Source organism: Niveispirillum sp. GW835-FHT14G11, from assembly GCF_058793615.1.
Map to the genome: position 1 here is coordinate 263,343 of NZ_JBXAFZ010000004.1, position 164,616 is coordinate 427,958.

163 protein-coding genes and 4 tRNA genes are annotated in these 164,616 nt (G+C 63.6%); 73 read left to right on the forward strand and 94 right to left on the reverse strand.

Annotation, left to right across the window (positions count from 1 at the left end; all coding sequences use genetic code 11):
• Position 1 precedes the first annotated feature (1 nt).
• Together AC1Q7F_RS09780 and AC1Q7F_RS09785 are read right to left on the reverse strand one after the other, a co-directional pair.
• A tRNA-Asn gene (locus tag AC1Q7F_RS09780) sits at positions 2-73 on the reverse strand.
• A gap of 97 nt (positions 74-170) precedes the next feature.
• Positions 171-245 (reverse strand) — tRNA-Asn (locus AC1Q7F_RS09785).
• A 178-nt stretch (positions 246-423) separates the two neighbouring features.
• Between AC1Q7F_RS09785 and AC1Q7F_RS09790 the strand changes: the two genes are divergently transcribed.
• Genes AC1Q7F_RS09790 through AC1Q7F_RS09800 form a run of 3 tightly spaced genes read left to right on the forward strand, consistent with a single transcriptional unit; the run spans position 424 to position 1,732 of the window.
• Complete coding sequence (locus AC1Q7F_RS09790; RefSeq protein WP_492506178.1) at positions 424-1,032, forward strand: NUDIX domain-containing protein; 609 nt, start codon at positions 424-426, stop codon at positions 1,030-1,032.
• A gap of 49 nt (positions 1,033-1,081) precedes the next feature.
• On the forward strand, positions 1,082-1,420 hold the full coding sequence (locus tag AC1Q7F_RS09795) for a type II toxin-antitoxin system RelE/ParE family toxin (protein ID WP_492506180.1): 339 nt from the start codon (positions 1,082-1,084) through the stop codon (positions 1,418-1,420).
• Positions 1,421-1,423: 3 nt separating this feature from the next.
• Positions 1,424-1,732, forward strand: coding sequence for a helix-turn-helix domain-containing protein (locus AC1Q7F_RS09800; RefSeq protein WP_492506182.1), 309 nt, complete (start codon positions 1,424-1,426; stop codon positions 1,730-1,732).
• A gap of 46 nt (positions 1,733-1,778) precedes the next feature.
• Here the strand turns inward: AC1Q7F_RS09800 and AC1Q7F_RS09805 are convergent.
• Positions 1,779-1,852: transfer RNA gene (locus AC1Q7F_RS09805), tRNA-Cys, on the reverse strand.
• Positions 1,853-2,081: 229 nt separating this feature from the next.
• Here AC1Q7F_RS09805 and AC1Q7F_RS09810 point away from each other — a divergent pair.
• From AC1Q7F_RS09810 to AC1Q7F_RS09835, 6 genes are all read left to right on the forward strand, one after another.
• Positions 2,082-2,747: a protein-L-isoaspartate O-methyltransferase family protein gene (locus AC1Q7F_RS09810; protein ID WP_492506184.1), complete on the forward strand. Its 666-nt coding sequence runs from the start codon at positions 2,082-2,084 to the stop codon at positions 2,745-2,747.
• Between the two features lie 51 nt (positions 2,748-2,798).
• Positions 2,799-3,101: a rhodanese-like domain-containing protein gene (locus tag AC1Q7F_RS09815; RefSeq protein ID WP_492506186.1), complete on the forward strand. Its 303-nt coding sequence runs from the start codon at positions 2,799-2,801 to the stop codon at positions 3,099-3,101.
• Positions 3,102-3,103: 2 nt separating this feature from the next.
• Positions 3,104-4,495 carry a TolC family outer membrane protein gene (locus AC1Q7F_RS09820; RefSeq protein ID WP_492506187.1) on the forward strand — a complete coding sequence of 464 codons (1,392 nt, stop codon included), beginning with the start codon at positions 3,104-3,106 and terminating at the stop codon, positions 4,493-4,495.
• Positions 4,496-4,874: 379 nt separating this feature from the next.
• Entirely contained in the window at positions 4,875-5,273 is a 399-nt protein-coding gene (locus tag AC1Q7F_RS09825) for a DUF2497 domain-containing protein (protein WP_492506189.1), read from the forward strand.
• Positions 5,274-5,378: 105 nt separating this feature from the next.
• On the forward strand, positions 5,379-8,063 hold the full coding sequence (locus AC1Q7F_RS09830) for a valine--tRNA ligase (protein ID WP_492506191.1): 2,685 nt from the start codon (positions 5,379-5,381) through the stop codon (positions 8,061-8,063).
• 96 nt (positions 8,064-8,159) lie between these two features.
• Entirely contained in the window at positions 8,160-8,573 is a 414-nt protein-coding gene (locus AC1Q7F_RS09835; RefSeq protein ID WP_492506193.1) for a hypothetical protein, read from the forward strand.
• 34 nt (positions 8,574-8,607) lie between these two features.
• On the opposite strand, the gene AC1Q7F_RS09840 is transcribed toward AC1Q7F_RS09835, so the two are convergent.
• Together AC1Q7F_RS09840 and AC1Q7F_RS09845 are read right to left on the reverse strand one after the other, a co-directional pair.
• Positions 8,608-9,444 (reverse strand): prohibitin family protein, encoded by an 837-nt coding sequence (locus tag AC1Q7F_RS09840; protein WP_492506499.1) that lies wholly within the window; start codon positions 9,442-9,444, stop codon positions 8,608-8,610.
• 82 nt (positions 9,445-9,526) lie between these two features.
• Positions 9,527-10,057: an invasion associated locus B family protein gene (locus AC1Q7F_RS09845; protein WP_492506195.1), complete on the reverse strand. Its 531-nt coding sequence runs from the start codon at positions 10,055-10,057 to the stop codon at positions 9,527-9,529.
• A gap of 292 nt (positions 10,058-10,349) precedes the next feature.
• On the opposite strand from AC1Q7F_RS09845, the gene AC1Q7F_RS09850 reads away from it, so the two are divergent.
• On the forward strand, positions 10,350-11,939 hold the full coding sequence (locus tag AC1Q7F_RS09850; protein WP_492506197.1) for a peptide MFS transporter: 1,590 nt from the start codon (positions 10,350-10,352) through the stop codon (positions 11,937-11,939).
• A 155-nt stretch (positions 11,940-12,094) separates the two neighbouring features.
• Here AC1Q7F_RS09850 and AC1Q7F_RS09855 read toward each other — a convergent pair whose 3' ends face one another.
• Complete coding sequence (locus AC1Q7F_RS09855) at positions 12,095-12,952, reverse strand: ATP-binding protein (protein WP_492506198.1); 858 nt, start codon at positions 12,950-12,952, stop codon at positions 12,095-12,097.
• Between the two features lie 211 nt (positions 12,953-13,163).
• Between AC1Q7F_RS09855 and yajC the strand changes: the two genes are divergently transcribed.
• On the forward strand, positions 13,164-13,508 hold the full coding sequence (gene yajC, locus AC1Q7F_RS09860; protein WP_492506200.1) for a preprotein translocase subunit YajC: 345 nt from the start codon (positions 13,164-13,166) through the stop codon (positions 13,506-13,508).
• Between the two features lie 150 nt (positions 13,509-13,658).
• On the opposite strand, the gene AC1Q7F_RS09865 is transcribed toward yajC, so the two are convergent.
• The 5 genes from AC1Q7F_RS09865 to AC1Q7F_RS09885 form a co-directional block, all read right to left on the reverse strand.
• Positions 13,659-16,685: a TonB-dependent receptor plug domain-containing protein gene (locus tag AC1Q7F_RS09865; protein ID WP_492506203.1), complete on the reverse strand. Its 3,027-nt coding sequence runs from the start codon at positions 16,683-16,685 to the stop codon at positions 13,659-13,661.
• Positions 16,686-17,048: 363 nt separating this feature from the next.
• On the reverse strand, positions 17,049-18,380 hold the full coding sequence (gene mgtE / locus AC1Q7F_RS09870) for a magnesium transporter (RefSeq protein ID WP_492506205.1): 1,332 nt from the start codon (positions 18,378-18,380) through the stop codon (positions 17,049-17,051).
• A 60-nt stretch (positions 18,381-18,440) separates the two neighbouring features.
• On the reverse strand, positions 18,441-19,049 hold the full coding sequence (locus tag AC1Q7F_RS09875) for a class I SAM-dependent methyltransferase (RefSeq protein WP_492506207.1): 609 nt from the start codon (positions 19,047-19,049) through the stop codon (positions 18,441-18,443).
• A 72-nt stretch (positions 19,050-19,121) separates the two neighbouring features.
• The gene (locus AC1Q7F_RS09880; RefSeq protein WP_492506208.1) at positions 19,122-21,413 is read right to left on the reverse strand and encodes an NADP-dependent malic enzyme; all 2,292 of its coding nucleotides are present in this window, start codon (positions 21,411-21,413) and stop codon (positions 19,122-19,124) included.
• 251 nt (positions 21,414-21,664) lie between these two features.
• A complete protein-coding gene (locus tag AC1Q7F_RS09885) occupies positions 21,665-22,027 on the reverse strand; it encodes a hypothetical protein (protein ID WP_492506209.1) in 363 nt (120 codons plus the stop codon).
• On the opposite strand from AC1Q7F_RS09885, the gene AC1Q7F_RS09890 reads away from it, so the two are divergent.
• Together AC1Q7F_RS09890 and AC1Q7F_RS09895 are read left to right on the forward strand one after the other, a co-directional pair.
• Entirely contained in the window at positions 22,016-22,645 is a 630-nt protein-coding gene (locus AC1Q7F_RS09890; RefSeq protein ID WP_492506211.1) for an FkbM family methyltransferase, read from the forward strand. The two genes, AC1Q7F_RS09885 and AC1Q7F_RS09890, sit on opposite strands and share 12 nt — an antisense overlap.
• A gap of 297 nt (positions 22,646-22,942) precedes the next feature.
• Positions 22,943-23,734: a class I SAM-dependent methyltransferase gene (locus tag AC1Q7F_RS09895; RefSeq protein ID WP_492506213.1), complete on the forward strand. Its 792-nt coding sequence runs from the start codon at positions 22,943-22,945 to the stop codon at positions 23,732-23,734.
• Between the two features lie 11 nt (positions 23,735-23,745).
• On the opposite strand, the gene AC1Q7F_RS09900 is transcribed toward AC1Q7F_RS09895, so the two are convergent.
• Positions 23,746-24,150, reverse strand: coding sequence for a tautomerase family protein (locus tag AC1Q7F_RS09900; protein ID WP_492506215.1), 405 nt, complete (start codon positions 24,148-24,150; stop codon positions 23,746-23,748).
• Positions 24,151-24,249: 99 nt separating this feature from the next.
• On the opposite strand from AC1Q7F_RS09900, the gene AC1Q7F_RS09905 reads away from it, so the two are divergent.
• Positions 24,250-25,089, forward strand: a complete 840-nt coding sequence (locus AC1Q7F_RS09905; RefSeq protein WP_492506217.1) for a LysR family transcriptional regulator — start codon at positions 24,250-24,252, stop codon at positions 25,087-25,089.
• Positions 25,090-25,137: 48 nt separating this feature from the next.
• On the opposite strand, the gene AC1Q7F_RS09910 is transcribed toward AC1Q7F_RS09905, so the two are convergent.
• Positions 25,138-25,222, reverse strand: a tRNA-Leu gene (locus tag AC1Q7F_RS09910).
• Positions 25,223-25,397: 175 nt separating this feature from the next.
• Between AC1Q7F_RS09910 and AC1Q7F_RS09915 the strand changes: the two genes are divergently transcribed.
• The 3 genes from AC1Q7F_RS09915 (at position 25,398) to AC1Q7F_RS09925 (ending at position 27,711) form a co-directional block, all read left to right on the forward strand.
• Entirely contained in the window at positions 25,398-26,507 is a 1,110-nt protein-coding gene (locus AC1Q7F_RS09915) for a branched-chain amino acid ABC transporter substrate-binding protein (RefSeq protein WP_492506219.1), read from the forward strand.
• Between the two features lie 216 nt (positions 26,508-26,723).
• The gene (locus tag AC1Q7F_RS09920; RefSeq protein WP_492506221.1) at positions 26,724-27,134 is read left to right on the forward strand and encodes a response regulator; all 411 of its coding nucleotides are present in this window, start codon (positions 26,724-26,726) and stop codon (positions 27,132-27,134) included.
• Positions 27,135-27,456: 322 nt separating this feature from the next.
• Positions 27,457-27,711, forward strand: a complete 255-nt coding sequence (locus AC1Q7F_RS09925; protein WP_492506223.1) for a hypothetical protein — start codon at positions 27,457-27,459, stop codon at positions 27,709-27,711.
• Positions 27,712-27,781: 70 nt separating this feature from the next.
• Here the strand turns inward: AC1Q7F_RS09925 and AC1Q7F_RS09930 are convergent, their stop codons facing one another.
• From AC1Q7F_RS09930 to serS, 4 genes are read right to left on the reverse strand one after another with little or no spacing between them, the layout of a single operon-like run.
• Positions 27,782-29,035: a LysM peptidoglycan-binding domain-containing protein gene (locus AC1Q7F_RS09930; RefSeq protein WP_492506225.1), complete on the reverse strand. Its 1,254-nt coding sequence runs from the start codon at positions 29,033-29,035 to the stop codon at positions 27,782-27,784.
• Entirely contained in the window at positions 29,032-29,688 is a 657-nt protein-coding gene (locus tag AC1Q7F_RS09935; protein WP_492506227.1) for a protein-L-isoaspartate(D-aspartate) O-methyltransferase, read from the reverse strand. The genes AC1Q7F_RS09930 and AC1Q7F_RS09935 overlap by 4 nt, the downstream gene beginning before the upstream one ends.
• Positions 29,685-30,461, reverse strand: a complete 777-nt coding sequence (gene surE, locus AC1Q7F_RS09940) for a 5'/3'-nucleotidase SurE (RefSeq protein WP_492506229.1) — start codon at positions 30,459-30,461, stop codon at positions 29,685-29,687. The genes AC1Q7F_RS09935 and surE overlap by 4 nt, the downstream gene beginning before the upstream one ends.
• Positions 30,454-31,728 carry a serine--tRNA ligase gene (serS, locus tag AC1Q7F_RS09945; RefSeq protein WP_492506231.1) on the reverse strand — a complete coding sequence of 425 codons (1,275 nt, stop codon included), beginning with the start codon at positions 31,726-31,728 and terminating at the stop codon, positions 30,454-30,456. The genes surE and serS overlap by 8 nt, the downstream gene beginning before the upstream one ends.
• A gap of 198 nt (positions 31,729-31,926) precedes the next feature.
• Between serS and AC1Q7F_RS09950 the strand changes: the two genes are divergently transcribed.
• Complete coding sequence (locus AC1Q7F_RS09950; protein ID WP_492506233.1) at positions 31,927-32,595, forward strand: MarR family winged helix-turn-helix transcriptional regulator; 669 nt, start codon at positions 31,927-31,929, stop codon at positions 32,593-32,595.
• Entirely contained in the window at positions 32,592-33,278 is a 687-nt protein-coding gene (locus AC1Q7F_RS09955; RefSeq protein ID WP_492506235.1) for an MOSC domain-containing protein, read from the forward strand. The genes AC1Q7F_RS09950 and AC1Q7F_RS09955 overlap by 4 nt, the downstream gene beginning before the upstream one ends.
• Here the strand turns inward: AC1Q7F_RS09955 and AC1Q7F_RS09960 are convergent.
• The gene (locus AC1Q7F_RS09960) at positions 33,275-33,682 is read right to left on the reverse strand and encodes an acyl-CoA thioesterase (protein WP_492506237.1); all 408 of its coding nucleotides are present in this window, start codon (positions 33,680-33,682) and stop codon (positions 33,275-33,277) included. The genes AC1Q7F_RS09955 and AC1Q7F_RS09960 overlap by 4 nt on opposite strands.
• Positions 33,683-33,780: 98 nt before the next feature.
• On the opposite strand from AC1Q7F_RS09960, the gene parE reads away from it, so the two are divergent.
• Together parE and AC1Q7F_RS09970 are read left to right on the forward strand one after the other, a co-directional pair.
• The gene (gene parE, locus AC1Q7F_RS09965) at positions 33,781-35,772 is read left to right on the forward strand and encodes a DNA topoisomerase IV subunit B (RefSeq protein WP_492506239.1); all 1,992 of its coding nucleotides are present in this window, start codon (positions 33,781-33,783) and stop codon (positions 35,770-35,772) included.
• 66 nt (positions 35,773-35,838) lie between these two features.
• Entirely contained in the window at positions 35,839-36,687 is an 849-nt protein-coding gene (locus tag AC1Q7F_RS09970) for a DUF2971 domain-containing protein (RefSeq protein ID WP_492506241.1), read from the forward strand.
• A 349-nt stretch (positions 36,688-37,036) separates the two neighbouring features.
• Here the strand turns inward: AC1Q7F_RS09970 and AC1Q7F_RS09975 are convergent, their stop codons facing one another.
• The 4 genes from AC1Q7F_RS09975 to AC1Q7F_RS09990 form a co-directional block, all read right to left on the reverse strand.
• Complete coding sequence (locus AC1Q7F_RS09975; RefSeq protein WP_492506243.1) at positions 37,037-37,462, reverse strand: type II toxin-antitoxin system VapC family toxin; 426 nt, start codon at positions 37,460-37,462, stop codon at positions 37,037-37,039.
• Positions 37,462-37,704, reverse strand: a complete 243-nt coding sequence (locus tag AC1Q7F_RS09980; protein WP_492506245.1) for a type II toxin-antitoxin system Phd/YefM family antitoxin — start codon at positions 37,702-37,704, stop codon at positions 37,462-37,464. Before AC1Q7F_RS09980 ends, AC1Q7F_RS09975 begins: the two co-directional genes overlap by 1 nt.
• Before the next feature lie 161 nt (positions 37,705-37,865).
• Positions 37,866-38,066, reverse strand: a complete 201-nt coding sequence (locus AC1Q7F_RS09985) for a hypothetical protein (protein ID WP_492506247.1) — start codon at positions 38,064-38,066, stop codon at positions 37,866-37,868.
• Between the two features lie 106 nt (positions 38,067-38,172).
• Positions 38,173-38,631 carry a hypothetical protein gene (locus AC1Q7F_RS09990; RefSeq protein ID WP_492506249.1) on the reverse strand — a complete coding sequence of 153 codons (459 nt, stop codon included), beginning with the start codon at positions 38,629-38,631 and terminating at the stop codon, positions 38,173-38,175.
• 123 nt (positions 38,632-38,754) lie between these two features.
• Between AC1Q7F_RS09990 and AC1Q7F_RS09995 the strand changes: the two genes are divergently transcribed.
• Positions 38,755-39,006 carry a helix-turn-helix domain-containing protein gene (locus tag AC1Q7F_RS09995; RefSeq protein ID WP_492506251.1) on the forward strand — a complete coding sequence of 84 codons (252 nt, stop codon included), beginning with the start codon at positions 38,755-38,757 and terminating at the stop codon, positions 39,004-39,006.
• A gap of 100 nt (positions 39,007-39,106) precedes the next feature.
• Positions 39,107-40,339 carry a hypothetical protein gene (locus AC1Q7F_RS10000; protein WP_492506253.1) on the forward strand — a complete coding sequence of 411 codons (1,233 nt, stop codon included), beginning with the start codon at positions 39,107-39,109 and terminating at the stop codon, positions 40,337-40,339.
• Positions 40,340-40,365: 26 nt separating this feature from the next.
• Here AC1Q7F_RS10000 and AC1Q7F_RS10005 read toward each other — a convergent pair whose 3' ends face one another.
• Entirely contained in the window at positions 40,366-41,358 is a 993-nt protein-coding gene (locus AC1Q7F_RS10005; protein ID WP_492506255.1) for an alpha/beta fold hydrolase, read from the reverse strand.
• Between the two features lie 137 nt (positions 41,359-41,495).
• On the opposite strand from AC1Q7F_RS10005, the gene mnmA reads away from it, so the two are divergent.
• Entirely contained in the window at positions 41,496-42,629 is a 1,134-nt protein-coding gene (gene mnmA / locus AC1Q7F_RS10010; RefSeq protein ID WP_492506257.1) for a tRNA 2-thiouridine(34) synthase MnmA, read from the forward strand.
• A 339-nt stretch (positions 42,630-42,968) separates the two neighbouring features.
• Here mnmA and mfd read toward each other — a convergent pair whose 3' ends face one another.
• Together mfd and AC1Q7F_RS10020 are read right to left on the reverse strand one after the other, a co-directional pair.
• Complete coding sequence (gene mfd / locus AC1Q7F_RS10015) at positions 42,969-46,589, reverse strand: transcription-repair coupling factor (RefSeq protein WP_492506259.1); 3,621 nt, start codon at positions 46,587-46,589, stop codon at positions 42,969-42,971.
• 87 nt (positions 46,590-46,676) lie between these two features.
• Positions 46,677-46,952 (reverse strand): succinate dehydrogenase assembly factor 2, encoded by a 276-nt coding sequence (locus tag AC1Q7F_RS10020; protein WP_492506261.1) that lies wholly within the window; start codon positions 46,950-46,952, stop codon positions 46,677-46,679.
• Positions 46,953-47,049: 97 nt separating this feature from the next.
• Here AC1Q7F_RS10020 and recG point away from each other — a divergent pair, with 97 nt between their 5' ends.
• On the forward strand, positions 47,050-49,131 hold the full coding sequence (recG, locus tag AC1Q7F_RS10025; RefSeq protein WP_492506263.1) for an ATP-dependent DNA helicase RecG: 2,082 nt from the start codon (positions 47,050-47,052) through the stop codon (positions 49,129-49,131).
• 463 nt (positions 49,132-49,594) lie between these two features.
• Here the strand turns inward: recG and AC1Q7F_RS10030 are convergent, their stop codons facing one another.
• Both AC1Q7F_RS10030 and AC1Q7F_RS10035 read right to left on the reverse strand, forming a co-directional pair.
• The gene (locus AC1Q7F_RS10030) at positions 49,595-50,032 is read right to left on the reverse strand and encodes a hypothetical protein (protein WP_492506265.1); all 438 of its coding nucleotides are present in this window, start codon (positions 50,030-50,032) and stop codon (positions 49,595-49,597) included.
• 124 nt (positions 50,033-50,156) lie between these two features.
• Positions 50,157-52,175 carry a PAS domain-containing protein gene (locus tag AC1Q7F_RS10035; RefSeq protein ID WP_492506267.1) on the reverse strand — a complete coding sequence of 673 codons (2,019 nt, stop codon included), beginning with the start codon at positions 52,173-52,175 and terminating at the stop codon, positions 50,157-50,159.
• A 211-nt stretch (positions 52,176-52,386) separates the two neighbouring features.
• Between AC1Q7F_RS10035 and AC1Q7F_RS10040 the strand changes: the two genes are divergently transcribed.
• Positions 52,387-53,655 carry an NAD(P)/FAD-dependent oxidoreductase gene (locus AC1Q7F_RS10040; protein WP_492506269.1) on the forward strand — a complete coding sequence of 423 codons (1,269 nt, stop codon included), beginning with the start codon at positions 52,387-52,389 and terminating at the stop codon, positions 53,653-53,655.
• Between the two features lie 12 nt (positions 53,656-53,667).
• Here AC1Q7F_RS10040 and AC1Q7F_RS10045 read toward each other — a convergent pair whose 3' ends face one another.
• Together AC1Q7F_RS10045 and AC1Q7F_RS10050 are read right to left on the reverse strand one after the other, a co-directional pair.
• Positions 53,668-53,946 (reverse strand): hypothetical protein, encoded by a 279-nt coding sequence (locus AC1Q7F_RS10045; protein ID WP_492506271.1) that lies wholly within the window; start codon positions 53,944-53,946, stop codon positions 53,668-53,670.
• 21 nt (positions 53,947-53,967) lie between these two features.
• On the reverse strand, positions 53,968-54,615 hold the full coding sequence (locus tag AC1Q7F_RS10050; RefSeq protein ID WP_492506273.1) for a pyridoxamine 5'-phosphate oxidase family protein: 648 nt from the start codon (positions 54,613-54,615) through the stop codon (positions 53,968-53,970).
• 111 nt (positions 54,616-54,726) lie between these two features.
• On the opposite strand from AC1Q7F_RS10050, the gene mscL reads away from it, so the two are divergent.
• Positions 54,727-55,137 (forward strand): large conductance mechanosensitive channel protein MscL, encoded by a 411-nt coding sequence (gene mscL, locus AC1Q7F_RS10055; protein WP_492506275.1) that lies wholly within the window; start codon positions 54,727-54,729, stop codon positions 55,135-55,137.
• 19 nt (positions 55,138-55,156) lie between these two features.
• Here mscL and AC1Q7F_RS10060 read toward each other — a convergent pair whose 3' ends face one another.
• The 5 genes from AC1Q7F_RS10060 to AC1Q7F_RS10080 all read right to left on the reverse strand — a co-directional run bounded on the left by AC1Q7F_RS10060 (position 55,157) and on the right by AC1Q7F_RS10080 (position 59,201).
• Positions 55,157-55,966: an inositol monophosphatase family protein gene (locus tag AC1Q7F_RS10060; RefSeq protein WP_492506277.1), complete on the reverse strand. Its 810-nt coding sequence runs from the start codon at positions 55,964-55,966 to the stop codon at positions 55,157-55,159.
• Complete coding sequence (hflX, locus tag AC1Q7F_RS10065) at positions 55,963-57,282, reverse strand: GTPase HflX (protein WP_492506278.1); 1,320 nt, start codon at positions 57,280-57,282, stop codon at positions 55,963-55,965. Before hflX ends, AC1Q7F_RS10060 begins: the two co-directional genes overlap by 4 nt.
• Position 57,283: 1 nt before the next feature.
• Positions 57,284-57,535 carry an RNA chaperone Hfq gene (gene hfq / locus AC1Q7F_RS10070; protein WP_054167448.1) on the reverse strand — a complete coding sequence of 84 codons (252 nt, stop codon included), beginning with the start codon at positions 57,533-57,535 and terminating at the stop codon, positions 57,284-57,286.
• 86 nt (positions 57,536-57,621) lie between these two features.
• Positions 57,622-58,335, reverse strand: a complete 714-nt coding sequence (locus AC1Q7F_RS10075; protein ID WP_492506280.1) for an HAD family hydrolase — start codon at positions 58,333-58,335, stop codon at positions 57,622-57,624.
• Positions 58,332-59,201, reverse strand: coding sequence for a D-amino-acid transaminase (locus AC1Q7F_RS10080; RefSeq protein WP_492506282.1), 870 nt, complete (start codon positions 59,199-59,201; stop codon positions 58,332-58,334). The genes AC1Q7F_RS10075 and AC1Q7F_RS10080 overlap by 4 nt, the downstream gene beginning before the upstream one ends.
• A 149-nt stretch (positions 59,202-59,350) precedes the next feature.
• On the opposite strand from AC1Q7F_RS10080, the gene AC1Q7F_RS10085 reads away from it, so the two are divergent.
• Positions 59,351-59,890, forward strand: a complete 540-nt coding sequence (locus AC1Q7F_RS10085) for an RBBP9/YdeN family alpha/beta hydrolase (protein ID WP_492506284.1) — start codon at positions 59,351-59,353, stop codon at positions 59,888-59,890.
• A gap of 66 nt (positions 59,891-59,956) precedes the next feature.
• On the opposite strand, the gene AC1Q7F_RS10090 is transcribed toward AC1Q7F_RS10085, so the two are convergent.
• The 10 genes from AC1Q7F_RS10090 to AC1Q7F_RS10135 all read right to left on the reverse strand — a co-directional run bounded on the left by AC1Q7F_RS10090 (position 59,957) and on the right by AC1Q7F_RS10135 (position 71,596).
• Positions 59,957-61,108: a reverse transcriptase family protein gene (locus AC1Q7F_RS10090; RefSeq protein WP_492506286.1), complete on the reverse strand. Its 1,152-nt coding sequence runs from the start codon at positions 61,106-61,108 to the stop codon at positions 59,957-59,959.
• 181 nt (positions 61,109-61,289) lie between these two features.
• Positions 61,290-62,438: a phosphoribosyltransferase-like protein gene (locus AC1Q7F_RS10095; protein ID WP_492506288.1), complete on the reverse strand. Its 1,149-nt coding sequence runs from the start codon at positions 62,436-62,438 to the stop codon at positions 61,290-61,292.
• Positions 62,439-62,572: 134 nt separating this feature from the next.
• Positions 62,573-63,949, reverse strand: coding sequence for a Trk system potassium transporter TrkA (gene trkA / locus AC1Q7F_RS10100; protein ID WP_492506290.1), 1,377 nt, complete (start codon positions 63,947-63,949; stop codon positions 62,573-62,575).
• A gap of 13 nt (positions 63,950-63,962) precedes the next feature.
• On the reverse strand, positions 63,963-64,175 hold the full coding sequence (locus AC1Q7F_RS10105; protein ID WP_492506292.1) for a type II toxin-antitoxin system HicB family antitoxin: 213 nt from the start codon (positions 64,173-64,175) through the stop codon (positions 63,963-63,965).
• Complete coding sequence (locus AC1Q7F_RS10110; RefSeq protein WP_492506294.1) at positions 64,172-64,414, reverse strand: type II toxin-antitoxin system HicA family toxin; 243 nt, start codon at positions 64,412-64,414, stop codon at positions 64,172-64,174. Before AC1Q7F_RS10110 ends, AC1Q7F_RS10105 begins: the two co-directional genes overlap by 4 nt.
• 27 nt (positions 64,415-64,441) lie before the next feature.
• Complete coding sequence (gene ntrX, locus AC1Q7F_RS10115) at positions 64,442-65,845, reverse strand: nitrogen assimilation response regulator NtrX (RefSeq protein ID WP_492506296.1); 1,404 nt, start codon at positions 65,843-65,845, stop codon at positions 64,442-64,444.
• A gap of 6 nt (positions 65,846-65,851) precedes the next feature.
• The gene (locus AC1Q7F_RS10120; protein ID WP_492506298.1) at positions 65,852-68,140 is read right to left on the reverse strand and encodes a sensor histidine kinase NtrY-like; all 2,289 of its coding nucleotides are present in this window, start codon (positions 68,138-68,140) and stop codon (positions 65,852-65,854) included.
• Positions 68,141-68,310: 170 nt separating this feature from the next.
• On the reverse strand, positions 68,311-70,395 hold the full coding sequence (locus tag AC1Q7F_RS10125) for a DEAD/DEAH box helicase (RefSeq protein WP_492506300.1): 2,085 nt from the start codon (positions 70,393-70,395) through the stop codon (positions 68,311-68,313).
• Positions 70,392-71,243 (reverse strand): HamA C-terminal domain-containing protein, encoded by an 852-nt coding sequence (locus tag AC1Q7F_RS10130; RefSeq protein WP_492506302.1) that lies wholly within the window; start codon positions 71,241-71,243, stop codon positions 70,392-70,394. Before AC1Q7F_RS10130 ends, AC1Q7F_RS10125 begins: the two co-directional genes overlap by 4 nt.
• Before the next feature lie 110 nt (positions 71,244-71,353).
• Positions 71,354-71,596, reverse strand: coding sequence for a hypothetical protein (locus tag AC1Q7F_RS10135; RefSeq protein WP_492506304.1), 243 nt, complete (start codon positions 71,594-71,596; stop codon positions 71,354-71,356).
• A 177-nt stretch (positions 71,597-71,773) separates the two neighbouring features.
• Here AC1Q7F_RS10135 and AC1Q7F_RS10140 point away from each other — a divergent pair, with 177 nt between their 5' ends.
• Positions 71,774-72,004, forward strand: coding sequence for a helix-turn-helix domain-containing protein (locus tag AC1Q7F_RS10140; protein WP_492506306.1), 231 nt, complete (start codon positions 71,774-71,776; stop codon positions 72,002-72,004).
• A 121-nt stretch (positions 72,005-72,125) separates the two neighbouring features.
• On the opposite strand, the gene ntrC is transcribed toward AC1Q7F_RS10140, so the two are convergent.
• Genes ntrC through dusB form a run of 3 tightly spaced genes read right to left on the reverse strand, consistent with a single transcriptional unit; the run spans position 72,126 to position 75,712 of the window.
• Entirely contained in the window at positions 72,126-73,574 is a 1,449-nt protein-coding gene (gene ntrC, locus AC1Q7F_RS10145) for a nitrogen regulation protein NR(I) (protein WP_492506308.1), read from the reverse strand.
• A gap of 3 nt (positions 73,575-73,577) precedes the next feature.
• Positions 73,578-74,696, reverse strand: a complete 1,119-nt coding sequence (locus tag AC1Q7F_RS10150) for a two-component system sensor histidine kinase NtrB (protein ID WP_492506310.1) — start codon at positions 74,694-74,696, stop codon at positions 73,578-73,580.
• Positions 74,696-75,712 (reverse strand): tRNA dihydrouridine synthase DusB, encoded by a 1,017-nt coding sequence (dusB, locus tag AC1Q7F_RS10155; protein WP_492506312.1) that lies wholly within the window; start codon positions 75,710-75,712, stop codon positions 74,696-74,698. The genes AC1Q7F_RS10150 and dusB overlap by 1 nt, the downstream gene beginning before the upstream one ends.
• A gap of 294 nt (positions 75,713-76,006) precedes the next feature.
• Between dusB and AC1Q7F_RS10160 the strand changes: the two genes are divergently transcribed.
• The 3 genes from AC1Q7F_RS10160 to AC1Q7F_RS10170 are packed head-to-tail and all read left to right on the forward strand — an operon-like array spanning position 76,007 to position 78,415.
• Positions 76,007-77,182, forward strand: a complete 1,176-nt coding sequence (locus AC1Q7F_RS10160) for a bifunctional 2-C-methyl-D-erythritol 4-phosphate cytidylyltransferase/2-C-methyl-D-erythritol 2,4-cyclodiphosphate synthase (RefSeq protein ID WP_492506314.1) — start codon at positions 76,007-76,009, stop codon at positions 77,180-77,182.
• A 4-nt stretch (positions 77,183-77,186) separates the two neighbouring features.
• Positions 77,187-77,675, forward strand: a complete 489-nt coding sequence (locus AC1Q7F_RS10165; RefSeq protein WP_492506316.1) for a CinA family protein — start codon at positions 77,187-77,189, stop codon at positions 77,673-77,675.
• A complete protein-coding gene (locus tag AC1Q7F_RS10170) occupies positions 77,672-78,415 on the forward strand; it encodes a nucleotidyltransferase domain-containing protein (RefSeq protein ID WP_492506318.1) in 744 nt (247 codons plus the stop codon). Before AC1Q7F_RS10165 ends, AC1Q7F_RS10170 begins: the two co-directional genes overlap by 4 nt.
• Positions 78,416-78,418: 3 nt before the next feature.
• On the opposite strand, the gene scpB is transcribed toward AC1Q7F_RS10170, so the two are convergent.
• Genes scpB through argS form a run of 6 tightly spaced genes read right to left on the reverse strand, consistent with a single transcriptional unit; the run spans position 78,419 to position 84,490 of the window.
• Complete coding sequence (gene scpB / locus AC1Q7F_RS10175) at positions 78,419-79,000, reverse strand: SMC-Scp complex subunit ScpB (RefSeq protein WP_492506320.1); 582 nt, start codon at positions 78,998-79,000, stop codon at positions 78,419-78,421.
• Entirely contained in the window at positions 78,997-79,818 is an 822-nt protein-coding gene (locus AC1Q7F_RS10180) for a segregation and condensation protein A (protein WP_492506322.1), read from the reverse strand. Before AC1Q7F_RS10180 ends, scpB begins: the two co-directional genes overlap by 4 nt.
• On the reverse strand, positions 79,779-80,462 hold the full coding sequence (locus tag AC1Q7F_RS10185) for a site-2 protease family protein (protein WP_492506324.1): 684 nt from the start codon (positions 80,460-80,462) through the stop codon (positions 79,779-79,781). The genes AC1Q7F_RS10180 and AC1Q7F_RS10185 overlap by 40 nt, the downstream gene beginning before the upstream one ends.
• Positions 80,463-80,466: 4 nt before the next feature.
• Positions 80,467-81,474 (reverse strand): beta-N-acetylhexosaminidase, encoded by a 1,008-nt coding sequence (gene nagZ, locus AC1Q7F_RS10190; RefSeq protein ID WP_492506326.1) that lies wholly within the window; start codon positions 81,472-81,474, stop codon positions 80,467-80,469.
• Positions 81,464-82,732, reverse strand: a complete 1,269-nt coding sequence (locus AC1Q7F_RS10195) for an SPOR domain-containing protein (protein WP_492506328.1) — start codon at positions 82,730-82,732, stop codon at positions 81,464-81,466. The genes nagZ and AC1Q7F_RS10195 overlap by 11 nt, the downstream gene beginning before the upstream one ends.
• Positions 82,733-82,744: 12 nt before the next feature.
• Complete coding sequence (gene argS / locus AC1Q7F_RS10200) at positions 82,745-84,490, reverse strand: arginine--tRNA ligase (RefSeq protein ID WP_492506330.1); 1,746 nt, start codon at positions 84,488-84,490, stop codon at positions 82,745-82,747.
• Positions 84,491-84,757: 267 nt separating this feature from the next.
• Here argS and AC1Q7F_RS10205 point away from each other — a divergent pair, with 267 nt between their 5' ends.
• The 7 genes from AC1Q7F_RS10205 to AC1Q7F_RS10235 all read left to right on the forward strand — a co-directional run bounded on the left by AC1Q7F_RS10205 (position 84,758) and on the right by AC1Q7F_RS10235 (position 94,329).
• A complete protein-coding gene (locus tag AC1Q7F_RS10205) occupies positions 84,758-88,078 on the forward strand; it encodes a transglutaminase family protein (RefSeq protein ID WP_492506332.1) in 3,321 nt (1,106 codons plus the stop codon).
• 46 nt (positions 88,079-88,124) lie between these two features.
• The gene (locus AC1Q7F_RS10210) at positions 88,125-90,575 is read left to right on the forward strand and encodes a circularly permuted type 2 ATP-grasp protein (RefSeq protein WP_492506334.1); all 2,451 of its coding nucleotides are present in this window, start codon (positions 88,125-88,127) and stop codon (positions 90,573-90,575) included.
• Positions 90,553-91,527, forward strand: coding sequence for a transglutaminase family protein (locus AC1Q7F_RS10215; RefSeq protein ID WP_492506336.1), 975 nt, complete (start codon positions 90,553-90,555; stop codon positions 91,525-91,527). The genes AC1Q7F_RS10210 and AC1Q7F_RS10215 overlap by 23 nt, the downstream gene beginning before the upstream one ends.
• A 38-nt stretch (positions 91,528-91,565) precedes the next feature.
• Positions 91,566-91,991 (forward strand): hypothetical protein, encoded by a 426-nt coding sequence (locus tag AC1Q7F_RS10220; RefSeq protein WP_492506338.1) that lies wholly within the window; start codon positions 91,566-91,568, stop codon positions 91,989-91,991.
• A 99-nt stretch (positions 91,992-92,090) separates the two neighbouring features.
• Positions 92,091-93,629, forward strand: coding sequence for a helicase HerA domain-containing protein (locus AC1Q7F_RS10225; RefSeq protein WP_492506340.1), 1,539 nt, complete (start codon positions 92,091-92,093; stop codon positions 93,627-93,629).
• Positions 93,630-93,701: 72 nt separating this feature from the next.
• Entirely contained in the window at positions 93,702-93,908 is a 207-nt protein-coding gene (locus AC1Q7F_RS10230) for a cold-shock protein (RefSeq protein WP_492506341.1), read from the forward strand.
• A 154-nt stretch (positions 93,909-94,062) separates the two neighbouring features.
• The gene (locus AC1Q7F_RS10235) at positions 94,063-94,329 is read left to right on the forward strand and encodes a hypothetical protein (RefSeq protein ID WP_492506343.1); all 267 of its coding nucleotides are present in this window, start codon (positions 94,063-94,065) and stop codon (positions 94,327-94,329) included.
• A gap of 90 nt (positions 94,330-94,419) precedes the next feature.
• Here AC1Q7F_RS10235 and AC1Q7F_RS10240 read toward each other — a convergent pair whose 3' ends face one another.
• Positions 94,420-95,100, reverse strand: a complete 681-nt coding sequence (locus AC1Q7F_RS10240; RefSeq protein WP_492506345.1) for a nuclease-related domain-containing protein — start codon at positions 95,098-95,100, stop codon at positions 94,420-94,422.
• A 183-nt stretch (positions 95,101-95,283) separates the two neighbouring features.
• On the opposite strand from AC1Q7F_RS10240, the gene AC1Q7F_RS10245 reads away from it, so the two are divergent.
• Positions 95,284-96,486 carry a pyridoxal phosphate-dependent aminotransferase gene (locus AC1Q7F_RS10245; protein ID WP_492506347.1) on the forward strand — a complete coding sequence of 401 codons (1,203 nt, stop codon included), beginning with the start codon at positions 95,284-95,286 and terminating at the stop codon, positions 96,484-96,486.
• Positions 96,487-96,610: 124 nt separating this feature from the next.
• Positions 96,611-97,165 (forward strand): NMCC_0638 family (lipo)protein, encoded by a 555-nt coding sequence (locus tag AC1Q7F_RS10250; protein ID WP_492506349.1) that lies wholly within the window; start codon positions 96,611-96,613, stop codon positions 97,163-97,165.
• Between the two features lie 26 nt (positions 97,166-97,191).
• Here the strand turns inward: AC1Q7F_RS10250 and AC1Q7F_RS10255 are convergent, their stop codons facing one another.
• Positions 97,192-97,425, reverse strand: a complete 234-nt coding sequence (locus tag AC1Q7F_RS10255) for a hypothetical protein (RefSeq protein ID WP_492506351.1) — start codon at positions 97,423-97,425, stop codon at positions 97,192-97,194.
• A gap of 98 nt (positions 97,426-97,523) precedes the next feature.
• Between AC1Q7F_RS10255 and AC1Q7F_RS10260 the strand changes: the two genes are divergently transcribed.
• The 4 genes from AC1Q7F_RS10260 (at position 97,524) to rlmH (ending at position 100,367) form a co-directional block, all read left to right on the forward strand.
• On the forward strand, positions 97,524-98,798 hold the full coding sequence (locus AC1Q7F_RS10260; RefSeq protein ID WP_492506353.1) for a glutamate-5-semialdehyde dehydrogenase: 1,275 nt from the start codon (positions 97,524-97,526) through the stop codon (positions 98,796-98,798).
• Positions 98,799-98,886: 88 nt separating this feature from the next.
• On the forward strand, positions 98,887-99,456 hold the full coding sequence (locus tag AC1Q7F_RS10265) for a nicotinate-nucleotide adenylyltransferase (RefSeq protein ID WP_492506354.1): 570 nt from the start codon (positions 98,887-98,889) through the stop codon (positions 99,454-99,456).
• Positions 99,457-99,492: 36 nt separating this feature from the next.
• Complete coding sequence (gene rsfS, locus AC1Q7F_RS10270; RefSeq protein WP_492506356.1) at positions 99,493-99,909, forward strand: ribosome silencing factor; 417 nt, start codon at positions 99,493-99,495, stop codon at positions 99,907-99,909.
• Positions 99,909-100,367 (forward strand): 23S rRNA (pseudouridine(1915)-N(3))-methyltransferase RlmH, encoded by a 459-nt coding sequence (gene rlmH / locus AC1Q7F_RS10275; RefSeq protein ID WP_492506358.1) that lies wholly within the window; start codon positions 99,909-99,911, stop codon positions 100,365-100,367. Before rsfS ends, rlmH begins: the two co-directional genes overlap by 1 nt.
• Positions 100,368-100,393: 26 nt before the next feature.
• On the opposite strand, the gene AC1Q7F_RS10280 is transcribed toward rlmH, so the two are convergent.
• From AC1Q7F_RS10280 to AC1Q7F_RS10295, 4 genes are all read right to left on the reverse strand, one after another.
• On the reverse strand, positions 100,394-101,221 hold the full coding sequence (locus AC1Q7F_RS10280) for a hypothetical protein (protein WP_492506360.1): 828 nt from the start codon (positions 101,219-101,221) through the stop codon (positions 100,394-100,396).
• A gap of 90 nt (positions 101,222-101,311) precedes the next feature.
• Positions 101,312-102,070: an ABC transporter ATP-binding protein gene (locus AC1Q7F_RS10285; protein ID WP_492506362.1), complete on the reverse strand. Its 759-nt coding sequence runs from the start codon at positions 102,068-102,070 to the stop codon at positions 101,312-101,314.
• Positions 102,067-102,825, reverse strand: a complete 759-nt coding sequence (locus tag AC1Q7F_RS10290) for an ABC transporter permease (protein WP_492506364.1) — start codon at positions 102,823-102,825, stop codon at positions 102,067-102,069. The genes AC1Q7F_RS10285 and AC1Q7F_RS10290 overlap by 4 nt, the downstream gene beginning before the upstream one ends.
• A gap of 159 nt (positions 102,826-102,984) precedes the next feature.
• Positions 102,985-103,998, reverse strand: coding sequence for an ABC transporter substrate-binding protein (locus AC1Q7F_RS10295; protein ID WP_492506366.1), 1,014 nt, complete (start codon positions 103,996-103,998; stop codon positions 102,985-102,987).
• Positions 103,999-104,488: 490 nt separating this feature from the next.
• Between AC1Q7F_RS10295 and AC1Q7F_RS10300 the strand changes: the two genes are divergently transcribed.
• Positions 104,489-104,743 carry a hypothetical protein gene (locus AC1Q7F_RS10300; RefSeq protein WP_492506368.1) on the forward strand — a complete coding sequence of 85 codons (255 nt, stop codon included), beginning with the start codon at positions 104,489-104,491 and terminating at the stop codon, positions 104,741-104,743.
• Between the two features lie 10 nt (positions 104,744-104,753).
• On the opposite strand, the gene AC1Q7F_RS10305 is transcribed toward AC1Q7F_RS10300, so the two are convergent.
• Positions 104,754-105,548, reverse strand: coding sequence for an RNA methyltransferase (locus tag AC1Q7F_RS10305; protein ID WP_492506370.1), 795 nt, complete (start codon positions 105,546-105,548; stop codon positions 104,754-104,756).
• 42 nt (positions 105,549-105,590) lie between these two features.
• The gene (gene cimA / locus AC1Q7F_RS10310; protein WP_492506372.1) at positions 105,591-107,216 is read right to left on the reverse strand and encodes a citramalate synthase; all 1,626 of its coding nucleotides are present in this window, start codon (positions 107,214-107,216) and stop codon (positions 105,591-105,593) included.
• A gap of 160 nt (positions 107,217-107,376) precedes the next feature.
• Here cimA and lipB point away from each other — a divergent pair, with 160 nt between their 5' ends.
• Positions 107,377-108,060 (forward strand): lipoyl(octanoyl) transferase LipB, encoded by a 684-nt coding sequence (gene lipB / locus AC1Q7F_RS10315; RefSeq protein WP_492506374.1) that lies wholly within the window; start codon positions 107,377-107,379, stop codon positions 108,058-108,060.
• 3 nt (positions 108,061-108,063) lie between these two features.
• Positions 108,064-108,273 carry a hypothetical protein gene (locus AC1Q7F_RS10320; protein ID WP_492506376.1) on the forward strand — a complete coding sequence of 70 codons (210 nt, stop codon included), beginning with the start codon at positions 108,064-108,066 and terminating at the stop codon, positions 108,271-108,273.
• Here the strand turns inward: AC1Q7F_RS10320 and AC1Q7F_RS10325 are convergent, their stop codons facing one another.
• The gene (locus AC1Q7F_RS10325; protein WP_492506377.1) at positions 108,274-108,723 is read right to left on the reverse strand and encodes an RrF2 family transcriptional regulator; all 450 of its coding nucleotides are present in this window, start codon (positions 108,721-108,723) and stop codon (positions 108,274-108,276) included.
• A 196-nt stretch (positions 108,724-108,919) separates the two neighbouring features.
• On the opposite strand from AC1Q7F_RS10325, the gene hmpA reads away from it, so the two are divergent.
• Positions 108,920-110,137, forward strand: a complete 1,218-nt coding sequence (hmpA, locus tag AC1Q7F_RS10330; protein ID WP_492506379.1) for an NO-inducible flavohemoprotein — start codon at positions 108,920-108,922, stop codon at positions 110,135-110,137.
• A gap of 216 nt (positions 110,138-110,353) precedes the next feature.
• Complete coding sequence (locus AC1Q7F_RS10335) at positions 110,354-112,780, forward strand: TonB-dependent receptor (RefSeq protein WP_492506381.1); 2,427 nt, start codon at positions 110,354-110,356, stop codon at positions 112,778-112,780.
• 113 nt (positions 112,781-112,893) lie between these two features.
• Here the strand turns inward: AC1Q7F_RS10335 and AC1Q7F_RS10340 are convergent, their stop codons facing one another.
• The 6 genes from AC1Q7F_RS10340 to AC1Q7F_RS10365 all read right to left on the reverse strand — a co-directional run bounded on the left by AC1Q7F_RS10340 (position 112,894) and on the right by AC1Q7F_RS10365 (position 117,232).
• Positions 112,894-113,160 carry a hypothetical protein gene (locus AC1Q7F_RS10340; RefSeq protein ID WP_492506383.1) on the reverse strand — a complete coding sequence of 89 codons (267 nt, stop codon included), beginning with the start codon at positions 113,158-113,160 and terminating at the stop codon, positions 112,894-112,896.
• Positions 113,161-113,226: 66 nt separating this feature from the next.
• Positions 113,227-113,601, reverse strand: coding sequence for a PRC-barrel domain-containing protein (locus AC1Q7F_RS10345; protein ID WP_492506385.1), 375 nt, complete (start codon positions 113,599-113,601; stop codon positions 113,227-113,229).
• A gap of 114 nt (positions 113,602-113,715) precedes the next feature.
• Positions 113,716-114,558 (reverse strand): ABC transporter permease subunit, encoded by an 843-nt coding sequence (locus tag AC1Q7F_RS10350; protein WP_492506387.1) that lies wholly within the window; start codon positions 114,556-114,558, stop codon positions 113,716-113,718.
• Complete coding sequence (locus AC1Q7F_RS10355) at positions 114,558-115,502, reverse strand: ABC transporter permease subunit (protein WP_492506389.1); 945 nt, start codon at positions 115,500-115,502, stop codon at positions 114,558-114,560. Before AC1Q7F_RS10355 ends, AC1Q7F_RS10350 begins: the two co-directional genes overlap by 1 nt.
• Positions 115,503-115,519: 17 nt before the next feature.
• Complete coding sequence (locus tag AC1Q7F_RS10360) at positions 115,520-116,674, reverse strand: ABC transporter ATP-binding protein (RefSeq protein WP_492506391.1); 1,155 nt, start codon at positions 116,672-116,674, stop codon at positions 115,520-115,522.
• Between the two features lie 159 nt (positions 116,675-116,833).
• Positions 116,834-117,232 (reverse strand): rhodanese-like domain-containing protein, encoded by a 399-nt coding sequence (locus tag AC1Q7F_RS10365; protein ID WP_492506393.1) that lies wholly within the window; start codon positions 117,230-117,232, stop codon positions 116,834-116,836.
• An 87-nt stretch (positions 117,233-117,319) separates the two neighbouring features.
• Between AC1Q7F_RS10365 and ftrA the strand changes: the two genes are divergently transcribed.
• Complete coding sequence (ftrA, locus tag AC1Q7F_RS10370) at positions 117,320-118,324, forward strand: transcriptional regulator FtrA (protein WP_492506395.1); 1,005 nt, start codon at positions 117,320-117,322, stop codon at positions 118,322-118,324.
• Here the strand turns inward: ftrA and AC1Q7F_RS10375 are convergent.
• From AC1Q7F_RS10375 to AC1Q7F_RS10385, 3 genes are all read right to left on the reverse strand, one after another.
• The gene (locus tag AC1Q7F_RS10375; protein ID WP_492506397.1) at positions 118,288-119,811 is read right to left on the reverse strand and encodes a DUF3857 domain-containing protein; all 1,524 of its coding nucleotides are present in this window, start codon (positions 119,809-119,811) and stop codon (positions 118,288-118,290) included. The genes ftrA and AC1Q7F_RS10375 overlap by 37 nt on opposite strands.
• A gap of 12 nt (positions 119,812-119,823) precedes the next feature.
• On the reverse strand, positions 119,824-120,159 hold the full coding sequence (locus AC1Q7F_RS10380) for a hypothetical protein (protein WP_492506399.1): 336 nt from the start codon (positions 120,157-120,159) through the stop codon (positions 119,824-119,826).
• 152 nt (positions 120,160-120,311) lie between these two features.
• Positions 120,312-121,406 (reverse strand): polyamine ABC transporter substrate-binding protein, encoded by a 1,095-nt coding sequence (locus tag AC1Q7F_RS10385; protein WP_492506401.1) that lies wholly within the window; start codon positions 121,404-121,406, stop codon positions 120,312-120,314.
• Between the two features lie 222 nt (positions 121,407-121,628).
• On the opposite strand from AC1Q7F_RS10385, the gene AC1Q7F_RS10390 reads away from it, so the two are divergent.
• Complete coding sequence (locus tag AC1Q7F_RS10390; RefSeq protein ID WP_492506403.1) at positions 121,629-122,450, forward strand: FkbM family methyltransferase; 822 nt, start codon at positions 121,629-121,631, stop codon at positions 122,448-122,450.
• 44 nt (positions 122,451-122,494) lie between these two features.
• Here the strand turns inward: AC1Q7F_RS10390 and AC1Q7F_RS10395 are convergent, their stop codons facing one another.
• From AC1Q7F_RS10395 to dapA, 3 genes are all read right to left on the reverse strand, one after another.
• Positions 122,495-124,924, reverse strand: a complete 2,430-nt coding sequence (locus AC1Q7F_RS10395) for a TonB-dependent receptor plug domain-containing protein (protein ID WP_492506405.1) — start codon at positions 124,922-124,924, stop codon at positions 122,495-122,497.
• Positions 124,925-125,087: 163 nt separating this feature from the next.
• On the reverse strand, positions 125,088-125,561 hold the full coding sequence (gene smpB / locus AC1Q7F_RS10400) for an SsrA-binding protein SmpB (protein WP_492506407.1): 474 nt from the start codon (positions 125,559-125,561) through the stop codon (positions 125,088-125,090).
• 75 nt (positions 125,562-125,636) lie between these two features.
• Positions 125,637-126,512: a 4-hydroxy-tetrahydrodipicolinate synthase gene (gene dapA / locus AC1Q7F_RS10405; protein WP_492506409.1), complete on the reverse strand. Its 876-nt coding sequence runs from the start codon at positions 126,510-126,512 to the stop codon at positions 125,637-125,639.
• Positions 126,513-126,563: 51 nt separating this feature from the next.
• On the opposite strand from dapA, the gene AC1Q7F_RS10410 reads away from it, so the two are divergent.
• From AC1Q7F_RS10410 to AC1Q7F_RS10420, 3 genes are all read left to right on the forward strand, one after another.
• On the forward strand, positions 126,564-128,654 hold the full coding sequence (locus tag AC1Q7F_RS10410) for a lytic transglycosylase domain-containing protein (protein WP_492506411.1): 2,091 nt from the start codon (positions 126,564-126,566) through the stop codon (positions 128,652-128,654).
• A gap of 99 nt (positions 128,655-128,753) precedes the next feature.
• On the forward strand, positions 128,754-128,975 hold the full coding sequence (locus AC1Q7F_RS10415) for a hypothetical protein (RefSeq protein WP_492506413.1): 222 nt from the start codon (positions 128,754-128,756) through the stop codon (positions 128,973-128,975).
• A gap of 558 nt (positions 128,976-129,533) precedes the next feature.
• The gene (locus tag AC1Q7F_RS10420) at positions 129,534-130,199 is read left to right on the forward strand and encodes a helix-turn-helix domain-containing protein (RefSeq protein WP_492506415.1); all 666 of its coding nucleotides are present in this window, start codon (positions 129,534-129,536) and stop codon (positions 130,197-130,199) included.
• Between the two features lie 63 nt (positions 130,200-130,262).
• Here the strand turns inward: AC1Q7F_RS10420 and AC1Q7F_RS10425 are convergent, their stop codons facing one another.
• Positions 130,263-131,585 (reverse strand): tetratricopeptide repeat protein, encoded by a 1,323-nt coding sequence (locus AC1Q7F_RS10425; RefSeq protein WP_492506417.1) that lies wholly within the window; start codon positions 131,583-131,585, stop codon positions 130,263-130,265.
• Positions 131,586-131,640: 55 nt separating this feature from the next.
• Here AC1Q7F_RS10425 and AC1Q7F_RS10430 point away from each other — a divergent pair, with 55 nt between their 5' ends.
• On the forward strand, positions 131,641-131,940 hold the full coding sequence (locus AC1Q7F_RS10430) for a 2TM domain-containing protein (RefSeq protein WP_492506419.1): 300 nt from the start codon (positions 131,641-131,643) through the stop codon (positions 131,938-131,940).
• 118 nt (positions 131,941-132,058) lie between these two features.
• Here AC1Q7F_RS10430 and purD read toward each other — a convergent pair whose 3' ends face one another.
• A complete protein-coding gene (purD, locus tag AC1Q7F_RS10435; RefSeq protein WP_492506421.1) occupies positions 132,059-133,354 on the reverse strand; it encodes a phosphoribosylamine--glycine ligase in 1,296 nt (431 codons plus the stop codon).
• 241 nt (positions 133,355-133,595) lie between these two features.
• Here purD and AC1Q7F_RS10440 point away from each other — a divergent pair, with 241 nt between their 5' ends.
• Complete coding sequence (locus AC1Q7F_RS10440) at positions 133,596-134,702, forward strand: extracellular catalytic domain type 2 short-chain-length polyhydroxyalkanoate depolymerase (protein WP_492506423.1); 1,107 nt, start codon at positions 133,596-133,598, stop codon at positions 134,700-134,702.
• On the opposite strand, the gene AC1Q7F_RS10445 is transcribed toward AC1Q7F_RS10440, so the two are convergent.
• The gene (locus tag AC1Q7F_RS10445; protein WP_492506425.1) at positions 134,699-135,790 is read right to left on the reverse strand and encodes a threonine aldolase family protein; all 1,092 of its coding nucleotides are present in this window, start codon (positions 135,788-135,790) and stop codon (positions 134,699-134,701) included. The genes AC1Q7F_RS10440 and AC1Q7F_RS10445 overlap by 4 nt on opposite strands.
• A gap of 205 nt (positions 135,791-135,995) precedes the next feature.
• On the opposite strand from AC1Q7F_RS10445, the gene AC1Q7F_RS10450 reads away from it, so the two are divergent.
• A complete protein-coding gene (locus AC1Q7F_RS10450) occupies positions 135,996-136,346 on the forward strand; it encodes an Xre family toxin-antitoxin system antitoxin (protein ID WP_492506427.1) in 351 nt (116 codons plus the stop codon).
• Positions 136,343-136,777, forward strand: a complete 435-nt coding sequence (locus AC1Q7F_RS10455; RefSeq protein ID WP_492506429.1) for an RES family NAD+ phosphorylase — start codon at positions 136,343-136,345, stop codon at positions 136,775-136,777. The genes AC1Q7F_RS10450 and AC1Q7F_RS10455 overlap by 4 nt, the downstream gene beginning before the upstream one ends.
• 4 nt (positions 136,778-136,781) lie before the next feature.
• Here the strand turns inward: AC1Q7F_RS10455 and cobT are convergent, their stop codons facing one another.
• Positions 136,782-137,861 carry a nicotinate-nucleotide--dimethylbenzimidazole phosphoribosyltransferase gene (gene cobT, locus AC1Q7F_RS10460; RefSeq protein ID WP_492506431.1) on the reverse strand — a complete coding sequence of 360 codons (1,080 nt, stop codon included), beginning with the start codon at positions 137,859-137,861 and terminating at the stop codon, positions 136,782-136,784.
• A gap of 151 nt (positions 137,862-138,012) precedes the next feature.
• Here cobT and cobS point away from each other — a divergent pair, with 151 nt between their 5' ends.
• The 3 genes from cobS to AC1Q7F_RS10475 all read left to right on the forward strand — a co-directional run bounded on the left by cobS (position 138,013) and on the right by AC1Q7F_RS10475 (position 140,139).
• Positions 138,013-138,771 carry an adenosylcobinamide-GDP ribazoletransferase gene (gene cobS / locus AC1Q7F_RS10465; RefSeq protein ID WP_492506433.1) on the forward strand — a complete coding sequence of 253 codons (759 nt, stop codon included), beginning with the start codon at positions 138,013-138,015 and terminating at the stop codon, positions 138,769-138,771.
• A complete protein-coding gene (locus AC1Q7F_RS10470; protein ID WP_492506434.1) occupies positions 138,768-139,385 on the forward strand; it encodes a histidine phosphatase family protein in 618 nt (205 codons plus the stop codon). Before cobS ends, AC1Q7F_RS10470 begins: the two co-directional genes overlap by 4 nt.
• Before the next feature lie 79 nt (positions 139,386-139,464).
• Positions 139,465-140,139, forward strand: a complete 675-nt coding sequence (locus tag AC1Q7F_RS10475; RefSeq protein WP_492506436.1) for a lipid-binding SYLF domain-containing protein — start codon at positions 139,465-139,467, stop codon at positions 140,137-140,139.
• A gap of 2 nt (positions 140,140-140,141) precedes the next feature.
• On the opposite strand, the gene AC1Q7F_RS10480 is transcribed toward AC1Q7F_RS10475, so the two are convergent.
• Positions 140,142-140,876, reverse strand: a complete 735-nt coding sequence (locus AC1Q7F_RS10480) for a hypothetical protein (RefSeq protein ID WP_492506438.1) — start codon at positions 140,874-140,876, stop codon at positions 140,142-140,144.
• Between the two features lie 155 nt (positions 140,877-141,031).
• On the opposite strand from AC1Q7F_RS10480, the gene AC1Q7F_RS10485 reads away from it, so the two are divergent.
• Entirely contained in the window at positions 141,032-141,667 is a 636-nt protein-coding gene (locus tag AC1Q7F_RS10485) for a DsbA family oxidoreductase (RefSeq protein WP_492506439.1), read from the forward strand.
• Positions 141,668-141,874: 207 nt separating this feature from the next.
• On the opposite strand, the gene AC1Q7F_RS10490 is transcribed toward AC1Q7F_RS10485, so the two are convergent.
• Positions 141,875-144,196 (reverse strand): ATP-dependent helicase, encoded by a 2,322-nt coding sequence (locus AC1Q7F_RS10490; protein WP_492506441.1) that lies wholly within the window; start codon positions 144,194-144,196, stop codon positions 141,875-141,877.
• A 345-nt stretch (positions 144,197-144,541) separates the two neighbouring features.
• Complete coding sequence (gene tyrS, locus AC1Q7F_RS10495) at positions 144,542-145,813, reverse strand: tyrosine--tRNA ligase (RefSeq protein ID WP_492506443.1); 1,272 nt, start codon at positions 145,811-145,813, stop codon at positions 144,542-144,544.
• Positions 145,814-145,897: 84 nt separating this feature from the next.
• Between tyrS and AC1Q7F_RS10500 the strand changes: the two genes are divergently transcribed.
• A complete protein-coding gene (locus AC1Q7F_RS10500) occupies positions 145,898-146,980 on the forward strand; it encodes an anhydro-N-acetylmuramic acid kinase (RefSeq protein ID WP_492506445.1) in 1,083 nt (360 codons plus the stop codon).
• Here AC1Q7F_RS10500 and AC1Q7F_RS10505 read toward each other — a convergent pair.
• The gene (locus tag AC1Q7F_RS10505) at positions 146,964-148,214 is read right to left on the reverse strand and encodes an MFS transporter (protein ID WP_492506446.1); all 1,251 of its coding nucleotides are present in this window, start codon (positions 148,212-148,214) and stop codon (positions 146,964-146,966) included. The genes AC1Q7F_RS10500 and AC1Q7F_RS10505 overlap by 17 nt on opposite strands.
• Positions 148,215-148,340: 126 nt before the next feature.
• Between AC1Q7F_RS10505 and AC1Q7F_RS10510 the strand changes: the two genes are divergently transcribed.
• From AC1Q7F_RS10510 to AC1Q7F_RS10525, 4 genes are all read left to right on the forward strand, one after another.
• A complete protein-coding gene (locus tag AC1Q7F_RS10510; RefSeq protein ID WP_492506448.1) occupies positions 148,341-148,997 on the forward strand; it encodes an AraC family transcriptional regulator in 657 nt (218 codons plus the stop codon).
• Between the two features lie 5 nt (positions 148,998-149,002).
• A complete protein-coding gene (locus AC1Q7F_RS10515) occupies positions 149,003-149,095 on the forward strand; it encodes a helix-turn-helix domain-containing protein (RefSeq protein ID WP_492506450.1) in 93 nt (30 codons plus the stop codon).
• A gap of 153 nt (positions 149,096-149,248) precedes the next feature.
• The gene (locus AC1Q7F_RS10520; RefSeq protein WP_492506452.1) at positions 149,249-151,360 is read left to right on the forward strand and encodes a prolyl oligopeptidase family serine peptidase; all 2,112 of its coding nucleotides are present in this window, start codon (positions 149,249-149,251) and stop codon (positions 151,358-151,360) included.
• A 130-nt stretch (positions 151,361-151,490) separates the two neighbouring features.
• Positions 151,491-151,955, forward strand: coding sequence for a hypothetical protein (locus tag AC1Q7F_RS10525; protein ID WP_492506453.1), 465 nt, complete (start codon positions 151,491-151,493; stop codon positions 151,953-151,955).
• A gap of 9 nt (positions 151,956-151,964) precedes the next feature.
• Here the strand turns inward: AC1Q7F_RS10525 and AC1Q7F_RS10530 are convergent, their stop codons facing one another.
• The 11 genes from AC1Q7F_RS10530 to AC1Q7F_RS10580 form a co-directional block, all read right to left on the reverse strand.
• Entirely contained in the window at positions 151,965-152,504 is a 540-nt protein-coding gene (locus tag AC1Q7F_RS10530) for a thioesterase family protein (protein ID WP_492506455.1), read from the reverse strand.
• A gap of 137 nt (positions 152,505-152,641) precedes the next feature.
• On the reverse strand, positions 152,642-154,264 hold the full coding sequence (locus tag AC1Q7F_RS10535; RefSeq protein WP_492506457.1) for a tetratricopeptide repeat protein: 1,623 nt from the start codon (positions 154,262-154,264) through the stop codon (positions 152,642-152,644).
• A gap of 263 nt (positions 154,265-154,527) precedes the next feature.
• Positions 154,528-155,706, reverse strand: a complete 1,179-nt coding sequence (locus AC1Q7F_RS10540) for a GNAT family N-acetyltransferase (protein ID WP_492506459.1) — start codon at positions 155,704-155,706, stop codon at positions 154,528-154,530.
• A gap of 143 nt (positions 155,707-155,849) precedes the next feature.
• Entirely contained in the window at positions 155,850-157,028 is a 1,179-nt protein-coding gene (locus AC1Q7F_RS10545; RefSeq protein WP_492506461.1) for a GNAT family N-acetyltransferase, read from the reverse strand.
• A gap of 151 nt (positions 157,029-157,179) precedes the next feature.
• On the reverse strand, positions 157,180-157,647 hold the full coding sequence (locus AC1Q7F_RS10550) for a RidA family protein (protein WP_492506462.1): 468 nt from the start codon (positions 157,645-157,647) through the stop codon (positions 157,180-157,182).
• 80 nt (positions 157,648-157,727) lie between these two features.
• Positions 157,728-159,365, reverse strand: coding sequence for an ArnT family glycosyltransferase (locus AC1Q7F_RS10555; RefSeq protein WP_492506464.1), 1,638 nt, complete (start codon positions 159,363-159,365; stop codon positions 157,728-157,730).
• Complete coding sequence (locus AC1Q7F_RS10560) at positions 159,362-159,673, reverse strand: lipid-A-disaccharide synthase N-terminal domain-containing protein (protein ID WP_492506466.1); 312 nt, start codon at positions 159,671-159,673, stop codon at positions 159,362-159,364. Before AC1Q7F_RS10560 ends, AC1Q7F_RS10555 begins: the two co-directional genes overlap by 4 nt.
• A complete protein-coding gene (locus AC1Q7F_RS10565) occupies positions 159,670-160,392 on the reverse strand; it encodes a glycosyltransferase family 2 protein (protein ID WP_492506468.1) in 723 nt (240 codons plus the stop codon). The genes AC1Q7F_RS10560 and AC1Q7F_RS10565 overlap by 4 nt, the downstream gene beginning before the upstream one ends.
• 73 nt (positions 160,393-160,465) lie before the next feature.
• Positions 160,466-161,101, reverse strand: coding sequence for a bifunctional nicotinamidase/pyrazinamidase (gene pncA, locus AC1Q7F_RS10570; RefSeq protein ID WP_492506470.1), 636 nt, complete (start codon positions 161,099-161,101; stop codon positions 160,466-160,468).
• A 20-nt stretch (positions 161,102-161,121) separates the two neighbouring features.
• On the reverse strand, positions 161,122-161,598 hold the full coding sequence (locus AC1Q7F_RS10575) for a nucleoside deaminase (protein ID WP_492506472.1): 477 nt from the start codon (positions 161,596-161,598) through the stop codon (positions 161,122-161,124).
• 70 nt (positions 161,599-161,668) lie between these two features.
• Positions 161,669-161,821: a DUF3309 family protein gene (locus AC1Q7F_RS10580; protein WP_492506474.1), complete on the reverse strand. Its 153-nt coding sequence runs from the start codon at positions 161,819-161,821 to the stop codon at positions 161,669-161,671.
• Between the two features lie 176 nt (positions 161,822-161,997).
• Between AC1Q7F_RS10580 and AC1Q7F_RS10585 the strand changes: the two genes are divergently transcribed.
• The gene (locus AC1Q7F_RS10585; protein ID WP_492506476.1) at positions 161,998-162,399 is read left to right on the forward strand and encodes a GreA/GreB family elongation factor; all 402 of its coding nucleotides are present in this window, start codon (positions 161,998-162,000) and stop codon (positions 162,397-162,399) included.
• A 37-nt stretch (positions 162,400-162,436) separates the two neighbouring features.
• On the opposite strand, the gene AC1Q7F_RS10590 is transcribed toward AC1Q7F_RS10585, so the two are convergent.
• The gene (locus AC1Q7F_RS10590) at positions 162,437-162,970 is read right to left on the reverse strand and encodes a hypothetical protein (protein ID WP_492506478.1); all 534 of its coding nucleotides are present in this window, start codon (positions 162,968-162,970) and stop codon (positions 162,437-162,439) included.
• Positions 162,971-163,095: 125 nt separating this feature from the next.
• Here AC1Q7F_RS10590 and AC1Q7F_RS10595 point away from each other — a divergent pair, with 125 nt between their 5' ends.
• From AC1Q7F_RS10595 to AC1Q7F_RS10610, 4 genes are all read left to right on the forward strand, one after another.
• On the forward strand, positions 163,096-163,332 hold the full coding sequence (locus tag AC1Q7F_RS10595; RefSeq protein WP_492506480.1) for a hypothetical protein: 237 nt from the start codon (positions 163,096-163,098) through the stop codon (positions 163,330-163,332).
• A 119-nt stretch (positions 163,333-163,451) separates the two neighbouring features.
• A complete protein-coding gene (locus AC1Q7F_RS10600) occupies positions 163,452-163,733 on the forward strand; it encodes a hypothetical protein (protein WP_492506482.1) in 282 nt (93 codons plus the stop codon).
• Between the two features lie 78 nt (positions 163,734-163,811).
• Positions 163,812-164,057, forward strand: a complete 246-nt coding sequence (locus tag AC1Q7F_RS10605) for a toxin-antitoxin system HicB family antitoxin (RefSeq protein ID WP_492506484.1) — start codon at positions 163,812-163,814, stop codon at positions 164,055-164,057.
• 257 nt (positions 164,058-164,314) lie between these two features.
• Positions 164,315-164,584, forward strand: a complete 270-nt coding sequence (locus AC1Q7F_RS10610) for a hypothetical protein (RefSeq protein ID WP_492506486.1) — start codon at positions 164,315-164,317, stop codon at positions 164,582-164,584.
• Positions 164,585-164,616 lie beyond the last annotated feature (32 nt).

Below are 164,616 nucleotides of genomic sequence, written 5' to 3' on the forward strand. Positions count from 1 at the left end.
GCTCCCAGGGAGGGATTCGAACCCCCGACCGGGCGGTTAACAGCCGCCTGCTCTACCACTGAGCTACCTGGGATCAGGCCATCGTCAACGTCGGAACAACAATCATACGCGTGCCAATCGCGACCCTGAACGAACAGGGCCGGACGCTTTGGGCATCCGGCCCTGCCGATTGGCTCCCAGGGAGGGATTCGAACCCCCGACCGGGCGGTTAACAGCCGCCTGCTCTACCACTGAGCTACCTGGGATCAGTGCTCACGACACAGCACCCGTTTGGGGCGCCGCATCGTGCGGTGGGCGGGCTTATAGCCAACCCTGTCCTTGTTTGTAAACCCCTGTTTCGCATTTTCGGACAATTTATTCAACAGACTGGAAAATCCCTGCGATTCCAGTAGCCTGCACCCATGTCTGACAAGGGGGACACGCATGCGCGACCATGACCCGGACACCAATCCCTGGCGCACCCTGACCCGCCGCGCGGTCTATGGCAATCCCTGGATCGACGTGGCCCATCACGAGGTGTTGAAGCCCAATGGCGATCCGGGCATCTATGGGCTGGTGCATTTCCGCAACCATGCTGTTGGCGTCGTGCCTGTGGATGGCGATGGCGACACCTGGCTGGTGGGACAGTACCGCTATCCCCTGAACCGCTACAGCTGGGAAATCCCGGAGGGCGGCGTGCCGGCGGGCGAGGATCCGGCCGCCGGTGCGGCCCGCGAATTGCGGGAGGAAACCGGCCTGACCGCGCGCCACATGCTCCCCATCATCGCGCGCGTCGCCCTGTCCAACAGCGTGTCGGACGAGGAAGGCACGCTCTACGTCGCCTGGGACCTGACCCAGGGACAGGCGGAACCCGACGATACCGAACAGCTGCGCCTGCGCCGGCTTCCCCTGCGCGACGCCCTGGCCATGGCTTTGTCGGGGGAGATCACCGACAGCCTGTCCCTGCTGGCCCTGCTGCGCCTGCCCCTGCTGCGCGACGCCCCCGACACGCCGCCGGACCTGCGGGCGGCGCTGGCGAAGGGGTTTGGGTAAGGCAGCATTGCCATTGCCGAAGATAGCCCATTGGGCTATCATCCATTTCATGCCCCTGCATACCGTCATCGAAACGGCACCCTATCTTCGCGATGCCGCACGATGCATGTCAGAGGCGGAACGCAAAGCCGTTATCGACTTGATTGCCGCACGGCCTCTAGCTGGCGACCTGATCCCCGATGGCGGCGGAATCCGAAAGCTGCGCGTGCCGCTGGAAGGACGGGGTAAGCGCGGTGGGGCGCGGGTGATCTACTATTATCACTCCTTGCGTTACCCATTGTTCCTGCTTGCCTGTTTCGCGAAGAACGAGCGGGCGGACCTCACCATGGCCGAACGCCGGGCCTTGGCGGTTGCGGTGAAGAAGCTGGCGGAAACCTATGGAGCCTGAAATATGTCCAAGCCCGCCTTCAACCGCATCATGGAAGGGGTCGAATCCGCTATTGCCATCGCGCAGGGCGGCGCTGATCCGCAGAGCTATCAGGTCCATGTGCCCACGCGTATTGATGTCACCCGCATCCGCCGCAATCTAGACCTCACCCAAGCCGAATTCGCGGCCCGTTTCGGCATCAGCCTGCACACGCTGCGCAAATGGGAACAGGAAGGGCGGGAGCCGGAAGGTCCGGCACGGGCCTATCTGACCGTGATCGAACGCGATCCGGCAGCAGTGGAAAGGGCGTTGCGTCAGCCGCCAAAAGTCTGAAGCAAAAAGGCCCGCTCCACATCGTGGAACGGGCCTTTTTGAATTCTGGAGGCACGGCCGGGAATCGAACCCGGATTCACGGATTTGCAGTCCGTTGCATCACCATTCTGCCACCGCGCCATCGGTGTCCCAATCAGGGCCCCGGTTGCGTTGCCGTCCGGGGTGGGGCCGGTATATAGACGGGTGACGGCTCCCCGGTCAAGGGGCAGGCACAAGAAATCCGCCGTATCCTTGCGTGGTGCAGCCGCAACATTGTGTTCCCTGTCGGGGACGGATATATAGCAGCGTGGTTCCGTCCTTGCGCGGGACCGCCGAACCCTTCCTCATCCCCAGCGTGACAGACCCGTCCATGATGGCCACCCCCGAATATAGCGCCGCCCGTCTGAACATGGTCGATTGCCAGATCCGGCCAAACAAGGTGACGGACCAGCGCGTTGTCGATGCCTTCCTGGCGATTGCCCGCGACCAGTTCGTGCCGGTCGGCCTGCGTGGCGTGGCCTATGTCGACAAAAGCATCCCGATCGGCAATGGCCGCTTCCTGCTGGAACCGATGGTCCTGGCCCGCCTCCTGAACGAGGCGAAGGTGGAAGCGTCCGATATCGTCCTGGATGTGGGCACCGGCACCGGCTATTCCGCCGCCATCATCGGTCGTCTGGCCGCCACCGTCGTGGCGGTGGAATCGGATGCCGATCTGGCCGCACAGGCCAACCAGGCCATGCAGACCCATGGCATCGACAATGCCGCCATCATGCAGGGGCCGCTGGCTGCCGGCTGGGCCAAGCAGGGTCCCTACAATGTAGTCGTCGTGCAGGGTGCCGTGGCCACGGTCCCGCCGGCACTGCTGGACCAGTTGGCCGAAGGCGGTCGTCTGGTGGCTGTGGTCCTGCCGGAAAGCGGTCAGGGTGTTGCCCGCCTCTATCAGAAAACCGGTGGCCAGGTGTCCAGCCGCATCCTGTTCGATGCCTCGGCCGCGCTGCTGCCGGGCCTGGAAGCCAAGCCGGATTTCCAGTTCTGATCAGTATACCCGGAGCCTCCTGTGCGCCCCATCACAGACAATGAACTGACGGTGGAGGATTTGGCGGACAGGCTCCGGGCGGATGACGGGGTGGTCGTGCTGGATGTACGCGAACCCTGGGAAGTGGAACTTTGCGATATTGCGCCAAGCATCCACATTCCGCTTGGGCAATTGCCGTCGGCCGTGGCGGCATTGCCAAAGGATCGTGATATCGCGGTCCTTTGCCACCACGGCATGAGAAGTGCGTATGCCACGCAATGGCTGCGCAGCCAGGGTTTCGACCGGGCCATCAATCTTGCGGGCGGAATCGACGCTTGGGCCCGGCGTATCGATCCGACCATGAAGGTGTATTGACCATGGACGCCAACCGTCTGACGCAGTCCCCGACCAGCCTGATCCTGCGCCGCGTGGCGCGCGCCGCCCTGCCGGCCATGGCGCTCGCCTTCGGGTTGGGCCTGTCCCCCGCCCAGGCCCAGTCGCTGGAGGATGCGCTGGCCCAGGCCTATCAGTCCAACCCCACCCTGGATGCCGCCCGCGCCCAGCTGCGCGCCACTGACGAACTGGTGCCGCAGGCCCGTTCCGGCTTCCTGCCCACGATCTCCGCCACTGGCGATGTCAGCCGCAATCTGCAGAAGAACGGCCCGTCGGAAACCTATTGGACCGAGAAGTCGGTGGGGGCTGAAGTTGTGCAGCCGATCTTTCGCGGCGGCCGTACCGTCGCGGCGATGAGCCGGGCCGAGGCTCTGGTGCAGTCGCAGCGTGCCGCCCTGCTCTCCACCGAGCAGAGCCTGCTGCTGGCCGCTGCCCAGGCCTATTGCGACGTGGTCCGCGACGAGGCGGTGCTGCAACTCACCGTTAATAACGAGACGGTGCTGAAGCGTCAGCTGGAAGCGTCGAACGACCGGTTCCGCGTGGGTGAGATCACCCGCACCGATGTCAGCCAGTCGGAGTCGCGCCTGGCCCTGTCGACCTCCAACCGCATCGCGGCCGAGGGCGCCCTGAATGCCAGTCGCGCCACCTTCGCCCGCCTGATCGGCGCCGTGCCGCAGGGGCTGAAGCAGCCGGCCCCGCTGACCGGCCTGCCCGCCTCGCTGGACGCCACCCTGGCGCTGGCCGACCAGAACAATCCGCAGATTGTGTCGGCCCGGTTCGCGGAGCGTGCGGCCGACGCCGCCGTCGATCAGACGGCCGGTGAACTGCTGCCCACCGTGTCGCTGGTCGGTTCCTACAGCCGCACCTGGGACCGTCCCGGCTCGCTGGGCGACCTGGACAGTGGCGCCATCATGGCCCGCGTCTCGATCCCCATCTATGAAGCCGGCAACACCACCGCCCGCGTCCGCGAGGCCAAGCAGACCGCCTCGCAGCGTCGCATCCAGATCGACGAGGCGGCGCGCAATGTCCGCGAGACGGGCATCCGCGCCTGGGAAGCGCTGAGCACGTCGCGTGCTTCCATCAAGTCGCGCAACGAGCAGGTGCGCGCCGCCAATATCGCCCTGGAAGGCGTGCGCCAGGAAGCCACGGTGGGTTCGCGCACCGTGCTGGACACCCTGGACGCCGAGCAGGAACTGCTGAACGCCCAGGTCGAATTGGTTCGCGCCCAGCGCGACGAGGTCGTCGCCAGCTTCCAGGTGAAGGCCGCCACCGGCCAGCTCACCGTCAGCAGCCTGGGCCTGCCCGTCCAGGTCTATGATGTGGAGCAGCATTACAACAGCGCTTCCAGCAAGATCTGGGGTCTGTCGGCGGATTGATTCGCCGGCATTTCAAGCAAATGCATGCCCGCAAGGGGAGGCCGAAAGGCCTCCCCTTCGCTTTTAGGCGGTCCGGGGGGCCAATTCTTCAATCCTGTTAACAAGTTCGTGGAAATTTCACGCGTTCTGCCCTAGGCTTGCGGTCGAATTCGTAGAAGGTCAGGTTACGCGCGAAATGGCCGACAAAGGGTCCTCACAAGAACCATCGATGGAAGAGATCCTCGCTTCCATTCGCAGGATCATTTCCGAAGATGGCGAGACGGCGGAGGAGGCTGCGCCGCCGCCGCCTCCCCCCCCGCCACCGCCGCCGCCCCCTCCGCCCCCCCCACCGCCGCCGCCCCCTCCGCCACCGCCTCCGCCGCCGCCCCCCATGATGATGATGAGGGAGCCGGAGCCCGAGCCGGAGCCTGATTACGGGCCGATGGAGGAGGAGCCGCTCGAACTGACCCAGATGGTTCAGGAAGAGCCGGAGCAATATTATTCCCCGCCTCCCCCGCCGCGGCGCGCGCCGCCGATGGATGATGGCGGCCTGATCTCCGACTTTGCCGCCGATGCCGCGGGCCGGGCCTTTGCCAGCGGTCTCGCCGGTTTCCGCCGGGGCGGCCCCAGCCTGACGGGCGACGGCCCGGTCGGCCGTGGCGACGTCACGCTGGAACAGATCGTTTATGAGATCGTGCGGCCGATGATCCGTGAATGGCTGGATGACAATCTGCCCACCATGGTGGAGCGGATGGTCAAGCGCGAGATCGAGCGGGTGGTAAGGCGCGGCCTCGACTGACGCGCCTGCCTGCATTGTCATGAACAAAAGGGGCGGCGCCTTGCTGGTGCCGCCCCTTTTCATTTATCTAACCCGATCACCTTTTACCCGGAAGGCCCGGCCATCATGTTGGAAAAGACGTTCTCCCCCGCGCAAGTGGAAGCCAGCCATTATCAGCGTTGGGAGGCGACGGGTGCGTTCGCCGCACATGTCGATTCGAACCAGACGCCCTATACCATCATGATGCCGCCGCCCAACGTGACGGGCAGCCTGCATATGGGCCACGCCCTCACCTTCACCCTGCAGGACATCCTGATCCGGTATCAGCGCATGCGCGGCAAGGATGCGCTGTGGCAGCCGGGCACCGACCATGCCGGCATCGCCACCCAGATGGTGGTGGAGCGTAATCTGGCCAAGGAAGGCATCAGCCGGCAGGATCTGGGCCGCGAGAAGTTCCTGGAAAAGGTCTGGCAGTGGAAGGCGGAGTCCGGCGGCACCATCACCACGCAGTTGCGCCGCCTGGGCGCGTCGACCGACTGGGCGCGGGAGCGTTTCACCATGGATGAGGGCCTGAACAAGGCCGTGCACAAGGTGTTCGTGGAGCTGCACCGCCAGGGCCTGATCTATCGCGACAAGCGTCTGGTCAACTGGGACCCCAAGCTGCACACCGCCATCTCCGACCTGGAGGTGGAACAGAAGGAGGTGAACGGGAACCTGTGGCACTTCCGCTATCCGATCGACGGGCAGGAAGGCCGCTATATCGTCGTCGCCACCACCCGGCCGGAAACCATGCTGGCCGACACCGCCGTCGCCGTTCATCCCGAGGATGAGCGCTACAAGGACCTGATCGGCAAGTTCGTGCGCCTGCCCCTGGTCGGCCGCCTGATCCCCATCGTCGCCGACGAGTATGCCGATCCGGAGACGGGTTCCGGTGCCGTGAAGATCACGCCGGCCCATGACTTCAACGATTTCGAGGTCGGCAAGCGCCACAAGCTGCCGCTGATCAACCTGCTGGACCGCGACGCCCGCATCGTCCAGGAATTCGAAGGCTACAAGCCCGGCCCCGATGGTCGCCTGGAAGCCTTTACCGAGACCATGCCCGAGGCCTATCGCGGCCTGGACCGGTACGAGGCGCGCAAGAAGGTCGTGGCCGAGCTTGAGGCGCTGGACCTGCTGGAACAGATCGTCCCGCACAAGATGACCCAGCCGCATGGCGACCGGTCCGGCGTGGTGATCGAACCCTGGCTGACCGACCAATGGTATTGCGACGCCGCCACCCTGGCCAAGCCGGCCATCGAGGCGGTGGAGACCGGCAAGACCGTGTTTGTCCCGAAGAACTGGGAAAACACCTATTTCGAATGGATGCGCAACATCCAGCCCTGGTGCATCTCGCGTCAGCTCTGGTGGGGCCACCAGATCCCCGCCTGGTATGATGCCGACGGCAATGTCTTCGTGGCGGAGACGGCGGAAGAGGCCCAGGCCCAGGCCGGTGCCGGCGTGGCGCTGACCCGCGACAGCGATGTGCTGGACACCTGGTTCTCGTCGGCCCTGTGGCCGTTCAGCACGCTGGGCTGGCCGGAACAGGTGCCGGAGCTGGATCGCTATTATCCCGGCGACGTGCTGGTCACCGGCTTCGACATCATCTTCTTCTGGGTTGCCCGCATGATGATGATGGGCATCCATTTCATGGGCGATGTCCCCTTCAAGACGGTCTATATCCACGCCCTGGTCCGTGACGAGAAGGGCCAGAAAATGTCGAAGTCGAAGGGCAATGTCATCGACCCGCTGGAAGTGATCGACCAGTATGGCTGTGACGCCCTGCGCTTCACCCTGACTGCCATGGCGGCGCAGGGCCGCGACATCAAGCTGGCCGTCAACCGCGTCGAAGGCTACCGCAACTTCGCCACCAAGCTGTGGAACGCCGCCCGCTATGCGGAGATGAACCAGGTCGCCACCATCCCCGGCTTCGACCCGGCCGGCGTGAAGCTGACCGTCAATAAATGGATCGTGGGCGCGGTGCAGCAGGCCGCATCCCGCGTCACCGACGCCCTGGACGCCTACAAGTTCAACGAGGCGGCGAACAGCATCTATCAGTTCGCCTGGAACAGCTTCTGCGACTGGTATCTGGAATTCACCAAGCCCATCCTGAATGGCGAGGATGAAGCCGCCAAGGCCGAAACCCGCGCCACCACGGCCTGGGTGCTGGACCGTATCCTGCACCTGCTGCACCCGGTCATGCCCTTCATTACCGAAGAGCTGAACGAGAAACTGGGCGGCAGCGGCCAGACCCTGATCTCCGCCCCCTGGCCCGTGGCCCAGGCGGCCCTGATCGATGCCGCGGCGGGTGACGAGATGGAATGGGTGGTGCGCCTGATCTCCGCCATCCGCACCGTGCGCTCGGAAATGAACGTGCCCCCCTCGGCTCAGCTGCCCCTGCTGTTGAAGGGCGCCACGGACATCACCCGCCAGCGCCTGGCCACCCACCGCGACCTGATCCTGCGCCTGGCCCGCCTGTCCGGCGTGGACGCCACCAGTGACGAGGCGCCCAAGGGTTCCGCCCAGGCCGTCCTGGACGAAGCCACCCTGATCCTGCCGCTGGCCGACTTCATCGATGTCGAGAAGGAAAAGGCGCGTCTGGCCAAGGAGATCGGCAAGCTGGAAGGCGAGATCACCAAGATCGACGCCAAACTGTCGAACAAGAACTTCGTCGACAAGGCGCCGGAAGAGGTGATCGAGGAACAGCGCGACCGCCGGGCCGACGCGGACACCACCCGCGCCAAACTGGCCGAGGCGTTGACGCGGCTGGGGTAATATCCACCGCTTTGAAGTAGGATGGGGGCACAGCGTTCAGACGCTGTGCCCCTCTTTCGTTTCAGGAACGATAAAGTCGAACGGAGACCCACCTTGGTGAGAACGGACGACGAAGCCCCCGACTGGACATTGGAAGAACATCTCGCTGCCGGACCCAGGGCCCTTGAAATCATCGCAGCAGACACGGTCCATACCAATCTGGAACCAGTGTGCCACCATTTCTCCGAACTCTGCCCGGTCGACCCGGAGGCAGTGAGTGTCGAAGACACCTATCAGCACCTGATCCCACAATTCTCGGCGCTTGGCGTGGATTTCCTCGCGGATCGACTGGAGGCCTGGGAAAGGTTGCGACCGGACAATGATTGGCTTCAAGTCCGTATTCCGGCCCTGTTTCAGGCTGCTGCTGCTTGTGGGTTACGTTATGAAGGCTGGACCTGGGAACCGCGGAACCGTCAGCCCGTTGGGACATGCCGGTTCCGGGTGATCAACAATAGGACGCCCGTGCCGTAAGAAGTGGCACCGTCACGGGTCAGGCAAGCCGCTGTCACTTCACGGGAACGAACGGCAATGCCCCGTTCGGCACCATGGTTGTCGGCAACTTGCCGTCCCATTTCTCCGCGGCCGTCAATGCCACCAGCGAGGGATTGTCCCGCAGCGCGCGCCCCCGCGCGTCGATCGCGGCCGCTTCGGCCTCGCCCTTCACCCGGGTCGCATAGGCTTCGGCGTCCGCCGCGGCCCGGGTCGCGGCTGCCTGCGCCTCCGCATGATTCACCTTCTGCTGCGCTTCCTGCTCCACGCGCATCAGATTGTTGCGGGCGGTTTCCACATCGGCCTTGGCCTTGGCCGCCGCTTCAACAGCGTCCTCATAAGTATCTGAGAAGTCGATATTTTCAAGCTGTACACTGTCCACGACCAGACCAGTGCTGACCATGGCCTGGGTGATGGATGCCTGGATTTCGTCGTTCAGCCTTGCACGCTGCTGGATGGCATCCAGGGCCGTATATTGTCCGAATACCACCTTGGTCTGCTCATTCACACGCGGATCGAGAATGCGGGTAACGGCACCCTCCAACCCCCCGTAATTCTCATAGATGGCCGCCACGGATGCCGTGTCCACCCGAATATTCACCGACAGACGAAGGGTCGCCGTCTGTTGATCCTTGGAATAGGCCATGAGGGTATCATAGGTTCTTTTATTCGTACGGATATCGATATCGACCGCCGTCTGCACCAGAGGCAATTTGAAACTGAGCCCGGGTTCCGAAATGGCGGTAATCTTTCCATTTGTGAGGATGATCGTCCGCTCGCCCTGATCGACCGTGTACCAGCTGCCGGCGAAGATGGTTACTGCGACTATTCCGATGCCGACGGCAAAAAACACTGCCAAGGGCTGTCCTGGGATTCATCAAACGCTCCGTTTATCGTCGGATCAAGAGCGCAAAGTGCATGTTTCCGCGGAGCCATCATGGCTTCGCCTGAAGCATTCCGCAGGCTTCCCTGAAGCGGGCGAGCCCCTCCTGAAACCCCTTCAGCGGGAAAGATGCCTTCATATCATTGACCTTGAACTGGATAGACTTGCCCCTCATCTGGCTGATGAAGCCGTCGGCGGAATCAAGACTGATGTGGAAGCCCGCGGGGATGAGCATTCCATGCCAGTTCGAAGCAATCGTCTTGCCATCGACCGTTACCTTGATGGAGGTGATGCCGCCTGCCAGTTCCTTGATACTAAGCGACTGTGACCGCCCATGGGGGCCAATCACGGACATGTCCGGCGCCTGACCGGCCTTGCAACTGACCACCGCCCCATTCAGGGCATCCCGCTTCGCCGTAGCTAAGGCGACAACAACCTCTGCATTTGGAAATTCCAGCGTTCTTACAACCCATTCATCAAATGGTTCCTCGCTCTTTACGGCGGCGCTAGCCTTCATGGCGCCCAGAACGGTCGTCGCGAGGAGCGTCATTCCGACCAACAAATTCCATTGGAATTTTGCCATAGTGTGCACCTTTTTTGGGGAATCCCCGCAAATGCCTATCGGGTGTGCAACCATATCAACCATCATGGAAGATACGAAGGGTCAGAGTTGTCCACCGCAATTGTCAGGGACAGTGTGCCCATCACAACACCATGCAATCGCATGTTGTGACGATAAACGACGCTGGCACTGAACAGATCGTGTTCATCGCCCCCTGTGACGCCCGTCACAGGCCGATACAGTTGCCCCCTATGTCGGCGATGCCAAACATGCTATAGGGCGCGATCCTCAGCATCCAACACAACAGGCAGCAATGGCTTGGATATCAAACGACCCCGAACGGGGTTTTTTCGGGCATCCGCGTGGTCTGGCACCGCTGTTCTTCGCCGAGATGTGGGAGCGTTTCTCCTTCTACGGCATGCGGGCCCTCCTGACCCTCTATCTGGTCAAGCATTTCCTCTATAGCGACGGTGCGGCCGGCTTCATCTATGCCAGCTACGCGTCGCTGAACTATGCGATGCCGGTGATCGGCGGCCTGATCGCCGACCGCTATCTGGGCAGCCGCAAGGCGGTGATGCTGGGGGCCATCCTTCTGGTCTGCGGCCATATCGGCATGGCCTTTGAAGGCGCGCCGTCCCAGGTGATCGACGGTGTCGTGGTACGCCAGTCGCCCTATGACCAGATCATGTTCCTGTCGCTGGCCTTCATCATCACCGGCGTCGGTTTCCTGAAGTCGAACATCTCGACCATGGTCGGCAAGCTGTATAACAGCAAGGATGATCCCCGCCGTGACCCCGGCTACACCATCTTCTACATGGGCGTGAATCTGGGTTCGTTCTTCTCCACCATCGCCTGCGGTTATCTGGGCGAGACCTATGGCTGGAAATACGGCTTCGGTCTGGCCGGCATCGGCATGGTGTTCGGCCTGATCGTGTTCGCGCGCGGCACCCAATGGTATCGCAATTCCGAAGCACCCGACCCGGTGAAGCTGGCCAAGCCGATGGCTTTCGGCCTGTCGCTGGAATGGCTGATCTATATCGCCGCCATCGTCGGTGTGATCGTCAACTGGCAGCTGGTGCAGAACCACCATGTCGTCGGCACCCTGCTGCTGGCCGTGGTCACCCTGGTCGTCATCGGCCTGGTCTGGTTCTCCCTGACCCAGTGCACGAAGATCGAGCGTGAACGCCTGATCGCCATGATCATCATGATCTCGCTGTCAGTGGTGTTCTGGACCCTGTTCGAACAGGCCGGCACCTCGCTGACCCTGTTCGCCGACCGCAATTCCGACCGCCTGCTGTTCGGCATGGTCGTTCCGGCGTCGGTGGTGCAGGTGTTCAACCCGATGTTCATCGTGCTGCTGGGCCCGCTGTTCAGCTGGGGCTGGGTGGCGCTGGCCCGGAAGGGGCTGGAACCCTCCACGCCGATGAAGTTCGGTCTGGCCATCATCCAGGTGGCCCTGGGCTTCGGCGCCCTGGTCATCGGGGCCTCGGTGGCGGGTGCGGATGCCCAGACCGGCATCATCTGGCTGGTCCTGGCCTATCTGCTGCACACGACCGGCGAGCTGTGCCTGTCGCCCGTCGGCCTGTCGATGATCAGCCGCCTGTCGGTGGCCCGCATCACCGCCATGATGATGGGCGTGTGGTTCCTGTCCTCGTCGGGCGCGCACTACCTGGCAGGCTTCATCGCCTCCATGGCCAGCGCTTCGGCCGAAGGCGGCGCCGTCCTGTCGCCGCAGGAAAGCCTCCAGGTCTATGCAGGGGTCTTCAAGGACCTGCTGATCTGGGCCGGCGGCATCGGCGTCCTGGTCTGCGTGACCTCGCCGCTGGTCAAGAAGCTGATGCACATGGGTGCGGCCGACATGCACGCCGAAATCCCGCCGGAAGACGTGCGCAAGTCCGCCTGACATTCGGCATCCGCTGAATGAGAAAGGGCCGTCCGGATCGCTCCGGGCGGCCCCTTTGTTTGTGAAGGCCGGCGACTGCCGGCCCGCCGCCCATGCGGCGTGAGCCAAGCCGCCGGATGGCGGCGCCCGGCGCTTGAGGGAACACAATAAAGAGATTATCCCAGCTTCTTGCCCGCCGCCCCGGCTAGGTCCTGGATCAGCTGCCAGGCCACCCGGCCCGAGCGGTTGCCGCGCGTCACAGACCATTCCACGGCCGCCGCATGCAGCTGTTCCACGCTCAGATCCAGCCCATGGGCGGCGGCATAGCCTTCGACCATGGCGAAATAGCTGTCCTGATCGCAGGCATGGAAACCCAGCCACAGGCCGAACCGGTCGGACAGGCTGACCTTCTCCTCCACCGCTTCCGCCGGATTGATGGCGGTGGACCGCTCATTCTCGATCATGTCGCGCGGCATCAGGTGCCGGCGGTTGGAGGTGGCGTAGAGCACGACATTGTCGGGCCGCCCCTCGATCCCGCCCTCCAGCAGCGCCTTCAGCGATTTGTAGTCGCCGTCATCGGTGCTGAACGATAGATCGTCGCAGAACAGCACGCAGCGCCGGTCGCTGCCGCGCAGCACCTCCAGCAGCCTTCCCAGCGTCGGGATATCGTCGCGGTGGATTTCCACCAGCGCCAGGGCACCGGCCGCATCGCGGTTCACACGGGCATGCACGGCCTTGACGATGGAGCTTTTGCCCATGCCGCGCGCACCCCAGAGCAGGGCATTGTTGGCCGGCAGGCCACGGGCGAAGCGGGCGGTATTCTCCAGCAGCTGCGCCTTCTGCCGGTCGATACCTTTCAGCAGGTCGTAATCGACATGGGCGACCCGGGCCACCGGCGTCAGCGACAGGGTATCGGCATGCCAGACAAAGGCATCGGCGGCCGACAGATCGCCCGTGGGCCGGGCCGGCGGCGCCAGTCGGTCCAGGGCATCGGCGATGCGCGACAGAAGGGGGAGAATATCCTGTTCGGCCATGGTCAAGGTCGCTCGAAATATCGGTGGCGCCCCTTGCGCGGGAATGCCAGCGGGGCCAGATGAGGAGCCGCACGCTATCATGGGGCCGGCATGCGCCCGAAGCCCGCTTGCCGCATGGCAGCGTGGCCGGTTTCGGTTGCAACGGCCTTGGCGGCTTGTATAGTCCCCGCATCCGGCGCCGCCGGGATGTAAAAGAATTGAGGAGCAGTTGATGTTCATTTCCACGGCCTATGCCCAGGCCGCTGCCGGTGCGCCGGGCGGTGGTGGCATGGAATCCCTGATGTCGCTGGCCCCGCTGGTGCTGATCTTCGTCGTCTTCTATTTCCTGCTGATCCGTCCGCAGCAAAAGAAGCTGAAGGAGCACAAGTCGATGCTGGACGCACTGCGCCGGGGTGACAAGGTCGTGACGGGCGGCGGCATCGTCGGCTCCGTCGTCAAGGTCGCCGATGACGAAGTGACGGTGGAGATCGCCACCGGTGTGCAGGTCCGCGTCCTGCGCCCCACCATCACCACCATCCTGTCCAAGACCGAGCCGGCCAAGACGGACGAGAAGTAAACCTTCCCTCAGGGTGGGCGATATAAAAAGCCCCGATCCCGGACAGCCTGGGATCGGGGCTTTTCTTTTGTGGTCTTTCATTGGGGACTGATGCCCCGGCCAGGAAGCGGACTGCCGCATCCGCAACCGGATGCGGCAGTCCATTCCCGATCAGAACGATTTGGTCACGTTGACAAACACGCGACGGCCGGTGAAGTCATAGCCACTATAGATCGGCGAATTGCCGATAAGGGAGTAGCTGGCCTTGGCGCCGGTCAGGCCGGAGGAAACCTTCGGCGGCTCCTTGTCCATCAGGTTACGGACACCGACAGTAACACCCCAGTCCTCAGCCTTGTACTGGGCCGACAGGTGATGCAGCTCGTAGGACGGCACGTTGGCAATCCTGGGATCAGTGGCCTTGTTGATGCCCAGGATGTCGTAGCTGTCCATCTTGGCCACCCACTCGTAACCGTAGCGGAAGCTCCAGCCCTCGATGCTATAGATCAGCTCGCCGTTGAACGTGTATTCCGGCGCGCGCAGGGTGCCGTTGTATTCATCCCACGGATCTTCCGGAAAAGTCTTCTGCTTCTGCTGGAAGAACTGGGTCAGCGTGCCGTTGATGGTCGCGTCGCCGCCGCCGATATCCATCGTATACCGGACATTGTAGTCGATGCCTTCGGTGATGCTCGACGAGATGTTCGTGTAGCCGTTGATGACGGTCAGGGCGTTCGAGCCGGCCGTGCGCGCCGAAACCAGACGGCACAGCGGGCTGCCACTCCGGAATTCCTGGCTGTCATAGCAACGGCTCAGAATGTCGATGGTCGGGATCTGGTCAATGGCGTTGTCGATCTTGATGTCGAAGTAATCCACGGCAATCGACAGACTACCATACTGATCGTCGAACTCCGGCTTCAGCACACCGCCGACGGTGAAGTTCTTGGATGTCTCTGCTTTCACGCCAGCCGCCCGGCCGCCAACAGACCGGGTAGTGATGCTGGAGGTGGCATTGAAGTCCTGCGGCAACCCTTCGGTGGCGCAATTGGCCTTGATATTGGCGCTGACGTTCGGTGCCCCGTAATTGTTGCAAGGGTCGTTCGCCTGGCTGAGGAAGCCGGAGGTTTCGCCCTGGAACTGCTCGAAAAGCGCTGGTGCACGGAACGACGTTCCGTAGGTTGACCGGATAGCCAGCCAGCCGGTCGGCCGGTAGTGGCCACCGACCTTGTAGGTCCAGTCGGAACCATAGCTGTCATATTCGGTGTAGCGACCGGAACCGTTGATCGTCAGTTCCTCGGCCAGCGGCATGTCCGCCAGCAGCGGAACCTCCAACTCGCCGAACACCTCCACGACGCTGTCTTTGCCGATGGTGGGCTGGGCGCTTGTCAGGCCCAGCAGGTTGGAGTTGACGGAATGGATCGACGGCGTGTCGTTGATCTCTGACCGGCGATATTCGAGGCCCAACGCCGCTTGGACTTTGCCGGCCGGCAACTCGAACACCGGACCGTCGATGTTGAGGGCGGCCTGTTTCTCTTCATAGGTGGTATTGCCAACGATCGGACGGAAGACATAATCCACCCAGTCCTGGGGCAACCGCCCGGCGATGGTCTGGCTGTTCAGCACAGGCGCCGGAATACAGCCTTCGGCCGGGTTCGTCACGGAGATGGCGCAGACTACGCCCGCTCCATTGGCCCCGGGACGCACCAATGCCGAGCTGATGCCGGCGGGGGCGGCAACCACATTGACCGAGTTGCTCATCTTGTCGACGAGGAAGGATTGCTGCGCGTAGCTGCCCTTGGACTTGGAATAGGTGCCGTTCAGATCATAGCGCCATTCCGGCAGGAACGGGATGTCGCCACGCAGGCCGGCGGTGGACTTGTAGAAATCAATCTCCTGCTCGCTCTTGTCATTGCCGAAGCCGATGAAAGCGCGCAGACCGGGGCCGGTATGAAGAAGCGAGCCGAAAGCCGTGCCGCGGCCTTGCAGGCCGGTCGGCACCAGAGCGGACATGTGCGGATAGTCGAGCGAAAGCTGGCGGAAGCCGGTCTGGGACGATTCACGCCGGTTATACAGGAACTCGGCATAGAATTCGGCCGCCCCCTCCTCGTCCAGTTCATAGGAACCTTGAGCGAAGGCGTTGTAGGTCTTCACGGGCGAGAGTATCTCGCGGTTCAAGGTGCGCGGATCGAACGTGTCGCGGACATTAATGTTGTTGGTACCGCCGCCAACGCCTTCATAACCGGCAAGCCCCGTGGTGATGGCGGAATTCGGCCGCCAGCGATTGAAGGATGAACTGGTGCCGGGGCTGGCGGAACCAGCGGCACCGATGCCGGCGATGCTGGCCGTACCCAACGTGTTGATGGTGACACCGTTGGAGCCCGTGCTCGTGATCGGATAGCATTTCGCCTTGCCGGTGAGCGGGTCGATGAAGTCGGTCGTGACCCCCGTGACCCGGTTGAACCGGTAATCCAGGTTGCATTGGGTCCAGTCGCGATCAGCAAGCGCTAGGGACTTTTTCTCGAAATATTCCAGCGAACCTGCAACCCGCCAACGATCGCCCTTGGTACCACCGACAATGGAAGCCCGCGCTTCCTCACCGCCCTCGTCGAACGGACGGGTGAACTTGCCCTCAACCGTCACGCCATCCAGGTCCGTCTCGGTGACGACATTGACGACACCGGCAATTGCGTCGGAGCCATAGATGGACGAGGCACCGTCACGAAGGATCTCCACACGCTCAACAATGGCGCTGGGCAGGACGTTCAGGTCGGCCGCCTCCAGCGCGCCGCGGGTGCCCGAGGGCGTGACACGACGGCCATTGATCAGCACCAGCGTGCGACCGGCCCCCAGGCCACGCAGGGACACCGTGTTGGTGCCCGAACCACCGTTCACCACGAAGCCGCCGAACGCATTGTTCAGCTGGGACGAGCCGCTGGTCACACCGCTGCCCTGCAGCAGTTCTCCAGTTGTGGTCAGGCCGGCCAGGACGCTTTCCTCGCGGTTGATCACCTGGATCGGCGATGCGGAATTGAAAATATCGCGGCGGATACGCGATCCGACCACGACGATTTCCTTGATCTCCTCCGCCGAGGAACCGGGATTGGATTGCGCCGAGGCCGGCATGGCGGTCAGGATCATCGCCGCCGCACCCGTCAATAAGGCGGCACGCAAGGTGCCAGACTTGGAAACCCGATAGTTCGTCATCTCTCAGCATTCCTTTTTGATTATCGACAAGCCTACAGGCCCATGCGGGTCAAGTCGCAGGGTCCGACACCCCAGCCTGTCGTTATGACAGTTAAGTGTCGTGCCCGACTGTCGGACAAGCCTGCTTGCGATGACGATACGTCTTTCGCCAAAAGTGTTGCATTATTGCACTTGATGGGGGTATTTATGCCGCAAATATTTCAAAAGGCTTATGTGTTCCGTAATTTTTGAACGGCCAAAAATACCACAGGCCCTGACTGTTTCAACTATGCAACGGAATATCAAACTGGTTGCAGTATCTCTGAACGATATATCGATGGCAATCCCATCGGATTCTCCCGACGCGGGCGCATACACCCGGCTTCAGAGCAAAATCAGCGTCGCCAAGCCCAGGAAGGCCAGGAAGCCGACCACGTCGGTGACCATGGTCAGGAACACCCCCGACGCCACGGCCGGATCGATCTTCATTCGGTCCAGCACGAAGGGGATCAGGGCGCCGCACAGACCGGCACAGATCAGGTTGATGACCATGGCCCCGGCGATGATCAGGCCCATCAGCGAATGACCGAACCAGAAAAAGGTGATGCCGCCCACGATACTGGCCAGCGCCAACCCGTTGAGCAGACCGACAAGCACCTCCTTGCCGATGACGCGGGCGGCATTGGATGTCGTCAGTTCCTTGGTGGCCAGGGCGCGCACCGCCACCGTCAGGGCCTGGGTGCCGGCATTGCCGCCCATGCTGGCTACGATGGGCATCAGCGCTGCCAGCGCCACGACATGGGCGATGGTGTCGGTGAACTGGTTGATGACGGTGGCGGAGATCAGGGCCGTGACCACGTTGAAGGCCAGCCAGCGGAAGCGGGAGCGGGCGGTCGACAGCACGGCGCGGTAAAGATCGTCCTCGCCCACCCCACCCATGGCCAGAAGGTCGGCCTCGGCCTCCTCCTCAATCACGTCGACCACGTCATCGACGGTGATGACGCCGACCAGCCGCCCCCCCTTGTCCACCACGGGGGCGGAGACCAGGCCATAATTACGGAACAGGCGGGCCACCTCCTCCTGGTCCATGGTGATGGGGATGCGGTGGATATCCTTGTGCAGGATGTCGGCCAGTTTCACACCACGTTTGGCGCGCAGCACGCGGGAGAGCGGCACGCTGCCCACGACCCGGTGCATGGGATCAACGACGAAGATGTCGTAGAATTGCTCCGGCAGGTCGCTGTCGTCGGTGGTGGCGGCGGCGCGCAGATAATCCAGCAGCCCGCCCACGGTCCAGAATTCCGGCACCGACACGAACTGCCGGCCCATCAGGCGGCCCGCCGAATATTCTGGGTAGGTCAGGCCTTCCTCAACCAGCGCCCGCGCCTCGGGCGGCAGGTTGGAGAGGATGGCAAGCTGGGCATCGTCATCCAGGTCCTGGATGACATCGACGGCATCATCGGTATCCAGTTCCGCCACGGCGGCGGCCAGGGCCTTGGGCTCCAGCCGCTCCACCACCTCGTCGCGCAGATCGACGGAAAGATAGGCCAGGATCTCGGCATCGAATTGCGGGCGCAGCAGCGCGATCAGCAATTCGCGCCTGTCTTCGTCCGCCTGTTCCAGCAGGTCGGCAATGTCCGATGGATGCAGATCGGCCAGCGCCGTAGCGGCGCTTTGCGCGTCACCGGCGTCCAGGAAATCCGAGATTGAATGCATCTGCGCCCTTTCAGGCTCCTGCATCGTCAAGACCAGACCTCAATCGCGTACGCACCAGGCCTACCGCTCGTCTGGGAAATGCGCCTGCGCCAAGGCACGCAATTCTCCATCCGACAGCAGCGCGTTGGAAGCGGCCATCCACAGGTCATAGAATGGGTATCCGCGTGAGATGCCGGCCACCGCCTTGAAGCCGGCAGTCTGAAGCGCCGCCGCCAGACTGTCGCGGGTGAAGCCGGTGCGATGCTCCATGAAGCGGTTTCCCGCCGCCATCGCCGGCCGATAGCCATAAAGCACATCGATGGCGGCGATCGGGCCGGCGGGGGAGACGGCGAACGGCTCCATCAACCGGCCTTTCGCCACCAGCGAAGCCAGCCCCTGCAGATCGGGACAGATAATGATCATGAACCCGTCGGGTTTCAAAACCCGACGGCATTCGGCCAGGGCGGTCGGCACATCGTGGGGATACTGGTGCTCGATACTATGGCTGGAGAAGACGGCATCCATGCTTGCGGATGCGACAAGGTCCATCTTCACCATGGATCCGACGATGTCCGCCCCGACACCTGGATCGATGTCATAGCGCGTCTCATGCCAGCCCTCGCCGGCAAAAGTCTTCGTCGTGTTCTGTCGCCGTTTCTCGCCACAACCGACATGAAGGAAGCGCTTCAACTCCATCATCCCACCCTGTCCCAAACATACATGTTGATCGGACCGCGGGCTGCACGGCCCAGCGGTTTGGCATCAGCGCTCCTGCACGCTGGCTGGATTGTGCATCTGTGCATCAATGACCGCCAGAGCCGACATGTTGACGATGCCGCGCACGGTGACCGACGGGGTCAGGATATGCGCCGGCTTGGCCGTGCCCAGCAGCACCGGCCCCACCGTCAGGCCATCACCCAGAACCTTCAGCAGGTTGAAGGAGACATTGGCACTGTCGCGATCGGGCATGACCAGCAGGTTGGCGGAACCGTTCAGGCGGCTGTTGGGGAAGATGCGGCTGCGGATTTCCGGGCTGATGGCCGCGTCCGCATGCATCTCGCCTTCCACCTCCAGGTCGCCGCAGCGGGCACGGATGGCCTGCAGCGCCTCGCGCATCTTGATCGCCGCGGCATCATTATGGCTGCCGAAGCTGGAATGGGACAGCAGCGCCACCTTGGGCGCCAGGCCGAAGCGCCGCACCTCCTCAGCCGCCAGATCCGTGATTTCGGCCAGGTCCGACGCCGTCGGGTTGGCATTCACATAGGTGTCGGTCAGGAAGAAGGTGCCGCGATTCAGGATCAGCACGGAAAGCGCTGCCATGACGCGTGCGCCCTTTTTCCGGCCGATCACATCGTTCACATGCTTCAGGTGCCAGTCGTAAAGGCCGACCGTACCGCAGATCAGGGCATCGGCCTCCCCCTTGTCCACCATCAGCGCCCCGATAACGGTGCTGTTGGTGCGCACCACCTGACGGGCACGGTCGGGCGAAACACCACCGCGCTCCATGATGCGGTGATAGGTCTGCCAATAATCGTTATAGGCCTTGTCGTTTTGCGGGTCGATCAGGCGGACATTCTCGTCCAGGCGCAGGCGCAGGCCCAGTTTCTCGATACGCCGCGCCACCACCTCGCGCCGGCCGATCAGGATGGGCTGGGCCAGGCCATCCTCCAGCACCTGCTGGGCGGCGCGCAGCACCCGCTCCTCCTCGCCCTCGGCATAGGCGATGCGGCGGGGATCGGCCTTGGCCTTGGCGAAGACGGGCTTCATCAGCAGGCCGGAGCGGAAGACGAACTGGCCCAGCTGTTCCAGATACGCATCGAAATCCAGGATGGGGCGGGTGGCCACGCCGCTATCCATGGCGGCCTTGGCCACGGCGGGGGCGATCTCCAGGATCAGGCGCGGGTCGAAGGGCCGCGGGATCAGATAATCGGGACCGAAGCTGGGCGGCGCCTCGCCATAGGCCATGGCGACCACGTCATGCACCTCCGCCTGGGCGAGATTGGCGATGGCCTTGACGGCGGCGATCTTCATCGCCTCGTTGATGGTCGTGGCGCCGACATCCAGCGCGCCGCGAAAGATGAAGGGGAAGCACAGGACATTGTTGACCTGGTTGGGGAAATCCGACCGGCCGGTGCCCACGATGGCTTCCGGGCGCACGGCCTTCACCTCGTCCGGCATGATTTCAGGTGTCGGGTTGGCCAGGGCCATGACGATGGGCTTCTCCCCCATCTTCTTCACCATGTCCTGGGTCAGGACGCGCGGTGCCGACAGTCCCAGAAAGATATCAGCACCACCGATAATGTCGTCCAGGGTCCGGGCATTGGTCGCCTTGGCGTAGCGCGACTTGCGCGGGTCCATCAGCTCGGTGCGGCCCTGATAGACCACACCCTTGATGTCGCTGACCCAGACATTCTCCACCGGCAGGCCCATATCGACCAGCAGGTCCAGGCAGGCCAATGCGGCCGCACCGGCACCGGAACAGACCAGCTTGACCGACGCGAAGTCGCGGCCCGTCAGTTTCAGCGCGTTGGTGATGGCGGCGGCCACGATGATGGCCGTGCCGTGCTGGTCGTCATGGAAGACCGGGATCTTCATGCGTTCGCGCAGCTTCTGTTCGACATAGAAGCATTCCGGCGCCTTGATATCCTCCAGATTGATGCCGCCAAAGGTCGGCTCCAGCGCCGCGATGACATCGACCAGCTTCTCGGGATCCTTCTCGCTGATCTCGATGTCGAACACATCGATGCCGGCGAACTTCTTGAACAACACGCCCTTGCCTTCCATCACCGGCTTGGACGCCAGCGGGCCGATATCGCCCAGGCCCAGCACGGCGGTGCCGTTGGTGATCACGGCCACGAGATTGCCGCGGCTGGTATATTTGGCGGCGTTGGCCTCATCCTCGACAATGGCCTCGCACGCGTGCGCGACGCCCGGCGAATAGGCCAGCGCCAGATCGCGCTGCGTCGCCAGTGGCTTGGTGGGCGTTACGGCGATCTTGCCGGGAACGGGAAGGCGATGATAGTCGAGCGCCGCGTCGCGGAAGGCATCGGTCATTTCAGGGTGAACTCCCAACGAACCTGAACGGATTTTTATTGGTCCCTAGTTAGGCCCGGAGCATCGCCGCTGTCCAGCCATAGGACAATGCCCAGGGCGGGAAGCAGCCCCGTGCCGCCGGACACGCCGGCGACAGGGCCGGACAAGGCCCAACCCTATCGCCAAAATGGTTCAAGCCACTGCGATAAATGAAGTTTCCAGAACCAATCATCCATCCATGCCGGGCCGTCACCTTGACATATCCACAATTTTCAGACCAATTCCGCCGCAAGAATGGCATGCTGTCCCGTGTGGATCAGGATATGTCCGGAACGTTCCGGAACGCCGCCATGCGGCTCAAGGCAGGTTTCATCATGACGGCCTCCGAATACAGAATAGACTATTCCCCCGAAGAGACCCGAAACCATATCGATATCATGCGGATCAGGATGGGGGTGCGGAATATCGAATTCCAGCCCCGGCCATCCCGCGCGCTCTATGCACAGCTCAGCGCCAATCCCGATCAATGCACGGTCCGCACCCGTTGCGACTATTCCATAACGCCAACCGTCCTGGTCAACCACCATTGGGAAGTTGAGCATCTGCTGTTCACACGCAAGGCGATGGAACAGCATCTGGCCGTCACCGTTGTCGATGTGGGGGCCAATATCGGCCTGTTCTCCCGTCAGGTTCTGGGTTGGCTGAACAATATCCGCCACCTTTACGCCTATGAGCCGGAGCCGGAGAATTTCGACTGTCTTCTACACAATCTCGGCTGCTTTACGCATTTCACGGCGGAGATGGCGGGGCTGGCGGATCGCGACGGTTCGACCGTTCTGCACATGGACATGCGCAATTGCGGCAATAACAGCCTGGTCTCCGATGAGTTGGCCGGCGCCTGGCAGAAATCGTCGATCGAGGTCAAAATCCGGGACATCGCAACGGAAAGCCGCCGCTGGCTGGAACATGGCTATCCTATCTTCTACAAGTCCGATACGCAGGGCTATGACGAGTTGCTGGCCTCCTTGATGCCCGATGATGTCCGCGCCCGCCTTATCGGCGGCATCATCGAGATCGAGCAGATCGAGAAGCCGCCCTTTTCCATCGACCGGTTCGGAAGCTTCCTCGACCTTTTCGCACATAAGTTCATTCTCCAGCCGGACGCCCAACAGATCCCGATCACGACGCCGCAGATACTGGACCTGTTGAACAGCAAGGCCGAAGTCGGCGCCAATATCGGCTTCCGGCTTTGATCGGACATGCGATCCCCGCAGCTGCGCCATCCTGATGGAATCCCATAAGCATATGTTTTCGATCATAAATTATGACGATGGGCTTCTTTTTGAGAGCCGATGGCCATCCGGAAATCACTGGATCGACCCCCATGCCGGTGATAGGCTCGCCCCGTTCGCTTTACCGCTGAACTATTCGATTGAATTCCGTCCCGGCGGGACCGCAAGGTTCCGCTTTGACGGCACTGCTATTTGGACGGGTGTCATGATGGAGCACCGGAATTGCCGTCCACGATCCCGGTGACAGGAAGGTCGAAGATGGGCATCCCCACAAATATCGTGCTGCGCCTGTTCGACATCTACAAGCGACAGGATTTTCAGATCACTTCCGAGCTGGAGAGCAGGCTCATCCATTCAGACAGTTATACCTTCACCCGGATATACCAGGACAACAGGAGCCAGACGCATCATTTGGGTATCGCCATGCGCGAGGTTCACTTTCTGCAATCGCTCTGCTCCCTGCGTGATGTTCGCAACATTTTCATTATCGGCAACAGCTTTGCGTTCAGCACCATCGCCCTGGCGCTCATCAACCCGCAGGCCAAGGTGGTGGCGATCGAGATCGGGGATGAGGATTTCACGGCCGAATGGATCGACCGGACCAACCAGATCGCCCAGGATGAGGGGCTGAACATCAAGGTGATCAAGGGTTCATCCCCTGACAACAACGCGGACATCATCAACCAGGAATTCGATGGCCGTATCGACCTCGCTTTTGTCGACGGTCTGCATACAATAGAAGCTGTCGAAGCCGATTTCGAAAGTCTGCTTCCGTTCGGGCACGACGAAACCATGTTCGTCTTCCACGATATCGTGAGCTTCGCCCTGACCGAGGGTCTGTCCCGCGTCGTCAGCCGCCATCCGATGGATGGCCGGGTCTTCTTCGCCACCCCTTCCGGCATGGCGGTCATGATGAAGAGCCCGCCGCCCCATTACGACACGTTCAGCGAGGCTTATGGCTGCAGCGGCCTGGTGCAAATGATCGTCAGTGCCTACCTTGCCGTGAAGCTGGAGGAAGAGGCGAAGAAGAAGGACGCGCTGCCGGCCTGATCCGGCGCATGTCAGCCAGGATTGGCCGCGGCCCAGCGGCCTTCCTGTGTGCGCCCGCCATAGCCATAGGCATGGCCATCCACGGCATGGACCAGGACATAGCTCTCGGCATGGGTTGGCCCCAGCAAGGTTGCCATCCCCTCGAAGACGGCATGCACGAAACGCGTTGTCTCGGCCTTCACATTGGTGCCCGCCGTGATCTTGACATCGATCCAGAAGGCGGACAGCCCATCATCCACGGGACGCCGTCCGGCGATCCACCAGTGGCCGCCGGACGCCGGCTCCACCAGAACCGCCGTCACGCCCGGATCCTTGCCAAGATGTTCGGCCGTCCAGCCGGAAATGGCGGCAGCGATGCGCTCTTCCAGTACGGGTAACGGGTTGGGCGTGACATAGCGAACAATGATCATGGGCATTTGAAGCCTCCATCCAAAGGGCGATGGTTTCAATCTGGCATCAAGGATGCCACCCATGTAATCATATGGTTCATATGAATATCATAGTGAATTTTAATGATGCTGGACCTGGAATCCATCCGCCTCTTCGTCCTGACTGCCGATATGGGCAATCTGACACGCGCTGCGGAGGCGGCGGGTACGGTACAGCCCGTGGTCAGCCAGCGGCTGCGCGCGCTGGAGGAACGGCTGGGCTGCCGGTTGCTGGACCGCAATGCCCGTCGCGCCGTGCCGACGGCGGAGGGGGCAGCCTTTCTGGAGCGGGCACGCCGGCTGCTGTCGGCCCATGACGCGGCTTTGGGCTTTCGTGACGAAGGCGATGACATGGACCTTCGGCTGGGCATCAGCGACCATGCCCTGGGTCAGGGTGCAGGGCCGCTGTTTCAGCGCCTGCAGGCCACCCTGCCCGCGCGCTGCCGGCTGGAGGTGCGGGTGGGCCTGTCGCAAAGCCTGCGCGGCGCCTTCGATGCTGGCGCCCTGGACGCCGTGATCATCCGCCGGGAGGCGGGTGGACAGGAGGGGGAGAGCCTGGGGATCGACCCGCTGGGCTGGCGCGGTCTGGCATCGGCATATGTGCCGGGGCAGCCCCTGCGTCTGGCCACGCTGGGCGCGCCATGCGGCGTAAGGGCCCAGGCCATCCGGGCATTGGAACAGGCCGGCATCCCCTGGCGGGAAAGCCTGGTGGCCGGCAGCTGCGCCATGCTGGCCGAGGGCGTGCGGGCGGGCCTGGGCATCGCACCGATGGGCAAGCTTGCCGGCGGTGACCTGCCCGAACTCGGCCATGGGCTTCAGCTGCCCGCATTGAAGCCGTCGGAGATTGTGCTGCTGGGCCGGCAACAGGATGCGGCCATGGCGGCGGCACTGCGCGTGCTGGCGGCGGGTGTACGGGCGGCCCTTTGACGCACGAAGCCCCGGAACATTGCTGTTCCGGGGCTTATCGCAAAATCATGGTGCGGCCGAAAAGACTCGAACTTTCACGGGTTGCCCCACAGCGACCTCAACGCTGCGCGTCTACCAATTCCGCCACGGCCGCAAGCACATGTTCGGAAACCAGACGGGGTCGCCGTCTGGTGGAGCGCTGGATAGCAAATCGCGAACGGCCGTTCAAGCTTCAAATCCGGGACCCCGACCACGCTACCGATTTGACGGGCCGGTCACGCATGATAGCTTCTGCACCACGTTCCACGCCCGATGGGAGACCGGTGACAATGAACCTGAAGAAAACCCTGACCGCGGCGCTGACGGCCGCGACCATGCTGACCGCGATGCCGGCTCTGGCCGATACGGTGGTTGGGCTGGTGGCGCCGCTGACTGGCCCTAATGCGGTTTTCGGCGAGCAGATGCGGCGCGGGGCCGAAATGGCCGTGGCCGACATCAATGCCAAGGGCGGCCTGCTGGGCGAAAAGCTGGTACTGGTCAATCTCGACGATGCCTCGAACCCCAGCCAGGGCGTGGCCATCGCCAATAAACTGGCAACCCAGGGCGGCGTGGCCGCCTTCGGCAACTTCAATTCCGCCGTTTCGATTCCCTCTTCAAAGGTGTTCGCGGATGAGGGGATTGTGATGATCAGCCCCGCCTCCACCAACCCGCAGCTGACCGAACAGGGTCTCACCACCGTCTTCCGCACCTGTGGGCGGGACGACCAGCAGGGCGACGTGGCCGCCGCCTGGCTGATCAAGAACCATAAGGACGGCAAAATCGCCGTCATCCATGATCAGACCACCTATGGCCGTGGTCTGGCGGAAGCCACCCGCAGCGCCCTGAACAAGAGCGGCAAGAAGGAGGCCATGTTCGACGCGGTGAATGTCGGCGACCGCGACATGTCGGCCCTGGTCACCAAGATGAAGGATGCCGGCATCGGCATCGTCTATTTCGGCGGCTTGCACACGGAAGCCGGGCTTCTGGTCCGCCAGATGGCGGATGCCGGACTGAAGGCCGTGTTCATGTCGGGCGACGGCGTCGTGAACCAGGAATTCTGGAACATCGCCGGTACGTCCGCCGAAGGGGCGCTGGTCACGTTCGGTAATGAATACCGTGACAAGCCGGAGGCGGTGGACGTGGTGAAGCGTTTCCGCGCAGGCGGATTCGAACCTGAAGCCTATACGCTCTACACCTATGCCGCCGTTCAGGTCTGGGCCGGGGCTGCGGTGAAGGCCAAGTCGGCAGACGCCGACAAGGTGGCGGCAAGCATCCGTGACGGCGTGTACAGCACCGTGATCGGCCCGCTGTCCTTCGATGCCAAAGGCGACCGCAAGGTCACCGACTATGTCGTCTACCGCTGGTCCAACGGCAAGTACACGCCGATTCCCGGCCAGTAAGCCCGATCGGGGACCGCCCCCGGACCACACCCGGTCCGGGGGCATTTCCTTTCCGAAACTACGACTTTCAGCCATATAGATTCTTTAGGCATATGAAATTGGACGAGTGGCCGGGTTGCCGGACCTTTTCCCTTGGCGTAATCAACATAGGATCGGCACCGCCTGCACCGCTCAGCGTGCACATCCAGCGTTCTTTCCCAGGTTGAAGGAAAAATAGTGACCGAAATCCCCGCCCCAGCCGCAGCCTTGCGGGTGATGATCGTCGAAGATGACGCGCTGGTCGCGTTGGGCGTCAGGCTGACGGTCAGCGAACTGGGCCATGACGTTGTGGGCATCGCCGCCTCGGAGCATGAGGCGCTGGCCCTGGCGCAGGTGGAAAGGCCGCAACTGGCCCTGATGGATATCCGGCTGCGGGGCACCAGCGACGGGGTGCAGGTGGCCCAACGGCTTTGGCAGGAACTGCGCGTACGCTGCATCTTCCTGTCCGCCTATGCCGACGAACACACAATGGAACGGGTCGCCCAAACCCGGCCGCTGGGCTTTGTCCAGAAGCCCTATTCGGCGATGCAGCTGAAGGCCGCGCTGGAGCAGGCGGGGCGGCGGCTGAACGAAGCGGAAAGCCGGTAGGCTGGTTTCCAGATGACGGGACCGGATCTGACCCTTTTGGAAAACGAAAAGCTGGAGCGTGTTTCCGGTCAGCGGAAACACGCTCTAAGCCCCTGAAATTCCCCATCCAAGGCACGGGTTTGCCGCAATTGAGTGTGATATTGCCTATCAAGGCAGCGGTGTTTTGAGCGGGTTGCCGGGAAAATACGCATTTCCTGGGGAAAACTGCATCGACGCTGTTGTCAACGAACACTCAAGGCTTCAAGGTTGGAGCGTTGAAGCGTATCTGGTTACGGGGGGATGGGCCCCCGTCACCGGCCACAATAATGCGAAGGAGCGAACAATGCGCGTGCTTCCCCTGGTTTTCGCCGGCCTGATGGTTGTTGGCCTGGCCGCCTGCGGCAAAAAGGAAGAGGCTGCCGCCCCGGCGCCAGCCCCGGCGGCTGAGACCCCTGCTCCGGCTCCTGCTGAGCCGGCACCGGCCCCGGCGGAAGCCCCGCCCGCTCCGGCTGAAGGCACCACGCCCCCGGCTGACGGCATGACCCCGCCGACCACCCCGCCGGCCGAAGGCACCACGCCGCCGGAAGGCAACAAGTAAGATCATCCACGGGTGATTGCAGGGGGCCGGGCACCGTCGGGGTGCCCGGCCCTTTTCATTTGGACCCCGTTTACCTTTCCAGCTGATCCACCGGGTTGAGAACCTGTTCGCCCTTGCGGACCGCGAAGTGCAGTTGGGACGAGCGGACATTGCCGGTCTGACCGACCGTGCCGATCCCCTGCCCGCGCGTCACGCGCTGGCCCTGTTCCACCGCAATCACATCCAGATGGGCATAAACGGTGACCCAGCCGCCATCATGGCGGATCAGCACCAGATTTCCGAAGGATTTCAGCTGATTACCGGCATAGGCCACGATGCCGTTCTCCGCCGCGGCCACGGCCGTGCCCTTGGGCGCGCCGATATTGATGCCATCATTGCGCAGGCCACCCGGCTTGTCGCCGAAGGTCGACAGGATGGGGCCGCGGACAGGCCAGAGGAAACGGTTGCCGGCTCGGGCCGGCGGCACATCATCCTTGGGCGGGGCCGGCGGTGGAGCGACAGCGGCGACCTGGGCCGGCGGCGTTTCCACGATGGGCGCCGGCTGCAAGGCGGGGGCCGGGCGGCGGTCGGGTGTGACCGCCGGCGGGGCGGATGATGGCGGCGGCAGGGTTTCCGTCTCCACCGACTTGCGGCCAGCGGCCGAAGCACCAGAAGGCACGGTGATGGAGGGGCCCGTGGCGACGGTGCCCCCGACGGTGGCGGCCGGTGCGGTGGCGGGCGGTGCGGTGGCGGGAGCCGGCGGCGGCAGGGTCGCCACCTCGATCGCCGGGCGCTGGCTGCGCTCCATCGGGCTGGAACTGGCGGCGGGCGGCAGGTCGGGCTTGCGGCCCGGTGCGGGCATGGCGGGCTTGGCCGCGGGCACCGGCATGGCGGCCGGTGGGGCGGCGGCGATGGCGGTACCGGCAACCGGGCTCTGCCCCGGCAGGCGCAGGGTCTGGCCGGTCTTCAAACTGTATGGCTGCTGCAGGCCGTTGAGGCGGACCAGTTCCGCCATGTCCACCTGGTACTGGCGCGACAGGCCATAAAGCGTGTCGCCGGGCCGGACGGTGTAGACCTTGGGCGTGGGCAGCGTCAGACGCTGGCCGGGCTGCAGGATATAGGGGGCAACCAGGCCGTTGGCCTCGATCAGGTCGCGGACGGGGACGTTATACTGCTGGGCCAGCTTATAGAGCGTATCCCCGCGTGAGACGAAGATGCTGTTGGGCGCCGCCGCCGGTGCGCGGGCGGCCGGGCTGGGCAGGTCGCCTTCGGTGGAGCAGCCGGCCAGGGCCAGTCCTGCCAGCAAAGCCAGCATCAGGCGCGCAGGGCGAGCGGGCGCCCTCATGCCGGCACGCTGTCCGGGGCGACGTCCGGCAACAGGGGAACGAACCTGACGGGCCACAATATCTCTCGCTTCAATCCATCCATGTCCCGCCGGATGCGTACCACATTCAGCGCCCGGTGATCGGGTCCCAGCGGGATCACCATGATACCACCAACCGCCAGTTGGTCCATCAGCTCCGGCGGTGGGTTTCCGATGCAACCTGCGGTGACAAGTATCCGCTCGAAGGGTGCCGCCTCCGGCCAGCCTTTGATCCCATCCCCCACCCGCGCCGTCATATTATGCAGGCGGAGCGCCGAAAAGCGTTGCTCAGCCTCCAGCGCCAGCGGGCGATGTCGCTCGATCGTATAGACCCTGCGGGCGATCTTGGCCAGAATGGCGGCCTGATAGCCGCTGCCCGTCCCGATCTCCAGCACCTTGTGGCGGTCACTCAGTTCCAGGGCCTGGGTCATCAACCCCACCACCTGCGGCTGGCTGATCGTCTGGCCATGGCCGATGGGCAGGGCCGTATCCTCATAGGCCTGGTCGCGGAACGGGCGCGGCACGAACAGCTCCCGCGGGATCAGCTCGATCGCGCGCAGCACATTGACATCCGTCACCCCCTGGCGGCGCAGCAGCATCAGCAACCTGATCTTGCGCGCCGCCCCACTGGTCATGCCAAGACCCCTTTCAGGTTCTCCAGACAGCCATAATGGGTCAGGTCCAGATAGATGGGCGTGACCGCGACGCCGCCATGATTGACGACATGCACGTCGGTATCGGCGGGCACATCCTCGTCCCCGCGCGCCGCCCCGATCCAGAAATAGCGCCGGCCTCTAGGGTCGATCCGCTCGTCCAGCTCATCCCCGATCTTGCGGTTGCCGTGGCGGACCACATGCACGCCGGTGACGTCGCCCACGGCCACGTCGGGGTAATTCACATTCATCAGCACCAGTTTCGGCCAGTCGGCGGCCATCACCTTGCGCACCACCTGCGCGCCCATCGCCTCCGGCACCACCCAGTTGGGCGGGCCGCCCTGGGGCAGGCGCTGGCTCATGGCGATGGCCCGCACGCCCAGCAAGGTTGCTTCCATGGCGCAGGCGATGGTGCCGGAATAGGTGACATCCTCGCCCAGATTGCTGCCATGGTTGATGCCGGACAGCACCAGGGTCGGCCGCTTGTCCGCCATCAGATGGTTGATGGCCAGCAGCACGCAGTCGGTGGGCGTGCCGTCGACCGCAAAGCGCTTGGGCCCCAGTTCCCGCACGCGCAAGGGCCGGTGCATGGTCAGGCTGTGGCTGGCGCCGGACTGTTCCAGCTCCGGCGCCACCACCCAGACATCGTCGGTCAGCTGCCGCGCGATCGTCTCCAACACAGCCAGACCTGCAGCATTGATGCCATCGTCGTTGCTGACCAGGATGCGGGCGTCGGTAAAGTCGAACTCAGCCATTTGCGGCAATCCGGTCCACGCCGCCCATATAGGGGATCAGCGCCTCGGGGATCAGGATGCTTCCGTCGGGCTGCTGGTAATTTTCCAGCACGGCGATCAGGCAACGGCCCACGGCCACGCCCGACCCGTTCAGCGTATGGACGAACTGCGTGGCCTTGTCGCCCTTGGCGCGGAAGCGGGCCTTCATGCGCCGTGCCTGGAAATCCCCGCAGTTGGAACAGCTGGAGATTTCGCGATACGCCCCCTGCCCCGGCAGCCAGACCTCGATATCATAGGTCTTCTGGGCGGTGAAACCCATGTCGCCGGTGCACAGCGTGACGGTGCGGAACGGCAGACCCAGGCGCTTCAGCACCGTTTCGGCGGCATCCGTCATCCGCTCATGCTCGGCGGCCGACTGGTCCGGGGCGGTGATGGACACCATCTCCACCTTGTAGAACTGGTGCTGGCGGATCATGCCGCGCGTGTCGCGACCGGCCGACCCGGCCTCGGACCGGAAGCAGGGGGTGCGGGCGGTCAGGCGCAGCGGCAGTTCCTCGGCATCCAGGATGGCGTCATTGACCAGATTGGTCAGCGGCACTTCCGCCGTGGGGATCAGCCAGAAGCCGTTGGTGGTCTGGAACAGGTCTTCGGTGAATTTCGGCAGCTGGCCCGTGCCAAAGGCGGCGTCATCCTTGACCAGCAGCGGCGGCGACACTTCCTCGAACCCGAATTCGGTCGTGTGGATGTCCAGCATGAAATCGCCCAGCGCACGTTCCAGGCGGGCCAGCTTGCCGCGCAGCACGGTGAAGCGCGCCCCCGACAGCTTGGCCGCCAGGTCGAAGCTCATCAGGCCCAGGGCCTCACCCAGCTCGAAATGCTGCTTGGCATTGTCGATGATAGCCGGCGTGCCGACGCGGCGGATCTCGACATTGTCATGTTCATCCTTGCCATCGGGCGCGTCGGCGGCGGGCAGGTTGGGATATGACGCCAGGATACGGTCCAGCTCCATCCCCAGTTCCTTCTCCCGTTCCTCGATCTGCGGCATGCGCTCCTTGATGGATGCCACCTCGTCCAGCAGGGGCTGGGCGTCCCGGCCTTCCTTCTTATAGGTGCCGATCAGCTTCGATGCCTCGTTCCGGCGGGCCTGCAGCTCCTGCGACTGGGTCTGGCAGGCGCGCCGCTCCTGGTCCAGTTCCAGGATGCGGGCGGACAGCGGTTCCACACCGCGCCGGGCCAGGCCGGCATCAAAGGCAGCGGGATTGTCGCGGATGGAACGGATGTCGTGCATGGAAACCAGATGCATAAGGGTCAATCGGTGCCCCGTTTATAGGGGCGGAGGGGGGATGCCGTCCAGCGCCCACAGGTCGCGGGGGCTTAACCGGTGTGAAACATCCTATGCCCCCTCCGCCTCGGCTCGTCGCTTGGTCCTTGCCATATTATCGGACTCCGAATATAAATCCGCCTGCAACCACAGGCTGGAAACGCCATGATCGAAGACATGTTCGACCGGTTGAGCGAGCCTGCGTCCAACCGGCTGGCCGACGGGTTCGTGCGGGTGGCGGCGGCGTTGAAGGCCAATGACTGGAAGGATGCCACGCCGCACGGGCTGACGGCAACGCAGGCCCGCATCCTGGGCCTGCTGCGCGACAATCCCGATGGCTTGCGGCCCGTCACCATCGCTGCGCGCATCGGGGTGAAGGCACCCACGGCCAGCGAGGCCACCACCACCCTGATCCAGAAGGGGCTGGTCCTGCGTGTGGCGGCGCCGGATGACGGGCGCGGCAGTCTGGTCCTGGCCACGCCGGCGGGGCTGGCGCTGGCCGACCGGTTCGGCGGCGGGCCGCTGTTCCTGATCGACGCGCTGGGCGACATGCCGGCAACGGACCAGCTGTCGCTGCTGCGCCTGATGCTGCGGCTGGTGCGCACGCTGCAACGCGCTGGGCATGTGCCCGTCAGCCGAATGTGCCTGGATTGCAAGTACTTCCAGCCGAACGTGAATCCAGGCACTGACCTGCCGCACCATTGCCATTTCGTGGGAGCCCCCCTGGGCGACCGGCATCTGCGCCTGGATTGCCCCGAACAATCACCGGCCCCCATCCCTGTCGCCGACGAGGTCTGGGCCGGGTTCCTGAATGCCAGCGGAGAAGCACGATGATTTTGGACCACCTGCTGGTGGGTACACCCCGGCCCCTGGGCGACAAACAGGTGCCCAGTTCCATCGCCAGCCGGCAGCCCGCCTTGGGCCCTGTGCGGGCCGAGACTCTGGGGCTGACCGGCGACGCGGTGGGCGACACCAAGGTGCATGGCGGGCCGGACAAGGCCATCCATCTCTATCCCCACGACCATTACGCCGCCTGGGCGGCGGAACATCCGGAAATGATCCCGGTGCTGGCCCTGCCCGGCGCATTCGGGGAGAATTTTTCCGTCTCCGGCATTACGGAGGCCGATGTCTGCCTGGGCGACGTGGTGGCGGTGGGCGGCGCCGTACTGCAGGTCGCGCAGGCCCGCCAGCCCTGCTGGAAGCTGGGCGTGCGGTTCGGCCTGCCCGTCCTGCCGCGCCTGTTGCAGAAGACCGGGCGCACCGGCTGGTATTACCGCGTGCTGGCGGAAGGCGACGTGCAGGCCGGCGACGCGCTGCGCCTGATCGAGCGGCCGAACCCGGCCTGGACGCTGGCCCGCACCCTGCGCACCCTCTATGTCGACATGCTGGACCGCGACGCGCTGGGCGAACTGGCCGACCTGCCGGGCGCCAGCGCCGGGCTGAAGCGGCTGGCCGCCAACCGGCTGGCCAATGCGGCGGTGGAGGATTGGGAGAGGCGGCTGGCGGGGGTGCCCTAAACCATCGTGCCCGCTGCCGGCACCACCGGACGCGGACGGCCGCCCTCCCCCAAGGCCACATAGGTGAACACGCCTTCCGTCACCTTATAGGCCGTGCCGTCATAGCGCCGCACCCAGACATCCACACGGACCCGGATGGACGTGGTGCCGATACGCTCCACCTCCGTATAGCAGTTGACCTCGTCACCGACGGCCACCGGGCGGTGGAACTTCATCGCCTCCACGCCCACGGTCGCCACCGGCCCGCGCGCCACACGGACGGCGGGGGCCGCCCCGGCTAGGTCCATCTGTGACATCACCCAGCCGCCGAACACCTGGCCATTGCCGTTCAGGTCGGCGGGCATGGCGAAGGTGCGCATCGACGGCGCGTCGCGGTCGAAATCGGGCATCCGGTCCTGGCTCATCACCTGTCGCTCCGTTTTCATCAAAATGTAGGGGTCTATGTCGTCGGGAGATACCGCATCTCCTTGAACAACGGACCGGCTCCTTCCTATAATGGGGCATGAGCGACCTCTTCCAGAACACCGCCGCCAAGCAGGACAGCTATTCCGCCCAGGACATCGAGGTTCTGGAGGGGCTGGAGCCTGTCCGCCGCCGCCCCGGCATGTATATCGGCGGCGTGGATGACCGCGCCCTGCACCATCTGGTGGCGGAGATCCTCGACAATGCCATGGACGAGGCGGTGGCCGGCCATGCCAGCCGTATCGACCTGGACCTGTCGGCTGACGGCACCGTGACGGTGCGCGACAATGGCCGCGGCATCCCCACCGACGAGCATCCCAAATATCCCGGCAAATCGGCGCTGGAGGTGATTTTCACCACCCTGCATTCCGGCGGCAAATTCTCCGGCAAGGTCTATGCGACCTCGGGCGGCCTGCATGGCGTCGGCTCGGCCGTGGTCAACGCCCTGTCCGACCGGCTGCATGTGGAGGTGGCGCGCGACCGCCAGCTTTATACCCAGACCTTCTCGCGCGGGCTGGCCCTGGGACCGCTGACCCCGGCCGGCCCGGTACAGAACCGGCGCGGCACCACCGTCAGCTTCCATCCCGATGCCGAGATTTTCGGACATGAGGCGCATTTCAAGCCGGAACGGCTGTATCGCCTGTGCCGGTCCAAGGCCTATCTCTATCGCGGCGTGGAAATCCGCTGGTCTTGCGACACCGCCCTGATCACCGCCGACAGCGGCGTGCCGGCGGCGGAGGTGCTGCATTTCCCCAACGGCCTGCTGGATTACCTGAACGGCACGCTGCGATCCCGCGCCACCGTCACCCCCCTGCCCTTTGCCGGTCAGGCGGATTTTCCCGGCGATGCCGGCCGCGTGGAATGGGCCATCGCCTGGCCGGAGGATGATGAGGGCTTCAGCCACACCTACTGCAACACCATCCCCACGCCCCAGGGTGGCACGCATGAGGTGGGGCTGCGCGGCGCCCTGACCCGCGCCATCAAATCCTATGGCGAGATGTCGGGCAACAAGCGGGCGGCCAGCATCACGGCCGAGGATGTGATGGAGGGGGCCACCATCCTGCTCTCCGTCTTCATCCGCGACCCGCATTTCCAGGGCCAGACCAAGGAACGGCTGGTCAGCGCCGATGCCCAGAAGCTGACCGAGAATGCCATCAAGGACCGGTTCGACCATTGGCTGTCGGGATCGCCCGATGCCGCCAAGGCCCTGATCGAACGGTTGATCGAGAAGGCCGACGAACGCGCCCGCAAAAAGGCGCAGAAGGAGATGGCGCGCAAGACGCCGACCCGGCGCCTGCGCCTGCCCGGCAAGCTGGCCGATTGTTCGCGCCAGAGTGCGGATGATACCGAGATCTTCATTGTGGAGGGCGATTCGGCCGGCGGGTCGGCCAAGCAGGCCCGAATGCGCGACACCCAGGCCATCCTGCCGCTGCGCGGCAAGATCCTGAACGTGGCCTCGGCCAGCGTGGACAAGCTGCGCGGCAACCAGGAACTGGCCGATCTGGCCCAGGCGCTGGGCTGCGGCACCGGCAAGGAATTCAGCCTCGACAAGCTGCGGTACGAGCGCGTCATCATCATGACCGACGCCGACGTGGACGGCGCCCACATCGCCTCGCTGCTGATGACCTTCTTCTATCGCGAGATGCCGGCCCTGATCCAGCATGGCCATCTCTATCTGGCACTGCCGCCCTTGTACCGGCTGGCCGGTGGCGGGCACACCCGCTATGCCCGCGACGACGCGCACAAGGACGAGTTGATGAAGACCGTGTTCAAGTCGGTCAAGGGCAAGGTGGAAATCAGCCGCTTCAAGGGCCTGGGCGAAATGCCGTCCGCGCAATTGAAGGAAACCACCATGGACCCCAAGAAGCGCGCGCTGCTGCGCGTCGTGGTCCCGGATCAGCGCGACCCCGACCAGCAGGACGATGTCGAGGAAACCAGGGCGCTGGTGGAAAGCCTGATGGGCCGCAAGCCGGAACTGCGGTTCAAGTTCATCACCGAGAATGCGAAGTTTGCGCAGGATTTGGATGTGTGAGGACGTTAAAGATTAGTCACGCCATGTTTATACACAATGAATGCCACAAATGAAGAAGGTGGCAAGATGGAAAATATTCTGTATAAATACAGGGCATTTTCGACATCTTTAATTAAAAATATCGTTGATGATTGTTTATATTTCTCGTCTCCGAGTAATTTTAACGATCCTTTCGATTGCAAGCCCACAGTTATAATTGACACCAGCCTCGAAGAAGCTAAAAATTTACTACGCAGATATATTTGCGTAAATTCTCTCGGCACCTCATCCTTTACAAATTCTCAGAATGATGCTGACAAGAAAATAGAAGAGATCGAAAAGTTAGCGACCTTTCTGGGAAGGAAGAGCAGTCATAAGGACATGTTATCTATATTATTATGTGAGGCACTAAAAGAGGAAATAGAAAAGCGTTTTAAAATAGGAATTTTATGTTTAAGCGAAACATATAGCTCACCACTGATGTGGAGTCATTACGCCGATCAACATCGTGGAATTTGCCTGGGATATATTCTGGCCAATTCTAACATTGGCCCCCTTAGGAAGGTAATTTATGGCGAAGATAGAACAATCTCTGTTTCAGAATTGATTACATCATGCCTCGATCTCTCAAAATTCTCAGAGCTTTTCTATGAAAAAGCATATTTACGAAAAGCACCGCAATGGGAATACGAACAGGAGTTGCGAATTTTTGGCAACGAAAATAGATGCCAAAGCGGATTCAAATTAAAGGAAGTGATATTTGGAATGCGATGCGAGGATTCTGTCATCAAGAGTATTCTCTTAATTCTTGCGGATAAAATAGAAGAAATTGATTTTTATAGAATTATTGACATTTCTGGTGATTTTAACATCACAAAGACTAAATTGACACCATCGAAGTTTTTGAAATCATATCTCCCGCATCATCATAGATGATCTGCTCTCACTGAACTATAATGGCGAACAATACTCATCGCAGCCGACATATTGGCCGAATGCAGCCAGCCGAGCCTACTCCACGCTCATCCAGCGCGACCCGGAAATGGTGGCGAAGATTCTGGCGGCGTGACCCTCACCTCAGTTGGTACAATGAGAGGCTCATCCGCTGATGCAGGATACGCAGCACTTCCGTTATACCGGGAGCCCTGACCTTTGACACATGTAGGTCGCGGGTGAGCGCCAGCGAACCCCGACAACCGACGGCCGCCCTGTCTGTCGATCCTGCCCCCTCCCCCCCGGTGCTAACCGGGACGATGGCAGGTGGAATGGGAGGGCGGGCCTTGGATCATCCCATCAACTGCGTCGGCACCCCCAGTAGGGGGCCAGCGCTGGCCAGCCGCTGGTCGAGCGTATGGACCGTGGCGCCATGCTCCGACGCCGTCGCGAGGTGGAGCGCGTCGCCGGCACGGAGCCCAAGCCCATGCTGGTCGGCGAATTTGGCGGCGGCCCGGAAGTGCCCGCCCGTCACCGGCAGGATGGTGAAGCTCTCCGCGACGAGCCGGTTGAACATGGCCAGCGCGGCTGCGCGCTGTGCCAAGTCGATCTGCCCGGTCCGCAGCTTGATGGACAGGGCGGAGGACATCTCTGTGACGGTCCAGTCGCTGATGACGAGCAGTGCTGGGTCCTGGTCCGCCAGCCACCCCTGGATACGGGGCGTCGTGGCTTCGTTTGAAAGGGCGGCGACGATCAGCGAGGTGTCGAGGTAGAGCATCAGTAGCGGTCGCCATCCCGCATCGACCGGACCAGATCGGCGGCATCCTGGGCCTGCGGGGGCATGGCCGCCGTCAGGGACCGCAGCATGCCAAGGTCGACCGGCTTGCGCGGCCTGGCCACGGCGGTGAGCTGCGCGACCGGCTTGCCGCGCCGGGTGATGTCGATCGAAGCGCCCGCCTCGACCCGGTCGACGAGTTCGCTCAGGTGGGCCTTGGCATCCGCGAGGTTGACCGTATCCATTCCATGCTCCTGACCATATAGGTAGTCATATAGCGCATGGGCTGATGGAATTCCAGCGGGGGAAGTTTATTATCGACTTATTGCTGGGGTTCTGGTCAGACAGGTAAAATATAGCTGAGAAGGTCTCTGGCAGCAGGTTCGGTCAGCCGCCATGACACCGGTCAATTGCCTTTGGCAGCCGGCTGTCTGGCGCGGGCGATGCCGATCTCAAATATCTCATCCATGGACAGCGTCGTGAAGTTGCCGGCATCCGCAGCCGCCGCCCCCTCCAGGATGGCCGCACGGATGGCTTCCTTCTCCACCCGGACCAGTTCCGCGTCCAGCGCCTCACCCAGGATCGACACAGCACTGCGCCCGGTCATGGTTTGAAGCCTTGCCAGCGTTTCAGCAATGTTGTCGTCAAGGTCGATATGCCCAGCCATGAAAAGAGTATGGGAAACGACACTGCCGCTGTCCAGCGCCCCTCCCCTAAACCCGCGTCCCGAACACCCCGCCCCCCATCACTCCCCCGGCCAGGGGCAGGCAGACCAGATCGAGGTCCCCGATCAGCGCCACCCGCGCGCCCGGCCCCGCCATGCAAGCCTGTTCGCGCAGCCAGTCGCGGGCTGGCGTGCCCGGCGGCAGGGAGGTGGCGCCGCCCAGGCTGTCCGACAGCCAGGGCAGGCCCAGCAGATAGGCCGCCAGGGGACAGAGCAGCCGGAATTGCGGCGGGTCGGGCCACAGGCAATAGAGATGGGGAAGATAGCCGGCCAGCCAGAGTTGCTCCTGCAGGCTGTTCCAGTCCGGCAATCCATCCATCGCCTGCGTCAAACCGTACCAGCGGCCGACAAGGTCGCGGGCCTGCCGGACGCGCAGCATGGTCAAGGATGGATCGGCCACACAGGCGAGGCCGTAATGGGCGGCGGGGGAAAGGCTTGATTCGTTCATATGGGTGCGTCTTTATACCCCTGAGCGGTCATATAACTGCTCGTTCTGATGTATTTTACATCAGATACGCATAATTAACACCTATAAATGGACCAGCCCGGCCCAACGAGGTGGGCTATCAGCATGGCTGGAATTTCTCCTCGTCAGATACGGGCGGCACGTTCGCTCCTGGGCTGGACCCAACAGGAACTCGCGGACAAGGCCGTTGTCTCGGGCAACACCGTGCAGCGCGCCGAGCGCGGTGTGTCCGTGCGCGTCGATGTCTATCTGAAACTCTGGCGGACGCTGGAAACGGCGGGGATAGAGTTTACGCCTGCGACGGCGGATAAGGGCGAAGGGGTACGGCTGGCACGGCCGGACATGCCGGCCGCCTGATCGTCCAAACGCGGGAACTTCCCTGCCGGCACCCGATTATAGAATATTTTCCTATGGCGTGATAGGATCGTGGTCTCCCCCTGCACACCGGAGCCCCGCCATGTCCCCTGCCTCCCTCGCCGGCCTCAGCCTGAAACAGCGTCAGGAAGCCATCCGCCGTGCTGCCGCCGGTGCCGCTGCCGATCCCTCGACGGTGAAGCCCTTCTCCGACCCCCAGCCCTATCAGGGACGGCTGCTGGAAGGATATCATTCCCGAAAGCTGGATGAGATCACCTGGGCGAAGATCGCCTTCCATCTGGCGGCCGGCGTGCCGATCATCAAGATCGCGGAGCATTACAAGCTGTCGCGCTCCACCATCTGGCGGGCCCTGTCGCAATCCCACAATCTGCGCCGCCGCGTGGCGGAGGAACGGGCCCTGATGCGGCGGGAGGCCGACAGCCGGTTCGTGGCCATGCGCGAGCTGGTGGTGGACACGCTCTACCGCGCTGTGGCCGACGGCAATATGCGCGCCACGATCTGGGCCGCCGAACGGCTGGGCATGGGCATGGGCCTGTTGCAGCAGGCCGAAAAACCGCCCAAGCCCGGCTATGCCCGCGTCCCCGCCGGCTGGTTCCCCACCCCGGAGAAGGCGACCGCCATCATGGCCGACCTGGATGCCCCGCCGGGCACCCCGGTGCCGCTGCCCGTGCCCGAAGAAAGCCCCGCCGAAGCACCCCGCCGGCGTCGCCGTCGCGTACCCCTGCACCCGCACGGGTTCGAACCGCCGCCCCCCACCCGGACCAGACAGGCGGACGCCCACGCCGTGGCGGGTGCCATGCCTCTGGATGCCGCTGTGACCAACGCTGTGACAGCCGGCGCCACGACGACGGATGCCATGATGACGGATTCCCCGCCCCCGGACGATCTCCACGCTCCCACCCACCCACAACCGCCTTCCCGGCGAACGCCGGGACCCAGGGGCCAGGCGCCCGACCTCACCACCCAAGACAGCGATGCAACCCCACCCATTGCGGCCTGTGGCCCCTGGGCCCCGGCCTTCGCCGGGGAGGCGATAGAGCAAGGCGAGGCATCAGCGCCCCCAACTCCCCGCCGCAGGGTCAGCACCAGTTGCCCGCCGCTGCCCAGAAACCAAGTCTCAAGCCGCCTCACCGACGGGCTGCGCCATGCTCGCCCGCGTGCGGCCATCCGCCTGCTGGCCTGGTTTCTCCATAATTGCCGGCCAGCGGCCGGTGGCATCGACGGCGCCCCCGGCCTGTCCGCCGCGCACCAGGATGCCCGCTCCCGCTGGCTATCCTGGGGGGATGGGACCATGGACCTGTGCGACAGGAACTGAAAAACGTCGCATGATGTTTCACAGGGTTAACGACGCCCGCGCCGCGACATCCGGTCCGGCCCGTCGATCCCGGCCAGAAACCCCAGCAACGCCGCGTTCACCGCGTCCGGCGCCTCCTGCTGCACCCAATGCCCGGCACCGTCCACCAGGGTCGTGCCGCGGAAATCGGTGCAGGTCGTGCCGTCCATGGCGCGCAGCGCCTTGTCCATGCCCGGCATGCGCAGCACGGCGTCCAGCGTGCCGGCGATGAAGCAGGCGGGCACAGTGATGGCCGCACCATGCCAGGGGGCGGTCAGGGCCCAGTTGCGGTCCAGGTTGCGGTACCAGTTCAACCCGCCGCGATAGCCGGTGCGGGCATAGGTGCTGGCATAGGTTTGCAGATCGTCCTCGCTCAGCCAGTCGGGCAGCACGTCCACGGGCGGGCAGGTTTCCACCAGCCCCTGACCCTCGGGGATCATCAGGGGCCAGCCCTTGCCGCTGGCGGCGGCGGCACCCGACGCGCCGACCAGGAGGCGGCGATGGGTCTCATAGGGGTCGGCACCCAGATCGGCCTCCGCCACGCCCGGCTCCTGGAAATACACCATATAGAACCGGTGCAGCCCCTGGGCGCGGGCCATGCCAACCAGGCTGCCATGGGGGCCGCGCGGCGACCAGGGCACGGCCAGCCCGGCCACGGCGCAAAACCGGTCGGGCCGCATCAGCGCGGCATGCCAGGCGACGGGCGCACCCCAATCATGGCCGATGATGGTGCAGGTCTCGATGGTCAGCGCGTCCAGCAGGCCGACCATATCGCCCACCAGATGCAGGATCGTGTAATCCTCCACCGCATCGGGCGCCTCGGTCCCGCCAAAACCGCGCATGTCGGGCACGATCACCCGGTATCCGGCATCGACCAGCGCCGGCACCTGATGGCGCCAGCTATGCCCCAGTTCCGGCCAGCCATGGCAGAGCAGCAAGGCCGGCCCCTGCCCTTCATCGCGATAGGCGATATGGATGCCGTTGGCCTTCACGATGGGCATGGCGCTTCTCCCCGATATCTTGTTCTTTCAAACAAGTGTTTACAGAAGTGGGTAAGGCGGTGCCAGTGGCTTGGCGAATAGCCGCCCCGCAAGGCTTGCGCGATTGTCGCGGCGCGGTTTGCGGCTATATATCGCCCATGAACTCGCTTGGCATCGATAAGGCCCCGGCCGATACCCGTGTCGTCGTCGCCATGTCCGGCGGCGTCGACAGTTCCGTGGCCGCGGCCATGCTGCGGCGTGAAGGCTATGACGTCGTCGGCATCACGCTGCAGCTCTATGATTACGGCATGACGGTCGGCAAGAAGGGCGCCTGCTGCGCCGGCCAGGACATCTATGATGCCCGCCGCGTCGCCGACCAGATCGACATCCCGCACTATGTTCTGGATTATGAAAGCCGGTTCAAGAACTCGGTGATGGATGATTTCGTCGACACCTATCTGAAGGGGGAGACGCCGATCCCCTGTGTCCGCTGCAATCAGACGGTCAAGTTCAAGGATCTGCTGGACCAGGCGCGCGAACTGGGGGCAGATTGCATGGCCACCGGCCATTATGCGCGCCGCGAGATGGTGGATGGCCGTGCCGCGATGCTGCGCGGGGCTGACCATAGTCGCGACCAGTCCTATTTCCTGTTCGCCACCACGCAGCCTCAGCTGGATTTCCTGCGCTTCCCGCTGGGGGACAAACCGAAGACGGAAACCCGCGCCATCGCCGACGCGCTGGGCCTGGCCGTGGCCGACAAGCCCGACAGCCAGGATATCTGCTTCGTGCCCACCGGCGGCTACGCCAAGGTGGTGGAAAAGCTGCGGCCGGGGGCCGTGCGGCCGGGGGAGATCGTGCATGTCGATGGCACGATCATGGGCCGGCATGACGGCGTGATCCATTATACGGTGGGCCAGCGCAAGGGCCTGGGCATCGGCGGGCGCAAGACCGACGCCGGCGACGATGTCGACCCGCTCTATGTCGTGCGCGTCGATCCGGTGGCCAACCAGGTGGTGGTGGGGCCGCGCGCAGCATTGGCGCGGGACAGGGTGACGGTGCGGGAACTGAACTGGCTGGGCAAGCCGGCAGTGGGCGTGCCCATGCCGGTGTCGGTGAAGCTGCGCTCCGCCCAACACCCGGCGGCGGCAACGCTGGTGCTGCATGGGGATGGCAATGCGGTGGTGGAGCTGGATGCCGCCCAGTACGGGATTTCACCGGGTCAGGCGGCCGTGTTCTATGATGGCGAGCGCATGCTGGGCGGCGGGTGGATCAGCGGGACCGGGGTGCGGTAGGGCGGATTAGGGTCTGTAAGGTTTAAGTGGAATCGCACCTTTATCCGCCTTCCCGGCGAAGGCCGGGACCCAGGAGCCAAGCGCCCCACCTCTCGGCAGCTTTGCTGGACGCTGCGTAGAGGTCTGTTCCTGTGGCCCCTGGGTCCCGGCCTTCGCCGGGAAGGCGGGATTAGAGATCCTATCTAAACCAGACAGACTCTAGGGTCTGTCTGGTTCGATCGCCGTAGGTCGGGTCGAGGGCAAAGCCCGAGCCCCGACATTCAATGCACCGTCGCTTGTCGGGGCTCGCCTGCGGCTCGACCCGACTACGGCTGACAAGGGGGTGCTGCGCTTTCCCCCTCACCACCGCCGCTTCGCTGCCCCGAACGGGGGCCGCTTCACCAGCGGCTTGGGGGGCGGTGGAGGGGGTGGAGGTGGGGGCGGCGGAGGCAGATCCGCCGTTACCTTCTGCCCGGCCGCCATCTGGGCCAGTGCCTGCATCAGGGTGCGGGCACCGGCCATGCGGGTTTCGTCACTTTCCCAGGGACGCAGGAAGACCAGCTTGTGGTCGGTGGGGCGCAACTTGGCAGTGCCGGCCTGTTTTTGAATGAATTCAACGAGCTTGGCCGGGTTCTTGAAGCTGTTATTGCGGAAGCCGACCGTGGCGCCCTTGGGTCCGGCATCCAAGTTGGACACCCCGGCCTCCCGGCACAGGCGCTTGATCTCCATCAGGCGCAGCAGATTGTCCACCTCCGGCGGCAGCTTGCCGAACCGGTCGATCAGCTCCACGCCGAACGCCTCCACCTCGTCCTTGCCGGCCAGGTCCGACAGGCGGCGATAGAGGGTCAGGCGCACGCCCAGGTCGGGTACATAATGGTCGGGGATCAGGACCGGCATACCCAGAGCGATCTGCGGCGACCAGGCATCTTCGGCCACCTGGGCGTCGGACAGGCCGCCGCGCGCAGCCTCCACTGCTTCCTCCAGCATCTGCTGGTAAAGCTCCACGCCGACCTCGCGGATCTGGCCGGATTGTTCCTCACCCAGCAGGTTGCCGGCACCGCGGATATCCATGTCGTGGCTGGCCAGCTGGAACCCCGCGCCCAGGCTGTCCAGCGTTTCCAGCACGTGCAGGCGCTGCTGCGCCGTGGCGGACAGGACCGTCTTGGGCTGATAGGTCAGGTAGGCATATCCCCGCACCTTGGACCGGCCGACGCGGCCGCGGATCTGGTAAAGCTGGGCCAGGCCGAACAGGTCGGCGCGGTGGACGATCATGGTGTTGGCGCGGGGGATGTCCAAACCGGATTCGATGATGTTGGTGGCCAGCAGCACGTCGTACTTGCCGTCATCGAAGGCCGTCATCACGTCCTCCAGCTCCGTCGCCGCCATCTGGCCATGGGCGGTGATCAGCTTCACCTCCGGCACCAGTTCCTCCAGCCGGACGCGGACCTTGTCCAGATCCTCCACGCGCGGACAGACATAGAAGCTCTGCCCGCCCCGGTGATGCTCGCGCAGGATGGCCTCGCGGATCACCACGGGATCAAACGGCAGGACGAAGGTGCGCACGGCCAGCCGGTCCACCGGCGGCGTGGCGATCACCGACAGTTCGCGCACGCCCGACAGGGCCAGTTGCAAGGTGCGGGGGATGGGCGTGGCCGACAGGGTCAGCACATGCACATCGGCGCGCAGCTCCTTCAGCCGCTCCTTCTGCTTCACGCCGAAATGCTGTTCCTCGTCGACGATGACCAGGCCCAGGCGCTTGAAATCCACACCCTTGCCCAGCAGCGCGTGGGTGCCGATGACGATGTCGATGGTGCCGTCGGCCACGCCCTGCTTGGTCTGGCTGGTTTCCTTGGCCGTCACCATGCGCGACAATTGGCCGATCTGGACGGGCAGTCCGGCAAAACGGGTGCTGAAGGTGCGGGCATGCTGGCGGGCCAGCAGGGTGGTGGGGACGACGACCGCGACCTGCTTGCCGGCCATCACGGCCAGGAAGGCGGCGCGCAAGGCCACCTCCGTCTTGCCGAAGCCGACATCGCCGCAGATCAGCCGGTCCATGGGCTTGCCGGAGCCCAGATCCTCGATCACGTCATCGATGGCCCGCAACTGGTCGTCCGTCTCCGCATAGGGGAAGCGGGCGCAGAACTCGTCCCAGGCGCCATCGGGGATGGGCACGGATTCCGCCCGGCGGAGCGCGCGTTCGGCGGCGATGCGCAGCAGGGCGTCGGCCATGTCCTTCAGCCGGCGCTTGACCCGCGCCTTTCGCGACTGCCAGCCGGCACCGCCCAGCTTGTCCAGCGTGGCACCCGCCTCCTCGCTGGCATAGCGCGACAGGACCTCGATATTCTCCACCGGCACATAGAGCTTGTCCCCGCCCTCATAGATCAGGCGCAGGCAATCATGCGGGGCACCGCCGACGGTCAGGGTCTCCAGACCATCATATTTGCCGATGCCATGGTCGATATGGACGACGAAGTCGCCCGGGTTCAGCGACGCCGCCTCGGCAATGAAATTGGCGTTGCGGCGCTTCTTCTTCGATCCCGCGCGGACCAGGCGATCGCCCAGGATATCCTGTTCAGTGATGACGGCCAGACCGGGGGCGGTGAAGCCATGGTCCAGCGGCAGCACGATCAGGGCCGTGGTGCCCTTGGGCAGGTCCTTCAGGTCGGCCCAGGCATCCACCGCCTTCAGTTTGGTCAGGCCATGTTCCTTCAGCACCGACAGCAGCCGGTCGCGGGAACCGGTGGTGTAGCCGGCGATGATGGTGGTGCGGCCATCGCGGTTCAGCGCCTCGATATGCTCACGCAGCACGTCATAGACATTCACACCGGACTGGACGCGGGCATCGGCGAAATCGCGGCCCTTGCGACCGCCGCCATCGGCCATGTCCTTGTTCGAGGTCTCGCCCTCGATGGCGGCAAAGGGCGAGAGCTGAGCCACGGCGCGCACAGCCAGATGGCGGTCGAACGTATCGCCATCCAGGAACAGCAGCGAAGGCGGAATGGGCTTGTAGGCGGGGTTGCCGGACTTCTTCTCCGCCTCCACCATGGCGCGCCGCGCGGAATAGAAATCCTGGACCTGTTCCAGGCGTTCATCGCGGGCCTGTTCGACATTGGCGTCCAGCGTGACAGACGCGTCGGGCAGATAGTCGAACAGCGTTTCCAGCGAGCTGTGGAACAGGGGCAGCCAATGTTCCATGCCGGCATGCTTGCGCGCCGCGCTGACCGCCTCATAGAGCGGGTCGTCATCGGTGACGGCGCCGAAATGCTCGCGATAGCCGGTGCGGAAGCGCTGGATCGACATTTCGTCCAGGAACACTTCCGACATCGGCGTCAGCAGGAAGGTGTCGCGCTTGTCCACCGTCAGCTGCGTCATCGGATCGAAACTGCGTACCCCGTCCAGATCGTCGCCGAACAGGTCCAGGCGCAGCGCCTCCGCACTGCCGGGCGGGAACAGGTCGATGATGCCGCCGCGCACGGCGAATTCACCCGGCTCCCGCACCGTCTGCGCCCGCATATAGCCGTTCTGGGTCAGGAAGCGCTGAAGCTCCGCCACATTGATGCGCGCCCCCACCTTGGCGGCAAAGCTGGCATTGCGGAAGGCCAGACGGGGCGGCAGCTTCTGTACCAGGGCGTTGACGGTGGTGATCACCAGGAACGGCTTGCCGGCGGGGCGCAGCAGGCGGGTCAGGGTGGTGATGCGCTGGGCCACGATCTCCCCGTTGGGCGAGACGCGGTCATAGGGCAGGCAGTCCCAGGCCGGGAAGCCCAGCACCTCGATGGACGGGTCGAAGAACGACACCGCCTCGGCCAGCCGGGCGGCGCGGGCATCGTCGCTGGCCACATGCAGCAGGCCGGCATTGCCGCCGCGCCGGGCCAGTGCCGCCAGCAGGCGCGCATCCTGCCCGTCCGGCGCGCCCGCCAGCAACATGCGGCGGGGATGGCCCAGGTTCAGCGCGAGGTCGGGCGTGGGGATCAGGCTCATGGGACGGGCTTTGCTGCTGCGGCGACGGGGCGGGTATAGCAGGGATCGCGGCGGAGGGGAACAAAACGGGGACGTATTCCTGCCCCCTCACCGATATCGATGCACCCGCAGCATGTCCATCAGCGGCCCTTCCCATTCCGCCGGGGTCGGCTCCTGGCCGGTGATCCAGTTATAGAGGTCGGGGTCGGACAGTTCCAACAGCACCTCGAACCGGTCGACCAGGACCTCGTCCATCGTGGCGATGTGCTTGCGGGCGAAACTGCCCAGCAGCAGATCCATCTCCTTGGTGCCGCGATGGTCGCTGCGGAAGATCAGGCGCTTGCGGCGGGGGTCGAGTTGGGTATCGGGAAGATCGATCATCATCAGGGTTCCGGTTTGAAGCTGGGCTTTGATATAGAACCTGGGGGGGCCGGCTGTCAGCCGTCCCCTGCCCCGCCGCCGACAGATTGGGTCCCTGCCCTTGCGTCCCGCCATCCTGTTTCCGCTGTTTGCACCCGTGACCAGCCTGCCCGGCCTGGGCCCGCGCCTGGGCAAGCTGGCTGAGAAGCTGGCCGGCCCGCATGTCGTCGACCTGCTCTGGCACAAGCCGGTGGGCGTGGTGGACCGTATCCTGGTGCCCAGCATTGCGGAGGTGCCGGACGGGCGGCATGTGCTGCTGACCGTCCGGGTGGACGGGCATGCCCCGCCCATGGCCCATAATAGGCCCTATCGCATCCGCTGCACCGACCATAGCGGATCGATGGATCTGGTCTATTTCCATATCAAGGGCGACTGGCTGGAAAAAAAGCTGCCGGTGGGCACGAAGATCATCGTGGCCGGCAAGGCGGAATATTATAACAACCATCTTCAGATCGCCCACCCCGAACACGCCGCCCCCGCCGATGAGGGGGCGCCGCCGGCCGCGACGGAGCCGACATATCCGCTGACCGGCGGCCTGAACCCCAAACCGCTGCGCACCGCCATCCAGGCGGCGTTGAGCCGGGCCGAGGCGCTGCCGGAATGGCAGGATGCGGCCTGGCTGAAGAAGCGGGACTGGCCGGATTGGCACAGCGCCCTGACACGCCTGCACAATCCGGTGGACGAGGCGGATATCAACCCGCTGGGGCCGGTGCGGCAAAGGCTGGCGTTCGACGAGTTGCTGGCCAACCAGTTGGCCCTGGTCCTGGTCCGCGCGCAGCAGCGCAAGCTGAGCGGGCGGGAGACGGCGGGGGACGGGAGGCTGCGTGCCGCCGTGGCCGGTGCCCTGCCCTATCGCCTGACCCATGCGCAGGAACGCTCGCTGAACGAGATCTATGCCGACATGGCGGACCCGGCCCGCATGCTGCGGCTGTTGCAGGGCGATGTCGGCAGCGGCAAGACCATCGTGGCGCTGATGGCCATGCTGAACGCCGTGGAGACGGGTGCGCAGGCGGCCCTGATGGCGCCCACGGAGATTTTGGCGAGGCAGCATATGGAGACGCTGGCGCCGCTATGCGAGGCGGCCGGTGTGAAACTCGCCGTGCTGACGGGCCGCGACAAGGGCAAGGCGCGGGCCGCCCTGCTGGAAAGCCTGGCGGCGGGGGAGATCGACATCCTGGTCGGCACCCACGCCCTGTTCCAGGACGAGGTGGCCTTCGCCGACCTGGCCATAGCGGTCATCGATGAACAGCACAAGTTCGGCGTGCATCAGCGCCTGCAACTGGCGGCCAAGGGGCGCGGGGTGGACACGCTGGTGATGACCGCCACGCCCATCCCCCGCACCCTGACCCTGACCGTCTATGGCGACATGGATGTCTCCCGCCTGGACGAAAAGCCGCCGGGGCGCCAGCCGGTGAAGACGGTGGTCATGCATGCCGAAAGGCTGGAGGAGGTGGCGGGCGGCCTGCACCGGGCCATCGCGTCGGGCCAGCGCATCTATTGGGTCTGCCCCCTGGTGGAGGAGAGTGAGCAGGTGGATCTGGCCGCCGCCACCCACCGGCACGCGGCCCTGGTGGAGCGGCTGGGTACTCGCGTGGGTCTGATCCATGGCAAGATGAAGGGGCCGGACAAGGACAAGGTCATGGCCGACTTTGCCGAAGGCCGCCTGGACGTGCTGGTCGCCACCACGGTGATTGAGGTCGGCGTGAACGTGCCGGAAGCCACGATCATGGTCATCGAACATGCCGAACGGTTCGGCCTGGCCCAGTTGCACCAGTTGCGCGGCCGGGTGGGGCGCGGCACCGGCGCCAGCACCTGCCTGCTGCTCTATTACCAGCCGCTGGGCGAGGTGGCGCGCCAGCGGCTGGGCGTGATGAAGGATACCGAGGACGGGTTCCTGATCGCCGAAAAGGACCTGGAACTGCGCGGCGCGGGGGAGATGCTGGGCACCAAACAATCGGGCATCCCGGAATTCCGGCTGGCCGATCTGGCGGTACATGGGGACCTGCTGGCCGTGGCGCGCGATGATGCGCGGCTGATCGTGGAGCGCGACCCGGAACTGGTGACGGAACGGGGCAAGGCGCTGCGGACGCTGCTGTATTTGTTTGAACGGGATGGGGCGGTGAAGTATCTGCGGTCGGGGTAATCTGTTTAATAAATACGGCATCAATACAATAAAATTACAATACAATTGCACAAAATTATATTTTAATTATATTTTATACTGCAAATAATTAATATTATAATTAATATAAGGTCAAATTAGAGATAAATTTGGTGAATGGTTTTATATAGAAACTTATCCATTACTTATATCATTTACCTAAATTTACTCAAGCCCACAGATTAACTTATGGCCACGTTGGATTTAAATTAAAACTATATATTCGCCGCCGCATCTGCCAACAATCTGGCGAATTCCCTTAAATTCCATACGAACCCACGAAACATATTGCGATCTATAGATATTTCATCCCCAACATTCCACCTAGGTGGATTTCCTCCAGCATTCTGAACTCTATTAAAGCTTGACTGAGAAAATGTAGACAACCCATGGGCAGCCATGTTTCTTACACAAAATACTTCAATTATAGAAAACTGCTGACAATTTAATCCACCCCAATTGCGGCCGGACAACGCCAAGCATCTCCCCCCCAAACCTCGACACTATTATGTTTAATATATTTCTCGGCAGCTTCATCAGCCGGCAGGACAATATCCATACCGGGAAAATGATTTCTTGATACGTTTTTTTCTGATATAGCATACTCTATCGTATTTCGCGCATGTTCCTCAACAAGGCCTGTATAAGATAACAACAACATAGAGTAAAGTCGGTTGCTGTCAGAAAGCGCCTCCATAAAATCAGGGAAACTACACTTGAAATCCGTAATTTCAGTGGGGTCCTTAATGATTACACCAGTCAGGTCCAAAGCAGGCAAATTGCCCCAACGACCAAGCTCAGATGAAATAGCTATCTCACTTGCCACCCAGAACCGGGTCAAGTCGCCCCATTTGTCCCAAATAGGAAATCTTACCCAAGGCATTTATTCCTCCATTGCGATTTTAGCGTATGACTATATCAAAAAATAAACCCAATAAATATCTCCCAATCCAAAACGGACCGCAAAAAACTTTACGAGAATTAGATTTCTAATATACTAGAGAATATCACCCCCGCGTCACCAAATCCCCCACCTTCCGGGCGAAGCTCTCCATCTGGAAGGGCTTCGTCATCACATGCATGCCCGGCTCCAGGTGCCCGTGGTTCAGCACGGCGTTTTCGGCGTAGCCGGTGATGAACAGCACCTCCAGCCCCGGCCGCAGTTCCCGTGCGGCGTCGGCCAGTTGGCGGCCGTTCATGCCGCCGGGCAGGCCGACATCGGTGACCAGCAGGCTGATGGGATGGGGGCCGTTGAGCAGGCGCAGGGCAGAGGCGGCGTCCTCGGCCTCCAGCACGGCATAGCCGCATTCCTCCAGCTGTTCCACGGCCAGCATGCGCACCAGGGGTTCGTCATCGACGACCAGGATGGTGTCGCGGCCGTCGGCGGGGGCGGTGGCTGTGGCCAGGCCGGGCAGGTCGGGTTCATCCTCCCCCAGCGCGTCGCCCAAGTGGCGGGGCAGGTAGATGCAGATCATCGTGCCCTTGCCCACCTCTGAATAGATGCGGGCGGAGCCGCCGGACTGGCCGGCGAAGCCATAGACCATGGACAGGCCCAGACCCGTGCCCTGGCCGATGGGCTTGGTGGTGAAGAACGGGTCGAAGGCGCGGGCCACCACGTCGGGCGGCATGCCGGTGCCCGTGTCGGAGACGCAGAGCGAGACATACTGGCCCGGCTCCAGTCCGCGCATGCGGGCCCCGCGCTCATCCATCCAGCGGTTGCAGGTCTCGATGGTCAGACGGCCGCCATCGGGCATGGCGTCGCGGGCGTTCAGGCACAGGTTCAGCAGCGCGTTTTCCAGCTGACCGGCATCGGCACAGGTGGTCCACAGGCCGGCCGCCCCCACCGTCTCCACCGCGATCTCCGGCCCCACGGAACGGCCGATCAGGTCCAGCATGCCGTTGGTCAGGCTGTTGAGGTTGAGTGGCTTGGGGTCCAGGGTCTGGCGGCGGGAGAAGGCCAGCAGGCGCTGGGTCAGACCGGCGGCGCGGCGCGACGCGCCCATGGCGCCATTGATGAACCGGTCCAGGTCGCCCACCCGCCCCTGCGCCAGACGGGCCTGCATCATCTCCAGGCTGCCCATGATGCCGGCCAGGATATTGTTGAAATCATGGGCCAGCCCGCCCGTCAGCTGTCCCACCGCCTCCATCTTCTGGCTCTGGCGCAGGGCGTCTTCGGCCGCCATCAGCTCTGCCGTGCGGGCCTGCACCTGGCTTTCCAGGGTGGCGGCCAGGGTGGCCAAATCCTGTTCGGCCCGGCGGCGGTCGGTGATGTCCTGGAACAGCACGGCCACCTGCCGGCGGCTGGCCGGTTCCACCCGCACAGCCGTCAGGTCCAGCCAGCGGCCCGTGGCCACCAGTTCCTGCTGAAACCGGATGGGCCGGCCGGTGCGCAGCACCTCGCCATAGCGGGCCGCCCAGGCATCCGCCTCCTCCCCCACCAACTGGCGCAACTTCCGCCCCACCACGTCGGGGATACCGGCATGGCGGGTGTACGCGGCGTTGGCCTGGACATGGATATAGTCGCTGTCGGGCCCATGGGGACCGTCTAGGAACTCGATGATGCAGAACCCCTCGTCGATGGCGTCAAACAGGTTCTTGTACAGCGCCTCGCTCTCCTGCTTGTCCCTGGCCGCCAGGGTGCGGGCGGTAACGTCGGAACCTTCCACGAAGATGCCCGTCACCTGCCCTTCCGCATTGCGCAGCGGCTGATAGACGAAATCCAGATAGAATTCCTCCACCGGGCCGTCCGGGGTTGCCTGCATGGAGAACCGCATGCCGGTGCCGCGATAGGGCACGCCCGTGCGGTAGACCTGATCCAGAATGGCAACGAAGCCCTGGGCGGCGACGTCGGGCAACGCCTCGGCCATTGGCCGGCCCAGCACGTCACGGCCGCCCACCAGCCGCTGATAGGCAGGGTTGGTCAGTTCGAAACGGTGTTCGGGCCCGCGCAGCAACGCCATGAAGGTTGGCGTCTGCTCGAACATCTGGGTCAGCAAGGGGCCGACATTATTGACAAGGGTCTGCACGTCGTCGTTTCCCCGTGAGCCGGCAAGGGATCAAAGGTTGCGGCTGGCGGCCATCGGCGCCCCTGTTGCCGATGATTTCCATTGCATGTCACAGCCGGTATTTCCAGCAGGAATTCACCAAGGCGGGCAATAAAGCGCCATGGCTTGCTCAGCCTTGCCTAGATGGGCCAGAATGGGCGCCAATTATCTCCAGATGTGTCGAGTTTGTTCCATGTCCCATGCGCCCTCCTGGTATGCCGATACCGCCCATTCGACACCGGCCCGCCCGATGCTGATTGGCGATGTGTCCGCCGATGTCTGCATCGTCGGCGGCGGTTACACCGGGCTGGTCACGGCGATCGAGCTGGCATCCAAAGGGCTGTCGGTGGTGGTGCTGGAGGCGGAAAGCGTCGGCTGGGGTGCGTCGGGGCGCAATGGCGGGCAGATCGTCACCGGCTTCAACAAGGGGATCGGGGAGATCGAAGGCTGGGTGGGCAAGGACGATGCCCGCCATCTGTGGAACCTGTCGGAAGAAGCCAAAGCCATGCTGTCCGACCTGGTCGAGCGCCACGCCATTGATTGTGACCTGACATGGGGATATCTGCTGGCAGCATTGAAGCCCCGGCACATGACCGGGCTGGCAGAGCACAAGGCGGAGCTGGAGGGGCTGGGCTATGCCCGGACGCGGATGGTGGGGCGGGAGGAGATCCGGTCCATGGTGGCCACCGACGCCTACCTGGGCGGCTTGCTCGACGCGGGCAGCGGGCAGCTGCACCCGTTGAACTATGCGCTGGGGCTGGCGCGGGCGGCCGAAGGGCTGGGCGTGCGCATCCATGAGGGTAGTCGCGTGGTGCGCATCGATACGGGCGACAGGCCGCTGGCCGCCACCGCCACGGGCACGGTGTCGGCGAAATTCCTGGTGCTGGCGGGCAATGCCTATCTGGGTGGCGTCTGCCCATCCATCCGCGGCAAGGTGATGCCGGCCGGTACCTATATCATCGGGACCGAAACGATGGACGCGGCGCGGGCGGCGGCCCTGATCCCATCCGGCATCGCCGTGGCGGATGTGAATTTCGTGCTGAATTACTATCGGCGCAGCAAGGATAACCGGCTGCTGTTTGGCGGCGGGGTCAGCTATTCCGGGTTCGACCGGCCCGACCTGAAGCAATCGCTGCGCCGGACCATGCTGAAATATTTCCCGCAGCTGGATGATCTGGCCATCGATTATTGCTGGGGCGGGCATGTGGCCATCACCATGAACCGCATGCCGCATCTGGGTCGGGTATCGCCGACGACATATTTCGCGCAAGGCTATAGCGGGCATGGCGTCGCCCTGACCGCCATCGCCGGCCGCGTGATGGCCGAAGCCATCGCCGGACAGGCCGGCCGCTTCGACATCTTCGCCCGCGTGCCGCACCGGGCCTTTCCGGGACCGCCGGGGCTGCGGATGCCGGCCCTGGTGCTGGGGATGCTGTGGTACCGGCTGCAGGACTGGCTGTGAGGGGGCGGACCGTCACGCCGTCCGTTTACGCCACAGCCAGCGCACGGCCAGAATCACGATAGTGATCAACACCGCCTGGGTCAGCAGGGTGGCCAGCTGGAACAAGGGCTGCTGATCATAGTGGTGGAAATATTGCCACCAGAAGGCATTGACCGGCGTGCGCAAGGGCGCCAGCAAACCGTCCCAGGCATTGAACAGCGGGTCCGGGATTGCATCGCGCAACGCCATGGGCAGGACCAGGAACAGCAGAACGCCGATCAGCACGGCGATGAAACGCAACAGGCTCCACATCGTATCCTCACCACACAAGACTTACCAGAGCGTCCGGCGCTGGCGTTCGGGAAGGGCGGCGTCATAGGCGGGGCCGCCTTCGGCCCCATGGCTGGCCTCGTCCGTCATCTGGCCCGCCGTGGGGATGCCCGGCGGGCGGCCCTTGGCACCCTGGGCCCAGAGGTCAGCGCGGATCAGAGCGCGGGCGCATTGGAAGTAGACCTCGTCGATATCGATCCACAGGACGCAGCGCGGAAGCTGGCCCTGCATGGCCAGGCCGTCGCACAGGTCGGGATCGATGCTGATGGCGGCGCGGCCATTGATGCGCAGGCATTCATTGACGCCGGGGATCAGGAACATGCAGGCCACGCGCGGATCGGCCACGATGTTGCGCAGACTATCGATGCGGTTATTGCCGCGGCGGTCTGGGACCAGCAGGGTACGGTCGTCGCGGATGGTGACGGCCGTGCCGGCATCCCCGCGCGGCGAGACGTCCAGGCCGGCCGGACCGACGCTACCCAGCGCGAAGAAGGGGGATGCGGCGATCCAGGCACGGTAGCTGCCGGTCAGATGGTCCGTCACCTTGGCCAGCGATGGCGCGCCGGGCGGGCCGTACAAAGCTTCCAGGACTGCGATGTCGGTGACCAGACCGGGTGGGGACGGGCGGACAAGGGGCATGGACGACGGCATCGATTGTTCCTTTCCATTCATGCCACGATGGAAGATGCTGCTTTTCCAGGCAAGGGCCATGGGGGCCGCTTGGTTTGTCGTGCGATCGCACTTTATGGGAACGGGGAACCCATGCTGAACGAATTCAAGACTTTCATCAGCCGCGGCAATGTCGTCGATCTGGCTGTCGGTATCATCATCGGCGCCGCGTTCACGGCCATCGTCACCTCGCTGGTCAACGATATCCTGATGCCACCCATCGGCTATCTCATGGGCGGCATCGATTTTTCCGACTATTTCATCAGCCTGTCGGGCGGGGAATACGCGACCTTGAAGGCCGCCAAGGACGCGGGCGCCACGACCCTGAATTATGGCCTGTTCATCAATGCCATCATCAAGTTCTTCATCGTGGCCTGGGCCGTGTTCATCCTGGTCAAGCAGGTGAACCGCTTCAAGAAGAAGGAAGATGCCAAGCCGGTGGAGCCGACAAAGAGCGAATTGCTGTTGACCGAGATCCGCGACCTGTTGAAGGCGAAGGGGTGAGCAGGAGCCGAAGCCCCCTTCACATCTGCGGAAACAGCAACCGCCGCAAATCCGTCCACGTCTCCTCGTCGCCGGCCAGCAGGATGCCGCCGGTGATGTCGCCGGGGCCGTAAGCGCTGCCATCCAGCTTGGCGACCACGCCGCCGGCCTCCGCATAGGCCAGGGCGCCGGCGGCGTGGTCCCAGGGCATTGTGCGGTTGTAAAGGGCGAACTGGCCCTGGCCGGTCAGCAGGTTCAGATATTCGTGCGCGGCGCAGAACAGGCGATAGGTGGAGGCGAAGTGCGGGCGCAACGTCTCCAGCCGCTTCTTCTCATCCGCACCGAAGAACTTAGTGGAGAGCGAGCCGCGCAGCCCCGGCAGCGGACCACCGGGCCGGGCCGTCAGGCGCTCACCCGCCATCCAGGCACCCTGCCCGCGTTCGGCGATGGCCATGCGGTTGCCGATCGGATCATAGATCCAACCGGCCACCGTCTGACCGCCCACGGCCAGGGCCAGCAGCACCGCGAAGATGGGGCGGCCATTGGCGAAATTGGCGGTGCCGTCCACGGGATCGATGATCCAGACGGGATCGGTGCCCGCCGTGATGCGTGACAGGATCGCTGGATCGGCGGCACACGCCTCCTCTCCCACCACCAACGATCCGGGCAGCAGATGGGCGAGGCGGGCCGTCAGGACGCGTTCGGCCGCCTCATCCGCGATGGTGACGAAATCGCCGGGCGATTTCTCGCGGATGTCGCCTTTGGCCAGGGCACGGAAGCGCGGCACGATCTCCGTCGCCGCCACGTCACGGACGATGGCGGCGACCGTTTCCGGATCGGGCAGGCTCATGACGCGAAGGCGTGTTCGCGCACGCGATAGGGAAAGCGGTCCTGGAAACGCGCCAGATCGGCCGGATCCAGACCCACACGCAGATGCGCCTGCCTCTCGTCATCCTCGCGCGCCAGCACCTCCCCCTTGCCATAGAGCCACGCAATGGCGGCACCATCGGTGACGTCGATATCGACCTCCACCACCTCCCGCCCCGCCACCATGCGGCGGTCGATGGCATCGAACAGGGTGTCGAGCCCGTCACCGGTCAGGGCGGAGATGGCGATACCGCCATTGCGCCGCGCCTGGCGCAGCAGGGTCTGCTGATCCTCCTCGCCCAGCCGGTCCAGCTTGTTCAGGACCTCCATCACCCGCTCGTCACTGTCGATCTCGATGCCCAGGCCCTTCAGAACCGACTCCACGTCGGCCTTCTGCGCCTCGGTATCGGGGTGGGAGACGTCGCGAACATGCAGGATGATGTCGGCGGCCATCACCTCTTCCAACGTGGCGCGGAACGCCTCCACCAGGCCGTGCGGCAGGTCGGAGATGAAGCCCACCGTGTCGGACAGAATGATCTTGCGGTTGGACGGCAGCATGATCGACCGCATGGTCGGGTCCAACGTCGCGAACAGCAGATCCTTGGCGAAGACATCCGCCCCGGCCATGCGGTTGAACAAGGTGGACTTGCCGGCATTGGTGTAGCCGACCAGGGCCACCACGGGATAAGGCACCTTCTCGCGTGCCTTGCGGTGCAGGCCACGGGTGCGGCGCACCTCCTCCAGTTCACCCTTCAGCTTGACGATGCGGTCGCTGATCAGCCGGCGATCCATTTCGATCTGGCTTTCGCCGGGACCACCCAGGAAGCCGAAGCCGCCGCGCTGCCGTTCCAGGTGGGTCCAGGACCGGACGAGGCGGGAGCGCTGATAGGTCAGGGCCGCCAGTTCCACCTGCAGCTGGCCTTCGCGCGTGCGGGCGCGCTTGCCGAAGATTTCCAGAATCAGGCCGGTACGGTCGATGACCTTGGCCTTCCAGTCGCGTTCCAGGTTGCGCTGCTGAATGGGGGTCAGCGGCTGGTCGACGATGACCAGACCGATTTCCGCCTCCTTCAGCAGGACAGCCACCTCCTCCACCGCGCCGGTCCCCAAAAGGGTGGCGGGGCGCGGGCGGGCGACGCGGATGGCGCGGGCATAGACGACGTCAAGCTCGATGGCGGCAGCCAGACCCACCGCCTCTTCAAGGCGGCTTTCCGGGTCGCGGGCGTCGTTCCGGTCCTCAGGCAGGACCGGATGCAGGACGAGGGCGCGGGTGGGTGACCCGCGTCCCTCGTTATTACTCAACTCAGTCGTGGTCGGTCTCCTTGGCCGGCGGGTCGAACAGCTGGATCGGATGCGCCGGCATCACGGTCGAAATGGCGTGCTTGTAGACGAGCTGCGAATGCGCGTCGCGGCGCAGCAGCACGGAGAAATTGTCGAACCAGGTGATGATGCCCTGCAGCTTCACACCGTTGACCAGGAACACGGTCACCGGGGTCTTGCTCTTGCGGACATGATTCAGGAACACATCCTGAACATTCTGGGATTTTTCTGACATTGGAGCAGCCTCGCTTATGCTCAGGTTATTGGGGCACCCATCCAACGGGGGCCCAAGTTTGCGTAAGATATCCGACAATCAGCCTTTCAGCCAACAGTGCGGATATCCGTCGATATGGTAGCAGCAATCCTGGCCGCCAAGGATGAAATCGCCGCACACCCCTCTAGACATAGCGCGGGGGGAAAACGGCCTAGGCCATCGCCGACATGCGGCGTGTCACCGACCAGGATGGGGGTCAGGCCGGTGCGATGCGCGATTTCCATATCCACATCCGCATCGCCCACGAACCAGATATCCGGGCCGGGCTCGAACCCCATGGGCCTCAGCGCCAGATGCACGGGTGCGGGGTCGGGCTTGTCCGCCACCGCATCGGTGGCGCCCACAAGCGCGTCGAACAACGGCGCCCAGCCCAGCATCTCTGCCTCGGCACGCAGAAAGCGGCCGGTCTTGTTGGAGACGACCCCCAGCCGGATGCCAGAGCCATGCAGGGTGCGCAGCATCTCCTCCGCACCGGCCAGCACGTCGGTGTGGGTCAGGTGATTGGCTTCGAAATGCCCATAGAAGATGTCGCGGGCCTGGGGCCATTCATCCCCGAAAATCTCCGGAAAGCTGTCGCGTAGGGACTTGCGGATGCGGCCATAGCTTTCCTCCAGCGTCCATTCCGGCTTGCCAAAGGCGCGCAGCGCCGCGTTGACGGAGGCATGGACGCAGCGCCAGTTGCTGATCAGGGTATTATCCCAGTCGAACAGCACGGCGCGGGGCAGACGGTCGAAGGGCGGCTTCAGGATATCGATTGTCACGTGATGCTCACGGGGTCCGGGGTGCCGATATGGTCCATGTAGGCCTGACGCAGGCGGCCGGCCAGCGGGCCGGGCATGCCATCACCGATGGCATGCCCGTCGATACGCGTCACGGCCAAGGCGAAGGTGCTGGCGCTGGAGATGAAGGCCTCGCGCCCTGCCAGAGCCTCGGCCACCGTGAAGGGCCGTTCCTCAAACGCGATTCCCAGGTCTCGGGCACAGTCCAGCAGCGACAGGCGGGTGATGCCGTTCAGAATGTCGTGGCTGGGCTGACGGGTGACCAGGGTACCGTCAGCCGTGACGATCCAGGCGTTGGACGAACAGCCCTCCGTCACATAGCCATCGGGATCGACCATCCAGCCCTCAAAAGCCCCGGCCTCGAACGCCTTCTGCTTGCCCAGGACCTGTGGCAGCAGGGAGACGGATTTGATGTCGCGGCGCAGCCAGCGGATGTCGGGCATGGTGATCACGGCCACGCCCTTTTCCAACAGCGATGCCGGCTGGAACGCGGTACGGCGGCAGGTCAGGACCAGCGAGGGGGCGGGTTCCTTGGGAAAGCGGAAATCGCGCGGTGCCACGCCGCGCGTGATCTGGATATAGAGCAGGGCATTGCCGGCGCAGTTGCGGCGCACGACCTCACGCATAATGAAGCGCAGGGTCGCCGGCTTCACGGGCCAGGGGATCGACAATTCCTGCATCGACCGCGCCAGACGGGCCAGGTGCCCGTCAGTATCCGCCAGCTTACCGCCGACCACTGTCACCACCTCATAGACACCGTCGGCGAACTGGAAACCGCGATCCTCGATATGGATCGAGGCGTCACCATGGGGAAGGTAGCGGCCATTGACATAGGCGATGCGGGGCATGGGATCGTTCCGCCGGTGGAAGCTGGGCCAAAGGTGTCGCGCGGGGCGCCATGCGCGGTCAAGGGGCGGAATTGCACCCATTGCGCTTGTGCTTGAACGGACACGGCCTTTTGCTGGGGACGTGATGTCGCAGGGGCGGGAGTGGGGATATGCGGGGGCTGGCCATCATTCCGGGTATCGGCAATTCCGGGGAGGTGCATTGGCAGACGCGGTGGGAACGGACGCTGCCGGCTGCCCGGCGGTTGGAAGTGCCCGACTGGGACCGGCCAGATCTGGGCGACTGGATCGCGGGGCTGGACCGGCTGGTGGCCGGGTTCGGGGCACCACCGCTCCTGGTGGCGCATAGTTTGGGTTGCCTGCTGGTGGCGCACTGGGCCGGTCGGGCACCCGTCGCCGGCGCCCTGCTGGTCGCCCCGCCCGACCCGGCGGCACCGGCCTTTCCGGTGGAGGCAGCGGGGTTTGGGCCGATACCCCGGCGCCCCCTGCCCTTTCCCGCCATCATGGTGGCCAGCAGCGACGATCCCTATGGCGGCATGGCGCATGCCAAAGGATTGGCGGCGGCCTGGGGCGCGGAACTGGTCGTGGCCGGTGCGCTGGGGCACATCAACGGGGCCAGCGGGTTGGGTGACTGGGAATGGGGGCGGCAGGTGCTGAGGCGCATCAACGAAGCGGCACGCGCTATAATATGACATGATATACGATGTAATCGTCGGCAGCCAAACATCGCGCCTCGCCCAGACACCAGCCGGCGACCGTCAGGTCGTCAGCGACCATTTCTCCTTCGCCAAGGCAGCTTCGAACCGAGTACGAAGGGGATCAGCGAAGGCAGGCTCAATGTATTGGGCAAACCGGATCAAGCCACCAATGTGATGGATCATCCCCGTTGTCGCATCGAAGCCTCGCGTCTCAGCATGACGCGCGATTCCAAACTTTTCGATCCCACGAACATGGTCTGCGATCCGCGAGCGGAGGTCAGGCGGCAACCTAGGCATTGCCCTATCAACGAGCAGACCAAGAACAACCTTTCGTCCACCAGGGGGTACAATGGAGATCTTTCTCTCGTGGAGCCGAAAACGGTGTTGCGCGAGAATATCTCTAACCCGATTTACCAACGCCTCGGCCTTCGCGCGGCGAAACGTATTCGACGGCCCTGAGAAAGTTAGATCATCGGAGTATCGTGTAAAGACAAGGCCCTCAGATCGAGCAAGGTCCGTTAGCGCTAAGTCAAGCCTTTTACAGACGAGATTGGAGAGCATAGGGCTGGTCGGTGCGCCCTGCGGCAGATAACCAGTCAACCGCCGACGATACGTATCGACCCCTCGAGTTTGAGAATTAGGGACTGACCGCTCATTCGTCTTATTGGCGGGAGGATTGAGCCACGGCCGAGTGCAGAGCCTTGCAAGTTCGAATGAGACCAGAGGCTGATAGCCTATCTCTCGAAACACTCGATAGACACTTCGTTCAGGGATACTCTCAAAGAAATCGTGTATATCAAGCTTCAGCAGCCAGCCCGCACCGGCGTGTTGTTCCGCGCATTTAAGGATTGAACTATGCGGCGCATACGCATAGCTACTACTGTGAACCGGCTGACGCTTTAATATCTCACGAACAATCCATCGTTGAATAGCCATCAAGCGATGCTCTGGAACCGCAATTCTACGGCCGCCACCACTACGCTTTGAAATTCGGAATTCGCGGTAATGTTCGCCGCCCTGGCTAGCAATGAGGCTGCGAAGATAAGTGTATTTCTCATCTATCCGATGAGCCAAATGTTTCAAAGTCAAGATAGCCGGAGCGTTATTCCGCTCCGGCGGTAGGGCTTGGGTCAACGCATTGTCGATAACTGCATCAGGCAAACCACGTGAACGCGCTTCTTGCCTGTACTTGTGGGGCGAGACAATAATCATCCACTTTGACTCGAAGATGGGCCGTGGCGGAACGAAGCTGCCCAGTCCTCGTCGGAAGCTGGCTTCGTTTCGCCAAGGCCGATCAATGCGATGGCTATTCCCAGGCGAAGCGCAACGCGCCAGCCCGCCCCGAGAACCCCGAGGCTTGGACCGACCTTACGGCCGGCAGGAAGCTGGGTGATCATCGCCCCGCCCTCAAGTGCTGAGGATAGTACGGATTCTGGCTATTAGGCAACACACGGATTGCTTGCTCAGCACGCCAATGACGTAATTCCACTAAGCCGCGATCGGTCAGCTTGAGCTGAGCACTTGCAATCCCCAGATCTTGAGCTAGTTTTAATAAAGATGCTACCTCAGCTAGGCTGAGATCAAGGGCTTCTGCGATAACGTCTGTCTTACGTACACGGTGACCGAGTAAGTTAATGACTGCGCCGAGGCGGCGTGCGCCTTCGCTGCCGGCCATAGGCTCGCGTGGCGGTGTTGGTGCCATTGTGAACAAACGCAACAGGTCACTCGGTACCGCCTTGCCCTCGAAGAGGCTATTCCACTCACCACCGGCTCTCCAGAACACATAGGGCAGATTGTTCGGAGCAGTTTGCTCGAAGGCGATTAAAGCCCGACTCTGCCGAAAGCCCAGTGCCATACTCTTTCGACTACCGGGTGCATAGGTTTCGCAGAGTGCTTCTACATCAGCAAGTTGCTCAGGCGACCATGCCTGAGTCGCGAACGTCGGGCAAGGACGCACAATGTGAACGTGGTCAGCACCGAAGCGACGCCTCAGAAGTGTCGCTGCGCGGGCAGTCGCGGAATAGAGCGCCACGTGGAACCGAATTTTACCCGACGAAGCCCAACTGCGAATGGTCGAGTGGCGACGGAGTGCGCTGTCGAAATCCAGCAAGCGTTTCCCGGAGCCGGAAAAATCATCGACCAACAAGATTGAACGCACCTTATGCTCACGGAGCATGGCTAGATCAAAACGGTCAACCATCAGGTTCCCAACTGACGGAAGACGTTTGACGCCAGTAATTATATTACCGACCACAGCTTCGCTGCCCGGCAAGGAATGATCAAATAGGGGATATATGCCATCGCGTCCCGCTTCATGTGCGGACTCATCTTCGGGCACTTCGCGCGATGGAAAAGCTGCAATGGGATTAGGCAATTTTTCGACTAGACCCTTCACCAACTCGCCCAGTTCACGACGAAGATCAGTCGAACTAACTAGTTTTAAACTGTTTACAAGCAACGCGGCTGTGTCTCTCTCTGGCTCGGGAAAGTTCGATAGCCACGTCGCGACACGGGGATGGGAAATACGCCCAATTGCACTCATTGGCACAAAGCTCCCGAAACTCTACACAATCCATATTGATATAGTAGTAATTTGATGAATCAACTATCATTTGCCGGTAGGAAAACTGTCATGATGCCGCTATAGTGACCATTTGATGATCGGCGTCACAAGCATCAGAAGAATTCCAGCCGCACGGCGAACATCTTCTCCACTTTCTTCACCTGCCCCACCTCGGCCAGGATGATGACCCGGTCGTTGGGTTTGATCACCGTACTGGGGCGCGGAATGATCACCTTGCCGGCGCGCACGATAGCGCCGACGATGATGCCGGCAGGCAGGCGGATATCCTTCAGCGGCGTGTTGATCAGGGTGGAGGTTTCCAGGGCTTCTGCCTCGATCACCTCGGCGAAATTCTCGCGAAGCGAGTGCACGGCCTTAATGCGGCCGCGGCGCACATGCTGAAGGATGGAGGACACGGTGATGGAGCGCGGGCTGACCACCGCGTCGATGCCCAGCGGCAGGACCAGCGGCTGGTATGTGGTCTTGTTGATCAGGGTGATGGCGCGTTTGCAGCCATTGCGTTTGGCCAGAAGGCTGGCCAGGATATTGCCCTCGTCGCTGTTCGATACCGCCACCACGGTTTCAGAGGCGCCGACATTGGCCTCCTCCAGGATGGCGGGGTCCAGGGCGTCGCCATGCAGGACCATGGTGCGTTTCAGCTTCTGCGCCACATGGGTGGCGCGGCGGCGGTCGACCTCGATAATGCGGGCCGACACGCCGGGCTGGTTCTGCTCGATCTCCTCCGCCAGGCACAGGCCAATATTGCCGCCACCGACGATGATCACACGCCGCGCCTGCCGCTCCTCATGCCCGAAGGCGGCCATGGCGCGGGCAACATGGTTCGTATCGGCAACGAAATAAACCTCGTCACCGGGCAGCATCTGGTCATTGCCGCCGGGGATGAACTGCCGGTCGCCGCGGATGATGGCCACCACCTCGATCGCCAGATCGGGGAACAGGCCCGTCAGCTGGCGCAGCGGCGTGTTGATGATGGGGCAGTTCTGGGAACAGACGACGCCGATCACCTTCACCAGCCCGTCGGCCAGCGGGATCATGTCGAAGGCGCCCGGCACCTCCAGCCGTCGCGAAACGGCCCGCGCCACCTCGATCTCCGGCGAGATGATGACGTCGATGGGCAGGTGCTCTCGGCTGAACAGGTCACGCCAGATGGGCTGCAGGTAGGATTGGTGGCGTACCCGGGCGATCTTGGTCGGCACGCTGAACAGGCTGGCCGCCACCTGGCAGGCCACCATGTTCACCTCATCCGCCAGGGTCACGGCGATCAGCATGTCGGCATCCGCCGCCCCCGCCGCCTCCAGCACATTGGGGTGGGAGGCGAAGCCGACCATGGCCTGGACGTCCAGCGTGTCGCTGATCTTCTGGATCAGTTCGGGCGACTGGTCGATGACGGTGACATGGTTGCCCTCCGACGCCAGATATTTGGCGATGTTCGACCCAACCTGGCCCGCGCCGCAGACGATGACTTTCATGAATCTTACCCTGTCAGGCGGCGGATTGAGGGCGGTAGGTGGGTGCGGGAATGGGGCGGTTACGTTCCGTGGCGACTTCCAGCCAAAGGTCCACGGCGGTCTGCACTTCCCTCACCGCTTCTTCCGGCGTCGAGCCATGGGCCGAGCAAAAGCGCAGGTCAGGGACATCGGCGATCCAACAAGCGTCTTCGTCAGACCAGAACACATTGATGTGATAGTGATTCATCGCCGAATTTCCTTCCCCAGATCATACTCACGCACAACCTGAGCAACTTGCCTGGCCTGATAAGCCTTGGCTTGCCCACTATGGTCCGGCTGCAGGTTTAGTTCCTGACCGATGCCGGGATGGTCCAGCATATGATGAGAACCACCAATGCGCACTAGTTCGAATCCCATGCATTCGAGCATATGGATCAGGTCGCGGAGGGAAATATTGGCCATCTCACCACTCAAGATGCGGCTCAACAGCTTTTCCGGCCTGACCATCCCGCTTCACTCCACCAGCTTCAGCCCGTTCTTGTCCGAGCCATGCACGCCCAGCGATTTCAGCTTGCGGTGCAGGGCCGAGCGTTCCATGCCCACGAAGCTGGCGGTGCGGGAGATGTTACCGCCGAAGCGGGTGACCTGGGCCAGCAGGTACTCGCGCTCGAACACCTCGCGCGCCTCGCGGAGCGGCAGGCCCATGATCTCTCCGCCCTTCTCCCATTTCAGGACCGTCGGCGTGATGGCGCCGATCTCCGGCGGCAGCATGTCGGCGCGGATGGCCTCGGTCGGGTCGCCGGCCACCATGATCAGCAACCATTCCACCGTGTTGCGCAGCTGGCGGATATTGCCGGGCCAGTCATAGGCCTGCAACGCCGCCATCGCATCCTCCCCGAAGATGCGTATGGGCAATCCTGCGGTTTCCGCCGTGCGCTGCATGAAATGGCGGGCCAACATGGGAATGTCCTCCCGCCGTTCCCTGAGCGGCGGCATCTTCAGCGGCACCACCGACAGGCGGTAGAACAGATCCTGGCGGAAACGGCCCAGCTCGATCTCCGCCGTCAGGTCGCGGTTGGTGGACGCGATGACACGCACATCCACCTCCACGCGCGAGGTGCCGCCCACCCGCTCGAACGTCTGTTCCTGCAGCACGCGCACGATCTTGCCCTGGGTTTCCAGCGGCATGTCCGCCACTTCGTCCAGGAACAGGGTGCCGCCATGGGCCTGTTCAAAGGTGCCGACCTTGCGGCCACCACCCTCGAACCCATGTTCGGTGCCGAACAGTTCCACCTCCAGCCGGTCCGGCCGCATGGTGGCGCAGTTCAGGGCCACGAACGGGCCGTCATGGCGGCGCGACTTGGCGTGCAGCATGCGGGCCACCACCTCCTTGCCGCTGCCGGGCGGGCCGGAGATCAGGACGCGGCTGCCGGTGGGGGCCACCTTCTCCACCGAATGGCGCAGCTGGTTCACGGGCAGCGACCGGCCGATCAGGTCGAAATCGGCGCCCACCCGCACCCGCAGCTCGCGGTTCTCGCGCCGCAGCCGTGCCGCCTCGATGGCGCGTTCGACCAGCAGCAGCAGGCGGTCGGCCTTGAACGGCTTTTCGATGAAGTCATAGGCGCCGGCCTTGATGGCGGCCACCGCCGTCTCGATATTGCCATGGCCGGAAATCATCACCACCGGCACATCGGGGTGGTCGCGCTTCAGCTCGGCCAGCACCTGCAGCCCGTCCAGCCGGCTGCCCTGCAGCCAGATATCCTGGATGACCAGGCTGGGCCGTCGGGCGGCCACGGCGGCCAGGGCCTGGTCGCTATCCGCCGCCTCCCGCGTCTTCATGCCCTCATCCTCCAGGATGCCGGCAATCAGCATGCGGATATCCGCCTCGTCATCGACGATCAGAATGTCGTGCGCCATGTCTTCTCAACCCCTCCGCGCGTCGGCGGTGTTCATATCCGGAATGACCGCGGCCGTGGGCGCGATGTTGCGCGGCAGGACCAGTGTGACACGGGCGCCACCGCCCGGCCGGTCCTCCAGCAGCAGCGCGCCGCCATGGTCTTCCATGATCTTCTTCACGATGGCGAGGCCAAGGCCCGTGCCCTTGGCCCGCGTGGTCACATAGGGCTCGGTCAGCCGGTCACGTTCCTCCGTGGTCGGCAGTCCCTTGCCATTATCCTCAACCGCCAGCAGCACCCGTTCATCCTCTACCCGGATGCGGGCCGTGATTTCTCCGGGCACTTTTTGCGTGCCTTCGGGCATATCCTCCAACCGGCCTTCGATGGATTCGCCGGCATTTTTCAACAGATTGGTCAGCGCCTGCCCGATCTGCCGGCTGTCGCAGGTCAGCACCAGGGGGGCATCCGGTATGTCGCACTGGAACCGGATGGATGGATAGGCACTGGCCTGGAGCAGCACCGATTGCCGCGTCAAATCCTGCATGGCCGTCGGTTTCATCACCGGCTGCGGCATGCGGGCGAAGGCGGAGAATTCATCCACCATGCGGCCGATATCATCGACATGGCGCACGATCGTATCGGTCATGGCCTTGAACGTGTCGGGATCGCTGGTGATTTCCTTCAGATATTTGCGGCGCAGCCGTTCCGCCGACAGTTGGATGGGCGTCAGCGGGTTCTTGATCTCATGCGCGATGCGCCGGGCCACATCGGCCCAGGCCGCCTTGCGCTGTGCCGACAGCAGTTCCGACACATCGTCGAAGGTGACGACATAGCCCTTGACCTCGCCCGCCACCATTTCGGCGGCCACGCGCACCAGCAGGGTCTTCTGCTGGCCGCCGCGGCGGATCTGCACCTGGCCTTCCATCTGCCGCCCGGCACGCCGGCGGATATTGCCCATCAACTCGTCCAGCTCCGGCACCACCTCCAGCAGGTCGCGCCCGATCAGCGAGGACGGGTCGCCCACCGACAGCAGGTTGGCGGCCGACAGGTTGGGCAGGTTGATCACCCCGTTCTGGTCCAGGCCCAGCACCCCGGCCGACACGCCGGTCAGCACCGCCTCCGTAAACCGCCGCCGCAGGTCCAGCTGACGGTTGGCCTCCACCAGTTCAGAGCGCTGGCTTTCCAACTGGCTGGTCATGCGGTTGAAGGCACGCGACAGGGTGACCAGCTCATCCTCCGGCTCCAGCCCGCTATCGGGCACACGGGCCGTCAGATCGCCGGCGCGGATACGCTCGGCCGCCGCGATCAGGGAGGAGATGGGGGCCACCAGATATGTCGCGAAATTCAGGCCCAGCCAGATGGCGGCCAGCAGCAGCAGCACGGCCACGCCCACGAAGATCACCGCCATGCGGGTCTGCAGCGCAAACCGCTGCTCCTCCATATGGCGATATTCCTGCACCGCACTCTGCGTCACATCCATATGTTCCAGCACCCGGCTTTCCACGGGCCGGCCGATGAACAGGAACCGGTCGAAATCCTGATCCAGCAGGACGATGGCGTTCACGCGGTTGCCGCCCTCGCTGACGATCAGCACCACGTCGCCCTTGCGGGCCCGCTCCAGATCCTCGGCATGGACGGTGGTGAAGTCGAAGGCGAAACCCAGGCCGAACACGGCCGTCACCTGCCCCGTGCCGTCGAAGATCACCGCCTCCGTCACATTGCGCATCAGCGCCTGGGACTGGAAATACTGACGGAAGCGCGGCGGGTCCCAATAGATGTTGAGCGGCAGGCGGGCCAGATCGTTGCGCATCACCTCCGCATCGCGCGACAGGGTCTGCTGATGTTCCTTCAGATAGCCTTCGGCCACCGCCAGGCTTTCATCCACCACCAGCCGCACACGGTCGGAAAACCAGCTCTGCAGGCCGACATAGAAGAACAGGGCAGAGAAGATGGCCATGATGATGGCCGGCGCCACCGCCAGGATGGAGAACACGGCCACCAGCCGCATATGCAGGCGCGACGCCGCCAACCCCTGGCGCCGTTCCACCCACAAAGCAACGATCCGCCGCGCCACCACCGCCCCCAACAGCAGCAGCAGCACGCCATCCAGCGTCAGCAGCAGCATCAGGGTGTTCTGATCAACGGCGACGGGCAGCGTCTCCGTCAGGGCCGCATAGGTGGCAGCCCCGGCGGCGATGGCCGCGATGATCAGCAGCACACCGGCCATGGTGGACAGATGCCGCCCCCGCGACCAGCGCACGATGCGCCGCCAGAGCCCGTCGGTGCGGGGCGTGATGCCGGGTGCCGTTGCCGTCATGCGGGGCCACCGGCGAAGAGGAATGTGTCTGACGATCCGGAACGGGGCAAAGCGGCTGCCTTGGGCTGACGGGGCCTGTGAGGCGATACTGTTACCAGAAAGCTACACAGGACGCCAGCCCGCAACGTGATAAAGCTGCAACAGGGTGTGGTTGGGGAATGCAAAGGCATTTATGGAAGCGCGTCTTTTATCCACTGACGCTCCATGGGAGTAAGCGGTGCCTTGTCGTTCATTGCTGCGAACCTAAGCTTATCCTCCAATGACATCACGGTATCTTCCGTTTTAAAAAACCTTTCAGAAATTTGAATTGGAACCCCTCGCTCCTCAACTATCTTGAGCGGTTCAGGGCGAAACCACCGCGGCATTTCTGCCAATAATAGTGAATAGTCAACCTGATACTCCGGCCGAAATTGCTTGACGAACACCTCCAAAATGGCAAAATATTCTACTAAACTAAACTCCAAACTACGTAAAAATTTGAAAATATTATCAATTATTTGTTCATCACCTAGGTATGTTCCGGAATACCATTTATAGAAACCCTTCATTGTTTTACTTCTGCGCAAACGATTGATAAAATGAGCCATTTGTTTTGGCGACTTACATCCAAACGATTGAACGTTCTTAACGCTACATATAACCCTACAACCCGCCCAGATGTTCTCATAGGAAGGCATAGCACTCCAGAGCAAGGAATCATTTGTACGCAATGCCTCCTTAACAGTGCTTCTCAACGATATCAGGTTGCTGATACCTAGTGTCGAAAAACGTCTTAAGGTTTCGGCCTCCAAACCAACCCGATCCGCTATTTGGAATATTCTTTCATTGACAGATTCTGTCACGTCGTCAGTGTCCATATGAACTACGAACTCGTCCGGCGCGCTATCTGGATCACTGAACAGGGGAGCACTTACCTCGACGTCCTTTTGATCTGGAGGCTCGTGGAACAGGTAGACTTGCCCAACATGATGCTGACCAAGTCGCCCAGCACGACCCTTGATGTTCGAATAAGTAAAGAAATCATATGGACGACTTCTAATTGATTTATCATATATTAAAACTGATTTTGCAGCCGTATTTACTCCTTCAATAAGAGTGGACGTGCATATCAAAAGAGGAATTTTTCTTTGATTGAATAATGTCACAAATCTAGAAGCTAATGCGCGTGGTATTTTGCCATGATGAACTCCTATACCCACAGCTACCGCTTTGCTTAATGCCCATTGCCTGCCATAGTTTTCCGCCATCCACTGGGATAACAGTGAACCATTCGCAAGCCTCACGCCTCCTTCAACCATATCTCGGGCCATCTGATTCGCACGGTCGGGAGCCGAAACAAAAACTAACGCTGGCCAGTTTGACCTTCTAGCAACCTCTTGAAATAATCGCATATCTTTATCTTCTACGTCTTTCAGGTCAATAGTATCAACGGCAACAGTTGAAAATCTTGTCTTCAGAAACTTGAAATCCCATCGACTATCTTGTGCTGATATGACTTTATCGATATTTGGCCCGAGAAAAAAGAACTGGCGAGCAACATTCAGCAATTTATAAACGGCAGCATTAAGGGTCGCCGACCTGTCATCTTGCCTATTTGGATCAAGCTTATAAAACTCATCAACAACTACTAAATCTAAAACCCCTAGGTCCTTACGATTTATAAGTCGCTCTTGAGTACCAAGAAATACTATGCGATCTTTGGCGGATTTTTCCGAATGATGCATCAATATATCAAATCTGTCACCAAATCTCTTGACAAGCCTCCGGCGAAACTCATCAAGTAGAGCTATAGTTGGAAGAACAATGGCGACGCGACGAAATCTATCATTCAATAAAAGAGCATCAATTAAAATACTCTTCCCGAAACTAGTCGGTGCACTTAATATCAAATTTCTTCCATCTACCAAAGCTTTTAATGCAATAATTTGTTCTTTATGCAAAGTGATTCCCAAGTTAGGAATTGTTGCCCTCTCAGCAGCAATCTCTTCACTAGCAGAAGCATATGATCGATTGATATAGTTCAATAGACCAACTGATCTAGCAAGAGCGCTGAATATTTCACGAAAGGAGCTTAACTCTGCGCGTTTTGACATTAAATCTGCAAGCCTAGGAACAACAGAAAGGAGAATAGGATCATCATGCTCGGCGCCCTGAATTCGCAAAGAGGCCTGCTGAATAATTGAGAAAACCTCTCCTTTGAGATGAAATTCATCCCTCAAAGAAAGTTCAGTCCAATTTATATTTTCCAATATCATTGAAAACCCTTTAATCTTCTATCAAATTCCTGCACTAAAGATTTTTTACTCAAGAGCGGAACATATATAAGAAGGAATTTAATATCTGCCTTCAATCCGCTTTTTTCCAACCTAGCTTTAATCATATCAATTTCTCCCATACATCCTTTAGTATACGCTTCAGTGTGCTCCTTGGATTCCTTGACTGCCTTGCTGTCCGAGAAAATACCAATAACAAAAACAGCACTTTTTAGCAAGGTGTCGAGACTTTCCTGAGAACTGAATATCTTCGCAATCTCATCATATCTCGGCGTAGTCTTCGGTATCTGTGGCCCCAATAAAGCTTTCTGGTTGATAAGAAAACCAGCTTCAATATGTGCCATTACAGATTTAATAGCATCACCAATCGCTGCCTGGCTTGACCGGTATAATTTTGACTCCCCCAACCAAATTTGAATAGCACCATCCCGTTTAAAATGGGCATGCACCATATCAAACGCCTTAACTACATCATTTGATGATGATTTATAAAATACACGTGAAGACAATGGTATTGTTGAAAAAAAATCCCTACATATGGCGTGAAGTGCAATCTCCCCCACCTCGCCTCTAGATTCATATTTTGGACTAGTATATACTCTAATAGCAGCTTGATTTAATTTTTCAAGAATGTTTCCGTGATCAACTCTTAATTCTTCTTCTGGGAGAGCATAATCTGGCAGCCACTCCGCTAGATGATAAGCAAAACGGTCATTACGCCACACTCCGAGTTCAAAGCCGGCGCAGTATATCCGCCCCGCGATGTTCTGTTTTACGTCCTCATGAAGCTTGGTAAGAAAGCGTTTGGGTTTGATGTCATAAACACTCAATTTTTTTCCTCCTTGCTCCCCGACAAGGTAGGCATAAGTTGGTCGAGTTGGCCACGAATTCTGTTCAGAAAATAACCTACTGCACACAATCCTAAAGCGTTGCACCCCTCCTATCTCTTCTCCACCATTCCATCTCTCACACTCTCGGCCAGCATATAGGTCGTGACCGCGAAGTTATTATTGATGTTCAGATCAGCGCGCAGTCGGGCGCAAAGGGTCGTCAGTTTGGCGGCGATGTCTGCTTGGGTCAGGCTGGGTTCCCTGGCCAAGCGGCGAATGAGGCTTTCGCGCTGGTCCAGAAGTTCACCGAACGCCTGTTCCCCTGGCTTGTCTTCGGGGCGGTCAGGGTGCAACTGATGGTCACGTCCAGCAGTGAATTCAGCAGGCCACGGATCACAGGGGAGTAGTCGTCCATGGAATTCCTCCAAGGGCGTTGGATTGATGGTGTAGTTTGGTACGAATTGGGCAAAATATGACGGATAGACGGGCTGCCGTCAACGACTTTTAGTAAAAAATTTGGCCAAAAGAAAATGAACATCGATCAATGTCGGGCAGCCCGTGCCCTGCTCAATATCTCCCAGGACGAACTGGCGAAGCGAAGCAACGTGTCCATTGGCACGATCAAGGATTGGGAGCGCGGGAAGCGCACCCCGATGCAACGAACGTTGGACGATCTGAAGCGGACGCTGGAGGAGATGGGGATCGTGTTTGCCCAGGACGAGGCCGGGTATGGCGTATGGCGTCCAGCGCCAAAGCCGTAGGTCAGGTCGAGGCGTGAGCCGAGCCCTGACGGACAAGGCTTTCAATCCAATGCTGTCAGGGCTCGCCTTCGGCTCGACCTGACCTACGGGTGGCTTGGCTGGCGGGGGATGATGGGGGCTGTTACTTCAACCCCCGCACCACCTGTATATCCAAATCCCTGATCTTCTTGCGCAGCGTATTGCGGTTCAGCCCCAGCATATGCGCCGCCTTGATCTGGTTGCCGCGTGTCGCTGTGAGCGACAGCGACAGCAGGGGCCGTTCGACCTCCCGCAAAATCCGGTCATAGAGCCCCGCCGCCGGGATGCCGTCCTTGTGGGCGGCGAAATATTCGCGCAGGTGGCGTTCGACCGCCGCCGACAGGCCTTCGTTCACCGGTTCCTGCACGGGGGCTGCGGCCGGGTTGGCTTCGGCCAGTTCGGTGTCGATGACGTCGAGGCTGATCACCTCCTGCGAGTACAGCGCCGCCAGACGCTGGACCATGTTTTCCAGCTCGCGCACGTTGCCGGGCCAGCGGTAGCGCTTCAGCCGGTCCATGGCAGCATTGTCCACCGTCTTGGCGGGCAATCCCTGCTGGGCGGCCTGGTTCAGGAAATGGCGGACCAGGGCCGGCACATCCTCCGTGCGCTCCCGAAGGGGCGGCAGGCGGATGGGCACGACGTTGAGGCGGTAGAACAGATCCTCGCGGAACAGGCCCTGACGGATCAGGGTGCGCAGGTCGCGGTGGGTGGCGGCGACGATGCGCACGTCGGTCTTGATGGGCGTGCGCCCGCCGACGGTCGTGTATTCGCCCTCCTGCAACACACGCAGCAGGCGGGTCTGCGCCTCCAGCGGCATATCGCCGATTTCGTCCAGGAACAGGGTGCCGCCCTGCGCCTGCTCAAACCGGCCCGTTGAGCGCATGGTGGCACCGGTGAAGGCGCCCTTCTCATGGCCGAACAGCTCGGACTCGATGAGTTCGCGCGGGATGGCCGCCATGTTGATGGCCACGAACGGGCCGCCCCGGCGCTTGCCGTAATCGTGCAGGGCGCGGGCCACCAGTTCCTTGCCCGTCCCGCTCTCGCCCGTGATCATCACGGTCAGGTCGGTGCCCATCAGGCGGGCCAGGACGCGGTAGATTTCCTGCATTGCCGGGGAGCGGCCGATCAGGGGCAGCGCCTCCTCCTCCGCATCCTCGACGGGCGCGGGGGTGGCGGGGGACGAGGTGGCGGGAACCGACAGGGCCTTCTGCACGATGGCCATCAGGTCCTTCAGGTCGAAGGGCTTGGGCAGATAGTCGAACGCCCCCCGCTCCGCCGCCTTCACCGCCGTCAGCAGGGTGTTCTGCGCGCTCATCACGATGATGCGCAGGTCCGGCCGCAGCTTCTTGATGCGCGGTACCAGATCAAGCCCGTTCTCGTCCGGCATCACTACATCGGTGATGACCAGATCGCCCTCCCCCTCCTGCACCCACCGCCACAGGGTGGCGGCATTGCCGGTGGTCTTCACCTCATGTCCCAGGCGGGCCAGGGCCTGGGTCAACACCGTCCGAATGGCCCTGTCATCATCCGCAACAAGAATAGTTGCGCCCATTTTTTAGGCACCCTCTCCGTGGCCATGCTGATCGGTAACCGGCAGGGAAACCTTGAAGATCGTGCGCCGCGGCACGGACTCAAAGTCGATGACCCCACCATGATCACCGATGATCTTGGCCACCAATGCAAGACCCAGGCCGGTTCCGTTCATCTTCGTCGTGACGAACGGATCGAACAGGTTGGCGCGGATATCCTCCGGGATGCCCGGCCCGTTATCGCCCACGCAGACCAGCAGCGGCAGCTGCATGCGGCTGTCCGATCCGGACACCGCCAGGCGCACGCCATGCTGATAGGATGTGGTCAGCAGGATTTCCCCACCCTGTTCCGGACAGGCTTCCGCCGCGTTCTTCACCAGGTTCAAGAACACCTGCACCAACTGGTCGCGGCTGCCCAGCACGGGCGGCAGGGAGGGGTCGTACTTCTCGACAAAGCGGATATGGCGGGCAAAGCCGGTCTGGGCGATGCGGCGCACATGTTCCAGCACCGCATGGATGTTCACCGCCTGCCGTTCCAGCGGCCGGCCATCGGTGAACACTTCCATCCGGTCAACGAGCGCCACGATACGGTCCGCCTCGTCACAGATCAGGCGGGTCAGGATCTGGTCATCCTCGCTGGCATTCTCCTCCAGCAGCTGCGCGGCGCCGCGGATGCCCGATAGCGGGTTCTTCACCTCATGCGCCAGCATGGCGGCCATGGCGACCACGGAGCGGGCGGCCCCGCGATGGTTCAACTGCTTGTCGATGCGGCGCGCGATGGAACGTTCATGGATGGTCAGCACCACAAAATCCGGCGGGTCGCCCAGGGGGGCCGCCTGCATGGTCACCGAATGCGGGCCGATGCGGGCGGTTTCCACCGAGACACCATACTCGCATACCGTGGCATGGGTGGCGCGGGCCTGGTCCAGCAGCGCCAGGACGGGGCTGTCTTCCGGGATCAGCTCCGTCAGTTTCGTGCCCAGCACACGGGTGGCCGAAACGTCGAAGAATTCCTGGGCTTCCAGGTTGATGAAACGGATCAGCCCCTCGCCATCGACCACCATCACGGGGTCGGGCAAGGCGGCCAGGATGGAGGTCGGGTCGATGTCCGCGCCGATGCGGCGGGCCGGGGGCATCCGCGCCATCAGGCGGCGATCCGCTCGGTGGTGCCACGGTCCAGTGCCGCGGAATAGAAGGCGACAATCTGCTGCTTCATCTGTTCCGGGTCCTCACTGGTCATGATCTGATTGCGGTAGTCGGCCGACCCGTTCATGCCCTTGGAATACCAGGCGACATGCTTGCGGGCGATCTTGAGGCCGGCATCCACGCCGTAATGGGCCAGGATGGCGTCGTAATGTTCCAGCACCGTCTGCATCTGCTCGGCCAGCGGCGGGTCGGGCAGCTTCACGCCCGTGCGCAGGTAATGCATGACCTGGGCGATGAACCAGGGGCGGCCATAGGTGCCGCGCCCGATCATGATGCCGTCGGCGCCGGATTCCTCCAGGCAGCGCACGGCATCCTCGAAACTGTTGATGTCGCCATTGGCGATGACGGGGATGTTCACGGCCTCCTTCACCTCACGGATGAATTTCCAATCGGCGGTGCCGTTATACATCTGGCAACGGGTGCGGCCATGCACGGTCAGCATCTTGATGCCGCATTCTTCCGCGATGCGGGCCATGTTGGGGGCGTTCAGGTTGTTGGCGTCCCAGCCCTTGCGCATCTTCATCGTCACCGGAAGGGAAACGGCCTTCACCGTCGCCTCCATGATGCGGCCGGCCAGCAGCTCGTCCTTCATCAGGGCGGAACCGGCGAAGCCATTCACCACCTTTTTCACCGGGCAGCCGAAATTGATGTCGATGATATGGGCGCCGCGATCGGCGTTCAGTTTCGCCGCCTCCCCCATCACCTCGGGCTCACACCCCGCCAGCTGCATGGAAATCGGCGCCTCGTCCAGGTGCCATTCGGTCTTCAGCAGGCTTTCGCGGGTGGCGCGGATCATGGCCTGGCTGGCGATCATTTCGGACACGACCAGCCCCGCCCCCGTGCGCTTCACCAGCCGGCGATAGGGCATGTCGGTGACGCCGGACAGCGGTGCCAGGATCACCGGATCATCGATACGCACAGAACCAATGTGAAGGGGGGCAAGCGGCTTGACCATGGGGACTGGAACCTTGAACCTGGGTCCGGAATTTGCACATTAAGAAGGCAATTTCAACGGATGCATCAAATTTAGGCACTGAGCTTAACACAGGCCGGGAAAAACACAATATTCTCCACCGCATGGCGGTTTTCGCCTGAAGGCAGAGCCGTCGACCTGAACCGAAGGCGGAGCCGTGGGCTTGGGTGGAGCGGGTTCCGCCAGCATGGCTTGCCTGCCGAGCAGACCATTGGCGCGCGCGGCCTTCCGCGCTAGGGTCGGCGCCGGTTGTTCACGACATGAGATTGCGTGCCAATGCCCACCTGTACCGCCCTGATCGTCGCCGCCGGCCGTGGCCTGCGCTTCGGGGGCGACATGCCCAAGCAATATCTGCATCTGGCCGGACAGCCCATCCTGCGCCGCACGGTGGAGGCGTTCCTGCGCCATCCGCAGATCACGTCGGTGCGCGTCGTCATCGATCCCGCCTTCAGTGACCTTTACGAGAAGGCTGTGGAAGGGCTGGACCTGCCGCCACCCATCGCCGGCGGGCCGACGCGCCAGGACAGCGTGCTGAACGGGCTGGAGGCGCTGGGCGGCCATGCGCCGGATCTGGTGCTGATCCATGATGCGGCCCGGCCGCTGGTCGATGGCCAGGCCATCAGCGATGTGATCGACGCACTGGAGAATGCCCCCGCCGCCATCGCCGCCACGCCGCTGGCCGACACGCTGAAGCGCGGCACGGTGAAGGCCGGCACCATCGTCAGTGCCGGTACCGTGGACCGCACAGCGCTGTGGCGGGCGCTGACGCCGCAGGGCTTCCGCTTTGCCGACATTTTGCCGGCCCATCGCCGTGCTGCCGGCCTGAACCTGACCGATGATGCCGCCGTGGCGGAGGAAGCCGACCTTCCCGTCACCCTTGTTCCCTGCGACCAGGATAATCTGAAAGTGACCAACCAGGATGATCTGGCGCGTGCAGAAAAGCTGTTCCTGGCCCGGCTGGGCGATATCCGCCTGGGCACCGGGTACGATGTGCACAAGTTCGGCCCCGGCGACCAGGTCTGGCTGTGCGGTGTGTCCGTGCCGCACGATGCCGGCCTGGAGGGGCATTCCGATGCCGATGTGGCACTGCACGCCCTGACCGACGCCATCCTGGGCGCCATCGGCGCCGGCGATATCGGCCTGCATTTCCCCCCCAGCGACCCGCAATGGAAGGGTGCCAACAGCGCCCAGTTCCTGAAGCATGCCGCCGACTTGGTGGCGGCCCGGGGCGGGATCATCGCGCATGTGGATATCACCATCATCTGCGAACGGCCCAAGGTCGGCCCGCATCGCGAGGCGATGGTGACGCGGGTGGCCGACATCCTGGGCCTGTCGCCCACCCGCGTGTCGGTGAAGGCCACGACGACAGAAGGGCTGGGCTTCACCGGCCGGCGGGAGGGCATTGCCGCCCAGGCCGCCGCCACCGTGCGCCTGCCCCTGGTGCTGGAGTAGGCCGATGTTCCCGCCCGACCTGATCCGGATGGCCGAGAATATCCGCGATGCCTATAGGGCGCGCGGCCTATGGCTGGCCACGGCCGAGAGCTGCACGGGCGGGTTGATCGCGGGATGCCTGACGTCGGTGTCCGGATCATCATCGGTCGTGGATCGGGGCTTCGTCACCTATACCAACGAAGCCAAGACGGAGATGCTGGGCGTGCCGGCCGACCTGATCGCCGACCTGGGTGCCGTCAGCGGGCCGGTGGCCGAGGCGATGGCGCAAGGGGCCGTGACCCATAGCAGGGCCGATATAGCCGTGGCGGTGACGGGCATCGCCGGGCCCACGGGCGGGAGTGCGACCAAGCCGGTGGGGCTGGTCTTCATCGCGCGGTCGCGCAAGGGCGGGGATACTTTCGTGGAACGCCATGTCTTTCCCGGCGACCGCGACGCGGTGCGGCTGGCCACGGTGACGCGCGCACTGGAACTGCTGCAGGATGGCGTGGCATGACCGCCATCACCCCGACCATCGATCTGGCCGACGCCATCCTGCGCGAATGGACGGACCAGCCGGACATCATCGCCGCCTTTCTGGCTGGATCGGTGGCCAAGGGCAATGCCGGGCCGGGATCGGACATCGACGCCGTGTTGATCCACCATCAATTGCCGTGCGCCGTGCGCGAGACGCATGAACGCCAGGGCGTAACGGTGGAACTGTTCCTGCACGACCCGGACACGCTGGCCTATTTCTGGGATGCCGACCGCAAGCTGGGCAAGCCGTCGCTGGCCCGCATGGTGGCCAACGGCCTGCCCATCGCCGGCGACCCAGGCCTGATCGAAGAACTGAAGCGCCAGGCGCAAGCCGTGCTGGATGGCGGGCCGCCGGCCCTGTCGCAGGAGGAGTTGCGCACGCGGCGCTATTCCATCTCCGATCTGGCCGCCGATCTGGCACAGCCGCGCAGCGGGTCGGAACAGTTGGCCATCGGCGCCCGGCTTTATATCGAGCTGGCGGATTTCACCGTGCGTGCGGCCGGGGCCTGGACGGGCACCGGCAAGGGGCTGGCCAAAGCGCTGCTGCGCCTGGACCCGATGCTGGCCAGCGCCTTCGAACATGCGTTCGGGGAGCTGTTCGCCGACAAGGATGCGGGCGAAGTGCTGGCGCTGGTCGATCTGTGCCTGGCGCCCTATGGCGGGCGGTTCATGGCGGGCGACCGAAGGCCGGCGCCGGAGGATTGGCGGCTGGGGGATTGAGCCTCAGTCCCCCGTCGGCTCCAGCCCCGGCAGGCCCGGCAGCGAGGCCGACTTGTCCAGCAGGCCGGCGGCGCGCAGATCATCGACGCCGGGGAGGTCGCGCAGCGTTTCCAGGCCGAAATGATCCAGGAAATGCGGGGTGGTGATCCAGGTCAGGGGGCGGCCCGGCGTTTCGCGGCGCCGGCCGGGGCGGATCCATCCGGCCTCCATGAGGATGTCCAGCGTGCCCTTTGAGGTGGCGACACCGCGGATCGCCTCGATCTCCGCCCTGGTCACGGGCTGATGATAGGCGACGATGGCCAGGGTCTCCACGGCGGCACGCGACAGCTTGGCCGTCACCTCTACCTCTGTGCGCAGTTGGTCGCCCAGGTCCGGCGCGGTGCGGAAGGCCCAGCGGCCGCCGGATGCCACCAGGTTCACACCGCGATGGCGATAGAGATTTTCCAGTTGCAGCAACAGCGGCCGCACGGGCACGGGCCCGATGCGTGATTGCAGCGCCTCCTCCGTCACCGGTTCGGCGGATGCGAACAGAATGGCCTCCAGCAGGCGCACCAGTTGGGCATCGGCGTTGAAAAGGTCACTCATGTCCCCTCCCCCTCCCGGCGGGCGCGCAGCTGGATGGGGGCATAGGACCCATCCTGGCGCAGCTCCAGCTTGCCGACCTTGGCTAATTCCAGTATCGCAACGAAATTGCTGGCCAGCATCGACCGCGCCTTCACCCCCTGCCCACGCCAGCCGGCGGGCAGCAGCGTGGAAAGATAGGACCAGTCGGGAATACGGCCCAGCATCGCCTCCAGCCGGGCCACGGCCTGTTCGATCGAGTATAATTCCGTTACCGGAATGGTAAAGGGCGCCTGCCGCGATTGCCGGCCCGAGATGTCGCCGTAGGCCTTGAGCAGGTCATAGAGCGACAGATCATGGCGATGCTTGGCGAAAATCGGCAGATCCTCCGGCTGTCCCCGCGCGAACCGGTCGCGGCCCAGGCGCGGCTGGGCCAGCAGCCGGGCGGATGCGGCCTGCATCGCCTCCAGCCGTTGCAGGCGCAGGGTCAATGCTGCGGCCAGCAGTTCGGCCGAGGGCTCGTCGGGCTGCGGATCGGGCAGCAGCAGGCGGGATTTCAGATAGGCCAGCCAGGCGGCCATCACCAGATAGTCGGCCGCCAGTTCCAGGCGCAGGCGACGCGCCGCGGCCACGAAGGACAGGAACTGTTCGGCCAGTTGCAGAATGGAGATGCGGGTCAGGTCGACCTTCTGGTCGCGCGCCAGGGTCAATAGCAGGTCGATGGGTCCCTCGAACCCGTCGATATCCAGCAGCAGCGCTTCGCCAGTGGCGCCATCATCGGCGGGGGCGTCGAACCCGTCGGTCACAGCCCGGCCAAGATGGCGATATTGCTGACCACCCATTCGGTGGCGGGGCCCAGCACCATGTAGAGCGGGTTGAAATCAAATCCGGCATGGCCGGCCGCAAACGGGATCAGGAAGACCAGCAGCATCATGATGCCGATGCCATAGGGTTCCAGCCGCGCCACGGCATGGGCCGGACCATTGGGCAGGATGCCGACCAGCACCCGCCCGCCATCCAGCGGCGGCAGCGGGATCAGGTTGAACAGGGCCAGCAACACGTTGAACTGCAAGGAGACGACCAGATTGTTCACCAGCCAGTCGGACATGAATTCCGGGGCCAGTGGTGCTACATGCAGCAGCAGGGCCGAAATGAAGGCCAGCAGGAAATTCATACCCGGCCCGGCGGCGGCCACCCAGATCATGTCGCGCTTGGGATTGCGCAGATTGCGGAAATCCACGGGCACGGGCTTGGCCCAGCCAAACATGAAGCCGGTGAAGACGAACATGGTCATGGGCAGCAGCACCGTGCCCACCGGATCGACATGGCGCAGCGGGTTCAGGCTGAGCCTTCCCAGCATCTGCGCCGTGCGGTCGCCGAATTTCAGCGCAGCCCAGCCGTGCGCCACTTCATGCAAGGTAATGGCGAACAGGGCCGGCAGGGCCATGATCGACAGCTTGAACAGGATTTCCTGGAAATCAGGCATCGCCTCACCCCGCCAGCAGCCGGTCGAATTCGGTCCGCAAGCAATTGATATCGGTAGGATGTGCCGCCGCCACAAGTGTGGATGCGGTCGACCAGCGGCGCATGCCAGCCTCGTCCAAGGCACGCGCATGCGCCGCCACGTCCAGCATCTCCGCCATCTGGCCGTTGCAGTGCAGGGCCACGTCGCAGCCGGCGGCCAGCACCGCTGCCGTGCGCTGCCCCAGCGTGCCCGACAAGGCCTGCATGGACAGATCGTCGGAGAATAGCAGACCATCGAAGCCGATATGCCCGCGGATGATGTCGGCGATCACCGTGGGTGAGATGCTGGCCGGCAGGGTGAGGTCGATGTCGGTATAGACGACATGGGCCACCATGGCGGCGGGCAGGTGTGACAGGTGCTTGAACGGCACGAAGTCCCACGCCGCCAGTTCCGCCCGCTTGGTCTGCACGACGGGCAGTTCCTTGTGGCTGTCGGCGAAGGCCCGGCCATGGCCGGGCACATGCTTGACGATCGGCAGCACCCCGCCCGCCAGCAGGCCGGCGGCCTGGGCCCCGGCCAGACGGGCCACGCGGGCCGGATCCATGGCGAAGGCGCGGTCGCCGATCACGTCATGGGCACCGGGCACGGGCACGTCAGCCACGGGGGCGCAATCCACATCGATGCTCAGATCGGCCAGCATGGCAGCCAGCAGGCGGCCATGCAGCCAAGCGGCCCGACCGGCCACCTCCGGGTCGGCAATGCCGCCGACCGCGCGGGCCGGCGGCAGTTCCGGCCAATGGGGGCCGCGCAAACGGGCCACACGCCCGCCTTCCTGATCGATCAGGATGGGGGCATGGCGGCCGACGCTGGCCCGCAAATCCGCCACCAGGGCGCGGACCTGATCGGGGCTATCCACATTGCGGCGGAACAGGATGAAGCCCAGCGGGTTGGCATCGCGGAAGAAATCCCGTTCCGCCGGCAGCAGGGCCGTGCCCGCGCATCCCAGGACCAGGGCGGCGATGTCAGCGGACAATGCTGCACCCCGCACCCTGTGCGGCCATGGCGGCACAGATCTGCTTGGCCCGCGCCTCGTCCACCGGGCCGCCCTGGATGCGGTAGAAGATGCCCTTGGGCAGCTCCGCGCGCACCGTGCGCATGGGCAGGCCGCCCAACTCCGCCGCGAACTTGCGCTGCAGGCGCTGCCATTCGGCCGCCGCCTTGCCCTCGCTGTCCACGGCGGCCACCTGCACGCGCACGGACGGGCCGCCGGTAGCAGGCTTGGGCGGAGCGACGGCGGGCGGCGGGGCCACCAGAGCCTGGGTCACCGGCTTGGGCGCGGCCGGGGCCGGTTGCTGCTGTTGCGGCAGAAGCTGCTGCGGCTGCTGGGTCGGGGCCGGGTTGGTGCGGGTTGGCTGCTGCTGCGGGGCCACAGGGGGCGCGTAGCTGGGCACCGGCTGGGGGGCTGGCTGCTGATAGGCGGGTTCGGGCGGGGCTTCACGCAAGGTGGAGACCTGGCCTTCGCCTTCCTCCGCCATAGGCATATCCTCGGGCGGTTCCACGGCTTCGGCCCGCGGGCGTTCCATCGGCGTCTCGGGCGGAGGCAGCAGACGCTCCACCTCGCCCGGCGGGGCGTTGCTGTTGGGGTTCAAGCGGTCATAGACCAGTTTGTCCTGGTGCGGCACCTCCAGCCCGCCCGGCTGATCCGGGCGGATCTTGGTGGGGCTGGTATCGGCACGCAGGATGGGCGCCACGCTTTCGGTGCCGGCGCGCATGCCCTGGTTATAGGCATAGAAGATGATGCCACCGAACACCAATACGGCACCGGCAATGATACCGATATTCAGCAGGTTGCGGCGCCGCGCCGGCGGAGCCTGATAATAGCCCTGATGCTGCTGCTCGTAATCCTGGTAATAGGCGTCCTGGGCCTGTTGTGCCGCCGGGCCCTGCTGATAGCCATATTGCGGATCATAGCCGTCCTGGGCCGGCGCCTGGGTGCGATAGCCGGCGGCGGCTGGATCCGCATGGGGTTCCGGGTCCGGCACGGGCGACTGGGGCGGCGGCGGCGGGGCGGCATGGCGCTGCGGCTGCACATAATCATCCATCGGGTGCGGTTCGGCCGGCGGATGCGGGGGCTGCTGCGCATACGGGTTATGCGGCGCCTGCGGCGGCTGATAGCCGGCACGCGGGCTGAAACTCGGATCGGCGCGGAAATCGCCGCGCGGGGGCTGGCGACCCGCCGGGGGCGGCGGGGTCTGCTGGCCGTTATCGTCCTCGTCGTCGTGATAGGTCATGGGACCGGCACCTCAACGCATTTCCTTGACGGGCTCCACGCCCAGAATGTCCAGGCCGCAGGCGATGACCTGGGCCACGGCAGTGACCAACGCCAGGCGCGCGCGGGTCAGTTCAACATCCCCCTCGATCAGGAAGCGCATGGACGCGTCGTCCTTGCCCTTGTTCCACAGACCATGGAAGGAGGACGCCAGATCATAGAGATAGAAGGCAACGCGGTGCGGCTCATGAGCTTCGGCCGCAGCTTCCACCATGCGGGGGAAGGACAGCATCTGCTTGACGATAGCCACCTCCTCCGCTGCCGACAGGCGCTGCAGGTCGGCAGCGGCCAGCGATGCTGCCGACAGGTCGGCACCGGCATCCGCCGCATGGCGCAGGACGGAATGGCAGCGTGCATGCGCGTACTGCACATAGAAAACCGGGTTTTCCTTGGACTGCTCCGTAACCTTGGCCACGTCGAAATCGAGCGTCTGGTCGTTGCGCCGGGTCAGCATGATGAAGCGGACGACGCCGGCCCCGACCTCATCCACGATATCGCGCAGGGTGACGAAACGGCCGGCGCGCTTGGACATCTTCACCGGCTGGCCGTCATCCATCAGGTTGACCAGTTGGCAGATCTTGACGTCCAAGGCACCCTTGCCGCCCGTGATGGCGGTGACGGCGGCCTGCATGCGCTTCACATAGCCGCCATGGTCGGCACCCAGCACGTCGATCAGGTCACCACCGCCCCGGCGGAACTTGTCATAGTGATAAGCGATATCGTTGGCGAAATAGGTGTAGGAACCGTCCGACTTCTTCAGCGGCCGATCAACATCGTCGCCGAACTGGCTGGCGCAGAACAGGGTCTGGGGGCGCGGCTCCCAATCGTCGGGCTTCTTGCCCTTTGGCGGCTCCAGCACGCCGGTATAGATCAGTCCCTGATCCTCCAGCGCCTTCAAGGCCAGCTCGACGGCACCGGCATCGACGATGGCGCGTTCGGACGAGAAGACATCATGCTTCACACCCATCTGCGCCAGGTCCTCTTTGATGCGAACCATCATCTGCGCCACGGCGAATTCCCGGAACAGCGGCAGCCAGACGGACTCTTCGACCGTCAGGTACTTGTCGCCGTACATATCCTTCAGCGCCTGGCCCACCGGGACCAGATAGTCGCCGGGATAGAGGCCGGCCGGGATATCGATCGCCTCCCCGAACGCCTCGCGGTAGCGCAGGTGGGCGGAGCGGGCCAGGACATCGACCTGGGCCCCAGCATCATTGATGTAATATTCTTGTGTGACGTCGAAGCCAGCCTTGATCAGCAGACGGGCCAGCGCGTCGCCAACCACCGCGCCGCGCGTGTGGCCGACATGCATGGGGCCGGTCGGGTTGGCCGACACATATTCCACATTGATCGGCCGGCCGGCACCCAGGGTGCTGGCGCCGAAGGCCGGGCCTTCATTCAGCACGTCGGCCAGGCGCGACAGCCAAAGGCCGGTATCGATGCGCAGGTTCACGAAGCCGGGGCCGGCGACCGACGCGTCGGTCACGTTGGCCGCGCCCTTCAGCCGGGCGACCAGGGCGTCGGCGATGACGCGCGGCGGCTTGCCCGCCGGCTTGGCCAGGATCATGGCGGCGTTGGTGGAGACATCGCCATGCGACGCATCGCGCGGCGGCTCCACCGTGATTCGCGAGAGGTCCAGCCCGGACGGCAAGTCGCCAGCACTGATCAACTGGTTCAGCGCATCATGGATCGTGGCTTCGAAGTCTTTGAAAACGTTCATTTTTCCAAACTTGATCGATTATATCCGGGCATGACCGCGCTTTCACGGAATCGGTTGATCCGCGAAGGCTCCCGGCACCCTACACCGAACCCCCGCCAACGCACAGCATGCAGAAATGAAGGGCGGGAATGTGGCGGACCGCAAAGGGCCGCAACCCTTGGGCGGCGCAACAATTGCTGCAACGCAGCTTAACCCTCCTGCCGATTGGTGGTACCGTCATCCAGCCGTCATTGGGCGGGCAAGAGCACAGGTGGGGGGCAGGAGCGAATGGGTATTCATGTCGCGTTGAACCACAAGACCGTCTACCGCTACGACCGGCCGGTCAATCTAGGCCCGCAGATCGTGCGGTTGCGTCCAGCGCCGCATTGCCGCACGCCGATCCTGTCCTATTCGCTGAAGGTCACGCCCAAGAAGCAGTTCCTGAACTGGCAGCAGGACCCGCAATCCAACTGGCTGGCCCGTTTCGTGTTTCCGGAGAAGACCACGGAATTCACGCTGGAGGTCGATCTGGTGGCCGACATGGCCTCCATCAACCCGTTCGACTTCTTCCTGGAACCGGCGGCGGAGAAATTCCCCTTCTCCTATGACCCGTTGCTGGCCAAGGATCTGAAGCCGTTCCTGGAGACCGAGCCGGCGGGACCGCTGCTGTCCGTTTTCCTGTCGGAGGTGGACCGGTCGGAACAGGCGACGGTCAATTTCCTGATGGGCCTGAACTCAAAGCTGCAGCAGGCCATCGGCTATGTCATCCGGCTGGAGCCGGGGGTACAGAGCTGCGAGGAGACGCTGGAGAAGGGTACCGGGTCGTGCCGCGACAGCGCCTGGCTGATGGTGCAGGCCCTGCGCCATCTGGGCCTGGCGGCGCGTTTCGCATCGGGCTACCTGATCCAGCTGGTCGCCGACCAGAAGCCGCTGGAGGGGCCGGAAGGACCGACGGCGGATTTCACCGACCTGCACGCCTGGTGCGAAGTGTATCTGCCCGGTGCCGGCTGGATCGGGCTGGACCCGACCTCCGGCCTGATGGCCGGTGAGGGACATATCCCCGTCGCCTGCACGCCCGATCCGTTCAGCGCCGCCCCGGTCACCGGCGGGCTGGATGAGTGCGAGGTGTCGTTCGAACATGCGATGTCGGTCACCCGCATCCGTGAGCAGCCGCGCACCACCAAGCCCTATTGGCCCGACCAGTGGGCCGCCATCGACGCGCTGGGCAAACAGGTCGATCGCGAGATCGTGGCCGGCGATATCCGCCTGACCATGGGGGGCGAGCCCACCTTCATCTCCATCGACGACATGGACGGGGCGGAGTGGAACACGGCTGCGTTGGGGCCCACCAAGCGCCTGCTGTCGGGCGAGCTGATCCGCCGGCTGCGGCGGCGCTTTGCGCCGGGCGGGCTGCTGCATTTCGGCCAGGGCAAATGGTATCCCGGCGAAAGCCTGCCGCGCTGGGCCTTGCAGCTTTATTGGCGCAAGGATGGCGATGCGCTGTGGACGCATGAGGAATATCAGGCGGACGAGAGCCGGGACTACGGTTTCAAGGCCGAACATGCCGAGCAGTATATCCAGACCCTGGCGGTAAAGCTGGGCATTCCCCCCGACTATGCCCTGCCAGCGTTCGAGGATCCCTGGCACTATATCCAGAAGGAACGCAAGCTGCCGGTGAATGTCGATCCGTTCGACAGCAAGCTGGAGAATGAGGAAGAGCGCACCCGGCTGGCCAAGGTGTTCGAGCGCGGTCTGGACCAGCCTATCGGCTTCGCCCTGCCGCTCAACCGCCGGCACGAGGCGATGGGGCCGGTCTGGCTGTCGTCCGCCTGGGCGACGCGGTCGGAGAAGCTGCTGCTGGCGCCGGGCGACAGCCCGGTGGGGTTCCGTCTGCCGCTGGGCAGCCTGCCCTGGGTGGCGCCGGCGCAATATCCTTACCATTACGAACAGGACCCGTTCGATCCGCGCACACCCCTGCCGGCGTACGAGGATATCAGCCAGCAGATGTCGGTGAACAAGGGCAATACGGAGCCGCGCGAACTGCGCAACCGTATGGCCGATGTGCGCGAGGCTGTGCCCGACCGGGGCCAGTCGGCCTGGTGGGTGGTGCGCACCGCACTCTGCGTGGAGCCGCGCAACGGCCGCCTCTATATCTTCATGCCGCCCACCTCATATCTTGAGGATTGGGTGGAGTTGGTCGCGGCCATTGAGGCGACCTGTGTCGAGCTGGACATGCCCGTGGTGCTGGAAGGCTATGGCCCGCCCAAGGACCCGCGTCTGGCCAGCGTCGCCGTCACCCCCGACCCCGGCGTGATCGAGGTGAACATCCATCCGGTGTCAAGCTGGGACGAGCTGGTGCGCAACACCAACGACCTCTATGAGGATGCCCGGCAGACAAGGCTGGCAACGGAGAAATTTGCGCTGGACGGCCGTCACGTCGGAACCGGCGGTGGCAATCACATCGTGGTCGGCGGGCCGACGCCGGCCGACAGCCCGTTCCTGCGTCGGCCGGATGTGCTGCGTTCCCTGCTGACCTATTGGCAGAACCATCCCGCCCTGTCGTTCCTGTTCTCCGGCACCTTTATCGGCCCGACCAGCCAGCATCCGCGCGTGGATGAGGCGCGCCATGACAGCCTTTACGAGTTGGAGATCGCCTTCAAGGTGCTGGACGAGGCCGGTTCCAACTGCCCGCCCTGGCTGGTGGACCGGGCTTTGCGCCACCTGCTGGTCGATGTACAGGGCAATACCCATCGCAGCGAATTCTGCATCGACAAGCTGTTCAGTCCCGACAGTTCCACGGGCCGACTGGGACTGGTGGAACTGCGCAGCTTCGAGATGCCGCCGCATGCGCAGATGAGCCTGGTGCAGCAGCTTCTGCTGCGTACTCTGATCGCCTGGTTCTGGAAGCAGCCCTATCGCGGCCGGTTGGTCCGCTGGGGCACCAAGCTGCATGAGCGCTTCATGCTGCCGCATTTCGTGCAGCAGGATATCCAGGACGTGGTGAACGACCTGCGCGGCGCTGGGTACGCGTTCGACGAGGCCTGGTTCAAACCGCATATCAATTTCCGATTCCCCACCCTGGGCCATGTCAGCCAGCGCGACCTGACGCTGGAACTGCGCACCGCGCTGGAGCCCTGGCATGTGCTGGGGGAGGAGCCGGGCGGCGGCGGCACGGTCCGTTTCGTAGACAGCAGTCTGGAGCGGGTGCAGGTATTATTGTCCGGGGCACTGGAAGATCGGTTCATCGTCACCTGCAACGGGCGCAAGGTGCCGCTGCACCCGACCGGGACAGGCGGGGAGTTCGTGGCGGGCGTGCGATACCGCGCCTGGCAGCCACCTAACTGTTTGCACCCAACGATCCCCGTGCATACACCGTTGATCTTCGATATCGTGGACAGCTGGACGGGTCGCTCGATCGGTGGCTGCACCTACCACGTGGCACATCCGGGCGGGCGGAACTTCACCACCTTCCCGGTCAATGCCAACGAGGCGGAGGGGCGGCGGCTGGCCAGGTTCTTCCCGTTCGGACACACCCCGGGACCTATGGCGGCCCCGATCGAGATCAGAAACCCCGAATTCCCGTTGACCCTTGACCTACGCCTTGGCTGAAATTCCGCGCAACGGCGCGGGCGCATCTGCGGAACCCTGGGACGAGATGGTCACGGGTGACGGACATGTGCGCGCGCACTGGCAATCCTTCATCTCATCGGGTGCTGCCGACAGCGCATCGATGGAGGAACGCTGGGACGCAGGCCGGCGGTTGCTGTTTCAGAACGGCGTGACCTATCACGCCTATGCCGATCCGCAGGGGGTGGACCGGCCGTGGCCGCTGGACCCGATCCCGCTGCTGATGCCGCAGTCGGAATGGCAGATGATCGCCGAAGGGCTGCGCCAGCGGGCCCGGTTGCTGGACCGGGTGCTGGGCGACCTTTACGGACCGCAGACCCTGCTCCGCGATGGCGTGCTGCCGCCGGCCCTGGTGCTGGGCGATCCGGGCTTCCTGCGCGCCTGCCACGGCATGGAACTGCCGCCGGGATCGCGCCTGACCCTGGTGGCCACCGACATGGTGCGCGACCGTGACGGCATCTGGCGTGTGCTGGCCAGCCGCACGCAGGCGCCCACCGGTTCCGGCTATACGCTGGAAAACCGGGTGGTGATGAGCCAGACGCTGGCCGAATCGTTCCGTGGCTGCAATGTCGAACGGCTGTCGCCCTTCTTCGAACAGCTGCGCCAGACCCTGATCAGCCTGGCCCCCCGCCGATCGGGGCCGGATGGCTGCCCGCGCCTGGTGCTGCTGACGCCAGGCCCGCTGAACGAAGCCTATTTCGAACATGCATTCATGGCCCGGCATCTGGGACTGACCCTGGTGGAAGGGGCTGACCTGACGGTGCGCGACCAGGCCGTGTACCTGAAGACGCTGGGCGGGCTGGAGCGGATCGACGTCATCCTGCGCCGCGTCGATGATGATTTCTGCGACCCGCTGGAACTGCGCCCCGACAGCGCCCTGGGCGTGGCCGGGCTGGTGGAGGCCGTGCGGGCCGGCAATGTCGCGGTCTGCAACAGCCTGGGCAGCGGCCTGACCGACAGTGTCGCCCTGATGCCCTGGATGGGCACGCTGACCCGGCACCTGCTGGGCGAAGCGCCGCTGCTGGCCGATGTGCCCAGCTATTGGGGCGGGGATGCGCGGCAGCGGGCGGAGATGGTGGCCGGGCTGGACCGGCTGGTGTTCCGGCCCGCCTATTCCTCCATGGGACACAAGACCACCTTCGGCCCGGAACTGGCTGCCACCGCACGGGCGGAACTGGCGGCCAGCCTGCGCCGCCGGCCGCAGGATTGGGTGGCGCAGGAGCCTGTCGTGCCGTCGACCGCCCCCGTCTGGCGCGATGGCAGGAAGGTGGCGCGACCCTTGGTGCTGCGCGCCTTCGCCTGTGCCACGCCGGATGGCGACTGGATGGTGATGCCGGGCGGTCTGGCCCGCATTTCCGCCGACGAGCGCTTCGCATCCGTGACATTGCAGACCGGTGCCGGGGCCAAGGATGTATGGATCGTGGGCGCCAGCATCGGCCAGCCGCAGCGGCGCCGGGGTACAACCGCCCTGATGCCGGATGGTGCAGGCGATGCCGGCCCCCGCGCCGGCGACCTGCCGTCACGCGCCGCCGACCATCTTTTCTGGGTCGGCCGCTATGCCGAACGTGCCGACGCCGCCGTGCGCACCCTGCGCGCCGCCGCGCGCCGCCTGTCCGACGATGCCCATCCGGGCGCGGAGGAGGAACTGGTGCCGTTGCTGCGCCTGATGGGATATGGCGGCATGATCCCGCAGGAGATTGCGGGCCTGCCGCAGGCCGATGCCGTACGCGGCATGCGCCAGGCGCTGGAGATCGTGGCCGATCCGGCCAATCCAGGCGGCATGCGCGCCACCATGGAACGGCTGCGCCGCGCCGCCGCCGGCGTGCGTGACCGGCTGCCGGGCGAGTTCAGCCGCGTGCTGACCGTGCTGGGCAATGTCGCCGCCAAGCCGATGAAGACCGACCCGGCCGGCATGCACCTGCATCTGGACGAGTTGTCGCGGCTGCTGGCCAGTCTGATCGGGCTGGAACTGGACGGCATGTCGCGCGGGCCAGCCTGGCGCTTCCTGGTGCTGGGACGGCGGCTGGAACGCGCCATCGGCATCGTCGGCGCCTTCAATGGCAGCGGGCTGGGGTCCGGCACGGCGGGAACGGTGGCGTCATTGTCCGTGCTGCTGGAACTGGCGGCGGCCGGCGCGGCCTATCGCGACCGCCACCCGGTGGGCATTCGGCGCGAACCGGTGCTGTCCTTGCTGCTGGCCGATGATGATCATCCGCGCTCCCTGGCCTTCCAGATCAAGACGGTACAGCGCCAGCTGCGCAGCCTGCCGCCCATCGGTGGCGACCTGCTGGAGGTCAGCCCCACCAAGCTGGCCCAGGATCTGCTGGAAACCGCCGCCCAAATGGTGGCCGACCCGCAACCCGCCCGCGACCCGACGGCACTGGCCGACCTGACCGACCGGCTGGGCCGGCTGCTTCCCGAAATCTCCAATCTGCTTTCCCAGGCCTATTTCAGCCATGTCTTTGCCCGCACGACGTAATGATAAGGTGGCCGAGGTGACGGCGGCGGCGATTGAAACGCCGAGCGGTCCCGTGCGCTATCATTGCCGGCACGTCACCCGGTACAGCTATGGCGATACCGTGACCAGCGCCCATATGCTGGCCCATCTGGCCCCCCGTGCCCATCCGCGCCAGACCAGCCACATGGCCACGCTTTCCATCCTGCCCTGGCCTGGCGTGGTGACGGAGCGGCATGACTGGTTCGGCAATCCCGCCACCTATGCCGCCCTGCACACACCCCACCGCGAGCTGGTGGTGACGGCGGAGATCGAACTGACAGTGGAGCCGCCGCCGCCCTTCACCCCCGCCGCCACGCCCCCCTGGGAGGAAGTGGCGGCCCTGGCCGCCACACAGGCTGAGACCGCGGAATTCGTGCGCCCGTCGGCGCGGGTGCCGCTGGCGGACACCTCCCTGACTCTGTTCGGCGCCACCTTCTTCCCCGGCGGACGGCCCGTGGGCGAAGGGGCCATGGACCTGACGAAGCGCATCCATGCCGATTTCAGCTTCGATCCCACGGCCACGACGATCAGCACGCCCATTTCGGAAGTGCTGACCAAGCGGCGCGGCGTCTGTCAGGATTTCGCGCATCTGATGATCGGCGCGCTGCGGGCCGTGGGCCTGCCGGCCCGCTATGTCTCCGGATATCTGCGCACCCGGCCGCCGCCGGGCAAGGAGAAACTGAAGGGTGCGGATGCCAGCCATGCCTGGGTCCAGGTCTGGTGCGGGCCGGATGAAGGCTGGATCGATCTGGATCCCACCAACGGGCGCCAGTGCGACACCGATCACCTGACGCTGGCCTGGGGCCGCGACTATGACGATGTCTGCCCGTTGCGCGGGGTCATCCTGGGCGGCGGCAGCCATGGGGTGCTGGTCGCCGTGGATGTGGAGCCGATGGACGACGGGAATGCACTTGCCAACCCGCAGTTGATATAATCTCCTGTCAGGGTCCCGTTTTCAGGAAGGACGCGACCATGCGAACGGCAGATTCGGCCATGTGGCTGATGGCATCGGTCTTTGCAGCCATCCTTCTCTGCGGGCCGGCCGGTGCCCAGCCATCAACCGCACCGGTGGACATGCTCGGCAAGATGCTGATGATCTCCAATGATGACGGCACCTCCGAACAGCGGTTCAAGGCCGACGGCTCCTACCTGTTGCAGCCCGTTGGCACGCTGGCGGTGCAGCGTCCCGGCGAGATCCGCAAGGGACGCTGGCGCATGGTGGCTGGTAACCTGCTATGTACACGACAGACGGAGCCCGCGCCGGCGGAAGAAAGCTGCCTGAACCTCTCCGGCCGCCGCGTGGGCGAAAGCTGGAGCTTCCTGGCCGTTCGCGGCGGGTTGACGCAGATGACCATCCTGGATGCGGATGGCGACAAGCCGGCGGATGCCGAGTCATGAGGCGTTGACCGCGGGCTGGTATAATCCGCAGGCGGGTTCCCTCCCCGCCCCAGCTGCGCTATAGAGCCGCTTCACGTCATTCAGCAGGATCGGTTCAGGATGCAGGTCGGCATCGATATGGGTTTGACGGCGGAAGGTCGCGCCGCCACGATGGACCTGGAGGAACTGCTGGCCACCCGCCTGCTGGTGCAGGGCAATTCCGGGTCGGGCAAATCCCATCTGCTGCGCCGCCTGCTGGAACAGTCCGCCCCCTGGGTGCAACAATGCGTCATTGATCCGGAGGGGGATTTCGTGACGCTGGCCGACAAGTTCGGCCATGTCGTCGTCGATGCCGCCCAGCATACCGAACAGAGCCTGCAGAAGGTGGCCGCCCGTGTGCGCCAGCACCGCGTCTCTGTGGTGTTGAGCCTGGAGGGGGCCGATATCGAAGGCCAGATGCGTCTGGCCGCCGCCTTCCTGGGCGGGCTGTTCGATGCGGAACGCGACCATTGGTACCCGATGCTGGTAGTGGTGGATGAGGCGCAGCTGTTCGCACCCGCCGCCGCAGGGGAGGTGTCGGACGAGGCGCGCAAGGCCAGCCTGGGCGCGATGACCAACCTGATGTGCCGGGGTCGCAAGCGCGGCCTGGCCGGCATCATCGCCACCCAGCGCCTGGCCAAGCTGGCCAAGAATGTGGCCGCCGAGGCCAGCAACTTCCTGATGGGCCGCACCTTCCTGGATATCGACATGGCGCGCGCATCCGACCTGCTGGGCATGGAGCGGCGGCAGGCGGAGATGTTCCGCGATCTGCAGCGCGGGCATTTCGTGGCCTTGGGCCCGGCATTGTCGCGCCGGCCCCTGCCCATCAAGGTGGGGGCGGTGGAGACGGCGGGACGCGGTGGCAGCCCCAAACTGATGCCCCTGCCCGATCAGGCGCCGGTCGATGCCCGCGACCTGATCCTGACACCATCGGCCGACGAGCTGTCGGCCCCTGCGCCCCTGCGCCGCGCCCCACCCCCGCCGCCGGCCGACATCAACGCCGCCTTGCGCCTGGCCGGGCAGCGACAGGCGGAGATGGCGGCCACTGCCGCGCTGAACCCCGAACCGTCGCTGTTCGAGGCGGCGGAGAATGACGAAAAGCTGGACGATGTGCTGCGCCAGGTCCTGTCCGATCCGGACGCAGCCTTTCGCACCGATGCCGTGCTGTACCAGGATTTCCTGGTCCGCTGCCGCATCCACCGGCTGCGCGGGGAGACGCTGGACATGCCGGCCTTCCGGCGCCGCCTGTCGGTGATCCGCGCCGGCGTGGATGCCGAGGGGGCCGACGATCCCGCCTGGACAGAGGCAGAAAAGGCCGCCAAGACCCTGCCGGAGGATATGCAGGGCGTGTTCCTGCTGCTGGCCCGGGCCGCCCTGGCCAAGGCGCCCTGTCCTTCGGACGCCGACGTGGCACGGGCCTGCGGCAGCCGCTCGCCCGGCCGGGCGCGCCGCCTGCTCACCTATATGGAACAGCGCGGGGTCATTGTGCAGCGGACCCTGATCGGGGGATTGCGGTCGATCAGCGTGCCGCATCTGGGCCAGGAGACGGCGGCGGGCGATCCCAATGCGCCGGACCCGCTGGACAATGCCGAGGGCGACCTGCTGGCGGGGGCGGGTTAAGGTCCCTTGCATTCGGGGGCGCGAATGGCCATGTTCGCGGCCAGCAATATGACAGCGCCAGGGAGAGCGTCCATGCCCGCGGGCAACGTCAAATGGTTCAACAGCGCCAAGGGCTATGGCTTCATCACGCCCGAGGATGGCGGCGAGGATGTGTTCGTCCATATCAACGCCGTCCAATATGCCGGCCTGTCCACCCTGAAGGAGGGGCAGTGGCTGCAATATGAGGTCGAGATCAACCGCAAGACCCGCAAGCCGCAGGCCATCAATCTGCGCAATTGAGCGGTTGTGCCGACCGGATGGGCCGGGCAAGCTGGACAGCACTGATGCCGGTGCCGACAAGCAAAAGCTTGCGCCGCCGCCATTCGATGGTATGAAGCGGCCAGTTGCAGGGGGTAGCACCCCGAAATCCCAAGTCATTTTAAGGAACGGACCCATGTCCACACTTCACAAGCAGGCAATGGAAGCCGTCCTGAAGGCCGCCGAGATGGATATTCTCGGCACCCTGGAAGAGCAGGACATCAAGGACCGGTACAGCGAGGAAGGCGATCAGACCGCCCTGGACGTCGCCATCCTGCACGGCTACCGCGTCTTCATGCGCATCTGCGAGGCCAACGGCCTGCAGGCCGACGCCGAACTGTTCGCGGAAATGGCCGGCGAACTGGCCGATGACATCGCCCAGGATGGCGGCGAGACGGAGTGAGGCGGGGTATCGCTTCACAACAGGGGCATTGGAAATTGCCCCCTTCCCCGTCACCCGGCTTGCCAGCGGGACGACGGGGAAAGGGGTTCCTCACCCCGCCCGGCGCTTGCCTTCATTGCTGTTGCTTCCCGATGCCCCATTGCCCTGGCGCAGCGCCACGGACAGGCTTTCCCAGGCGGCGTCCATGGCCTGCTGGGGGGTGCCGTCCTCCGCCGCCATCTCGCGGATCATCTTCACCAGATCGTCGGGCAGACAGGCGGTCTTCACCGCCCTTCCACCGAAATCCGCCTGACGCGGAAACACACACAGCACGCGCACCCGGATCAGTGGGAAGCGGCTGCGCACGGCGCTGATCAGCGGGTGGAGTTGGAGCACCGGATTGATGAAGGTACCCACCGTATGGTCGGCCTTCACATATTTCCACTGTCCGGCATTCTGGTTGCACCGCACCTGGCCCGCCACATCGGGTGGGGCGGAATTGATCAGCAGGATGCTGGCCGGCAGTCGCATGACATGATCGATGCGGATGGTGCCCGCCTTGCCGCCGCCCATCTTGATATCGTTCAGCATGGGGTATGAGAGTTCCTCAAGCTCGATCCGGCGCTTGAACAACTCGGCATTATATTGTTTCAGGGTGGGGGCCTTCAGTCGCTTCGGCTTCACCGAAAGCGCGAAGGTAATCACCAGCGTGATCACCACAAGGGTGATCGCCGCAAAGGTGATCAGGTCGACGACCGCGACCCCCAGCCATGTGGCAAGTTCCGTCAGCATGGTTGGGAAATAACCCAATATGGTCCCGATGTCACCCGTGCGCAGATTGTGATTGCGCCCGCCAGGCTGCCGCCACCCCTGCCCAAAACGCGGTTGTCCTATAACAATCCCGAACTTGGCGACAATGATCGGCCGCTTTAAGGTCCCGCTCGGTCACAATGCATCCCAACCAGGGGAAAATAGATGTCGTTCCTTGCCGACCGCCTGTCCCGCATCAAGCCGTCGCCCACCATCGCGGTGACGAGCAAGGCCCGCGCGCTGAAAGCCGCCGGCCGCGATGTGATCGGCCTGGGTGCTGGCGAACCCGATTTTGATACGCCGGAAAATATCCGCGCCGCCGGCATCCGCGCCATCGAGACCGGCCAGACCCGTTACACCGACGTGGACGGCACGCCCGACCTGAAGAAGGCGATCTGCGCCAAGTTCGCGCGTGAGAACGGCCTGACCTATACCCCGGACCAGGTGACGGTCGGCGTGGGCGGCAAGCAGGTGCTGTACAATGCCCTGATGGCCACCCTGAATGCGGGCGACGAGGTGATCATCCCGGCCCCCTACTGGGTCTCCTATCCCGACATGGTGCTGCTGGCTGAGGGTACTCCCGTTTCCGTGGCCTGCCCGGCGGAAAACGGCTTCAAGCTGCTGCCGGCCGACCTGGAGGCCGCCATCACGCCCAAGACCAAGTGGCTGATCCTGAACAGCCCCTCCAACCCGACGGGGGCGGCCTATACGGGTGAGGAGCTGAAGGCGCTGGGTGCGGTGCTGCTGCGCCACCCGCAGGTCTTCGTCATGACCGACGACATGTATGAACATCTCGTCTTCGATGATTTCACCTTCACCACCATAGCCCAGGTCGTGCCGGAACTCTATGACCGCACCCTGACGGTCAATGGTGTGTCCAAGTCCTATTCGATGACCGGCTGGCGCATCGGCTACGCGGCGGGGCCGAAGGCCCTGATCAAGGCCATGGGCATCATCCAGAGCCAGTCGACCAGCAACCCGACCAGCATTTCCCAGGCCGCCGCCGTGGAGGCGCTGAACGGTCCGCAGGACTTCATCAAGGAGCGGGCATCCGTGTTCCAGGGCCGCCGCGATCTGGTGGTCTCCATGCTGAACCAGGCGGCCGGCCTGCATTGCCCGAACCCGGAAGGCGCCTTCTACGTCTACCCGTCCTGCGCCGGCACCATCGGCAAGACCGCCCCCACGGGCAAGGTCATCGAGACGGACGAGGATTTTGCGTCGGAGCTGCTGGAAGCGGAAGGCGTGGCGGTGGTGCATGGCGCCGCCTTCGGCCTATCGCCCTTCTTCCGCATCTCCTATGCCACCAGCAATGACGTGCTGGAAGAAGCCTGCACGCGCATCCAGCGGTTCTGCGGTAGTTTGAAGTAAGCATCCATAGCAAAAAAAGAGAATACCAAATAATAACTACCAGCCTGCTTGCCAAGTGTTGGCAGGCAGGCTATTTTTATATCAAATTCATAGGCACTTTAACCTAATAGACAGGAATTATATCATGAAATCACGATTTTCTCAATTAGTTCTGTGTATACTTCTTCTTCTATCAAACACAAGCCACGCGATTGACATAGATCAGCGTGCCACAGACGCCGCCGATGTGTTTAATGGCCTATGCATCCAAACTTTTATGAAAATAGAGGGAGACATCGACCCCAGGCGGTTTGCTATCGCTCGCATGGGGCCGAATGAAATTGCCAAGTGGCGTCCAACATTGCAGATGAAAACCGCGACGTGGATTGCTGGGTTTGGGAACGATGGCGAAATGATACTTTACTACGATCAGAAGGGTATATGCGCCGTTGAGGTTAAGCGCGCTGACCAGATGTCAATGGAGCAATCATTTGAAAGCAGGCTGAATGAATTTGCTGAAAAAAACAAATACATGGTAGAAAAGAAAAACACAGAGACAAAAAACATAAACGGCAACGATGTAAAATCAATATCATGGAACATAAATACACCTGAAGGTCTAGCACTTATAATGCTTACAACCAGTGCGTTGCAAAATGTTAGAGTTCAGCACTTCATCACAATTTCACTTCTCAGGTAAATTATATAAGCAAATATTGTTACCAGTCAAATCAACACATCCAGCAACCGCTGGAAATTCTGCTGGTCGGCCTTCATCACCGAGGCGCTGATGGTGGCTGTCACCTCAGCCTGTTTCACGTCCATGATCACGGCCGGATCAGCGTTGCCGCTGGCCACGACGGCGGCGGCGACAGCCAAGGCATCCTGCGCATCCTGGAAGCCTTCAAGGCCGGCGCGGGTCAGGTCGGGCGGGGTGCTGGGGATGGAACTGATCGACATGGGCGCCAGCATAGCATGGCCGGCATCAATCCGTCAGGGATGAAACCCCCGACCGGACGATGTAGGCTGCGTCCGCATTCGTAATGGGACAATCCGCCATGGACAGCATCGACCGCCAGGATATCGCCGAGATCATGGACGCGCTGGGCCGACGGGCCCGCACCGCCTCCGCGATTGTCGCCACGGCGCCAGCGGACGCGCGCAACAAGGCGCTGCGCGTGGCGGCATCCGCCCTGCGCGCCCGTATGGCCGATCTGCTGGCCGCTAATGCCATGGATATGGATGCGGCCACGCAGAAGGGCCTGTCGCCATCCATGCTGGATCGGCTGATGCTGAATCCAGCGCGGGTGGAGGCGATGGCCAAGGGGCTCGAGGACATCGCCGACCGTCCCGATCCGCTAGGGGCCGTGCTGGAACGCTGGGAACGGCCGAACGGCCTGATGTTCGCCAAGGTGCGCGTGCCGCTGGGCGTCATCGCCATCATCTTCGAAAGCCGGCCCAACGTGACGGCCGACGCCGGCGGCCTGTGCCTGAAATCCGGCAATGCCGCCATCCTGCGCGGCGGCTCGGAGAGCTTTCATTCCGCCCGTTGCATCCTGGCGGCCCTGCATGAAGGTCTGGACGCGGCCAGCCTGCCGCGTGATGCCATCCAGATGCCACCCACCACTGACCGTGCCGCCGTGGGCGAAATGCTGACCATGACGCGCTGGATCGACGTGGTTATCCCGCGCGGTGGCAAGTCGCTGACGGGCCGCGTGGCGGCGGAGAGCCGGGTGCCAGTGATCTATCACCTGGACGGCATCTGCCATGTCTATCTGGACAAGGCGGCCGATGCGGGCAAGGCGCGCAAAATCGTGCTGAACGCCAAGATGCGGCGCACGGGCATCTGCGGGGCGGCGGAAACGCTGCTGGTGCACAAGGATATCGTGGCGGCACAACTGCCCGCGATCCTGGACGATCTGATCCAGGCCGGGTGCGAAATCCGCGGCGACGCCACCGTGCAGGCGCTGGATGCACGGGTGAAGCCGGCCACGGATGAGGATTGGGACACCGAATATCTGGACGCCATCCTGTCGGTGAAGGTGGTTGATGACGTGGATGCGGCCATCGACCATATCGGCCGGCATGGCAGCCACCATACCGACAGTATCGTGACCGAGGACGCCGTGACCGCCGAGCGGTTCCTGGCCCGCGTCGACAGCGGCATCGTGCTGCTGAACGCCTCGACCCAGTTCGCCGATGGCGGGGAGTTCGGATTCGGTGCGGAGATCGGGATTTCCACGGGCAAGCTGCATGCGCGCGGGCCGGTGGGGGCCGAACAGCTGACCAGCTATAAGTACGTGGTGCGGGGCGATGGGCATACGCGGCCCTGACCGCCCCCCTGCCCTGCCCGCCGCGCATGGCGGCCGCTGTCCCACCCCGCCGAAGCCGGGGGCCGGGACCCTTTGGCGGGGGTTGCGCGTGGGCCTGCTGGGTGGGTCGTTCAACCCCGCGCATGAGGGCCACCGGCACATGTCGGAAATGGCGCTGCGCACCTTGAACCTGGATCAGGTCTGGTGGCTGGTCAGCCCGCAGAACCCGCTCAAGTCCTTGGACGGCATGGGGAAACTGGCAGACCGGCTGGCGGCTGCGCGCAGGGTCGCCAACCATCCGCGCATCGTGGTCAGTGATATCGAGACGCGGCTGGGAACCCGCTATACGGTGGATACGCTGGCGGCGTTGAAAGGGCGTTTTCCGCGGACGAAATTCGTCTGGCTGATGGGGGCGGACAATCTGGAACAGGTGTCGCGCTGGCGCCACTGGACGCGGATATTCGACAGCGTGCCGGTTGCGATCTTCCCCAGACATCCCTATTCTACGCTTGCGCTGGGCGGCAAGGCTTCCCGGCGTTTTGCCATTGCGCGTGTGGATACGCGGCAAGCGGGCGGCCTGGCCGACCTGAAGCCGCCGGTCTGGGTCTTCCTGGACGTGCCCCTGCACCCCGCTTCGGCGACGGCGATCCGGCAGGGGCTGGGTGCCACAGGTCCTTGAGGAATGAAGTCGGTGAACCAGATCGTGAGTGCAGAGATGACCCCCCAACCGGCCGACGGCGTGATCGCCGTGAACGATATGCCGGAGCGCACCCTTGAACTGATCCTGTCCGTGCTGGAAGAGGATCTGGCCGAGGACACGATCACCATCGACCTGCGCGGCAAGACCAGCATGGCAGATTACCTGGTCATCACCACGGGCAAGTCGGCCCGCCAGGTGGGCGCCATGGCCGACCACGTGACCCGTCGCCTGCGTGACCTGGGCATCCATGCCGGCAATCCGGAAGGCTATCCGCAATGCGACTGGGTGCTGGTCGATAGCGGCGACGTCATCATCCACCTGTTCCGCCCGGAAGTGCGCGCCTTCTATTGCCTGGAGAAGATGTGGGGCATGGAGCCGCCGGCGTCGCTGAAGGCCCTGACAGCCGGGTTCGATGGCGGGCCCGCGCAGTAATGCGCGTCTGGCTGGCCGCCGTCGGCAAGGCCAAGCCCGGGCCGGCGCGCGACCTGTTCGAGGAATACAAGGCCCGCCTCACCTGGCCGTTCCAGCTGCGCGAGGTTGAGACCAAGAAGCGGCTGGAAGGCGAGGAGTTGAAGCGTGCGGAGGCTGAGCTGCTGCTGGCCGCTATCCCGCTGGGGGCGACCATCGTGGCGCTGGATGAACGTGGCCGCATGATGGGGTCGGAGGATTTCGCTGCCCGCATGGGCCAGTGGCGCGACGCCGCCGTGGGCGACCTCGCCTTCATCATCGGTGGCGCCGACGGGCTGGATGCATCGGTGCGGCAGAAGGCGGCCCTGGTCCTGGCCTTCAGCCCCATGACCTGGCCGCACATGATGGTACGCGGCATGCTGGCCGAGCAGGTGTACCGCGCCCAGCAGATCCTGGCGGGTCATCCCTATCATCGGGTGTGAGGGGACTTCCGCCCCCTCATCATCCTCTATCCGAAATATCCCGTATCCACATCGGCGATCAGGCCGATCAGGCCGTAATCCAGGACCTGATCGTGGAAGTTCTGCAGGCTGTAGGTCGCCACATCACCCTGCAAATCGGTGATGGTCACCACACGCGTATCCACGTCGATCACCACGGTGCTGTCCACGGCCACACCGTCGGCGGTCGTGCCCTCCACCGTCAGGGTCTGGGTATCGCCATCGCGGATCAGCGAATAATCCAGCGTGCCGGTGTCGCCATCGGCCTGGACCAGGGTGAACTGGCCGGTCAGCCCATCTTCACCCCGTGCCTGCACGAAGGTGGAATGGTCGCCGTCGGCCGCCACCGTGTCCACCGTGCGGGTGCCGGTATCCAGGTCGATAGTGGTCGTGGTGGTGCCCTTGTCGCTGGTCACCACGGTCTGAATGCTGGTGTCGTCCAGATGCGTGACCTGCGTCGTCACCACCGACACGGTTCCGTCGGCGGCGGTGCGGGTGGTGGTCGTGGTCTGGCTGTCCTCACCGCGCACCCGGTCCACCACCAGGCTGGACCCGTCATCGAAGCTGATGGTCGTGGTGGCGCCACTGTCGGTGCGCACCGTTTCGCTGCTGGTGATGGCGGGGCGATCGGTGCTGGGGGCCTCCCCCTCCGCGGCCTCGCCCGATGCCTCGTCGGCCAGCAGGTCGAGAAGGTTGAGGCGGTCGATACCTTCGGCCAAGGGCTGGTGCAGACCGATATGGCCCAGCGCGATGGTCTGGACCGTGCCGGGGCCCTGCTGCTGACGAGCGGTGGAAGAAAGGACGGTGCTGCCGACTGGGGAGGGTCGGAACGCCATGGTAACCTCCGTAGAAGAGCGTGACAGGACGCCATGGGGCGGCGCCTCTCCCTTCCACGGAAAGTTAAGCGACTTGCTGTCGCGTGACTATTAAATACCCTCGCCCGCCTCCACGACACCGGACAAGCGGTCACGGATGGCATTGGCGGTGGTCCGGGCAGCCACATCGTCGCGCCGGCGCGGGCGGGTGGCGTCGATACAATCGGTGGAGCGCACGCCGGCCGGGCTGCCAGCCAGCAGGATGACGCGGTCCGCCAGATACACCGCCTCGTCAATATCGTGAGTGACGAACAGGATGGTCTTGCCCGTGCGCTGCCACAGATCCACCAGCTCGTCCTGCAAACCCTGGCGGGTGATGGCGTCAAGCGCGCCGAACGGCTCATCCATCATCAGCAGGTCGGGATCGACGGCCAACGCGCGGGCGATGGCGACGCGCTGGCGCTGCCCGCCCGACAATTGGTGCGGCCAGCGGTCGGCCTTGTCGCCCAGCCCCACCAGATCCAGCGCGTCGAGCGCACGGCGGCGCTTGTCGGCCTTGGACAGGCCCAACCCCTCCAGCCCGAATTCCACATTCTTCACAACCCGGCGCCAGGGCAGCAGGCGCGCATCCTGGAACACCAGGGCATAGGGGCGGCGGCCCGGCGTTTCAGGATTGTCGCGGGTCACCGCGCCGGAGGTCGGTTTCACCAGGCCGGCGATGACGCGCAGCAAGGTGGACTTGCCCACGCCGGACGCACCCACGACGGCCACGAACTCCCCATCCGCGATGTCGAGATGGAAATCCTTCAGGACGATGGTGCGGCCGCGGTCGCTGTCGAAAGACAGCGTCAGGTCCTTGATCGAGATCATGCTTTCCACGCCAGCAAACGGTCACGCAGGGCCACGAAGCCCGCATCCACCACGCCATAGAGCAACGCCATGGTGATCATGTAGACGACGACGATATCGGTGGCCAGCAGCGACGATGCCTGCATCATGCGCTGCCCCAACCCGGCCACGCCGAACAGTTCCGCCGCCACCACCGCCATCCAGGCCTGCCCCAGGCCGGTGCGCAGGCCCGCCATGATCGGCTGTACCGAGGCCGGCAGGATCACCTTGAACAGTTTGGCCACAGGCGATCGGTGACCGAAAGCGTCAGCCAGTTCGATCAGGTCGCGATCAACGGCCTGCACGGCGCTCAGCGCGGAAAAGTAATTGATCCAGAAGACACCGACAATGATGATGAAATTGGCGGCCATGGGCGACACCCCGAACCAGATGATGGCGAACGGCACCCAGGCCAGGCCCGGAATGGGGCGCAGCAGGCGCACGACCCAGTTCGTCATATCCTCCAGCGTGCGTGACATGCCGGTCACCACGCCCAGCGCCACGCCCAGGGCCGAGCCCAGCACCAGACCCGACACGTAATGCCGCAGGCTCTGCAGCACCGCGTCGCCCCAGGCGCCCGACTTCAGTTCCTGCCAGAAGCTGGCGGGGATCTCGCTGGGGGCCGGCAGCAGCATGGGTTTGACGATGCCCAGACGCGGCAGCGCCTCCCAAACGGCGAAGAACAGGATGACGCCGGCCAATGACAGGGACAGGCGGAGGGTACGCGAACGCGCCATGGGGATTGACCGGTGATTTGCACGAAGGCGCCAGGGGCGCGGAGGTGAATTCCACACAAAATGCGAACGGACGGCAAGGTTGATTTACGCAACCGTGCCGTCCGATGCGGGGGCTTGAAACCCCGGGTCAAGCCTGGGGCCTCAGCCTGGACCAGCCTGTTACTTCAGCTTCTGATAGTAGGACAGGTCGAAAATCTGCTCCACCGGCACCGCTTCCTTCACCGTGCCCAGCTTCACCTGATAATCCTGCACCAGGCCCGTCTCCTTCATGATCTTGGCCGGATCGGTGTTGAACTTCACGGCGGGTGATGCCAGTGCCTGCTCAATGATGGCGGTGGGGACCAGACCCTTGCCGATTGCTGATTCGATGGCGGCCACGGCCACCTTCTTGTCCTTGCGCAGGGTTTCGGTGGCCTTGGCGGTCAGTTCGACCAGCTTCTGGGCGATGTCGGGATGCTTGGCGGTGAAGTCGTCGGTCAGGGCGATGACGTTGCCGGGCTGGTTCTTCAGGATGTCCTGGCCATAGGCCAGCACCTTCACATCCTTGTTGCGGCCGGTGATGATGGTCAGCGCCGGCTCACGGATGATGGCGCCGTCAACGGCACCGGCCAGCAGGGCCTGCTGCGTGGCGTCGATACCCTGGGGCACCAGTTCCACATACTGCTTGTCGACCTTGGCCACTTCCCACAGCCAATATTGCAGGAAGGTGTTGGGGACCGAACCGGCGGGCTGCGTCGCCAGCTTCAGCGGGCGACCCAGCTTCTTGGACAGGGCCTCGATGGCCTGGGCGGGGGAACCCGGCGTCTTCGCCAGATCGCCACCGGCGGCGACCACCAGTTCCTCAATCGCGGTGGCGGCCACGACCTTGATGCCCACGCCCTTGCCACGCGCCACGATGACGGGAGCAACACCAGCGATATAGGCATCCAGCGTGCCCGACGCGACGGCCTGGATGGCGTTGGGGCCGCTGTCGAACTGCTTCAGCTGCAGATCGAAGCCGTTCTGAAGGTCCCAGCCCTGGTTATCGATGACGAAGGCCTGCGCCGCACCCAGCACGGGGATATAGCCGGCACGGACCACGACGGGATCGGCAGCCTGGGCGGAACCTGCGAAGGCCAGGCCCGTTAGGATGGTCGCGGCGGCAAGGCGGGTGGCAAAACGCTTAAGCGACATGGTGGACGGACTCCTTCGGGGCGTTGGTTCGGCATGTGCTGCCGTCAGGTGCAGGGTTTTACATCCAGAGCTTTTCGTCAATTGGAATTGTGGATTTCATGAAACAACATAAAACATGCGTGATATGTGGAATTGATCATGTTTCAATTCACGCAAAATGCCGCTTGACAGTGGCGGCCGGATCACCAAATCTGGCCCCAGGCCACATGGTCTGGCCTGACCCACCCCAGGGTCCGCGGGAATTTGACGAACAGCAGCTTGCGCCGCGTCATCAAACGCTAAAGCGCCACGAAGTCCCTTCGTGGTTTGGTTCAAACCATTGTAAAGGAAGGGCGAAATGGGCATTCATACCCTATCGGTAAAACACCGGACATCCCCCTGCGGCGGCTTGATGCGGCGCTGTTGACGCGGGCTTTTCCGCTGCAACCACCCTTCAGACGGACATTATACAGAGCGGCAATGTCATTTGCCGCGACGGGAGTGATTTGACATGACGAACCAGGCATTCAGCATCGAAACCAGCCGGCACGCCGCCGGCATCGCCGTGACCGATGGCCAGGGCTTCCGCTTCTTCTCCGCCCATCCGCTGTTCGCCGCCCTGGACGGGCGGCATTACAACAGTGTCGCTGCCGTGGAAAAAGCCGCCCGGCGACGCGAGAACGAGGCGCGGCCTGTCGACCGCCGCCAGGATAGCCGCGGGCAGATGTTCCGGTCCTGGGGATTGAAGGCCGATGCGGTGCTGTAAGGACGCGCCCTCACCCTTCCCCTTTATTGCGCTGCTTCTTGCGTCCCGCCAGTGCGGCGATGATGCCGTGGAAAGTCCGAACCTCCTGTTCCGTCATGGCACAGCGCTGCAGCGTATTGCGCACATTGCGGATCATGGAAGGGCGCTTGTCCGGATGGGTGTAGAACCCGGTCTGAGCCAATTCCCCTTCCAGATGGTCGAACAGGTTCTGCATGTCCGACTTGGTGGCGGGCTCCGACGCGCCGGTATGCAGATAGCGTTCCTCCGCCTCAAGCCCCGTCACCCACCATTCATAGGCGACCAGCAGCACCGCCTGACCCAAATTAAGCGACGAGAACCCAGGGTTCAGCGGCACGGAGATCAGCGTGTCGGACAGGGTGATGTCGTCATTGACCAGGCCCGTGCGCTCCGGCCCGAACATCAGGCCGATCTTGCGCCCGGCCGACCAATGGCCGCGCATCTCGTTGGCGGCCTCGCGCGCCGTGACCACGGGTTTCACCATGTCGCGCACGCGGGCGGCGGTGGAGAACACCTTGTGCAGGTCGGCGATGGCGGCTTCGGTACTGTCGAACACGCGGGCCTTGTCCAGCACCAGGGTGGCACCGGCCGACGCCGATACCGCCTTCTCGTTGGGCCAGCCGTCGCGGGGGGAAACAAGGCGCAGATCGGTCAGGCCGCAATTCAGCATGGCCCGCGCGCAGGCGCCGATATTCTCCCCCATCTGGGGCTGGATCAGAATGACGGCGGGGCCGTCCCCGTCCGCCTGCATCTTGGCCAGTTCGCGCTTGTTCGTCCCGCTCGACATCGTTGCCTGAATTCTCGAAATCCGACCTGAACGGCCTGGATATCAGGCCGCCCTTGTGCTGTCGATAGCGGCACCGGACCGGTAGAGGCAATAGGTGATGCTGTCGGACAGGGCGTTGAAGCTGGCATCGATGACGTTGGCCGAAACCCCGACGGTGGCCCAGCGATTGCCATGGCGGTCGGCAGTTTCGATCATGACGCGGGTCACCGCCTTGGTGCCGTCCTGGGCGTTCAGGATGCGGACCTTGTAATCGACCAGCCGCATGCCATCGAGCGCCGGATAGACGGGGATCAGGGCCTTGCGCAGGGCCTGGTCCAGGGCATTCACCGGGCCGTTGCCTTCGGCCACCGTCATCACTGTTTCGCCGTTGCCAGCGCCCGGCACCTCCACCTTGGTGGTGGCTTCCGACAGGGTCACCAGCTCGCCCTTGGCGTTCCAGCGGCGTTCGTCCAGCACGCGGAAGGCCGCCAGGCGAAAATAGTCCGGCACTTCCCCCAACGCCCGCCGCGCCAGCAGTTCGAAGCTGGCTTCCGCGCCATCGAAGGCGAAGCCTTCGAATTCCTTCTGTTTCACCAGATCGACCAGCAGGCCGACACGGTCATCCTTGGCATCAACCGCCACGCCGACTTCACGCAGGCGGGCCAGGATGTTGGACCGGCCGGCCTGGTCGGAGACCAGCACATGCCGGCGATTGCCGACCAACGACGGGTCGACATGCTCGTAACTGGTCGGATCCTTCTCCACGGCCGAAACATGAAGCCCGCCCTTGTGGGCAAACGCACTTTCGCCGACATAGGCCGCGTGGCGGTTGGAGGTGCGGTTCAGCCGCTCGTCCAGCATGCGGCTGATATGGACCAGCCTTGCCATGCCATCGCGGGAGATGCCGACATCGAAGCCCATCTTCACCGACAGCGTGGGGATCAGGGACAGCAGGTTGGCATTGCCGCAGCGTTCGCCCAGCCCGTTCAGCGTGCCCTGCACCAGCCGCACGCCGGCCCGCACGGCGGCGATGGAATTGGAGACGGCGTTTTCCGTATCATTATGGGTGTGGATGCCCAGATGGCTGCCGGGGATGCGCTTGGCCACTTCGCCGACGATGGCTTCCACCTCATGCGGCAGAGTGCCGCCATTGGTGTCGCACAGCACCACCCAGCGTGCTCCCGCCTCATACGCCGCCTGGGCACAGGAGAGCGCGTATTCCGGATTGGCCTTGTACCCATCAAAGAAATGTTCGGCGTCAAACAGCGGCTCCCGGCCGCGCGCCTTGATCTCCTTGATGCTGTCGGCGATCAGCGACAGGTTTTCGTCGCGCGGGATGCCGAGCGCGATATCGACATGGAAATCCCAGCTCTTTCCGACAATGCAGACGGCCTTGGCCGGGCTGTCCAGCAGGGCCGACAGACCCGGGTCGTTCGACGCGCTGCGGCCGGGCCGGCGGGTCATGCCGAAGGCGGTGAAGATCGCCTTGGGCAGGGTCGGCGGATCGGCGAAGAACGCGTCGTCGGTGGGGTTGGCACCGGGCCAGCCGCCTTCGACATAATCGATGCCCAGCGCGTCCAGCTCCTGCGCGATGGCGATCTTGTCCGCCACGGTGAAATCAACGCCGGAGGTCTGCGCCCCGTCGCGCAGCGTGGTGTCGTAGAGATAGACGCGGTTCGTTTCGTTCATAATCCAGGGCCAGATCGCAATGTCGTTGCCGAATGTGGCGCATCGAGGCCGGCGGATCAATGGTCATGCGCGCATGGGGCAACTGTCCTTGCTTTTCATCCCATTGGTCTTGACTGCGTTCTGCCCTAAATAGGGTCACCCTCAGCTTTCAGGTTAGATGATGATCGAGTGGCGGATCAGCGACCAGACTGTCGAATATCCCGACGCGCTTGCCTTCATGGAAGGGCGCGTCGCCGACATCCGTACCGGCACGGCGCCGGAGACGGTATGGCTGCTGGAACATCCCCCACTCTATACCGCCGGCACGTCGGCCAAGGAAACGGACCTGCTGGTGCCGATGCAGTTCCCCGTATTCCAGGCGGGACGCGGCGGGCAGTACACCTATCACGGGCCGGGGCAACGCATCGGCTATACCATGCTGGACGTGCAGGCCCGTGGTGGCGACCTGCATGATTTCGTCTGGCGGCTGGAGGAATGGCTGATCCGCACCCTGGCACAGTTCGCCGTGAAGGGGGAGCGCCGGTGCGGCCGCGTCGGCGTCTGGGTCGATATGGCGCCATTCGGGCAGCCGGGTGTGGAGAACAAGATCGCCGCCATCGGCGTGCGGGTGCGGCGCGGCGTGTCCTTTCACGGTGTATCGCTGAACGTGGAACCGGACCTGACGCATTTCGGTGGTATCGTGCCCTGCGGCATCCGCGAGCATGGGGTGACGTCGCTGGCCGCCTTGGGCCATATCGTCACCATGCCGGAGGTGGACATGGCCCTGCAGGCGGCGTTCGAGGATGTGTTCGGGAACGATGCCGTGCCGCGCCAGCCCGGTGTCTGCGCCGCGGCGGAGGGCTGAGCCATGGACAAACGGCGCAGCATCACGGCCCTGGTGCTTTATTTCGTGGGCGCGGCGGCGGTGATCGTTTCAGCCTTCATGCTGATCGACCCGTCACCGGAAAGCTATGGCCCGGCCCTGGTCGGGCTGCTGCTGGGCGTGCTGATTCTGGGCGTGGGCCGGGCCTGTCAGCATCTGGCGCGAATCCGCGATCTGATGGAAGGCCGGGGGTAATCAGGGCACCGCCGCCTCTTCCAGCCCCAGCATCTGCATCATGCCGGCCGGCCGGACCAGAAGATCGGCCAGCGTCACCTCGTCCAGCACCGCCATGAAGGCCAGCAGCGCCTTGCCTAGCACCTTCTGAAGCCGGCAATCGCTGGTGATAGGACAGGTATTGCCCGTCTCGAAACATTCCACCAGCGACATGTCGGCCTCCAACTGCCGGACCAGCGTGCCCAGGTTGATCTCCGCCGGTTCCCGCCCCAGGGCCAGGCCGCCATTGCGGCCGCGCAAGGTGCGGATATGGCCCAGCCGGCCCAGCTCATTGACGATCTTGGTCAGGTGGTTTTCAGAGATGCCATAGCGGGCCGCGATCTCCGGCACCGTGGCCAGCCCCTCGCGCTTCATGCCCAGATAGAGCATTACGCGCAGGCCGTAATCGGTATAGCGGGTCAGCCGCATCATCCATTCCTTCCCGGATCAACCCCTTCCCATGCCATCCACGCCCCCAACGGGGCAAGCGATGCGGGGTGCGGGCAGACATGCCCTCGCCTGAAACAAAAGATACATTCAAAATATTGCTTTTCGTTCTTCTGCGCAATAAGGTTCATTTTAAATACCTCTTTAAGTTCCCTATCCATTGACAGAGCGAGAAGGTCCGATGCTGTCCCCCCAAACCATCGCCACCGTGAAGGCCACCGCCCCCGTCATGCAGGAGCATGGCGAGACCATCACAAGGCACATGTATGCCAAGCTGCTGCGCGACCCAGCCATCCGCGCCATCTTCGACCCCACCCATCAGCGCAACGGCACCCAGGCCAAGGCCCTGGCGGGTGCGGTCGCCGCCTATGCCGCCAATATCGACAATCTGGCCGTGCTGGGCCCGGCGGTGGAGCGCATCGCGGAACGGCATGTGTCGTTGCAGGTGCAGCCCTATCATTACGATATCGTCGGCACCAACCTGCTGGGCTCCGTCGCGGATGTGCTGGGCAATGCCGCAACGCCGGCCATCATCCACGCCTGGACGGAGGCCTGGATGGCGCTGCGCGACATTTTCGTGGGCGTGGAGCAGGCCAAGTATAGTGACAACCAGGGGGCGCCCGGCGGTTGGTATGGCTGGCGCCGGTTCAAGGTGGCCTGCGCGGAGAATGAGTCCAGCGTCATCCGCAGCCTGTATCTGGAGCCCGAGGATGGCGGCGCCATCCTGTCCTTCCGGCCGGGCCAGTACCTGACCTTGCGCTTGACCGTCCCCGACCATGGGCCGCTGCTGCGCCATTACAGCCTGTCGGGTGCCTCCAACGGCAGCTCATACCGCATCTCCGTGAAGCGGGAGGCGGCACCGCTGGCGGGGGTGCCGGACGGGCTGAGTTCCACCTTCCTGCACCGGCATCTGTCGGTGGGCGATGTGGTTGATGTGGCACCGCCAGCCGGCAGCTTCACCGCACCCGACGGCAATGCCCCGCTGTTCCTGCTGGCCGGCGGCGTGGGTATCACGCCGATGATGGCGGTGGTGGAAACCGAACTGGCCGCCGGGTCCACCCGTCCGCTGCACCTGTTCCATGCCGTCCGCGACCGGTCGCACCAGGCCTTCGGCCCCGCCCTGCGCGCCCTGGCCGCCCGCCATACCAACCTGTCGGTCAGCATCTTTTATGAGCAGGCGGATGCCGGCGATCTGTTGGGCATCCATCACGACCGGGTGGGCCGCATCGACCCGGCGACCCTGGCCACTCTGCCCCAGGCCGCCGATGCCCATTTCATGGTTTGCGGCCCCAAAGGCTTCATGGCCAGCATGATCAGGGGTTTACGCACCGCTGGGGTGCCGGCCGACCGGATTCGCTATGAATTCTTCGGCTCACATGAAGAGGAACTGCTTGACTGAGGCGGTTTCGCCGCAAATTCACGCGTGCTGAAAAGCATAAAACCGCGGTTTTCCTTTGCCCACGGCGTCAGCAGATGCCGTGGGCATTTTTTATTCACGCGCCTGCATTTGAGGCATATTGCCGGCGTCAACGGGTTATGACAGCGTTAAGGTACGGTTAAAGCGCAACACCAAAGCTGCGCCCCGATAAGAAGAACGCGTGGGAGGAGTTACCCGATGTTCAGCAATACCAACGGACGCATCGCGTCCGGCCGCCACCCCTTTGCCTTGTCCCTGCTGATGTGCGGGGCCGCCGCCGTGGCCCTGCCCGCCCTGGCGCAGCAGCCGGCCCAACCTTCCGGCCCGATGCTGGAGGAGATTATCGTCACCGCCCGCAAGCGTGACGAGACCCTGAAGGATGTCCCCTTCTCCATCAACGCCATGAGTGCCGACAGCATGCGGGCGGCCGGGGCGGAGAATATCGAGGACGTGTCGCGCAACATTGTCGGCCTGTCGATCCAGAATCTGGGTCCCGGCCAGAGCCAGGTGGCCATCCGCGGCATCTCCGCCGGCCAGATCGTGCGTGATCAGCCCGGCGTGAAGGAACAGGTCGGCGTCTATCTGGACGAGTCGGTGATTTCCCTGTCGCTGTTCACGCCCGACCTGGACCTTTATGACCTGAACCGCGTGGAAGTGCTGCGCGGGCCGCAGGGTACGCTGTACGGCTCCGGCTCGCTGTCGGGCACCATCCGCTATATCACCAACAAACCCGAACAGGGCGCCCAGGAAAGCACCACCGAACTGTCGGTGGAACAGATCGATGGCGGCAGCACGGGGTACAGCGCCAAGGCCATGGTCAATGTGCCCCTGACCGACACGCTGGCCCTGCGCGCCGTCGGCTATGGCACCCGCTATGCCGGCTTCATCGACGCGATACAGCCCGATGGCAGCGTCAAGAAGGACGTCAATGACGGGTTCCGCACGGGCGTGCGCCTGTCGCTGGGCTGGCAGCCCACGGAGAATATCACCATCACGCCGCGCCTGATCTATCAGGAGATCGAGGCCAACGGCTTCAACCGCGAGGATGATTTCAACATCATCGCCAACGAGCTGGTGACCACCGGCAGCCGTCTGTTCGACTTCAAGAAGCGCCAGCAATTCACCCAGCTGGAAGAGAAGTTCGAAGACCAATTCATGCTGGCCGACCTCACCATCGAGGCTGATCTGGGTGCGGTAACAGCTACCTCCATCACCTCGGTCACCGACCGCGACCTGCTGGTCTATCGCGACGCCACGCAGCTGACCGGTTCCATCACCGGCCAGCCGGGCGTGCTGTCGCCCACCGGCCTGTCGCGGCAGGTCTATACGCTGGACGCGCCCCTTTCGGATGAGACCAGCGTCAAGGTCTTCACGCAGGAGGCGCGCCTGGCCTCCAACGATGACGGGCCGTTCCAGTGGGTGGCCGGCGCCTTCTATTCCAAGATCGACCGCAAATATGCCCAGACCCTGAATGTCGATGGGTTTGAAAGCATCACCGGTATCGACAGCAATGGGCCCACGGCGCAGAACGGGCTGGACGAGCTGTATTGGTCCCGCATCCCCTATGATTTCAAGCAGATCGCCTTGTTCGGCGAAGGGTCCTACGACCTGACCGAACAGCTGTCGGCTACGGTCGGTCTGCGCTATTTCGATTTCAAGGAGAAGCGCACGCTGAATTTCGACGGCATCTTCGCCGACCGCGCCCAGGGTGTGAAGGGCGAGACCAGCAGCGACGGCTTCTCGCCCCGCGCCATCCTGTCCTATGACGCCACTGAAGACGTGACGATCAATGCACAGGTGTCGAAGGGCTTCCGCCTGGGCGGCATCAACGATCCGCTGAACGTGCCGCTCTGTTCCGCCGCCGACCGCACCACCTTCGGCGGGCGTGACAGTTTCGACAATGAACAGGTCTGGAACTATGAGATGGGGGCCAAGATCAGCTTCGCCGGCGGCCGCGGCGCCCTGAACATCGCCGGCTATTATACCGACATCTCCAACCTTCAGGTGACGCTGGATGCCGGTACTTGTTCGTCGCGCATCGTGTTCAATGCCGATGCCCGCACGCGGGGCACGGAAGCCGAATTCAGCTATCAGCTGACCGACGCGCTGAACCTGTCGCTGTCCGGTTCGTTCAATGACAGCGAATTCACGGAAACCGTGACCTCGCAGGGGGCGACCGGCGGGGCCGTGCTGGTGGGCGGTATCAAGAAGGGCAACCGTCTGCCCACCGTGCCGCGTTTCCAGTTCAGCGCCCAGAGCAAGTGGGAGGATGAGATCAGTGCCGACCTGTTGGGCTTCGTCGTCGCCACCTATCAGTTCGTGGGCTCCCGCTACACCCAGTCGGTGGACCAGGATTCCGCATCGGTGGGCACCTTCACCCGCATCCCGATCGGGTCGCAGCCGGGCACGGCCTACAGCTTCGATCCCAAGCTGCCTTCCTACAGCAACGTCAACCTGCGCATGGGCGTGAAGAAGGACGAGTGGGAGATCGCCACCTACGTCAACAACCTGTTCGACGAGAATGCCAGGCTGTCGCTGGACCGCGAACGCGGCTTCCGTGCCCGTGTGGCCTATCAGGTGGCCAAGCCCCGCACCTTCGGCGCCCAGGTCAGCACGCGTTTCTGAGTTTTCTCCATGGTCACCACATGAAGAAAACCCCGGCGGAAGTGATTCCGCCGGGGGTTGGTCATTGGACCCAAGTTGAACGCGGGACACAGATGAAGGGAGGATGCAGAAAATCAGTGATGACGCCCGGGGTCGGACTCGTCGCGCTTGTTCTGCCGGGCCTGGGCCTTCTGCTCATCTGTCGGCGCCGTCAGCACGCCGTGGCCCTGGCCCTTGCCTTCAGCCTGCGGTGGTGGCTTGGCCGTCACCCGCTGCTGGGCCGCGACCGGGTCGCTGGCGGGGAAGGTATCGTCAAGGTCGCTGTCCAGGTCATGCTCCGTCCGCCGGGGCGGGGGATTGGCCCTGGACGCGGGGGGATGCTTGTCATCGGGGCGCGGCATCGTTTCCTCCTGGCGGCCGCAGGGGCCGCCTTGCCTATCGTTTCGGATATGCGTGGGAAAGGGACGTCACATCCAATAGGGCGGGACGTTGTAATAGGTCGACACGGGCTCGCGCCAGCGGCGATCATCGGGGCCCAGTTCCTGCTCGGAATAGGACGGGGCATTTTCCAGACGGGACTTGTCCAGCGGCACGACATAGCCTTCCTTGTCGGTGTCGTATTTCAGCACCGACCAGGGCAGCGGGTGATAGCGCTCGCCGATCCCCAGAAAGCCGCCGAAGGCCATGATGGCATAGGCGACGTTGCCGGTGCGCTTGTTCAGCATCACGTCCTCGACGTGGCCGATCTTGTCGCCGGTCTGGCTATAGACATCGGTGCCGTTCACCTTGTCGGCGCTGATGCAGGTCGTGGTCTCGTTCAGGGCAACATTGCTGGTGGCCATGATACTGGTCCTTCCTGTCGTGGAGGTTACGTGTAGATAACCCCTGGGACAGGCACCGGTTCCATCAAGGTCACAGAAAAGGCGCGGTTCAACCGTGGCAAAGACCGGGGTGGTTCACCCCTGCTGCGCCATCTGCTCATCGCGCTGCCGGGCCTTCTCAGCCCGTGCATTGTAGATGCCGGCGCAGATGATGCCGATGGCAACGATGGTGACCACGATGGTGGCCAGCGCATTCACCTTGGGCGACAGGCCCAGGCGCACCGACGAGAACACGATCTGCGGCAGGGTGGTGGAACCGGGACCCGACACGAAGCTGGTGATCACCAGATCGTCCAGCGAAAGCGTGAAGGCCAGCAGCCAGCCCGACACGATGGCCGGCGCGATCAGCGGCAGGGTGATGACGAAGAACACCTTGGCCGGCCGCGCGCCCAGATCCATCGCCGCCTCCTCCAGGCTGGCATCCATGGAAACCAGCCGCGACTGCACCACCACGGTCACAAAGGCCATGGTGAAGGTGATGTGGGCCAGAACGATGGTCAGCATGCCGCGTCCGATCGACCAATCGAATATCGGTTCGATGATCTGATCGATGCTGACGAACAGCAGCAGCAGCGACAGGCCCATGATCACTTCCGGCATGACCAGCGGTGCCGACACCATGCCGGAGAACAGGGCCCGCCCCTTGAACGGGCCGAACCGCGCCAGCATCATCCCTGCCATGGTGCCCAGCACCACGGCAAAGCTGGCGGAGATGAAGGCGACGCGCACCGACAGCCAGGCGGCCGACAAGAGCTGGTCGTCGCGCATCAGTTCGCCGTACCAGCGGAAGGAGAACTCGCTCCACACTGACACCGACCGGTTGTCGTTGAAGGACAGCACGATCAGCAGAACGATGGGCAGATAGAGGAACAGCAGGCCGGTGACGAGGCCCAAGCGCAGGAACCAGGATTTCGGCATTACGGGTGCCCCCCCTGTTTGCCCTGCACATTCTGGAACAGCATGATCGGCACCACCAGGAACAGCAGCAAAGCCACGGCCACGGCCGATGCCAGCGGCCAGTCGCGGTTATTGAAAAACTCCGTCCACAGCGTTCGCCCGATCATCAGCGTGTCCGGGCCGCCCAGCAGTTCGGGGATCACGAACTCACCCATGGCCGGGATGAACACCAGCAGCGCACCCGCCACCATCCCGGGGATCGACAGCGGCAGGGTGATGGCCAGGAACGCCTTCCAGGGCGGGCATCCCAGATCGGCTGCCGCCTCCAGCAACGTATTGTCCAGCTTTTCCAGCGTCGAATAGAGCGGCAGGATCATGAAGGGCAGATAGGAATAGGTGATGCCGATATAGGTGGCCACCGGCGTGTAGAGGATCTGCAGGGGCTCATTGATGATGCCCAGCCACATCAGCACATTGTTCAGCACGCCATTGTTGGACAGGATGCCGATCCAGGCATAGACGCGGATCAGGAAGCTGGTCCAGAAGGGCAGGATGATCAGCATCAGAAGCGGCGCCCGCCATTTCGGATCGGCCTTGGCAATGGCATAGGCCACCGGATATCCGAGCAACAGGCAGCAGATGGTGGAGATGAAGGCGATCTTCACGCTGTTCAGATAGGCGACGATGTAGAGATCATCCGTCAGCATGTAGTGGAAATTATAGAAGGTGACGGTGATCTGGTATTTCAGTTCCTCCACATTCTCGATCAGCGCGGTGAAGGGCGGGATCGCCATCTGGCTTTCGGCCAGCGCGATCTTCAGCACGATCAGGAACGGGACCAGGAAGAACAGCAGCAACCAGGCATAGGGCACCGCGATGACCAGCGCCCGGCCCGACAATCCGATGCGCTGCAACAGGCCCAGGAAGCCTGTATGCCGCATTTCACTATTCGCTGTCTCGGCCATGGGTCAGCCCCTTCCCGTCAGTTGGTCAGGACGCTGCCGGCGAACGGCCGCCAGGACAGGTGGACGCGGTCTTCCCAGGTGATGGGCATTTCCGTGCGCCGCGTCACCATCGGCGCCGTCACCCGCACCCGCTTGCCGGTATCCAGCAGGATTTCATAGATCGAAACGTCGCCCAGATAGGCGATCTCCTTCACGATGCCCGAGGCCCGGTTGCGGCCATCGCCATCGGCCGGCGCATCCTTGGAGATGCTGACCTTCTCCGGCCGCACCGCGACCCAGCATTCGGTGCCCGGCGCCAGATGGCCGGGATGGGAGACATAGAGGTCGCAATCCGCCTCGTCCGACCGGATCAGGGAATGATCGGGCTCGCTCTCCAGAATACGGCCATGGAACATATTGACCGACCCAATGAATTCCGCCGTCATCCGGCTGTTGGGATATTCATAGATCTCAGTTGGTGTGCCGACCTGGGCGATATAGCCGCGGTTCATGACGGCGATGCGCGACGACATGGTCATCGCCTCTTCCTGGTCATGGGTCACGACCACGAAGGTGATCCCCACCTTTTCCTGAATGTTCACCAACTCGAACTGCGTCTGTTCGCGCAGTTTCTTGTCGAGCGCGCCCAGCGGTTCATCCAGCAGCAGCAGCTTTGGCTTCTTCACCAGGGCGCGGGCCAGAGCCACACGCTGGCGCTGGCCGCCCGACAGCTGGTGCGGGCGGCGCTTGCCGAACTGGCTCAGCTGCACAAGGTTGAGGGCTTCGGCCACGCGCTCCTGGATCTCCGCCTTGCCCACCTTGTCCTGGTGCAGGCCGAAGGCGATGTTGGCCTCCACACTCATGTGCGGAAACAGGGCGTAGGACTGGAACATCATGTTCACGGGCCGCTCATAGGGCGGCACGTTGGACATATCGACGCCGTCAATGAAGATCTTGCCCTCGGTCGGCCGCTCAAACCCCGCCAGCATGCGCAGCAGCGTCGTCTTGCCCGAGCCCGACCCGCCCAGCAGGGAGAAGAATTCTCCCCGGTAGATCGACAGGGAAACATCATCGACGGCGGTGAAATCACCGAACTTCTTGGTCACCTTCTCGATACGGACATAGGGCTTCTCATTCGGGTCCCGCCAAGGTTCCAACTTGGTCTGGGTCCGCGAGGGCTGCGCATTGGCCATGTCCGTATCTGTCCCTGTCCGGTTGGCAATATCGGTAGGTGGCGTGGCGTTTCACGCACCGCACAATTCTACACGCGTCGATGGCCGGACGGATAGGGGGAGCATTGATGGGACGGACAATTTTCACGGAAGTTGGTTAAATGCTCCCCCGGCTTCGGCTCAGTTGCCCTCCGCGAAACTGTATCCCTCATCCGCCCAGCCTGTCATGCCGCCGATCATCAGCTTCACGGGCCGGCCCAGCTGGGCCAGGCGCAAGGCACCCTTGTCGGCGCCGTTGCAATGCGGGCCGGCGCAATAGGTGACGAACAAAGTGTCGGCCGGATAGTCGGCCAGCCGCTTTTCCGTCAGGTCCATGACGGGGATGTTGACGGCGCCGGGCACATGGGCGGTCGCATAGGCCTTGCGGCCGCGCACATCCAGCAGCACGAATCCGGGATTGCCCGACGCAAAGGCGGCGAAGACGTCGGCGCAGTCGGTTTCCAGCGACAGGCGGCGTTCGACATGGGCGATCATCTCGGCGGCGGGGGCGGCGTGGATGCGGGTGACTTCGTTCGACATCGGATCATCTCCTGTTTGGCTGATGCCCCAGAATGGCCGGGACACCCCCTTCGCAAAACACCGCGCCTGCCATAAAATGTCGAAATCATGCCAAAGCGATCCCCCACCATCCGCACCCCGAACCGCACCGTCGCCATCCTGGCCTATGATGGTTTATGCACCTTCGAATTCGGCATCGCGGTGGAGGTGTTCGGCCTGCCGCGACCGGAAATGGGGCCGGACTGGTACCGGGCCAAAGTGGTAGCGGTGGAGCCGGGGCCGCTGTCGGCCATGGGCGGCATCACGGTGGCGGCCGATGGCGACCTGTCGCTGCTGGCGGATGCCGGCACCATCATCGTGCCGGGCTGGCGGGCGGCGGGCGCCCAGGTGCCCGACGATCTGTGTCTGGCCCTGCGCGCAGCACACGAAGGCGGAAGCCGGCTGGTGTCGATCTGTTCGGGTGCCTTCGTGCTGGCGGCGGCCGGTCTGCTGTCAGGCCGCGACGCCACCACCCATTGGCGGTACGAGGCCATCCTGGCCGAACGCCATCCCGACATCCGCTACCGCCCCGGCCTGCTCTATGTCGATCATGGCGACGTGCTGACCTCGGCCGGGTCGGCTGCCGGTCTGGACCTGTGCCTGCATATCGTGCGCAAGGATTTCGGCGGCGCCATCGCCAATCAGGTGGCACAAAGGCTGGTCCTGTCCTCCCACCGCGACGGGGCCCAGAAACAGGTGCTGCCAAGACCCGTCCCCACCGAGCATGAGGGACGGCGCCTGTCGCCGCTGCTGGACCGGCTGCGTCAGGAACTGGACCGCGACCATGCGCTGCGTGACCTGGCCGACAGCGTCGGCATGAGCCTGCGCACCTTCATCCGCCGCTTCCAGGACCTGACGGGCCTGTCACCGGGCGAATGGCTGCTGCGGGAACGGGTGGCGCGGGCCGAGCAGTTGCTGGCGGAGACGGGGGCCAGCGTGGAGGATGTGGCGACGGCCTGCGGCTTCCCCACCGCCGCCGCCCTTCGCTATCATTTCCGCAACCGGCTGGGCGTGGCGCCCAGCCGGTATCGCCGGCGTCAGGGGGCGGGTGCCAGCGAGATGGAAGTGCGATAGTCCGATCGTATCGCCTCCTGCAGCTTGGCAACCTCAGCCCGGACGGGACCTTCACAGAGTGGCCCCTTGATCTTGCTGACGAATTCACGCCGCACCGTGACCTTGTCGCCCTTTTGCGTCCAGCGCACGGAATATTCGGTACCGGCACCAGACAGGGTTTTCTCTTTAGGCAGGCTGACCAGTTGTCGGCCCGGTGGAAGGGTAAGCGACAGCACGCTGACCTGACGACCTGGCAAACAGATGGTCGGCTCCTCCGGCGGTGTATTGCCATAAAGGGCACCGTTCAGCAGATCACCCGGCCGCGGCAGCACGGCATGACCGGCGGGCGGGCTGAACGATTCCCCCTCCAGAATCTCCGGTCGCGCCTCTAGGGTGAAACGGCCCGAGATGCGATATGTGGGTGTCAGAAGATGCGGGTCGTCCGGCTTGTCAAACACACCCTCGCCCCGTTGGCTCAGGTTCGACAGGGATTGCGACGCGCCACGTTCCAGCCCGAGAGACAGGATGCCACTGCCGCTGCGGCGCAACAGGTCGGCAAACATGCCATTGGCCTCAACAACAGAGCTACCCGTCATGCTGCCATCCGGCAACAATTTGGCCTCCGTCGTAAGGGTCGTGTTGCCACCATCCAGCGGCGGAACCGGCGTCATGGCCGGGGCCGACCCCTTCTGCGTCAGGTGCAGCACCGGCTTGCCATAATCGCCCATAGGCAGGTTGCCGAACCGTACCGTGCCGGACGTCGTATCCAGATAAAGGTCCAGTGAGGGAATGTAGGTGATCATATGGTTGAATGCGTCTAGCGTCGGCACGCTGGGCAGGCGGTAGCCGTTGGTGCCGTTGATCACCACCAGCTCACTGTCAATGCCGCGTGCCTTCAGCAATGCACTGAACAGAACCGCCTTGTCCTTACAATCGCCATAGCGGTTGGTCAGGATCTGCCCCGACTCATGCGGTTCGATGCCACCCATGCCCAGGAACAGGGCGACATACCGCACCTCGGTCGCCACCCAGTTATAAAGCCGTTCCGCCTCCTCCCGCTTGGAGGTGGCGCCCTTGGTGATCTCGTCCGCCTTGGCTTGGATTTCCGGCTTCACCTGCACCTTGGGCATGGCCATGGCGGCATAGGTGCGGGAAAGGGTCTGCCAGTCCGGGAAGGTGGATACCAGCACGCGGTCATAGCGATCCAGCGGCGCCAGCGTGCCACGATCTTCCTTGATCGGCTTGACATTGGCATAGGTCCATTCCAGGACCTGATCCTTGCCCGCCACCTTCTTCATGACCGCCACGCCATAGTTCTCAAGGCGGATGTCGGCCTTGCCGGGCAGGCGGACCGTCTGTTCCGAACGTTCGACAAAAACCACGGGGGAATAGAAGATCTGGGAGGTAAAATAACCGGGGAAATAGGGTTTTACCCGCGTACGCTTTACCTTGTAGGAGATGGTGTCGCCCGCCGCCACGTCGGGGAAGATGATAACCTTCCGCCGCATGTCATTGAACATCTAGAAGTTACCGGCACCCGGCAGCAGCTCGGTCCGGATCGCCTCTGTCTGCACATCAAGCACCTGACCGGATGCCTTTATGTTCCTGGCATGCAGAATGTCGATCTTGTCGAGGCTTTCTGAATAAATCAGCGGCACCTGCCCGATCTGACGGGCCGCCACATCATTCGCGGCGGTGATCTCAATCGACTGAACATAGACCTCTTCACCGGATGGCATCAGCTCAGAATCGATGCGGCTGGATTTTACCTTTATCGGACTTTCGACTTGGTCTTGAGCCCGGCAAGGGAAAACAACGGCCAATAAAGAAAGCATACAAACAAATGACTTTATCACTTTGCCTCCTCATAAAAATATGACATCCAATTTTCAGTAAACCTACTTTAACAATTTTTTAAGTTCATGCACCATCTTTGAATATTGACAAAAAAAGGGCCAGAGACACTGTCTCTGGCCCTTTTCCGACTTTAGCAGTGATCAGAACGGGATCAGCGACCCGTCTTGATCTTCGTCCAGGAACGGGTGCGCTCGCGCTCCGCCTTCTGGCTGATCTGCTTGACGGTGAACATCTTGGCCATCGTCTCCTTCGACGGGAAGATGGCCGGGTTCTTGGCCACTTCCTGGTTCATCAGCGGCCAGGAGGCGGGCACGGCGTTGGCATAGGCGACGAAGTCGCTGATGCCGGCCATGACCTTGGGTTCCAGCAGATAATTGATGAAGGCGCTGGCGTTGGCGACATTGGCGCCGGCCGGGATGGTGGCCATGTCGAACCAGACCTGGGCCCCTTCCTTGGGGATCGAATATTCAATCGTGTAGGTGGCCTTGGCCTCTGCGGCGCGGGCGGCGGCCTGGAACACGTCGCCCGAATAGCCGACGGCGACGCAGGCGTCACCCGTGGCCAGCGGATCGATCACCGAGGGCACAAAGGTCTTGATATGCGGGCGGATGGCCAGCATCGCGGCTTCGGCCTTCTTGGTGTCTTCCGGGCTTTCGGAATTGGGGTCCAGTCCCTGCGACTTGAACACCGACGGCAGGATGTCCGTCTGGCTGTCCAGGAAGACGATGCCGCAGGCCGCCAGCTTCTTGGCATTCTCCGGGTTGAAGACCAGTTCCCAGCTGTCGGTGGGGGCATTGGGAAGGATGGCCTTCACCTTCTCGACATTATAGCCGATGCCGATCGTGCCCCACTGATAGATGACGCCATATTCGTTGCCCGGATCGGTCGATTCGACCAGCTTGGTCAGCGACGGGTCCAGGTTCTTCAGATTGGGGATCTTGGACTTGTCCAGCTTCTGGATGGCCTTGGCCTGGATCAGCTTGCGCATGGTCGGCTCCGCCGACGGCACGGCGACGTCATAGCCGGAATTGCCCACCAGCAGTTTCGATTCCAGGGTTTCCAGATCGGTGAAGACGTCGTACTGCGTCTTGATGCCGGTGGCCTTGGTGAAATCGTCCAGCGTCGTCTCGCCGATATAATCGGCCCAGTTATAGACGTTGACCTTCTTTTCCTGGGCCATGGCCGTGTGGCCAAGGGCGATGGCGGCGACCATGCCGACGGCGCCGATCACGTGCTTCATCTTCATCAAGGACCCCCAATCAGATCGGACGCCCGTTCCCACGGGACCGCCCCAGGATGATGGGTGCCGCAGTCCCGCGCGCACCCTGGACGGCAGGCATTCCACATAGGCGCCGGGGCCTTGTCAATGACGATGGATTTGCGTTGCGGCATAAGGGGATGCGGCATCCCATCCCTTATGTCATAAGCATGCCTTGCTCACCCCTACGACGCCGCCGGAGTACAGGTTTTGCGCAACGCACAAGAGCCCCCCTTCGGCACCCATGCCCCGGGTACATTGCCCCGGCTGCTGACCGATCTGTGCCAGGGGCTGCCGGTCACGCCGGTGGGGCGGCGGCTGGCGCTGTGGCTGCGCAAGGTGGCGATGCTGATGCAGGGGCCGGTGTTCGACGTGGCGGTGCGTGGCATCCATCTGCGTCTCCATCCCGGCGACAATGTCGGCGAGCGCAAGTTCCTGTTCATGCCGCAATTCTTCGATCCCGAAGAGATGGGCCTGCTGGCCGAACGGCTGCCGCGCGACGGCACCTTCGTCGATATCGGGGCCAATGTCGGGCTCTACACCCTGAACGCCGCCCGCCTGCTGGGGCCGGGCGGGCGCATCCTGGCGGTGGAGCCGGGGCCGGAGGCGGCACGCCGCCTGCGCTTCAACCTGTCGCTCAACCGCACGGATGCCGCCATCACCCACGCCGACTGCGCCATCGGCGCCCAGGAAGGAGTGATGGGGCTGTATCTGGATGCCAGCAACCTGGGCGGATCGTCGCTGGTCCGCGACCATGGCGGCACCAGCACGCCGGTGCGCGTGCGCCCGCTGGTCGATGTGCTGGAGGAGGCGGGGATCACCCGGATCGATGTGTTGAAGATCGATATCGAGGGGGCGGAGGACAAGGCCCTGCTGCCCTTCTTCGATCAGGCACCCGAAAGCCTGTGGCCGCGCGTGATCATCATCGAACGGTCACAGGAAAGCTGGGCCGGTGACCTGCTGGGCCGGTTCGCGGCGGCGGGATATCGGAGCTTCGGCAACAGCAAGATGAACTGGCTGTTTGAGCGGTAAAACCAGTCCCGGCGGCGGGATTTTCCGCCGCCGGGGGGGCGGAATTACCAGGTCACCTTGACCTTGGCGTAGTAGAAGCCGCCGTTGAAACCGAACGGCGAGAAGTTGGAATACTGGGCAAAGCCGTTCGGGTTGGCGCCGGGGATGACCAGATCGGTGTAATTGTCGAACACATTGTTGACGCCGGCAGAGATGGACAGGTTCTCCGTCAGGTCATAACCAACATCGAGATCGACCACCCATTCGGCCCCGAAAGTCTGATCCAGGGCGGCATTGGCATTGCGCGAAGTGAACTTGCCATAGCGCGTGCCACGCAGGGTCAGATTGAGGTCTTCATACTGCCAAGAGGCGGACAGGTTGATCTTGTTCTCAGGCTGGGCTTCCTCAAACCGCCCCTCCTCCAGGCGGGAGAAGCGGGTCAGTTGCAGGCCCACCGTGCTCAGCGTAGACGGGTTGGGCTTCACGTTCAGGGTCTTGGTGTCGTTGAAATTGACGCCCGCGGTGAGGTTCAGGACGCCAGCCGCATCCAGATCGGCGCGGTAGGTGCCGACAATATCGACGCCGCGCGTGCGGGTATCGATGGCGTTGGTGAAGAAGCGCCCGCCGGTCACCCCGATGAAGCCGCGCGCCGTCAGGAAATTCTGCACCGCCGTGCCCGTCAGGTTCTCCGACAGCACGATCCGGTCATTGATGCGGATCTGATAGGCATCGACCGTCAGGCTGGCGCCGTCAAAGGGCGTCGAGGTGAAGCCCAGGCTGTAATTGATCGACTTTTCCGGCTTCAGATCTTCGGCACCCAGCGCCTGCGCCGCCGGGTCATCAACGCGGAAGGTCCGAATCTCAAACGGCACGCCACCGATGAAGTTGGTGGCGGTGGAGGAGAAATAGCTCTGCTGCAGTGACGGCGCGCGGAAGCCGTTGGACACCGCACCACGCAGGCCGAAGGCGTCGGTGAAATCGTACTTGAAGGCGAACTTGCCCGACCCGGTCCAGCCGAAATCGGAATAATGTTCGACACGGCCGGCGACACTGACCAGCAGCGCGTCGGACAGCTTGGTTTCCAGGTCGAGATAGGCGGCATAGCTGTGGCGGTCGACATCGACCTCATCGCTGGGCCGGAAGCCGGGGAAGCCCTGGGCGCCGGGGGCCGGCTGGGCGCCGATGGCACTGGTGGAGCCGCTGTCCAGCACCTTTACGCCGCCATCATTCCAGCTGTCCTCGTCCCCTGCCCCCAGTTCATAGCCTTCGGTGCGGTATTCCAGACCGGCCGAGACACTGAGGGCCGACGGCAAGCCGACATCGACATCGCGCGAGGCGTCGGCGTTGATCACGCCCTGGGTATAGAGCAGATCGCCGGCATAGAAGCTGCGGCGGCTGTTGGTGCCATAGGTGGCGTTCAGGGTGTTTTCCACGCTGAAGGGGAAGTCGTTGCGGCCATAGGTGCCGGAAATGTCATAGCGGGTTTCGCCGGCATCGCCCTTCACACCGACCGCCACCGACATGTCGTCGATGTCGGACGTGATGAACGGCAGGAAGCCGTCGGGATAGATGGAGCGCACATTGTTGGGGTCGCGTGGACGGCGCCAGGTGGCCCCCGCCTTGCCTTCGCGCTTGTTGTAATTGCCGAAGGAGTAGAGCTCGGCACCCCCCAGCGGCAGGCCCAGATTATAGACGACATTATAGTCGGTGACGTCACTGTCGCCGTACCAGAAATTGTCGGTGCGATTGATCGTCGCCTCACGCGGGTCGGCGGCGCCACCGGTCAGGTTATTATATTGCTGACGGATATCGGCGGCCTGGCGGTTGGTGTGGGCGCGGTCACGATATTCGGCCGTCAGGTTCAGATAGCCGCCATCGCCGATGGTCACCCCGGCATTGGAGGCGAAGTGATAGACGTCGCCGTCCCCTTCATAGGTCTGGCCATAGGAGCCGAAGGCCGACCCGCCCTCGTTATTGTCGCGCAGGATGATGTTGATCACGCCGGCGATGGCATCGGACCCGTACTGTGCGGCCGCCCCGTCGCGCAGCACTTCGATCCGGCGGATGGCCGAGGCGGGAATGGAATTCAGATCGGCGCCCGTGGAACCGCGCCCCACGGAACCGTTCAGGTTCAGCAACGCCGTATTGTGACGCCGCTTGCCATTGATCAGCACCAGCGTGTGGTCGGGTGACAGGCCGCGCAGGGTGGCCGGGCGGATATGGTCGGTACCATCGGTGATGGTCGGCTGCGGAAAGTTGAAGGAGGGCACAAGGGCATTCAACACCTTGTTGACCTCCCCCAGGCCCGACCGCTCCAGCTCACCCGCCGAAATCACGTCCACCGGCACCGGCGATTCCGCCAGGGTCCGGTCGGCGCGGCGCGTGCCGGTGACGACGATTTCCTCGACATCGGCGGGCTGCTGAGCCTGGGCGCCCCCCGCCACGGTCAGGAACCCGGCCAATGCCGTACCAACCTTAAGCCACTGCTTCCCCATTTACTTCCCTCCGACCTCATTCAGTCGCCGTTCCGCCCCGGAACGATCAAACCACCGGGGAACGATATCGCATCCGGGCGGCTTGGGAAGGCAAGGTGGTTAAATTGCAATTAAAATTGCAGTTGTGTGACGCAATAGGCGCACCAATCGCAGTCCGATCCTGTCACCCGCGTGCCCGCATCAACCGCGCCTTGTCGCGCTGCCAGTCGCGCGCCTTTTCCGTTTCGCGCTTATCGCCCTGCTTCTTGCCCTTGGCGATGCCGATCTCGACCTTGGCCATGCCGCGGTCGTTGAAATAGATGGACATGGGCACCAGGGTCATGCCCTGACGCTGGATGGCGGCAAACATCTTCACCATCTCGCGCTTGCGGACCAGCAGCTTGCGCGGGCGCTTGGGGTCGTGCTGCAGCCAGGCGCCGGCCTGGCCATATTCGGGGATGTAGGAATTGACCAGGAACAGCTCCCCGCCGACATCGCCGGCATAGCTTTCCAGGATGGAGGCCTTGCCGCCACGCAGCGACTTGACCTCTGTGCCGGTCAGCATGATGCCGGCCTCCACCGTGTCCTCGATAAAGTAATCGAAGCGGGCCCGGCGGTTCTGTGCCGCGTATTTGCGCTCGGGCGCGTTGTTAGCCATCGCTCAGGCAATCCGATTCAGAAATGAAAAACGTCCCCCCTGTTATGGGGGGACGTTCCGCAGAGTTCAATGTATTCAGCCGATCAAGCCGGCCTTGCGCATCGCCTCTTCCACGGCGACGCGGCCCTCCGCACTGCACGCCACCAGCGGCAGGCGCACCTCGGGGCTGGACTTGCCCAGCAGGCTGGCGGCATATTTCACCGGCGCCGGGCTGGTCTCCACGAACATCGCATGATGCAGGGGCATCAGGATGTCGCGGATGCGGGCCATCTCGACCAGGTCGCCGGCAGCCCAAGCATTCTGCATCTGGGCGCAGAGCGCCGGTGCGACATTGGCCGTGACGGAGATACAACCCACCCCACCCTGGGCCAGGAATGCCGTGGCGGTGGCATCCTCGCCGGAAAGCTGGCAGAAGTCGGGCCCGATCTCCACGCGGGTGCGCAGGGGGCGGACCAGATCGGCCGTGGCATCCTTCACACCGATGATGTTGGGCAGCTTCGCCAGACGGGCCATGGTTGCGACAGACATGTCGATGACGCTGCGGCCAGGGATATTGTAGATGATGATGGGTATATCGACGGCGTCATGGATGGCCTTGTAATGCTGATAAAGACCTTCCTGCGACGGCTTGTTGTAATAAGGTGTCACCACAAGCGCGGCGTCGGCACCGATCTGCTTGGCGTGACGGGTCAACTGGATGGCCTCTTCCGTCGAGTTGGAACCGGTGCCGGCGATCACGGGAACGCGGCCCTTGGCCACCTCAACAGCCTGGGAGATGACCAGACGATGCTCCTCATGGCTCAGCGTCGGCGATTCGCCGGTCGTGCCGACCGGAACCACGCCGTGCGTCCCCTGTTTGATCTGCCAGTCCACGAAGTCCTGGAACGCGACCTCATCCACCTTCCCATCGCGGAACGGCGTGATCAGTGCGACGATGGAACCCTTGAACATGGCAAGCTACTCCGGTCAGAACGAATGAAGGCGCGAACCTTAAACAGCCCCATGGTCCGAAACAAGGCGGCAGGCCGTGCCCTGGCGGCGATGCTGGTCTGCCTGGGAATGGGGCTTGGCCTGACCGGATTGGCACAGGCCGCCGGCGGCAGCTCGGCCACCAGCGAGATCGCCGTCTACAAGCAGGCGTTGCGCGCCGCCGACCAGGGCAAGATGGACGAGGCCCAGCGCCTGGTCCGCCGCGCCCCGGACGAACTGGCCTCACAGCTGCTGCTATGGATGGAATTGACGCAGGGCGGCGCCGATGCGAGCTGGGAATCCCTCACCGCCTTCATGAAGCGTCACCCCGACTGGCCCAACCAGACGGCGCTGCGCCGCAATGCCGAAAGCGTGATGCCGTCGGACATGCCCTACCGAGAGATGCGGGAATGGTTCGAGAAGAACCCGCCTTTGACGCTGGTGGGCCTGGGCCGCTATGGCGACGCACTGATGGAGACCGGGGCGTCGGACAAAGCCATCACCCTGATCCGCGACCGCTATATCAATGGCAGCTTCGGCACGCAGGAGGAGCGGGATTTCCGCCAACGCTATGTCGGGTTGCTGCGCCCAGCCGACCATGCCGCACGCCTGGACCAGCTGCTGTGGGCGGAAAAGGTCGATGAAGCGCGCCGCGTCATGCCGCTGGTCGATCCGGGCCGTCAGGCCGTGGCCGAGGCGCGCATCGCCCTGGCCGCCCAGTCGCCCGGCGTGGATGGCGCGCTGCGCCGCGTCCCGGCTGAGTTGCAGAATGATCCCGGTCTGCTGTACGACCGCACCCGCTGGCGCCGCCGCAAGGACATGGATGCCGGCGCCATGGAGGCCTTCGCCGTCAAGCCGGCGCAGGAGGAGGCGCACGGCGCCGACTGGTGGGTGGAACGCCATATCCTGGCCCGCCGGCTGATGGAAACGGAACAGTATGCCCGCGCCTATGAACTGGTCTCCGCCCATGGCGCCCGGGACGGCCTGGCCTTCGCCCAGGCGGAATTCCTGGCCGGATGGCTGGCATTGCGCAAGCTGAACAAGCCCGATGAGGCGCTGAGGCATTTCGAGACGCTGTTCCGTGGCACCGCCTCCCCCGTTAGCCGCTCACGCGGCGCCTATTGGGCCGGCCGCGCGCTGGACGCGCTGGGTGACAAGGAGCGGGCCGCCACCTGGTTCGATACGGCCACCACCTATGGCGGTACCTTCTATGGCTTGCTGGCCGCCGACCGGCTGGACCGCCCGCCCGGCAGCGCCATGCCGGTGGAACCGGTGCCGACGGAAGAGCAGCAGAAGGCGTTCAAGAAGCGCGAGATGGTGCGGATCGTGCAGCTGCTGGCCCGCATCGAGGGGGCGGACGGCGATCGCACCACCCTGTTCCTGCGCAAGCTGACCGCCGACGCCAAGACGGGGGAGGAATATCAGCTGGTGGGAGAACTGGCCCTGTCATTGAAACGCAAGGATCTGGCCGTCACAACCTCTCGCGCCGCCTGGCAGGATGGGTTCGTACTGCGCCAAGCGGGATTCCCGCTGCTTGACATGCGCGCCCCTGCCCGGCCGGAGGCCGCCCTGATCCATGGCATCATCCGTCAGGAAAGCAATTTCGTCGCCGACGCCGTCAGCTCCGCCGGGGCCCGCGGCCTGATGCAGGTGATGCCGACCACGGCCGCCGGGGTGAACAGGACGTCGGCCAAGCCGGCTGCGAAACCGGCCACCACCACCCAGGCCAAGAGCAAGAAGAAGGACACCAAGCAGAAGAAGCCGCCCGCCAAGAGTAGTACCAGCGCCACCGCCACCCGGCTGACCGCCGATCCGCGATATAATGTGGAGACGGGATCGACATATCTGGCCGATCTTGTGGATCGGTTCGGCGGGTCCTACGTGCTGGCCATCGCATCCTACAATGCCGGTCCAGGCCGGGTGGCGGGATGGGTGCGCGATTATGGCGACCCCAGGGGCAACGGAGTCGACGTCATCGACTGGATCGAAACCATGCCGATCTACGAGACCCGCAACTATGTCCAGCGCGTGCTGGAGAATGTTCATCTCTACCGCGCCCGCTTGGGCCAGCCATCATTGCGGATGACGCTGGATCTGGGCCGGGGCGCCGCCACCAACGGCTGATTGCAAAGGAGCTACCTCCTATTTCCGCGCGCAAAATGGGCGTTCTCGGGCGATTATGGTCACAACATTGCCACGCCTTCCTGTCCGGAGCGCCCCTGAATGCCGGCCCAACCTATCGCACTGCATATCCGCGAGGCCGCGATCGTCCACGCCCGACTGCTCGACAGGCTGATCATCGAAACGGAGATTGAGATCGAGAGTGCCAAAGACCCGTTCGTACAGGAGAGCCTGCGCGAGTGGTTGGGTGTTCTTCGCGCTGAAAGACAGGTTTATGGTCTGGCCGCGACCCTGCTTGTGACAAAAATTGAAAATGCTGCTTGACGGAACGATAGGATTCCGGAATTTCATCGTGAAAAATCGGAACGGAAAGCCGGTCCTGGTCGATAGCCAATGTCGGTATCCCCGAGTCCAAGGTTTATCGACAAGTCTGGGGGATGTGGTAGTATAATTGTCACGCAATACCCGCATGGGCGGAAACGCCCACGATCAGATAGATCGAATTTTACTTTATTGCGGTAGATAGTTGCTCACTTGGCAGTCGAAGACAACCAAAGGGAGGCTGCACCAGCAAAATTGGCCAATCTTTCTCGATTTCTTGGTGTGGAGCTTCCACTGCGATGGTCAATTCGGCCCAAAGACATACAAGTTATGGACAGTTGGGTCAGAATCGCAGATATTGCCATACCATAGCATGACGGAACGTTGAGCTGCGTACTTGCTAGTATCGGCTCTAAGGTTAATATGCCGGCGAAAGCCTGAGTGCTATTCCGGCGCAATGCTGCGCCGGAATCATGAGAACAGTGGCAATCGTGGACCACGGAACTTTGCGTGGTCCACGACGTTGCCATAGGAACGCGGAATAGGGGGCAATAGAGTTCGATGCCGAGACGGAGCAAAAATGCAGCTGTCGCTGCCCTTGAGACCGTAATTGAAAACCATGTGGCTGGTCGTATCAGACTTCGTCGAGGCCTTCTGGGCATGAGCCAGTCGGATTTGGCCAAGGCTTTGGGAATTACTTTCCAGCAGGTTCAGAAGTACGAGCGCGGATCCAATCGTGTTTCCGTGGGAAAACTCTATCGTCTAGCCGATATTCTGGATGTGCCGCTGACATTCTTCTTCGATGGGCTGGATGTGCCGGACATGCGCCGTCCGCCGGAAAGCTTCGCCGCCACGGCCGAAGGTTCCTCGCCCATCCTGTCGCGTCGTGAACTGGACCTGTTGCGGGCCTGGAAGTCGGCGCCGGATGAGATCGCGGATGCTGTCGGATCGCTGCTGCGTGCCATTTCGCCCAATGCCGGCTATGACGAGGAAGCCGCCGCCGCCGCCGCCGCCAACCGCCAGTACAGCACGCCGGTGCTCAGCACGGCCCCAGCCGATATCATTGAGGCGCCGCGCCGCCGTGGCCCCGTACCGGGAAGCAAGCGCCAGCCCAAGGCCGCGACCGCAGCAGCACCTGCCGCTGCAACCCCAGGGGGCCGACGCCGCAGGGGTGCCATCTGGGATCCGGCGGACATCCGGGATTACACCGAAACCGAAAGCGAATAGGCTTTCGCGCTCGGCAATGAAGTCCCCGGTGACGATGGTCGCCGGGGATTTTTTCTTTTTGAGCTATTTGCGGAAGCTCAGCCAGACATTGAAGCCGTCATGATGCGCATCAAGAGCCAGCGGCTGGCCCCGTTTCACGTCCATCGGACGGTCAGGCAGATAGAATCCGGGCTGCCAACCACTGGCCGGACTGTCGATGAAGGGACTGTTCTCGAAGCTGACGCCACCGCCAAAATCAAGCCAGACCCATTGCGCCAGAGCGACACAGCGCCCGTCGGCCGTGGCAGGCAGGGTGAAGCGTACATGTTCGTTGCCCGGAATCGGCCCACCGGTGAAATCGAAGCTGAACGGATCGACGGGCGCTGACAGGGCCAGCGGCTGCACCAACCGGGCGTCGTAACGCACCGAGCGCGGATACAGCCGGTTGAAGGCCGACAGGTCGAAGCCGTTCGTCGGGCCGGTGAACAGGTGCTTTTCCAACAGTTCGCCCCCTGCCAGCGCACAGCGCACACCCCCACGCGCCGGCAGGATGCGGGCCTCCTGGGTCAGCAGCCGGGCACGCGCATCGGCCACAGCGGGGATGATGCGTTCGGACAGGAAATCGCTGGCCACGATCTCCGACAGCAGCACATCGGCCCGGCGCGGCAGCACAGCTCCCACCTCCAGCGCTGTGGAGAGGGTATTGACCACGGTGATGCGGTCGGACAGGCCGTTGGCCGCGATCACGGCCCGCGCCGTCTGTGCAATCCAGGGCACCGCCTCGCACGTCACCACCTTTGCGCCAGCCTTGGCGGCCATCATGGCCAGCAGGCCAGAGCCCGTGCCGATCTCCAGCACGAGGTCGCCCGGCTTCACCTGCGCCTGGATGGCCGCCGCATAGGCATCATTGCGGGGGGCGTCATTGACCATGGGCACGTGCCAGAGCGGCAACATCCCTGTGCGCAACTTTGATTGAAGTAGTTGCGCCTCCACGAAATCGGGCTGCAAGGCCAGGGCCGCATCCACCTGTGCCAGGGCCGCCTCCAGCTTCTCCTGATCGCGATAGGCGGCAGCCAGATTGAAGCGGCCCACAGGATCCTGCGGTTCCACCGCCACCGACTTCTCAAAGGCCGCCGCCGCCTCTTCCTTGAGGTTCAGTTTCTGCAGGCAGAGCCCGATATTGAAGTTGAGACCTCGGAAGCCGGGATCGGCCTTGCCTGCCCGTTCGAAAGCGGCCAGCGCCTGTTCCCACTTCTCCTGCGCCTTCAGCACCACGCCCAGGTTCCAGCTGACAGGGGCGGAGCCGGGCCGGGCCTTGTCGACCTTGCGGTAAAGCGCCTCCGCCTCGGCCCAGCGGCCCTCGTTCTGATGGGTAACGGCCTGGGCGAAGGTGCGGTTGAGGTCCATGGCGGCTGCTTTTGGATCAAGGGAATATGCGTCATTGTGGCCCGAGGGGGTGGGTGTGATCAACAGGTTCGGCGCTGGCATCCAAGGCCGGTCGCGCTATGCTGTGATCCGCGCGTTACCGGAAAAGGCCCCATCCTCGATGTCCCTGCCCGACACCCACCCGATCGTGAAACGGCGACGCAGCCAGTTGCTGAACCATCTGCTGGCCTACTTCATCTTCGCCGTGATCATCGTGCCGGTAAACTTCATCACCACGCCTGACAAGGTGTGGTTCTTCTATCCGCTGGTGGCCTGGATGGCGCCGCTGGCCCTGCACACGGCCCATGCCATGGGTATGTTCGACCGGCGGCGATAGGGCTTTCAATAATATCCGACCGGATGCAACCATCAGGGCGCACTTGGAAACCCCATCCCATCGGCACAGAACCGGACTTCCGATTCGTCCCTGACGATCGTTCGTTTCCTTAAACTATTTACAATCCACGCGCCATGGCGCGCCAGGCGATGTCGCGGCGACAGAATCCCTCCTTCCAGTCGATGCGGTCCACCGCCGCATAGGCCTGGGTGCGGGCATCGGCCACGCGGGGTGCGATGGCGGTGACGCCCAGGACGCGGCCACCATTGGCCAGGATGGCACCGTCGGCCCCTTCCCTGGTGCCGGCATGGAAAATCTCCACCCCATCCACCTGGGCTGCCTGCGCCAGGTTGCCGATGCGGGTTCCCTTCACATAATCGCCGGGATAGCCTTCGGCCGCCATGACGACGCACAAGGCCGCCTCGTCGTGCCATTCCGGCACCTGACCAGAGACATCGCCCTTGGCCGCAGCCAGCAGCAACGGCACCAGATCGGATTTCAGGCGGCGCATCAGCACCTGGCATTCCGGATCGCCAAAGCGAACATTATATTCCAGCAGCTTGGGGAACGGCTGCCCGTCGGGGCCGTCCACCACCATGATGCCGGCGAACAGCACGCCGATGAACGGTTTGCCCTCGGCCGCCATGCCGCGGACCGTGGGCAGAATCATCTCTTCCATGATCCGCGCCTCGATGGCGGGCGTCAGCACGGGGGCGGGACTATAGGTGCCCATGCCACCGGTGTTGGGGCCCTGGTCCCCGTCATAGGCACGCTTATGGTCCTGGGCACCGGCCAGGGCCACGGCGTTGGTGCCGTCGCAGATGGCGAAGAAGCTGGCCTCCTCCCCATCCAGGAATTCCTCGATCACCAGTTCGGCCCCGGCATCGCCGAAGCGGCGACCGACCATGGCCTCCTCGATGGCGGCAAACGCCTCCTCCACGCTCTGGCAGATGGTGACACCCTTGCCGGCGGCCAACCCGTCGGTCTTCACCACGATGGGCGCCCCCTGGCGGGCCACGAAATCCTTGGCGGCGGCGATGTCGGTGAAGCGGCCGTACGCCGCGGTAGGCACACCGAAACGGGCCACGGCATCCTTCATGAAGCCCTTGGACCCTTCCAGGGCGGCAGCCGCCTGCGACGGGCCGAAGGTGGGGATGCCGATGGCGCGCAGACTGTCAGCCAGACCCAGCACCAGCGGTTCCTCCGGCCCCACCACGGCGAAATCGATGCCATTGTCGCGGGCAAAGGCGGTGATGCCGGCCACGTCGTTGGCGGCCAGGGACACGATCTCAGCCACGTCCTTGATGCCGGCATTGCCGGGCGCGCAATAGAGCCGGCTGCACAGGGGCGAGCGCTTGATGGACCAGCACAGCGCATGTTCGCGACCGCCGGAACCCACGACCAGAATCTTCATGGCACCCTTCCCCTGCTGCTGCCGTTCGGCGGCGGGTTCTTAGCATGGGCGGGGCGGCGGGTCACCCGGCGGTGCGGGATGGCGCCCCTGCGGCAGCAGGCTGTCAGCTCTACAAGCACTATGGCTTTTAAATATCAAAAGGAGATTTGCAACTGGATATCAAGTTCGGACTGGCGTATCTCTATGTTGCAGTGCGGCATGATTGCGGCCCTGCATGATATCCTGGTGATGGGAGGCGATGATGGGTTTCCTGCTTCGCGGGCTCGTGTTTTTGATGTTCGTGGCGCTGGCCTTCCGGGCCGGGGCCGCCGAACCGCTGAAGGCCTACAAGGTGGCGCCGGGCCAGACGACGGTGTCCGGCCTGTCCTCTGGCGCCTTCATGGCGCATCAGCTGCATGTGGCGCATTCCGACATCATCCAGGGGGCCGGCATCTTCGCAGGCGGACCCTATTACTGCGCCCAGGGCTCGTCGACGCGGGCCACGGGAAGCTGCACCTGCTTCACCAAGGCGCAGTTCGACAAGGCATTCGGCAACAGCGCCTGCGACCGTACCTTCGGCGGGCTGCCGGAACCGTCGGCCAAGGCCTCGCTGAGTCAGGCCAGGCGCTTCGCCGACAGCGGCGACATCGCCGACCTGGCCAACCTAGCCGACGACAAGGTGTTCCTGATGATCGGCAACAAGGACGCCGTCGTCCTGCCGCAAAGCATGAAGGCCGTGGCGGAATTCTACGCAACCCTGGGGCTGAAGCCTGAACAGATCGCATTTCCGCCGCTGAAGGGCAATCACACCTTCCCCACGCTGGCGGCGGGCAAGGCCTGTGGCGTGCTGCAAAGCCCCTATATCGGCAAGTGCGACCTGGACGGGGCCGGCCAGATGCTGACCCATCTGTTGGGCCCGCTGAACCCCAAGGCCAACCAGGTGACGGGCAGTCTGGTCGCCTTCGACCAGAATGAATTCGCGCCCGGCGGCGATGCGCGCGCCATCAGCCTGGGCGCCACGGGCTATGTCTTCGTGCCGAAATCCTGCCAGGCGGGGGAGGATTGCCGGTTGCACGTGGCCCTGCATGGTTGCGGCCAGTCGGCCGAGGCGCTGAAGGGCACGCTCTATCCGGAAAGCACGGGCTATCGCGAATGGGCCGACACCAACCGGCTGATCGTGCTGTTCCCGCAGACGCTGAGCCGGCTGGACCTGATCGGCGGCACGGTCAATCCGGAGGGCTGCTGGGACTGGTGGGGCTATGCCACGACGGGCGGCGAAAAGGCGCGCTTCCTCTATGGCACCCGCAAGGGACCGCAGGTGACCGCCATCCGGGCCATGGTCGACCGGGTGACGGGGGTGCGGGGTTAGGCCCGCGCTTCCGCCAGCAGTTGGGCGAACCGGGCGGCCAGTGCGTCCGGTTCGTGGGCCATCGTCGCTTCGCCCACCACCATCTCCGTGAAGCAATGGTCCCGGACCGGCAGCGACAGCACGCGGCCGAAGCTCCACACCCCCTCCTCCCGCGCGGCGCGTTCCAGCGCACCGGCCAGGGAGGCGGCGGCGACGGGCCAGATCAGGCGAAAGGAATTGCACATAACCCGATCGGCGGCCCAGGGCGCGTCGCGCGCGGCCAGCGCGGCGGCCAATGCCACGGCACGGGCATGGTAATCCCCCATGCGCGGCAGGAAATGGCGCAACCCGTAGAGCCCGCCCAGCACGAATGGAAAGGCCGTGTAGAGATTGCCACCCATGCGCGACCGCCAGGGCTTCAAGGTCTCCAGGAATTCGGCCTGGCCCGCGATCAACGCCCCGCCGGGCGCGCCCAGCCCCTTGTAAAGGCTGACATAGACACTGTCGGCCAGGGACGATATCTCCGCTAGCGATCGGCCATAGAAGGGCTGCGTCTCCCACAGCCGCGCCCCATCCAGGTGGAAGGCGATGCCCTGCTCCCGGCACCAGGCGGAGATGGCGACCAATGCCTCCCAATCCGGCGCCCGGAAGCCGGCATTGCGCAGCGGCAGTTCCACGACGACGGCGGCCAACGGTTCCTGCACGCCCTTCAAGTCGCAAAGCGTGAACGGTGCGTCGTCCGGACCGATGCGGGCCAGCCTGATATCGCTGAGCCGTTCCACGGCATCGGACTCGTCGATGGCAATGTGGCTTTTCGGATGCACGGCCACCAGCCGCCGGCCCGTGCGTTCCCGATGCGCGAACAACACCGCCTGCTGTCCCACCACGGCCTTGTGGAAGAACAGGGAGGACGCCTTGCCCAGCAGGCCCGCCACCTGCTGCTGCAAGGCATCGATGGTCGGGCCGGCATTGTACTCGTCGCCCGGCAGCTCGATCTCCGGCATCGACAGCAGCCGGGTCATCCAGTCGCGCGGGCTGATGGGGCCATGACCATGCAGGAAGGTCCGACATTGGGCGCGCAGGGCGCGATCAAGGGTGATGGGTTTCATGGGATGTCTCCGGCCGGAATGGGCGGCAGGATGGGCCAATCCGGCACCGGGATTCAATATTGGCGCATTGGATCATTGGAGTCTTGGAACATTGGGCCATTGTTCCATTGGGCCGAATGCCCATATGATTGGGGCAAATGGCCAGGAGCGGATGATGCAGCCGGCACGGATCGCAGAGATCATAGGTAATAGCGGGATGGACCTAATGCGCGCCATTCGCGCCGGGCTGCCCATCGGCACCGTCGACCATATCCTGGACAGCGGGCTGCTGAACGCCGTGGAACTGGATCGCATCGTTCTGCCTCGCCGCACGCTTTCCAACCGGCGCAAGACGGGTCGGCTGACGGCGGAGCAATCGGACCGGCTGGTCCGCGTGCTGCGCTTGCTGGCCACAGCGGAAGAAACATTCGGTGACCGGGACCGCGCCGGGCTTTGGTTGCGCCGCGCCACGACGGCGCTGGACGGGGAACGGCCGCTGGACCTGCTGGACACTGATGAGGGGGCCAGGGCGGTGGAGACCCTGCTGGGCCGCATCGCGCACGGGATCGCCGCGTGACCATCGGCTGGCGCATCTGCCGCGCCCCCTTCGCCGACCCGTCAGGTGAGGGTGCACGACTGTATGGGGGGCGCTGGAACCGGCCCGGCCTGCCGGTGGTCTATCTGGCGGAAACGGCGGCACTGGCCGTGCTGGAGGTGCGGGTGCACCTGGATTTGGCCCCGGACTTGCTGCCCCTGGATTACATGTTGAGCCGCGTGTCGCTGGCGGGGTTGGCGGTGGAGAATGTCGAGACGGTGCCCGACGACACCGCCGGGTTCGGCACCGACTGGCTGCGGTCGGCGCGCACGCCGGTCCTGTCGGTGCCATCGCTGATCGTGCCTGAAAGCCGCAACCTGCTGCTGAATCCCGCCCATCCGGAGGCAAACAGCGCCCGCGTCATCGGCAGCCGCCGCTTCAGCTTTGATCGCCGGCTTTGGGCACCGATTTAACTCCTCAATGCATCGACCCGCCGGGCTTGTCGCCCTTGCCCGACACACCGGCCTCCGCAAAGGTGGCCATGTTCAGGTGGCAGGCCAGGGCGGATTTCAGCACCGGGATGGTCAGGGCCGCCCCCGATCCTTCGCCCAGACGCATGTCGAATTCGAACAAGGGCCGCTTGTTGAGGGCGGCCAGCAGGCGGGCATGGCCGGGCTCGGCACTGCGATGGGCCACGATGCAATGGTCCAGCGCCTTGGGATCGGCCTTGTACAGCACGGCGGCGGCGGCGGTACAGGCGAAGCCGTCCAGCACCACGGGCACGCGGGCCAGCCGGCAGGCGATGATGGCGCCCATGATGGCCGCCAGTTCCTGCCCGCCCAGGCAGCGCAGCGCCTCGAACGGATCGGTCAGTGCCGTAGGATTGGCGGCCAGCCCGGCCTCCACCACCGCGATCTTACGCTTGATGCCATCGGCATCCACGCCCGTGCCGGGACCGACCCAGTCGGACGCCGGGCCACCGAACAGGGCGGCGCACAGGGCGGCGGCGCTGGTCGTGTTGCCGATGCCCATTTCGCCCACGCACAGCAGATGCAGGCCCGGCTCCACCGCCATCATGCCATAGGCGGCAGCCCGTGCGCAGACCTCCTCGCTCATCGCCGGCCCTTGGGTGAAGTCGGCGGTGGGGTGGTCCAGGTCCATCTCATGCACGCGCAGATCGGCATCATGCAGTTCGGCCAGCTGGTTGATGGCGGCCTGGCCGTTGATGAAGGCCTGCACCATCTGCCCCGTGACGCTGGGCGGATAGGCCGAGACGCCGCGGGCCGCGATGCCATGGGCGCCGGCGAAGATGACGATGCGCGGATGGGTCAATTCCGGCGGAGCGTTGCCCTGCCATGTGGCCAGCCATTGCACCAGTTCCTCCAGCCGGCCCAGCGCGCCGGGCGGCTTCAGTAGCGTCTGTTCGCGCTGCAACGCGGCGGTTGCCGCCTCCAGGTCCGGTCCCGGCAGGTCGGGCAGCACGCGGCGGATTTCCGCCAGCGAGGGCAGGCCCTCTTCATCATGGGGATGATGGGGATGATCATGATGGCCGGACATGGGACGTTCCTGAAGCAGCGAGGATGATGGTTACCGTCTGGCCCCCTGCAAGAGGGCCGGAACGGCGCTGGCGGCAAAAGCCACACTGGCCTATACCGATGTCATGAGCGATGCAACAAAGCAGCACAGGCCCCATCCGCTCGCGGAATTCATGGCGGCCACCATCTTCCTGACCCGCCTGCCCCTGCGCTGGAAGGGGGAGTGGCCGGATGACCTCAATCGCCGTGCCCTGCCCTGGTTCCCCATTGTCGGCTGCCTGATCGGGACGGCGGGCGGCGCGCTCTATTGGGTGCTGGCCTATGCGGGGCTGGCGCCGCTGCTGGCGGGCGTGGTGACGGTGGCGGCGCTGACCTGGCTGACCGGCGCCCTGCACGAGGATGGCCTGGCCGACGTCGCCGACGGGTTCGGCGGCGGGCGCGACAAGGACACCAAGCTGGAGATCATGAAGGACAGCCGCGTCGGCACCTATGGGTCGATGTCGCTGATCCTGGTGGTGCTGGCCCGCGTCGGCGTGCTGGCCACGCTGGCCGATCCGCGCATCGTGGCCCTGGCCCTGATCGGCGCACACGCCTTTTCGCGCGGGCTGCTGCCGCTGGTGAAGCTGGCCCTGCCCGATGCGCGGCTGAAAGGTGTCTCGGCAGATCAGGGGCGGCCGGACAGTGCCCGCGCCCTGGTGGCCCTGCTGATCGGGTTCACCCTGGCCGCCACCACCCTGAACAAGCTGCATCTGGACAGCGGCACCGTCAGCCTGGCCGTCATGGCGGTATCGGCCGGGGCCGTCTGGGCCGTGGCGCGGCTGGCCAGGCGGCAGATCGGCGGGGTAACCGGCGATGTGCTGGGGGCCGGACAGCAGATGGGGGAGATCGGCTTCCTCCTGGCCCTGGCAGCAGTCATTCCGGCTTCGACATGAGTGACGGCACCAAGGGCACACGCTGGTGGTGGGTGCGGCATGCCCCCCTGGTCCAGCCGGCCGGCACCATCACGGGATGGCTGGATGCCGAGGTTGATCTTTCCGATACCGGAATGATTGATGGCGCCCGTCGGCGGCTGCCCAGAGATGCCGTCTGGCTGACCACCCCGCTGTCGCGCACCGGCCGGTCGGCGGCGGCGCTGGCCCCTGATCAGGCGACCATCTGCATTCCGGACCTGACGGAACAGGATTTCGGCCTTTGGCAGGGCCGCACCCATGCAGATATCTGGGAAAGTGACCGCGCAGCGGCCGACCGATTCTGGCAGGATCCGTCCGGCAATGCCCCACCCGGCGGTGAAAGCTTCGCCGCGCTGTACGACCGGGTGGCCACCGCCATCGGGCGCGAGACGGATGCGCATGCCGGGCGCGACATCGTGATGGTGGGCCATGCCGGCCCCATCCGCGCCGCACTGGCCCTGGCGCTGGGCCTGGGGCCGGCGGGGGTGCTGTCGGTGGCGGTCGATCATTGGCACCTGTTCCGGCTGGACCATCTGCGCCTGGGGGATGGGTCAGCACATTGGCGCCTCATCGGTGCCAATATTCCGCCCTGTTAGGGTGCGATGCAGGGCCGCTTGCGTTGACTTGGCAATGCGGGCATTGAGAATGATGTTCGCCAGATAAGGGAGCGGAGAGATGAAGCGGTTCGTGATGGCCCTGTTCGGCCTGACCCTGGCGGTGTCCGCCCTGGTGCGCCCGGCCCAGGCCCTGACGGAACCTGAACTGATGGTGGAGCGGGCGCGGGTCACGGCGCTGACCCTGCTCACCGATCCACAATACAAGGACCTGAAGACCCTGGTCGGCCGGGCACGCGCCGTACTGATCCTGCCCAACGTCATCCAGGCCGGCTTCTTCATCGGCGGCGGCGGCGGCACCGGTGTCATGGTAGCCCGTGGCGATGACGGCGCCTGGAGTGGCCCTGCCTTCTATACCCTGGCCGAAGCCAGCTTCGGCCTGCAATTCGGCGGGCAGGCGTCGGAGATGATGATGGTCATCATGACGCAAAAAGGGCTCGACGCTGTCATCGACCGCAAGGTGAAGCTGGGCGCCGATGCCAATGTCGCCATCGGTGAGCTGGGCACCGGTGTCGGCGCCTCCTACGGCGTCGGCCTGTCGGCGGACATCTATGTCTATGCCAAGACCAGTGGCCTGTTCGGCGGCATGGCCGTGGAAGGCTCCGTCATCGCGCCGCGCAGCGAGTTCAACGACAAGTTCTATGGCCAGAAGACCCAGCCGCGCGCCATCCTGGTGGACCGGCATTTCTACCGGCCGGAGGCGCAGTCCCTGGCCGGCGCCCTCAATACCCCCTGATATCAGGCAACGGCCGCCCGGACCTGCGGGCCCTGGGCGGCCACCATCTGCTCCACATCCCGCCGGCGCAGCAGCGGGTATCGGGTGCGGATCAGGCGGGTCAGTTCCGCCAAATCCCAGTCGCCCAGCGCCTGCGGGTCGAAATGCAGGGTCAGATATTCGTCGGCCAGCAGCGCCCCTTCCAGCGCCAGGAAACGGATGCGGCGGACCTGCTCGGTCGTCGGCGTTCCATCCTCCATTCCCAACAAGGGCAGGCAACGGCGCTCCAGTTCCAGCAGCGTCTCCCGTCGTCGGTCGGTCTGCCATTGCCGCAGCAGGGCCAGGATGCCGGCCAAGGGGGCCGTATCCATCAGGCCCGCGCACTGGCGGACCAGCATGTCCAGCATGTTGGCGGCCCGGACCAGCCCTTCATCCAGATCGAAGATCACCGGCGTGTGGCGGCGCATGTCCAATTCCTGGCACACCAGGGGCAGCACCGCGGACCGATCCGGCATGGTGAACCAGACCTGTTCCAGCCAGGCCAAGGTCCGTTCCAGTCTGCTATCGCCACGCGGCGCGCGGATCACCTGACCGATCAGCACATGATCGTCCAGCAACTCGTCCGCCGTCGGCACCTCGGCGGGCAGGAAGCCCGACAGAACCGGATCAAGGTCATGGGTCAGGTTGACGGCCAGAAGCAGCGTCGCGTGGCCAACGAAGGCGGAGGCAAGTTGTACGCCTGTCAGGATATTGGTCATAGTGGGGTTCCCAACCGCCCGACCTTCACAAATTTTTCACATCATGATCCCGTGCGGTTGTCCATGCAATGGATCATGCGCGGTGCCGCCCCCTCGCCCCCTTGGCGAAATGGGGTTATATGGTGAGGTGTGGCACCGGGGCATCGGGGATGGGCATGCTGATCGAGATCTATTCCGACCTGATCTGTCCCTGGTGTTTTCTGGGCAAGGTGCGGCTGGACCGTGCCTTGTCGGAACGGCCGGGCGTGCGGGTGGATATACGCTGGATGCCCTTTCAGCTGAACCCCGACCTGCCGGCTGATGGCATGGACCGGGACCTCTATTTCACCGCCAAGTTCGGCGGGCCGGAGCGGGTGCGGCAGATGAATGCCGTGGTTGAACAGGCGGCGGCGCGCGAAAGCCTGCACCTGCGCCTGGACCTGATCCGCCGCATCCCCAGCACGCTTCAGGCTCATCGGCTGGTCCGCTTCGCCGAACGCTGGGGCAAGGCCACGGACATCGCCATGGCGCTGTTCCATGCCTATTTCCAGCAGGGCTGTGATATCGGCGATATCACCATTCTGGCCCGCATCGCCGCCGAACAGGGACTGGACCCAGGCCCGGTGATCGACCAACTGGAGGGCGAGGCCGACATGGCGGCCGTGCGCGGCAGCGACGCCCAGGCCCGCCAGCTGGGGGTGCAGGCCGTGCCCTGCTACATTTTCGACCGGCGCTATGCCCTGGCCGGGGCGCAGGAACATACCGCCTTCCTGCCGATGCTGGATCTGGCGCGGGACGAGCTGGTGGGGTGAAGGTACGACGCCCCCAATAACCAACCACCCTTCCTTCGTCATCCCGGCGCAAGCCGGGACCCAGGGGCCACAAGCCCTACATATGGGCAGCGTTTAGCGACGCGAACTCAACCGTAGCACCTGTCACCCTGGGTCCCGGCTTTCGCCGGGATGACGGTTGAGAGGAGTGAACGGTGGGGCCCAACGGCAATGTGGGGAATTGCAGGGTCACCCCGCCTGGTCGGCCGGTACCACGAAACTGTCCATCACCTTCTTGATACCCGACAGATCGAACGCAATCTCCAGCTTGTCATTCTCCACCGCCTTGACCGTGCCATAGCCGAACTTGGTGTGGAACACCCGGTCGCCGGGATTGAAGGCACGGTCGGGGCGCTTGCGCGCGGTCACGTCCACCACCGTGCCCTCGATCAGCCGGCCGCCGGCCCGTGCCGGGGCTTGCGCCGCTTTCTGGCCCATGCGGTTGAAGCGGTCGCCGAAGCCACCCCCACCCCAGCCGCCACCGAACCCGCCGCCATAGGCGCTTTCACGAACATTGCCGAATCCGGTCCCACCGATGCCGGGATTGTTCTCCGTCTCGATATGGTCGGCCGGCAATTCCTCCACGAAACGCGACGGAATGGCCGTGGCCCAGGTACCATGGATACGGCGGTTGGCGGCGTGGCTGATATAGACACGTTTGCGCCCGCGCGTGATGCCGACATAGGCCAGCCGCCGCTCCTCCTCCAGCCCGGCGATGCCGTTCTCGTCCAGGGTGCGCTGGCTGGGGAACACGCCTTCCTCCCACCCGGGCAGGAACACCACGTCGAATTCCAGGCCCTTGGCCCCGTGCAGAGTCATTAGCGACACCTGCTCCTCCCCCGCCCCTTGCGCATTTTCCATGACAAGCGAAACATGTTCCAGGAACCCGGTCAGGTTCTCGAACTCGCCCATGGCGTTAATCAATTCCTTGAGGTTGTCCAGGCGGCCGGGGGCTTCCGGGCTCTTATCCTCCTGCCACATGCGGGTATAGCCGCTTTCATCCAGGATGGTCTGGGCCAGTTCGGTATGCGGCACCCGGTCGATCTGGGCCCGCCAGCGGAAGAAATCCTGCGACAGGGCCGAAATGGCGCTGCGCATCTTGGGCTTCAACTCGTCCGTCTGCGACAGTTTCCAGGCCGCCTCCGTCAGTGGCAGGCCCAGCGTGCGCGCGGCCACGTAAAGGCTCTGGATGGTCGTCGCCCCAATGCCGCGCTTAGGCGTGTTGATGATGCGCTCAAACGCCAGATCATCCTCCGGGCTGACCAGCACGCGCAGGTACGCCAGAGCGTCGCGGATTTCCTGGCGTTCATAGAAGCGTGGGCCACCGATGACACGGTACGGCAGGCCCAGGGTGATGAACCGCTCCTCAAACTCACGCGTCTGGAAACCGGCGCGGACCAGCACGGCCATCTGGCCCAGGCTGGTACCCTTGCGCTGCAAATTCTCGATCTCGTCGCCGACCCAGCGCGCCTCCTCCTCCGCGTCCCAGAGGCCACGGACCTTGACCTTTTCGCCGCCCTCGGTCTCGGTCCACAACTGCTTGCCCAGGCGACCTTGATTCTTGGCGATGATGCCATGGGCCGCCCCCAGGATATGGGCGGTGGAGCGGTAATTCTGTTCCAGGCGGATGATGCGTGCACCGGGGAAATCATGCTCGAACCGCAGGATGTTCCCCACCTCCGCCCCGCGCCAGCCATAGATCGACTGGTCGTCATCGCCCACGCAGCAGATATTCTTGTGCGCCTGGGCCAGCAGGCGCAGCCACAGATACTGGGCGACGTTGGTATCCTGGTACTCGTCCACCAGGATATAGCGGAAGCGGTTCTGATACTCGATCAGGACGTCATTATGCTGCTGGAACAGCGTGATATTGTGCAGCAGCAGGTCGCCGAAATCACAGCAGTTCAGCGACAGCAGCCGGTCCTGATACTGTTTGTAGATGGCCAGGATGCGGCCATTGGCGGCGTCGCCGGCATCCTCCGGCTTCAGCTTGTCCGGGGTTAGCGCCCGGTCCTTCCACCGCTCGATGATCGACAGCAGCATGCGGGCCGGCCACTTTTTGCTGTCGATATTCTCCGCCTCCATCAACTGTTTCACCAGACGGATCTGATCGTCGGTGTCCAGGATGGTGAAGCTGGGCTTCAGCCCGACCAGCTCGGCATGGCGGCGCAGGATACGGGCGGCCAGCGAATGGAACGTGCCCATCCACCAACCTTCCGACTGTCCGCCCAGCAGATTGTCGACACGGTGGCGCATCTCCCGCGCCGCCTTATTGGTGAAGGTCACCGTCAGCACGTTCCACGGGCTGATCCGCCGCGACAGCAGCAGATGCGCCAGCCGCGTGGTCAGCACCCGCGTCTTGCCCGTGCCGGCACCGGCCAGGACCAGGACGGGACCGTCCAGCGCCTCAACCGCCTCCTGCTGCACGGGGTTCAACCCCTGCAGCCACGGGCGGTGGGCGGTGGCGGGCGGGTGTGTCGGATACGGTTCGTCGATCAGATCGTCAATCATGATGGGGAGAACATATACAGAATTCCTGGCCCATGACAAAGGGATCACGCCAACCGTCAGGCGCGTATAAGTCTGTTTGATTTCTCTTATAATCGTGCCGAAATTCTGTCAGAAACGAAAACGGCGGCCCGGAATTGGCCGGACCGCCGTCAACGGAGGTAAAGCGGCATGAGGAAGATGCCCTTTATCCTGTTGCTCCGGGTTCCGATCTGGGGGCGGCGTGTTGTCCACGTCACCATCCTGATCACTCGGGCATAAGGAGGGTGGGCCGGTGTTAGCGCACCATCCCACCTTCTCCCGACTATAAGACAATTCTGCCCGTTTGACCAGAAAGACCTGTCGGCGTCACACCAGTTTCACCAGCGCATGGCGCTTCTTGCCGGCCGACAGCTTGATGACACCGTCATCGCCGACATGCGACGCGAACAGCTTGTAGGCCTCGTCCGACACCGCACCGTCATTGACCTTCACGCCATTGCCCTTGATCAGGCGGCGTGCTTCGCCCTTGCTGGCTGACAGGCCGGCCTGCACCATCAGGTCGGCCAGATAGGCACCCTCGCCCAGAACCGCGCCTGCCACCTCGATGGTGGGCAGACCCTCAGCCGAAGCGCCCTCCTCGAAGGTGCGCCGCGCGGTTTCGGCGGCCCCTTCGGCTGCGTCGCGCCCGCGCACCAGGGCCGTGACTTCCGTGGCCAGGATCTTCTTGGCCTCATTGATCTCCGCCCCGTGCAACGCTTCCAGCCGCGCGATCTCCGCCAAGGGCAGGTCGGTGAACAGCTTCAGGAAGCGGCCGACGTCCGCGTCTTCCGTGTTGCGCCAGTACTGCCAGAAATCCAGGTTCGACAGCCGATCCTCGTTCAGCCAGACGGCACCGGCCGCCGTCTTGCCCATCTTGGCACCCGACGACGTGGTCAGCAGGGGAGAGGTCAGGCCGAACAGTTGGGCATTGGCGATGCGCCGGCCCAGTTCCACGCCATTGACGATATTGCCCCACTGGTCCGACCCACCACATTGCAGGGTACAGCCGAAGCGGCGCTGCAGCTCCACAAAATCATAGGCCTGCAGGATCATGTAGTTGAATTCCAGGAAGGTCAGCGGCTGTTCACGCTCCAGACGCAGCTTGACCGAGTCAAAGGTCAGCATGCGGTTGATGGTGAAATGCCGGCCGACATCGCGCAGGAACGGGATATATTCCAGCTTGTCCAGCCAGTCGGCATTGTTGGCCAGCAGCGCATCGGTCGGGCCGGTGCCGAAATTCAGCAGCCGGTTGAAGGGCTGCAGGATGCCCTGGATATTCTGGTCGATGACCGCGTTGGTCAGCAGCGGCCGCGCCTCATCCTTGAAGGTCGGGTCACCGATCTTCGTGGTGCCGCCGCCCATCAGGGCGATGGGGCGATGGCCCGCCTGCTGCAACCGCCGCAGGATCATGATCTGGATCAGCGAGCCGACATGCAGGCTGGTCGCGGTCGCGTCGAACCCGATATAGCCGGTGACGATGCCGTCGTTGAGTTGCTTGTCCAACGCCTCAAGATCGGTGGCCTGATGATAATAGCCACGCTCCACCATCACGCGCAGGAAGTCGGACTTGATGTTCGCGGGAACGGTGGTCGTGCTCATCTTCTCGAAGACCTTGAAGTTGGGGAATGGCCGAAGCAGCCATGGGCGTGGTAGCACATCCAAAGCGTTAGAGCATGGTGCGTGATGGCATTGCAGCGTTTCCTGACCGTTGGATTGATGAGCGGCACGTCAATGGACGGCATCGACGCGGCCTTGGTGCGCACCGACGGCCATGGCTGGGTAGAGCCTTTAGGCTTCATCTTCACCCCCTATCGACGGGCCTTCCGCGACCGGCTGCGGTCGGTGCTGGGCGGCGTTGGCGACGTGGCGGGGGTGGAGCAGGAACTGACCGACCTGCACGCCGAGGCGGTGGCCAGCCTGCTGCGCGTGAACGAGGTGGACCGTACGCAGGTGGACCTGATCGGGTTCCATGGCCACACCATCCTGCACGCCCCCGACCGTCGCCACACCTGGCAGATCGGCGACGGCGCACAGCTGGCGGCCAGCACCGGTATCGACGTCGTGCATGATTTCCGCACCGCCGATGTGCAGGCCGGTGGCCAGGGGGCGCCGCTGGTGCCGCTGTATCATCAGGCGCTGGCCGGTGACCTGGAACGGCCGCTGGCCATCCTGAATATCGGCGGCGTGGCCAACATCACCTGGCTGGGTGACGGGCCGCTGGATGTGGTAGCCTTCGATACCGGGCCGGGCAATGCCCTGATCGATGATCTGGTCCTGTCGCGCACGGGGGAGCCGTATGATGATGGCGGACGCATTGCTGGCGCCGGGCATGTCGATGACGACCTGCTGGCCCGCCTGCTGGACCATCCCTATTTTGCCGCCAAGCCGCCCAAATCGCTGGACCGTGACGCCTGGGCCAGGGCGGCGATGACCAACCTGTCCACCGAAGATGCGGCCGCCACGCTGACGGCCTTTACGGCGGAAACCATCATCCGCGCCCTGGACCATGTGCCGGCAAAGCCCAAACGTTGGCTGATCTGCGGTGGCGGACGGCGCAACGAAACATTGATGTGGGCGCTGGCCGACCGGCTGGACGGGGTGCCGGTGGCACCGGTGGATGGGCTGGGCTGGAACGGTGACGCGCTGGAGGCGGAAGCCTTCGCCTATCTGGCGGTGCGGTCGCGGCTGGGTCTGCCGCTGTCGCTGCCCGGCACGACGGGCGTGCCGGCCCCGATGACGGGCGGGCGGTTCAGCCCGCGGGCTTGACCCGCCGCTCCGGCGATGCCGGCAGCAGTGCGGTGACCAGACCCAGCAGCGGCAAATAGGCGCAGATTTTATAAACCCAGACGATACCGTGGATATCGGCCAGATTGCCCAGAGCGGCCGCCCCGATACCGCTGATGCCAAACATCAGACCGAACATCAAACCGGAGACCAGCCCCACGCGGCCGGGCACGATTTCCTGTGCATAGACCACCAGGGCGGCAAACGCCGACGACATGATCAGGCCGATGGTGATGGCCAGCACCGCCGTCCAGAACAGGTCAGCATGTGGCAGCAGCAGGGCGAAGGGCGCCACGCCCAGGAAGGAAACCCAGATCACCGCCTTGCGCCCGATCCGGTCTCCTACCGGCCCGCCGGCGAAGGTGCCCGCCGCCACGGCGGCCAGGAAGCAGAACAGGTAAAGCTGCGACTGCTGCACCGACAGGCCAAACCGTTCGATCAGGTAGAAGGTGAAGTAATTGGTGATGGCACCGATATAGATGAATTTGGCGAACATCAGCAGGCCGATCACCGCCAGCGCCCGAATGACCGTCGCCCGGTCATACCGGAAAGCCGGCATCAGCCCGCCGACGGCCATCTTGGCCTGCGGATGATGCAGCCGCCAGCGCGTGACCCCGTACAGCACCCAGATGGCCGCGACGGCCGCAATGGCGACCCAGCCGATGGCCGTCTGACCAAAGGGCAGGATCACGGCCGACGCGACCAGCGGGCCGATGGCCGATCCCGTGTTGCCACCGACCTGGAACGCCGACTGTGCGGTGCCGAACCGCCCGCCCGACGCCATGCGCGCCACGCGTGACGCCTCGGGATGGAAGGTGGCCGACCCGATACCGACAATCACCGACGACACGATCAGCATCGGATAACTGCCCGACAGCGCCAGACAGATGACGCCCAGCAACGTCACCCCCATGCCCATGGGCAACAGCCAGGGCTTGGGATGCTTGTCGGTATAAAGCCCGATCCAGGGCTGCAACAGCGAGGCCGTGAACTGATAGGTCATGGCCAGCCAGCCGATCTGCCCGAAACTCAGCGTGTAATGCGCCTTGAGCATCGGATAGATGGCCGGCAGCACCGCCTGGATCAGATCGTTCAGCAGATGGGCGACGGCCACGGCCCCCACGATGCGGACCACGAATTGCGGGGCCGCCGGGACCGGCGCGGTGGGCGGCGTGGATGGCGTGCTGTCGGCAAGGCTGACGGTCTGAAGGGTCACGATAAGGCTCGCTGCGGCGCTGTTGCGGGCGGAAGACCCGTCGATCCGATCAAACTAGACCAATTGCTTTGATCCCGCTTCGTTGCGTGAGACAATAATTTGTGCGAGTGGGACAGAGCCTATGCAATGCGGACAGACCAGAACCCCCAGGCCCCGCGGCCCGCCGTGGCACGGGGAGAAAACTATCCGCCGGCCTTTGAACTGGCGGAGCATCAGCATCGCCGCAGCCAGTTCCTCTATGCCGCCAGCGGCGTGATGGCGGTCAGCACCCCGCACGGCGCCTGGGTGGCGCCCCCGGAACGGGCCGTCTGGATACCGGGCGGCACCCCGCATTCCGTGCGCATGGTGGGGGCTGTACAGACGCGCAGCCTGCTGATCGAGCCGGACCAGTGCATGGCGCGCGGGTCATCCTGTCAGGTGGTGGCCGTGTCGCCGCTGCTACGCCAGTTGATGGTGGCCACCGCCGATATCCCGCCCGCCTATGAAGAGGCGGGGCGCGACGGGCTGGTGATGAAGCTGCTGCTGGCGGAGATCGACCGGGCGCCGCTGCTGCCGCTGGCGGTGCCGTTCCCCGCCCATCCGGGACTGGCCCGCCACTGCCACAGCTTTCTGGGGCAACCGCAGGCGACCGCAACCATCAATGACTGGGCCGACGCGCTGTCCATGAACCGGCGCAGCTTCACCCGCCTGTTCCGTGCCGAAACGGGGATGAGCTTTGCCGAATGGCGGCAGCAGGCCTGCATTTCGGTGGCCCTGCCCCGGCTGGCGGCGGGGAAACGGTGACGTCGGTGGCGCTCGACCTGGGCTATGACGGGCCGGGCAATTTCTCCACCATGTTCAAGCGCGTCACCGGCATGTCGCCCAGCCGATATTTTGTCTGAGACCGACCGGTCCGATTTGTTTCAGCTTTGTATCACCCGCTTACCCGGCCCGCGCGGCGATGATACGCAGGAAGCGATAAGAACCGGTGGCTTTGGACGGCCGCCGGACGCAACGAACGGGATCAGCGGACAATGTCAGTACGGAGCGCTCTGATGACGGCGGCGGCAATCATTGCCCTTTCGGCAACCCCCACCCTGGCGGCCGATGCGCCGGCCGGCCACCCCTTTGCCGAGGAACAGGCCAGGCAGGACCCGTTCTTCTGGCTGGAGGAGGTGGAGGGCCAGAAGGCGCTGGATTGGGGCAAGGAGCATAATGAGAAAAGCTTCGCCCGCCTGAAGAACGACCCGCGCTTCGAGACCATCCGGGCCGAGGCGGAGAAGGTGCTGACCGCCAAGGACCGCATCGCCTATGGCAGCCTGGAAGGCGGCAAGGTCGACAATTTCTGGCAGGACCAGACGCATGTGCGCGGCATCTGGCGCCGCACGACGCTGGAGGGCTACAAGGCCGCTGACACGCCCTGGGACATCGTGCTTGATATCGACCAACTGTCCAGGGACGAGGGCAAGAACTGGGTCTATAAGGGCCATAATTGCTTCGGCGCCGATGCCGGCCGCTGCCTGGTCTATCTATCGGACGGCGGCAAGGACGCGGTGGTGGTGCGCGAATTCGACGTGGCCGCCAAATCCTTCGTCAAGGACGGATTCCAGACGGTGGAATCCAAGCAGACCATCGACTGGCTGGATCAGGATACGCTGCTGGTCGCCACCGATTTCGGCGCCGGCACCATGACCGACAGCGGCTATGCCCGCCAGGTGCGCCTGTGGAAGCGCGGCACCGACCTGGCCAAGGCCCCGCTGCTGCTGGAGGTCGGCGTCAAGGATGTGTGGGCGCGCCCCTGGGCCATCCACCGCCCGGAAGGCAGCACCATCCTGTTGCAGCGCGGGCCCGATTTCTTCACCGAGGAATGGTTCCAACTGACCCCGGACGGCAAGGTCGCGAAGCTGGCGTTGCCGCTGGGTGTGGAATTGAAGGGCGTGATGAACGGTGACCTGATCGTGGCCCTGCGCGACGACTGGGACGTGGCCGGCAAGGGCCTGAAGAAGGGTGACCTGATCGCCGTACCGCTGGCCCAGGCGGTGGCGGGCAAGGTGGATCAGGTCGATGTGATCTATTCGCCGGGTGAAACCACCGCCATCCAGGGGGTGGGCATCGCCAAGGACGCGATCTATCTGGACCTGCTGGATAATGTCGTCGGCCGTCTTGTGGCCGCGCGCAAGGGGACCGGCGGCTGGACCCAGGCCGATATTGAACTGCCGGCCAATGGCAGCCTGAACATCGTGTCCACCGATGGGTACAGCACGGATGTGCTGGTCAACTACACCAACTTCCTGCAGCCCGACACGCTGTACATCATGGAAAAGGGCGGCAGGCCCGAAGCCATCAAGTCGCTGCCAGCCCGGTTCGACGCGTCCGGCCTGACGGCAGAACAACGTTTCGCCACGTCGAAGGACGGCACTAAAGTCCCCTATTTCATCGTCCACAAGAAGGACCTGAAGCGGGACGGCGACAACCCGACCCTGCTTTATGGCTATGGCGGGTTCGAAATCTCGATGACCCCGGCCTATATGTCGGTGTTCGGCAAGGCCTGGCTGGAACAGGGCGGGGCCTATGTCGTGGCCAACATCCGGGGCGGTGGCGAATTCGGGCCCCGCTGGCATCAGGCGGCGCTGAAGGACAAGCGCCAGCACGCCTATGATGATTTCCAGGCGGTGGCCGAGGCCCTGATCAAGGACAAGGTGACGAAGCCCGCCCGCCTGGGCATCCAGGGCGGGTCCAACGGTGGCCTGCTGACCGGCGTCACCATGACCCAGCGCCCGGACCTGTTCGGCGCCGTCATCGTGGCCGTGCCCCTGCTGGACATGATGCGTTATCACACCATGCTGGCCGGGGCCTCCTGGATGGGTGAATATGGCGACCCGGAAAAGGCCGATGAACGCGCCTGGATCGCGAAATACAGCCCCTATCAGAATGTCCGCAAGAATGTGAAATACCCCGAAGCCTTCGTCTATACCTCCACCAAGGATGACCGCGTCCATCCCGGCCATGCCCGTAAGTTTGTGGCCAAGCTGGAAAGCCAGGGCCACAAGGTCATGTATTATGAAAACATGGAAGGCGGCCATTCGGCGGCCGCCAACCTGAAGCAGCGGGCTGAGGTGACGGCCCTGCAGGTCGTATACCTGACGCAGAAGTTGATTGATCGGTAAAGGGGGACGGCACACCGGTGCCCGCTCCATCCAGGGCGGGCACCGGTGGAGTCAGGATGACGATCCCCCTTGCCAGCGTGGAACAGTCGCGTTGTTCCAGCAGATTGTGGAAATGGTCGCTGAGAGATAGATGGAACAAACCCTCCGATCATGGCGGCAGATGGGCCGTATCAGCCTGTGGCGCTACCGGAAGGCCCCTCGGATGTATGCGGGCTGGCACTTTTCCGCAGATCGGGAGGGATGCGTCAGCCTACTGCACCTGCTGCAAATCCTCTCCGGCGAAATCCATTCTGCCCACCGGACCCTGGCGGTCACCGATCCCCGCACCGTTGGGGTAGATCGCATATTCGGGGAGCATCACCTCGCCATGGACATCCCTGTGAAACTCCGTCTGTCCAATGACTCAGGTGAAGTTGTCGGAGGGTTCGACTTGTCGGAGGGGATTGTTACGATACCGCTGGGGACGGATGACCTTGCCAGCTTTTCGCAGGCGGTCCGGGATATCTCCGAAGGCCGTGCCGATTTCGGTCTCAGCCTTGGCAATGGCCAGATCAGTTTGCAATTCTGGTGGTGGCCAAAAGGGCAGCAAGTCTGAACAGCACAGTTACCCCTCCTTCACTCGGTCGCTGATCGATTGCTGCGCCTCCTGCCAGGCGCGGATATCGGCGGGCATGGGCGGGCTTTCCAGGTCGATGCCCATATGGTGCATCAACTCCGCCGTGTCGACGGACCGGCCCCGCTCCAGAAACACGCCCTTCACGACAATGACAGCCGCCAGATGGCCGTCCATCGCCTCGAACACATGTTCCAGATAGATCCACTTGCCTTCCCAGCACAGGACGCGGGTTTTCAGGCGATAGGGCTGAAACGGTTTCAGTTCGCGGCGGAACCGGATCATGGCGCCGCCCAGCACCGGCGCCCATTTGCGGGTGAACAGCAGGCGTAGCATGCCGGTGCGGATCATCAGGTCCACCCGCCCCAGGTCGGCGATGGTGAAGTACCGGCCATTGTTCATGTGCAGGTTCGTGTCGATATCGTTCAGCCAGACGCGGAAGCCCAGCACCGATGTGCCCAGCGGTTCCAGCATGCGGCTGGACAGAAGCGCTGACAGGACCACGCGCAGCAGGCGGAAGATCAAATTCATCGGACACCGGAGCTTGAAACGACGAAAGGCGGCGCCCTTTTGGCGCCGCCCCCGCGATGGGCAAGGATGATTGGGGTCGAGGTCCGGCAAGAAATCAAGCCCGGATCACCCTTGCTTTCCGCTATCCGCCCCTACGGTCAAACGTAGAAGTGGATCTGGGTACGGTCATAACCGGTGCCGATCATCACCGGCTGGCCCTTCACGACGGGCAGGTCGTGATTGAAGAAATACACGGCCTGCTTCCAGTGGTTGGTGCGGGCCGGCGACTTGGAGTGGTAGTCAACCTTGTCATCCATGTGCAGGTCGAACCAGAAGGCCACGCCGTGGGCCACGCCCGTCTGCGACGCGGTGACGGTCAACACCTTGGCATCACTGTCCGACATGTTCTTGTAGAAGTCGAAATACCAGGCCTTTTCCGGGTCCGACAGCATGCGGTGGGCGTCGGCGGCCAGGTCGATGGTGCAATATCCCGGCGTGCGGAACTGGTCGAACTTCGACATGTCGAAGCCGGAGACGGTGCGCACAGGGCTGATGCGGCGCATCTCGTCGGCCTGGATCAGCGAGCAATAGACGGTGGCCGCCGCCGGGATGATCTTGGCGCCCGGCTTCAGCAGGTTCTGGCGGGCATGCTGAAGGATGGTCAGCATGTCAGGCGCCAGCATGCCGACATTGATCAGTTCCGACACGAAGACATCGGCCTTTTCCGGCATGTCCTGACCCATCACCAGGTCGGTGGACTTCTTGGCGATCACCGTGACGCGCTTGTCATAACCGTTCAAGGCCACAGTCTCCCGCGCCACATCCACCAGGGGCTTGTGCATCTCGCAGGTGTAGACATGGGCCGCACCGGCACGCGCCGCCATCATGGCGACCAGGGCGGAACCCGTGCCGATTTCCAGAACGGTGTCGCCGGGCTTCACATTGTTCAGCAAGGCCGCCTCATAGGCGTCGTTACGCTCATGATCATTGATCATCGGGATGTGCCAGGCGGGGATCTGGGTGGAGCGCAGCAGCTGAAGCGCGAACAGCACGGCGGCATTGTCGGGCATGCGGTTATGGGCACCGGTCAGCAGGGCGATGGCATCGTCGATGCGGCCCTGGCCCTGGAAGACCTGGGCCAGACCGATGGCGGCCTCGGCCCGGCTGGGGTCGCCGGCCAGGACATTGGCGAACAGGCGGCCAGCCTCGTCCAGACGGTCGGTATAGAGCAACAGGGCTGCGAGGTTGTAGGCGGCGTCCAGGTTCTTGGGGCGCAGGGCCAGGGAGTGGCGGAAACAGAATTCCGCCTCCTCCAGGCTGCCCATCTCGCGCAGGGTGTTGCCCAGGTTGTTATGGGCCTCGGCATAGGCGGGGCGCAATTCCACGGCGCGGCGGAAATGCGGCTCGGACTCCGCCAGCTTGCCCTGGGCGCGCAGCGCGTTGCCCAGATTGTTGTGGGACAGCGGGTCGCCATCATCCAGCGCCACGGCCTTGGCGAATTCAACCTCCGCCTCTTCGAACCGGCGGCAGCCATACATCAGCACGCCGCGGCTGTTGTGGAATTCGGCCTTGGCGCCGTCCAACTCAATGGCCTTGGAGAATAGCTCGTTCGCCTCGGCGGCGCGGTTGGAACGCAGCGCGATGATGCCCAGCAGGTGGGTCGCTTCCGAATGGGCCGGCTCGGCCTGCAGCGCCGTGCGGCAGCTCATTTCGGCTTCGGCCAGGTAACCGGCCATCAGGTGCTGACGGGAGATGCTGACGCAATCCTGGACGAAGGACATGGGGTTGCTCCTTGGGCTTGGCGCTTCATGGCCGCTGCGGGCCAAATCGGTTCGAAGCCAAAAGAGCAAAGGGTGTGCCAACTGCCAAAAACTGAGGAAATCCGCCATTGCAAGGGCAGAAGGCAAAAGATGCCGGGCCGGCCTTGTCCTCACGCGGCGTTTATTGCCGGGAGGGGCAGGGAAAATTATCGCCGCCTCGCCATTTGTAAATCAGCAGCTCCAGTCGGGGAACGTCCGCTGATATAGGGTTCCTGCACGAACGCTCACGCCACGTCAGCCATGCGGTAAGGGCCCTGCCGCGCCAAAGACGTCAGCTCATGGCTGACCGCATCGCGTTCCCTGTCCAGATAGCGGCCAACCGCAGCATCCATCGACCTGTTCGTCATGTGATGGGCGGACCAGACCGGAACAGGCTGATAGCCGCGTTTCAGCTTGAATTCCCCGCCGACCCCGCCATCCAGGGTGACAAGGCCGCGTTCGATGGCGCATTCGATGCCGCGATAGTTCGTGACCTCGAAATGCAGCAGGGGATGATTGGCCACGCCGCCCCAACTGCGCGCGAACAAGGTGCGACGACCCAGGATGTTCAGCGTCGCGCCGACCCAGTCCCGCCCCGCGCGGGCCATCACCAGCAGCACCTGGTCGGCCATACGCTCCCCCAGCATCAGGAAGAAGTCGCGCGGAAGATGGGGCCGGCAATCCTTCTTCTCAAAGGTCGATCGGTAAAAGCGGGAGAAGACATCCAGATGTTCCTCGCGCAGGTCGGCACCCGTCAGGACCTGGATATCGACGCCACTTTCCGCCACCTTTTGCCGTTCGCTGCGGATCATGCTCCGCTTGCGGCAGGTCAGGGTGGACAGAAAATCATCAAAATCGACATAGCCGCGGTTGCGCCAGTGGAACTGCGTGCTGGTGCGGGTGTGCCAGCCGGCCCTGTTGAAAGTGGTAAGGTCGGACGGGCTGACAAAGGTGGCGTGCACGCCGGACATGTTATCGGCCTGCGCCGTCTGCATGATCAGGCGCACAAGCGTCATCGCCAAGCCCGGCGGCGCAGCCCGCCGCAGAAGCAGACGCGGCCCGCCGACCGGGGCAAAGGGTGCGCATATCTGCAATTTGGGGTAATATTGCCCACCCGCCCTCTCCAGCGCACGCACCCAGGCATCCTCGGCCACGAAATCAGCAAAGGCGGTGGCTTTCAGGAACAGGGGAACACCCGCAACCAGAATGCCGGCTGTGTCACGGACCGTCAGATAGCGGGCCTTCCACACCTGACCGTCAATGGCTCCACAGCGCTCCAGAATATACAGATAACAATGGCGCAGAAACGGGTGATCATCACCGTCTGGCGTCTCCAGAAGGCAGTCATCCCATTCTGCTTCACCAATAGAAGATATGGAATCGACAACAGATACGATCAACTTACCGTCATTTTCATTCAGCATCTAAAATTTCCGTCACAATCGTATGTAAACATGTTCATATATGCTGCATTTTATCAAATTAGCACTTGGCCGCCATTGATGCCACCAAAACACCCGGGGAGCAGGCGCAACCAGGCAATCGTCGTGCGGACCGGCGGACAATGTCAGCTTTCCTGGCGATACGGGCTTTCCGCCATCAGGGCGGCAATATGGCCATCCATGGCAGCGCGTTCCCCGGTCAGGAAGTCGGCCACGGCGCGGCGCAGACCGCGATGGGCGATGTAATGGGCGGAGAAGGTCTTCACGGGCAGATAGCCGCGCTGGATCTTGTGCTCCCCTTGGGCGCCGGCCTCCACCCTGGCCAAACCGTGCTCGATGGCAAAATCGATGGCGCGGTAATAGCACGCCTCGAAATGCAGGAACGGGTACTCCCCCGCCCCACCCCAGTTGCGGCCATAAAGCGTGGTTTCGCCCAGCATATTCAGGGCGCCACCCACCCAGCGCATGCCGTCGCGGGCCATGACCAGCACCACCTGATCGGCCATCCCCTCGCCCAGCCGAAAGAAGAAATCGCGAGTCAGGTAGGGGGAGCCCCATTTACGGTCCGACGTGGACCGATAGAGTTGGTCGAAGGCGGACCAATGCTCCTCCCGGATATCGGCGCCGGTCAGGGTTTGGAGTACAAGGCCGCTCTCGGCGACGGTTTGGCGTTCCTTGCGCACCGCCTTGCGCTTGCGGCTGCTGAAGGCGGCCAGGAAATCGTCAAAGCAGCGATAGCCGCGGTTTTCCCAATGATATTGCGTACCGATGCGCGACAGAAAGCCGGCGGCGACCAGACGGTCATGATCGGCCTGATTGGCGAAGGTGACATGGGTGCCGGACAGGTCGTTGCCGCGCGTCAGGCCCGACAGGGTGGCGACCAGCGCATCCTGCACGCCGGGCGGCACGCCGGCACGGACCAGCAGGCGCGGGCCAGTGACAGGGGTGAAGGGAACCGCGCATTGCAGCTTGGGATAATAATGGCCGCCAGCCCGCTCCAACGCGTTGGCCCAGCCCTGGTCGAAGACATATTCCCCATAGGAATGGTACTTCACATAGAGCGGGGCCACGCCCAGCAGCCGGCCGGTGGCGTCGCGCACGGCAATATGCCTGGGGTCCCAGCCCGTATCGCCCCCGACCGAGCCACTTTTCTCCAGAGCCGACAGGAAGGCATGGGACAGGAAAGGATTGTCCGTGCCGCCTTGCGTACCGGCAAGACAGGCATCCCAGTCGGCGGCGCTGATGGCGCCGATATCATCGACAAGGTCGATGGCGATGCTATCGGGTTCCTGGCTGTCGGGCATGGGCTCCGCCGCGCTATGGGGCCGCCAGGATATAGAGACGGGGGCGACGGTGCCAAGCGGCTTGCGGCGTCAGGACGCAGACCTGCGGAAACCAGTCCCCCTTTCCGCCTGCCCGGCGAAGGCCGGGGAGGCGAAAAGGAGGTGTTCAACGTCAAGCCACTTCCAGGATCGCCTCGATCTCCACGGCCACGCCGAAGGGTAGCGAGGCGGCAGACACGGCGGAGCGGGCATGTTTGCCGGCATCGCCAAACACTTCGCCGAACAGCTCGGACGCGCCGTTGATCACCTTGGGCTGATCGTTGAAATCGCCCGTGGAATTCACGAAGCCCACCAGCTTGACCACCCGCACGATCCGGTCCAGATCGCCATCCAGCGCCAGCTTGGCCTGGGCGATGATGTTCAAGGCGCAGGTGCGGGCGGCCTCGCGGCCCTCCTCAATCGAATAGCCCGCGCCCAGCTTGCCGACATGGCGCAACTCGCCGTTCCACATCGGCACCTGGCCAGAGATGAACAGAAGGTTGCCCGTGCGCACGGCGGGGACATAGGCGGCCAGCGGCACGGCGGCCTTGGGCAGTTCGATATTCAGTTCAGCAAGACGCGTGTCGATGCGACCCGCCATGGAAACCTCCGGTGCTGGGTGATGGGTTAGGTTCTTGATAGCAGCAGGAAGATGCCGGGGGAAAGCCCCCACGCGGCGGGTTATGGAGCGATAACCCGGTCTGACAGCGTATAGAAATGCAGGATAGCCGGCTTGCCGCGCGAATAGTTGAAGCCGGTCAGTTCCGCCACCTGCCGGGGTTCGCGCCCGGCCGCCGCCATCGCGGCCCGAAACGCCTCTTCCTCCCGGCCCGTCGTGACCAGACCGATGGCACAGGCGGGATCGAACAGCAGATGCTCGGCCACCCGCGCGCCGCCGCCCAGCCGGATATTCGTGCCGACCAGGAAGACCATGGAGGGCTCGTTATAGCCACCGGCAGCCAGGATGCTGTTCGGGCAGGGCTTGTGCATATCGAAGACCTGCTTGACCTGCGGGCTGAGCCACATCGGCGTCAGGTTGGGCAGGATCAGGCCGAAGATGGCGGCATAGGAAAGCAGGCTGGCCGGCAGGGCCACGATCATCGCCCGCGGCCGCCCCCGCAGGGCCCCACCGGCCACGCCCAGGGCCGCGACTAAAATGGCCAATGCCGCGACCAGCGTGCCGGCCGGCACATCCCCCATCAGATGCAGGGGGAAGATCAGGATGATAGCGGCGAAGGGCAAGCCGACCAGCACGGAGACGGTGACGGCGGCCAGCCGCCAGCGCCGTGTCGCCTGCAGCAGGCCCATTGCCGCCAGCATGGCCACGGCCGGCAGCACGGGCAGCGTATAATGCGGCAGCTTGGTGACCACCGCCTCATGGATCGCCCAGGTCGGGATGATCCAGGCCAGGCAGAAGCGCACGGAAGGCGCATGGCGGTTGGCCCAGATGCCTGGCAGGGCCGCAAGCGCCAGTGGCGCCCAGGGCCAGAAGCTGAGCCAGAAACTGGCCAGGAAATATCCCGGCGGCCCGGCATGGTTTTCCTGCCCAGTGGCGGCTTTTCCTAAGAATTCATGCCCCACAGCCGTGCCGAAGAAGGCCCCCTTGGTGGCAATGGCGATGGCGATCAGCCAAGGCAGGATGATGGTCAGGAACAAGGGCACCCCCAGGAGGGGGCGCAGACGGCGCAGCCACCAGATCTCGCGGTCGATCAGCCACAGCGCCAGGATGGCCGTGCCCACCACCATCAGGATGACGCCCTTGACCAGCACGCCGATACCCAATGCCGCCCAGAACAGCCACGCGATGCCCGGCGGCAGCGCCCGGTCGGGGCGCAGATAGGCCCTGGCCAGCACGCCCATGCAGGTGACCACGCAGGCCAGTTGCACCGCATCGGTCTTGGCCATGCGGGCTTCCACACCCAGGATCACGCAGGTGGCCATCATCAGGCCGGCGACAAGGCCGATGGCGCCGCCGAACAGCGCCTGCCCCGCCCAGGCGGTCAGCAGCACGGCAGCCACCGCGCCGGCCAGCGATGGCAGTCGGTACATCCAGATGGGGCCGGTATCGTCGCCACCGGTCAGGATATGCACGGATGCCGCCTGCATCCAATAGATGCCCACCGGCTTCTTGTGCCGCGCCTCCTCCTGGAAGCGGATATCGATGAAATCCCCGGTTTCCAGCATCTGCCGGCTGGCCTGGACATAGCGGCTTTCGTCGCGGTCGAACGGCGGGATGGTGGAGATGCCCGGCATGAACGCCGCCAGCGCCACGGCCAGCAGCAGCAACCAGTGAACCGGTCGCAGCCGCCCTTGCGTCATGCCACACCCCGTTTCTCGCGGCGGATCAGATGCAGGTTGCGAGTATAGATGATCAGGGCCGGCAACTGGCCCGCGATGATCACCAGTTCGTGCTTCAGAAACCCGTAGATGGTCAGCAGCAGACCGCCGGCCAGGCTGAACCACCAGAAGGCCACGGGCATGACGCTGCGTCTGGCCCGTTCCGAACTGACCCACTGCACCACGAAGCGCATCATGAACATGGTCTGTGCCGACATGCCGAACAGCACCAGCCACCCTTGCCCGTCAACGGCGGCGTGCCACCAGGCTTCGATATGGGTCCAGATCATGGGGCCTTCACCTCCGCCACGCCGGCCGGGCGCCGCTGCCGGCGAATCAGCCACATCACGCCGAACAGGTCCCACAGGCCCACGGCGGCCCGGTGCAGGTTGGTGTATTTCGACACGCCGGCCGCGCGCGGCCGGTCGGTCACCGGCTGGTTGGCATAAGCCAGCCCCCTGCCCTTCACCAAAGCTGGGATGAAGCGGTGCAGGCAGTCGATGGCCGGCAGATCGCAGAACAGGTCGCGGCGGATCAGCTTTAGCCCGCAGCCCGTGTCCGGGCAATCGTCGCGCAGCAGGGCACCACGGACGGCATTGGCAAAGCGCGAGGCCAGCCGCTTGGACAGCGTATCCTGCCGCTGACGCCGGGTACCGCAGACCAGGTCCAGCGCGGGGTCGGTGTCGGTCAGGTCCAGCATAAGGGGGATGTCGGCCGGATCATTCTGCCGGTCGCCATCGATGAAGGCCAGCCAGCCCGCCTGCGCGGCGCGCGCACCGGTAACCAGGGCCGCACTCTTGCCGGCCCGGCTCTTGTGTCGGATCAGGCGCAGGGTCGGGTATTCGGGAAGCATCTTCTCCACGCGCGCCGCCGTGGCGTCGGTGGAACCGTCATCGATCACAATAACCTCAAACGCCGGGCCGGCGGCCAAGGCCGCATAAATCTCCGCCAGCAGGGGCAGGATATTATCCTGTTCGTCCAGAACCGGGATCAAAACCGACAGCTGCACACGACCTCCAGCCCACGCCGTTCACCATGGATGGCGACATAATCCGAAAGAGAGTGGAAGGAAAGTGACGCTTTCACGCAGGCGCCTCCGTCACCGTTACCCCTGCCCCCTGCAACCGGGCCAGCGCAGCCGTCAGCGACCCGTTCAGGTCGATGGCGCGGCTGGCACCGGCCAGCAGCACCGACGCGAAGCCCAGGCGCGCCGCATCCTCCGCCGAATAGGCGACGCAATAGTCGGTAGCCAGCCCGGCGAAGAACAGGCGGGTGAAGCCGCGTTCGCGGCAATATCCGGCCAGACCCGTCGGTGTCCGACGATCATTCTCGAAAAAGGCGGAATAACTGTCGATGCCGGGGCGGAAGCCCTTGCGCACCACGAGCGCCGCCATGGGCACATCCAGGCCGGGATGGAAGTCGGCGCCCCTGGTTCCCTGCACGCAATGGATGGGCCACAGGGTCTGGTCGCCGTAATCCAGGCGGATGGTCTGGAACGGGCTGGCACCGGGATGGCTGTCGGCGAAGCTGGAATGGCCGGGCGGGTGCCAATCCTGGGTCAGGACCACACCGCCGCCGGCCGCGTGGAAGCGGCGGGCCAGGTCATTGGCCAGCGGCACCACCGCGTCGCCATCCCCCACCGCCAGGGCGCCGCCAGGGCAGAAATCATTCTGGATATCGACCAGGACCAGCAGGTCCGATGCGCCCAGCGCGGCCATCGCCATCTCCCCCCAAAGGATCAGTACGGAACGCGGTCGGCCTTGGCCACCCAGTCCCGGAACACGGCGATCGCGGCCTCGTTGGGCCGGTGATCGCAGGGGATGATACGCTGGTCGACGGGCTTGGCCACCTGTTCATAGATCAGGGCGTCATCGAAGCCGATATCGGCGGCCTGGAACCGGTCATTGGCATAGACGATGCGATCCACCCGTGCCCAGAGGGCCGATGACAGGCACATGGGACAGGGCTCGCAACTGGCATAGAGCACGGCACCGCGCAGGTCGAAGCGGCCCAGGTTGCGGCAGGCGTCGCGGATGGCCACCACCTCGGCATGGGCGGTGGGATCGTTGGTGGAGGTGACCTGGTTGCAGCCCCGGCCGACCACCACCCCGTCCAGCACGACGACCGACCCGAAGGGCCCTCCCTGCCCGCCTTCCATACCCTGTCGGGACAGATCGGCGGCAAGGGACAGGAAATGCTGATCTTGGGTTGACATGCGAACGCTATCCCTTGGGGCTGGAGACAGCCCCAAGGGATAGCGTCAGGGTACGGCAGATGTCACGGGGTTAAATTCTGCCCAGCAGCATCAGGATCAGCAGCACGATCAGGACCGTACCCAGCAGGCCGGACGGGCCGTAACCCCAACCGCGGCTATAGCCCCAGGTCGGCAAGGCACCAATCAGGATGAGGATCAGGATGATCAAAAGGATCGTGGACATGAAGGGGCACTCCATCTTCTGTTGTCGTTAAGCCCACCTTCTCAACAACGGCGCGGGGCAGATGGATGCAGGCGATGATGGGGTACCCCTTTTGGCATAAGGGTTGATCTTTCCCGATGATTGGGGCTTAGCTGGATATGGCATCCAATTTCGGGGCCGCTTGGAGAGAGAAAATCATGAACCGTAAAGTTCAGATCGGCGATCCGCCCATCCGCATTCTGCGTGACGATTTGCACAAGCTGGAGAGTTTGCTTGACAGCATGCACCGATCCTACGCGCGGATATCGATGTTCTTGCAGCAGGAGGTCCTGCGGGCCGACATTGTGGAACACCCGACGCGCAAGCCCTTCGTCCGTCCGGGATCGCAGGTGCTTTTCACCGATGAGACGGGGGTACCCCATGGCGGCACCCTGCACATGCCCGAGGAGGGCAGCCCGCCGCCGCCCGACGCCATTTCCATCCTGACGCCCGTGGGCTGCGCGCTCCTGGGCCTGTCGCCGGGACAGAGCATCACCTATGAGACCGTGGACCGGCGTGAAAAGCGCATCACGGTGGTGAAGGTGGTGGAACCGGGATGATGAACATGGGGGTGGGGCCGCACAACGGCCCTACCCCTCACCCGAAATTCAGTAGGCCCGGCGCCTTGTCGATGATCTCTTCCAGGATCAGTTCGGCCGTTTCCAGGTCGCCCTTCAGCTTGTCGCCGATGACATTGGCATATTCGGGGCGGCGCAGCTTTTCCGCCGCGTCGTGCAGGCTGCGCAGTTCGGCGATGAAGATGTCGCGCGCGCCGACGGGCAGCATGGTCTTGGCCGACAGCACGAAGAAGAAGCGCATCGACGCCCGGACCAGCAGGCCCAGCATCAGCGTGTCCAGCCGCGCATATTCCTCTTTCAGATCATCGACGCGGGCCGTATCCACGGCACGCAGGCGGCCTTCGATCAGGATGCACAGGGCCCGGAATTCCCCGACCTTGTTGCGGAATTCGTTATAGGCCAGGAAACTGTCCTTGGCCGCCTCCTCCTCCGCATTCTTGGCCAGACGAATGGCCTCGCGCGCCTGACCTTCCAGGGCGCCCAGCAGGTCCTGCACTTCCTTGCGGGTATAGGTGCGCTTCATGATCGGGGTTATCGCCACCAGACGGAACATCGTGGAAACCTTATAGGCGGTTGCTTCGCCAACCGAAAGGGTTCCGGCAGGAATGGCAGCAGCGGTCCCGGCGCAGGTGCAATCTTCCATGCCCTGATACCGTCATGGTTGATGGCGCATCAAGGGTGTGGCCGTGGGTACGCCAGCCCGTCTTCATCGTCACGTCGCTGATCTTCGGTCTGCTGACCTTCCTGTCGGTGACCATCAACAATATCCAGATCGGGTCCAGCGACGCGGTGCATGTCAACTCGCCCTTCGCGGTGCTGCAGACCATCACCATCCTGTCGCTGTTCGGCATGTTCATCCCGGTGGCGATCCTGGCCAATGTGGAGCGACGTGGATGTCGCCGTCTATTTCCATGAACCCCATGGCTACTACGTGGGGCGCATGGTGCAATCGGTGAAGGACAGCCTGGATTATTTCAGCACGGCCCTCGGCCCCTATCAGCACCGGCAGATGCGCATCCTGGAATTCCCCGCCTATGCGCGCTTCGCCCAATCCTTCACCAACACATGGCCAGGGCAAGGAGACCAAGGTATCCCTGTCCCTGCGCATCAATATCGGCCTGTTCACCGCCAGCCCCGGCGACGACAAGTTCGACGCCGGCAAGGTGCTGCTGCTGGAAAAGCGGCTAATCACCGACGAGAGCGGGGTGATGGAATTCATCACCGACAGGCTGCCCACGCATGTGGGGATCGACCCGTACAACAAGCTGATCGACCGGAATTCGGATGACAAAGTGGTGGGGGTGGAGGTGCGGTGAAGGGGGGATGACTGGCCGCCGTCAGGTTGACACTGTCGCGCTTCCAGCCATGATAGTGGATGTCCCGCGGAGGTTAAGATGACCAGCTTCCCCCTGCGCATCCCCGACGACCTGAAGGCCGAGGCCACCCGTCTGGCCGATGTCGCCGGCGTCAGCCTGAACCAGTATGTGGTAACCGCCCTTGCCTCCCGCGTCGGCGCCCAGGTGGAGGCGGAACGCTATTTCGTCGCCCGAAGTGCCCGCACCGTCCCCGGACGCGCCAAGGAAGTGCTGTCCCGCTCCGGCCGGGGGAACGCGCCACGGGAGGATGACCGGTTGGAGTGAAGTAGTCGCCGTCTTTGGCCGTGGCGGCGATCAAGTGGCATAGCGGGGCACCGGAGATAGGTTCCAGTGCTCCTATGGTCCAAAAAAATTGGGGCCGGAAGCGGGCAGGCGGGTTTCGGCCTGGACCTTAGGATAGCTGCAATTCTCCGGCTACCCTACCCAATTGCATGCTTGATGCCGATCTTAGCTATAATTACGAGAGTTTGTGCTATCCTTTGTAAATTCTATAAGAGTGACAATAGCGGCGGAGCATTGGCATGGTTGGGTCGGAAGCTGAATTCGATCAGGCAATGTTCGAGGTTTATCGGCGCGCCAAGGACGAAGCGCACTACACCGCGACCATCTTCCTCCAAATGCTCCATGACAGCGGTGGCCTGCTGACAGCAAAAAAGCTGATTAATGCCCAGAAGGTTTCCGCTGGATACGCAGCTCTTTGGGAACGCAAGAGGCTAGATTTAACGGTCGAGGCTGTGGTCGTGGACTGTCCGCCGTCAGCCCCTTTGGGACAGAAGTGGCTGATTGCGTAAGGGAGGATTTCTGGCTCATCGTAGTGACCGAA

Bases quoted from the DNA above. Each gene is read 5' to 3' on its own strand.
- AC1Q7F_RS09790 (WP_492506178.1), top strand. From the start codon at position 424: ATGCGCGACCATGACCCGGACACCAATCCCTGGCGCACCCTGACCCGC.
- AC1Q7F_RS09795 (WP_492506180.1), top strand. From the start codon at position 1,082: ATGCCCCTGCATACCGTCATCGAAACGGCACCCTATCTTCGCGATGCC.
- AC1Q7F_RS09800 (WP_492506182.1), top strand. From the start codon at position 1,424: ATGTCCAAGCCCGCCTTCAACCGCATCATGGAAGGGGTCGAATCCGCT.
- AC1Q7F_RS09810 (WP_492506184.1), top strand. From the start codon at position 2,082: ATGATGGCCACCCCCGAATATAGCGCCGCCCGTCTGAACATGGTCGAT.
- AC1Q7F_RS09820 (WP_492506187.1), top strand. From the start codon at position 3,104: ATGGACGCCAACCGTCTGACGCAGTCCCCGACCAGCCTGATCCTGCGC.
- AC1Q7F_RS09825 (WP_492506189.1), top strand. From the start codon at position 4,875: ATGAGGGAGCCGGAGCCCGAGCCGGAGCCTGATTACGGGCCGATGGAG.
- AC1Q7F_RS09830 (WP_492506191.1), top strand. From the start codon at position 5,379: ATGTTGGAAAAGACGTTCTCCCCCGCGCAAGTGGAAGCCAGCCATTAT.
- AC1Q7F_RS09845 (WP_492506195.1), bottom strand. From the start codon at position 10,057: ATGGCAAAATTCCAATGGAATTTGTTGGTCGGAATGACGCTCCTCGCG.
- AC1Q7F_RS09850 (WP_492506197.1), top strand. From the start codon at position 10,350: ATGGCTTGGATATCAAACGACCCCGAACGGGGTTTTTTCGGGCATCCG.
- AC1Q7F_RS09855 (WP_492506198.1), bottom strand. From the start codon at position 12,952: ATGGCCGAACAGGATATTCTCCCCCTTCTGTCGCGCATCGCCGATGCC.
- yajC (WP_492506200.1), top strand. From the start codon at position 13,164: ATGTTCATTTCCACGGCCTATGCCCAGGCCGCTGCCGGTGCGCCGGGC.
- AC1Q7F_RS09865 (WP_492506203.1), bottom strand. From the start codon at position 16,685: ATGACGAACTATCGGGTTTCCAAGTCTGGCACCTTGCGTGCCGCCTTA.
- mgtE (WP_492506205.1), bottom strand. From the start codon at position 18,380: ATGCATTCAATCTCGGATTTCCTGGACGCCGGTGACGCGCAAAGCGCC.
- AC1Q7F_RS09880 (WP_492506208.1), bottom strand. From the start codon at position 21,413: ATGACCGATGCCTTCCGCGACGCGGCGCTCGACTATCATCGCCTTCCC.
- AC1Q7F_RS09890 (WP_492506211.1), top strand. From the start codon at position 22,016: ATGGAACAGCATCTGGCCGTCACCGTTGTCGATGTGGGGGCCAATATC.
- AC1Q7F_RS09885 (WP_492506209.1), bottom strand. From the start codon at position 22,027: ATGCTGTTCCATCGCCTTGCGTGTGAACAGCAGATGCTCAACTTCCCA.
- AC1Q7F_RS09895 (WP_492506213.1), top strand. From the start codon at position 22,943: ATGGGCATCCCCACAAATATCGTGCTGCGCCTGTTCGACATCTACAAG.
- AC1Q7F_RS09900 (WP_492506215.1), bottom strand. From the start codon at position 24,150: ATGCCCATGATCATTGTTCGCTATGTCACGCCCAACCCGTTACCCGTA.
- AC1Q7F_RS09905 (WP_492506217.1), top strand. From the start codon at position 24,250: ATGCTGGACCTGGAATCCATCCGCCTCTTCGTCCTGACTGCCGATATG.
- AC1Q7F_RS09915 (WP_492506219.1), top strand. From the start codon at position 25,398: ATGAACCTGAAGAAAACCCTGACCGCGGCGCTGACGGCCGCGACCATG.
- AC1Q7F_RS09925 (WP_492506223.1), top strand. From the start codon at position 27,457: ATGCGCGTGCTTCCCCTGGTTTTCGCCGGCCTGATGGTTGTTGGCCTG.
- AC1Q7F_RS09930 (WP_492506225.1), bottom strand. From the start codon at position 29,035: ATGAGGGCGCCCGCTCGCCCTGCGCGCCTGATGCTGGCTTTGCTGGCA.
- AC1Q7F_RS09935 (WP_492506227.1), bottom strand. From the start codon at position 29,688: ATGACCAGTGGGGCGGCGCGCAAGATCAGGTTGCTGATGCTGCTGCGC.
- surE (WP_492506229.1), bottom strand. From the start codon at position 30,461: ATGGCTGAGTTCGACTTTACCGACGCCCGCATCCTGGTCAGCAACGAC.
- serS (WP_492506231.1), bottom strand. From the start codon at position 31,728: ATGCACGACATCCGTTCCATCCGCGACAATCCCGCTGCCTTTGATGCC.
- AC1Q7F_RS09950 (WP_492506233.1), top strand. From the start codon at position 31,927: ATGATCGAAGACATGTTCGACCGGTTGAGCGAGCCTGCGTCCAACCGG.
- AC1Q7F_RS09955 (WP_492506235.1), top strand. From the start codon at position 32,592: ATGATTTTGGACCACCTGCTGGTGGGTACACCCCGGCCCCTGGGCGAC.
- AC1Q7F_RS09960 (WP_492506237.1), bottom strand. From the start codon at position 33,682: ATGAGCCAGGACCGGATGCCCGATTTCGACCGCGACGCGCCGTCGATG.
- parE (WP_492506239.1), top strand. From the start codon at position 33,781: ATGAGCGACCTCTTCCAGAACACCGCCGCCAAGCAGGACAGCTATTCC.
- AC1Q7F_RS09970 (WP_492506241.1), top strand. From the start codon at position 35,839: ATGGAAAATATTCTGTATAAATACAGGGCATTTTCGACATCTTTAATT.
- AC1Q7F_RS09975 (WP_492506243.1), bottom strand. From the start codon at position 37,462: ATGCTCTACCTCGACACCTCGCTGATCGTCGCCGCCCTTTCAAACGAA.
- AC1Q7F_RS09980 (WP_492506245.1), bottom strand. From the start codon at position 37,704: ATGGATACGGTCAACCTCGCGGATGCCAAGGCCCACCTGAGCGAACTC.
- AC1Q7F_RS09985 (WP_492506247.1), bottom strand. From the start codon at position 38,066: ATGACCGGGCGCAGTGCTGTGTCGATCCTGGGTGAGGCGCTGGACGCG.
- AC1Q7F_RS09990 (WP_492506249.1), bottom strand. From the start codon at position 38,631: ATGAACGAATCAAGCCTTTCCCCCGCCGCCCATTACGGCCTCGCCTGT.
- AC1Q7F_RS09995 (WP_492506251.1), top strand. From the start codon at position 38,755: ATGGCTGGAATTTCTCCTCGTCAGATACGGGCGGCACGTTCGCTCCTG.
- AC1Q7F_RS10000 (WP_492506253.1), top strand. From the start codon at position 39,107: ATGTCCCCTGCCTCCCTCGCCGGCCTCAGCCTGAAACAGCGTCAGGAA.
- AC1Q7F_RS10005 (WP_492506255.1), bottom strand. From the start codon at position 41,358: ATGCCCATCGTGAAGGCCAACGGCATCCATATCGCCTATCGCGATGAA.
- mnmA (WP_492506257.1), top strand. From the start codon at position 41,496: ATGAACTCGCTTGGCATCGATAAGGCCCCGGCCGATACCCGTGTCGTC.
- mfd (WP_492506259.1), bottom strand. From the start codon at position 46,589: ATGAGCCTGATCCCCACGCCCGACCTCGCGCTGAACCTGGGCCATCCC.
- AC1Q7F_RS10020 (WP_492506261.1), bottom strand. From the start codon at position 46,952: ATGATGATCGATCTTCCCGATACCCAACTCGACCCCCGCCGCAAGCGC.
- AC1Q7F_RS10030 (WP_492506265.1), bottom strand. From the start codon at position 50,032: ATGCCTTGGGTAAGATTTCCTATTTGGGACAAATGGGGCGACTTGACC.
- AC1Q7F_RS10040 (WP_492506269.1), top strand. From the start codon at position 52,387: ATGTCCCATGCGCCCTCCTGGTATGCCGATACCGCCCATTCGACACCG.
- AC1Q7F_RS10045 (WP_492506271.1), bottom strand. From the start codon at position 53,946: ATGTGGAGCCTGTTGCGTTTCATCGCCGTGCTGATCGGCGTTCTGCTG.
- AC1Q7F_RS10050 (WP_492506273.1), bottom strand. From the start codon at position 54,615: ATGCCGTCGTCCATGCCCCTTGTCCGCCCGTCCCCACCCGGTCTGGTC.
- mscL (WP_492506275.1), top strand. From the start codon at position 54,727: ATGCTGAACGAATTCAAGACTTTCATCAGCCGCGGCAATGTCGTCGAT.
- AC1Q7F_RS10060 (WP_492506277.1), bottom strand. From the start codon at position 55,966: ATGAGCCTGCCCGATCCGGAAACGGTCGCCGCCATCGTCCGTGACGTG.
- hfq (WP_054167448.1), bottom strand. From the start codon at position 57,535: ATGTCAGAAAAATCCCAGAATGTTCAGGATGTGTTCCTGAATCATGTC.
- AC1Q7F_RS10080 (WP_492506282.1), bottom strand. From the start codon at position 59,201: ATGCCCCGCATCGCCTATGTCAATGGCCGCTACCTTCCCCATGGTGAC.
- AC1Q7F_RS10085 (WP_492506284.1), top strand. From the start codon at position 59,351: ATGCGGGGGCTGGCCATCATTCCGGGTATCGGCAATTCCGGGGAGGTG.
- AC1Q7F_RS10090 (WP_492506286.1), bottom strand. From the start codon at position 61,108: ATGATTATTGTCTCGCCCCACAAGTACAGGCAAGAAGCGCGTTCACGT.
- AC1Q7F_RS10095 (WP_492506288.1), bottom strand. From the start codon at position 62,438: ATGAGTGCAATTGGGCGTATTTCCCATCCCCGTGTCGCGACGTGGCTA.
- trkA (WP_492506290.1), bottom strand. From the start codon at position 63,949: ATGAAAGTCATCGTCTGCGGCGCGGGCCAGGTTGGGTCGAACATCGCC.
- AC1Q7F_RS10105 (WP_492506292.1), bottom strand. From the start codon at position 64,175: ATGAATCACTATCACATCAATGTGTTCTGGTCTGACGAAGACGCTTGT.
- ntrX (WP_492506296.1), bottom strand. From the start codon at position 65,845: ATGGCGCACGACATTCTGATCGTCGATGACGAGGCGGATATCCGCATG.
- AC1Q7F_RS10120 (WP_492506298.1), bottom strand. From the start codon at position 68,140: ATGACGGCAACGGCACCCGGCATCACGCCCCGCACCGACGGGCTCTGG.
- AC1Q7F_RS10125 (WP_492506300.1), bottom strand. From the start codon at position 70,395: ATGATATTGGAAAATATAAATTGGACTGAACTTTCTTTGAGGGATGAA.
- AC1Q7F_RS10140 (WP_492506306.1), top strand. From the start codon at position 71,774: ATGAACATCGATCAATGTCGGGCAGCCCGTGCCCTGCTCAATATCTCC.
- ntrC (WP_492506308.1), bottom strand. From the start codon at position 73,574: ATGGGCGCAACTATTCTTGTTGCGGATGATGACAGGGCCATTCGGACG.
- AC1Q7F_RS10150 (WP_492506310.1), bottom strand. From the start codon at position 74,696: ATGGCGCGGATGCCCCCGGCCCGCCGCATCGGCGCGGACATCGACCCG.
- dusB (WP_492506312.1), bottom strand. From the start codon at position 75,712: ATGGTCAAGCCGCTTGCCCCCCTTCACATTGGTTCTGTGCGTATCGAT.
- AC1Q7F_RS10160 (WP_492506314.1), top strand. From the start codon at position 76,007: ATGCCCACCTGTACCGCCCTGATCGTCGCCGCCGGCCGTGGCCTGCGC.
- AC1Q7F_RS10165 (WP_492506316.1), top strand. From the start codon at position 77,187: ATGTTCCCGCCCGACCTGATCCGGATGGCCGAGAATATCCGCGATGCC.
- AC1Q7F_RS10170 (WP_492506318.1), top strand. From the start codon at position 77,672: ATGACCGCCATCACCCCGACCATCGATCTGGCCGACGCCATCCTGCGC.
- scpB (WP_492506320.1), bottom strand. From the start codon at position 79,000: ATGAGTGACCTTTTCAACGCCGATGCCCAACTGGTGCGCCTGCTGGAG.
- AC1Q7F_RS10180 (WP_492506322.1), bottom strand. From the start codon at position 79,818: ATGGGTGGTCAGCAATATCGCCATCTTGGCCGGGCTGTGACCGACGGG.
- AC1Q7F_RS10185 (WP_492506324.1), bottom strand. From the start codon at position 80,462: ATGCCTGATTTCCAGGAAATCCTGTTCAAGCTGTCGATCATGGCCCTG.
- AC1Q7F_RS10195 (WP_492506328.1), bottom strand. From the start codon at position 82,732: ATGACCTATCACGACGACGAGGACGATAACGGCCAGCAGACCCCGCCG.
- argS (WP_492506330.1), bottom strand. From the start codon at position 84,490: ATGAACGTTTTCAAAGACTTCGAAGCCACGATCCATGATGCGCTGAAC.
- AC1Q7F_RS10205 (WP_492506332.1), top strand. From the start codon at position 84,758: ATGGGTATTCATGTCGCGTTGAACCACAAGACCGTCTACCGCTACGAC.
- AC1Q7F_RS10210 (WP_492506334.1), top strand. From the start codon at position 88,125: ATGGTCACGGGTGACGGACATGTGCGCGCGCACTGGCAATCCTTCATC.
- AC1Q7F_RS10215 (WP_492506336.1), top strand. From the start codon at position 90,553: ATGTCTTTGCCCGCACGACGTAATGATAAGGTGGCCGAGGTGACGGCG.
- AC1Q7F_RS10220 (WP_492506338.1), top strand. From the start codon at position 91,566: ATGCGAACGGCAGATTCGGCCATGTGGCTGATGGCATCGGTCTTTGCA.
- AC1Q7F_RS10225 (WP_492506340.1), top strand. From the start codon at position 92,091: ATGCAGGTCGGCATCGATATGGGTTTGACGGCGGAAGGTCGCGCCGCC.
- AC1Q7F_RS10230 (WP_492506341.1), top strand. From the start codon at position 93,702: ATGCCCGCGGGCAACGTCAAATGGTTCAACAGCGCCAAGGGCTATGGC.
- AC1Q7F_RS10235 (WP_492506343.1), top strand. From the start codon at position 94,063: ATGTCCACACTTCACAAGCAGGCAATGGAAGCCGTCCTGAAGGCCGCC.
- AC1Q7F_RS10240 (WP_492506345.1), bottom strand. From the start codon at position 95,100: ATGCTGACGGAACTTGCCACATGGCTGGGGGTCGCGGTCGTCGACCTG.
- AC1Q7F_RS10245 (WP_492506347.1), top strand. From the start codon at position 95,284: ATGTCGTTCCTTGCCGACCGCCTGTCCCGCATCAAGCCGTCGCCCACC.
- AC1Q7F_RS10250 (WP_492506349.1), top strand. From the start codon at position 96,611: ATGAAATCACGATTTTCTCAATTAGTTCTGTGTATACTTCTTCTTCTA.
- AC1Q7F_RS10255 (WP_492506351.1), bottom strand. From the start codon at position 97,425: ATGTCGATCAGTTCCATCCCCAGCACCCCGCCCGACCTGACCCGCGCC.
- AC1Q7F_RS10260 (WP_492506353.1), top strand. From the start codon at position 97,524: ATGGACAGCATCGACCGCCAGGATATCGCCGAGATCATGGACGCGCTG.
- rsfS (WP_492506356.1), top strand. From the start codon at position 99,493: ATGACCCCCCAACCGGCCGACGGCGTGATCGCCGTGAACGATATGCCG.
- rlmH (WP_492506358.1), top strand. From the start codon at position 99,909: ATGCGCGTCTGGCTGGCCGCCGTCGGCAAGGCCAAGCCCGGGCCGGCG.
- AC1Q7F_RS10280 (WP_492506360.1), bottom strand. From the start codon at position 101,221: ATGGCGTTCCGACCCTCCCCAGTCGGCAGCACCGTCCTTTCTTCCACC.
- AC1Q7F_RS10285 (WP_492506362.1), bottom strand. From the start codon at position 102,070: ATGATCTCGATCAAGGACCTGACGCTGTCTTTCGACAGCGACCGCGGC.
- AC1Q7F_RS10290 (WP_492506364.1), bottom strand. From the start codon at position 102,825: ATGGCGCGTTCGCGTACCCTCCGCCTGTCCCTGTCATTGGCCGGCGTC.
- AC1Q7F_RS10295 (WP_492506366.1), bottom strand. From the start codon at position 103,998: ATGTCGCTTAAGCGTTTTGCCACCCGCCTTGCCGCCGCGACCATCCTA.
- AC1Q7F_RS10300 (WP_492506368.1), top strand. From the start codon at position 104,489: ATGACGAACCAGGCATTCAGCATCGAAACCAGCCGGCACGCCGCCGGC.
- AC1Q7F_RS10305 (WP_492506370.1), bottom strand. From the start codon at position 105,548: ATGTCGAGCGGGACGAACAAGCGCGAACTGGCCAAGATGCAGGCGGAC.
- cimA (WP_492506372.1), bottom strand. From the start codon at position 107,216: ATGAACGAAACGAACCGCGTCTATCTCTACGACACCACGCTGCGCGAC.
- lipB (WP_492506374.1), top strand. From the start codon at position 107,377: ATGATCGAGTGGCGGATCAGCGACCAGACTGTCGAATATCCCGACGCG.
- AC1Q7F_RS10320 (WP_492506376.1), top strand. From the start codon at position 108,064: ATGGACAAACGGCGCAGCATCACGGCCCTGGTGCTTTATTTCGTGGGC.
- AC1Q7F_RS10325 (WP_492506377.1), bottom strand. From the start codon at position 108,723: ATGATGCGGCTGACCCGCTATACCGATTACGGCCTGCGCGTAATGCTC.
- hmpA (WP_492506379.1), top strand. From the start codon at position 108,920: ATGCTGTCCCCCCAAACCATCGCCACCGTGAAGGCCACCGCCCCCGTC.
- AC1Q7F_RS10335 (WP_492506381.1), top strand. From the start codon at position 110,354: ATGTTCAGCAATACCAACGGACGCATCGCGTCCGGCCGCCACCCCTTT.
- AC1Q7F_RS10340 (WP_492506383.1), bottom strand. From the start codon at position 113,160: ATGCCGCGCCCCGATGACAAGCATCCCCCCGCGTCCAGGGCCAATCCC.
- AC1Q7F_RS10345 (WP_492506385.1), bottom strand. From the start codon at position 113,601: ATGGCCACCAGCAATGTTGCCCTGAACGAGACCACGACCTGCATCAGC.
- AC1Q7F_RS10350 (WP_492506387.1), bottom strand. From the start codon at position 114,558: ATGCCGAAATCCTGGTTCCTGCGCTTGGGCCTCGTCACCGGCCTGCTG.
- AC1Q7F_RS10355 (WP_492506389.1), bottom strand. From the start codon at position 115,502: ATGGCCGAGACAGCGAATAGTGAAATGCGGCATACAGGCTTCCTGGGC.
- AC1Q7F_RS10360 (WP_492506391.1), bottom strand. From the start codon at position 116,674: ATGGCCAATGCGCAGCCCTCGCGGACCCAGACCAAGTTGGAACCTTGG.
- AC1Q7F_RS10365 (WP_492506393.1), bottom strand. From the start codon at position 117,232: ATGTCGAACGAAGTCACCCGCATCCACGCCGCCCCCGCCGCCGAGATG.
- ftrA (WP_492506395.1), top strand. From the start codon at position 117,320: ATGCCAAAGCGATCCCCCACCATCCGCACCCCGAACCGCACCGTCGCC.
- AC1Q7F_RS10375 (WP_492506397.1), bottom strand. From the start codon at position 119,811: ATGCGGCGGAAGGTTATCATCTTCCCCGACGTGGCGGCGGGCGACACC.
- AC1Q7F_RS10385 (WP_492506401.1), bottom strand. From the start codon at position 121,406: ATGAAGATGAAGCACGTGATCGGCGCCGTCGGCATGGTCGCCGCCATC.
- AC1Q7F_RS10395 (WP_492506405.1), bottom strand. From the start codon at position 124,924: ATGGGGAAGCAGTGGCTTAAGGTTGGTACGGCATTGGCCGGGTTCCTG.
- smpB (WP_492506407.1), bottom strand. From the start codon at position 125,561: ATGGCTAACAACGCGCCCGAGCGCAAATACGCGGCACAGAACCGCCGG.
- dapA (WP_492506409.1), bottom strand. From the start codon at position 126,512: ATGTTCAAGGGTTCCATCGTCGCACTGATCACGCCGTTCCGCGATGGG.
- AC1Q7F_RS10410 (WP_492506411.1), top strand. From the start codon at position 126,564: ATGGTCCGAAACAAGGCGGCAGGCCGTGCCCTGGCGGCGATGCTGGTC.
- AC1Q7F_RS10415 (WP_492506413.1), top strand. From the start codon at position 128,754: ATGCCGGCCCAACCTATCGCACTGCATATCCGCGAGGCCGCGATCGTC.
- AC1Q7F_RS10420 (WP_492506415.1), top strand. From the start codon at position 129,534: ATGCCGAGACGGAGCAAAAATGCAGCTGTCGCTGCCCTTGAGACCGTA.
- AC1Q7F_RS10425 (WP_492506417.1), bottom strand. From the start codon at position 131,585: ATGGACCTCAACCGCACCTTCGCCCAGGCCGTTACCCATCAGAACGAG.
- purD (WP_492506421.1), bottom strand. From the start codon at position 133,354: ATGAAGATTCTGGTCGTGGGTTCCGGCGGTCGCGAACATGCGCTGTGC.
- AC1Q7F_RS10440 (WP_492506423.1), top strand. From the start codon at position 133,596: ATGGGTTTCCTGCTTCGCGGGCTCGTGTTTTTGATGTTCGTGGCGCTG.
- AC1Q7F_RS10445 (WP_492506425.1), bottom strand. From the start codon at position 135,790: ATGAAACCCATCACCCTTGATCGCGCCCTGCGCGCCCAATGTCGGACC.
- AC1Q7F_RS10450 (WP_492506427.1), top strand. From the start codon at position 135,996: ATGCGCGCCATTCGCGCCGGGCTGCCCATCGGCACCGTCGACCATATC.
- cobT (WP_492506431.1), bottom strand. From the start codon at position 137,861: ATGTCCGGCCATCATGATCATCCCCATCATCCCCATGATGAAGAGGGC.
- cobS (WP_492506433.1), top strand. From the start codon at position 138,013: ATGGCGGCCACCATCTTCCTGACCCGCCTGCCCCTGCGCTGGAAGGGG.
- AC1Q7F_RS10470 (WP_492506434.1), top strand. From the start codon at position 138,768: ATGAGTGACGGCACCAAGGGCACACGCTGGTGGTGGGTGCGGCATGCC.
- AC1Q7F_RS10475 (WP_492506436.1), top strand. From the start codon at position 139,465: ATGAAGCGGTTCGTGATGGCCCTGTTCGGCCTGACCCTGGCGGTGTCC.
- AC1Q7F_RS10480 (WP_492506438.1), bottom strand. From the start codon at position 140,876: ATGACCAATATCCTGACAGGCGTACAACTTGCCTCCGCCTTCGTTGGC.
- AC1Q7F_RS10485 (WP_492506439.1), top strand. From the start codon at position 141,032: ATGCTGATCGAGATCTATTCCGACCTGATCTGTCCCTGGTGTTTTCTG.
- AC1Q7F_RS10490 (WP_492506441.1), bottom strand. From the start codon at position 144,196: ATGATTGACGATCTGATCGACGAACCGTATCCGACACACCCGCCCGCC.
- tyrS (WP_492506443.1), bottom strand. From the start codon at position 145,813: ATGAGCACGACCACCGTTCCCGCGAACATCAAGTCCGACTTCCTGCGC.
- AC1Q7F_RS10500 (WP_492506445.1), top strand. From the start codon at position 145,898: ATGGCATTGCAGCGTTTCCTGACCGTTGGATTGATGAGCGGCACGTCA.
- AC1Q7F_RS10510 (WP_492506448.1), top strand. From the start codon at position 148,341: ATGCGGACAGACCAGAACCCCCAGGCCCCGCGGCCCGCCGTGGCACGG.
- AC1Q7F_RS10520 (WP_492506452.1), top strand. From the start codon at position 149,249: ATGACGGCGGCGGCAATCATTGCCCTTTCGGCAACCCCCACCCTGGCG.
- AC1Q7F_RS10525 (WP_492506453.1), top strand. From the start codon at position 151,491: ATGGAACAAACCCTCCGATCATGGCGGCAGATGGGCCGTATCAGCCTG.
- AC1Q7F_RS10530 (WP_492506455.1), bottom strand. From the start codon at position 152,504: ATGAATTTGATCTTCCGCCTGCTGCGCGTGGTCCTGTCAGCGCTTCTG.
- AC1Q7F_RS10535 (WP_492506457.1), bottom strand. From the start codon at position 154,264: ATGTCCTTCGTCCAGGATTGCGTCAGCATCTCCCGTCAGCACCTGATG.
- AC1Q7F_RS10540 (WP_492506459.1), bottom strand. From the start codon at position 155,706: ATGCTGAATGAAAATGACGGTAAGTTGATCGTATCTGTTGTCGATTCC.
- AC1Q7F_RS10545 (WP_492506461.1), bottom strand. From the start codon at position 157,028: ATGCCCGACAGCCAGGAACCCGATAGCATCGCCATCGACCTTGTCGAT.
- AC1Q7F_RS10550 (WP_492506462.1), bottom strand. From the start codon at position 157,647: ATGGCGGGTCGCATCGACACGCGTCTTGCTGAACTGAATATCGAACTG.
- AC1Q7F_RS10555 (WP_492506464.1), bottom strand. From the start codon at position 159,365: ATGACGCAAGGGCGGCTGCGACCGGTTCACTGGTTGCTGCTGCTGGCC.
- AC1Q7F_RS10560 (WP_492506466.1), bottom strand. From the start codon at position 159,673: ATGATCTGGACCCATATCGAAGCCTGGTGGCACGCCGCCGTTGACGGG.
- pncA (WP_492506470.1), bottom strand. From the start codon at position 161,101: ATGGCCGCGCTGGGCGCATCGGACCTGCTGGTCCTGGTCGATATCCAG.
- AC1Q7F_RS10575 (WP_492506472.1), bottom strand. From the start codon at position 161,598: ATGTCAACCCAAGATCAGCATTTCCTGTCCCTTGCCGCCGATCTGTCC.
- AC1Q7F_RS10580 (WP_492506474.1), bottom strand. From the start codon at position 161,821: ATGTCCACGATCCTTTTGATCATCCTGATCCTCATCCTGATTGGTGCC.
- AC1Q7F_RS10585 (WP_492506476.1), top strand. From the start codon at position 161,998: ATGAACCGTAAAGTTCAGATCGGCGATCCGCCCATCCGCATTCTGCGT.
- AC1Q7F_RS10590 (WP_492506478.1), bottom strand. From the start codon at position 162,970: ATGTTCCGTCTGGTGGCGATAACCCCGATCATGAAGCGCACCTATACC.
- AC1Q7F_RS10600 (WP_492506482.1), top strand. From the start codon at position 163,452: ATGCGCGCTTCGCCCAATCCTTCACCAACACATGGCCAGGGCAAGGAG.
- AC1Q7F_RS10605 (WP_492506484.1), top strand. From the start codon at position 163,812: ATGACCAGCTTCCCCCTGCGCATCCCCGACGACCTGAAGGCCGAGGCC.
- AC1Q7F_RS10610 (WP_492506486.1), top strand. From the start codon at position 164,315: ATGGTTGGGTCGGAAGCTGAATTCGATCAGGCAATGTTCGAGGTTTAT.